The organism is Dictyoglomus thermophilum H-6-12, assembly GCF_000020965.1.
Classification (GTDB): Bacteria; Dictyoglomota; Dictyoglomia; order Dictyoglomales; family Dictyoglomaceae; genus Dictyoglomus; species Dictyoglomus thermophilum.
The window spans coordinates 692,059-922,744 of the sequence record NC_011297.1 but is presented as its reverse complement, the minus strand read 5'-3'; the positions used below and the strand labels follow the sequence as shown (position 1 = coordinate 922,744).

The following is a 230,686-nucleotide window of genomic DNA, read 5'->3' as shown; positions in this document are numbered from 1 at the left end:
CCAGGCACAGCATCTTTCAAAGTAGGAACCACCATGCCTTTTTGTAATCTATCCCAAGTAGATCTCCTTCCAGCTAAGAGATCTCCAAGTCTTTGAAGGATTACTCCGTTACTCAGAAGATTTGCAAGACTTCCTATAGCCCTACCATAGGCAATAGGATCTTTAAAGGGCTCAGTAAAATTCTTAGACACCAATATAGCAAAATTAGTATTTTCAGTTTTCTTTTCTGCAAAACTATGTCCATTTACAGAAATAATACCTTCATTTTGTTCCATTACTACCTCGCCATAAGGATTCATGCAAAAAGTCCTTACCTTATCATCAAAGGTTTTTGTATAGTAAATAAATTTCGCCTCATAAAGTTCATCAGTTAATTCCTTCATCACTGCAGCAGGAATCTCAACTCTTACTCCTATATCCACAGGATTTATTACCCACGAAAGCCCAATCCTTTGCCCCTCTTCGGTAAACCATTTGGCTCCTTCTCTTCCAGGTGCTACTATCACATAATCAGCATAATAAATTTTTCCATCCTCCAGTTCTACCCCTTTAGCTTTTCCATTTTCCACTAGTATTTTTGAAACCTGTTTGCCTAAAATAATATCTACCTTGTCTTTTAAGTATTCATACATGTTAAGAAGGATAGGCGCACACTTCTCTGTACCAAGATGTCTCACAGCAAAATAGACCAGCCTTAAATCAGCAGCAATAGCCTTCCTTTGGAAATAAGCAAATTTCTCTGGATCAGGCTTTATAACAGGCTGATCTGCCCCGAATTCGGTATAAATATTATTAACTTCTTCCATTAACCTCAAAAGTTTTTCTTCCCCAATATAATCTTTTAACCACCCCCCCACTTCTGTGGAAAAGGTAAGTTTTCCATCACTAAAAGCCCCAGCACCACCCCAACCAGAAACAATATTACAACGAGGACAGAGTACACATCCCTGTCTATTAACTATAGCAGGACACACTCTTTTGCTTGTAAGTTCTCCTTTTTCTACAAGCAAAACTTTGAGGGGCTTTTTACCCCTCACTAAAGATATAGCACTAAATATTCCTGCAGGACCGCCACCAACTATAATAACATCATATCTCATGACGGATATAAATTCTCCTGTGATAGTCTTGGTAAATATTCAACTCCTTCTTTCAATCTCACTCTTCCTGCCTTAACCAACTTGACCAACTCCGGTATAATTTTACCTCTTTCTTCTTCAATTTCCAAGAGGATTTTTTCCATGTTCATTTTTCCATCCATAACTTTTAACATTTTCTGAACAGCAGGATCATTAGAAGTTACATTTCCTATCTTCTCAGGAACTACATATTGTAAATTCACAAGATCCCTCAATGCTATTCTTCCTTCTTCTAAAGCATTTAATATAACATCAATAGCAAGTAATGTTCCAAGACCACTAATCCTAGCTATGGTTGCAAAATCTCTTCTACCATCAATATTCGATAAAATAAATTTTTCCTTCTCTTCCGAAGTCATACTCTCAGGATCTTTTCTTAATAATAAAACCTGCACTGATGATGGAATTGCTCGAGAAGGATCTGGAAAAAAAGGTACACAAGTTAAAGATCCTATCTTTTTTCTTTTCTCCTGCCACTCATCCATAATCCTAGCAGCCTCAAGTATTAATGCCTCAGAGGACATATTTATCAAAGTGGGAACATTAGAAACATTCTCCTCTAAGAATTCAAAAGTTCCATCTTCCCAAGTAAAAAGCTCTAAAAAACCAGGCATTCCTTTTAATTTACCAACTTCCGAATTAATGACCCTTCCCTCTTTTAAATAAAGAACACCCTTTTTAAAGGGTTTATTAATTAAAAGCCTTCCTGTGGCAAATTTCCCTGAAAGTATTTGGAGTAGAGATACAAGGTCAAACTCTCTTAAATTTCCTGTTAGCGGCATAACCCTCTCCCCTAAATTTTTGGTGCGCCCGAGAGGACTTGAACCTCTAACCTACGGATTCGTAGTCCGCCGCTCTATCCTGTTGAGCTACGGGCGCACTCTTTATGAGATTATAACCATTTTTCTAAACTCAAGTCAAATAGTGAAGAAAGTTCAAAAAAGAGACTGTAAATCTTTTAAGAGTTCACTTATTTCATTTTCTGCATCCTCACCACTGACAATACATTTCTTAGCATATTCTTCAACTATTAATATACCAACTCTCTTTAAAGCAGACCTTACTGCAGCAATTTGAGAGATTATCTCTTTACAATCCCTCTCTTCCTCTATCATCCTTTGAAGTCCTCTTACCTGTCCCTCAATTCTTCTTAGAGCCACTAAATATTCCTTTTTATCCAAAGAGCTTCACTCCTCCGTTAACAATTTAAATATACTTTTAGCAGCAATCTTCCCTGCTCCCATAGCATTGATTACCGTTGCAGAACCACTCGCCACATCCCCACCTGCCAAAACCCTATCTTTAGAAGTCTTTCCTGTCTCTTTATCTATCAATATAGTGCCGTTTTTATTAACTGAAAGACCTGGCGTAGTCATACTTATTAGAGGATTAGGTACAGTTCCAATAGCTACTATAGCCATATCAATAGGGAATACAAAATTAGATCCTTCTATAGGAATAGGTCTTCTCCTTCCACTACTATCAGGTTCTCCTAAGGTCATCCTCTGAAGCTCTATTCCTATAAGATGCCCTTTCTCATCACCTACAAATTTTACAGGAGAGACTAAAAAGTTAAATATTATACCCTCTTCCTTTGCGTGTACTATCTCCTCATATCTTGCTGGCATCTCCTCTTCTGTTCTTCGGTAAAGTATGTGTACCTCCTTTGCCCCAAGCCTTAAAGCAGTCCTTGCAGCATCCATAGCCACATTACCTCCCCCGATAACTCCAACTATCTTTCCTATCTTTATAGGAGTATCATATTCTGGAAATTTATAAGCCTTCATCAAATTTACCCTAGTCAGAAACTCATTTGCAGAGTATATACCAATCAAATTCTCTCCAGGAATATTCAGAAACTGAGGAGCTCCAGCTCCGGTCCCAATAAAAACCGCATCATATTCTTTTAAGAGTTCATCTATAGTAACGCTTCTGCCCACAACTACATTAGTAAAAATCTCAACACCGAGACTTTTTATATACTCCACCTCAGCTCTAACTATTCTCTTAGGAAGTCTAAATTCTGGAATTCCATAAATTAAGACACCACCTGGCTCATGAAAAGCTTCAAAAATTGAAACCTTAATCCCCATTCTTGCTAAATCACCAGCAACAGTAAGTCCTGCAGGTCCTGAACCTACAACTGCAACCTTTTTATCATATTTTTTTACTATTGGTGGTATTTCATAACCTTTGTTTAGCTCATAATCTGCTACGAATCTTTCAAGCCTACCAATAGCTACAGGTTCTCCTACTTTTTTAAGAGTACAAAGAGCTTCACACTGAGTTTCCTGTGGACAAACTCTTCCTGTAGTTGCAGGAAGATTATTACTTTCCTTTATCTTTTTTATCGCTTCATCATATTTCTTTTCTTTAATCAATCTTATAAAACCAGGAATATCAATGTTAACTGGACAACCTTTTACACAAGGGGCATCTTTACACTGCAAACACCTACTTGCTTCTATTAGAGCTTGTTCTTCCGTATAACCAAGAGCAACCTCATCAAAATTTTTAATCCTCTCCTCTACAGGTTGTTCTGGAATTGGAGTCTTAGTTTTTACTATGGCCAACCTTACCTACCTCACTTTCCTCAAATAATCTTAAAGCTAAGGCTTCTTCTTCCTTATATGTCTTTAACCTTGCCAATAATTCATCAAAATCAACCAGGTGACCATCAAATTCAGGACCATCTATACAAGTAAATTTAATTTTATCTCCTACTGTAACCCTACACCCACCACACATTCCTGTACCATCCACCATAATGGGATTTAAACTTACAATAGTGGGAACACCATAATTTTTAGTAAGATCAGAAACTACCTTCATCATTATAGTTGGGCCAACAGCCCATATTCTATCTATTTTCCTTTCTTCGAGGATCTCTTTTAGCACATCAGTAACTAATCCTTTTCTCCCTAAACTTCCATCATCGGTAGTTATATAAATTTCATCACTAATATTCTTAATCTCTTCTCTAAATATTACATAGTCAGAACTTCTTCCACCAATTATACTAATGACATAGTTTCCCTTCTCTTTTAAACCCTTTAAAATAGGATAAAGAGCAGCTATGCCTACTCCTCCACCAACTCCTATAACAACTCCAAACTTTTCTATCTCACTTGGATTTCCAAGAGGACCCACAATATCAGAAATCTTATCCCCTACTCCTAACCTTCCTAAGAGTTTCGTTGTCTTTCCGACCTCTTGAAAGACTATCGTTATGCTCTCTTTCTCTAAGTTTTTATCAGCAATAGTAAGGGGTATTCTTTCTCCTTTTTCATGCACTCTCAAAATCACAAACTGTCCAGGCAAAGCCTTTTTGGCTATAAGAGGAGTCTTCACCTCAATTAATTTTACATTAGGCGCTAACTGTTTTTTCAATATTATTTCAAACAACAAAAATCCCTCCTTTTTGGTTGAAAAATTATATCATCAACATGCAAGAATGTAAATCAAGCATCAAACCTTAGGGGAAGAAGACTCTATAAGAGGAATGTTTTCAAAAAATATTACATTTACCTCTATATCTTGATAGGTGAATCTAAGAAGCTTAGGAAAGTTGTTTTTTGTAAAAAGAAGAATAAAAGAGAAACTTTCTTTAGGTTTTAATAGCTTAACTATAGGATAATATACTAAATCATAACCGAGCACTTTTCTAAATGAGTCTTCATTATTAAGAATTTTTTCAAGATTATTTGAAACGTTCTCTAAACTGATAATTACTTTTGATAGGTCAATATCTTTCTCTCCATTATTATAAATAGTAATAAATAAAGGAAGAACTCTATTGAAGAGATAGTAATCAAATTTAGGATAATTAGTTAGGTCTAATACTGCAACTTTTAACGGATACTTTGGCGAGTATCCATAATGAAAATTAAAAAAATTAAGATTTTTACTATTTATTAATGCCCCATCAATATGCAATTTAATTAGTTTTTCTTTCAACTCAGTATAACCATAGACCTGATAAAGATTAGTATAACAATCTACAGCTATATTCCATGAAACATAACTTTTGTCGGGGTTTTTTAAATATTTTTCCTCATTTTCCTTTGCTAGTTTCAGCAATAAATCTTCGTCCTTACCTAATACAAAAGTAAGCATAAATAGAGTTATCAATAAAATAAAAAATAAGTATTTTAAAAACTTATTCATAATCCTCAAAAACTAACAAAAAATTTGGTGGAGCTGGGGGGACTTGAACCCCCGACCTCTTCCGTGCCATGGAAGCGCGCTCCCTCTGCGCCACAGCCCCACCATTTTAATCATTAATTTGGAGGCGGCACCCGGACTCGAACCGGGGAATGGGAGATTTGCAATCTCCTGCCTTAGCCGCTTGGCGATGCCGCCTCATTACTTAATTTTTACATGGAGCGGGCGACGGGATTTGAACCCGCGACCCTCGGCTTGGGAAGCCGATGCTCTACCTCTGAGCTACACCCGCCTTCCCAAGAACCACTGATTTTAGAATATGATTTTTTTTAAAGCTTGTCAAGATTCTAATAAGTAGCCTAACCACATAGGTATGGAGATAGGTACCAGTATGAGGAATATAGAAATAATAATGAAGCTAAGAAGATAAAAAGAATTGAGGCTGTATCTCTTCTCCTTGGTATAATTAAGAAATTAAATCTCACTTTCTTTAGATCTCTCAATCCTTTCCAAGGAGGAGGATACAGCCTATGATCTTAACTTTCTATGAAGCTCTTCTCCCTTTCCAAGAATTTCAACTGGATACTAAACATCTCCTTGATAAAAATTCTCTTACTAATGATGTGTATAATCATTTGGTTAAGTTTAATTTACCTCAGTATGAATGGAATATTATTGATGTTAAAACAAGAACAATATTCACTGCTTACTCTTTTATTATCTTTGTGGTTTTGTGGTGGAGAGCTCATAATGTGAGACATAAAATAAGTATAAGAGTAGATAATGGTGAGGAGTTTTGTTTAGGAAGTGAAAGATTGTAGAGCTAAAACCAATACCGAAGGGAGCTAAATATCTTATGGGTATAGTTGAAAATTCTCATAGGCAGGATGATGAGTATTTCCTTGGTATTCATGCAGAAAGATGTAAAAATGTAAAGGAGTTTCTTGTTAAAGCTCAAAGATGGCAGGATACATGGAACATAGCAAGACCAAGTTTTGGAATTGGTATGGATGGTAAAACTCCTTATGAGAAGTTAATCTCTTCTAATTTTCTTGTTCATCCTCATATATTTTCTTTCCCTGTTATTCTTATGGAAGATCTTCTCTCACAATATGGCCTATTTACAAAGAATTTATCTTTATTCCTTAAAAGTGGCACCTATGTCCTGACCAAGTGCCCTAATAAGTAGCCTAAAAATTATTTAAGTTGACAATAACAAAAATTATTTTTATCATTAATACTAAAATCTGATTTAGGTGGGAGGTGCATCATGCTGAAAAAGGGTATCCCAAGGATATTATTACTACTTTTATCCCTACTTTTATTCTCTCTCCTTTCTGCACCCGCACAAACATTAAATGTTAACCCCAATGGCTGGCTCGACCAAGTAGCATTTATTCCTGAAAAAGATATGGCAAAGGCTGTAGAAATGATGTCCAAAGGAGACATTGATATTTATTTCAATGAAATAAGTGACCCACAACTCTTCAGAAGAATAAAAGAAGATCCAAATCTAACTTACGGAACATCTTTTGGACTTTACTATGAACTAACCTTCAACCCAGTAGGACCTACTTACAAAGATGGTAGGCTAAATCCTTTCAGCAACAAAAAAATAAGAGAAGCAATGAATATTGTAATTGATAGACAATATATAGTAGACGAGATAATGGGAGGACTTGCAGAAGTAAAACTATTACCTCTTAACAAAGGATTCCCAGAATATGAAAGATACAAGGACACCATAGCAAATTTAGAGAAACTTTATAAATATGACTTTAACAAAGGAAAACAGATAATTACAACTGAAATGAAAAAAATGGGAGCAGAATTAAAAGGAAATAAATGGTATTACAAAGGAAATCCAGTAGTAGTTAAATTTATCATAAGAACTGAGGATAGAAGAAAGCAAATTGGAGATTACGTGGCTAATCAGCTTGAAAAATTAGGTTTCACCGTAGAAAGAATGTATAAGACCTCAAGAGAAGCCTCTCCTCTCTGGGTAAGAGGAAACCCAGAAGATGGACAGTGGGATATCTATACAGGCGGATGGATAACTACCGTCTTAGCAAGAGATATGGCTGATAACTTTAGATTCTTCTATACTCCAGATTCAGAAATGTCTTACTCACCTCTTTGGAGAGCATATAAACCAGATAAAGCATTCAGAGATATAGCCAACAAACTTGCTCAAAGAACATTCAAGTCCATGGCGGAGAGAAACTACTTGATGAGAAAAGCTTTAGAGCTCTGCTTAAAAGATTCTGTTAGAGTGTTCTTGATTGACCAGAAAGCCGCATGGGCAAGAAGAAAGAATATTGATATAGCGGTAGATTATGCTGGTGGAAATTCCTCAAGAGCCTGGCCATATACTTTAAGGATTGCTGGAAAAGAGGGTGGAAGTGTAAAGGCTGGAATGTCTGAAGTCATTATAGACCCATGGAACCCGATAGCAGGATCTAACTGGGTATATGACACTATATTCTGGGAAGCAACTTTTGGAAGAACTTGGATCTATCATCCTTACACAGGGCTTCCAATTCTTTTTGGAATAGAAAGTGCTGATCTAACTGTAACTGCTGATGTACCTACTTTCCCCAACAAAGGATCCGAAAGCTGGCTCAAGGTAAAAAGAGTAAAGAGTATAACTGTACCTGATGATGCATGGTACGGTTGGGATGCAAAGAAACAAACCATGATTACAGCAAAAGAGGCAGGAGTTAAAGAAGCAAAAGTAAAAGTAGTGATAAACTATGGGGATGTGCTTGGAAAGAAGAAGTATCACGATGGAACAGTTCAAAGTCTTGGAGACTATCTTGTAGACTTTATTGTAGGCTTTGAAAGAGCAAGTAAAGATAGTAAGCTCTATGATGAAAGCTATGTTGACTACTTCAACTCCTGGAGAGAGTCCTTTGTAGCATGGAAAATTGTAAAAGAGCACCCATTAGTAATAGAATACTATACTAATTATGCTGAGCTTGACGCAGAGCTTACTGCATTATGGCCTACCACATCGGTACTCTTCCCATGGCATGCGCTTGCTATAGGAATTAGAGCAGAGGAAGAAGGAAAGCTTGCTTTCTCTGCTGACAAAGCAGAAGCAACAAAGGTAGAGTGGATGAATTACATTGGTGGACCAAGCCTTGGAATATTGAAAGAAATGCTTGATAAATCCCAAAAAGATAACTACTTACCATTCAAGAATTTCTTAAGCAAGTATGTAAAAGAAGGAGAAATTAAAGAAAGATATAATGCACTCTCCAACTGGTACAATAGATTCAAACACTTCTGGGTAAGTAATGGTCCCTACTACTTAGAAAAGGCGGACACCGTAGCTCACACAGTTCTCTTAAAGAATGCTAAATTTTTGAAGTAAATTATTGTATAATATAAACCCAGGGGGAAATTTCCCCCTGGGTTTTTTTTTGAAATAACAATAAAGGAGGTTGATGAAAATAGAAGGGATTAAAAAAATTCTTATTTACTTTTTAAAAAGAGCTATTGCTATATTTATTACTGTTGCAATAGCAATTTATCTCACTATTGTTATAGCCAATGCCGGAGGATATGTAGATAAGATTATAGAAGATGAAATAAGAATGGATGTAGCAATGGCAATAAGAAATGACCCTTCTGTAAGAGGATTTACTGACGAACAAAAACAAAAAATAATAGAAAATAGAGTAAGGAATGAGATGAGGAGAAGAGGTTTAGACCAACCTTTCATAATAAGAAGTATTTATCACCTAAAAAGGGCATTGCTGCTTGACTTAGGTACTGCCTCTTCTATGACCAGTGATAGCGGTTCTATGCTTGTGAAAAACATTATCTTAGAAAGAATTCCTTTATCTATTCTTCTTTTTACAACTATAACCATAATTAACTTCTTTTCTGCTTTATATTTAGGCCTGAAACTTTCAAGAAGATATGGATCCTTCTTAGATAAGTTAATAGTTTATCTTTCCCCCCTTTCCACGATTCCTGGATGGTTTTATGGTATATTTCTTATAATGATATTTTATTCTTGGCTTCATATACTGCCCCCAGGAGGCTTTATTGATTTTCCTCCCCCACCAACCTTATTAGGTAAAATATTAAATGTGGCAAAGCATATGATATTACCAGTTCTCTCTTGGTTTATAAGCTCCATATTTTTAAGTGCCTATAGCGAGAGAAACTTCTTCTTGATTTATTCCACCGAAGATTATGTGGAAGTGGCAAAAGCAAAAGGTTTGCCAGATAAGGTGATAGAAAGAAGATATATTTTAAGGCCAGCCCTACCTCCTATTATTACTTCTTTTGCCCTTGCTCTCATCTCTTCTTGGATGGGCGCAATTGTAACAGAAGCAGTATTTAATTGGCCTGGACTTGGTATGGTTTTAAGTAGAGCAATAGGGACTTTTGATGCTCCTGTGATAGTTGGAGTCACAGTAATATACGCTTACCTCCTTGGAGCTACAGTACTTATTTTAGATTTTATATATGCTCTCATTGATCCTCGAGTGAGAATATGAGGTGATAAAAATGGACAACATGGAATTTACTTCATCTTATAGCATAAAAGGAATATTTAGAGAAATATTACGATACAAGACAGGAGTATTTTCTCTCCTAATATTTGCCATACTTATTCTAATGTCTATCTACGCATATCTCAGAATGCCCTATGAAAAAGCCAAAGAACTCTGGAACGACAGCCAAGCTTGGTTAAAATACCCAAGAAATGCCATACCCACATGGCTAGCATTCTTTTCGGGTAAAAACCTACCTAAGAATATATACCTGAAGGAACCAAAAGAAGAGATTATCTCAGACAACCCCAAAGTTATAAGATATACATATAACATAGACTATACCTATGACGATTTCCCTAGTGAGTTTAATATATTTCTAAACAGCAGTTTTAAGGAGAATCCACCTAATTTAAAAATCTACTGGATAAACCCCTATGGAGATAGAATCTTACTTGCTGAAAAAACTCAAAGAGCAGATAAAGATATATTTTACATTGGAAATGAATTCTCTATAGAACAAAAGTTTACTGATTACTACAAAGAGAAATTAGGATTTTATCCCACTTTTCCTATTACAATTATGAAAGGACTCTTTGGAGATATAGAAACTCAACAAGTTAAAAAAGGAACTTACAGACTTGAAATAGAAGTTCAATTTGGAGACAAAAGCGACACCATCCAAATAGAACCTATAATATACGGAAAAGTTTATGGGGTAGCAGGAACGGACCATCTGAGAAGGCCCTTAGAACTTGGTATTTTGTATGGAACACCCATTGATCTTGCCTTTGGACTTGGAGCATCTTTGAGTATAACCATAATACAATTGATATTAGCTACCATTAGTGGTTGGTATGGTGGATGGGTAGATAATATTATTCAAAGACTCACAGAAATATACATGTTACTGCCTTTTCTTCCCCTCATGATCATGATCTCCTTATTCTATAAATTGACCATTTGGCAACTTTTGATTGTATTGATAATCCTTAGTATTTTTGGCTCTGGAATAAAGACTCAAAGAGCCATGGTTTTACAAGTAAAAACATTACCCTATATAGAAGCTGCAAAAACTTATGGTGCAAGCAATATGAGAATAGTATTTCTTTACATTATTCCTAAGATTTTACCTCCTGTAATACCTGGATTAATCATCAGCATACCCGCTTATATATTTTTAGAAGCAATTCTCTCCCTTTTTGGAGTACTAGATCCCACGGAACCAACCCTTGGAAGAATAATCGAGGAAGCCTTCCAAAATGGAGCTTTATATAAAGGATTCTATTACTGGGTAATTGAGCCGTCTTTAATAATTGTACTCTTAGCTGTCTCCTTTGCACTCTTAGGTTTTGTTATAGATAGAATAGTTAATCCAAGACTTAAAGAAGTATAGGAGTGGTAACATGGCAAACACAGTTCTTAAACTAAATAATTTTACAGTGGTATATAAAACTCAAAAAGGTCCTTTAGAGGCAGTAAGAAATGTGAGCTTCGAATTAAAAGAAGGAGAAACTCTTGCTATAGTAGGTGAATCAGGCTGTGGCAAAAGCTCCCTCGCAAGAGGAATACTAAGATTATTTCCAAGGAATTTAGAAAAGGCAACTGGAGAGATATATATAAATGGCACAGAAGTTCTATCTCTAAAGGAAGAGGAATTTAGAAAAAACATAAGATGGAGTAAGATCTCTATGGTTTTCCAAGGAGCAATGAACTCCCTAAATCCCATCCTAAAAATAGTACATCAAGTAGCAGAGCCATTAATTGTTCACTTTGGAATGGAAAAATTTTCTGCTTATCAAAGAGCTAAAGAAATATTAAGCTTAGTAGGTATTCCTGAATCTTTTGCAGAAAGATATCCTTTTGAACTTTCAGGTGGAATGAAACAAAGAGTAGTTATAGCTATGGCTCTTGTGACTCATCCAAGCATCGTAATACTGGATGAACCCACATCAGCTCTTGATGTAATAACACAGGCAAATATAATGAATCTTTTAAAGGTTTTGAAGAAGGATTTAAACTTAAGTTATATCTTCATCACTCATGATATCGCCACTGCAAGTGAACTTGCAGATAGAGTTGCCGTTATGTACGCTGGAGAAATCGTAGAAATAAGTCCTGCAGAGAAGTTCTATAACTCGCCAGCTCATGGTTATACCATGATGCTTTTAAATAGCGTACCCACCTTAAAGACCACTAAAAAGTTGAAGGCAATTCCAGGATCACCACCAAGCTTAATTAATCCTCCATCAGGTTGTAGATTCCATCCCAGATGTCAGTATGTTATGGATATATGCAAAGAAAAAGAACCTCCCATGTTTAAAAAAGATGAAGACCATTATGCAAAATGTTATATAGGTGAGAGCCATGAATAACAATAATGTCTTACTAAAAGTAGAGAATCTAAAAGTTTGGTTTGAAATAAGAAAGAATATCTTAGCAAAACCACTCTATGTAAAAGCCGTAGACGGAGTAAGCTTCGAACTAAAGAAGGGAGAGTCTATCTCCTTAGTCGGTGAAAGTGGTTCTGGAAAAACAACTTTAGGAAGAACTATACTAAGATTATATGAACCTACAGACGGAAAGATCTTTTTTGAAGAAAAAGATATAACCAATATAGACTATAAAGAACTAAGTTGGTATAGAAAAGAAACAGGATTTGTTCAACAAGATCCCTTCGGAGCCTTAGCACCTCATTTCACAATATATAGAATTTTAGAAGAGCCACTCCTAATAAATAAAATTGGTACTCCTCAAGAAAGAAAAGACATGATTTTTAAAGCCTTAGAAGAAGTTAAACTCACACCAGTAACTGACTTTATTGGAAAATACCCCCACATGATATCGGGAGGACAAATGCAAAGAGTAGTAATAGCAAGAGCACTAATCATGAGACCAAAGTTGGTAATAGCGGATGAACCAGTATCTATGCTTGACGCCTCAGTAAGAATAGAGATTCTTGAACTACTAAGAGATCTTCAAGAAAAACATCACATGAGCATGATATACATAACCCATGATCTTGCTACAGTAAGGGCTTTTTCAAACTGGATTTTTATAATGTACGCAGGAAATCTTGTAGAAAGAGCTAAAACTGATGAATTATTGAACAATCCTCTACATCCATATACAAAGGCATTACTTTCTGCAATACCAGATCCAGATCCTCAAAATCGCTTTAAATTAAGAGAAGTACCCCCAGGAGAACCTCCAAACCTTATAAATCCACCAACAGGTTGTAGATTTCACCCCAGATGTCCACATGTTATGAATATATGCAAAGAGAAAGAACCAGAGGAGATTGAAGTATCAAAAGATCATTGGACCAAATGTTGGCTATATAACAAGGGGTAAGCAAAAGGCTTACCCCTTGTTCTTCATTAACCTGTCAAGAGCTATTTTATACCCCTCAGCACCATAGAGTAAAAATTTCTTAACCCTACTTATGGTAGCAGAACTTGCTCCTGTCTCCTTCTCAATCTCTTCGTAAGATTTTCCCTCATAAAGCATTTTAGCAACTTTTAACCTTTGTGCCAATTCCTTTATTTCTGTAATAGTACATATATCTTCAAGAAACCTTAAAACTTCCTCTTCATTCTCTAACGTAAGTACTGCTTTTACAAGGAAGTAAACATCCTCATCAGCCCATTTAGGATTGTAACTCAATAACATTCCCCCCTAAACTCTTAATAGTTTCGGTAAAAGTAGGAAAGGAGATATTTATACTGTCACTCTCCACAATAGTCTCATCATCAGCAATAAGCCCTGCAATAGCAAAAGCCATAGCAATTCTATGATCACCATAAGTCTCTATCTCCCCGCCCTTCAACTTTGTGGGACCATAAACTACAAATCCATTATCAATTACCTTTGCTTTCCCTCCCATTTTATTTATTCCATCTACCACAGCTTTAATTCTATCAGACTCTTTTACTTTTAACTCCTCCACATCTTTAAATATACTCTCGCCCTTTGCTTGAGTTGCTATAATAGCAAGTATAGGAACTTCATCGATAAGAGTTGGTACAATATCACCTTTTATCTCAAAGGCCTTCAAATCTGAATATTCTATCATCAAATTTCCGATAAGCTCTCCCCCATCTTCCCATGTATCGATGATATTAAACTTAGCTCCAGCCTCTTTAAGGATGTCTAACATACCTGTTCTCGTAGGATTAATTCCAACATTTTTAATAATGACTTTAGATCCCTCTACCAACAATCCCGCAGCAATAATGAAGGCTGCCGAAGAAAAATCACCAGGTATATTAAAATCTTTATTCTTATAACTTTCTATACCATGAGTTTTTAGAGTTAAACCCTCCCTTTTAAGAGGCAATCCAAGATATTGAAACATTCTTTCAGTATGATCTCTTGATAAAGAAGGTTCAGTAACACAGGTTTCTCCCTCAGCAAGAAGACCTGCAATTAATAATGCTGACTTTACTTGAGCACTTGCTACATTCAATATGTGACTCTCCCCAACCAATTTTTCTCCTTTTATGGCAAGAGGAGGATTATTATCGTTATTCCTTCCCCATATATTTGCACCCATTTTCCTAAGTGGATCTACAACTCTCTTCATTGGTCTTCTTCTCAAAGATGAATCACCTGTAATTACTGAAAAGACTCCAGGAAGTCCGCTTAGAAGTCCTGTAAGCAGCCTTATAGTGGTACCTGAATTTCCTGCATCAAGAACATTCTCAGGTTCCTTGAATCCTTTTATACCATTTCCTTTTACCCTTACTATACTATCGTACACTTCAATAGAGACTCCCAAAGATTTTAAACAATTCATAGTAGAGATACAATCCTGAGAGAAAAGAAAATTCCTTATTATACTCTCTCCCTCACCCATAGAAGAGAAAATTAAGGCTCTATGAGAGATAGATTTATCTCCAGGAACCTCTACTTCTCCTTTCAAGACTTTACTTTTTTTAACTAATAATTTTCCCATATCAATCCCTCAATCTTAATCTTTTTTCTCTTGAATCTTTAAATATATGTCTTATCTTTTCAAAATCCTTTCTTTCTAAATTCTCAATCAAATCTTTTAAAGTTTTCTCAAACTCCACCAAAGCCTCTTTTATTTTAATATCATTCTCTTTTAAGATATCTAACCACAAATTATAATCACTTTTTGATATTCTCGTAGTATCCTTAAAACCACTTCCAAAGAAGCTTAAATTATCTTCTTTTACAGAAACATAAGACAACAGATAGGCGATAATTTGAGGAAGATGACTAGTAAAAGCGAGAATTTCATCATGTTTTTCAGGATCAATTATAATAGGAGATGCATTTATTTTCTCTATTATTCTTCTCAAGCCTTCAACTTTTTCTTCAGAAACCTCAAAAGCAGGACACAAAAAATAAACCTTTCCAGTAAACAAATTATCTACAGCTCCTAAAGGCCCAGAAACTTCTCTTCCTGCAAGAGGATGTCCTCCTATAAACAATTTTCTTAAAAACTCGTCTCTATTCATATAATTCATAATCTTAAATTTGGTACTTGCTGTATCCGTAATAATAACTTTCTCACTTACATAATTTTTAAGATTTTCAACCACGTCCACTACTCCAGAGGGATATACAGAAATAAATATATAATCAGACTCTCCGATTAGATCTCTAAGCCGAGTTATATCTTTTCCTAAAACATCCAAAATCTTTCTTTCTGAAAGATAGTCTAAAACCTTATTATCTTTATCTACACCCCACAAATAAACATTTTTAAACTCCTTCTTAAAAGAAAGAGCTAAAGATGTTCCAATCAAACCAAGCCCAATAATACCTATTATCATAATCTTCTTCCCACAGCACTTGCTATAGCTTTTAGTTCACTCATTAATCTTCTGAAGTCTGAAAAGGTAAGCGATTGAGGACCATCAGAGAGGGCTTTCTCAGGATGAGGATGTACCTCTATAATTAATCCATCTGCTCCTGCAGCTATTGCTGCTTTAGCCATGCTAGGTACATACCTATAATTTCCAGTTCCATGACTTGGATCTACAAACACTGGAAGATGAGTTTTTTCCTTCAAGGCAGGAACAATAGAAAGGTCTAAAGTATTTCTAGAAAAATCAGAAAAAGTTCTTATTCCTCTTTCACAGAGAATAACTTCTGAGTTTCCTCCAAGCAATATATATTCTGCTGCAAATAAGAACTCCTCCAAAGTTGCCGATAGTCCTCTTTTTAAAAGTACGGGCTTTCTTAATTTCCCAACCTCTTTTAATAAAGTGAAGTTCTGCATATTTCTTGCTCCTATCTGAATAATATCTGCATACTCTGCTACAAGTTCTAAATCCCTCGGATCCATGACCTCTGTAATTACTGGTATATCAAACTCATTCTTTACCTCATAAAGAAGTTTTAACCCTTCAACTCCTAATCCCTGAAAGCTATAAGGAGATGTACGAGGTTTAAATACGCCTCCTCTCAAAATTTTTGCACCCACTTCTTTAACAAATTGAGCAATTTCACGAAGCTGTTCTCTACTTTCTACAGCACAGGGGCCAGCCATAACTACTATCTCGTCATTTCCAATTTCTACTTGATTTACTTTTATTTTTGTACCCTGTGGATTAAATTCCTTAGTAACTAATTTATAGGATGTTAATATAGGGATTACCTGTTCAACAAATGGAAAAGAACTTATCTGTTCCATTATAAGAACTTTCTCTTCCATTCTTTTATCCCCAATCGCACCTATAACAACCCTATGTTCCCCTCTTGATATATGAGCACCATAATTATATTCCTTTAATTTATCTACCACTTTTTGAATTTCCTCTTCCGTAGCACCCGATTTAAGTACAATAATCATAATATCTTTCCTCCCTAAAAAATGTTTTAAGTAATCTATTGTCAAATTACAATAATTAAATTCATAAAAATCACTTTCCATACCCATCACCTGCCTTCAACGCTTTTATTATGTCCTTTTCTTCCAAATTTTCTACAATCTCTACCTTACCTATTTCTTTTGGCAAAATAAGTCTAATCTTACCTCCATAAGCCTTTTTATCTCTCTTGATATAGCCTACTAAATCTTCTATTCTGTAAGGATTATTAAGATCGAATCCAAAACTTAGCAAGGTATCTTGTAACCTCTTCAAGACACTGTAATCACAAAATCCAATTTTATAAGCTAAGTAAGTAGCTAAAAACATGCCAATAGCCACGGCTTCTCCATGCAGAAATCTTTTATATCCTCCCTTAGCCTCTATAGCATGTCCAAAAGTATGTCCAAAATTTAAAATCATTCTCAAAGAAGATTCTTTTTCATCTTTTTCCACCACATACTTCTTACAAATAAGACTTTCTCTTATAATATGGGAAAGTATGTCTATATCCTTATTCAGTATAGAAGTCGTATTTTTCTCTAAAAAATTAAAAAGGCTTTGATTCATAATCATTCCATATTTTATTACCTCTGCAATACCACTTCTGTACTCTCTTTCTGGAAGGGTATTTAGAGTCTTTATATCTATTATTACTGCATCGGGATGGTAGAAAGTTCCTATTAAATTTTTTCCCTCTTTTATATTAATACCTGTCTTGCCTCCTATGGAACTATCAACCTGAGCAAGAAGAGTTGTAGGAATTTGAATATATCTTATGCCTCTCATATAAATGGAAGCTACAAAACCAGTAAGATCTCCTATGACTCCACCCCCAAAAGCAAAAATAGCGCTTTTTCTATCTGCACCCCTTTGGGCAAGCTCTCTTGAAATTCTAATTACCTCTTTAAAGCTCTTACTCTTCTCTCCAACAGGCACATATATTATTCCTTCCTGAGAAATTTCTAAATCCTCTTTGTAAAGGTCGTACAAGAAAGAATGGGTAATAATAAAAGAGAAAGAATAATTATCTCGATAATTTTTTAGAAATTTTTTTAAAATATCATAACCAATATATATAGGATATTTTTTATCTTTAAGTTCAACCCTTAGCTCTTCCATCCTAACCTCTCATAAACATAATTTTTATATTTTTCAAAATTTTCTCTTATCTCTTCCATATGATCTCCCGAAAACTTGTTTAAAAACTCTCTTGCTAAGATAAAAGCAAGCATTGCCTCCCCTACCACACCAGCTGCAGGCACCACACAAAAATCACTTCTTTCATAATAACCTTCTGTAATTTTCTTTTCTTTTATATCAAAGGTTTTAAGAGGTCTTCGTAGAGTAGGTACAGGTTTAACTATAGCTCTAACCATAATAATCTCCCCATTTGAAACTCCCCCCTCGATCCCTCCAGCATAATTAGTCTTTCTGAACCTATCCTTTTCTCCATAGAATTCATCATGTACCTTTGAACCAATATTCATGCTCGCATAAAGAGCCTCACCAATTTCCACACCCTTCACCGAAGGTATACTCATAATAGCATAAGAAATAAGAGCGTCCAGTCTCCTATCCCAATGAACGTAACTTCCAAGACCAATAGGTACTCCTTTTGCAAGAAGAATAAATCTTCCTCCAAGAGTATCTCCCTCTTCTTTTGCTTTATCTATCAATTCCTTTGCTTGCTTTTCTTTTTCCTCATCGATCATTCTTAAGTCCGAGGACTCTGCCTTTTTCTTTAAAATATCCCAGCTAAAATTGTTAATATCAAAACTATCTTCAATTCCATCTATAGCTTCTACAAAACTTATGATCTCAATTCCAAACTCAGAAAGAAAAGTTTTCGCAATAGCACCTACAGCAACCCTTGCAGCTGTCTCTCTGGCACTAGCTCTTTCAAGTACATTTCTTATATCCTCGAAATGATACTTTATTGCTCCTGCAAAATCAGCATGCCCAGATCTTGGTTTTGTAACAATTCTCTCCTCAAAAATTTTTTCAGGATCCATAACAGATTTCCAATTTTCCCAATCTCTATTTTTTATTAAGATTCCTATAGGAGTCCCAAGGGTATAACCTCCTCTTATTCCGGATATTATTTCAGCCTCATCTTTCTCTATCTCCATCCTTTTACCTCTTCCATATCCCACTTGCCTTCTTCTCAACTCTTGGTTTATGTATTCCAAATTTATACGAAGACCTGCAGGTACACCCTCTATAATTGTCATCAGAGCTTTTCCGTGGGACTCTCCAGAAGTTAGAAATCTCATAACAATTTTTCAGCCTCCCTTTTCATTATCTCAAAAGGCCCAATAAATCCAAACCATTTATTCCAAGAGAGACACGCTTGATAAATAAGCATATCAAGACCATTCTTAAAGGGCACATTGTTTTCTTTAGCAAGGCTCAATAGAGGAGTCTCCTTAGGGTTGTAAATAATATCATAAACAAAGGCTATGGATTTGAAATTCCCATTCCAGGGAGTACTTTTGCCATCAAGCCCTATTGATGTAGTATTTATTAGAATTAATTTTTCGTCAACTTTATGTCTTTCCTGCCAAGGAATAATTTTTATTTCAATATTTTTATTTTTCTTTACTTCCTCAGCAATTCTCTCTGCCCTTCCATAAGTTCTATTAGTTAAGTAAATTTCTTTAAATCCATATTCAATTACAGCATAAACTACGGCCCTTGCTGCACCACCTGCTCCTAAAATTAAACAAGGCAAATCTTTATCTAATTTCAACTCCTTAAGGGTTTCCAAAAATCCTCCAAAATCGGTATTTTCGCCCTTCCATTTATTTTCTTCTAAATAAACCGTATTTACAGCACCAATAAGCTTAGAAATTACAGAAATCTCGTCTAAAAAATCTATTATGCGTTCTTTATGAGGTATAGTTACGTTCAAACCATAAATAGGAAGATATTTTATTCCAAGAATCGCCTTTGAAAAAGACTCTGGTTCAATAGGAATATTTATATATAAAGCATCAATAGATAATGCCCTGAAAGCGGCATTATGAATGTAAAAGGATATAGAATGCCCCAATGGGTAACCTATAAGTCCATATAATTTCGTCGACGGAGAAATCAAAGAAATTAATCACCCCTCTTTCTTTAAACTCTCTCCCCATTGAGGTAAATTTAAAGGTTAATTTACCAAAAAAGATTTATCTTGTCAAATTGAAAGTATTTTACTCAAAAATTCGATGGTTCGTTCTTCTTTAGGATTTTCAAAAATCTGCTTTGGAGTACCCTCCTCCACAATTCTCCCTTGATCTAAGAAAATTACCCTATTTGCTACCTCCTTAGCAAATCCCATTTCATGAGTCGCAATAATCATAGTCATCCCTTCATGAGCAAGCTCTCTTATAACATCTAATACTTCCTTTGTCATCTCTGGATCTATGGAAGACGTAGGCTCATCAAATAACATTACCTCTGGCTCCATAGCAAGAGCTCTTGCTATAGCAATTCTCTGTTGTTGTCCTCCCGAAAGTTGAGAAGGATAGCTCTTAGCTTTATCTAAAAGTCCAACCCTTCTTAGCAACTCATAAGCTTTTTCTACAGCAATTTGGGGATCTACTTTCTTAACTTTAATGGGAGCAAGGGTTATATTTTCAAGCACAGTAAGGTGAGGAAAAAGATTAAAAAGCTGAAAGACCATTCCAACCTTTTGTCTGATCTTATTTATATCTACTGAAGGATCGGTTATCTTTATACCATCAATGTAAATTTCACCTTCGGTAGGTTCTTCTAATCTATTTATGCAACGCAAAAGGGTACTTTTTCCCCCTCCACTTGGTCCTATAATTACAAGTACCTCACCTTTCTTTACCTCTAAATTAATCCCCTTTAAAACGTGAAGGTGCTTAAATTTCTTATGCAAATTAACTACTTTAATCACCTGTTTTCAACCTCTTTTCCAACCATACTGAGAGTCTTGTTAAAGGCAATGTCATTAACAAATATATCAAAGTTACCCCTAAAAATGGACTAAATACATTTGCCTTCCAAGCTACGATCTCTCTACCTGCCCTAAGAAGTTCGGTAACAGCAAGAGTAGAAGCAAGAGAACTTTCCTTTAACATGGAAACAAATTCATTAGTCAAAGGGGGTAAAATTCTTCTGAAAGCCTGAGGAAGAATTACATATCTCATCGCTTGAAAATAAGTCATACCAAGAGACCTTGCAGCCTCCATCTGTCCTTTTTCTATGGACTGGATTCCACTTCTAAAGATCTCTCCGGTATACGCAGCACTATTTAAAGATAAACCTACAATGGCAGCAGTGATTGCACCTAAATTTATACCAAAAGAAGGTAGAGCATAATAGATTATTAAAAGCTGCATAAGTAGAGGAGTACCCCTTATTACCTCTACATATATGGTAGAAGGTATTCTCAAAAAATAGTTTTTAGATATGCGTGCAAGACCTAAGAACAAACCAAGTATTATTCCAAAAAACACAGAAACTACTGAAAGGCGCAATGTAACCACTGCGCCTTTCAGTAAATAAGGTATACTCTCAATAAATATACTTAGATTAAAATCCAAAATATCACCTCTTACTTAGGTGGCTCTACACCAAACCATTTTTTATATATTTGGTTATATTTACCAGTTTTTTTCAAGTTAGTCAATATTTCATTTATCTTCTTTAAGAGATCTTTATCTTCTTTTCTAACAGCTATTCCATATTGTTCTATAGTAAATGGTTTTCCAACGCACTTTAACTTTGGATTATTTTTAGAATAGTATAAAGAAACTGGCAAATCGTTAATAACAGCATCTAATCTCCCAAGCTCAAGATCCATAAAAGCTTCAGGAATAGTCTCGTAACTTCTAATCTCTTTTATACCCACTTGATCTTTTAGTTTTTTAGCAGTAAGCTCTCCCGTAGTACCAAGCTGTACTCCAACTATTTTTCCTTTTAAATCTTTCTCTGAGTTAATGTCTTTATTATCACTTCTTACCACAATAATCTGTCCAGAATCATAATAAGGAATAGAGAAATCAATCTCCTTTTTCCTTTCCTCGGTAATGGTCATAGCAGAGATTATAATGTCAAATTTTTTAGCCTTTAAAGCTGCAATTATACCATCAAAAGAAGTATTTATAATTTGCAATTTAACTCCAAGCGCTTTTGCGATTTCCTGAGCAATATCAATATCAAAACCTACTGGTTTATCCCCTTCCATAAACTCAAATGGGGCATAAGCCACATCACTTCCTACTTTTAGCACTCCTGCCTTCTTTATTCTTTCAACAGCACCAGCTCCTAAAACAGGATAAAGCATTAAGAGAGAAAACAATAAAAATATAATTAGGATTTTTCGCATATTCTTTCCTCCTAATTGCATAATTTTTAAAAGTATATGAGCAAAACTTTCTAAAAGTCAAGTATAATATCTAAAGTGGAGGTGAAAAAATGGATTACTTAATAAGAGGACTATCGAAAGACAAAAGAATAGTAGCATATGTAGCAAAAACCACTGATCTTGTAGAACAAGCAAGACAAATCCACAAGGCTTCTCCAACAGCCATTGCAGCTCTTGGTAGAACCTTAACTCTTGCTGCAATAATGGGTAAAATGCTTAAAAAAGATGAAGAAAGAATAAGCCTACAAATAACAGGAAATGGGCCTTTAGGTAATATATTTGCAGAAGCAGATTCAAAAGGAAATGTAAGAGGTTTTATTAAAAGAGCTTACATAGACCTACCACCCACTCCCGACGGAAAATTAGATGTGCCTTCTGCTATAGGAAAAGAAGGAACTCTAAGCGTAATAAGAGATTTAGGATTAAAAGAGCCCTATAGAGGAGTTGTACCCATTGTATCTGGAGGTATAGCTAAAGACTTAGCTTATTATTTTACATACTCTGAGCAATTACCATCTGCCGTTGCTGCAGGGGTTTATGTGAGTAAAGAAGGAAAAGTGATCTCTGCTGGTGGATACATTGTTCAAATAATGGAAAGTGCGGAAAAAGATATTATTGATATTTTGGAAACCAACATTAAAAATCTCGATCCTCCCAGCAAGATGATTCTTGATGGGCAAAGTCCCGAAGAAATAATGAGCAGAATATTTAAAAATATCGAATATGAACAATTCTCAAGAGAAGATCTTAAATATGCTTGTAGGTGTAGTAGAGAAAGAGCAGAAAATACTCTTATAGCCCTCGGAGTTAAAGAATTAGAAGAGCTTATTAAAAACGAAGAATTCATTGAAGTAAAATGCGAATTCTGTGGAAAAACCTATACTTTTGACAAAAGGGATATGGAAGAAATAATAAATCAATTAAAAAATAAAACATAAGAAGTCCCCTCTAATTAGAGGAGACTTCTTCCTTAAATAACCTCTTCCAATGGAACATATGGAAGGTTAAAAGCCTTCGCTACTTGTTCATGGGTTACTCTACCGTATGCTATATTAACTCCTCTTGCTAAACTCTTATTTTCCATTACAGCTCTCTTCCAGCCTTTATCTGCAATTTCAATTACATAAGGCAATGTGTTTAAAGTAAGAGCCCTTGTAGAAGTTCTTGGAACAGCCCCAGGCATATTTGCTACAGTATAATGTATTACTCCTTCCTCTTCATATATAGGATCCTTATGAGTGGTAGGACGAGAAGTCTCAGCACAACCTCCTTGATCTATAGCTACATCCACAAGCACTGAACCCTTTTTCATATTTTTAAGGAGCTCTCTCGTGATAATTTTTGGGGCCTTTGCTCCTGGAACTAAGACAGCTCCAATTATAAGATCAGCATATTCAACAGCCATTCTTATGTTATACTCATCTGCAAACATAGTTATGACTTTTCCTTGAAAGTAATCATCAATATACCTTAATTTTCTGGGATTTATGTCAAGTACGGTAACTGATGCACCCATACCATAGGCAATTCTTGCAGAATTAAAACCCACATTTCCAGCACCAATAATAACTACGTTTGCTGGAGGTACCCCAGGAACTCCTCCAAGCAAAATTCCTCTTCCTCCGAAAGTCTTCTCCAAATACTTAGCTCCCTCTTGAGGAGCCATTCTTCCAGCTATTTCACTCATAGGAGCTAAAAGAGGCAAAAAACCATCATCGGTTTGCACAGTTTCATAAGCTATACCAATAATTTTTCTTTTCAAAAGATTCAAAGTTAAATCTTGCGAAGCTGCAAGATGTAAATAAGTAAATAGAATTTTACCCTCAGAAAGAAGATCGTACTCCTCTGGCAAAGGTTCTTTAACCTTCAGGATAAGTTCTGCTTCATAAAAAACATCTTCGTGTCTTTCTAAAATTATAGCTCCAGCTTTAATAAACTCCTCATCTGAGAATCCACTCCCAAGCCCTGCTCCTTTTTCTATAAGTACTTTATGACCTCTTTTAACTAAAGTCTCTACTCCCCCAGGTACAATTGCCACCCTATTTTCCTCAGGTTTAATCTCCTTGGGAACACCGATTATCATAACTTAACTCCTCCTTGAGTATAAATAATAATATACGCCAATTAAAGTTTTAGAATCTTCAAATTTATTTTCAAAAAGATATCTCTTAACCTCATCTTTGCTCAGAATTACGAGCTCTAAAAACTCATCTTCATCTGGATTTTCTTTTGTCCTCTTCAGATCACTAGCCTCAAAGAGATATAAGACTTCATCACTTATACCTGGAGATGGATAAAAGGTATGGACAAGTTTCAATTTTCCAGGAACATAACCTATCTCTTCTTCAAGTTCACGATATGCACATTCCTCAGGCTTTTCGCCATAATCTAATTTTCCAGCAGGAATCTCAAGCAAAACTTTTTGAGCTGGTAGGCGATACTGCTTTACAAAAAACACGGATCCATCCTCAAGAACAGGTAAAATTGCTACAGCTCCAGGATGATGAACTACCTCCCTTTTAGCCTCCTTTCCATTTATAAGTACCACTCTATATTCTTTTACAGTAATGATTCTCCCCTTATATTTTTCAACTGTCTCTATGATTTTCTCATCCAATTTAACTTTCACCCCCCATATTTTCTAAGCTTTCCTTGCCTTTAAGTTGTGAGGCCTTAACTAATAACTCCTTTGCATGTTGCTGACTTACATCAGAAACTATACTACCCCCAAGCATTCTTGAAAGCTCAAGAATCCTAGACTTATCTTCAAGCATTGAGACCCTTATTCTGGTTTGATCATTAACGATCTTCTTCTCTACATGGAAGTGATAATCTGCCCAAGCTGCTATTTGAGGCAAATGAGTCACACAAAAAACTTGTCTTCTCTTTGAAATATTCCATAACTTTTGAGCAAGAAGATAAGCTGTTTCTCCACCTATTCCAGTATCAATTTCGTCAAAGATAAGCACAGGAGTATTATCTACTTCATTCAAAATAGTCTTTAAAGCTAACATAACCCTGGACAACTCACCACCAGAAGCTACGTGTCTTAATGGCTTAAACAGTTCACCAGGATTAGAAGATAACATAAATTCTATTACCTCTCTCCCTTTTTCACTTAACTTCACTCCGTTTATATTCAAACCTGAAGATGGCTCTATAAACTCGACGGAAAATTTTGCATGTTCCATTCCAAGTTCCGAAAGTTCTGACTCTACTCTCTTAACAAAATCTTGTACTATATTCTTTCTCATTTCTGATAATTTTTCACTCTCATAAAGAAGCTTCTCTTCAATGGAGTTTATCTCTGCCTCAATATTTTCTAATCTTGCTTCCATATTAGAAAGCATATCAAGTTCTTCTTTTGCCTTCTCTTTATACTCTAATATTTCCTCAATGGTCTTACCATATTTTCTCTTTAACTGAGAAATTCGGTACAATCTCTCTTCTATCTCCTCAATTGCAGATGGGTCTAAATTCATGCTATCTTTATACTTGATTAAATTATCCACAGCCTCACCAAGGTATATTTTTGCATTCTCAAGTAAATTTGCAATATTACTAATATTTTCATCTAATGAAGAAAGAGTTTTAATAATATCTAAGCCTTCTCCTAACTGTTCGAAGGCTGAGAAACCTTCTGGATTCTCATATAAAAATTTTATAGCCTCTTCTATACCCATTCTTATTTTCTCGTAATTTTGCAACCTCTGTCTTTCCTCTAATAATTCCTCTTCTTCTCCAATTTTTAAATTTGCTTTTTCGATTTCCTCTATTTGAAAGGACAATAGATCAATTCTTTGCTGTCTTTCCTTTTCTTTACCATATATTTCATCTCTCTCTGCATAAAGATTTTTAAGTCGAGAAAACAACTCTTTCACTTTATTTCTCTGATTTAACAATTCATCTCCACCAAGCCTATCAAAGACCTCAAGTTGAAAATCCCTATGAAGTATCTTTTGATGTTCGTGCTGTCCGTGAATTTCTACAACATTTGAAAGGAGTCTTTCCAACATACCTACAGTAACCAGTTCGCCATTAACTCTACACTTACTTCTTCCATTTTTATTTAACTCTCTCGAAACCAACAAAGTACCGTCCTTTTCTTTAGGAATATCCCATTCATCTAATAGTCTTTCTACTTCTTCATTCATAGTAAACATAGCTTCCACGAGAGTTCTATTACTTCCCGACCTTATAATATCTGTTGAAGCTCTTTCCCCTAAAAGAAAGGCTACAGCATCTACTAAAAGTGATTTACCGGCACCAGTTTCTCCAGTTATAACATTAAAACCATCATGAAAATCCAAGGTAATCTCATCTATAATTGCAAAATCTTTTACTCGCAGCGCTAATAACATTCCTCTCTACCTCCAATGTAGTTTCTTCTTAAGTCTATTTATGAAGTCCCATCCAGGTAAAAATATTAATTTTCCATAAAAATTAGCCTTACTAATGCTAATATGATTCTTATTACTAACAATACCAATTTCTTTACCATCAATCCACACTTCAACTTGAGTAGATTTTCTTTGAAAATTAACCTTTACTTCTAAGTTATTAAGATCTAAAATTAAAGGCCTTGAAGTTAAAGAATGAGCACATATGGGAATAATTTCTAAGACCTCCACTTCAGGGAAAATAATAGCGCCACCAGCAGAAAGAGCATAAGCAGTAGAACCTGCAGAGGTAGCTATAATTACCCCATCGGCCGGAGGAGTCAATATAGAACTATTGTCAAACACAAGATTTACAGAGATTAAAGGTGTATTTTCCGATTTTAAGAAGACCACTTCATTAAACGCATAAAAATTATTATGGTCAATTGAGATCTTTATTACCGGATGTTTTTCAATAAAAAAATTTCCACTTTCTATAGAGTTTAAAAGCACGGAGATATCTTTGAACTCTACGGTGGTTAAAAAACCAAGTCTTCCAGTGTTAATACCGACTACAGGTATATCATGGATAGATAGTTTTTGAAGAGTATAAAGAACAGTTCCATCACCTCCAATAGCTACTCCAAGATCCACATCAACTCCCTCGGGAATGACCTCAATACCCCTTTCCTTAGCCCAATCTTTCAGTATATCTATCCCCTTCTTTGCCTCCCTTTTTTTGGGATTATAAAAGACTCCTATCTTTCGGATCTTAATTTCCAATTTAAAAAGGCCTCCTGAACTACTCTTTCTATATCTCTACTTTCGATTAAAGTTCCTTGTTTAATAGTAAATAAAGATGGATATTCGATATTTCCTTTTCCTTCTTTACTCAAATAATATGTTACATTTTGCATGAAAAAGCCTTGTTCTTTTAATTTTTCTTTAATATTCTCTAATATTTTTATATGTACGTCAATATTTTTTACTATCCCACCTCTACTCACTTCTTTAGGCGATGCTTCGAACTGAGGCTTAATTAAAGATATAATTATACTATCATCATGTAAAAATTTTCTAATAGCCGGAAATATCTTTAAAAGAGAAATAAAAGAAACATCTATAGTAACAATATCTACCTTATCTGGGATATCCTCTTCCTTCAGATACCTAGCATTTATCCCTTCTTTTACTATAACCCTTGGATCTTTTCTCAATTTTTCATGAAGTTGACCCTTCCCTACATCAACCGCATATACTTTTGTTACCCCCTCCTGAAGAAGACAATCTGTAAATCCCCCTGTGCTTGCTCCTATATCCAATGCAATTTTCCCTCTAACATCAACTCCAAAAGTGTCAATTGCTTTCTTTAACTTGAATCCACCTTTACTAACGTACGGAATTGTCTCCTTTATTTCGATTAAAGAGTCAACAGGAATTTTTAAATCAGGTTTTGTCACAATATTACCGTTTACCTTTACTACGCCAGCTATAATGGCAGCTTTAGCCTTTTCTCTACTTTCAAAAAAGCCCCTTTTGACTAATAATACATCTAATCTTTCCTTTTCCTTCAATCCCTACACCTTAACATCTTCCAGTACACTTATTATTTTTTCAGCTATCTTATGTCCACTGAGGCCATAGATATCTCTTAAGAGCTGAGCATTACCTTGCTCGATAAACTTATCGGGAAGGCTAATTGGCAAAACTTTTTTATTTAGCTTTAAGATATTTACCAACTCAGATATAGCTCCAAAGAGTCCCCCTGTAATCACATTCTCTTCCACAGTTATTATGACATCATGAGAAGAAATCAATTCTTCCAAAGTTAGTACATCTAATGGCTTTAAGAATCTTACATTCACTATAGTAGGAGATATGCCTTCTGTTTTCAGAATACTTTCAGCCTCTAAAGCTGGGTAAACCATTGATCCAATAGCAAGAATCAGTACATTTTTTCCATATTTCAATATTTCGCTTTTACCTATTTCTATCCTTTCAAAATGATCTTTCAAACCTATGCCTACACCTTTACTCTTTGGATACCGTATAGCAAAGGGACCAGGATAATTAATCGCAGTGTATAATAGATCTCTAAGCTCAGACTCATCCTTTGGAGCAGAAATAACCATATTAGGTATTAGTCTAAGATAAGACAAATCAAAAATTCCTTGATGAGTAGGTCCATCATCACTCACTATTCCTGCCCTATCTAAAACAAAAACTATAGGAAGTTTTTGCAAGCATACATCATGAATTATCTGATCAAAAGCCCTTTGCAGAAAAGTGGAATATATGGCAACTACAGGCTTTAATCCGTTTTTTGCAAGTCCTGCCGCAAAAGTAACTGCATGTTCCTCAGCAATACCAACATCAAAAAATCTCTCGGGAAATCTTTGTGCAAAATATGATAACCCAGTTCCTTCAGGCATAGCAGCAGTTATTGCTACAATCTCAGGATACTTTTCTCCTAATTCCACAAGAGCCTTACCAAAAACTTCTGTATAAGTTGGTACTTTCTTTTCCCTTTCAATTTTAGCCCCTATACTATGGAATTTAGATGGGGTTGCTTCCGCATCTTTATGCCCAATACCTTTTTTAGTTGTAATATGAATCAATACAGGACAAGATAAATTATCTTTTATTCCTTTAAAAACTGATATAAGTACAGGAATGTCATGCCCATCAAAAGGACCAAAATACTTAAATCCCCAATATTCAAACATGGGATTTTCAAGCAAAAGACTTTTTAAACTTCTCTCTAACTTTAAATCAAAAGCTAATAAACCTTTTCCTATAGATGAATTTTTTAATAAATTTTGGGTTGTCTGTTTAAAAAATCTATATAAAGGATGTTTTCGAAGTTTTGCTAGGTATAAAGCTATTGCTCCTACATTGGGAGAAATTGAATGTTCGTTATCATTCAAAACCACAATAAGATCAGTATTTAAATAACCAATCTGATTTAACGCTTCCAAAGCCATACCCGAGGTTAAAGCTCCATCCCCTATTACCGCTATAACCTTATATTTTTCTCCCTTTAAGTCTCTTGCTTTTGCAAAACCTAAAGCAGCTGAAAGAGATGTTCCAGCATGTCCTACAGCAAAATGATCATATTCACTTTCCCAAGGAGCAATATAACCACTGATTCCACCAAACTGCCGTAAAGTATGAAAATCTTTTGCTCTTCCTGTTACTAACTTATGGGTATAGGCCTGATGACCCACATCCCATATAATCTTATCCTCAGGAGTATCAAAGACATAATGTAAGGCCAAAGTTAATTCTACGGTACCTAAATTTGAAGCCAAATGTCCCCCATTATTCTCAACAGTATTAATGATGATTTCCCTTATTTCGGCAGAAAGAGTCTTTAATTCGTCTATAGAAAGTCTTTTAAGATCTTTAGGAGAGTTAATTTTCTGGAGTAACATCCACAAAACCTTCTTTCAAACTTTTAACCTCTTCCCAATTTCTAACAATATTTCTTAAAATACCATTTACAAACCTACCAGCTTCCGGACTTACATATTTTTTAGCAAGCTCAACTGCCTCATTAACAGTAACTGCCTGAGGAATATCGGAAAAGGTAAACATCTCTGCAATTGCTAATCTCAAAATATTTCTCTCTAAAGCCCCCATTCTTTCAAGTTTCCAATTTTTACTAAACCTGCTTATTATAGAATCAGCTAAATCCTTATATTGAAGAGCACCATCATACAACCTGTAAGCAAAAGCTTGTCCCTGAGGGGAAAAATCACTAAAATCCACTTCAACTTCTTGGCCCAAGTCTTTTTGAAAAAGAAGCTGTAAAACCTTTTCACGACATCTTGTCCTCTCCTTACTCATTTTTTATTCCCTTCCTACAAAGAATATATCTTTTAACCTTTCAATGAAATCTATAAAAAGATTTTTGTCAATTATCAATCCTATTAGATATCCTATTAGAACGCATAGCAAAAGAAAAAGAGTTTTCCAAAAACCAATTAGAAGAATTAAAATTCCAATAGTTAAAAATATAAGAGAAAAAATAAACCTGTATTTGTATTCTTTAAAGTTGAGATTTTTAAAATCCATACTACTTACCCTTCTTAGCAGGAACTACATCTTCAATGATAATATTGATATTTTCTAAGTTTAGAGATAAAACATTTTCGAAATAAACCTTGACCCTATGCTGTAATTCATTCACCACTCTTGTGATATCAGTACCATAAGGAACCTTTATTCTGAGAGTCAACATAATTTTACCCCTTATATTTTCTATTTCTGGCCTAATCTCTTGAATCTCAGAGAAATATGTAGCTATATCTCTTATAGCATTTTTAATTCCATTAAGAGATATGCTTATCTCTCCAAGTCCTGAGGTATTTCCCAAACTAATAGTAGTTTTTTCTCTAAATAATAAATAAAAAAAGCTCATACTAAAAGATAATACAAATAAAACAATAAGAAGGATTATTGAGAAAAGAAAACCTTTACTAGATGCCCAATCCAAAATAGACAAAGCAGGAGGCCATTTTAATAAAGCTAAAATAAGAACAATATATATCAAACAGGAAATAAAAAGTAGCAAAAATGTAGTTACTCTTTCAGATTTATTTATTCTCATTTAACCTTGTCCTCCTCACCTTTTTTACCTAAAATAACCCCTTTAATTATAACGTTGACCTCACGAACATTTAAGCCCGTCATACTTTCTACAACTTCCTTGACATGATTTTGAATATCTCTTGCAATATCAGGGAAAAAGACATTTTGCTTAACATAAATAGGAATCCTTATAAAAACGTCCTTATCTAACAATTCCACTTTTAACCCTCTACCAATAGGTATCCCAGATACAAATTTTATAAACGATGATAAGCTCTCTCCTACCCTAGCTACTCCTTCGACTTCTTGAGCAGCTATTCCAGCAATAACTGCAATTACCTCTTTTGATATTTTAACAGATCCATAAGATAATTCTTCTTTCATAAAAACACCCTTCTATGATGATATTTTATCAGATTTACTCTTCAACTAAAATCCTTCTTGCTAAGAAATTAGTAGAATAATCACCTTTAACAAAAGAACTATTTTCCAAAATTTTAAGATGGAGTGGAATGGTAGTCTTTAATCCTCTTATGACAAACTCATTCAAAGCACGTTTCATTCTTGCTATAGCCTCATCTCTATCCTTGCCCCATGCAATGACCTTAGCAAGCAACGAATCATAATAAGGTACCATTTCATATCCTTCATAAATATGAGTATCTATCCTTACAAACGGCCCACCAGGAGGTATATATTTTTCAATTCTACCTATGGAAGGAGCAAAATTATTATCAGGATCCTCTGCATTAATCCTACATTCTATAGCATGCCCTCTTAAAGTTATGTCTTTTAAATCAAGTTTTTCTCCAGCAGCTATTAATATCTGCCATTTTACCAGATCAATACCTGTTACCATCTCAGTAACTGTGTGCTCTACTTGAATTCTAGTATTTACTTCCATGAAATAGAACTTTCCGTCTTTATCTAATAGAAATTCAAAGGTGCCAGGTCCTACATAACCAACTTTATAAGCCCCTTTTATAGCTGCTCTACTCATTGCCTCTCTTATTCTATTGTTAACCACAGGGGATGGTGACTCCTCAATCAATTTTTGATATCTTCTTTGGATGGTACAGTCCCTCTCCCCTAATGAGACAATATTACCATATTGATCCCCTAAAATCTGAATCTCTACATGTCTTGGTTCCTCTATAAATTTTTCTATATAAACACCAGGGTTTCCAAAATTCTTCTCCGCTTCCATTTTCGCAAGCCTAATATTTTTTACAAGCTCCTCAGGGCTATAAGATATCCTCATTCCTTTCCCTCCACCGCCTGCGGTGGCTTTAATGAGAACAGGAAAACCTATCTCTTTTGCAACCCTTAAAGCTTGTTTTTCATCTTCTATTAGTCCCTCAGAACCGGGAAGTAAAGGAACTCCAGCCTCTTTCATTAATTTTTTAGCTCTTGCTTTATCCCCTAAACTTTCTATTACTTCCTTTTTAGGCCCTATAAAAACTATACCATGATCCTGACATATCTCTGCGAATCTTGCAGACTCAGCTAAAAATCCATATCCTGGATGTATAGCTTCAGCATTAGTTATTAAAGCCGCACTTATTATGTTAGGTATATTTAAATAGCTTTGAGAAGCTGGTGGAGGTCCTATACATACTGCTTCATCGGCCATATATACATGAAGAGACTCTTTATCTGCTTCTGAATAGACTGCTACTGTTTTAATCCCTAATTCTCTACAAGCTCTTATAACCCTTACAGCAATTTCGCCACGATTAGCAATAAGTATTTTCTTAAACATTGCCATCGGTTTCTATAAGGAATAATTTTTGTCCAAATTCTACAGCTTGACCGTTGTCTACCAATATCTTTTTAACTCTTCCCCTGACATGACTTTTGATTTCATTCATTAGTTTCATTGCCTCTATTATACATACTGTTTGACCTGGCTCAACAAGGTCTCCCTCTTCCACAAAGGGAGGAGCACCAGGTGCTGGAGATCTGTAAAACACACCTACTAAAGGAGCTGTAATATATACTCCCTCTTCTTCTTTTACAAAAGATTCCTTCTCTCCTTGCTCTTTTTTAACCTCTTTTTCTGAAATTATATTTACTACATTATCCCCTCTTTTTAGTATTAGTTTATTTTCACCACTTTCTATTACCAGCTCTGAAAGATTACTTTTTGAAAATAAGCTTATTATCTCCTTTAAATCTTCCAAATTCCACTCTCTCATATTATCTAAGCCCTCTCTACATACTTAGCATATCTGGTATCCACAACAACTTTATCCCCTATCTGTATAAATAAAGGTACCTGGATAACAAGTCCTGTTTCAAGTTTTGCAGGTTTAGACCCACCAGAAACTGTATCTCCTCTCAAGCCTGGATCTGTTTCCACAACCTCTAATACCACAGTAGTTGGCAATTCTATTCCAATAGGATTACCCTCATAAAAAAGTACACTAACTGTATTTCCCTCTTTTAAATAATTTATTGCCTCGCCTAACTGCTCTTCAGTAAGTACATACTGTTCAAAACTTTCATTATCAATAAAATAATATTCATCCCCTTGTTTATACAAATATTCGGCTTCTCTTTTATTTATAAAGGCTTGCGGGACGTATTCATCGGATTTAAAAGTTTTCCTTATAACATTTCCTGTTTTTAGGTTTTTTAATTTAACTCTGACCGTTGCCTGTCCTTGAGCCATATGAACATGTTGATACTCTAATACTATGTAGATCTCTCCATCTAATTCAATAGTTAATCCTGGATAAAAATCGTTTACTGAGATCATTTATCTTTTTACCTCCTTTACCTTAAATAATTATCAAATCGTTAGTAAGTTTATTCAATATTTTTGAGCCACTTTTGTCTACCACTACCATATCTTCTATCCTTACCCCAAATTTCCCAGGAATATAAATACCTGGCTCAATAGTAACCACCATTCCCTTCTTAAGCACCATATCACTTTTAGGTGAAAGTCTTGGTAATTCGTGAATCTCAAGTCCAACTCCATGTCCTAATCCATGTCCAAAATAATTTCCAAAACCATTCTCTTGAATTATATCACGAGCAACTTTATCTACAAAATTACATTGAAGACCTTCTTCAATAATTTCCTCTGCTTTTTTTTGAGCTTCCAACACTATATTATAAACTAAAATTTCTTCTTCAGTAGGATTACCAAAATAAACAGTACGAGTAATATCTGAATGATATCCGTTATAAACTGCTCCAAAATCAAAAACTATAAACTCATTGCCCATAAGCTTTTTATTACTTGCTTTACCGTGAGGTAAAGCACCTCTTTCTCCTGAAGCTACTATGGTATCAAAGGCAGGCCTCTCACTACCTAATTTTGCCATTTGATACTCCAATTCAATGGCAATATCTTTTTCGCTTACTCCAACCTTTATTAAAGGTAGGACATTTTCAAAAGCCTGTTCAGCTATCATTAAAGCCTTTTTTATTTTTTCAATTTCATCTTCTGTCTTAACTATACGTAACTCTTCAACCCAATTGTTCAAGGGAACTAATTCAACATCTTGAAAAAGTTCTCTCAATTTAGCCCAAGTACTATAAACCACATTTGAGGCTTCAAAACCTAATCTTTTCAGACTATTTTTGCCCTCTAACTCCTTTAAAAAAGTAAACAGATTATTATTTCCATCTACTAGAACTGGCTTAATACCCTTAACCTCCTGATTTACTTGTTCCCAATATCTTGAATCTACTAATATATACCCCCCCTCCCTGAGAACAAGTAAATCTGCAGTAGAGCCAGTAAATCCAGTAAGATACCGAATGTTTACTATATTACTTATCCATACAGCATCTATATTTTCTTTTATTAATTTTTCCTGTATTTTTTCTATCATAAATCTCACTACTCAATTATCTTAGGCGTAATTAGTATAATAAGCTCTCTTTCAACCTTTTGAATTTTTCTTGCCTTAAATAGTTCACCTAAAATTGGAATATCTCCAAGAAGTGGTACCTTAGACATGCTTTCTATTTCTTCTTGCCTTAACAAACCTCCCAAAGCAAGAGTTTCACCATTCTTGAGATTTACAATTGTTTGAGCCTCACGAGTAGAAATTATAGGTACATCCTGAACATATCCCTGAATTGTACTTACTTGTGGATTTAAGTTAGCCGTTATAGTACCATCAGCATTCACCGTAGGAGTTACATTTAAAATTATACCTACATCTACAAAACTCACTTGTCTATTGCCCTGAGCATCATAGGATATTAGTGGTACTCTATCACCAATCATAATTCTTGTAGATTTACCACTTACAGTGGTCATACTAGGTTGAGCTAATATTTTAGCTTTGTTTTGAGACTCTAATGCTTTGATATTAGCACTAATCTGTCCTGGGTTTATAATACTTATCCTAAGATCTTGCCAACCCACATTTGCTGTAATTTGTAATCCTGTAGAAATACTACCAGTACCCCATTCAATTCCAATATCTTTAATATTTTCTCTTGATACCTCAATAACTTGCACATCTATTTTTACTTGAGGAGTAGGTTTATCAAGTTTTGCTATCATGCTCTCTACGGAGGAGACTTGATCTGCTGGTCCTTGCACTAATAGGAGACCTGAAGTCTGATCATAATAGAAATTAACATCTTTAGCTATTCCTGACACTACAGATTTCAATGTATCTAAGGATATATATTTTAACTTGTATTCTTTTGTGACAATTGGAGCACCTTCCTTTGTTGCTACTACAGCTGTGGTAAATGGCTTTACAAAGGTCACAGAACCTACTTTTTCAAAGGAGATACTTGCAATCTTACTGAGTATATCAAGAGTCTCAGGAAGCTCTACCTTGTTGAGATATAGGTCAATTTGCCCTGTAACCTTCTGATCTATCACAAAGTTTATATCTGCCTTCTTTCCAAGCTCCCTCAATACTTCCCTTATATCTGCACCCCTTAGATCACAACTTACATATATCTTGTCTCCTTCCCTCTCTACCGTAAGGAGCTCTCTACTAACTACTGCTTCCTTCTTCTCTACATCTATCCTGCTTATTAGTTCATCTAATACCTTCAAATCATCTTCCTTACCTTGTGCTATAAGCAGCCTCGTCTTATCATCATAACTCAAACTTAAGTTCTTTACTAAACTACCTCCTACCCTCTCTATGTCTGACAATGTAATGTATTTCAATGCATATATCTTTGTCTTTGCTACCTCAACTGGCACAGCTACCTTCTCTTCATAGGGCTTCACATATGTCACTTTATCCTCAGTAGTTATACTCAACTTACCTGCCCTCTGAATTATATTCAGCACCTCAGGAAGCTCTACCTTGTTGAGATATAGGTCAATTTGCCCTGTAACCTTCTGATCTATCACAAAGTTTATATCTGCCTTCTTTCCAAGCTCCCTCAATACTTCCCTTATATCTGCACCCCTTAGATCGCAACTTACATATATCTTGTCTCCTTCCCTCTCTACCGTAAGGAGCTCTCTACTAACTACTGCTTCCTTCTTCTCTACATCTATCCTGCTTATTAGTTCATCTAATACCTTCAAATCATCTTCCTTACCTTGTGCTATAAGCAGCCTCGTCTTATCATCATAACTCAAACTTAAGTTCTTTACTAAACTACCTCCTACCCTCAAAATATCTTGAAGGGTTATATACTTTAATACATAAAGCTTCGTACTTATAACCTGAGGTACAGTTGCAGTTTGAACTTCCTTAGGTCTTATGTAATAGGTCTTTCCAACTTTTTCCATATCAAAATTAGCAAGTCTTTGAATGATTGTTAAGACCTCATCAAGAGGCACCTTATTAACAAATAAATCTACAGTACCAGAAACCTTAGGATCTACAATGAAATTTAAATCAGTCTTGCTCGCAATTTCTTGTAAAACATCCCTGATATCTGACTTCTTGAGACTTGCAGTTACATAAAATACATCTCCAATTTTATCAATTTTTACAAGCTCCTTAATTTCAATTATAGGAGAGGGTGCACCTTCAATCTTAGGAGCACTTACTAATATCACTCCACCTTCTCTAACCTCATAAATATATCCAGAACTTCTTATTATCAAATCGATAGCTCTATCGAGAGGAACTCTATTAAGAGTTAAGTAAACACCCCCAGATACATCTTTAGAGAAGATAATATTTTTACCAGATTTTTGAATTATCTCCTGAAGAATATCCTTAATATCATCGCCTTTTGCAGTTAGAGTTACAAGATAAGTGTCTTCACTCTTTTCCAAAATAACCTTTCCTAAGGTCTTAGCTCCTGCTATACTTTCCGATGGGATATCCAAAGTTTTGATTGTGCTTTCTATCTTTGCAAACTCTGATGGAGGAGCAGAAACTATAAGCCAATTTCTCGAATCATCAGAATCAAAAACTGCAGTTTTAGAAGTTTTACTTAAAATATCCTTAGCCTTCTGACTTTCAAAATACTTCAATTGATAAACCTTTGTTACCAAATCCCTACTTTCTATCTTTTGTAACTTATCAAGATTAGCTACAATAATAATTTCGCCTTGTTGAATGTACCCTAAATCAGAAGAGGCTAGTAAAGCATAAAAAGCATCTTTAAAAGGAATATCTTTCAAGTATACACTTATTCTTCCCTGAACCCCTATATCAGTGATAATATTCAATCCCGCAAGCTGACCCATTGCCTTCAATACATCTCTTATCTCTGCTCTATCAAAAGAGACCGATATTCTTTGTTGAAACTTATCCTTTACTTCTACAGGCTTACTTACAATTTCTTCTTTAGGTTTTTCTTCTGGCTTTTCTTCTACAGTAGTAGTTTTAACTTCGGTTACTTTTGGTGCTTCCTCAACTTTAGGAACCTCCGTTACAACTTTTTGAGAAACGGGTACTACTTTTGCTAACACTTCCGAAGTTCCAATATATAACTTATTTTGATAATCCTTAACTACTAATTTAGGATATGAAGTTTTTAAGTCTACAACCACACGTGTAACATAAGGCTTTGTAGTAAACTGAGAAACTCTAACTCCAAGTATAGGGCTTGAATTTACAGAGATACTTTTTGTAGTCACTTTATTTATCGTATTGTTTATATCAATAACAAGCCTTAAGGGGTTTTGTAATAAAGAGACCTTATATTCAGGAACCTCAGCAGAGAAATTTAACACAATTAAATTCGGCTTATAGTTTTTGTCAACATTTATACTAATCAGATTTACTTCAGATTCTTTTGTCTTGGATAAGGTAGTAGACACACCAGACAACTGAGGATTCAAGACTAATTTTAAACTTCCTACCCCTGAATTATAGATATAGGTGGGCACTCCACCCACAAAATTTATGTAAACTATTGTATTTTTTTCGTTCTGGGTAAGTTCAATTTTTGTAAGAAAGGCCTTGTTTACGTCGATAGATTTGGAGGGCATCTTGACAGTTGTATTCAAGAAGGTAACAACCAATTTACCATCTTTCTGCTGGATATCAAATTTAGGCAAACCTGTTGTGGGAGAGAAATAAAATCCAATATTAAGACTTCCTCCTACCCCCTCTTCTACTTGCACTCCCACTAAGCTAAAATTTGCGACTTGGGCATATAATATAGAAAAAATAAAAATCAAAAAAATACAAAATATCAGACTTTTTCCCCTTTTAAACCTCAAATTATTCACCTCCCAATTTTAATGTGGCATAAGCATTACCTCTTTTTAAAACCACAGAACTATCACTAATCTTAGAAACATATATATCATTTTTCAAAAACTCACCCTCTCTCAAGACATAGCCCCTATCCCCCTCTTCAATGATAGCATAGCGTCTATCTTTACCCATCACAATCCCTGTTAACCTAAAGTTGCTATACCATGTCTTAGTAGATTCCAAAGGTGCTTTTGGAGTTACTGTAATATTAACATTACTAGGAGTACTTTGAGGCACTTGAGAAACTTGTTTCTTAGGAGTTAGGTCAATAACTGGAATAAATGGATTACTTCTACCGAGCTCAACCCTTGAATAAGTAAAAACCACTGACGTTTGTCGAGTTAGGGTCTCAAGCAATTGAGCTAAGGTATACGTCTCTATAGAAGTCACTCTTCTTGGTGTTGTTACAACTGTTTCTTCAGAAGGTACCAATATGTAATTTGTAACCACATAATAACCGCCTATCAGGCCAATCAATACCAAGAGTACTACTAAAAATATAATTCTCTGTTTTGGGTTACTCAATAAACTTTTTAAGTCCATCTTCTTTCCCCACCTATTTAGTTATGAAGGTTGAAAGGACAAAAGAAAATTTCAATTCTTTTGCAGTCACATCAACAGGATCTATTTTCAAATCTTTCATCAGTATTAACCTAGGCGCTGTTTTTAACTTAGATAAGAACAGTAAAAACCCACCATAACTTCCTTGAAGATCAAGACTGTACGATCTTTCTTCATAAGCTGGTTTTTGCTCCTGCTGAACTTGTTTTCCTTGTTGCTCTTGAGTTGTGGTCTGTTTTACTTCAGGAGGTAAAGGCTTAAAACTATTAATTGATAATTTTGAATTTTTAGCTATAGATTCAATAAAGGCTAATAAACTTGGAAGATCCTCTTTTGTAGGAAGTTTTTGCTGAATTTCTGAAAATCTTTGAAGAGAATCCTTAAATTTCTCCCATTCTTCTAAGCTCTTTTTATAGCTAAGTTGATACCTAAGTAACATCTGCCTATTGGTTTCGATACTTTCTGTAAGAGTTGTTTTTTCGTTTTCTAAAGCTTTATAAAAGACAAAGTAAAAACCAATTGAAATTACAAAAAGTAAGATTCCAATTATAACCCATTTGTTTATACTTATCTTCATTGTTCACCCCTCTTATACTGAGCCACAATCCTAAAATTTATAGAAACCAAAGGTGGTTCTCCCACTTTTTGAGCAAATCCCAAAGAAGCATTTTTTACAAGATTACTTTTGTCAAGTTGATCTAAAAATATGGCAATCTCTTTATAATTGAGAGCAAAGCCTTCAATGTTTATATTATCAGAAGAATCCAGATTAAAACTTTTAACCCACAAATTCTTAGGAGTTATACTATTTAACATCTCAAATAAGTCAAGCCATGCAATTTCCCTTTTTGATATTTCTTCTACCAGTTTTAATTTCTCTTCATATTGGGATTTTATACTCTGTAATTTCTGAAGTTCATTGATTTTGTTTTTTAAATCATTAATCTGAATCTCCAATGATGTATTTTCATTTCTTAAATTTGCAACCTCCGAAGAAAGATTAAAATAAAGTATGATCTCCCCAATTAGTAAAATCAAACCCACAAGCGTAATTAGTACACCAAGAAAAGGTAACCTTATGGGTTCTTTTTTCTTAGCCTCTTTTGGAAGCAAATTAATCCTAAACATCTCTCATAACCTCTCCCAGAAGAATAATCCAACAGGAACTACCCAAGAATATATATCACTTAAAAACTCCTTTTCCTGTTTTTTCAAATTTACTGTTAACAAGTTATCCGTACCAACAGAAGAACTTGGAGAGATTTCGGTGGTTACATTAAGAATTGCTTCTAAAAGATCTATGAAATCTTTATTCTTTACATTACTCCCTGTAATTATAGCCTGATCTATATGCTCTTCAGGAAATTGCATATAAAAGAAGTTAACAGCTTCCTGTATTTTTCTAACAAAATCCTCGAGCATGAAGGATTTTGTTAAATCATCGACTTCTTCTTGTGGATTCCACTCCTCCATTACAGTACTTCTAAAAAACATAGGCTGATTTTCCTTCGCTATCACAAACTCTGCCACATTATCATGGGTGTATAGATACATAGTATTACCCTTAGGAATATCTTTTCTACTCATAATCATCATTCTTACAGCTGAGAAGACACTAACATCTACTAATTCAGGTTCCAGGTTCAGTTTTTTTATAACATCAAGGTAAGGATTCAAAATCTCCTTAGACACAGCCACAAGCATTATTCTACTTTCTTTTGTATCTCCTTTATCTACTACGTCTACTACTTGAATATCATAATTTACATCTTCGGGAGATAGAGGTATATATCTTTCAAGCTCCCATTTTATTGATTCCCTAAGTTCATTCTCAGGCATATAAGGAAAATTAAAAAATCTTACAACCACATTTTGAGCAGGAATAGATATCAAAGTTTTTCCTGACTTTACCTTAAATCTTTTCAAAATCCCCTTAAGTACTTCTAAGAGATAATCTGGATTATTCAATTGACCCCCTTGAATAACCTCCGGAGGAAGAGTTTCTAATGCAAAATTCTTAATTACAACCTTTTTATCTTTCCTCTTCCCCCCAAAAACAACTCTTAATGGATTGCCAAACTCAATACTTAAAATTGGAACCTCAGAAGAAAATAAACCCATCCCCATTTTCCTTCCTTTCAACCTCTCCCTGATTGAGATTTATTTTAATACAAACATTAAAAAAATACAACACTTTATTTTTCCTGCCAAGCAAGAATTTTTAATTTTGTCTTTGTAGCCTTCACTACATTTGTTATACCATGAGTACTAAATATATTCTCAATGTACTGCTTATTATGCCTTACCGTACTATTTCCGCCAATACTTACATCTTCTCCAATACTTGTACCTTCAATTATAGGGTCACCATAAATAGATAAATCTTGTACAGTAGTATCTACAGAAGCAGCATATAATATACCCTTTACTTTGTTTCCTGTACCAGTAATTTTAACATCACCCTTTACTACTATCATCCCTTGAAACTCCACATTTCCAGCCATTTTTGCAGATCCCTCAATATATATAACTAAAGACCAAGTAAGCCAAGTATTTGTAGCAGAATTATACCAATTAGGATTAGATTTAGCATAAGCTACAATAGCTTTTAAATCAATATTACTACCAGATCTATAAAGTCCTTGAGATTGAGAAATACTTTTTAGGTAAGCATCATTCAAAACAGGCATTGTCAAAGTATTGTCATTTGCTATAACATCCTTTCCAAGGATTGGCGAGTAAGTACCATTAATCAAAGGAGGATTTCTCAAATCCACAGGACCATTAGAGTATATGGCCGTATCAAAAGAGCCATCAGGAAGTCTTTCACCCTCAATTACTGCCGACTTTCCAGCAAAGCTTACTGATTTTCCTGCATAAACTGCAAATTTAAAAGGATCCAATGAAATATCGGTGTTATTACCATAAACTTCTATAGTTCTTTTTATCCTTGAATTAGAAATAGAGGGAATATATCCGGTACTTACAATCTTATATACAGGAAAATTAATAATAATACCGCCAGAAGACATATTCAAAAGAGAGTAAGAAACATTAACGGTATATTCTCCTAAAGATACACTATTTAAATTTAGACTTTTCTTCTCGGTTGAGCCATAGGTATAAGTAAGAGTATACACTAAGATGTTTCCTTGGCCTGATTTTACCAAGGAAAGATTTAAAAATGCTAAATCAGGATTGTTATTAACAAAATATACTGCTTGTTGCAAACCTGACTGGGCAAGATAAAAAGCCTGATTACTCTCTGCTGTTCTCTTTGCAATAGTATATTCAGAAGGCATGAGCTGTATTATAACCATCCCTAATAGGAATACAAAAAGAACAATGACTACAGCAAAGATTAACTGCCCACTCTCTCTATTTAACATAATAGACACTCCTCACTGGTAAAAAAATATTAAAGGTCAAAGTATAATCTGGAATATTATTTCTATCTCCATCAAACTTTAAAACTACCTCAATTAATTCTGCATTCTGAGGAGAAACTAAGTTACGTGAAGAATTATAATAATAAAAAACTGGAGTTAAAACCCTAAAATCACTTTCTGTTAAGGGATTATTCCCAACCCATAGATTTCCCTGTTTAACTTGTCTCCTTAAAATCCCGTTTGAATCCACATAATATTTGACTGTGGATGAGGTTGAACTTATAGGATTAGTGGAAAAATCATAATAGGTATAACTAAAAATTAGATTACTTCCATCAGAAGCACTGTCAATAAGTGAAGCCTTTTTTACTTCTCTTATCATTCTTTCAGCTACAAGTCTTGCATTTCTTTGATATTGAACCTTTCTATTAATAAATTGATATCCCAACGAACCAGTAACAAGGAAATTAACTACTAGTGCTATTATGATTATCACTATGGAAATACTTATTAAAAGCTCTACTAATGTATAACCCTTTTTCATAATTTAGCCTTAAATAGCTCAATGCTTAAACTTTTATTTTCTTTCCCCTCATTCCAAAAAGTACTGAGTTTGATATATTTCCCCCAACTAAGCTCATCTAACAAAGTATATGTTATAGTATAACTTATATTTCCATAATTTACAATTTTAGGATAATTAGATAAAAGAAAATTATCTAAAGTTGTGTACGATTGAGATAATACTATCTCAGCTTCTTTAATTAAAAGATAATTTGCCCTCGTTAAATTATCTACTTTAGGAGCATTATAAAATATCACAGAGTACATTTGAAGTATACCCACAATACTTATTAAAAGAAGTACACCAACTACCAAAGCCTCTAATAGGCTAAATCCCCTCTCATTCCCAATTCCTTGGTGCCTCATTACTAATATATATCCTCCCTGTAGCAGGAGTTATCACAATATATTTTCTCACATTTTTATAACAAATAGCAATAGTCCCCCCTGAAGAAGGAACACTCAATCTGTTAAAGTAAACATAATTGTTATTACCAAAAACTGCGGATAGTAAATCTATACCTTCTATTGACAAATCAATTATTTTTATAGTTTTATATGTGTTTTTAGCTTTATCAAAACTCTTTATTAAAATCAAGTCGGAAAAAGGATAAAAATAAACCCAATCGGGATAGCCTTCATCTTTTGTAAAAGCATTATCTCTAATCTCGATAAGACACTGCATTATCTCATAAGCTTTTAGTGTTAGTTTTCTCTCATTAATTATTAAAAAGCCAAGATTTGAAATAATGCCTATCACAATTCCAGATATTAAGATAACTAAAATTAACTCTATAAGAGTAAAACCCTTATTATTTGTCATCTAAAAACTAAAGAAAGATATAATTTAATCAAAACTTCACCCCAAAATAAAGATATCAGTGCCCCCGTTATTAGAAAGGGACCAAAAGGTATAGCTGTCTTTAAATTTTTACTTCTCAAAACTATTACTAATATAGAAAATATTCCACCAATAAGATAACTTAAAAATATAGCAAAAAGCGATAATTTAAGCCCAAGGAAACCCCCAAGCATGAAGCCAAGCTTTATATCACCTTGCCCCATACCCTCCTCTTTTAATATTAACAAAGCCACAACATAAATTAATAAAAGAATTCCCCCAAAAATCAAACTCCCTAGAACACCCTGCACTAAATTACCTTCCCAAAAGGAGAAAAGAAGTCCTACAACTATGCCCGGAATAGAGATTACATCTGGTATTAACATATTTTCAAGATCAATGAAGAAGATAGGAATAAGCATAGAAATAAGTATAAGAGATTTAAAGGTAAAAAGAGAAAATCCGTAGATCCAAAATAAAATAGCATACGAAATTCCGGTAATAAACTCTACCACAGGATATCTCCAAGAGATTCTTGCCCCGCAGTATCTACATCTACCCTTAAGTAAAATATAACTCAATATGGGAATAAGGTCCTTAGCAGACAACTTATGGCCACAAGAAGGACAATGAGAAGGAGGGAAAATAATAGACTCCCTCCTAGGGAGTCTATATATCACCACATTAAGAAAGCTTCCCACAGCACTTCCTAAAAGGAAAAACCAGAAAGTCAATAATATTTTTAGCATTATTCAAATCCTCCGCTAAAAACTTTTTTGCTTTTAATCTCTTCTAACAGTTTTGCTATCACATAAGAGAGGTCAAAAACTCCTAAATCCTTATTATGTATCCTTACACTTACTTTACCTTCTTCTTTTTCCTTATCTCCGACAATGAAAATATACGGTACTTTTTCAGCTATAGCCTTTCTTAATTTATAATTTAACTTGGCCTGATCTTTGTCTATCTCTGCCCTTATCTCATTGTCTCTTAAGGTTCTTAGCACGTATTCAGCATACTCATTATGTTTCTCAGATATGGGTAATATTCTTACCTGTTCTGGAGCAAGCCACAAAGGGAATCTGCCACCATAGTGTTCAATAAGAATTCCTATGAATCTTTCATAAGATCCAAGAATGGCTCTATGAATCATGACAGGTCTTTTCTTCGTTCCATCAGGTGCATCATAAGTAAGATCAAACCTCTCAGGTAAGTTAAAATCTACTTGTATTGTGGGTCCCTGCCACATCTTTCCAAGAAGCCCCTTCAATCCCACATCAATTTTAGGACCATAAAAGGCTCCTTCTCCTTCGGCAATCCTATAATCTATACCTACACTTTCTAAAGCATTTTTAAGGGCTTGGGTAGCCTTTTCCCAAATCTCATCAGAACCTATATATTTTTCTGGTTTTGTAGAAAGAGTTACCACATAATCTTTTAGTCCAAAACTATCTAACATATAGAAGACAAAATCTAAAACTCCCTTTATCTCATCTTCTAACTGTTCTTGAGTACAGAATATGTGAGCATCATCTTGAGTAAAGCCTCTCGCTCTTTCAAGTCCATAAAGCACACCAGATCTTTCATATCTATAAACTGTTCCCATCTCAAAAAATCTTAAGGGTAGATCTCTGTAACTTCTTACTTTAGAATTATAGATTAAAATATGACCCGGACAATTCATTGGTTTCACTGCATAGTCTTTGTCTTCCACTTGAAGAAAGAACATATTTTCTCTATAGTTATCCCAATGCCCAGACCTTTTCCATAGTTCTGCTTGCATCAAATGAGGAGTAATTACTGGAAGATAACCCCTTTTCAAGTGTTCTTTTCTTTCAAATTCTTCAATTATAAGCCTGAGCATGGCACCTTTAGGGGGATAAAATATTAAACCTGGCCCTGCCTCCTCAAAAGTATCGAATATCTCCAACTCTCTTCCTAATTTTCTGTGATCTCTTCTTTGAGCTTCTTCTCGTTCTTCTAAATATTTTTTCAACTCCTCTTCTGAGGGAAAGGAAGTTCCATATATTCTCTGGAACATAGGATTCTTCTCATTTCCTCTCCAATAAGCCCCGGAGACGCTCAACAGTTTAAAAGACTTCACCCAACCTGTAGATGGCAAATGGGGTCCTCTACAAAGATCAATAAAATTTCCTTGCCTGTAAAAGGATATTCTTTCTCCCTCAGGTATTTCTTCAAGAAGTTCCAATTTAAAATCCTCTTTCATCTCTTTCAAAATTCTTTCTGCTTCTTCCCTTGTAACTTCAATTCTTTCAATAGGTAAATCCTGCTTTATTATCTCCCTCATTTTTGCTTCTATTTTTTCCAAGTCTTCCTGTGAAAAGGGTTCGCTTCTATAAAAGTCATAATAAAATCCATCCTCAATAGCAGGACCTATTCCAAGCTTTACTTCTGGAAATAATTCCTTTACTGCATGAGCAAGTATATGTGCAGAAGTATGCCTATAGATGCTTCTACCATCTTCACTCTCCCAATCAAGAAGCTCCACAAAACTTCCATCCTGAGGAAAGACATTTAAATCAGAAAGAACCCCATTAATCTTTGCCCCAAAAACTTTTTTCTCAAGACCTTCTTCCTTTACAACCTCTAAGAGATTTCCTTCTTTTTCCCATATTTTATCCTTATACTGCATTTTCCAACCCATCTCTATCTCCTCCCTTAATTTAAAACTAAAAAAAACTCTCGCCCTCATAAAGGACGAGAGTTTCCCGTGGTTCCACCTTAATAGGTCCCTAAAAAGACCTCCTCTTGATCTATAACGGGATCACCCGTCAATGCTTACTCTTCCAGTTATTAGGAATTTCAGCATGAGGCTCCAAGGTGGTGTTCACCTTTTCTCGACTTAGAAAGCCTCCCAGCCTAAGGCTTTCCTCTCTGGAAGTCGAAGAAAAGGCTACTCTCCTCTTCTTCGCCTTTAGTTTTATGGTGGGCGCGGGTGGGATTGAACCACCGACCCCTACCGCGTCAAGATAGTGCTCTCCCACTGAGCTACGCGCCCATACCTTAGAGAATTATAATCTTATTTATATTTATGTGTCAAGAGATGAAGAATCAAGGTATTTTTGCAAAATTATAACTGCAGCCTGTTTATTTTTTAGTAATTTTCTCTTTTTTCTCTTTATATCACCCTCTAAAAGAACCTTTTCTGCTTCCATTGTAGTAAGTCTTTCATCGACAAATTTTACAGGAATTCCTATTACAGACTCTATTAACTCTGCAATATGTCTTACCTTTTGGGTTCTTTCATTTTCATGTCCTCTTAAACTTATAGGATATCCTAAAACTATTTCTTTTACTTGATAATCTTCTACCAATCTTTTTAACCTACTTACAAAATCCTCTTCACCCTTAATCTCCCAAACATCCAATCCTTGTGCAATTATTCTCAAAGGATCTGATATAGCAAGACCTACATATTTTTCTCCCCAATCAATTGCAAGAACTCTCATTTCAAAAGATTTTCCTTTAAGAACCCCTTTATTTCTTCAATATTAGTCTTAGGCAGACTTATCTGGGCTAAGGTATCTTTTCCTCCACCCTTTCCATTAAACCTTTCCCCAATTAAATCTACAATCTTTTTGGCCGTTATACCTTTTGAAATTAACTTTTTACCTACCATAACCGTACCCACAAGTTTATTATCTAAGGGTCTAAAAAATAACATAATTAAATTATCATCTTTATTTTTTAGGTAATCCCCAAGTCTTTTAATAGCATCATTTTCCATATCTAAACTAGCACAGATAAGAGAAAAATTATCTATTTTATCGACATTATTTAACAAGACCTCTGCCTCTCTTTTAATCACTTTTTCTTCAAGATCTTTTATTTTTCTTTCTTTTTCCTTCAACTCATTAAGTAACTTCTCAACTTTTATGTGAACCTCATCAAGAGAAGAATTAAGAAGCAAAGAGACTTTATTAACAATTTCTTCTTTTCTCTTTTGATATTCCCAAGCCTTCAAACCACAAACAGCAAAAATTCTTCTTATCCCGCTCCCTATTCCCTCTTCTTTCACTATATAAAAACTGCCTATTTCTCCGGTATAGTCCACATGAGTCCCTCCACAGAGCTCCATACTTATATTGTCAATTTTAATAACTCTGACATTTTTTTGATACTTTTCTGTAAATAGAGCAATAGCTCCCATTCTTCTTGCTTCTTCCAGAGTAGTCCAGAATTTCTCTACTTTATGATTTGCCAAAATATTTTCATTAACTTTTTTCTCAATTATTTTTAAGTCTTCATAGCTTAATGGTGAATGGTGAGTAAAATCAAATCTTAAAAACTCAGGAGAAACTAAGGATCCTGACTGCATAACATGAGTACCTAAGTATTCCCTTAAAGCTGAATGTAAAAGGTGAGTAGCAGTATGATGTCTCATGGTATGATATCTTTTTTCTTTATCCACCTCTGCTTTAACAATTTGTCCCTCTTTAAACTCTCCCTTTAGAACTTTTCCCCTATGTATGATAAAGTCTTCACCAAGTTTCTTAACATCCAAAATCTCCACTTCTACTTCTGAATTATAAACTTTACCTTTATCAGAAACCTGCCCTCCGCCCTCAGCATAAAAAGGAGTCTTATCCATCAAGAAATATACTTCTTCTCCTTCCAAAATATTCTTCCCATGTTTTCCCCCGACAAAAAATAGAACATTACTCTCAGTTTCAAGAGTGTCATAACCTACAAATTCAGTCTTAGGAAGATTTCTCATATAATAAACTTCCTCGTCAGAAAGAGAAATAAAACTCTCCTCAAGCTTTTCTTCCATAGAGGCCCTTGCCTTTTCTCTCTGTTCTTCCATATATTTGTTAAATTCATCTATGTCTATCTTGAAACCTTCTTCTCCTGCTATCTCTTGTGTCAATTCAATAGGAAAACCATAAGTATCATAAAGTTTAAAAGCAAATTCTCCACTTACCACTTTATTTGAAACTTTCTTGAAATAGTCCTCGAGAAGAGCTAAGCCCTGCTCCAAAGTCCTTAAGAATTGCTCTTCTTCTCTGATAAGTACCTTTTGAATATAATCTTTTCTATCAATAAGTTCAGGATATGCCTCTTTCATTATTTCAACCACTACTGGGACCAACTTATATAAGAATGGCTCTTTTATACCATGTTTATATGCTCTTCTCAACGATCTCCTTATAAGCCTTCTCAAGACATAGCCCCTTCCCTCATTAGTTGGGACAACACCATCTCCCATCAAAAATGTAATCCCTCTTATATGATCGGAGATTAATCTTTCAGTAGTAGGGTCAGAATTTTCTATTATATTCTTAATTTCCTGAATAATAGGCAAAAATAAGTCAGTTTCAAAAACATTACTTACTCCTTCTACCACAGTAGTGATTCGTTCGAGTCCCATGCCTGTATCAATATTCTTTTGAGGAAGAGGAGAAAGTTTTCCATCTTCATCCATGTAATAAGCCATAAACACCAAATTCCATATCTCCATAAATCTATCACATGGATCTCCAGGCTTACAATTTTCTTCCTCCTTAGTCTTAGGACCAAAATCATAGTATATCTCAGAACAAGGGCCACAAGGCCCTGTAGGTCCTGGGGGTCCCCAGAAGTTATCTTCCTTCCCAAGTCTGACAATTCGCTCTTTAGGAATACCTATTTCTTTATTCCAAATGTCGTAAGCCTCATCATCCTCCTCATAAACAGAAATCCATAATTTAGAAACAGGAATGCCTAACTCCTTTGTTAAAAATTCATATGCAAAACCAATTGCCTCTCTTTTGAAATAGTCTCCAAAAGAAAAATTACCAAGCATCTCCAAAAAAGTAAGGTGTCTTGGAGTTATCCCAACTCTTTCTATATCAGTAGTTCGGAAGCACTTTTGAACTGTAGTAATTCTCCTCTTCGGAGGTACACCCTGTCCTAAAAAATAAGGTTTAAATGGTACCATTCCTGCAGTAGTGAAAAGAAGAGTTGGATCATCAGAAGGTACTAACGATGCACTTGGTAAGTGCAAATGATCATTTTTTACGAAATAGTCTATAAATTTTCTTCTAATATCGCTACTTTTCATCATAAATAAGCCCTCTCCTTAGTTTTTAATTGAGATATCAAAAAGCCCCGCCGTGCCGTGGTGTGTGAGTCCTTGTGCCCCATCCCAAAAGTTGAGGCCTACCCTGCTTGGTTATGTAGCTCCTCCGAGCCGCAATCCCAAGACAGGAGCTCAGCCTCCCGAAATGAGGTGTTGAGCCAGGACACAACAAACACCACGTACACAGCAGGGCGCTTTTGATTATGAATATAGCACAAAATAGAAGTTTTTTCAAATTTTTTATTTTTGATTGGTTGGCAGAGTTAAGTTTTGCAAAAGCGTAGCAAGCCTCATTTTGCTCATAACTAATATCTGAGGATCAGCTTTATCTCCTAATTCTTCTATTCTTCTATAAACCTTTATAGCATCTTCTATTTGCTTTTTTTCTTCAAATATGGTAGCTAGAATATATAAAGCTTGAGAGTTATCTTTATCAGTACTTAAGACTTTTTTCAAATCTTCTTCTGCCTTTTCATATAAACTTAACTTTTTGTATTGAAGAGCTCTATTTATCAAAAATTCCCTCTCGCTATTATAAAGGATCTTAGCCTTTTCATAAGCTTTTTTTGCCTTTTCTTTATCTTTATTCTCAAGAATAATACCAAGAGAAAGCCACAACTCAGGGCTATTTTTATAAATTCTTATTTTATCTTCAATTATCTTTTGAGCTGTGTCTATTTCTCCCTTATATAAATATTCATAACTTTTCTCGATAGTTTCTATAATATCCTGAGAGGGAGTTTTGAAGTAATTTAACAAAAGAACTATACCTACAAAGACTAAGATTATTATTAAAGAAGAAAGAACTATTCTCTGCAAACTTTTCTTTCTTCTCTCTTCCACTATATCCCATATATGCCACCACCAGTAGTCTTCTGGATATCTACTACCTTTTGTCCTGAGAAAAGATTTTCTTAGTAAAACATAAAGAGTATCAATATTTTTCTTTATTTCGCCATCAATCTCGCTAAGTTCAACGAGTTCAGCATCTATTGATACGCCTAAACTCTTAATTTTCTCTATTAACTCTTGTATTTCTTGCCTTTTTATAATATATTCTTCGGCATATTTTGAGGCCTCAGAATAGTCAGGAATTAAAATTTTTCCAACTAACTTTTTCAAATGTGATATCTTTTCTCTTAAAAGCTCAATAGGAGAATCTTTCATAAGGATCACCTTATAAGTATTACTATAGCTACAGCATATTTATGGGTATGTGACAAACTTAACTTAATCTCTCTCACACCTCTTTGAAGAACTACTTCTAATGCCTTGTTTTTGAGTCTAACTTCAGGTCTACCATTAATTCCATAGAGTATTTCTACATCCTTCCAACACCATCCTTCATATCTGCCCCCCAAAGCCTTTATAAAGGCTTCCTTAGCTGCAAAACGTGCAGCTAAGGAAGCATAAATATCTTTTCTATTCCCCAGTTGTCTTAATTCTTCATGAGAATATATCCTTTCTTTAAAGCTTTTATGCTTCTCACAAGCCTTTTTTATTCTCTCTATCTCTACAATATCAAGACCAACCTCAAGAGTAACGTTTTCCATCGTCTTCAACCACTACTCCACAGTTACGGATTTAGCCAAATTTCTTGGCTGATCTATTTCTCTTCCAAGGAGATTTGCTACATGATATGCAAAAAGCTGTAACACCATCGCTCCCATATAAGGATAATAAAAAGGATCAACATTAGGGACAGGAATCAAATCATCTACAAGACTTTCTAACTTTTCATCCCATTCATTGCCAATAGCAATAATAGGAGCCTTTCTTGCCTTTGCTTCCTCAAGATTATTTATCATCTTAGAATAGGTCTCATCTTTATACACTATACCAAAAACTGGTGTCTCGGGATCTAATAGTGCTATTGGACCATGTTTCATCTCTCCTGCAGGAATACCTTCCGCATGTATATAAGATATTTCCTTTAATTTTAATGCTCCCTCTAAAGCAAGAGGGAAATTTTTTCCCCTTGCAAGGTATAGAAAATTCCTTTTGTGGTAATACTTTTTTGCCACTTCAAATACTCGATCTTTTATTTGAGAGAGATAACTCTCCAAATATGTAGGAAGCATATTCCACTTATCTAAATCAATTTTTATGTTGTAAAGTCTACTTTTGATATACTCCTTAAGAAGTTCGAGATAAACAAGTTCAGCCATAAAAGTCTTTGTTGCTGCAACACCTATTTCAACACCAGCCCTCAAATTAATAAAGTAATCACTCTCCCTTGCTACTGTACTTTGAGGATTATTAACTAAGGACAGAACTTTAAATCCATTTTCTTTTACCTTCCTCAAAGTAGAAATTACGTCTGCAGTTTCACCTGACTGACTTATAGTTATAAATAAAGTCTCTTCAGGAATGTTTAAATTGCGATGATGCATTTGAGAGGCAAGCTCAACTTCTATAAAATAAGGTAACTCTTTTTCCCATAAAAATTTAGCATAATATCCTGCATGGTAAGAAGTACCACAACCCACAATAAATACTTTCCTAATTTTTTCCCAAGAAATATCCACATTTTTAATGTCTTCAAAAATAAACTTATCTTTATCTCTCTCTAAAGTAGAGAGTATTCTTCTTACTACTAAAGGTTGTTCAAAAATCTCTTTTAACATGAAATGCGGATATCCATTCTTTTCTGCTCTAATACCATCCTGAGGAACAATTATAGGCTCTACCTCTATGTAATTATTAGTTTTCAAATCATAGACTTTTATTTCTTTATCAGAAACTATCGCCATTTGATTATCCTTTAGATAATAGAATCTTTCTGTATAATCTCCTAAAGCAGGAATATCTGAGGCAACAAAGTTTTCACCTGTCCCAAACCCAACAATGAGTGGACTCTGTTTTCTTAGAGCATATAAAATGCTGGATCTTCTTTTATCTATTATTAATAATGCAAAAGCCCCTTCTAATTTCTTGAATAGTTCTTTTAAAGCCTCCTCTAAATTCATTCCCTCTTTATCGACCATTTCTTCTAAAAGATGAGGAACTATTTCTGTATCTGTTTGACTTCTAAATTTATGTCCTTTGCTCATTAAAAAGTTTTTTAGTTCTTTATAATTTTCTATGATCCCATTATGAACCACTGCAATGTTTCCCTCGCAATCAGTATGAGGATGAGCATTCTCAACAGATATTCCTCCATGGGTAGCCCACCTTGTATGCCCTATCCCCACATTTGAAAAATCATTAAAATCCAATATTTCTTTCAAGTTTTGTACCTTTCCAACGATCTTCTTTATTTCTAAGTTTTTATCTTTTAAATAAGCAATACCTGCTGAATCATATCCTCTATATTCTAATTTCTCCAAACCTGAGATAATATAGGGAATACAATTTTTGTTCCCAACGTAACCAAAAATACCGCACATTCTTCTCCTCCTCCTTTCGTTTTTTGGAGAAGGAGATAGCCCCTAATGCTACTGGAGACCTTTTGTCCTGGCAGTCACCCACCAGTTTTGTGAGTCTCCTTAAGGTAGGTAGCAACTACCTGGAGGCATCCGCCGAAAACCTCGATAAACCTCCACCTCGTCAACTTACCCCTTTTGAGGGTAAGTCCTGGCGCTTAGATCTTCTTAAAAAATCAATTATCCTGTTTTTAATCTCTAAAGCTATATTAGTTAAATCTTCCTTAGGGACATCTCCTTCCACCGTTATCCTTATTACTGGTTCAGTTCCAGATTTCCTCACTATATATCTTATATTTTTCCCATTTATCACCTCCTCTGCTATCCCTCTAAACTCTTTTTCATCTTCCTCTGTAATATAGATATCTTTTATGTGTATCTTCTCATGTACTTGAGGAAAGATTCTTATTTCTTTTGCCAAATCAGAAAGCTTTATCCCTCTTTCTTTTAGTATCTTAAGCAAAAAGAGAGAAGTTAATAAACCATCTCCCGTAGGCATATAATCAAAAAGGATTATATGTCCCGAAGTCTCTCCGCCAAGATTTAAATTATTTTTTAAAATTTCCTCCAGAACATATCTATCTCCAACCTTAGCCCTGATAAGCCCTATACCAAGTCTTTTTAAATATTCCTCAAGACCTAAATTTGTCATAACAGTACCAACAATTTTGTTACCTCTAAGTAATCCCCTTTCTTTAAGATACTTTGCAAAAATTCCGATCAACACATCTCCATCCACTATTTCTCCATCTTCTGAAAAAGCAATTACTCTATCCCCATCTCCGTCGTAGGTAAAACCTATATGAGCACCTGATTTTAAAAAAAGGTTCCTGCCTATCTCAGGATAAACAGCGCCACAATTATCATTGATATTTATACCGTTATAATTAGTATTATAAGCTATAACTTCTGCCCCTAATTCCTTAAAAACAGTAGGTGCTATCTCAGATAAAGATCCAAAAGCACAATCCAACATAATCTTATACCCTCTGAAATCTTCTCCAATTATCTCTTTTAAGTAATTTTTGTAATCTTCTAAGGCTTGAGTAAAATTGTAGATCACACCAATTTCTCTTGGGCTTGCTCTAAAATAATCATCTTCCCTTAGAATATATTCCTCAATCGTTGCTTCAACATTATCTTCAAGTTTAAATCCATCACTCTTGAATATTTTTATTCCATTATACTCTACAGGATTATGAGAAGCAGAAATCATAATCCCTAATAAAACATCATCATACTTTTTAACTAAATAAGATAAACTAGGAGTAGAAACAACTCCCACATCTAATATATCCATTCCCCCCGAAGTAAAACCAGCAATTAAAGCTGATTTCAACATATCTTTAGAATTCCTTGTATCACTTCCAATTATTACCTTCTTTTTCTTAACATCTTTAAAATAACCAATTATTGCCCTACTCAGCTTATAAGCAAGTTCAGGAGTAAGTATCTCATTCACAATTCCCCTTATACCATCCGTTCCAAAAAATTTTCTCATTTTATTTCTCTCCTCTCCTTCTCAATTACTACGATAGGATAAGTTTCTCTTACCTCCTTACCTTGCCAAAGACCTACCACCTCAAAATTCTTTCTCACTTCTCCTGTAACAATCAAATTTTCTCCTTCTGCCGGAATACCAGTAGTACTTAGTACTGTAATTTGAAAATTTTCAAAAGTCAAAGAATAGGCAGAATACACACTGCCCCAAATACCATAGGGATTTGTAGCCTCACCTTTTAAAGTTATTTCTTTCCCCACATACTTCTCTAAATTCTTCCATTTTTCTCTCCAGGGAGAATCTTTTAACCAATCATAATAACTGTAAGCCAAAAATGTTAACAATATTACAAAAAAAACAAAATATCCTCTCAATTTCTTATTCCTCAATATCTTCCCCATTTCTATCTTCCCCCTACGTGAATAGGGATAGAAGTATCACAGTAAGGACATATATTAGAGGTTTTTAAAAGATTTTTTCTTATAAAATACCCTTCTCTTACAATCAAATCCTTACCACATTTAGGACAAAAGGTTGTACTTCCTTCCACATCCCATATGTTTCCTAAATAGACAAAATTTAGCTTCTTTCTTGCTTCTTTATAGGCAAACCTTAATATCTCTATAGGAGTAGGAGGAACTGTAAATTTATATGCAGGAAAATATCTGGTAAAATGCAAAGGAATATCTGGACTTATACTTGCCACATAATCTATCAGAGCTATTATTTCCTCTTTGCTATCGTTATAACCAGGAATTATTAGATTGGTCAGCTCTATATGAATTCCTTTACTATATGCAATCTCTATTATTTTCTTTACATTTTTAAGAGATCCTTTACATAAATTCCTGTAAAATTCTTCATTTATTGACTTTATGTCAATATTCATAGCATCAATATATGGAGCCATCTCTAAAAAAGGCTCTACCTCTACAAAACCATTTGTAACCAATACATTTTTAAGGTTGTTTTCCTTAAAATACTTAGCAACATCTAAAACAAATTCATACCATATAAAGGGTTCATTATAAGTGTATGAGATCCCGATAGATCCATTCTTTAATGCCAACCCCAACAACAGATCTTTGTTTACCTCTTCCAAAAAAATATCCTCAGGAGTAACTTGAGATATACTCCAATTTTGACAAAAAGGACACTTAAAGTTACAACCTACAGTACCTATGGAGAGAATAGCTGAACCTGGATAAAAATGATAAAGAGGTTTCTTTTCGATAGGGTCTAAAGCAATAGAGCTAGCCTTTCCGTATACTAACGAATATAAAGTTCCCTCAATATTTTCTCTTACGCCACAAATTCCTCTTTTTCCTGGAGCTATAATACAATGATGAGGACACAATAAACACTGAACCTTCTGATTCTCTAATCTTTGGTAATATAAAGCCTCTTTCATCAATCATTCCTTAAATCTAGTTACTGAAAATCTGTAAACTTTAAAATTTTCGTAAGGAGAAATTCCAGCCTTTGCTAAAGCAATAGATAATTGATCCTCTATGGTATCTACTCCCTCAAGATCAGGAAGGAGTACCCCTCTCCTCCAACCCTTCTCTACTACAACCCCATACTTTTTAGGATCAAGTTCTCTAATATCTCTTACTTCCTCTAAGGGAGAAAGTACGTCAACAGATATCTCTATATCATCAAGTTCATCCAAAGTAACAGGAGGAAATCTTGGATCTTCAGTAGCTGCACTTATGGCATTTCTTATTATTTCTTCTGCAATATTAGAGGTGGTAGGTAGTATAGTACCTATACACCCTCTTAATTCACCAGTAGATCTCTTATGTAAAGAAACAAAAGTTCCTGCTCTTTTTTTTAAATAATCAGGTAAATCAGGAGGGGGAGTTATTATTTTCCCCTCCCTTAAATAAGTCTCTATAGCTTTACGAGCAAGCCCTACTATATACTCTCGTAGATCCATAAATACAAATTAACGCTTCGAGTATTGTGGTGCTCTTCTTGCTCTCTTCAAACCATACTTCTTTCTTTCTTTCTCTCTGGGATCTCTCTTAAGTAATCCCTCTTTTTTGAGTAGAGTTCTCCAATCCTCTTTTAATGCTACAAGAGCTTTTGCAATCCCATGAGCAAGAGCTTGTGCCTGAGCACTGACACCTCCACCAATTGCTTGAGCAACCACATCCACCTGATCTAACATTCCTGTTAATTCTAAAGGTTTTTTAGCTATTTTATGGAAAAATATTCTTCCCCCGAAGTATTCTTCTAAAGGTTTATCATTAACAATAATTTTACCTTCTCCAGGAAAACGCAACCATACTTTCACTCTTGAAGTCTTTCTTCCTCCAACCTCATGTATCACTTTAACATCTTGAGAAGTAAATTCCAACATCTATCCCTCCCACTATATATTCAATTCTTTTGGTTTTTGTGCTTGATGAGGATGTTCAGGCCCAGCATAAACCTTTAATTTTTTCAACATCTTTCTACCAAGAGGACCTTTAGGGAGCATACCTTTAACAGCAAGATAAATCATTTTCTCAGGACTTTTTGCTCTCATATCCTTTGCAGAAATAAGTCTATGACCTCCAGGATACCCTGAATGGAAGAAGTATATCTTTTGCTGTTCTTTCTTGCCAGTAAGAACTACATCTTTTGCATTCACAACAATCACAAAATCACCTGTGTCTACATGTGGAGTATAAATTGGCTTATGTTTTCCTCTCAATATTTTAGCTATTTCAGAAGCTAATCTACCAAGAACCTTTCCCTTCGCATCTACCACATACCATTCTCTCTTTATCTCTTCCTTTTTTGCCATAAAAGTTTTCATTCTTTTTTCCTCCTTTCCCGTAGCATTTTAATACAGATTTCTTTAATATGTCAATAATCTATCTTAAAAAGATAAAGTCCACTAGCAGGAGCTGGACTTGAAAATCTTTCTTCTTTTCTATCTTTTAAATATTTTTCTAAATCCTCTAATTCCTTTTTCTTCAATCCCACCTCTACCATACTACCTACTATAAATCTTACCATTTTTCTCAAAAAAAACGGTGCAGATACAAAATATATTAGCAAATCTTCTTTAAAATACCAAAAAGATTCATAAATTTCAACATTGGTATTATCATAATTCTCAATTACACAAAAATTTCTAAAATCATGTATCCCTTTAAATAGGTTTGCAGAAAGATTTAATAGATCTTTGTCAAGGGGTTTATTTATCCACCAACAATAATCCCTCAAAAACAGATTTTTCTCCTCATTATTATAAATAACATAAATATACCACCTTCTTTTTGCAGAATATCTAGCATGAAAATTGTCATCTACAATCTCTACTTTTTTTATCTTAATGTCTCCAGGAAGTAATTTATTCAAGACTTTATAAAGCTTATCACAGGAAAAATTTTTACTTTCCTTCGTCTTAAAATTTACTACTTGTCCCAAAGCATGAACCCCCGCATCAGTTCTTCCTGCACCTATTACTTTGATATCCTCATCAAACAAAAGTTTTAAAACCTTTTCTAACTCTCCTTGCACAGTTCGTTTTCCAGGCTGCTTCTGAAACCCCCAAAAATCCTTGCCAATATAAGAAAGTTCAACTTTCCAGTTGATCATTGTTTATAAGAACATAATTATAATTGCAGTGTAAATTCCTATAAAAGTTATGAACAAAGTTTCTTTACTTGTCCAATATGTTCTTCTATATCTAGTCCTACCTTCCGCCCCTCTATAGCATCTCGATTCCATAGCTTCAGCTAGCTCATTTGCACGTCTAAAAGCATTTATAAAGAGAGGAATTACTATGGGTAATAGGCTTTTTGCTTGATTTATTAAGTTACCCCTGCCAAATTCTGCTCCTCTGGCCTTTTGAGCCTTTATTATTTTATCAGTCTCATCCAAAAGTGTCGGAACAAATCTAATAGCTATAGTCATCATCATAGAGAACTCATGTACAGGAAATTTAAAATACTTTAAAGGATTTAAAAGATCCTCTAAGGCTTGAGCCAGTTCTAATACTGAGGTAGTTAAAGTAAGCAAAGAAGTTATCATAACTATAAAAACTAATCTTAAGGACATAAAAACGGCCATTTTAATACCCAATTCTGTTATATGAATAATTCCAAATCTCCAAAAAACTTTTCCGCCTTCCTCCCCAAAAAAGAAATGAATAATAAAGGTAAACAATACAAGAAAATAAACCGGTTTTAAAGACCTAACAAAATACTTAAAGGGCAAAGAAGAAAATAAAATTCCTAATAAAATAAGAAGAAATACAAATAAATAAGAGAGATTTAGCTTTATCAAAAATATAAAAACAATAAGCCAAAAAGATGCTAAAATCTTAGCCTTTGCATCTAATTTATGCAGTAGAGAATCTGCAGGTATATATTGTCCAAGGGGAAAAGTCTTTAACACTTCCATAAGCTCTTATAACCCTTGTAAGCAAGTATTCTTTCCACAATCTCTTGAACAGTAAATGCACCCTCTATAGGATATCCCTTTTCTTGTAATATTTTTACAATCTTAATTATTTCTGGCAAATCCAAATCTGCTTCTTCTAATTTTTTATAATTCATAAATAATTTCTCAGAGAGTCCCTCAAAAACTAAACTCCCTGCCTTTAGGACTATTACTCTTCTTACCAACCTTACAATTTCATCTAAATCATGAGAAACCACAATAAGAGTCTTATTATTCTTACTGATCCATTTATCGATATAATTCATTATCTGAAACTTACCTTTAGGATCAAGATTTGCCGTGGGCTCATCAAGGATAAGAACTTCTGGATCCATAGCCAATATACTTGCAATAGCTAATCTCCTTTTTTCTCCTCCAGAGAGATGAAAGGGAGATCTATCTTTAAGTTCATCATAAGATAAACCTACAGATTCAAGTGCACCCCTTACACAATCCTCAATTTTTTCCTCTGGAACTCCTACATTCCTTGGTCCAAAGGCAACTTCCTCAAAAACTGTCTCAGCAAAAAATTGATACTCTGGATATTGAAAAACTATTCCTACAACCTTACAAAGTTCTTTTGAGTTCCATTTTTTAATTTCTTTTCCTTTTATGTATATTTCACCCACTACTGGATAAATAAGACCTCCTATGAGTTGGATTAATGTGGACTTTCCAGATCCTGTCTTTCCAAGAATTCCTATTCTTTCCCCCTGCTCAATATCTAAAGATACATTGGTTAAGGCTTCCTTTTCTAAAGGTGTGTCTTTTAGATATGTATAATAAACACCCTTTAAACTAATTAAAGCCATAAAGCCAATTCCTCAGGAGTAAGTAGAGGATGAGGTATGTCAAAACCTCTCTCAGAAAGACACTTTGATATTTTAGTAGTTATAGGTAAATTCAGGCCCCATTCATCTAACCTTTCTTCTTTTAAAAATATTTCCTTAGGAGTACCCAGATCTACAATTTCTCCATTAAAAAAGACCACAACTTTTTCTGCCCAAACTACTTCTTCCATATGATGAGTTATTAGAATTATAGTCTTTTTTTCCTCTTCGTAAAGTTTTCTTATGATTTTTATTATATCTTTTCTACCTTTAGGATCAAGCATGGTTGTGGGTTCATCAAGCACAATGTATTTAGGCATCATAGCCAAAATTCCTGCTATAGCAACCCTTTGTTTTTGGCCTCCCGAAAGTAAATAAGGTGGGTATTTTCTATACTCTTCCATTCCAACAGCTCTCAAAGCAAATTCTATTCTTTCTTCAATCTCTTCTGGGGGAAGCCCCAAATTTTCACAACCAAAAGCCACATCCTCTTCTACAGTCATCCCTATTATTTGGTTATCAGGATTTTGAAAAACTAAACCTACGTTTTTCCTGATCTCCCATATCTTTTCTTCATCCTTAGTATTTATACCATCTACTATCACATCTCCAGAAGTCGGAGTATAAAGCCCATTAAGAAGCCTCGCAAAAGTAGACTTACCAGAACCATTTGCTCCCACAATGCAAAAAAAAGAAGGAGAAGGTATCTCTAAATTAACATTTCTAAGAGCTACCTTCTCCTGAGAGGTACCAGGTTGATAAACATAAGACACAGATTTAATTTCTATCATTACACAAGTTCGATAACTGCTTGCTCTGCTGCGTCTCCTCTTCTCATACCAAGTTTCAATATTCTAGTATATCCACCATTTCTATCCTTATATTTGGGAGCTATATCTACAAAAACTTTTCTAACCAACTCTCTATCTTGAAGCCATGCATACACTAACCTTCTATGATGGACCGAATCTTCTTTGGCAATAGTAAGAAGTTTTTCAGCAATTCTTGTAACTTCTTTTGCTCTTGGCAAAGTAGTAACTATCTTACCGTGCTTAAACAGAGATATCAAAAGAGCTTTTAATAAAGCCTTCCTCTGGGGAGTTGGTTTACTTAATTTTCTGTATGCTTTACGATGTCTCATCTAAGCTCTCTCCTTTCTCCAAATCAGGATTTCCGCCATCCTTTAAGCTTAATCCCTTCTCTCTCAATTTTTCCTCTAATTCTTGAAGAGATTTCTGACCAAAATTCTTAATCTTCATTAATTCCTCTCTAGTTTTTGACAAGAGATCCTCAATAGTATGTATGCCAGCATGTCTTAAAGAATTATAGGCTCTAGTAGAAAGTCCTAAGTCTTCCAGAGTCAATCCTTTCTTTTCTTCCTCTAAATAAGTATTCTCCGGTTTTACTTCTTCATAAGGTAATTGAAATTCTTTTTCATTTAAAAGTCTAAAGTATTCCATTAATATCCTTGAGGCTTCTCTGAATGCCTCTTCAGGAGATATAGACCCATTCGTCCATATCTCTAATATCAACCTATCTAAATCTGTTCTTCTTCCAACTCTTGTTTTTTCAACTGTATAACTTACTTTTTTAACAGGAGAAAATATAGAATCTAACACTAACACGCCAATAGGATAATTTTGATCTTTATTCTCCTCAGCACTGACATAGCCCTTTCCTTTTTTCACTTCTACTTCCATATGAAAAGGCATGTCTTCCACTAAGGTTGCAATTACAAGATCTGGATTAACTATTTTCACATTTGATGGAACTATAAAATCAGCTGCTGTTACTACTTTCGGTCCTCTTGTATCAATCTCTAAAATATGAGAGTTGTTATCTTCTATTTTAACTACAAGCTTCTTCAAATTCATCAGAACTTCTAAAATTTCTTCTTTTAGACCTGGAAGTACTTCCAATTCATGTCTTACACCATCTATTTTTACAGAAACTACGGCTGCTCCCTCTATAGAAGAAAGTAGTATTCTCCTTAGAGCGTTCCCTATGGTCCATCCATATCCTCTCTCTAAGGGCTCTATCACAAAACGCCCATAATCTTCAGATCTTTTCTCAACAATAACTCTTACATTCTCCTCTATCAAATTATCTACCTCCTTACCCTGCCCAAATAAAACAGAAATTACCTAGAATAGAACTCCACGATGAGCTGTTCCTGGACAGGAGTATCTATTTCTTCTCTCTTTGGCAATCTCAAAACTCTACCTCTAAAGTTCTCTCTATCTAGTTCTAACCAAGCAGGAACATTCTTATTTCCAAAAACAGAAATAGCTTCCTGAACAGGAATCAGGTCTTTATCAAGTAACTCTACCACATCTCCAGGCTTTAAATTATAAGAGGGTATATTAACTCTCTTACCATTCACAGCTATCTTACCGTGAGAGACAAGCTGCCTTGCTTGATCTCGAGATAAGGCCCAACCAAGTCTATATACTACATTATCAAGCCTCGTTTCTAAAAGTTGCAATAATCTTTCTCCTGTAACACCTCTACCTTTTGAGGCTATCTCAAAATATCTTCTAAATTGTCTCTCTAACACTCCATATATTCTTTTTGCCCTTTGTTTTTCTCTTAATCGCAATCCATACTCAGTCAATTTTCTCTGAGCTCTTCCATGCTGACCAGGAGCAAAAGGTCTCCTTTCAAAGGGACATTTTTCTGAAAAACACTTTGTCCCTTTTAAAAATAACTTCATACCCTCTCTTCTACATAAACGACAATCTGGTCCTGTATACCTTGCCATTGTCTCTCCTCCTTTTTAGACTACACTCTTCTTCTACGTGGTGGACGACACCCATTATGAGGAATAGGTGTAACATCCTTAATAAGGGATATCTCTAATCCAGCAGCTTGCAAAGCTCTAATAGCAGTTTCTCTTCCTGGGCCTGGTCCTTTTACTAAGACATCAACTTTTTTCATTCCATACTCTGAAATAGCTTTTTTAGCCGCCATCTCAGCTGCAAGTTGAGCTGCAAATGGAGTACCCTTTTTTGTACCTTTAAATCCTGCTGTTCCACCACTTCCCCAAGTTAATACATTTCCCTCTGGATCAGTTATAGTAACAATAGTATTATTAAAAGTAGAGTTAATATGAGCAACTCCAACAGGAACTATTCTTTTCTCTCTCTTAGGTCCTCTTGTTCTTTTCTTCTTAGCCATTTATCCAACTTCCCTCCTAAATTTTAATTTTTATTTTTCCTTCCTCTTAGCACCTACTGTCTTTCTTGGACCTTTTCTAGTACGTGCATTACAACGAGTTCTTTGACCTCTAACAGGAAGCCCTCTTTTATGTCTTATACCCCTATAACAACCTATTTCAATTAGTCTTCTAATATTTGCTGCAACCTCTTGTCTCAAATCTCCTTCCACTTTATAATTATTTTCAATCTCTTCCCTCAATTTACTTATTTCCTCTTCAGTAAGATCCTTAACCCTCTTATTAGGGTCTACGCCTGTAGCCTGAAGAATCTTCTTGCTTGTAGTACGCCCTATACCATATATATATGTTAAGGCAATTTCAATCTTTTTATTGCTTGGTAAGTCTACTCCTGCAATACGTGCCATTAAATAAACACCTCCTATCCTTGTTTCTGCTTGTGTCTTGGATTTTCACATATCACAAAAACACGACCGCCTCTTCTTACTATTTTACATTTCTCACATATTTTTTTCACAGAAGATCTAACCTTCATCCTTATTACCCTCCTTATTGGTATATCTATATATAATTCTTCCTTTAGTAAGATCATATATTGACAATTCTACCTTTACCCTATCTCCGGGCATTACTCTTATAAAGTTCATCCTCATCTTACCAGAGATATAAGCTAAGATTTCTAAACCATTATCTAATTGTACTTTAAAAGTTGCATTTGGCAAGGCCTCTTTTACAGTACCAGTTACCTCAATTACCTCTCTATCCTTTTTATCCATATGGCCCTCCAATTTCCTATTCCATTGTTAATACCAGAGGTCCATTCTGAGTTATTGCTACGGTATGTTCAAAATGAGCTGCCAATCCACCATCTAATGTAACTGCTGTCCATCCATTTTCAAGGATTCTAACCTCATAACTACCTGTAACAACCATAGGTTCGATAGCAATAACTAATCCCTCTTTTAATACAGGTCCCATACCTGGAGGACCATAGTTTAGAACATTGGGAGGCTCATGCAAATTTCTACCTATCCCATGCCCTACAAAATCTCTAATAACATTAAATCCATGTCTTTCTACATATTCCTGAATTGCCCAAGAAATGTCAGAAAGCCTATTACCAACTTTCGCTTTTTCGATTCCTCTCCATAAAGCCTCTTCGGTAACCTGAATCAACTTCAATCCTAAAGGAGATACTTCTCCTACAGGATAAGTTTTTGCCGCATCTAAGAAAAATCCATTATATTCTATCCCTATATCTATACTGACTATGTCTCCAGATCTTATGTATTTATTTTTACTTGGTATACCGTGCACAATCTCTTCATTAATAGAAACACAAATAACCTCGGGATATCCCCTGTATCCTTTGAAAGCAGGTTTAACATTATAATTCTCCATTAACTTTTCCGCAACTCTTGCCAAATCATATGTACTCATACCCTCTTTCAATTCCTTCTCTATATGGCTGAATATTTTTGCTAGTATTTTCCCTCCTTTTTCCATTATTTTAATGTCTTCATTATTTTTAAGCAGAACATTCATTCGCTAATCACCTTTAAAATTTCATTTAATACTTCTTCTCTTTCCTTTTCTGCACTAATAGTATACATGATGCCTTTATTTCTATAATAATCAATCAATGGTTGCGTTTCCTTATAATAAGTTTCTAATCTTTGTTTTATAACCTCAGGTTTATCATCGCTTCTTTGATACAACTCTCCTCCACATATATCACAGATGCCATCTTTCTTAGGAGGCATGGATATTAAATTATATATAGCTCCACAATTTTTACAAACTCTTCTTGCAGAAAGTCTCTTAATCACTAATTCATCAGAAGCATCAAGATAAATCACTTTTATCACCGCATTCTTCTCTTTTAAATATTTCTCTAACATCTCTGCTTGCGGTATTGTTCTGGGGAAACCATCCAAAATAAAACCATTTTTACAATCTTCTTTACTTATTCTATCTTTCACCACTTCCCACACTAACTCGTCTGGAACTAAGCTTCCAGAATCTAAGTAACTCTTTACCTTAATTCCTAACTCAGTTTGATTTTTGACATGTTCCCTAAAAATATCTCCTGTAGAGATATGAGGAATATTCAAAATCTGACTTACTTCTTTTGCATGAGTGCCTTTACCCGCACCCGGAGGTCCTAAAAATATTATTGCCTTCATCATCTTAAAAACCCCTCATAACTTTTCATTATCATTTGAGCTTCCAAGGCTTTTATAGTCTCAAGTATTACACCAACCATAATTAATATACTTGTTCCCCCAAGTTGAAATTCCGTTACACCAGTTATTCTTTCAATAAAGGTAGGAAGTAAAGCAATAATACCTAGAAATACTCCACCAAAAAAGTTTAAACGATTCAGAGTTCTTTGAAGATACTCTTCAGTTGGCTTTCCTGGTCTAACTCCAGGAATAAAACCGCCATACTTTTTAAAGTTCTCTGCAAGATCAGCAGGATCAAAAACTATAGATGAATAAAAATAAGTGAAACCCAAAACTAAAAGGAAATATATTATGGGATATAAGACAGAACTAGGAGAAAAAATACTAAGAAATGCTTTTAACCATCCAATTTTAACTACTGGAATAAAGGTCTGAGGAACCATTAATATAGTTATTGCAAAAATTATTGGAATAACGCCAGCTTGATTCAATTTTAAAGGAAGATAGGTACTCTGTCCTCCATAAACCCTTCTTCCCACTATTCTTCTTGAGTATTGTACCGGGATCCTTCTTTCTGCACTCTCTTCCCACACAACCCCGATTATTATAAGAATCAACAAAGCAAAAAATGCTATTACATTCAATACTCCAATTTCCCCTCTACTAAGTAATGCAAAAGTCCTTGCAAGATCAGTAGGGAAACGAGCAACTATCGAAGTTAGGATCAAAAGGGAAACTCCATTTCCTATACCATATTGAGATATCTGTTCTCCAAGCCACATAATAAAAGTACTTCCAGCGGTAAGAGTTATCACACTACTTACAACATACAATGGACTTAAGCTTGGGATTACTTTAAAGTTATGCATAAATATGGTCAAACCAAAGGCCTCTATTGCAGCAAGAAGTACTGATAAATTTCTTGCATATCTTGTTAATTTTTTTCTTCCATCTTCTTCTTTCTTCAACTCAGCCAAAGATGGAAATACAGCAGTCAAAAGCTCCATCATAATGGAGGCATTAATAAATGGAATAATTCCCATAGAAAAAATTGAAAAACGAGCAAGAGCTCCTCCTGTAAACAGATCTAAAAATCCTAATGCACCCTGGCTTCTAAAAAGATTAGCTAATGCTACTCTATCTACCCCAGGAACTGGAATATGAGCTCCCAATCTATATACGGCAAAAATAAAAAGAGTGAATAATATTTTCTTTCTTAAGTCAGGTATTCTGAAAGCCCTAAGCAAAGTATCAAACACTACTCAATCACCTCAACTTTTCCGCCCACACTTTCAATCTTCTCACGGGCTTTTTCCGAAAAAGCATGAGCTCTTACAATAAGAGGTTTTGTAAGCTCACCATCTCCGAGAATTTTAACCCCAAATTCAATATCCTTTATAATTTTTCTTTCCAGAAGTACATTAGGATCTACCACTTCGTTAGCCTCAAAATTTTTCTCCAATACAGATAAGTTAACTACTGTATACTTTCTTCTCGGAGCTCTTGGAATACCATCCATCTTTGGAAGACGTCTTGTAAGAGGAGTTTGACCACCCTCAAAGCCTGGTCTTACCCCATCTCCTGTTCTTGCGTTTTGTCCGCTCATACCTCTTCCAGCATACTTACCAGAAGCTGCATAGCCACAACCAACTCTTTTGGGTTTTTTTCTAGAACCTAATTTTGGTCTCAATTCAAATAGTTTCAATTTTCTCCCTCCTCATTCCCTTTACTATCCTCGGTTTTTAATCCAATTATTTCATTAATTTTCTTATCCCTCATCTCGGCCACTTCAGGAAGAGATCTTAACTTCTTAAGCGCTTCAAAAGTTGCTTGAGCAAGATTCACAGCAGTAGTTGAACCAAGAGCTTTAGCCAAAACATTTTTAATTCCAGCAAGCTCCAAAACAGCCCTTGCTGCTCCTCCTGCTATCACACCTGTACCTGGAGCTGCAGGTTTGAGTAATATCTTTGAAGCCCCTAATTTGCCTACAACCTCGTGAGGAATAGTACCCTTACTTATAGACACCTTAACAGCATTCTTTTTTGCTTTTCTTATAGCTTTTCTAATAGCATCAGGAACCTCAGCAGCCTTTGCTATGCCAACCCCCACGGTTCCTTGCTCATCTCCTACAACTACAAGGGCTCTAAATCTTAAATTTTTACCTCCAGCAACTACTTTGGCTACTCTTCTTATTTCAATAACTCTTTCCTTTAATACAGGTTCTAACTCTTTCAAGGTTTTCCCTCCTTTTTTAGAATTCGAGTCCTGCAGCCCTTGCGCTATCAGCAAGAGCTTTTACCTTTCCGTGATAAAGAAATCCGCCTCTATCAAAGACAACTTTCTTTATACCCTTTTCTAAAGCTCTTTTAGCTATAACTTCCCCTACTAATTTGGCTGCTTCTATATTCTTAGTAGATTTCAACTGACTTCTAATTTCTTTCTCTAAAGAGGAAGCTGATACTAATGTATGCCCCTTAGTGTCATCTATAATTTGAGCATATATATATCTTAAGCTCTTATAGACAGCTAATCTTGGTCTTTCTGAAGTACCTATTATTTTTTTTCTAATTCTCAAATGTCTTATCTTTCTAAGCTCTTTCCTCGACCTTTTTATAATCATACTCCATCAAACCTCCTATTTCTTACCTGCTTTACCAGCCTTTTGTCTTATCTTCTCACCTTCATACCTTATACCTTTACCTTTATAAGGTTCTGCAGGTCTTACACTCCTAACTATAGCAGCGAATTGTCCAACAAGCTCTTTGTCAATCCCTTTAACACTTATTTTTGTATTATCTTGAACTGTTACTGTTAGCCCCGTCGGTATCTCCAATTCTACAGGATGAGAAAAGCCTACTTCTAAAATGAGCTTGTTACCTTGAACTCTTGCTCTGTACCCTGTTCCTTGTAATTCTAATCTTTTTTCAAATCCTTGAGTTACTCCTAAAACCATATTGTTAATCAACGCTCTCGTTAAACCATGAAGAGCTTTTACAAATTTCTCATCATTAGGTCTTTCTACAACAATTTGATTATCTACCTTTTTAATTGTAAGCAAGGGACTAAAAGTTTTTTCAAGCTGTCCTAAAGGTCCTTTCACTAGAACGCAGTTTCCATCTTTTATTTCAACCTGTACATTTTGTGGTATTGGAACTGGCTTTTTCCCTATTCTAGACATAATTTACTCCTCCTTTTCTACCATACCATACAGATAAGTTCTCCACCCACACCTAAAAGTCTTGCCTCTTTATCGGTCATTATCCCTTTGGAAGTAGATAATATAGCAATTCCAAGGCCACCAAGTACTCTTGGAATTTCTTCTTTATTAACGTAATACCTTCTTCCTGGCTTACTAACTCTTTTAACATCTTGAATAACAGGAGTCTTTCCTTTATATTTTAAATAAACCCTTATATATTTCTGAGGTATCTCACCAATAACTTCATACCTAGCAATATAACCTTCCCTTAAGAGAATTTCCAAAATTTTCTCCTTCATTTTGGAATAAGGAACATCTACAGTAGGATGCCTTCTCATACTAGCATTCTTTATTCTAACTAACATATCAGCAATAGGATCTGTTACAGTCATAGCAACCCTCCTTACCAACTTGCTTTCCTTACGCCTGGCAATTCACCCTTCAATGCTAATTCCCTAAAGCATAAACGACATAATCCAAATTTTCTGATATATCCTCTTGGTCTTCCACAGATTCTACATCTGTTATATTCTCTTACTTTATACTTCTTAGGTTTGAGCCATTTTACTATTTGAGATTTCTTTGCCACAATAACCTCCCTCGCTTTTTATTTTATTTTTTGAAAGGCATTCCTAAAAGAGCTAAAAGCTCTTTAGCTTCCTCATCAGTTTTTGCCGTAGTAACTATTGTAATATCCATTCCCCTAATTCTATCAATTTTATCATACTCAATCTCTGGAAAAACCAATTGTTCCTTTAAACCTAAAGAATAATTTCCTCTACCATCAAAGGAATTGGGAGAAACTCCAGAAAAATCTCTCACTCTTGGAAGAGCAAGATTTATTAATTTATACAAAAAAGCATACATTCTTTCTCCTCTTAAAGTAACTTTTACCCCAATAGGCATTCCCTTTCTTAAATGGAAGTTAGCTATAGATTTACGTGCTTTTCTTACTATAGGTCTTTGCCCCGTAATTATTGCCAAATCTCTTGCAGCAGCCTCTATAGCTCCAGGATTCTGAACTGCTTCACTTACACCAATATTAACCACAATTTTCTCTATTTTAGGTACAGCCATCGGATTTTTGTAACCAAACTTTTTCATCATTGCAGGAACAACTTCTTGAATATATTTCTGTTTCAAAACCTCCATACTAATCTTTCCTCCTTTAATTAGACCCGATCAATGATTTCTTTGCATTTAGAGCAAACTCTTACTTTTCTTCCATCTTCAAGAAAAGTATGTTTAATCCTTGTAGGCTGGTTACAATGTGGGCATATTAACATAACCTTACACCTATATAAAGGTGCAGGTTTTTCTATAATTCCTCCCTGTCTCATTTTTGCATTAGGTCTTGTATGCTTCTTTACAATATTAACTCCCTCTACAATAACTTTCTCTTCAGAGGGAAGCACAGAAATAACTTTTCCTCTTTTTCCTTTATCTTTTCCAGATATAACCAACACAAGATCTCCTTTTTTGATGTCCATTTCACTTCACCTCTATATCACTTCTGTTGCTAAAGAGATAATTTTCATAAAGTTTTTATCCCTAAGCTCTCTTGCAACTGGGCCAAAAACTCTAGTACCCTTTGGATTTCCTTCTTTATCTATAATTACAGCCGCATTATCATCAAATCTTACACATGAACCATCTTTCCTCTTGATAGTCCTTTTAGTTCTTATAACAACAGCATAAACTACATCGCCTTTCTTTATGTTAGAACGTGGAACTGCCTCTTTTACACTAGCCACAATAATATCTCCTACTTGGGCAACTCTCTTTTTCCCAAGTATTCTAAAACACATTATTTCCTTTGCACCAGTATTATCTGCAACAACCAATCTAGTTTGAGGCATTATCATTTGTACCACCTACCTCGACTTTAGTTTCAGTATTTTCCAGATTTTCTTCATCAGAAATAGTTGGAACAATTTCTCCCCTCTTTATAATTCTAACCAATCTCCATCTCTTTTCTTTAGAAAGAGGTCTTGTCTCTCTAATAAGAACAATATCCCCTTCTTTTGCCTCTTGGTTTTCATCATGAGCCTTATACTTTTTTCTTCTTGTAACTGTTTTTTTGTATAAAGGATGAGTATAAGTCTGCTCTACTAAGACTACAATAGTCTTTTGCATTTTTGCACTTACTACTTTTCCTATTAGCTCTTTCCTATTACCCATGAACATCTCTCCTTAATTTAAGATTTTTTAAGTTCTCTCTCGCGTAGAATCGTAAGAATACGAGCAATATCTTTTCTAACTGCTTTTATTCTATGAGGATTAGTAAGTCCTCCTGTAGCCTGCTGAAGCCTTAAATTAAAAAGTTCAGCCCTTAAATTTTTAAGCTCTTCTTTAAGTTCTGAATCAGTTTTCTCCCTTAATTCAGATGCTTTCCTTGCCATACTACTCACCACCCAATTCTCTTGTCACAAATCTAGTTTTAATAGGAAGCTTACTACCAGCAATTCTAATAGCCTCCATTGCAACTTCTTTAGAAACCCCTCCAATCTCAAATAATACTGTTCCTGGTTTTACCACTGCTACCCATCCTTTTACGTCTCCTTTGCCTCCACCCATTCTGCTTTCAGCTGGTCTTGCAGTCACAGATTTATCCGGGAAAATCCTAATCCAGACTCTCCCGTTTTTTCCAGCATGTCTTGTTAGAGTCCTTCTAACAGCCTCTATTTGTTCACTGGTAATCCATGCGGGAGCCAAAGCTTGGATACCATAATCTCCAAAGACTACACGATTTCCTCGAGAAGCCTTACCCTTCATTCTTCCACGATGTTGTTTTCTATACTTAACCCTCTTAGGCATCAACATCGTAATTCACCTCGTCTTTCTCGTAAAGATCTTCATCTTCTATCTTCTTAGGTACAGCCTTTTCAGGAAGCTCTTGAATAGCTTCTTTATGCAGTTCTGGAACATCTCCTTTATATATCCATACCTTAACACCTATCACTCCAGATATGGTAAAAGCTTCTGCAAACCCATAATCGATATCTGCAGTCAAGGTTTGTAAAGGTATTCTTCCTTCTCTAAACCACTCAGAACGAGCAATCTCAGCCCCATTTAATCTGCCACTACACATAACTTTTATGCCTTTAGCTCCAGCTCTTAATGCCCTATTTATTGCTTGTTTCATGGCTCTCTTGTAATTAATTCTCTTCTCTATTTGCATAGCAATGTTTTCTGCTACAAGTTGTGCATCCAGTTCTGGATTTTTAACTTCTTGAACATTAACAAATACATTCTTGTTCGTTAGTTTAATCAAGTTTTTCCTAATGTTCTCTATTTCACTTCCTCCACGTCCAATTAACATTCCAGGTCTTGCAGTGTGAATAGTAATATCTACCCTATTAGCTGCCTTTCTTTCAATCTCTATTAACGAAATTCCTGCCTGATAATAATTTTTCTTTAAATAGTTTCTTATAGCCCAATCTTCATGTAATAAGGAGGAATAATCCGACCTTTCTGCATACCAATGACTTTTCCAATCTTTAGTTATGCCCAATCTAAACCCATAAGGATGTGTTTTCTGGCCCATTTTATTCTTCCTCCTTTTCCTTTACATAAATAACTATATGACTATTTCTTATCTGAATAATGTCAGCTCTCCCTCTTGCCCTAGGATTTAATCTCTTCCATCTAGGGCCTTCATTTACGAAAGCCTTAGATATGTATAATCTATCAGCCCTCAAACCATAATTATGTTCTGCATTTGCTTTGGCAGATCTTAAACATTTCAATATAAAATGGGCAGCCTTGTGAGGGAGATTTTCAAGTATTGCTTCTGCCTCTTCTACCATTTTACCTCTAACAAGATCAATTACCCTTCTTGCTTTGTAAGGGGAGATCCTTAAATATTTACTTTCTGCTTTTACTTCAATCATAAAAATCTAACCTCCCTACTTAATAGCCGTAATACGAGCTGTTGGTATTCTGTGTCCTGTAAATGTTCTTGTTGGAGCAAACTCACCGAGTCTATGCCCTATCATATTCTCTGTAATATAAACCGGTATATGTTTTCTACCATTATATACAGCAATAGTATGACCTACCATTTCTGGTACTATAACTGATCTTCTTGACCAAGTTTTGATTATCCTTTTCTCTCCTTTTTCATTTAGTTCTCTAATCTTTTTAAGTAATTTAGGATCTACATAAGGACCTTTTTTAAGTGAACGACCCATGTGCTCCTCCCCTTTTACTTCTCTTTTTTATCATTTGCTCTTTGAATTATAAATCTATCTGATGGCTTTCTCTTTTTCCTCGTCTTGTATCCAAGAGTAGGCTTGCCCCATGGAGTTAAGGGGCTTGGATGACCTATAGGAGCCTTACCCTCACCACCACCATGAGGGTGATCTACAGGATTCATAGCAGAGCCCCTAACATGGGGTCTCCTACCCAACCATCTACTCCTACCAGCTTTACCTAAAGAGACATTTTGATGATCAACATTACTTACTTGACCAATAGTAGCCCTACAATTCAAATCAAACAGTCTTATCTCACCAGAGGGCAGTCTAACATAAGCCCATTTTCCTTCTTTACCAAGAATCTGAGCAGCTGTTCCTGCAGCTCTAACCAGCTGTCCGCCTCTTCCTGGATATAATTCTAAATTATGAATTAATGTTCCATCAGGAATATTTTTCAACGGTAAGTTATTACCAATCTTTATATCAACATTCTCACCAGACATTATAATATCGCCAACTTTTAATCCCTCAGGAGCAATAATATACCTCTTTTCTCCATCGGCATAATGAAGAAGAGCAATTCTTGCAGTACGATTAGGATCATACTCTATACTTGCAACTTTAGCAGGTATATTATCTTTATCCCTTCTAAAATCTATGATTCTATAAAGTCTCTTATGTCCACCACCTCTAAACCTAGAGGTTACATGCCCAAAATTATTTCTTCCTCCACTTTTCTTAAGTGGTTTCAATAAAGATTTTTCTGGCTCCTCTTTTGTAATTTCAGAAAAATCAGGTAATATTAGATGTCTTAACCCAGGCGTAATTGGTTTAAATTTTTTAAGACCCATATCTTTCTACCTCCTATACTCCACTGATAAGCTCTATTTTATAGCCCGGTTCTAAAGTAACTATAGCCTTCTTCTTGGTAGAAGTAAAGCCTTGAGAAATTCCCAATCTTCTTCTTTTAGGTTTCTCATTAATTACGGCAACACTTTTTACTTTCACTTTAAATATCTCTTCTACAGCTTTTCCTATTTCAATTTTATTTGCATCTTTAGCAACTTCAAATACATATTTATTTTGTTTAGCAAGATTAAGACTCTTTTCCGTTAACACAGGTTTTAAGATTATTGTATAAGGATCTCTCATTTTAAAAATGCCTCCTCTAATACTGGAATCGCATCAACCGTAAGTATAAGATAATCATATTTCAAGAGATCATAAACATTCAAAACCGACGCTATCATTGTTTTAACTTTTTCAAGATTCATTGCAGCTCTTTTTAGATTCTCGTCTTTAGCTGGAACACCAATAAGAACCTTTGAATCAGCTAAACCAAAATTATTTAAAATATTTACCAACTCTTTCGTCTTAGGCTGAGATAATTCGATTTTGTCCAAAATAATCAAAGCATTCTCTTGAAGCTTTGTAGACAAAGCAGATCTTATAGCAAGCCTTCTCATCTTCTTAGGAATCTTATAAGAATAATCTCTTGGTTTTGGACCAAATGGTCTTCCACCACCAACCCAGTGAGGAGCTTTCCTGTCTCCTTGCCTTGCATGTCCTGTACCTTTTTGAGGCCAGACCTTTCTTCCGCTTCTATTTACTTCGCCTCTTCTCTTTGTAGAATGAGTCCCTTGTCTACCATTGGCAAGATGCATAACAACACATGTATAAAAAAGATCAGGCCTTTTCTCAACCCCAAAAAGTTCTTCCTTTAACTCTATCTCTCCAACCTTTTCTGCTTTTTGATTATATACAGGTACTTGTATCATATCCTCTTATCCCCTTCCTAGGTATTTATTTCCTTAACAGCTTTTCTAATAATCAGTAGATTTCCTGTAGGTCCAGGGACAGCACCTTTTACTAAAATAATATCCTTTTCTTTATCCACTTTAACAACCTTTAAATTCTGAACAGTTATAGTCTCATTACCCCATCTACCAGCCATCTTCTGTCCCTTCATTACATGCTGTACACCACCAGCACCAATGGAAGCCCTTCTCCTGTGAAACTTAGAACCATGAGACATTCTTCCTCTTCTAAAACCCCATCTTTTTATATGGCCGGTAAAACCATGACCTTTACTTTTACCTGTAATATCTACAAGTTCACCTTCTTGAAAAATATCTACCCTTATTTCTTGTCCTCTTGTATAGTCAAGAGGATTCTTAACTCTTACTTCCTTTATAATTCTAAAAGGCGGGAGTCCCAACTTTTTAAATATTCCAAGTTGTGGCTTATTAAGTTTTGACTCCTTGCAATTTTCGAATCCTAATTGAATAGCATCATACCCATCTTTTTCTTTGGTTTTTACATTAAGAACAAGACAAGGTCCTCCTTTAATAACAGTAACAGGAATCAATTCTCCACTATCAGTAAATATTTGTGTCATTCCAATTTTTCTTCCTAATATAGCTTTTGTAGTAGGAGCTGCCATAGCTTTTCCCCTCTCTATGTTTTAATTTCAACTTCAACACCAGCAGGAAGCTCCAAATTCATTAAAGCTTCCACCGTCTTTGAGGTAGGTTCTATTATGTCTATTAATCTCTTATGTATTCTTATTTCAAAGTGCTCTCCAGAATTCTTATTAACATGGGGAGAGCGAAGAACCCAATATCTTGTTACTTTAGTGGGGAGAGGAATAGGGCCAGAAATCTTGGCCCCAGTTCCTCTTACTGTATCAATAATCTTCTTGGTAGAAATATCAAGAACTCTATGATCAAAAGCCTTTAGTTTTATTCTTATCTTTTGTTTCTCCAGATAGCTACTCATATCCTTTAATCGCCCCCATTATTCAATAATTTTAGTTATGACGCCTGCACCAACTGTTCTTCCACCTTCTCTTATAGCAAACCTTAAACCTTCCTCTAACGCTACAGGCTTGATTAACTTTATCTCCATCTCTATGTTGTCACCTGGCATAACCATCTGTACTCCCTCTGGTAACTTTATCTCCCCTGTTACATCTGTCGTCCTAAAGTAAAATTGTGGCTTGTATCCACTGAAAAATGGCGTGTGCCTTCCACCTTCTTCCTTCTTCAATACATATACCTGCGCCTTGAAATGTGTGTGCGGCTTTATCGTACCTGGCGCAGCTACTACTTGACCCCTCTCTACTTCATCTTTGTCTATCCCTCTTAATAGTATCCCTATGTTGTCACCAGCTATCGCTTCATCTAATTGCTTCCTGAACATCTCTACTCCCGTCACCACACTCTTCTTTATCTCATCACTTAATCCTACTATCTCTACTTCGTCCCCTACCTTCACCCTTCCTCTCTCTACTCTACCCGTCACTACTGTACCTCTCCCTGTTATGCTAAATATGTCCTCTATCGGCATCAAAAATGGCTTGTCTACATCTCTCTCTGGTATCGGTATGTAATTGTCTACCGCATCCATTAACTCCCATATCGCATCTACCCACTTGTTCTCCCCTCTCTTTATCTGAGGGTTCTGGAATAACGCCTCTAATGCCTTTAATGCTGACCCCCTTACTACCGGTACCTCATCCCCTGGATATCCATACTTCGTTAATAAATCCCTTACCTCCATCTCTACTAAGTCCACTATCTCCGGATCATCTACCATGTCTATCTTGTTCAAAAATACTACTATGTATGGCACATTGACTTGCCTCGCAAGTAATATGTGCTCCCTCGTCTGGGGCATCGGACCATCCGCAGCTGATACTACTAGTATCGCTCCGTCCATCTGTGCAGCACCAGTAATCATGTTCTTTATGTAGTCAGCATGACCAGGCGCATCTATGTGCGCATAATGCCTGTTGTGCGTCTCATACTCTACATGCGCAAGGTTTATCGTCACTCCCCTTGCCCTCTCCTCTGGCGCTTTGTCTATGTCTTCATACTTCAAGGGCTTCGCTAATCCTTCAGCAGCTAGTGTCATCGTTATCGCTGATGTTAATGTCGTCTTTCCATGGTCTACGTGCCCTATCGTACCTATATTCACATGTGGCTTCGTCCTTACAAATTTCTCCTTCGCCATCCTTTATCTCCTCCTATTCCTTCATTTTTTAAGATTTGAAGATAGAATTTTTTCCTGAATATTGATAGGCATTTCTTCATAATGTGAAAATTCCATTGAGAATATTCCTCTACCTTGAGTTAATGACCTCAAGGTGGTAGCATATCCAAAAACCTCTGCGAGAGGAACTAATGCTTTTATTACTCTCGTATTATTTACAAAATCAATCTTCTCAACCCTACCTCTTCTACTATTAAGATCGCCTATTACATCTCCCATATATTCTTCAGGAACAATTATCTCAAGCTTCATTATAGGCTCTAAAAGAACTGGATCACCTTTTAAAACTCCATCTTTAAAAGCCTGAGAAGCTGCAATCTTGAAAGCCATATCTGAAGAATCAACTTCGTGATATGATCCGTCAAAAAGAGTAACCCTTAAGTCCGTAACAGGATACCCTGCAAGCACTCCTCGATCTGCAGCCTCCCTAATACCAGCCTCAACAGCTGGAATGAATTGTTGAGGAATTACTCCTCCCACAATCTTGTTTACAAATTCAAGACCACTACCTCTTGGAAGAGGTTCTAATTCTAACCAAACATGACCGTACTGACCTCTTCCACCTGTTTGTCTAATATATTTACCTTCAACTTTTACAGGCTTTCTAATGGTCTCTCTATAGGATACCTGTGGTTTACCAACATTAGCATTTACCTTAAATTCCCTCTTCAATCTATCAACAATAATCTCTAAATGCAGTTCTCCCATACCATGTATCAAAGTTTGGCCTGTTTCCTCATCATAAGTTACTTTAAACGTTGGATCTTCTTCAGCAAGTCTTTGAAGAGCAATACTCAATTTATCTTGTTCTTCCGTACTCTTTGGCTCGATAGCAACAGAAATTACAGGCTCAGGGAATGTCATTCCTTCGAGAACTATAGGTCTGTTTTCATCGCAAAGAGTATCACCTGTAGTAGTAAATTTTAAACCCACAGCAGCAGCAATATCTCCCACATATACTGCATCTATATCTTCTCTATGATTAGCATGCATTTGGAGAAGCCTACCAATTCTTTCTTTCTTACCTTTAGTTGAATTATAGACATAACTCCCTTTTTCAAGCTTTCCAGAATAAACTCTAAAATATGTAAGCTTACCTACATAGGGATCAGTCATTACCTTAAAAGCTAAAGCGGCAAATGATTCATCCTCACTAACTAGCCTTATTTCTTCTTCTCCAGTAATAGGATTTATGCCCTTCACAGGAGGTAAATCTAAAGGAGATGGAAGATAGTCTATAACGGCATCGAGCAATGGCTGAATACCCTTGTTCTTAAAGGCAGAACCACATAATGCTGGATATAACTTGCCCTCAATAGTAGCCCTTCTCAAAACCCTCTTCAAATCGGCTACGGGAATCTCTTCCCCTTCTAAGTACTTCATTAAAAGCTCATCATCAAGTTCCACAATAGCCTCTATCAGTTTACTTCTATACTCTTTAGCTTTATCTTTTAGCTCATCAGGAATTTCTGTAACTTCCCACTTAATCCCAAGATCATCATGATATACAATAGCCTTCATTTCGAAAAGATCTACTACACCCCTAAATTGATCCTCACTACCAATTGGTATTTGAACAGGTACTGCATTAACCCCTAGTCTATCCTTTATCATTTCCACCACTCTAAAGAAGTTTGCCCCAACCCTATCCATCTTATTAACAAAGATAATTCTTGGAACATTATATTTTGTGGCTTGTCTCCAAACTGTTTCAGATTGTGGCTGAACTCCAGCAACACCACAAAATACTGCTATCAAACCATCTAAAACTCTTAAGGATCTCTCTACTTCAACAGTAAAATCTACGTGTCCCGGAGTATCAATTATGTTTATTATATGATCTTTCCATTGACAGGTAGTTGTAGCAGCTGTTATAGTGATACCACGCTCCCTTTCTTGCTCCATCCAGTCCATGGTCGCTGTTCCCTCGTGAACCTCACCTAGTTTGTGAGTTTTACCAGTATAAAATAATATCCTTTCGGTAAGAGTAGTCTTACCTGCATCTATATGAGCAGCTATTCCTATATTTCTTAATTTGTCTAATGGACATCTAGGCACGTCTATCTTCCTCCTTTTTTAATTACCAACGATAATGAGCAAATGCCTTATTAGCCTCTGCCATTCTATGCATTTCATCTCTCTTTTTAATTGCTCCACCAGTATTGTTAAGAGCATCTAAAATTTCTAAAGCAAGCCTTTCTTTCATAGGCATACCTTTTCTTTCTCTTGCCGCCCTAACAATCCACCTCAAAGCGAGAGAAAGACCTCTTCTAGGAGGAACTTCTATTGGCACCTGATAGGTTGCACCACCAACTCTTCTTGGTCTTACCTCTAGAAGAGGTGTTACATTCTGTACCGCCTTTTCAAGAACAACTAAAGGATCCTGTTTTGTTTTTTCTCTTATTATTTCCATAGCACCATATACTATTTTTTCTGCAATACTCTTTTTACCATCAAGCATAACTTTATTTATAAGTTTCTGTACAAGAACACTATTATATACAGGATCAGGAGGTATTTCTCTTGGAGTAACTGGACCTCTACGTGGCATTATTTCTTACCTCCTTCCTTTGGACGTTTTGTTCCATATTTAGATCTTCCTTGTTTTCTACCTTCAACCCCTGCAGCATCTAAAGCACCACGAATAATATGGTACCTTACACCTGGTAAATCTTTAACACGACCACCTCTTACAAGAACTACTGAGTGTTCTTGTAAATTATGTCCTATTCCAGGTATGTACGCCCATACTTCAACCCCATTTGTCAACCTAACCCTAGCAACCTTTCTTAAAGCAGAGTTAGGCTTTTTAGGGGTCATCGTAGTTACACGAATACATACCCCTCTCTTCTGGGGGTTGCCCATAAGAGCGGGAGATTTACTTTTTCTTTCTTTTGGCTCTCTTCCTTTTCTTATTAATTGATTTATGGTAGGCAAAATTACACCTCCTACACTCAGTTATTGAAAATTAAATAAACTTATAATATAGCCCCTAAAGGCAAGCGAAAAAAAGTTTATCATTATACGATTAACTTTGTCAAGAGTTAATTTCAACTTCTCCTCCATCTTCTAAAACCTCAACCTTCTTTGCTGTTCTTTTTTGAGGCACAATTCTCTTAAAGAGCCCCGTACCTGCAGGGATTAATCTGCCTATTATTACGTTTTCCTTTAACCCTTCAAGATAATCTTCCTTTCCCTTAACTGCAGCCTCAGCTAAGACCCTTGTGGTTTCCTGGAAGGAAGCTGCAGAAATGACGCTCTCTGTAGTTAGGGCTGCTTTTGTAATACCAAGCACTACTTCTCTTGCTACAGGTGGTCTCTTACCCTCCTCCTCTAATTTCTGCTTCACTTTTTCAAAGGTAACTTTATTGACAAGTTGACCAAATAGGAAATTACTATCACCTGGATCTTCAATTCTTACTCTGTTAGTCATTTGTCTAACTATAACTTCTATGTGCTTGTCATTAATTTCTGCTCCTTGTTTTAGATAAACCTTTTGTACCTCATCAACGATATATCTCTGTACAGCAGCAAGCCCTTCATTAGCAAGAATTTCTGCAGGGTTTCTATATCCTTTAGTCAATTCCTGTCCAACTGTTACATAATCTCCTTCTTTCACTAAAAGTTGAGCATTAGGAGGTAAAATATGCTCATCTTTACTACCATCTTCACCTTCAATTATTATCTTTTCCCCTGATTTAGTTCTTGTTATCCTTACAATACCACTTACACCAGCTATTATGGATTTTCCTTTTGGCCTTCTTGCCTCAAACAGCTCTTCTACACGAGGAAGACCTTGGACAATATCTTCTGTTTTTGCAGTCCTTTGCTGGTAAGAAGGGAAGTAAGCAAGAATAGTACCAAATTCCACATGGTCACCAACATTCACGTGCAGTTTAAGTCCACGAGGAATTCTATACTCAATCTCCTTACCGTCATTGTTTCTTACTACAACAACTGCCTCTCCTGTAGCTACTATTTTGTCTATTATTTCGCCATTTCTTTCAAGAATATTAACCACCTTACCATCTTCGCAAGATTGAATCTTCATCGTTTCTCTACTGTACTCGGCAATTAAATCTCCTTCATCAATGAGATCTCCGATTCTAAATAAGAATGTTGCTCCTTCTGGTAGTTCTATCCTATGCTCATTCCCGGATTGATCTAATAGTACTACAGAACAAAAGACTGTGTGAGTTTCTTCATTAAAGCTTAATTCATATTTATTAATATCTCTGTTGTACCTTACATTAACAAGATTAAATCTCTTACTGCGATTTTCCAAAACCTTTTCAACCCTTACAACTTTCCCAGAATAAGGAGATGTTATATATCTTAAATTAGGATCAATATATCCCAAACTCATACCCTTAGTAACATCACTTCCAGGTTCAATAGAGATTATAGCGCCTGGTGGAATAATTATTTCCTCTTCTTGACCATCACCTTTAACCACAACTTTTCCATTACGTCCTACCACCATTTTTTCTCTTTTACCTAAAACCTCAAATCTATCTCTAAACTTCAAATCTACAAAATCAACCTTTCCAGTTACTCTAAATTGGATATTTTGATAGTTCAAAGATGTTAGAGCAACACCACCAGTATGGAAGGTCCTCATGGTAAGCTGAGTTCCAGGCTCCCCGATAGATTGAGCAGCTATTACTCCTACAGCCTCTCCTATGTTGACAAGTCTATGAGTTGCTAAATCTTCACCATAACATTTCTGACATATTCCCTTCTCACTCTTACAAGTCATCGGAGATCTAATTTTTACTCTCTTTATACCAAACTTCTCTACTAATTTTGCTTTTTCTACGTCTATATACTCATTCTTAGCTATTATCAATTCTCCCTTATCATTGTATACATCTTCAGCAGCAAACCTTCCTATAATTCTATCCTTAAGACTTAATACTATCTTGCCCTCATCCTCTAAGGCTTCTACGTATATACCATCGTCAGTTCCACAATCTTCTTCTCTAATAACAAGACTCTGAGCTACATCTACAAGCCTTCTAGTTAAGTATCCTGAATCGGAGGTTCTCAAAGCTGTATCTACTACACCTTTTCTTGCACCATAGGAAGAAATGAAGTGTTCTGATACAGTTAATCCCTCATAAAAACTTGACTTAATAGGAATGTCCATGATTTGTCCTGATGGATCAGCCATTAAACCTCTCATAGCTGCAAGCTGTCTTACCTGGTCTACATTACCTCTTGCACCGGAAAATGCCATCATATATACAGAGTTAAGAATATCAAAGTTAGCAAGCATTATATCTTTTACTTCTTCCGTTGCTTTTGTCCATATTTCAATAGCCCTGTGATATCTCTCTTCCTCAGAGTATAAGCCACTTTCTACGGCCTTCTGAAGAAGCGTAGACTCTTCTTCTGCTTTCTTTATAACTTTTTCTTTTGCCTCTTTAGGTATCTCAATATCTACAATAGAGAAACTTACTCCTGCCTTTGTGGCATACTCAAAACCAAGTCGTTTAAGTTCATCCAAAAATTCTGCAGTTTTACTCCAACCATAAACCTCAAAGCATTTTTCAACAATTTTTCTTACTTCTCTTCTATTTAAAGTGACATTATAATATCTCAACTTTTCAGGAACAATTTCGTTTAGAATTAATCTTCCTGGTGTTGTCTCTATAAATGCCGGCTGATCAGGCAAAGATATATTATAAGTTTCTTCCATACCTTTCTTGTGCACATATACTTTTGAATGCAGATCAACCTTTTTATTCTCTAAAGCTAACAAAACCTCTTCTGGTGTTGCAAATCTCTTGTCTTCTACCTCTCTTCCAGGAACCATAAGAGTAAGATAATAAAGTCCAAGAACCACATCTTGAGTTGGCAATGTAAGAGGCTTTCCATGAGCAGGAGAAATAAGGTTATTAGCTGATAACATCAAAATACGTGCCTCTGCTTGAGCCTCAATAGATAAGGGTACATGAACTGCCATCTGGTCTCCATCAAAATCTGCATTGTATGGAGGACACACTAAAGGATGCAGTTGAATTGCATTTCCATCGATTAATTTAGGTTCAAAAGCTTGTATACTAACTCTATGCAAAGTAGGAGCACGATTCAAAAGTACTAATTTTTCCTTAATAATCTCGTCAAGTACATCCCATACTTCAGAAGTTTCTCTTTCTATTTTCTTTCTAGCATTTTTCACATTAGTAGCATAGCCATGCTCTATTAATTTATTTATTACAAAAGGCTTAAACAACTCCAAAGCCATTTTCTTAGGAAGACCACATTGATGCAATTTTAGCTCAGGGCCAACCACAATCACAGCTCTTCCTGAAAAATCAACTCTCTTACCCAAAAGATTTTGTCTAAACCTTCCTTGCTTTCCTTCTAATATGTCTGACAAGGATCTTAATGCTCTTCCACTAGCATTAGTAACAGGTTTTCCTCTCCTGCCATTATCAATAAGTGCATCTACTGCCTCCTGTAACATCCTCTTTTCATTCCTAACGATAATCTCAGGAGCATTTATCTCTAAAAGTTTCGCAAGACGATTGTTTCTATTAATAACCCTTCTATAAAGATCATTAAGATCGGAAGTTGCAAACTTACCACCCTCAAGTTGTACCATTGGTCTTAAATCTGGGGGAATAACAGGTAATACCTCTAATACCATCCACTCAGGTTTATTTCCTGATAACCTAAAACTTTCTACTATTTCCAACCTCTTAATGAGTTTTGCTCTTTTTTGCCCCTGAATTTCCTCTATCTGCTTTTTCAAGTCAAAAGATAATTCTTCTAAATCCAATTCCTTTAAGAGTCTTTTTATAGCCTCCGCACCCATTCCAACCTTAAAACCGTCTCCAAAATCGCTATAGGCCTTTTCGTATTCCTCCTCTGTTAAGACTTGCATTTTTTGTAAAGGAGTGTCTCCTGGATCTAATACTATATAGGAGTGGTAATAAATTACCTCTTCAAGTTGCTTACTGCTTATGTTAAGAAGTAGACCTATATAGTTAGGAACATTCTTAAAGTACCAAATATGTACTACGGGCACAGCAAGTTTAATATGTCCCATTCTTTCTCTTCTAACAGAACTCTTCGTTACTGTAACTCCACATCTGTCACAAGTTATACCTTCATATCTTTGTCCCTTATACTTACCACAATGACATTCATAGTCCTTTACAGGTCCAAAAATTTTCTCACAAAACAACCCGTCTCTTTCAGGTTTAAAAGTTCTATAATTAATGGTCTCCGGTTTTTTAACCTCACCGTAAGACCAACTTAGAATATCTTCGGGCGATGCTAAACCAAAAACTAACTTATCAAAATCTTTTATCTTCAAGGTTTATTCCTCCCCTTCCTTAAGATTCATCTTCAATTTTATAAAGATTAACCAATCTATTTCCGATATAGGCAGATACCTTAATACCTAATCCTTGTAATTCTCTAACAAGAACTTTAAAGGATTCCGGAATACCTGGTTCTTTTATCAAGTTACCAGAAACAATAGCAGAATAAGCCTCGGTTCTTCCAGCCACATCGTCAGATTTATATGTTAACATCTCTTCCAGAGTATGAGCTGCGCCATAAGCCTCCAAGGCCCATACCTCCATTTCTCCAAATCTCTGACCACCAAATTGAGCTCTTCCACCAAGAGGCTGCTGAGTAACGAGAGAATAAGGTCCAACAGATCTTGCATGAATCTTATCATCCGCAAGATGAATTAATTTCAAAATGTACATATATCCTACAGTAACTTTTTGGTTGAAAGGCTCCCCAGTTCTCCCATCATATAGAACCACCCTACCATCCTCGGGAAGCCCTGCTTTTCTCAGCATCTCCTTCACTAAATTAGCAGATCTATTTTCTCCCAATACTTCATCAAAGGGAGGTACTATAGCATATAAACCTAATTCTTTAGCTGCCCATCCCAAATGGGTTTCTAAAATTTGTCCCACGTTCATACGAGACGGCACTCCTAATGGATTTAATATTATGTCTACTGGAGTACCATCTTCAAGGAAGGGCATATCTTCCTCTGGTAATATGGTTGCAATTACACCCTTATTACCATGCCTTCCTGCCAACTTATCTCCTACCGAAATTTTTCTTATTTGAGCAACTCTAACTTTTACAATCTTATTTACTCCTGGAGGAAGTTCATCGTCATTTTCTCTGCTCAAAACTTTTACATCTATGACCTTACCCCACTCACCATGAGGCATCCTCAAAGATGTATCCTTAGTTTCACGAGACTTTTCTCCAAAAATCGCTCTCAATAGCCTTTCCTCAGGAGTAAGTTCGGTTTCACCTTTTGGAGTGACCTTTCCTACCAAAATATCATTAGGACCAACCTCTGCACCTATCATTATTATCCCATCTTTATCCAAATACCTTATGGCATCTTCACTTATATTTGGTATATCCCTAGTTATTTCCTCAGGACCAAGTTTTGTATCTCTTGCTTTTATCTCATATTCTTCGATATGAATAGACGTAAATATATCCTCCTTAACTAATCTTTCACTTATTATTATTGCGTCCTCATAGTTATAGCCACCCCATGGCATAAATGCTACAAGCACATTTCTACCTAAAGCAAGTTTTCCATTAGAAGTTGCTGGACCATCAGCTAAAACATCTCCTTTTTTAACCCTTTGTCCTACTTCAACTATTGGCTTTTGATTCCAACAAGTCCCTTGATTTGTTCTTCTGTACTTTATAAGTTGATACCTCTTCTCTTCTTTATTATCTGTTTCGATCACAATCTCCGAGGACGATACTTTTTTAACTATACCATCTACGTCAGATATGACCATAACTCCCGTATTTCTTGCTACAGTTTCTTCAATTCCTGTCCCCACTAAGGGAGGCTCTGTATTTATCAATGGTACTGCTTGACGCTGCATATTTGCTCCCATAAGAGCTCTGTTTGCGTCATCATGTTCAAGGAAAGGAATTAAAGCAGTAGAAATACTTACTGTTTGATATGGTGATACTCCTACGAAATCTACTTCTTTAGGAGAACAAAGTACAAACTTTCCTTTTCTTCTTGCATGAATTAGCTCATCAACTATTTCTCTATTTTCATTAATATGAACATCAAAGGATGCTATGGTATATTTATCTTCTTCTGTGGCTGATAGATACACAATTTCATCTGTAATTTTTCCATCTTTTACTCTGTAATAAGGTGTTCTCAAGAATCCATATTCATCAACTATAGCTAAAGTGGATAAATAGTTTATTAAACCTGCATTAGGGCCCTCTGGAGTTTCTATTGGACAAACCCTTCCATAATGAGAAGGATGAATATCTCTTACTTCAAATGTTGCTCTTTCACGAGTTAAACCTCCAGGGCCCAGAGCACTTATTCTTCTCTTATGAGCGAGCTCTGAAAGAGGGTTAGTTTGATCCATAAATTGGGAGAGTGGGTTTCTATTAAAGAATTCTTTAACTGCTGCCATCAAAGGTCTAGTACTTACTAAAGCAATAGGACTTGCTTGTTCGGGATCTGTTAAAGCCATCTTCTCTCTTATCAACTTCTCTACCCTTGCAAGTCCAGCCCTAAATTGCATCTGCAAGAGTTCTCCTACAGATCTTATTCTTCTATTACCAAGGTGATCTATATCATCTGTCTCATCTTTGCCTGTTTTAACCATTGTCAGCCTTTTTATTATTTCGATTAAATCATCTTCTGTAAGAGCATAGTTATCAAGGGGAATGTTTAATCCCAATCTCTGATTTAATTTATATCTTCCAACTTTACCCAAGTTATATCTTCTAACATCAAAAAACATTTGTTTTATTACTCTTAATGCATCCTCTTCTCTACTTGGAACATCCCCAGGTCTTAACTTTGCACAAGCCTCAAAAATTGCTTGTGATCTATCATTTACATTGTCTTTTGCATAGGTCATTTCCAAGTAATTCAACTCTTCTGGTCCTAAAATTTCAGAGAAATAATCCAAATCGTAACCTAAAGCCCTAAGTAAAAGAGATACAGGAAATTTTTTCATTCCATTAGGATGAATATAGATAATACCATTACTATCCAATTCAAACTCTATCCAGCCACCCCTTGTAGGTATAAGAGTTGCAATAATACTATGTCCCTCTTCCTGGAAAAATACTCCAGGCGATCTTGTGATTTGGTTAACTATAACCTTTTCTGTACCATTTACAATAAAGGTGGCTCTATTAGTCATTTGAGGAATATTTCCAAGAAAAACCATCTGTTCTTTAATATCTTTGATATTCCTATTCTCATCCTTAAAATACAACCTTGTCTTTACATAAATTGAGGATTCATAAGTAAGACCTTTTTCTAAACATTCATCAGGGGTTTTTGTAGGCGGATCAATCTTTATACCGTCCTCAGTAGTAACAAATTCTAAAGATAGTCCTTGACGTACCGATTCTATAGGATTTATTTCATCAAGAACCTCTCTAAGACCCTGAGTTAAAAACCAGTTGAAGGAATCATATTGTATTTTTAATAAATCTGGGATATTTTGAAATACAGGCCTACTATCACTCCAAAAGATTTCTGTTTTGAAATTTTTACCCTTCATACCTCATCTCCTTTTCCCTAGAGATTAGACAAATTTATATTTTATATATAAAGAGGACAAAAATGAAATCCTAAAAAAAGAAGAAAAACATAGAAAACAAACAATAAAAAAAGATTAAGGTAGAATTATACCCAAAATTCTACCCTTTTCTTTTTTAATCTTTAAAAATTGTCCAAATTCCAACCAATATAAAAATTAAACCTACAACTTTTTCAAGTGTATCTCTTGGAATATATCTTGTCAATACTTCTCCTAAGTAAGCTCCTATAAAACTCAGAAGAGTTAATGCTAAGGAGGCTCCTAAAAAAACATAAAAGGGAGATTTTGTCTTTACAGACAAAGTTAATACTGCAAGCTGAGTCTTATCTCCAAGCTCTGCAAGAAAAATGACTCCAAAAACTGATAGTAACACTTTGATTTTTTCCATAATTTCACCTCACGAATATAAATTTTATAAACAAAAGAGTATAATATTAAGAAAAACCAAAAATCAACAAGGAGGAATAATAATGTGGAACGTAATAATTACTGGAATTACTAGCTTCCTCACAGATATTAGCTCAGAAATGTTTTATCCTCTAATCTCCTTCTATCTACTAGCTTTAGGAGCTGGCCCAGCTATCTTAGGCTTAGTTGAGGGACTAGCTGAAAGCATAGCCTCACTTTTAAAAGTATATTCAGGATATATTTCAGATAAAATTAGAAAAAGAAAACCAATTACGATCTTAGGATATAGTTTATCAGCCTTGGCAAAGCTTTTCTTATATCTCGCAAACAGTTGGATTGGGGTTTTCATAGGAAGAATCTCAGACAGATTTGGCAAAGGGATAAGAACAGCCCCAAGAGATGCTATAATCGCCGAGTCGGTATCTCAAAATCGCGGAAGAGCTTTTGGACTTCATAGAGCCATGGATACTTTGGGAGCTTTTATAGGTGTATTAATATCTATTTTTATAATAAAAAGTATAAACTTAACAGAAACAGGAAATAACCTTGCGGATTATATTCCAACTTTCAAGAATATACTTTTAATAAGCCTTATACCAGCTGTGCTTGGAGTTTTAGTATTATTTCTTGTCAAAGAACCCAGCCTTCATAAAAAATCAGAAGAAAAAGAGAGGATAAAATTTCAGTGGAGATCTTTGGATCGAAAATTAAAAAATTTCTTGATCTTTTCTTTTATATTTACTCTTGGGAACTCATCAAACCAATTTCTATTTTTGAGATCTAGAAATCTTGGGGCCTCACTGTTAGACGTTCTTCTTTTCTATCTTTTATATAACCTTGTTTATGCAATTTTCTCTTATCCTGCAGGCTTTCTCTCCGATAAAATAGGCAGAAAAAAAATTATAATCTTGGGGTATGCCTTCTATGGACTTGTATATTTAGGATTTGGAATAAATTCAAAACTAAGCTATCTATGGATATTATTTGGCCTCTACGGACTTTACAATGCTTTCACAGAAGGGATTGAAAAAGCCTTAATTTCCGATCTATCTCCAACGCATTTAAGAGCAACTACCATAGGCCTTCATGCAACTTTAGTAGGAATAGGATTATTTCCAGCATCCTTTATAGCAGGACTTTTATGGAGTACATTAGGTCCTCAAGCTCCTTTTATTTTTGGAGGAATAATGGGTATAAGTGCAGCTATAGGACTGATGTTTATTCTGTAAGATGTTGTTGTATAATTAATAAAATATCATGAAAACCGAGGATGCACTGTTACAAGAATTATTAGAAAAAGGAAAAGAAAAATATTCTTCCGAGAATCTGAAGAAGGCCTTTATTTTTGCTGAAAATGCCCACAAAGGGCAGATGAGAAAATCTGGCGAACCTTATATAACTCACCCTGTGGAAGTTGCAAAAATACTTATGGACCTGGGAATGGAAGAGACCGTTATAATTGCTGGACTCCTTCATGACGTACTTGAAGATACCAAAGTACCCAAAGAAGAAATTGAAAAAGAATTTGGAAAAGACGTACTCTCACTTGTGGAAGCAATAACCAAACTGGAAAAACTGAGCTTTTATCCCACCGAAGCCTATAGAGCACAAAACCTAAGAAAAATGTTCATAGCAATGGCAAAGGATATAAGAGTGATAATAATAAAACTTGCTGATAGACTTCACAATATGCAAACTCTTCAATATCATGACGAAGAAAAACAAAAAAGAATTGCCAAAGAAACTCTTGAGATATATGCTCCCCTTGCTCATAGACTTGGTGTATGGGATATTAAGTGGAGATTAGAAGATCTTGCCTTTAGATATTTAGAGCCTGAAAAATATCATTACGTTGCTAAAAAAGTAGCAGAGACAAGAAAAGAAAGAGAAAAATTTATTGAAAAAGCAATTGAAATAATAAAAGAAGAGCTAAAAAAGACAGGTATAAATGCAGAAGTAACAGGTAGAGCTAAACATTTATATAGTATTTATCAAAAGATGTTACGAAGAGGAATCGAAATAGAGGAAATGTATGATCTTTTAGGAGTAAGAGTAATAGTTAACTCTGAAAAAGAATGCTATGAGGTTTTAGGCATAATTCATAATCTTTGGAAACCCGTTCCCGGAAGATTCAAAGACTATATCGCCAATAAGAAATCAAATAACTACCAATCTTTACACACAACTGTAATTGCTATGGATGGAAAGCCCTTAGAGGTACAAATAAGAACATGGGAAATGCATCGAGTGGCAGAATATGGAATAGCAGCTCACTGGCTCTACAAAGAAGAAATTAAAAAACCTGATTACTTTGAAGAAAAATTATCATGGCTGAGACAACTTCTTGAATGGCAAAAAGAATTAGCCGATGACCAAGAGTTTCTTGAATCTATAAAGAGCGATCTTTTTGAAAGAGAAATTTATGTTTTTACTCCCAAAGGGGATATCATTGCTCTACCGCAAGGATCTACTCCTATTGACTTTGCATATGCTATACATACTGAAGTTGGTCATAGATGTCGAGGGGCAAAAGTAAATGGGAAGATAGTACCTTTAAATTATGTCCTTAAAAATGGAGATATTGTGGAAATAATAACAAGCAAAGAAGAAGGTAAACCAAGCAGAGATTGGCTTAATATAGTAAAAACAACTCAAGCCAAAAACAAAATCAAACAATACTTTAAGAAAATTGCAAGAGAAGAGACCATAGAGAAAGCTAAAGAACTTTTGGAAAATGAGATAAAAAGAAATGAAGATTGGTTAAGGGAATTTCTACAAAAAACAGAAATAAGCCTAAATGATTTAATCGAACATCCCTTAGGAAAATCTTTCTTAAGCGAAAGCGGTTTTAAAGAGGTTGAGTCATTCCTATTAAGTGTTGGGACAGGAGACATTACCCCACAACAGTTTATTGAAAAATTTAAAAGAGAATACAAAAAAGAATTAGTAGTTCCCATCTCTTTCGAGGAGAAGCGAGAACAATTAGTAGAAGGAGTCGAAATTTCAGGACTTGATAATATAATGATGAGAATAGCTGAATGCTGTCATCCAATTCCAGGCGATAAAGTAATAGGATACATCTCAAAAGGAAGAGGGATTGTAATTCACAGAATAGACTGCCCTAATTTAGTAAACTTAAAAAAGACCCATCCTGAAAAAATCGTACCTATAGAGTGGCAAAAAATTAAAGGAGGAAAGTATAAAACTGGAATAGAAATAGAAGCTATAGACAGAGTAGGACTACTTAAAGATATAATTGAGAGAGTTGCTCAAGCAAGAATTAATATATTAGACTTAGCCACAAAGGTTGGAAAAGATGGAATAGCAAGAATTAAACTTATTGTTGAGATTGACAATCCTCCTGCATTTTATTATCTTATGGAAGAGATTAAAAAATTATCTGACATTATCTCTGTAAGAAGACTACAAGAGTTTAGATGAAAGCCGTAATACAAAGAGTAAAAAGGGCCTCAGTAAAAGTAAATGGAGAACTTATAAGTCAGATTTCTAAGGGACTTCTTATTCTTCTTGGAATAGGTAAAAATGATGAAGAGGAAGATATAAAAATACTTGCAGATAAAATAGTTGACTTGAGAATTTTTTCCGATGAAAATGGAAAAATGAACTTAAACATTAACGATATAAACGGATCGGCCTTAGTAGTATCTCAATTTACTCTTTTTGCTGATTGCAGAAGAGGAAAAAGGCCGGACTTTACAAATGCTGCTGATAAAGAAAAGGCTTTAGATTACTACAAAAAATTCGTTGAGTATTTAAAAAGTAAAATTGGAGACGTAAAAGAAGGTGTATTTCAAGCATATATGGAAGTAGAACTGATAAATGATGGACCTGTAACTATTATTTTGGATACTGAAGAACTTAAAAAACCAAGGAGGAGAAAAGAATGAATTTAGGAATCCCAAGAGGAGTACAAGATATACTTCCTGATGAAACGCCTTTTTGGCATTTAATTGAGAATACAGCCAGAAATCTTTTTGAAAAATATAACTATGAGGAAATAAGAACTCCCATATTTGAATTTACAGAACTCTTTATCAAAGGCACTGGCGAAACTACTGACATAGTAATGAAAGAGATGTATACATTTCAGGATAAAAAAGGAAGATCTTTAACTTTAAGACCTGAGGGAACTCCTGGAGTTATTAGAGCCTATCTTATGAATAAAGTATACGCAACAACGCCAATATGGAAAGTTTATTACATAGGACCTATGTTCAGATATGAAAGACCTCAAGCAGGAAGATATAGGCAATTTCATCAATTAGGAGTTGAGGTATTAGGTAGAAAAGATCCCTACATCGATTTTGAGATTATAAACCTAGCCATAGAGTTTCTTAAAACTTTAGAACTTGAAAACCTAGAAGTTGAAATAAATTCATTAGGTTGTACTAAATGTAGACCAGCTTATAGAGAAGCACTTAAAAATTACTTTTCCCAATACAAAGATATTTTATCTCATATAGATCAAGAGAGACTCGAGAGAAATCCTCTTCGAATCTTAGATTCAAAGGACGAGAAAATTATACCCCTCAAAGAGAATGCTCCTCAGCCCTTGGATTTTTTATGTGATGATTGTAAAAACCACTTCGAGAAAGTACTCAATTATATGAAAGAGGCAGATTTAAGCTTCAAAATAAGCCCAAAACTCGTAAGAGGCCTTGACTATTATACTAGAACTGTCTTTGAAATAACCACAACCTCCCTTGGAGCACAAAATGCCGTTGTAGGTGGAGGAAGATATGACAACTTGGTAGAAACTTATGGTGGACCTTCAACACCAGGGCTTGGTTTTGCATTAGGCATAGAAAGATTAATACTTCTTTTAAAACAACAAAATAAAATTAAAATAGAAAGACCATCACTTATTTTTATTGCTATAGAAAAGGAAAAATATGTAAAAAAAGCTATGGAAATAGCAAAAACTTTACGTACAAATTACAGAGTAGAGATGGGCTCCCCTGAAGAGTCTTTGAGAACTCAGCTCAAATGGGCAGACAAGCTCAATTCTGACTACGTTATTTTTGTAAATCAAGGAATAGAAAATAATATTTTAAAAATTAAAAATTTTAAGACAGGAGAAGAAAAGGAAATCAAAATTAAGGATATTAAAGAATTACAACATATTGTGTTATAATTACAAAGAATTTTCAAAAAGAAAGGTGGGCTTGCATTGAGAAGGACTCATTACTGTGGGGAGATTAACATTAAAAACGTAGGAGAAAAAGTATCATTAAGTGGTTGGGTACATAGAATAAGACATCATGGTGGTTTGATATTTATAGATCTGAGAGACAGAAGTGGAATTGTTCAATTAGTCGTAGATCCAGCCATATCCCAAGAAAGCTACAACATTGCTGATACATTAGGCAACGAATGGGTTATATCTGTGGAAGGAAAGGTTAGAAAAAGACCTGAAGGCATGGAAAATCCTAAAATTCCTACAGGAGAGATAGAAATCGAGGTAGAAAAAATAAATATAGAAAACCCATCAAAGCCACTTCCCTTTAATCTATGGAGTAACAAAGAAATAGATGAAACAGTAAGACTTAAATATAGATATTTAGACCTAAGAAGAGATAAAATGCAATCTAATATAATATTTAGACACAATTTTATCTTAGCAATAAGAAATTTCTTGGCTCAAAATGGATTTATAGAAATTGAAACACCATATCTCATAGTAAGTACCCCTGAAGGCGCAAGAGATTTTATCATTCCAAGCAGACTTCAACCAGGAAAATTTTATGCTCTTCCTCAATCTCCCCAACTTTTTAAACAGATCCTTATGGTATCAGGTTTTGATAGATATTTCCAGATTGCTAGATGTTTTAGAGACGAAGATTTGAGAGCAGATAGGCAACCAGAATTTACACAACTTGACATGGAAATGTCCTTTGTAGAGATAGAAGATATATTTAACATAATAGAGAATCTCTTTAAAACCACACTAAAAAATTTAATGAATATAGATATAACGGTCCCTTTCCCAAGAATCACCTACGAAGAAGCAATGAATACATACGGAAGTGATAAACCCGATCTGAGATATGACCTAAAGATATCAGACGTTACTGAGATTTTTAAAAACCTTCCATTAGAATTTATTAGGTCTACTCTTGAGAAAAACGGAGTAATAAAGGGAATTATCTTAAAAAACATCGTACCATCAAGAAGAGAATGGTCTATTATTGAAAATAAAGTCAGGGAACTAAAAGGAAAAGGCATTATGTGGTTTACTTATACTGACGGAGAACTGAAATCTTCTATAAGTAAATACTTAGATGAAAACACTAAAAATAAGCTAATCGAAAATCTTAATCTTAGAGAAGGAGATTCTTTCTTCTGCATTGCAGGAGAATGGAAAGAGGTAGTTAAAATACTTGGTACTCTTAGACTTGAAATAGCAGAACTTTTCAATATAGAAAAGAAAGAAGGACTTTACTTTCTATGGGTTACCGATTTCCCTTTATTTGAATACGATGAAGAAGAAAGAAGAATTGTTGCAGAACATCATCCCTTCACTTCTCCAAAAGATGAAGATATACCACTATTAGATACTGATCCTTTAAAAGTGAAAGCAAAGTGCTATGACTTAGTTTTAAATGGAACAGAGCTTGGAAGTGGTAGTATAAGAATACATAAAAAGGAGATTCAAGAAAAAGTATTCAATATTCTGAATATAACTCCAGAAGATGCTAAGAAGAAATTTGGATTTTTACTTGAAGCCTTTGAATATGGGGCACCCCCTCACGGAGGAATAGCATTAGGTATAGATAGAATTATAGCAATCTTAACTAAGTCTAATTCCTTAAGAGATGTGATAGCATTCCCCAAAACCCAAAGTGGCACCTGCCTACTTACTGGTGCTCCTTCGGAGGTTGATTCTAAACAGTTAGAAGAAGTACATATACGTGTAGTCTATCCAGAGGAAAAGAGAAAAGAGGAGGAATAAATGGATATCTACCAGGAATCTATTAATCTCCACAGAAAGCATAAAGGAAAAATAAAAATAGAATCAAAGATTCCTTTAAGAGATAGACATGATCTATCCTTAGCTTATACCCCTGGAGTTGCGGGGGTTTCAGAAGAGATACACAAAAATAACGAAGAAGTTTATGATCTAACTATTAAAGCAAATACTGTTGCAGTAGTAAGTGACGGATCTGCAGTTCTAGGCTTAGGAAATATAGGTCCTTTAGGGGCTATACCAGTTATGGAAGGAAAGGCCCTACTTTTTAAAAAATTCGCAAATATAGACGCTTTCCCTATCTGTTTGAATACCCAAGATCCAGAGAAAATTATTGAAGTGACTTCTACAATAGCCCCAGTATTTGGAGGAATAAATTTAGAAGACATAGCTGCTCCTAAATGTTTTTTAATCGAGAAGAGACTAAAAGAAATCTTAGATATTCCTGTATTCCATGATGATCAGCACGGTACAGCAATAGTCGTATATGCTGCCCTAATAAATGCACTAAAGCTTGTAAATAAAAAGATTAACGAAATAAAAATAGTAATACTTGGGGCAGGAGCTGCTGGAATCGCCATTACTAAGCTTCTTTTAAGAGAAGGAGCAAAAAACATAAAACTCCTTGATCGAAATGGAATTATTTATCCTGGAAGAAAGGAAAACATGAATGAAATAAAAGAAGAAATAGCAAGCATAATTAATCCCGAAGGAGAAAAGGGCGACCTAAAGGATGCCCTTAAAGAAGCCGATGTATTTATAGGTGTTTCGCAAGCTAAACTTTTTCCTCCTGAATACATAAAATTAATGAATAAAAATCCTATAATATTTGCAATGGCCAACCCTATTCCTGAAATTATGCCTGAGGACGCAAAAAGAGAAGGAGTAAAAATAATAGGTACTGGTAGATCGGACTATCCAAATCAAATAAATAATCTTCTGGCTTTCCCAGGAGTATTTAGGGGAGCTTTTACAGTAAGAGCAAGAGAAATAAATGATGAAATGAAAGTAGCAGCCGCAAAAGCCATTGCATCCTTAATAGAAGAACCCCAAGAAGATTATCTTATACCTTCTCCTCTTGATGAAAGGGTAGTACCAGCTGTATCTTTTTCTGTGGCTAAAGCAGCTATAGAAACAAAAGTAGCCCAAATTATAAAAGATGATACTAAAATAATGGAAGACATAATGAAAGCTTTAGGAGGCGAAGAGAAATGAACAAAGAAAAAACTCTTGTGGTTATAGGCGCTCAATGGGGAGATGAGGGAAAAGGAAAAATCATAGACCTTATATCTCAAAATGCAGACGTAGTAGTAAGATTCAATGGAGGAAACAACGCAGGTCATACTGTTATAGTAGATGGAAAAACCTATAGATTTAGACTTCTACCTTCTGGAGTAATATCTCCAAAAACTCTAAACATAATAGCTACAGGAGTAATAGTAAATCTTAATGGACTTTTGGAAGAAATAGAGGAAGCTGAAAAGAATGGTTTATCCATAAGAAATCTGTATATAAGCGATAGGTCTCCTTTAGTTTTACCTTACCACATATTGCTAGATAAGTTTTATGAGGAAAAAAGAGGGAACAAAAAAATAGGAACAACTGCAAGAGGAATTGGCCCTGCATATACTGATCATTTTTCAAGAGACACTATCCACGTAGGAGATCTCTTAGATAAAGAAGTCTTTAGAGAGAAGCTAGAATATATTTATTCTCTAAAAAGAGCCATTCTCTCTTCAGATTTTATGTTACCTTCTTTCGAGGAGATTTACAACTCTCAAATAGAAGCCTTTGAAAAACTCATGGAAAAAAGAGTTGTTGTTACCGACACCTCAAAGTTAATATATGATAATATCAAAGCAGAAAAAAGAATCCTATTTGAAGGAGCCCAAGGAACTTTGTTAGATATAAATTTTGGTACTTATCCCTTTGTAACTTCCTCTTTCACCATCTCTGGCGGGGTTTGCGTTGGAGCTGGACTACCTCCTCAATGTATAAACAAAATTGTGGGAGTTATAAAAGCGTACACTTCAAGAGTTGGTGAAGGGCCTTTTCCAAGCGAAATAACCGATGAACTAGCGGAAATTATAAGAGAAAAAGGACAAGAATATGGCACAGTTACAAGAAGACCACGAAGAGTAGGATGGCTTGACTTTGTAGCTTTAAGATATGCCAAAAGGATTAATGGTTTTACAGACCTCGCCATAACTAAGCTTGATGTTTTAAGTGGATTAGATAGAATAAAGTTCGTCATAGCCTATAAATATAATGGAAAAATTATTGAGGAATTTCCATCTTCTCTCAATATCCTTGAAAAATGTGAACCTATAATTGAGGAAATTTCAGGATGGAAACAACCCTTGAAAGGTATAAAAAAATATGAAGAACTTCCAGAAAATGTTATTAGGTACATAGAAAGAATTGAAAAAGAACTCGAAACAAAAGTTACAATAATAGGTACAGGTCCCGCAAGGGATGAAGTCATACTCTTAAAAGATCTCTGGGAATAATCATGGAATTCTTGAGTAAAAGTCCTTCAGAAACTAAAAAACTAGGTATGACTCTAGGAGGTATTTTAATTCCAGGGGATGTACTAGCATTGATAGGAGATTTAGGAAGTGGGAAAACCACTTTTGTACAAGGAATTGCCCAAGCACTAAGCATAAATATACCTGTAAATAGCCCTTCTTTCTTGATAATGAAGGAATATAAAGGAAAATATAATATGCTTCATGTAGATGTATATAGATTGAAAGTTCCAGAATTAGAGCTAGAAAGTATAGGTTTTGAAGAGTATTTAAATAGCGATTTTATTATAGTTATCGAATGGGCAGATAAAATTGAGAAAATACTGCCGAAAGAGTATATGGAAATTAATTTTGAGCACATAGATTTAAACGAAAGAAAGATAAAATTTAAACCTTACGGAGACAGATATAACACTTTATTACAGGAGTTAAAAAAATGTTTATTCTTGGAATAAACACTGCCTTTGAAAAAAGCAGTATAATACTATGGAAAGATAACAAACTATATGAGTTATTTTATTCTACTGATTCAAAAACTTATGGTGAAACTCTATTAACAAACCTTAAAACTTTACTAGATATATCAGGTTGGAAATTAGAAAATATTGAGCTCTACTCTATAATAAGAGGTCCTGGATCCTTTACAGGCCTTAGAATAGGAATAGTCGCGATAAAAACTCTCGCCCAGATCTATAAAAAACCTATAGTAGGAATTTCTTATTTAGAATGCCTGGCATATCAGACTCCATTTTTAGGAATTAAAGTACCTATAATGCCTGCAAGGAAGGGAGAACTCCATGCAGGTTTCTATGATACCCAAAATGAAAAAATATACGAAGAAGGAATCTATACCTATGAAAATTTTATAAGCTTAATAAATACTTTGAAGAACAAACCTATAATGATAATAGGAAAGATAAATGAAGATATCAAAGCTTTAATACCTAAAGATGTTATAATCTCTTCCGAATATCAAAATTCCCCCAGAGGTGAGACCATTATTCATCTCTCTCTCGAGAAATATAAAAAAGGAGAAGTGTGGAATTACATAAATCTCCTTCCCGATTATAGACAGAAATCCAGTGCTGAGATTAATTGGGAGAGAAAAAATGCAAACCCAGAGAAAAAATAGTGAGCTTTCTATAGAAATAAGACCCATGAAATTCGAAGATATCGATCAAGTAGACGAGATAAATAAACTTTCTTTCTCAAACCCATGGAGCCGAGAAAGTTTTGAAAGAGAACTTTCCTCAAATAGAATTGCTCACTACTTTGTAGCAACATATGAAAATAAAGTGGTGGGTTTTGTGGGGCTTTGGATAATCTTTCAAGAAGCCCAAATAACTACAATAGCTGTACACCCTGATTATAGAGGAAGAAAAATCGGTGAAAAACTTCTTGATTTTGTGATAGACTATTGTGAAAGGCAGTCAGTTAAAAACATAATTTTGGAAGTGAGAGTCTCTAATACGATTGCCCAAAATTTATATTACAAAAAGGGCTTTAAAAAAATTGGAGTAAGAAAATGGTATTACAAAGATGGAGAAGATGCCCTCGTCATGGTAAAAAAATTAATACCTTAAGGTGAAAAAATGATTACTCTTGGCATTGAGACTTCTTGCGATGAAACTAGCGTAAGTATATTAGAAGACAGTAACAAAATATTAAGTAATATTGTGTCTTCTCAAGTGGAGATACACAAGACTTTTGGTGGAGTAGTACCTGAGGTAGCCTCAAGAATTCATGTAGAAGTGTTAAATAGACTTATGGATCTCGCTTTAAAAGAAGCTGATAAAGACTTTAAAGATATAGATCTAATATCGGTAACTTATGGACCTGGTCTTATTGGTGCGTTATGGGTAGGAATAACAGCAGCAAAAGCTCTCTCTCTTGCTCTAAAAAAGCCCCTAGTAGGAGTAAATCATCTTGAAGGACATATTTTTGCAAACTTCCTAAGAGATGATCCTCCCTCTTTTCCTTTTATTGCATTAATAGTATCAGGAGGACATACCGAATATATTCTCGTAGAGGATGTTGGAAAATATAGAATTCTTGGTCAAACTCTTGATGATGCAGCAGGTGAAGCTTTTGATAAAGTAGCAAGGATACTAGGTCTAAATTATCCAGGAGGACCAGAAATCGATAGAATATCAAAAACAGGAAAATCTATATTTAGTTTTCCTAAAATAAGATGCGACAGAGAACTAGACATAAGTTTTAGTGGTATTAAGACTGCAGTTTTATATCTTGTAAGAGACCTCAAAAAGGAAAATAAAGAAATACCTGTCGCAGATATTGCAGCCTCTTTTCAAGAAAGAGTTGTTGAAGAGTTATTAGAAAGAGCTATGATAGCATTAGAAAAATTCAATATAAAAACTTTAGTGGTATCAGGAGGCGTTGCCTCTAATAGTTATCTCCAAAAAAGATTTAAAGAAGAAAGTCAAAAAAAAGGTATAAAGTTATACATTCCACCCCCCTATTTATGTACCGATAATGGGGCTATGATTGCTTGTGCAGGTTATCATCTTTACCAAAAAGGATACAAAAGTGATCTATCTCTTGAAGCAAAACCAGACCTTTTATTAGGTGAAAGATGAGGGAGTTAAATAACACTATAAAATCAGGATTGAAAATATCATTGATCATAACTATAATCGTCTTCCTTATAATTCTCTTTTTAACCACAGATTCGAGGACATGGCATGCCCTTAAATCTATAAACGGAAAATATCTAGTATATGTTATCTTATTAAACATATTAAGCTGGATATGGTCTGGAATTAGATATAGTATCTTAATCCAGGGCATAGAGGGAGCTAAACTGAATCTTTTAGAAGCATTACAGATTCATTTGTCGTATTACTTCGCAGCGAGTATTACCCCTACCTCTGCAGGTGGAGAACCCTTGGAAATCTATCTTCTGTCCAAAAAGAATATTAAAGTCGGACAAGCTACGGCTTTAAGTCTTTTTAGATATGTGATAAACACACTTACTTTTGCTCTTGCTTCCCCTTTAATAATATATTTCTATTCTTATCTCTTCCCTCAAAATATAATTAGAAAATTGGTGCAATATAGTGCCATACTCTTTCTAATGGTAGTAGGGCTTTTTCTCTTTGCTTTATTTAAACCAAGACCAATAATCCGATTACTATCTTATGTATTAATAAAACTAAGAAAAATCCCTTTCTTAAGAAAAATCCATCCATTCAAAATACTAAGAGTAGTAAACAAAACTGTAAGAGATTTTCACAACACTTTGTGGTCTTTCTTAAAAGAAAAAAAACTTACAATTTTAGGATTTTTCCTCTTTAACCTTCTTTCCTGGATCACTTATTTTCTTATTGCTCCTGTACTTATGAGTGCATTTAATTTACAAGTTAACTATATATCTGTAGTTTTGGTACAAGTACCAATCTTTTTCATGATGTTTTATGTGCCCTCCCCTGGAGGCAGTGGAGCCATAGAAATTCTCCTTTCTCTTGCTTTTGCCCCATTTGTACCTAAATATATTTTAGGAATATTTATAATCCTCTGGAGAACTCTTACTCACTATTTAACATTGCTTGTTGGAGCAATTGTGTTAGTATATATATTGGGTATTAAAAATTGGTAAAGAGACTCGAGGTGAATTATGAATAAGAAAATAAAAGTTAACCTGCTCTTTAAACCAGGTATACCATCGGCAAGAAAAAAAGGTGGTGGGGACCAAACAGCTTGTAAGATGTTATATGAAGCACTAAAAAAGAGAAATGATGTGGAAGTTTATTATAACGGAACATTAAAAGAAGGACCATATGATATACTTCATTTCCATTCCTTAGGAGATGTCTTTTTTAAGTATGCAAAACAAAGCTCTGATAGTAAGATAGTCTTTACAGCTCACGTAATAGCCGACACAATGCTTGGTAGCGCAATTCTTGCTGAGAGATGGAAGTCACTCTTCGCCCAATATCTTTTATTATTTTACAACCAAGCAGATGCTGTCATTGCAGTTTCCCCCTTAGAAGTTGAGAAACTAAAAGAGATGGGAGTTAAAAGCGAAATTATATTTATTCCAAATGGTATAGATCTAAGTTTATTCAAAAAAGACGAAAAACTTAGAAAAGAAATGAGAAAAGCCTTTAGCATATCTGATAATGAAATCGTGTTATTAAGTGTAGGACATATAATAAAAAGAAAAGGGTTTGATACCTTTGCTAAAGTGGCAGAAGCCCTTCCTCAATATAAATTCGTATGGGTTGGAGGTATACCATTCTCCTTCTTCAGTGGAGGATATGGAGAAATTAAAAAGATTCTAAAAGATCCACCACCTAATTTAATATTACCTGGACCTATTCCCCATGAAGAACTCAATAAATTTTATAACATGGCAGATATATTCTTTTTCCCCTCAAGGCAAGAAAACTTTAGCATAGCTGTATTAGAAGCTTCTGCAGTTGGACTTCCTCTACTTTTAAGAGATATTGAAGAGTACAAAGCTCCTCTATCCCCCCATTATATACCATGGAATGAGAATGATGTGATTCAAAAAATAATTCAACTTGCAGAAGATAAAAGTTTGAGAGAAGAATACTCAAAAAGAGCTACGGAAATAGCTAAAACCTATAATATAGAAAAAACTACCGAAGCTACAGTAAATTTATATAAAAAACTACTAGGAATACTATGAAAATAGCCTTTTTTACAAATAATTACCTCCCTAATACTGGAGGAGCAGCTATAGCAGTTGAGAGCTATAGAGAAGCTTTAGAAAAGCTAGGACATGAGGTTTTTGTCTTTGCTCCCAAATATCCACCCTGGTTTCCCAGATATAAAGATGATTCTAACAAAAAGGTTTGGAGATTCCCATCCTTTGCTCTAAAATTTATTACCCCTCAGCCCATACCTTTATACTTTTCTTTTTTCGTAGAGGATTTTTTTAAAAAACAAAACTTCGACATTGTGCATTCTCATCATCCTTTTGTGATAGGAAAAACAGCTCTAAAACTTGCAAAGAAGTATCGCATACCTATTGTTTTTACCCATCATACCCAATACCACAAATATGTACACTATATACCTCTAATTCCAGAAAAAATTTCTGCAAAGTTTGCTATTCAGGAAAGCGTTAAGTATGCTAATCAAGTAGATTTAGTTATAGCCCCTACTAAGGAAATAAAAGAAATGATAATAAATTTTGGCGTAAAAACCCGAATCGAAATATTACCTACAGGAATAGATTTTTCTCTATGGGAAAAGGATATTTCAGAAGAATTTCTTAAAAATTTTCCATGGAAAGATAAGAGAATATTACTTTATGCAGGAAGACTTGCAAAAGAAAAGAATATCCCATTTCTATTCTACTCTTTAGAAAAACTACTTAAAAACAGGGATGACACCATTTTTCTTGTAGTTGGAGATGGTGAAGAAAAAAAGAACCTAGAAAACCTAATAAAAAAACTAAATTTAGAAGATAAAATTATACTAATGGGCTGGTACCCAAGAGAAGAACTAGTAAATTTCTACAAAATAGCTGAAATTTTTGTGTTTGCCTCCACTACTGAAACCCAGGGGCTAGTAACCCTAGAAGCCATGGCTGGTGAATGTGCAGTAGTAGCAATAAGAGCTCCAGGCTCTATGAGCCTAATAGAAGATGGAAAAGAAGGCTTTCTTGTAGAAGAGGATCTGGAAGAATTTTCCAATAAGGTAGAACTTTTACTGAATAATCCTGAACTTTTAAAGATGATGCAAAAGAACGCAAAAATCAAAGCACAAGAGTTTTCCATAGATAGGAGCGCTATAAAATTAGAAGAATTATACAGAGAATTGATAAAAAACAAAGAAAAATAGCAATATTTTCTGATAAATTTGATTTTTTAGGATTTTTTTACTATTTTTTGTTGATTTTATTTATTGAACCACAGTTAAGAATTAATATATATTATTTTTTGGTTTTAGCACTCACCAAATGAGATTGCTAACAAAAATTTTAAGAAAGGAGGCTGGGAAAAGTGAAATTACGTCCTATTGGTGATCGTGTAGTAGTGAAGGTTATTGAGCAAGAGGAGAAAACAAAAAGTGGTATTGTTTTACCCGATACTGCAAAAGAAAAGCCCCAACAAGGAAAAGTCATCGCAGTAGGAACTGGTAGAATTCTTGATAATGGTCAAAAAGTGCCATTAGAAATCAAAGAGGGAGACAGAGTAATATTTGCTAAGTACGCAGGGACTGAAGTCAAAATTGAAGGTGAAGAATATCTTATTCTCAGCGAAAGAGATATTTTAGCTGTTATTGAGGAGTAAAAAACTTTTAGGAAAAAGGAGGGATGGAATATGGCAGCCAAATTAGTGAGCCTTGATATGCAAGCAAGAACAGCACTAATCAGAGGTCTCGATATTGTTGCTGATACTGTAAAGATCACTTTAGGACCAAAGGGAAGAAATGTAGTTCTTGAGAAAAAATTTGGGGCTCCAGTTATAACAAATGATGGTGTAACTATTGCTAAAGAAATTGATCTTGAAGATCCTTTTGAGAATATGGGAGCTCAACTTGTAAAAGAGGTTGCTTCCAAAACTAACGATGTTGCAGGCGATGGTACAACTACCGCAACAGTTCTTGCACAGGCATTAGTACATGAGGGAATGAAACATGTTGTCGCTGGCGCAAATCCTATGTATGTAAGAAGAGGAATAGAAAAAGCTGTTGAGAAAGTAGTAGAAGAATTAAAGAAGATTGCAAAACCTGTAGAAACAAAACAAGACATTGCCCATGTAGCAGCTATATCTGCAAATAACGATACAGAGATTGGAAATCTTATTGCTGAAGCAATGGACAAAGTTGGAAAAGATGGTGTTATAACCGTAGAAGAATCTCAGGGAATAACCACTACCTTAGAATTAGTTGAAGGAATGCAATTTGATAGAGGATACCTTTCTGCATATATGATCACAGACCCAGAAAGAATGGAGGCAGTATTAGAAGAACCATATATCTTGATAACTGATAGAAAAATTAGTGCAGTAAGCGAGATCCTACCAATACTTGAGAGAGTTGTCCAAACAGGTAAACCACTAGTAATAATAGCAGAAGATGTTGAGGGTGAGGCTCTTGCGACCTTAGTAGTCAACAAATTACGTGGAGTATTACAATCTCTTGCAGTAAAAGCACCTGGATTTGGTGATCGTAGAAAAGCTATGCTTCAAGATATAGCTATACTAACAGGAGGTCAGTTCATCTCCGAGGAGACTGGAATCAAACTTGAAAATGTAACTTTAGACATGCTCGGAAGAGCTGAAAAAGTAAGAGCTAACAAAGATAAGACTACCATTATCGGTGGAAAAGGAAATAAGAAGGATATTGAGGCTAGAATTGCTCAAATCAAAAAGCAATTAGAAGAAACTGATTCTGAATTTGATAGAGAGAAATTACAAGAGAGACTTGCAAAACTTGCTGGTGGTGTAGCTGTAATAAAGGTTGGAGCAGCCACTGAGGTAGAACTCAAAGAGAAGAAACATAGAATAGAAGATGCATTATCCGCAACTAAAGCTGCCGTAGAGGAAGGTATTGTTCCTGGCGGTGGTGTAGCCTTACTAAGAACAATAAAAGCCCTCGATGATGTAAAAGTTGATAACGAAGATGAAAGAATAGGAGTAGAAATTGTAAGAAGATCCTTAGATGTACCATTAAAGTTAATAGCTAACAATGCTGGTAAAGAAGGATCAATTATTGCAGAAAAAGTTAAAGAAATGGATGGACCAATGGGATACGATGCAGCAAACGATAGGTTTGTAAATATGTTTGAAGCTGGAATTGTAGATCCTGCAAAGGTAACTAGATCTGCATTACAAAATGCTGCAAGTATAGCAGCCTTAGTATTAACTACTGAGGGTCTCGTAGCTGAAAAGCCAGAAAAAGAGAAACAAACCCCTCCTCCACCACCTGAGTACTAATAAGAATTAAACCCCCAGGAAAAACTCCTGGGGGTTTTTATTTTTTATGTGGTAAATACTTAGATTTAGATCATTTATTTTTTGCAAGTCTTAAATAAAGAAAAAAACCAAAACTACTATTTATGTAATTCAAAAGTAGACAATTTTAAAAAGAAAGGAGGGAAAAAGGACTCACTAAAGAACTACTGATTTTAGGAGAAAGCTCGATTATATTGACAAAATCGGCGTTATATATTAACATAATCTTGTAAAAAACTGGGGAGTCGTCTAGCTGGTAGGACGCCTGACTCTGGATCAGGTAGGGATGGTTCGAATCCATCCTCCCCAGCCAGAAAAAAAGTGGCCCTATCGTCTAGTGGACTAGGACGTTGGGTTCTCAACCCAAAAACCGGGGTTCGAATCCCCGTAGGGCCACCAAATATAAATTTTTGTAACATTATGCTTTTAGAAAGTATTAGGGTTGTCACGAAAATTTAAACACACTTTGAGAATTCTTTTTAGAAAAATATACTTGACTTAATAAAAATATTTTTATCCAACTTGTTTACTCATTTTTAATTAGACGAAATAACTTGGGATACAAAAATTTTTTTATAGGACGCAAAAGTTCGCTTATGGTTGCTCCCGCAATATTTAAAATCTCCACAACGTCATTCTTAATCTAAAATACTCATTTCATCACAGTTTTTTGATATAGAGTTTAAAGCTTCCTCATTTAAACAATTTCTTATTTTTGATTCTTTAGGAATATCAAATAAGCCAAATCCCCAAATTTTTCCATCTTTACTTTTATTAATTTTTCTTAGAATAACTGAATACAACATACATGTTATAGGATGAATTTTCCCTTTAGAATCTCCATATAAATTCCGTAAAACATAACTAAATGCCCCAAAAAATATATCATTTATATCAAAAAAAAGGTGGTATTATTCTATCAAATCTGTGGTAAAAAATATCTCCACTAATTATCAATTCTCTTACTTTTTAAAATATAGCTCATCAATTCTATTATTAGTTCGATCTATTAATATAAGTCCTAGCCCGTCTTTTTCCTCTAACCATTTGAAATACCGTTGAACAATATCTTGAATTGATTTTTCTCTAACCCATATCTCACATCTTTTCCTATCCTCTTTGTTTTTGTGATCTTTCCATTCTCTCCAGAGAGTAACTAGAGGAAGTTCTACAACAGAACAAAAGAATGAAAAAATTTCTTTTTCGCCTAAATAAACAATTTTTTCTAAATATTCTTTATATTTTTTTTAATTCAGACTCCAATGTAGGAGAGTTTGATTTTTTTATTTTCTTAATTTTACAAGTAAAATTACTCCATTTAAATTCTTTGTCTGTATCTTCAAATTTCAATATATCCCTCTTAATTTCTCTTAAATATAAAATAATTTTCCATAAACAAGATAAATCAAAAACACAACCACCCATCATAAAGAGATTTTTGTGCCAATCTCCAACCTCATCCAAAACTAGAAGATATGTTTGAGGATATCTCTCAATCTTCTCCTCCATAGCCTCAGTTCTTTGCTTCGCCACAATATTACAAAATTCATTTAACTCAGTCTTTACATCTCTTTAAGTACCTTAAAACAACTTTAAATGTCTAATAAAATTATTATCTTTAGAAGCTCTCTTTCAAAATCTTTTCTATCCTTTTAGGTGACCATATTATATCGGCAAGTTGACAATAAAGTTCTTGTCTCTCTTCAAGTTCTTTTTTCCCAAATTTAGAATAGGGCTTAAAAGGAAGACCTGTCTTTTCAATGAAATTAAGGAATCCAGGATTGTGATTATAGCAATCTTCGTGCAAAGATTTTGCAAGTAAATTTTGACCAAAATAATGTTTTAGCTTTTCCGTATAAAGAAGATCACCATAGGATGCATTGAAACTCTTAGGCAATATCAAAAGTCCTCCAATTTTATTTCTATGTTCTTCAAAATCTGATAAGCTTGAAAATTCACCCTTTAACTCATTAAAGGCATTTTTTGACCATATATGCTCAATTTCATATCTATTTGGACCCTTAGCTATATACTCCTCAAATCGGCTTTTCAGGCCTGATTCTACCTCAACAAAATCAGTCATCCTTGCTAGAATATAATGCACATAAAACCTTCTAAAAGATATTAATTTAAAGTTTTTGTTCTTAGCAAAGTTAAATTTATCTTCTGCTAACTTTCTTAATAATATCTCACCTAAGTCGTATAAGGATTTATCTCTAATCTCCTTTATTATATTGAAGCATATGTATTGCATGTTCTTATAATCTATACCTTTATAATTCCAAAGTCTACGCACAAAAACAATATCAAGGAAATCCCCCACAATTTGATATTTCTTCTTAATGTTTTTGTCATCATCTTCGATATTAATCGAAGCGAGAAGTACTGGATACTGGAGAGTAAATCCTAAATAACTTAGATAATAGATAGACTCTAACCCCCTTGTTAGTTTCTGAGAATATTCCTTTAATTCTTTATACCTTTCTGAATAAAATTTCACATCCTTAGTTATAAATTTATAAAAGTCATCAGAATCTTTTAAACCAATAATTATTTCATTCTCCTTAACCCATCGATGCATTTCTGTTCCTATTCTATCAAAATCAAGAGGTTTAGAATCCTTTTTCTTCTCACGAATACTATTTGCAAATTTTCCTCTCATCCACGCTTTAAAAGCTTCGCTATCTTCATTTTTTCCTAAACGCCTCAAAGCCTCTACTTTCTCTCTCCAAACCTTTGCAGCCTCATTTCTTTTATTAGTATCGCTAATTCTTGATAAAAGATAGCTTTTCAACATTTCAATGGGAGTCAATGAAAGACCTCGATCATTCATCGTTTCAAATATCTTATAAGCATCCTCCTCTACGTGAGTTGTTATCTCTACAAGATAGACATTTTCTATCAACCAATCGCTAAAGTAAAGAAATGCTTTATCATCAAAATCATCAGGAAAGAATGTAGGTATTTCTTTATAGCTTTCAATAAGATTCTCGATAGACTCGGAAACACCGTTTATATCAGGAACATTTCCTTTAACAAGCTCATCAAGGTAAGGTTTTCTTTCCTCCACATCAATATTGTAAGTCTTTTTGCCAAAAACATCTGAGAATACAAGACTATACAACTTAGCTTTCTGGTCTTCATCCTTTAATATATTTCTCAGATAAATAAGTAGCAGTGTTAAAGTTGTAAGACGTTGCTGTCCATCAATAATATATTTCTGAGCATCCTTCTCACAAATAATAATAGCTCCAAGATAATATTTACTATAATTTGCTATCTTCTCTCTAGAATCTTCGGGATCGTAATCTTCTAGAAAACACTCAACTAAATCCTCAATTAACTCCTTGACCTGCTTAGTCTGCCATTTATATTCCCTCTGATAGTAATCAATAAGATATCTTTTATCCTTAAGAAGTTCTCTTATACTCTTTTCTTTTGCGCTTATTTTTTCCATTTATTTGTCCCCCTAAAAGATTTTTTAAAATTGCTTTTGTTCTATTATACCCAAAGAAACATTTATCTCATAACTTAAATCCTATACTAACACCTTAAGCAGAATTTCTAAAGTATTCATTTTTAGAAAATATATTGCAAATCATCAGGTTTAATTTCTCACTTTTTTCATATTCAGCCAAATTAAAATCAGGCTCTCCACAAACATCAACTCCAATCACATTAAATTGGGAGAGAAAATTAAGTAAGTTAAAAAATTCTTTAATATCCATATTACCTTGCTCCCAATTAGTATTTAGGTACTTTTTATCAAGAATGTCCTTATCTATACTCACATAAATAGGCAAATCTCCTATCATGGTTTTTAAAGGTTTAAAATTCTTGCTTATTACAACTAACTTGTTATTATTTTCTCCAGTATTATTATCGGAAGTAAATAAAAAAATTTTATTTAAAGATGAAATTTTCATAACATCTCTCAACCATGATCCACAGCTAATGTACCCCTCAAAAGTGCTTTTTAGATCCACATGATGATCTATAACCACAAGATTAAATTTAATATTAATGCTTTTTACAAACAGATAAGTAAAGTAATGAAAATCACTTTTACCTAAGAACTTAATTCCACTTATTGAATTAACAAATTTCTCAAGCTCCTTCAATCTGTCATAAGAACAGAGATACCTTACCTGTTTAAATCCTCTTAAATCTATTACTTTTCCAAATCTCACAAGATTTCTTTGATTAAAATATGTATCGTCAAAACAAAATAGGTATATATGAGATTTTTCTTTTTTATACATAATCCATCCCATCCTTTATCCAAAGACACCCTTTTCACTACACAAAGAAAACCAAGAACAATCCTTACACAAATCCTCAAAATCCTTCCTATTAAAATTTTTAAAAATTAGTGATTTGACATAAGCAAAATCATATAGTTCTCCCTCTAAACTTAATCCAAGCCTTGAAACAATCTCACTGTCTTTATACATTAGCTTATTATCAACATCTTTTCTACATTCGTTATTCTCCATATAAGGACACTTTTTGCATATATCATCACAATACAAAACTAAAGAGAATTTTCCCCTATTCTCAAGAGCTTCTTTAACCTTATACATGTTCTCTACAAAATCTTGAGAATATCCTTTACCCTCAAAATGTAAAAGACAAAACAAATGATGCCCTCTAATCTTCATTTTTACCTACCACAGTAAACCAACCTTCTTTCTCCCTTATCTCCAAGATTTTTATGTTATTTTCCTCAAAAGATTTCAAAACCATATCTAATTTCTCTCCTATGATGCCAGAAGTAATGTATACTCCACTTTCTTTCAAAACTCTTTTAACTTCAGAATTTAGTTTTAAAATAATCTCTGCAATTAAATTTGCCACAACTATATCATACTTGTCCTCTATGCCAATAGTAAGATTAGCCTGTTGAAACTCTAACTCTACATTGTTTCTCTTTGCATTTTCTTTTGCAACCTCTACAGCTTTTTTGTCAATATCAATGCCTTTAACCTTACCTGCACCAAGTTTTTTAGCCACAATAGAAAGAATTCCAGAACCAGTTCCTACATCTAAAACATCCATTCCTTCTTTCAAATATTTCTGAAGCATTTCAATACACATAATAGTAGTAGGATGACTACCTGATCCAAAAGCCATTCCCGGATCCATTATAACTAAAATCTTATCTTCGGTAGTATCTACTTTTTCCCAGGAAGGCAAAATTAAAATTCTTCCAACATATATTGGTTTTGCATACTTTTTCCATTCATTAGCCCAATCTTCTTCTTTAACAACTCTATACTCTACATCTTCTACATCCCCTAACCCTTCAAAATTTTCTTTAATTCTTGCCTTCAATCTATTTATTATCTCTTCCATGTCTGTATCTTTGTCAAAATAGGATCTTATAAGCACATAGTCTCTCTCTGCAAACTCCTCATCTACATAATCCCAGAGAACAGAGTTATCAAAGAAATTATCTTCTATAGCTGTACCCTTTGAACCCAAAATCTCTAATATGGCAATTATAGGTTCTTCTAAGTCTTTCTTAGTTTTTAATATTAATTCAAAATACTCCATGCTATCTCCTTAGACTTCTTTCAATTTCCATGTAAAATTTACCCTTTTGAGTAACATTAATTTTATTGATTTTAAAATTTCCAAGCCCCTGAACTATTACTATGTCTCCCTCTTCCAATTCATAATGAGCATCGTATACTTTTTTCCCGTTAACTGTTACCACCCCAGCTTTTATATAGCTTTGCATCTTACTTCTTGAGATCCCTAATGCAGCACTACCAACAGAGTCTAATCTCTTAGAACTCTCTGTAGTACGTATAACTCTTGTAATTTTAGAATAAGCTTTAAGTTGTTCAAGGGTTAAAAGTTCAAAATCAATTTGATATTCATTAAATAGTTTCTCAACATCAGATAAAATTTCGCTTGCCAAAACTAATTTTATCCCATCTGAATACCAAATATCCCCTAATTTATTTATTAAGTTATTTTTTTCAAAAATCTCCTTTAAAAATGAAATAGAAATTTTATCCTTAGATCTTATGCTTAATCCCACTAAATATTTACTGTAGTCTATATACTCAATCAACTCTATCTTATCTGATATAAATCCCATCTTTCTTTCCGCTCCATCTACGCCGCCATAAAGCGATGTATATAATTCATTAACAAAATAGCTACTTATTTTCTGAAAATAATACTGTTCTGTCAAATCTAAGAAATCAGTAATATAGAGTCCACCCCTTTGGGCTACCCTCTGAAATATTTCATATAAGTCTTTAATTTTTCCCTTCAATTTTTCATCTTTTATCTCCAAAAAAATATCCTCAATTTTTTGGGTCATTAAACTTCCTCCTTTTTTGATTTCTATTATAACAAGATTCATCTTTATAAAAACAAAAATTAAGTGTAAAATTTTTCTAATAGACCTTAGGAAAAGAAAGGAGAATCTTTACTTTATGAAAATTGGTGTTCTTATCGGTGTAAAATCAAGTGAAAAAGAGATTGCTTTTAAAACAGCTCGAAACATTGTAAATGCTTTAAAGTTAAAAGGTTACGATTACATTGAGATTCCCATTGATGAAAATGTAGTAGAGAACATTAAAAAAGCAAATATAAATGTAGCCATTATATCTGCCCATGGAAAATATGGAGAAGATGGAACCATTCAAGGATTACTCGAGCTTCTTGGTATTCCATATGTAGGATCTGGAGTCCTTGCAAGTGCCCTTGCCCTTGACAAAACAATGGCAAAAAAAATATTTACCTTTCACAATATTCCAACTCCTAAATGGATAGAATTATCTAAAAAGGAGCTTGAAACAAAAGATTTAAATAATATTGTAAAAAATGTATCAAAATTAAAAAAACCTTGGATCATAAAGCCTGCAACTCAAGGATCTACTATTGGGCTTTCATTAGCAAGCACAGAAGAAGAACTATTAAAAGGTATAGAATTGGCTTTTAAATATGATGAAAATATAATCATCGAGGAATATATAAAGGGAAAAGAGATTACAGCAGGAATCTACGATATTAATAATCCTGTATGTTTACCCCTTATAGAGATTATACCTAAAACAGGCTTTTATGATTATGAAACTAAATATACTCCAGGACTCTCAGATCATATTATTCCTGCGAGACTTCCCAAAGAAGTATACGAAAAAGCCCAAGGGCTTGGTATTTTAGCTCACCAAGCCCTTGGGTGCAGACATCTATCAAGAGTTGATATGATCGTAGAGGAAAATACAAACCATATCTATGTATTAGAAGTTAACACTATTCCTGGAATGACCGAGACAAGTCTATATCCAGAAGCCGCAAAAGCCTTTGGTATAGACTTTCCTGAACTTATAGATAGTTTTATAAAAGCAACCCTTAAAAACATATAACTTATCTCTTTTTGCTAACTTTAGGTTTTGTGGTCATAACTTTCCAAAAGAGACACTGCTCGGGAATTATAGGACGACCAGCCTTTCTTCTTCTATAAGCATAGATGCCAAAAGCAATTAGGAGTAAAGAAACTGTTTGAGATCCTGTTAAATATAGGAAATTACGTGGATTGTCTCTAAAGATTTCTACTATAAAAAAGGCAAAGGAATAGTAAATGAAGAAATTAGTTGCTACTTCTCCATCAAAAGTCTTCCTACTTTTAACCCTCAAAAGATATATAAATACGATAAGGAAAGCAACTGTATAATAAAGCTCCGTAGCATGCCTATAACCATAGACATTTGGAAACTTCACTCCCCAAAGAAGTGGAGTTTCATATCCATAACAACACCCATTAAGAAAACAACCAATTCTGCCAATAGCACTTCCTATGGTAACGGCAGGAGCTAATATATCTAAGAACTTCCAATAATCAATCTTGTATTTTCTAATATAAAGCAAAACTACTATTAGTGCTACGAAAAAGCCACCAAAAAATATTAATCCGCCGTCCCATAAATGAAGAATTGTGATTGGGTTAGTTTTATAAGCATTCCAATATTTAATAACATAAACTGCCCTTGCACCTATTATAGAAGAGATTATGCTCCATACTGCTACATTAAGAACGTGATCTGGATCAATATTTTCTTTCTTAGCCCATCTCATAGCAAGAAGAATACCAATAAGAAAACCAAGAGCCACAAAAGTTCCCCATGAATAGATAACAATTGGTCCTATTTTATACTTCAAAAACTGGAATTGTGGAATCGTAAGTAATTTTGGATACATCCTTCCTCTCGACCTCCTTCTTTATTTTATTAGTTTAAAAAACACCAAAACCCCTCCTAAAGTAATAAACAGATCTGCCAAATTAAAAACGAAAAAGTTCTTCAGATGAATAAAGTCTATCACATATCCATAAAAAACTCTATCATATAAATTGCCAAGAAGCCCACCCAAAATGAAAGCTAAACCTAAAAATTCATACCTCTTATATAAGATAATAAGGACAATTAAAGCTATTAAATTAAAAAATAGGATGATCTTTCTTGTAAACTCAATTCCAAAAGCAATTCCATAATTGTGAGTAAGAAAAAAACTTAGAAAAAAATCCACATTAATCTTACTGAAGTAGCCCCTTTCAGCAAGTTCTTTGGTAATCCTATCTAAGATAAAAATTATAAGAACTACTAAATACTTCATAAGTAATATAGAAGAGCTATTTCTCCACAATCTGGAAATTTTGGACACTTAACACAATCGCTCCAAACCTTAAAAGGTAATGTCCTTTTGTCTATCTCTACAAAGCCAAGCTTCTTGAAATACTCTGGTATATATGTCAGTGCAAGTACTCGTTTTAATCCTAAGAATTTGGCCTCTCTCAAACATGTATCTACAAGCTTCTTACCATATCCCTTACCCCTATACTCATCCCTAACAATCACTGACCTAACCTCGCCTAAATCTTCCCATATTATATGCAAAGCTGATGTTCCTACTACCTTTCCATCAATAACAAGGATGTAAAAATCTCTAATATTTTCATAAAGATCACTTAAAGATCTGGGAAGAAGCAAACCTTTTTCTGCAAACTCATTAATCAATTTATGAATCTCAGGAATATCTTCTACCTTAGCCTTCCTTATCATACCTTAACCTCCGGTATAAATGACTCAATGAACTCGTTAGGGTCAAAAACCTTCAAATCCTCTACCCCTTCTCCTATAGTCACAAGTTTTACTGGTATATTGAATCTTCTCACCACATTAAATATTACTCCTCCCTTTGCAGTTCCATCCAGCTTTGTTAAAACAGCTCCGGTTAAATTCACTGCATTATGAAAAGTTTCTACCTGCCTTATTACATTCTGGCCTAAGGTAGCATCTATAACTATAAGATTTTCTGAAGGTCCATATCCTAAAGTTCTTTCTACTACTCTATTTATTTTTTTGAGCTCCTCAATTAAATTACTTTTAGTATGCATTCTACCAGCAGTATCTACAAGAAGAACATTCTTATTTCTCGCTCTTGCAGCCTCAATAGCGTTGAACACAACTGCACCCGGGTCTGCTCCTTCTTTTTGAGCTATCACCTCAACTCCTACTCTCTCTCCCCATATCTTGACCTGATCAATAGCTGCAGCTCTAAAAGTATCTGCAGCAGCTATAATAGGAGAATATCCTAAACCTTTAAGGTAATATGCAAATTTACCCACAGTACTTGTTTTTCCTGTACCATTTACGCCTATAAAAACAACCACATTTAATCTATCCTCAAGAAGATCAAGTCTGTAATCTAAGTTCTCCAAAATAGCTTTTAGATAATTAAATAAAAAGTCTCTTAATTCCGGGGTATTTGTTATTTTTCTTTTTCTTATTTCACTTATGATCTCGTTAGTAAGCTCAAGCCCTAAATCGCTTTGTATAAATTCCATCTCAAGTTCATCTAAAAGATTATCGTCAACTCTTGAGAACTTAAGAATATTTTGTAATCTCTCAGCAAATCCTTTTATTTTAGGCAATCTGTCCCAAAAACTCAATTCTATACCTCCTCTTTTACTTTCCAAGATAAAACTTGAGAAGATCCCTTTTCATTCAAAGTTACTCCATATATTACATCTGCATATTGCATTAATACTGGATTATGACTAATTAGAATAAATTGATTTCTCTCACTTAATTCCTTTATCTTCTTACCTAAAATTTGAGCATTCTGATTATCTAAAGCTGCATCTATCTCATCCCAAAAACAGAAATTTACAGAAGCAAGTTCCACTGCTGACAAAAGAAGCACAATTCCTACTATACTTTTTTCTCCCCCAGAAAGCATTAATAAATTTCTCCAATTCTTCTTCTGAGAGTAAATCCTCAAACTTATATCTGAATCAAGAATATCTTCTTCGCTTTCAACTAACAAATCAAGTTCTGCATTAGGGAAGAATAATTTCCAATTATTTTTAGCCTTAATTTTAAACTCTTCAAAAGCCTTTAAAAATCTTCTTTCTGCCTCTTCCCTTGTATCTTTTATAATCTTTTTTAAGGAATTAATAGACCCTTCAATATCTTCTATCTGGAAAACAAGAGAATTATATTTGGCTTCCTCCTCTTCCAACTTAGCTTTAGCAAGAAAATTAATTGGACCTAATGATTCCATCTCCTGTAATATCTCAATTTCTAATCTCTTTAAATCCTCTTCTGGAAGATCCATTTTAATCTCTAAACCTTCCCGATAATTTCTCTGATATTCAAATTCTAGATCTTTTATTCTTTCTTTAATATCTTTTTTTCTTTCTTCCAGTACTACAAATTCCTCTCTCAATTTTTGCCATTCTCTCTCAAGCTTTTTTATCTCATTTTTAATTCTTTCTCCTTCTTCAAGAACCTTTTTATTTTCATCCATAAAAATTTCTTTTTCCCTTCTTATATTCTCATATTCAACTTTAAAATCTTCTAAAGCCTTTTCCAAAAGCTTCAACTCTTCCTTAAATCTTTTTTCCTCTTCCTCTAAATTAAATAGGCGCCCATTTAGTTCTTTTAAATCTTTTTTAACTACAACTAAATCCTTCTCTGTCTCAATCTTCTTAAATCTTTTATCATCATAACTCTTTCTAAGATTCTCAAATTCTAACTTTGTTCTTTCAACTTCATTTGACAATCTTTCAAATTCTTCTAAAATGTTCTTTCCCTCTTTCAAGTAATCTTCATACAATCTAAGCTTACTTTCAATCTCTCTTATCTCTTTTTCCTTTTCATTTATTTTAGACTCTATTTTTGTAATCAAATTCTCTAATTTTTGTCTCAACTTTCTATTTTTATTAATACTATTCTCTAAATCTTCTATATCTCTTTTTAGAAACACATTTGCCTCACTATAATCCTTTATTTTTTCCTCAGTTTCAAATATTGCTCTCTCGGTGTTAAGCGTTGCCTCAACACCAAACCTTACACCCCCACTTATAGTACCCGAGGGATGAAAAACCTCTCCTTGAAGGGTCACAATCCTCCAGCCGTCCCATAGCAAATTTTTGTGCATTGAGGCTGTTTGGAAATCTGTGAAAATTAGAACATTACCTAGTACGTTTTTGACTAACTTATCATATTTCAGATCATAACTTACCACATCTATTGCTCTTACAGCATTCTCCAAAATATCTTTAGGTATTTCCTTTATTCTTTCATCTCTACATAATGTAAGAGGTCTAAAAGTAGCCCACCCAAGTTTTTTATCTTTTAAATAACCTATAAGTTCCTTTGCAACATCCTCATTATCCACAACAATGTCATATATGGTATTACCTAAAAGATTATATATAGCAACAAGATATTCCTTTGGCACATTGATAATATTTTTAACAATATCATGAACTCTATCTTTTTTATGTAATAATAATTCTCTAACCCCACGAGGAAGATTTTCAAAAGTAGCCTCCTTTAATTCTGCAAGAATATTGTTAAGTTTCAGTATTTCCAATTTGTTATTCTCATAAACATCTTTTTTTCTTCTTAAAATTCTGTTTTCTTCTGTAAGTTTAACTTCGATTTCTTCTTTTACTTTCTGTAAGATTTCAATTTTCCTTCTATATTTTGTAATAAAACCTTCCAAACTTTCTCTTTTAATTTTTATGTCTTCAATACTTGTCTGTTCTTTTAAAATAGGTTCAAAAGCTCTTATTTTATCCTCTAGTTTTCCCTTATTTAAGATAAGTTCTTGGAGTCTGTTTTCTTTCTCTTTAAGCTCTGCCTCAATTTTTGAAAAATCATCATAATCAAAATTTTTAAGAAGTTCGACAATTTCCTTTTCTTTTGTTTCTAGATCAAGAATTTTTTCCTTTAAAAGAATCTTTTCCTTCTCAATCTTTCTTAAACTATCTCCAATAAGCCTTTCCTTCTCTCGGTAAACATTTTCTTTTAGAGTTACCTCATAAACCTTTTTATCTATATTCTCTAGAATCTCTCTTAGTTTCAATAAATCCTTCTCGATTTTTCTGTATTCATCACTGAGTTCTTCACGCTTTACCGAGTTTACATTAATCAACTCATTTAATTCTAAGATTCTCTTTTCGATCTTTTCTTCTTCCTCTAAATATCTATCAATGTTTTCTCTTAATTTTTTAAGACTGATAAAAGCCAATGTAGTTCTAACATCTTCCAACTTACTTTTCAATACATCATATCTTTCAGCAATCCTTACTTCCTTTCTTAATCCTTCAACAACTGTGAAAAGATCCCTCCTTTTCTCCTCAAGCTCATTCCACTTACTCTCAATTACCTCTAATTTTAACATCAATTCCTTTACTTTCTCATGATATCCTGAGATGCCAGCAATATTCTCTATCAACTCCCTTATTCTTCCATTTTCTTTCAAAATCAGATCTTCAATCTCTCCTTGTCCTAAAAAAGCAAAGCCATACCTACCTAATCCAAAATTATTAAGAAATAGCTGAATATCTTTCAGTCTAACCATTTTGCCATTTATATAATATTCGCTATCTTCATCCCTATATATTTTGCGAGTAATGAAATAATCTTCGCCAAAAATATTCAAACAAAGTTCTACTTTCGCATAATTAGCTTGGGAATAAAATTTGTTTCCACCAAATATAACTTCATCAGTTTTTTCAGCCCTCAAAGTTTTTACTCTTTGCTCACCAAGCACCCAACGAATAGCATCCAATATATTACTTTTACCACTTCCATTAGGGCCTGTGATGACAGTAAAATTTTGAGAAAAAGGAATTTTATTATTCCCAATAAATGACTTAAAATTGGTAAGCTCTAAACTCTTTAGATAAATCATCTTCTCATCTTCTCCAAAGCTATCTTAGCTGCTTTGATTTCAGCCTCCCTTTTAGTTTTACCTTCGCCTTCTGCTATTTTATTATTATCGATCCATAACTCCACATAAAAAATCTTGTTATGTTCCGGACCTTCTTCACGGGTAACAATATATGAGGGTTTCTTTCCCTCTTTCATAAGTTGGGATTGTAAAAGATTCTTCCAGTCAATTTCCATTTCTACACTTTCTATTTCTTCTCTAAAGATTCTTTCCACAAAATTCTTTGTAAATTCGTATCCTTTATCCAAATAAAGAGCACCAATAAAAGCCTCAAAAAGATCACTTAGAATGGAGATCTTCTCCCTACCACCCTGTTTTTCCTCTCCTTTTCCTAATAAAATCAAATCACCTAAATTGAGACTTTTGGCTTTTTTATACAAAGTTTCTTCCTTTACCATATAGATCCTTTTTTGGGTTAAAATACCTTCTGAAGCCTCTTTATATCTTTGAAATAGTATTTCAGTGATTATCATATTCAATACTGCATCACCAAGAAACTCTAATCTTTGATTATCATACTCAAAATGAGGATTTTCATGCTTAAAAGAAGGATGAGTTAAAGCCTCTATTATTAGATTCTTGTTATCAAAAGAAATTCCCGTTTTTTCTTTTACCTTAGATAATATCTCATCCAGATCTATATTTCTTAGTTTGTTACTCTTTTTTTCCATCCTCGTATTTTTTGAATATCAAAGTAGCGTTTTGCCCTCCAAACCCAAAGGAATTCTTTAAAGCATATTTTACATCCCACTTGCGTGCCACATTAGGTACGTAGTCCAGATCACATTCTGGATCTTTTTCCTCATAATTTATAGTAGGATGAAGTATTCCTTCATATATAGAAAGAACTGTAGCTATAGATTCTACAGATGCTGCTGCACCAAGAAGATGCCCAATCATCGACTTAGTAGAACTAACAGGAATTTTGTATGCATATTCTCCAAAAACCTTCTTAATAGCAAGAGTTTCAATTTTATCATTCAGCTTAGTGGAAGTTCCATGAGCATTGATATAATTAATTTCCTCTGGCCTTATATTTGCATCTTTAATTGCCCTTTTCATAGATAAAACTGCACCATTTCCTTCAGGATCTGGAGCAGTAATATGATATGCATCATCAGATGCGCCAAACCCTACAATTTCAGCGTATATTCTTGCTCCTCTATCCAATGCATGATTAAGTTCCTCAAGAATAAGAATTCCTGCTCCTTCTCCCATCACAAAACCGTCTCTTTTTGCATCAAAAGGCCTACTTGCCTTTTCCGGCTCATCATTTCTCGTAGACAAGGCTTGTAAAGCACAAAATCCAGCAATCCCCATAGGGGTTATAGAAGCCTCGCTACCTCCAACTATAGCAAAATCTGCTTCACCCGAGGAAACCAATCTATAACCGATTCCAATAGCATGAGCAGAAGAAGCACAAGCAGAAACAGGAGAATAATTTGGTCCTTTAAATCCAAAGAATATTGAGATATTCCCAGAAGCTATATTTATAATAACCATAGGAATCAAAAAGGGACTAATCCTATTTGGTCCCTTTTCAAACAAAGTCCTAAATTGGTTTTCTAAGGTTTCAAAACCTCCTATGCCAGAGGTAACAATGACAGCTGTATTCTCTTTTTCCTCCTCAGTAGGATTCCAACCTGAGTCTTCGAGGGCAAGTTTTGTAGCTGCAATAGCAAACTGTGAAAATCTATCAAGCCTTCTTGCCTCTCTTTTATCTATAAAATCCTCAGGATTAAAGTCCTTTACTTCGCCCGCAATCTTTGTTGGAAAATCGTCAACCGAAAACTTTGAAATACGAGAAATTCCTGATTTACCTTTTTTAATATTTTCCCAGAAAATGTCTTTTCCAATCCCTACTGGAGAAATAACCCCAAGACCCGTGATTACAACCCTTCTCCTCATTAAATCAAATACCCCCTTTAAAAATAAGGGTACTGGACTCTCCTACCAGTACCCTTTGCTAAAAATTAAAGTTTCTTTTCTATATACCTTACTACGTCTCCGACAGTTTTGAAGTTCTCTGCCTCTTCATCTTGAACATCAATACCAAATTCTTCTTCTAGTGCCATAATTAACTCTACTGCATCCAAGGAATCAGCCCCTAAATCCTCTTGAATGTTTGAGTCCATGGTAACAAGACTCTCATCTACCCTGAGCTGATCTACAATTATTTTTTTGACTTTTTCAAAAATGGTGCTCTCATCCATTTACACATTCACCTCCTTCTTAATGTTGACTTTATAAAAAATACTAAATAGAAAGTCCTCCGTCAATACTTAAAACCACCCCAGTAATATAGCTAGCCTCATCAGAGGCAAGGAATTTTACTACATTTGCTACATCCTCAGGGTTTCCAAATCTACCCATAGGTATTTCCTCAAGTACTTTTTTCTTCATTTCTTCTGACAAAACCTCTGTCATATCGGTCAAGATAAATCCTGGAGCAACAGCATTTACAGTAATTCCTCTTGAAGCCACCTCTCTTGCTACTGCCTTTGTAAAACCTATTATCCCTGCCTTTGCTGCTGCATAATTAGCTTGCCCTATATTTCCCCTTAAACCTATTACTGATGAGACATTTATTATTCTCCCATATCTTTGTTTAAGCATAATTTTTACAGCTGCTCTTGTACAGTAAAAAACACCTTTTAAATTCGTATTAATAACTTGTTCCCATTCTTCGTTTTTCATTCTTATTAGCAAGTTATCTTTAGTTATACCTGCATTGTTCACTAATATATCCAATCTTCCCCATTTTTCAAGTATAAAATTAAACATCTTTTCAACCCCTTCTTCCACACTTACATCCGCCCTAAAAATTTCTCCTTCCGCCCCTATCTTTTTTACTTCTTCTAAAGTCTCCATAGCTGCTTTTTCGTTTCCTTTATAATTTATCAGGACCTTTGCTCCCTCCTTTGCGAGAGAAAGCACTATAGCTCTACCTATACCTCTACTACCCCCTGTAACTAAGGCTACCTTATCTCTAAACATACTATAATTCCCCCCTTATGTTTTCAAAATCTGTCACCTTCTCTATACCAAAAACTTTCACATTAGGATCTATCTTTTTTATAAGTCCTTGAAGAACTTTTCCAGGACCAATTTCTATAAAAACCTTCTCTCCCAAACTAATTAGTTTATTTATAGTATCCACCCATTTTACTGAGGAAGTAAACTGCTTTACAAGTATAGCTTTTACTTCCTCTTTATCTTTGACTATATCTCCTGAAGTACTACTTACTATGAGCACTTTAGGATCGTTAAAATCTATCTTTTGCAGATAACTACTAAAGATTTCCTCTGCCTCTTTCATTAACGGAGAATGAAAAGGCCCACTTACGGAAAGGGGAACTACCCTTTTTATTCTATCTTTCATCTTCGAATACCATTCTTCAAAAGCCTCTTTTTCCCCTGAGAGAACAATCTGGGAGGGAGCATTGTAATTTGCAGCCCATAAAGATTTTCCATCTTTCTGCAGTTCTTTAAGACTCTCTTCTATTTCGGCCAACTCTCCTCCTATTACTGCCCACATACCACCTGCTATCTTCTCGGCCACATCACTCATAACTTCAGCTCTTCTTTTTATAAGATTTAATCCAGTCCCAAAATCAAAAACTTTTCCAGCATAAAATGCTGAATACTCTCCCAAACTATGACCAGCAAGATAATTAGGTATAATACCATTTCCCATGACATAATCCGATAAAATAGCACTAACAATAAAAATTGCTGGCTGAGATATCTTTGTATCTTTAAGTACATCCTCAGGACCATCCTGTACTTTCCTAATAAATTCATCACCTAATAACTCTCTTACTATATCAAAATACACAGCAAACTCTTTCCTATTTAAAAAATCAGAAAACATACCTACATATTGAGAACCCTGCCCTGGAAAAACAAACACACTCATAAATCTAACCCCCAATAAATTATTAGATTTCTTTCCATCTCATTATAGCCGAGCCCCAAGACAAACCAGCGCCAAAACCAACCAGAGCAACTATATCTCCATCTTTTAGTTTCTTATCTCTTATCAATTCCTCTAAAGCAAGAGGAATCGAAGCTGTAGAGGTATTACCATACTTTTGTAAGTTGATAGCAACTTTATCAAGAGGTATACCTAATCTTTCTGCTCCTGCCTCAATTATTCTTACATTTGCCTGGTGAGGCACAAGCCAATCTAAATCTTTTGAAGTCAAACTTGCCTTTGAAAGCGCCTCTTCCGTAACTTCTCCTATTACTTTTACAGAAAACTTGAATACTTCTCTACCATTCATCTTTATATAATGAAGCTTATTTTTTAAAACCTCCTCAGAACAAGGGTTCCTAGCACAACCTCCAGGAATAGCTAAAAGATCAGCACCAGAACCATCCAAATGTAGACTCCAAGAAAGTAATCCATAATTATCTCCAACCTCTCTCAAGACTACAGCTCCCGCACCATCTCCAAAAAGGACACAAGTATTCCTATCCTCCCAATCAATAAATCGCGAAAGAACTTCGGTTCCTATTACTAATACAGTCTTAACATCTCCCGTTCTTATAAACTGAGCTCCAGTTATCAGGGAAGAAACAAATCCTGTACATGCACTTAATAAGTCAAATCCACCAGCATTCTTCGCCCCTATTTTATTTTGAATTATTGCAGCCATAGATGGAAAGACCATCTCAAGAGAGGCGGAAGTAACAATGATTAAATCTATATCTTCTGGAGATATTTTTGCCATTTCTATCGCTTTTAAAGCAGCCTCTGCTCCCAAGTCTGACGGATTTGTATCTTTATCTGCTATACGTCTTTCTTTAATTCCAGTTCTTGTGGTAATCCATTCGTCAGATGTGTCAACCATTTTCTCAAGGTCAAAATTAGTTAAAATTCGAGGGGGGACTGCCGTCCCAATTCCAACTATTCCTACACCCATTTTAGAACTCCTTAAACTTCTTTTATTATTCTTTTTCCTCAGTCTTTACAGCTATAACTTCTCTACCCTCATAGTACCCACAGAAGGGACACACTCTATGAGGTCTTATTTTTTTATGACAATGAGGACACTCAACAAGAGCTATTCCTTCAAGTTTATACCTTACCCATCTTCTATCTCTTCTTGTAGTCGAGAGTTTTTTCTTCGGAAGTCCCATTACTTATTTCCCTCCTTTTTGTCTATAAACTTCATTAATGGTTCCCATCTGGGATCATATTGTCTTTTCTTTGAGCACTCACACTCCCCCATATTTAAATCTTGACCACAAACAGGACATAATCCTTTGCAATCGGGACGGCAGAGAGGTTTTACAGGAAGATTTAACCTTATAACGTCCTCCACTAAAGGATCCAAAAATAAACTTTCTTTCTCAAGAACAAACTTAAAATCTTCGTCTTTAAGTTCAATAATCTCTCCAGGACTTATATTTTTTTGAATAGGAACATCCCATAAGTATATTTCTTGAATTTTTGCCTCAAGATCATAAGGAAATTCTTTCAAACATCTACTACACACTAACTTAATCTTTGTCTTTAAAGATCCCTTTACTAAAACTTCTCTTCCTAAATTTACTAATTTTAGCTTAATGTGGACAGGTTCTATAAAAGAAATATCCCTATAGTTAGGAATAAACTCCTCTTCAAAACTAAAAACCTTTCCTACTTCTGAATGCAAATCTGCAAGATAGATCTCCAATATATCACCTTCTTATTATTTTTTGCCCACAACTCTTACTGTTTCTCTTGCAATCATTAACTCCTCATTTGTAGGTATAACCCATACTTCTACTTTAGAGTCAGGAGTACTAATTTTTAATTCTTCACCTTTAACCTTATTTTTCTCAGGATCAAGCTTAATACCAAGATGCTCCAACCCGCTACATATAAGGCTTCTTTCTAATGGACCCCTCTCTCCAACTCCAGCAGTAAATACGAGAACATCAAGGCCTCCAAGGATTGCATGGTAAGCTCCAATGTATTTTTTAACTCTATAAGCAAAAACTTTTAAGGCTAGCTCTGCCCTTTTATTCCCTTTCTCTGCAGCCTCCCCCACATCTCTAAAATCACTACTTACTCCAGATATTCCAAGAATACCACTTTTTTTATTAAGGATTTCATCTATCTGCTTTGGACTTAAATTCTCTTTCTCCATTAATAAAATTGGTATGGCAGGATCAATATCTCCACATCTTGTTCCCATTACAAGTCCCTCTAAAGGGGTATATCCCATACTAGTATCAATGGATTTTCCATTCTTAATTGCAGTTATACTTGCACCATTTCCTAAGTGGCAAGAAATGATTTTTAATTCTTCTACAGGTCTTCCTATTAATTCTGCCACCCTTCTTGAAACATAATAATGAGAGGTGCCGTGGAAACCATACCTTCTTATCTTATACTTCTCATACCATTCATAAGGAAGAGCATAAATATAGGCTTCTTCAGGCATAGTTTGATGAAAAGACGTATCAAATACTAAAACCTGTGGGACTCCTGGCATTAACTCCAAGCAAGCATCAACTCCTTGAAGATTATAGGGATTATGTAATGGTGCAAGATCAAGTATTCCTTTAAAAGTATTATATACTTCATCATTCACAAGAACCGACTCTATGAATTTATCCCCACCATGTACTACCCTATGTCCTACTGCATCAATTTCATTCAAAGAACTTAAGATTCCATCATTCTTATCCACTAATAATCTAAAAATCTCTTCTATCGCCTTTTTGTGAGTAGGTAAAGGAATTTCAAAAACTTTTTTAGATTCTACCCCCCTTTGATAAACTATCCTTGATCCATCAAGCCCTATTCTTTCTGCAAGCCCCTTTGCTAACACTTTTTCATCTTTCATATCAAAAACTTGATATTTAACCGATGAACTTCCACAGTTCAAAACAAGTACCTTCATAGCTACCTCCTTTTCTACCTTAGAAAATTCTCCACGTAATTATACTATAGTGAGTTTTTTTCCACAATATTTACAGATAAGGTTTAAAAATTTATTAAATTTTGCGTATATGTACTACTGTTATATTATTTTTTCTGAATATCTCATTTACAAAGGTAAGATTCTCTGTTTCTAAACGAAGCACCAAATAGCCATACTCTTCCGTATCTTCTGCAGGAAAAGTTGCCATACTCATTATATTTATGTTTTCCTTTGCTATAAGATCCACAATATGGGCAATCTCTCCAGGAGTATTTTTTATTCTTAAAGTGTATCTTAATCCCTTCTTCCCATCACCTAACATTTCAATAAAAGCCCTGAAAATATCGCTTTCAGTTATTATTCCAACCACTTCCCCATTTTCAATAACAGGTAAAGCACTTATCTTGTTATCTCTCATTATTAAAGCTGCCTCTTCAATAGGAGCATCAGCATCTACAGTGATGGGATTGGGAGTCATGGCATCTTTTACTTTCAATTTTTCTAAAAGGTAATTTATCTCAAAAATACTTAAAGACGTAGCTTGAGATGGAGAAACCGACCTTAAATCTCTTTCTGTCACAATGCCTACAAGCTTTCCTTTATCCCTAACAAGTAATCTTCTTATCTGAGAATTTTGCATAATTTTCCAAGCTTCTAATATAGAGGTATCTGGAGAAACACTTATAGGATTCCTCGTCATTCTCATTCTAACAAGCATTTTAAATCAACCTCCTAAATAAGCCTTCTTAATAGCATCATTACTAGCAACTTCTTGCGTAGTACCAGAAAGCACTATTCTACCAGTTTCCATAACATAAACCCTATGAGCTATTGAAAAAGCCATATTAGCATTTTGCTCAACTAAAAGTAAAGTTCTTTTTTCCTCATTTATTTTCCTTAAAACCGAAAAGATTTCTTGAACAAGAAGAGGAGCAAGTCCCATCGAAGGCTCATCTAAAAGTAAAAGCCTTGCGTTAGACATCAATGCCCTTCCTATAGCAAGCATCTGTTGCTCGCCACCACTCAATGTCCCAGCAAGTTGCTTTTCTCTTTCTTTAAGCCTTGGAAATAAGGAATATACAAAGTCAAAATTATTTTTTATCGTAGTTTTATCCTTTACCAAAAAAGCACCCATTTCCAAATTTTCCTTAACGGTCATATCAGGAAAAACTCTTCTTCCTTCAGGTACATGAGCTATTCCAAGAGATGCTATCCTATGAGTTGGAATTTTAGTTAAATTTATCTCATAAAAGAAAATATCTCCCTTTACAATGGGGGTAAGGCGAAATATAGATCTCAAGGTTGTAGTTTTTCCTGCACCATTTGCTCCTATAAGAGCTACAACCTCTCCCTCTTTTACATCGATATCTATTCCCTGAAGAGCTTTTATCCCACCATAATAAACATGAAGATCTCTAATGGATAACACCTTTTACCTCCTTACCTAAATAAGCCTCAATTACACGAGGATCATTTCTTACTTTTTCAGGATCTCCCTCTGCTATCTTCATACCAAAGTCTAAAACAATAATCCTTTTACATATATTCATAACCACTTCCATATGATGCTCTATCAACAAAATAGTCACTCCAAATTTATCTCTAATAGTTGCTATCAAATCTACCAACTCTAAAGACTCATTTAAATTCATCCCTGCAGCAGGCTCATCGAGAAGGAGAAGGGAAGGATTTGTCGCTAATGCCCTTGCAATTTCCAGTTTTCTCTGCTCGCCATAGGGCAGATTTTCTGCAAAGTCATCCTTTCTTCTATATAGTCCAAAAAAGTCAAGAATTTCCTCTGCTTTCTCTCTCTGAAGACTTTCTTCCTTATAATACCTTTTATTTAGAAAGAGAGCATCGGAAAGATGAGCATTATACACTTTATGCATAGCTATCATTACATTCTCTATCACAGAGAGTTTCTTAAACAATCTAGGATTTTGGAAAGTTCTTGCAATACCTAACCTAGTAATCTGATAAGGTTTCAAACCAACTATATTTTTGCCGTTAAATATTATCTCTCCTTTTAGAGGAAGATAAAAACCAGTTATCAAGTTAAAAACTGTGGTCTTTCCCGCACCATTTGGGCCTATGATTCCTAATATCTCATTCTTATAAAGATCAAAAGATAAATCTGATACTGCCATTAATCCACCAAAGGCACAAGAAAGATTTTTTACCTCAAGAACCTTCATTTTATATTCCCTGTCCTTCTATTCAGTTTTTTTACAATACTCATAATATTTCCAAAAGATATTTCTCTATTTCCCATAAGACCCGTTGGTCTAATAAGCATCAAGATGATCAAAGTCAAAGAATAGATAACCAGTCTTAGTCCAGAAAAACCTCTTAGAGCTTCGGGAAGAACGGTCAAAACAAAGGCTCCTATAATAGAGCCTGTTAAACTTCCAAGGCCTCCAAGAACTATCATGAGTAAAACCTCTACTGACCTCATAAAGGTAAAACTCGCAGGATGAAGAAGCATTAAATAATGTCCAAAAAGTCCTCCTGCTATGCCAGCAAAAAATGCACCTATAGAAAAGGCAAGAACCTTATAATATGTTGTATTTACTCCCATTGCTTCAGATGCAGTTTCATCCTCTCTAATAGAGATTATGGCACGACCATGAGAGGAATTTATAATCCTATATAGAGTAATAAAGCAAATAAAAGCCCAAAACATCACCCAAACACTATTAGTAAGCTGAGGAATACCTGGAAATCCTCTTGCTCCTCCCACCACATCCATATTATAGATTATTACCCTTATTATCTCTCCAAATCCTAAAGTCGCAATAGCAAGATAATCTCCTTTTAATCTTAAAGTAGGAATTCCAATTATTACTCCTAATAATGCCGAAAAAAGCCCCCCGATAATAAGAAAAATAAAGAAAACTATATTTTTACTAATACTTTCTGGCATAAAACTCAGAAGTTTTATAATCTTATCCCCATGATAAACCGTTAAGGCAGCCGATAAATATCCACCTGCTGCCATAAAACCTGCATGTCCTATGGAGAACTGTCCCGTAAAACCATTAATAAGGTTCAAGCTCATAGCGAGTATAGAATTAATTCCCCAAAAAATGAGTACTTGATAAAAATAAGGGTTAAGTCCTTGACTAAACTTAGCAAGGATAAGCAATAATATAAGTACAATTATGATAAAAACATTCTTTCTCATTATACTTTTTCCCTCATATACTTTCCTAATATTCCTGTAGGCTTAACTAAAAGTATAACAATCAATATTATAAAAGCAATTGCATCTCTTATGGTAGAAGATATAAAAGCTGACACCAAAACCTCAGCAATTCCCATTATAAATCCTCCAAGCATAGCCCCTGGAATAATTCCAATACCACCTAAAACCGCAGCCACAAAAGCCTTTAATCCTGGCATAATCCCCATATAAGGTTCAATCTTATTAAAATACATTCCTACCAAAACCCCACCTGCAGCAGCAAGAGCAGACCCTAAAGCAAAGGTAAAACTTATCACATTATCTATGTTTACACCAAGCATTTGCGCCATTTCCTTATCTTGAGAAACAGCCCTCATAGCTCTACCAATTTTAGTCTTGTTAACAACAAACTGTAAAAATAGCATAAGAAAAATAGAGACAGAAAGAATAATGATCTGCTTATTTGTAACGATAATATTGCCTATAAGATAAACTTCTGTGGGAATTTTCTGAGGAAAAGCCCTTGGTGTTGCTCCTACTAAAAGAACCATAATGTTTTCGAGCAGAAAAGATACTCCTATTGCAGTTATCAAAAGAGAAATTCTTGGTGCATTTCTTAAAGGTTTATAAGCTAATTTTTCTACTAAAATACCAATGATCGCAGTTAACAACATAGCAACAATCAAACCAATAGCAAAAGGCATATCCCAGCTTCCAAGGGCAAAGAACCCAATAAAAGCCCCAAGCATATAGATATCTCCATGAGCAAAATTTATCAGCCTTAGTATTCCATATACCATAGTGTAACCTAAGGCTATTAGAGCATATATACTACCCAAAGATATACCATTTATAATTTGTTGTAATATGTTCTCAAGCATAATATATTCAGCCCTTCTTATATCCAAAAATTATACAAAAAGAGGGGGGATATTTCCATCCCCCCTAGAGAAAATATATACTAAGGTTTCACAGTAGTGTAGTAGACTACCTTCCCATCCTTAATCTGGAGTATAAATGCACTCTTAATAGGATTCCTATTAGCATCAAAGGTCATACTTCCAGTTACGCCTCTGAAAGTCTTCATAGAGGCTAAAGCTTCTTTAATCTTTACAGGATCAGCACTTCCTGCCTTCTTGATACCTTCCAATAAGAACTTCATAGCATCATACTTCAGTGCTGCAAGAGCATCTGGAGCCATTCCGTACTTTTTGGTGTAATTCTTCACAAAAGTTTGAACCAAAAGATCTTTTGCATCAGGAGTGAAATGGTTAGAATAGAAACATCCTTCAGCTGCTTTTGCTGCTTGTTTTAAAAGCTCTGGAGAATCCCAACCATCACCACCACCAAAGGGTACTGTAATACCGAGCTCTCTTGCCTGGTTCAAAATAGGAGCCACATCAGAATAATATCCCGGCACAAAAACAAAATCAGGTTTCAAAGCTTTAATCTTGGTAAGCTGAGCCCTAAAATCAGTATCTCCTTCAGAATAAGATTCATCTGCTACAATCTTTCCACCAATAGCAGTAAATTTTTTCTTAAAAGCATCAGCAAGTCCTTTACTATAGTCACTAGTTACAGCAGTAAGTACTGCTGCTGTTTTTGCCTTTAAGTTTTTATAAGCAAAATTAGCCATTACTTCACCTTGGAAATCATCTAAGAAGCAGACTCTGAAAATAAAATCTCCTACCTGAGTAACCTTAGGGTTTGTAGCAGTACCTGTTACAAGCACAACCTTAGAACTTTGAGCTATTGGACCAATAGTGAGAGCCTCAGAACTTGTGACACCACCAACGATAGCCACAACTTTATCTCTCTCTATTAACTTCCTTGCTGCGTTTGCTGCTTCTTCAAGCTTATACTGATCGTCTTCAATAATAAGTTCTATCTTGCTTCCTAATACTCCTCCTTTAGCGTTTGCCTCCTCTACAGCCATTTTAGCTCCATTAGCACAGGAAATGCCAAAAGTTGCAACTGGTCCTGTAATTGGGAATATTCCTCCGATCTTAATTGTACCTGCAGCTTGTAGTGGAAGAACAAAAAGAGAAAAGATTACCAGAGCTATGATCAAAATTTTAACAAAACGCTTCATCCCTTCACCTCCCTAAAGTATGTATTTAATAAAAAACAGGGATGCTCTCCTTGAGAACATCCCTGTTCTTAGTAATTCAAGTATAACTATAATGTTTAATAATGTCAACTTAAATAAACTCTCTTAAACCTTTAAGGATAGATTCTGTATATCATTCGTGGGAAAGGAATTGCTTCTCTTACATGTTTTAACCCACATATCCAAGCTACAGTTCTCTCAATTCCAAGACCAAATCCTGAATGAGGAACACTACCGTATCTCCTTAAATCTAAATACCATTCAAAAGCTTCTTTGGGCAAGTTATATTCTTCCAATTTTTTCTCCAAAAGTTTTAAGTCATGAATTCTCTGACTACCTCCAATTATTTCTCCATAACCCTCAGGAGCTAATAAGTCGTTATTCAAAACTTCCTCAGGATTCTCTGGATCTGGTTGCATATAAAAGGGCTTTATCTTAGCAGGATAATGATGAATAAATACAGGCCTATCAAATTGGCTTGATATTATGGTTTCTTCATCACCTCCAAAATCATCCCCATACTCTACATTTTGTCCATTCCGCTTAAGAATTTCTATAGCTTCTCTATAGGTTATTCTTGGGAAAGGAGGGACAACTTTTTCAAGAGGTTTCGTATCCCTCTCTAAAATCTCTAGTTCTCTTTTTCTTTTTTCTAAAACTCTTTGCACTATATAACTTACCAATTCTTCTTGAAGTCTCATATTATCTTGCCAATCCCAAAAAGCCATTTCAGGTTCTACCATCCAAAACTCAGTCAAATGTCTTCTTGTCTTTGATTTCTCAGCCCTGAAAGCAGGCCCAAAGCAGTATACTTTTCCAAAGGCCATACAAGCTGCTTCCATATATAACTGCCCACTTTGAGAAAGATATGCCTTACCAAGATCAAAATAGTCAAGTTCAAACAAAGTAGTAGTACCCTCACAAGCAGAGGGAGTAAGTATGGGAGCATCTATTAAAACAAATCCTTTTTCATCTAAAAAATCTCTAATAGCCTTAACTACTTCGCTCCTTATTCTTAAAATAGCATTCTGCTTACGAGACCTAATCCAAAGATGTCTTCTTTCAAGAAGAAAATCTATAGAATGATCCTTTTTTTGAATAGGATACTCCTCGGAATAAGAAACCACATTAACACTCTTAAGCAATAATTCATATCCACCAGGAGCTCTAGGCTCTTTCTTCAAATCTCCAACCACAATCAAGGAAGATTCAATAGGTATTTTTTCTAAACTCTCTAACTGGTCCTGAGTAAAATTGTCTAAAGTAGCCACACCTTGAATATAACCTGTACCATCTCTTATTATAAGAAAAACAATTTTGCCACTAGATCTTTTGTTGAAAAGCCAACCTCTTACCTCAATTTCTCCCTCTTGAATCTTTGGTATATCCTCAATATAAACCCAAGGAGCTGACATAGCTCTATCCTCCTAACTTTTTTTTATTAATTCAAAAGCTCTCTTTTCTGCCTCATACATAATCTTCTCTTCATCGAGAGTTTTTAATTCTCTTTTCTCCATCAAAATTCTACCATCTACTATTACAGTATCCACATCCGAAGAAGAAGCAGAATAAACTAAATGAGAAACAAGATTATGCCTGGGATAAAAATGGGGTTTATTAACATCTACAAGGATTAAATCCGCCTTATATCCTTCCTTAATAATCCCAGAATTCTCAAACCCCAAAATCTCCATACCATTTTTGGTGGCCATAATTAAAGCATCCCTTGCAGGAACACAAATAGGATCTCTCTCTACTCCTTTATGCAACGTAGCAACTAATCTGATTTCTTCCCACATATCTAAATTATTATTACTAGCAGGCCCATCAGTTCCAAGACCTACTTTTACTCCTTTTTCCAACATTTTTTTTACAGGAGCAACCCCTGATGCAAGCTTCAGATTACTTTGAGGATTATGAGCCACCCCTACTCCTTTCTCAGAAAGTATTTCTATTTCCTCATCATCCACAAAGACACAATGAGCTGCAAGGACAGGAACATTAAAAAGTCCAACCCTATCCATAAGTCTTATAGGAGTTAATCCATACATGTTTTTTATATTTTCTACCTCAAGATAAGTCTCCGAAAGATGAGTATGAATACCTAAACTCATCTCAATAGCTTTATCTATAACTTTTTCCAAGAAAGAAGGAGGACAAGTATAAGGAGCGTGCGGTCCAAGCATTACTCTAATCCTACCATCTTCAGCATTATGCCAATTTTTAGCAAAACTTACCCCTCTATTCAATGTTTCATTTTCATCACCTGCTATACCTATCATACCAACAGACAAAGAGGCCTTTATTCCACTTTCAGCTACAGCTTTTGCCATCTCATCCATAAAGAAATACATATCTGAAAAAGCAATAGTCCCTCCCCTAATCATTTCACATATACCTAAAAGGCTACCCCAGTATACATCATCGGCAGTGAGCTTTGCCTCTTGAGGCCAAATTTTCTCCTCAAGCCATTCTTCAAGGGGAAGATCATCTGCAAATCCTCTAAAAAGGGTCATAGCAAGATGAGTATGAGTATTAACAAGTCCAGGTAAAGCTATTTTATTCTTTCCATCAATAATGTAATCTATTCTTTCAAAACTTTTGCTATCTGAAATCTGTTTTATAATGTCATTTTCAATGAGAATATTTTTATTTTCAACAATTTTATCATCTATCAGGATATTAACATCCTCAATCAAAATTCTCATAATCTAAGTTCCTCCTTCAATTTTTTAATATTCTCTTTTAGTGGAGGATAAATTATACCTTTATCAGTAATAATACCTGAAATTAATTCGGCTGGTGTAACATCAAAGGCAGGATTTAAGGCTAAAATGCCTTCAGCAGTTATTTTCTTATTTGCAAAAGACAAAACTTCTTCTGAATCTCTTTCTTCAATGGGGATTTCCATCCCTTCTTCAAGATTGAAATCAAAACTAGAAACCGGTGCAGCAACGTAGAAGGGAATATTATGATAGTGAGCAAGAATAGCAATAGAGTAGGTCCCTATTTTATTCGCCACATCTCCCCTTAAGGTAATTCTATCAGCTCCTACAATTACCAAATCCACAAGCTTTTTAGATAAAACATAACCTACCATATTATCAGTTATCATTGTCGCAGGAATATTTTCTTTAGCAAGCTCCCAACCTGTAAGTCTTGCACCTTGAAGAAGAGGTCTTGTCTCAGTGAAATATACATGAGATATCTTACCCTTTCTCCACCCTTCTTTAATAACTCCAAGAGCTGTACCAGGTCCAATTGTTGCAAGACTTCCCGTATTACAATGAGTAAGAACTTTTGCATTGTCTGGTAATATCTCAATCCCAAAATTTGAGATTGCTATGGATTTTTCTCTTTCTTCTTCCTCTATCTTTTTAGCCTCTTCTAAAAGTAAGATTTTCAACTCAGAGGGAGACAAATTTCTATTAGTATTAACCACATTTGCCATTCTCTCAATAGCAAAGAAAAGATTTACTGCTGTAGGTCTTGATACTGCAAATTCTCCCATTACTTCATGAACATAATCTACTAAATTCGAACCAGTGTATTTTATAGCAGCCAATGCAATACCATAAGCTGCCACAACTCCAATTATTGGAGCACCCCTAACCTTCATCTTTTTAATTGCATCTATAACTTGTTGATACTTAAAACAGAGAACATAGTCTTCCTTCCAAGGAAGTTTTGTTTGATCTAAGATATATAAAATATTATTTTTCCACTCAATTGGTCTCATAATACTCCCTTATCTCTATATTCTTTTAGTGCATCTTTACATGTACATCTTCGCTCTTTAGGAATCCGAGGAATAACCATGGCAAATAGTTTTCTTACCTTTTCAATATTTTGTGCCATAACTTCTAGTACTTCACTATAAGTCAAAGGTGCCTGCGATATACCAGCAGCATAATTAGTCACAATAGAAACAGAAGCATAACACATCTCAAGCTCTCTTGCAAGAACTACCTCGGGCACTTTAGTCATACCCACTACGTCACCAAAAAAAGAATACATTTTGATCTCTGCAGGTGTTTCAAAACGAGGACCTTCGGTACATATATAAGTACCAAAAGGATGAACCTTAATACCAAGCTCTTTTGAGGTTTCATATAAAATGCTTCTCAATTCAGGACAATAAGGAGTTGTGAAATCTATATGTACCACCTTATCATCGTCACCATCATAAAATGTGTGAATTCTACCCTTTGTAAAGTCAATAAACTGATCAAGAATTACCAAATCACCAGGAGCCAAATTAAGTTTTAGACTTCCCACTGCAGTAGTTGATAATATCCTTTCTACCCCAAGACTTTTCAGAGCCCACATATTCGCCTTATAGTTTATTCTATGAGGTGGCACCGTATGACCTGATCCATGTCTCGCCAAGAAGCCAACTTCTTCTCCTTGATATATTCCTTTCAAAAGCTTTACTTCTCCGTAAGGAGTTGAAACTTTTATTTCTTCAGGATTTTCTAAAAATTTAGGATCATAAACTCCTGTCCCACCAATTATGGCAATTCTCATAGAGATCTCCTCCTAATCTTAAATTTTAAGACTAACCTTTATAATATAGAGAAAGTAGTCAATTAAATCATAAATCAAATCTATCAAACTTGTACCCCTACTACCTCTTGTGAGGGCACTATAAAAATATGAAGCAGTATCTAAAGCTGCCTTGTCTATCTGTTCTTGAGTTATTTTTGATACGTCTCTAAATTTATCTCCACTTAAATAAGCCTTCTCTATATCCTTATAAAAGCGATTTGCACTAAATATAGAGTCTAGAATATAACTTGCAGGATATTTAATGTAAATCAATTCTGATTTAATCTTAGGATTTATAACGTCAGCATCTTTTTCATACTTACTATGAAACTCGTCCTCTCTCTTACTGGAATCAGTGTGGAGTGGATTATTCAAATCAGCAATATAATGAGAAAGAACTCCCAATTGAAAAGCAACGAGCCTCCAAGATTTTCCTTCCTGAATCAAACTAATTATCTCTAAATATTTCTCCCTCACTTCTTCTGGGCCCTTACCCTTATCCCCATGCACATGAAATACGTGATTATTGAAATCTTTATATATCCTATCTGGAGCAACACTGCCCTCTAGAAGTTCATCTAAGTAAGGAGAAAGCTTTCTTTGATATTCCTTTGGTAAAGAATATAGGGCTTCTTTGGCAATTTTTTGATGAGTTTTAGCGGACCATCCCAATATAGGATTAAAAAACAGTACTAAAACAAGAAAGAATATTATAAAATTTCTTTTTTGAATTGTTAATTTCCCTCTCATAGCATTAGTTATTTTATCATAAATTTTCTCACTTTATTATCCCTTCTATATAGGATTTAAACTCGATCTTAAAACGTTCCTTAGAGAATCTTTTAGCATTCTCAATAAGTTTCTCTTTTTTGAAACTATCTTTCTCTCTTAAAAATCTCAAAACAGCCTCTTTCAAACTTTCCCCATTCTGTTCTTCAAAAAATATGCCAGTCTCTCCTTCAATTACTGTTTCCTTGGCACCACCCCTTTTATAAGCTATAACAGGAGTACCACAAGCCTGCGCCTCTACAGGTACAATACCAAAATCCTCCTCAGAAGCAAAAATTAAAGCCTGAGCCTTAGACAGATATTCTCTTACTACACTATCCTCCTGCCATCCCAAAATCTTTATATTTTCTCTTGCCATCTTCTTAATCTTTTGCATATCTTCTCCATCTCCAATCACCAAAAGAGGAAGCTTTAAATCATTAAAAACCTCTACTACTAAATCCACCTTCTTGTAAGGAACAAGACGTGAAAGCACAATAAAATAATCTTCCTTCTTATCCGAAGGACTAAAAAGCTCAACATCTACTGGAGGATATATGACTACAGGGTCTCTCCGGTATATCTTTTTAATTCTATCTGCCACATTTTGAGAATTTGCGATAAAATAGTCTACCCTATTAGCGCTTAAAACATCCCACATTCTTAAATAATGGAATACTAATCGAACAAAAATATTTTTAATACCTTTTTCTAATTTCTGATCCTTTAAATATGAAAAATAAAGATCCCAAATATATCTCATAGGTGTATGGCAATAACACACATGAATCTGGTAAGATTTAGTCAATATTCCCTTTGCTACACAATGACTGCTAGATATAACAAGATCATATTGGGATAAATCAAATTGTTCTACAGCAAGAGGCATCAAAGGTAAATAATATGAGTATTTTTCTTTTGCAAAAGGAAGTCCATTAATGAATGAGGGATAAATTTTGCTTTCTATTCCTAACTTTTTAACTGTATTCTTCAGGTATACAAGAGTATAAACATCGGCATCAGGAAAAATCTCTAAAATTGCCTTTAGAACTTTTTCTGCCCCACCAATATTAACAATCCAGTCATGAACAACCGCCACTTTCATAAGTATCAACCTATCCTTCTATAGGAAATAGAATCGCCCTTACAGGAGAACCTTCTCCCCCTTTCACTTTTAAAGGAAGCGCTATCATAAAATATTTTCCCTCTTCTACTTCTAAAAGATCTAAACCCTCAATAATACCTATTTCTTCCCTTAAGAGCGTTCTATGTACCTCTCTTCCTTCATCTCCTCTTGGACCTATGGAGAGATAATCTATTCCAACAGTTTTGACCCTTTTACCTACCAAATATTTTGCAGCCTCTAAGGATAAACCTACGTAATCCTCATGGAAGACATTTTCTCTTAAGAGCGAAGAATTTTTAGTTTTAAAAAGAACAATATCCCCCTCTTCGATAGGCAGAGACTCTATATCTTGTAAAAGAATCTTAACGGAATTTTTGATCTCAAAAACCTTAGCAAAACCATAGAATCTAAATATATCAATTTTTTCAAGAGTTTTCCCATTATCGAGAAAATGATAGGGTGCATCTATATGAGTACCTGTATGAGATCCTAAAATTAATTTGGAAAGATTCGCATTCTTACCTTCAGATATCCTTGCCACCCATTCTCTTTGAAACTTTGGATCGTTAGGCCAAAAGAGCATATCTTCACGAATTAAAAGACTTACATCTATAGGTTTATCCCAAAGAATTTTCATCTTATGAAGTCCCTCCTATTTTTATTGAGGATCATATTATATAATCATAACAAAAATTATGTTATTATTAAACTATGCTTATTCCTATCGACTCTTTAGGGATCATACTTACATATAAGTGTTCATCAAGATGCAGGCACTGCTTATATGCATCAGGGCCTGAATGGAATGATTTTATGAACCAAGAATACTTAGACTCATTACTAAAGGAAATTAAAAAAGTCTGGAAAAACTATCATCCTCCTCGTAATAAAAATATCTTATTTCACGGAATTCATTTTGCTGGAGGAGAACCATTCTTAAACTTTCCACTTCTTCTCCATGCAGTAAAGAGAGCAAAAGAACTTGACCTATACATTGGCTATGTGGAAACTAACGCTAGCTGGTGTATAAATAGAGAAGATGTACATGAAAAGTTCTATCTTTTAAAATCAGCAGGCCTTTCTAAAATATTTATTAGTTGTTCCCCCTTTCATACAGAAAGAATTCCTTTAAAAAGAACTCTTCTTGCCATTGAAGTTGCATTAGAAGTATTTGGGAAAGAAAACGTTATTGTTTATATGGAGCATTTTTTACCCAAAATTGCAAAAATAGATATAGAAAATCCTATACCCTTAGAAAAATGGATAGAGATTTATGGTGAAAAAGCGGCTGGCTATATCTTCTGGGAAGGCTATGCACTAATCCCTGGAGGAAGATCAGGCTTTCATTTAGGACATCTATTTCCTAGATACCCTGCAGAGGTTTTTAGGGAAGAAAATTGTAAGTTCGAGATTTTAGAGTCCCAACATGCCCATTTTGATTTATATGGAAATTATATTCCCTATTTTTGCGGAGGAGTTTCTTTGGGAAAAATTGAAGATTTAGAGGAATTTTATAAAAATTTTGATCTAGAAAAACTTCCCTTTATAAAGATTCTCGTAGAGGAAGGCCCTTATGGATTGTCAAAGTATGCTCAAAAATTAGGATTTAAGGAATCTAAAGATGGGTATGTAGGTAAATGTCATCTATGTGTAGATGTAAGAAAATTCTTGAATGATGTTTTTCCTTACTCTCAAGAATTAAATCCTAAAGACTTCTATCGTTTTTTGTTTTAAAATCAAACATATTAAAAGTTTTCTTGACCCATTAAAAGATATTGTGATATTTTAAAGACAAAAAAGGAGTTGTTATTTATGAACTGGCTTGAAGTATTTAAAGAAAAAGGAGCTTTTTTAGAGGGACACTTCCTGCTTTCCTCTGGTCTTCATAGTCCTAACTATCTTCAATGTGCCCTTATTCTTCAATATCCTGATCTTTCTGAAGAAATAGCAAAAGAAATAGCAAATAAAATCCCTAAAGATCTAAAAATAGATCTAGTGGTAGGTCCTGCTTTAGGAGGGATAATTATCGCTTATGAGCTTGCAAGAGCTCTAAAAGTAAGAGGGATTTTTGCAGAAAGAGAAGAAGGAAAAATGAAGTTAAGAAGAGGATTTACAGTAAAACCTGGAGAAAAGGTTATGGTATGTGAAGATGTAGTAACCACAGGTGGATCTGCTTTAGAAGTGGCTAGTTTAATAAAAGAGTATGGGGGTGACGTGGTAGCCTTTTCTTGTATTGTAGATAGAAGTGGTGGTAAACCTATCTTTGATAAACCTTTATACTCTCTAATTCAATTAAACTTAGAAACTTACCAGCCTGAAGAATGTCCTCTATGTAAGGAGGGTATACCCTTAGTGAAACCAGGAAGCAGGAACCTTAAATAACGCTTATAAGGTTCCTGCTTCTTCTAACCTTTTTACTACAAAATCCTTGGGCAAGGAAACTAAGAAATAACCTGCCCTTGGTCCTGATGTTTGATTTAAGAAGGCCAAATATATTAACTGAAAAGCTCTCTTTCCTTCTATTTCATATTCTTGAGCTAAAGTATAAATAAAATTTTGAAGTTCGTCTCCTTGCCAATCTCTTTCTTTTATTTTTTCCGACAATTTTTTCAAAAACTCCTTTTCTTTAGGAGAAAAACTTTTTACAATCTCCGGAACTTCTTCTTGAAGCTTAAATTTTACTTGAGACGGTGCGAATTTTTGGAGCCAGTTATTAACATATTCTACCCTCTTCAATATTTCATCAAATTTACTGAGTTCCTTCTCATAACCACTCCTCACAAGCATTTCTTTTAGAAGTTCGCTGTTTCCTAGCGAAATTTGAGCCAATGTGATTAGATGTCTTAAGGGTACCTGAGGACCAGGTTCCTTAGGTACTTCCTTAACCTGTGATAACTCATAGACTCTTGCAAGCTCAGCCCATTCTTCTTCCGTACCCTCTAAACGATAGTAAATTCTTTCTAATCTTTCATAATCTTCTGCTAATAAAATATAGCCATTTACTGGATCAAAATCTATGTGTTTGTCTGGTTTGTATCTTAATATCAAATACCTAACCCAAGAGGGAGGAAGAATTTCTAATATCTCATTTATAGAAATCGCAATACCCTTTGAACTTGACATTGCTCCCTTTCCTTTTAGATATATCCATTCATATACAAATGGATAAGGAGGCTCATAGCCAAATATCTCCTTAGTAATTACTTTACCTGTATCATAAGACCCACCAGTAGTAGCATGATCCTTTCCAAAAGGCTCTACTGTAACCCCAAAAATCTTCCATCTTCCAGGCCAATCAAGTCTCCAGGGAAGCTTTGCTTCTCCCTTGCTGTAATCGGCAATCCCAGTATGGCCACACTTACACTGATACTCTACCTGATGTTTACTGGTATCAAAAGAAATTATGCTTGTAGTATTCAACCTACCACATTTTTCACATTTGGGAAGAAGAGGAACAAAATTCTTTTCAAGATTTCTCCCTGCGATTTCATTAAGAATCTCCGTTATTTTTTCATTATTTTCCAAAGTCAAGTCAATTATCTCTGTGTACAGTCCATTCTTATAGCTTTCGTGAGCTTTTATTACCTTTGGTTCTATTCCCAGTACTTTAATAGCATCCAAGAAAGGCTCTAAAAAATGTTCAGCATAGTTTTCATGACAACCTTCAGGATCAGGTATTTCGCATATAGGCTTTCCTACATGTTCTGCATAAGATTCAGGAAGAAATGGATATACCTTTCTTAATGGATCAAAAGTATCGGCTATATAAATAAATTCTACCTCTGAACCCTTTTCTTTAAGAGCTCTATAAAGAGCATCACCAGTAAGGATCTCCCTCAGGTTCCCAAGATGTATGGGACCTGAGGGAGTAATTCCTGTTGCTACTACATTTTTATTACCTTTAAGACGTAGTATCTCCTCAGCAGCTAAATCAGCCCAATGAGGCACCTTCTCTACCATACGGAATACTTCCCCTCAGCAAGCTCGTTACAGAACTTCTCAATGTTAGCCAATTCCTGATCAATTATATCTTCTACTGGCTTTGCTACATCATAGATAGAAACTCCATTTTCTAAAATAAGCTGAGCTGTAGCGATCTTAGGCTGATCAATAGGTTTTCCAATTTGGCTACAAAGCCATACATAAACCTCTTTAATACCTGGTACATTTTGATAAATTTCATTGGCAATCTTATGAGTAAGAATATTGTAAATTTTTCCTACATGGCTTACAGGATTTTTCCCAGCAGCAGCCTCTGTTCCCATAGGTCTATTTAAAGCAATAACCCCATTTACTCTATTACCTCTTCCTACCTGCCCTGAATCTGCATCCTCTGCTGAAGTCCCAAGCACGCTTACATAAATACCATCCATACCTCTCTCTGGATCATCTAAAGTATTTATATCAATAGTAATGCTCTCAAAATTCTGAGCCCTTTCTCTTACAAAATCTTCAACAATACCTTTTACAACTTCTTTTTTCTCAAAATAATCCTTCACACTGGTTACATACCTATCAATTAGAGGCATTGCTATAGTTAGCTGCAAATTTTTCTTCTGTCTAAATGCCATTATTTTTATGTCTTCTCCTACCTCTGGATGAATAGCTTTAAATTCTTTAGAATTTAAATATCTCTCAAGTTCTAATACTATTTTTTCAGTAGATGTCAAAGGAGCATATCCAACTGCAGCCGAGGTATCATTAGCAGGAAGCAAGCCCTTTCTTCTTCTAAAAATATCTGTAAGTTCTGGAGAGCCAGGATAGAGCTCAACTTGGAATTTTACATGTTTTTCAGGATCAACAAACCTTAAATTCTTTCTAAACCATTCCTTAGCTGTCTCAATAGCTATTTCTTCGACAGGAATTCTTATACCGTCTACTTCAAAAGTTGCTCTGTCCCCTATAACAAGAAGCATAGGTTTTTTAACTTCGCCACCTACACCAAGCTTTCTCTCAACCTCTCCTGCTACAAGTAAACTTTTATCAATGTTATGGTGTAGAATATTTCCTACACGCCTTATATATTCTTGCGATAAATTTACAGAAATTTGATCCATAATAGCATCGCAGATAGAATCAGGATGTCCTATACCCTTTCTTTCCACAAGCTCCACACCATGTTCTTCTACTGGCAAAGAATTTAGTTTTTCTACTACAATGTTTCTCATCTCTCCTATCCTCCTTCTTTTTTTAATAAAACAAGCAAAAAAATAATACCACAAGCTAATAAAGATTACAATAAAATTAATAAATTTTTCAACAAAAAAGGGAGAAGATTTTTCATCTTCTCCCCTTTAGAATAAATTATATCAAAAATTTTTAACTATTTTTTATTGTTCGAATAATACTTTTCAACAAAATTAGAGAGCTTCCTATAATAATCCTTCAAAAGAGGATAAAGCTCTCTATATAATCCATACATCTCCTCATACATTTTTGCTCTTTCTGGATTAGGCTCCTCTAAACTCATAACTTTAACAACTCTATCACAAGCCTCTTCTACATTCTTGTAAATTCCCACACCCACTCCTGCAAGAAGGGCAGCACCATATGCAGCACCCTCAGTTACATTTATAGTAGTTATAGGAGTATTAAATACATCTGCCAGAATTTGCCTCCACAACTTACTTCTTGCTCCACCAGCAATTGCTCTTATCTCTTTCATCTCTATTCCAAGATTTTTCATAAGCTCTAAAGAGTCCCTCAGTCCAAAAGCAACTCCTTCAAGGACTGCTCTTACAAAATATGGCTTCTTATGTCTTAAACTAATACCAGCAAATACTCCTTTTGCAAGAGGATCCGCATGAGGAGTTCTCTCACCCGTAAGATATGGAAGGAAAATTAAACCTTCAGAACCAGGAGGCACATTTTCAGCTTCCATAGTCAAAAACTCATAAGGATCTCTCCCAGTCCACTTTGAAAGTTCTATTTCTACATCTCCAAAGGAATCTCTGAACCACCTAAAGGATCCACCTGCAGAAAGCATCACTCCCATAGTATGCCACTTACCAGGTACAGCGTGACAAAAAGTATGAAGCCTTCCCTCAGGATCTCCTTCAGGGGTATCAAGATGAGCAAATATGACCCCAGAGGTTCCTAAACTTACAAAGAGAATACCACTCTTAACAATACCACTACCTACAGCCTGAGAAGCATTGTCACCTCCACCACCAACCACAGGAATCCCAGAAGGAAGCCCTAATTCCTCAGCAACATTAGGTAATAAAGTACCAGTAATTTCCGGAGACTCATAAACCTTAGGCATCCATTCCTCTGGAATCTCCAATAAATTCAACATCTCTTTAGACCATCTTCTATTCTTTACATCAAAAAGCAAAGTTCCAGAAGAGTCAGAAACATCCGAAGCATATTCTCCCGTTAATCTGAATCTCACATAGTCCTTTGGAAGTAATACTTTATGGACCTTGGAGTAATTTTCTGGCTCATTCTCTCTAAGCCATAATATCTTCGGAGCTGTAAATCCAGTAAGAGCAAGATTTAATGTTAGTTCTAAAAGTCTCTTTACTCCTCCAACTCTCTCCACAATCTCATCGCATTGTTTAGCTGTTCTTTGATCATTCCATAATATTGCTCTTCTTATCACGTTTCCTTTTGCATCTAAAAACACCGAACCATGCATCTGTCCAGACAGTCCTATACCCTTAATCAATTTAGGAGAAACACCTGTTTTGCTTATTACATTAAGTATTGCTTCTTTTGTTGCCCTCCACCAATCCTCTGGCTCTTGTTCTGACCAGGAAGGAAAAGGAGTATAAAGAGGATACTCCACTGTGGAACTTCCAATTACCTTTCCATCATCATCAATAAGTAAAGCTTTAGTGCCAGATGTACCAATATCAACTCCTAAAAGCAAATTATTCACCCCACTTTTCAATATGATTTTTTATTTAGTTTATAAAAACGTTTTTCTATTTGTCAATATTTTATTATCTTTTAGAAAACTAAAATTTAATAGAGGGCAAATTTTAAGAGTTTTAAATCCTACCTTGTATATTTATCTTCTGGAATGTAAGGGACCTTGATAAAGACCGCTAAAAAATCCTCGGAAGAGTTTATAATATTATGCTCTTCTCCTGGTTCTATTCTTACCGCATCTCCTACATTTAATTCCAATATTTTATCGTCAACTACCATCTCTGCTTTTCCTGAAAGGACATAAAAAATTTCCTCTACCTCTTTATGATAATGAGCTCCCAATTCCTTACCAGGGATAATCTTTACAATTCCCCATTCAAGCTTAGGACCTCTCATCAAATACTTAGGTCCCCAATCTCCAAACCTAAATTCTTTTTCCTTCTCATTAACTTTTTCCATAAGATGTCCCCCCTTAGCAGAAAATTTCTAAAGCTAATCTTTTTCCTTATGTAAGAAAATCTTTAACCCCCTTTTAAAAGATCATATCCCTAAAAAATTTAGAAATTTAAAGAAGTAAAAATTTGAATAAAAAGTAGGGGGGGGGAATGCCATCCCCCTATTTATTCTTTCTTAATAACTTTGAAAGGACATACCTGGAAACAGATTCCACACTTTGTACATTTAGATTGATCTATTACGTAAGTCCCATCTTCATCTTTATAGATTGCTCCAACAGGACAATTTCTAAAACAAATAGAACACTTTCTACACTCTTCTCTTATTACTTCGTAATGTATTAACGCAGTGCATACTTTAGCAGGACATTTTTTATCCCTAATATGAGCTAAATATTCATCTCTGAAGTATTTGAGAGTAGTAAGCACAGGATTTGGTGCTCCTTTACCAAGACCACACAAAGATGTATTTCTAACAGTATATGCAAGCTGTTCTAATTCTACAAGATCCTCTTCTGTCCCTTCACCTTTAGTAATCTTGTCAAGAATCTCCAACATCCTTTTTGTACCTACCCTACAAGGTACACACTTTCCACAAGACTCATCCTGGGTGAAGGACAAGAAGAACTTAGCCACATCTACCATACAATTGTCCTCGTCCATTACAATAAGACCACCCGAACCCATTATAGCCCCAAGAGCAGTAATAGATTCATAGTCAATGGGAGTATCAAGATATTCCGCTGGAATACAGCCTCCTGCTGGACCTCCTATTTGTACTGCTTTAAATTTCTTGCCCCCAGGAATTCCTCCTCCAATATCATATACAACCTCTCTTAAAGTGATACCCATAGGAACTTCGATAAGACCAGTCATGTTGATTTTCCCAGCAAGGGCAAAGACTTTTGTACCCTTACTCTTTTCGGTTCCAAATTTACTAAACCACTCTGAGCCATTCAAAATTATTGGAGGGATATTTGCCCAAGTCTCCACATTGTTTATCACTGTAGGCTTACCCCAAAGCCCTGAGTTAACGGGAAAAGGAGGTCTTGGCCTTGGCATTCCTCTTTTACCTTCAATAGAGGCAATTAGTGCGGTCTCTTCACCACATACAAATGCTCCTGCTCCTATTCTTATCTCAATATCAAAAGAAAAATTAGTTCCAAGAATATTTTCACCTAAAAGTCCATATTCTCTTGCTTGTTCCAATGCTGCTGTAAGTCTTTTAATGGCAAGAGGATACTCTGCTCTTATATAAACAAAACCCTTTTTAGCTCCAATAGCATATCCTCCAATTAGCATTCCCTCAATTACCGAATGAGGATCCCCCTCCATAATACTTCTGTCCATGAAGGCTCCAGGATCTCCTTCATCTGCATTACAAACAATATACTTTTCTTCCCCTTTTGCTTTTTTTCCAAGCTCCCACTTTAAACCTGTTGGAAAACCTGCTCCACCTCTACCTCTAAGACCAGATTTTTTTACCTCTTCTATTACTTCCTCAGGTGTCATCTCCGTAAGAACTTTTGCAAGCGCGGAGTAACCATCTCTTGCAATGTACTCTTCAATATTTAACGGATCGATAAAACCCACATTCCTTAGTGCTATTCTTACCTGATTCTTAAAGAATGGTAATTCATCAATAGTAGGAATTGATTTCTTTAGTTCTGGTTCCTTAACAAGAAGTCTTTCTACTACTCTACCTTTAAGGAGATGTTCGTGCACAATGTCTTTAGCATCCTGTGGTTTCAAGCGAATATAAAAAGTACCTTCAGGATAAATAGCCATAACAGGGCCTAAGTCACAGGTTCCAAAACAACCTGTCTCAATTACCTTTACCTCGTCATAAATTCCTGCCTCTTTAAGCTCTCTCTCAAGGGCGGATTTGAAACTTTCTTCTCCTGCTGAAATACATGCTGCTCCTGCGCATATTAAGATGTGTGCTCTTTCTGGCATTTCTAAACCTCCTTATCCTATAATGTTTCTATATTTATTCTGTAGAAAGAACATCTTCAGCAACAACTTGTCCATTAACAATATGTTGAGCAATAATTTTTCTTGCTTTCTCTGGAGTAACATGCTTATACAAAACCTTAGGACCTCCTACTTTTTCCACAGATATTAAAGGTTCATACTCACAAAGCCCAATACATCCTGCTTGAGTTACTATAACATTTTTCAAATTTCTTTTTTCTATCTCATCAAGAATTGCAAGTAATGTCTCTCTTGCTCCAGCCGCAATTCCACATGTACCCATGTGTACTACTATTTTGTCCTTCCCCTCAGCACTCCTTGTCTCAAGCTCAGCCTGAGCTTTTTCTTTAATTTTCTTGAGATCCTCAATGGTAAGCTTCTTAGTCATATTTACCAACCTCCTAAATGCTCATAAAGATATTTTTTTAGAAAAGAGATAACCTCTAAACTATTTATAGGAACTTCACCTAACTCCTTCTTCAACTCTATAGTTGAGAAATCAAAAACATCTCCATTTTTTTCAAACCTAAAACTAAAATTCAAATCAGGATTTGTAGCTATTATGGATAAGATAGTACCCGGAAGATCACCTAATGGTGGAAGATCAATACAATGGTAAGGAACTTCAGCAATAATCTCAGTTCCTTTCCCTACTTCTGATTTAATTTCAAGACTACCGTCACAATTTCTTATTAATTCCCAGAACAGGGGAATTCCCAAACCTACTTTTCTAGTTTTTCTAGTAGTAAAAAATGGATTTTTTAATTCCTCCAACATTTCAGGAGGAATTCCTTTCCCATTATCTTTTATCCTTAACATCAACTTCTTATTTATTAGATCCTTTTTCATCTCAATATATATATCCTTTGCTCCAGCCTCTACAGAGTTTTGCACTAAATCAAGCAAATGAAGGGATAATTCTTTCATTGATGCTCTTTCCTAAAATTTTCTATCAATTTCTTCAGCTTATCAGGAGTTAATTTTCCATATACTTCCTCATCAATCATAAGAGCAGGAGCCATACTACAAGCACCAATACATCTCACAAGATCCAAAGAGAAATAACCATCCTCAGTTACTTTTCCTTCCTTCAAACCCATTTGCTCTAAAGCCGTCAACAAATCTGCTGCCCCCTTAACATAACAGGCAGTACCCATACAAAGTCTGATTACATGCTTTCCTTGAGGCTCCAATCGGAAGAAAGAATAAAAAGTAACTACTCCATAAATTTCACTTAATGGTATCTTTAACTTTTCAGATACCATTTCTAAAGCCTCTTTAGGAAGATAACCAAATTTCTCCTGAATAGCATGTAAAATCATAATTAGAGATCCTTTGGTAGAAGAAAATCTGTCTAAGATTCTCTCTACTTCTTTCTGGGCATACTCTGAGAACTTTAATTCTACAGCCATAGCTATACCTCCACTTTTTCTATTTTTATAATTTTGTTTTTAAGACTCGTAAAAACACTTTCAACTGTAAGTTTATCTAAGCCTATAAAGGTTCTCGGCTTTTCAATATCTCCTATATAATGCGCGTCAGAGGAAATTATGAAACTATCCTTCTTTGCCACTAAGTAAGGATTACTCTCAAGAAACTTATCAACCCTCGCATTCTTTGATAGCTCAAGTAAATCATAATCTAATCCCTCAGGTATAAAACCAAGATTAGAAAGTACACTAAAACTATTTTTATCAATATGAGCTAAGATCACAATTCCCCCAAATTTTTTAATCAAATTTACAACCTCTTCTAAAGAGAGTTGTATAGAGGTTAGTAATAATCTATTCTCAATTCTTTCTACTTCATCTTTTTCATTAACTACTACCTGTACTCCAAAAAGATCTTCATTATTAGTTTCTTCAGGCAGATAATTCCAAATTTTTTTTTGAAAATTGTAAGCAAGTTCATAATCTTTGAATAATGCTAATACATGAACCTCTTCTTTAGTCTGAATTTCCATTCCAGGAATAACCAAAATTCCCAACCTCTTTCCCCAGTAAGAAACTGCAGGAAAATTTTCTACCATATGGTGGTCTGTAATTCCCATAACACTTAGTCCCACTTCTTTAGCTCTCTCAACTATCTTCTTAGGACTCATATCCCAATCTCCACAAGGAGAAAGTATAGTATGAATATGAAGATCTACTCCAACCCATTTCAACTATCCTTACTCTCCTCTCTCGCTTTTCCCTTCATAACTGCAGCTTTAATACCATGAGAGTACAGAATTCCACTTACCTCAAAAACTATCTTTTCGGTACTTACCAAAATTATTCCTTTCTCCTCAGCAAGTTCTATAACTTCCTTAGGTACAACTTTTCCCCTACATATTATTATCATAGGAATATCTAATATCTCTGCAGTCCTTATAATTTGTGGATTTGTAATTCCAGTAATAAGCACCACATCTCTCTTATCCGATGTGACCATTGCAAGAACATCACTCATAAGATCTGCAGCAAAAGCTTTTTCGATTTCGATCTCATCAAGTTTTTCTTTACCTGTTAAAACTTTTCCATCAATTAATTTTACCAGTTCTATGCCTTTCATTATATCCTCTTTACCCCTTTTATTCCTAATTCATATAACTTACCCACAATATTGAATGCTGTATCCTCAGTACATGTAATAATAATCTTTTCTTCTCTTGCCTTTTTAATAGTTTCCTCATCAGGCTTTTGACCAGCAACAAATATTATCATCTTTATACCCGCAAGAGTCGCAACAGCTATAGTATTTACATGGGTCTGTATAGTCACCCATACAGAATTCTCTGGAGCATTAGCCATTACAAAAGAAAGCAAATCACATACTATACCACTCTCTATCTCACAATCTTCATCATAAGGAACAATCAATTTAAGCTCTAACTTATTTATCAACTCACTGACCCTCATTATCTTCTGACCTCCGCTTTAAAATAACCGAAGAGGATCTTCTAGATAGCTCCTCCATTTCTTTAGCCATTTCCCATAATTTTTCTTTTAAAAGGAAGATACAATCGTATATTTGAGCATTACCTCTTACAATATCCTCAGCTAAAGAGGCACATGTCGGCGATCCACAAGATCCACAATCAAGACCAGGAAGAATTTCAAGAATTCTTTTCATTTCATCCATCTTTTTAAGAGCCTTACTTATATCTTCGTCTAATTTCCAAACAGGTCTCGGCGAGATAGGAGATGTTCTAACTATTCTGGAGATATGCATTTCGGAAAGATCTTTTAATAAATCACTATTCTCAATTTTTCCTTTATTTAAAGCCTTGTAAATAGAATATATCCTTTTCTTTGCCAAATAATAACTTTCAGGATTTAAAACACCTCCTACACATCCCTCTTCACAAGCCCTAAGCTCTAAAAATTTTACATCCTGAATTTTGTTTCTCTCTAAGTCTTCAAGTACTCTTAATATTTTGTCTATACCTCCAACACTTATTGCTTCTTCTTCATTAAATATTTGAGCTTCACCACCTAATGTTCCTGTAAGAATGCCTTTAGGATAAAACAATTTTTGTACACCTAAATTTGCTTCTTGAAGTTCTTTTTTGACTTTTAAGTAGATATTATCTATACCTATTATAAATTCAACTGTATCTTCTTTTATCTCCTTTAAATAACTTGCAAGAGCAGGACAAGGAGTAATATATACTAAGTTCAGGCCTTCACCAGGATGATCTTTCTGCCAGTGCTCTCTTATAATCTGGCTCATAATCTCCACTGGAGATTTAAAAGGAGCTAAGTTAGGAATAAGCGTAGGAAATCTCACTTGAATTAGCTCAATTATTGCAGGACAATAAGTAGAAATCAAGGGTAAGTTAGGAGAAGAATTTACATAATCTAAAAGAGCACTCTCAAGTAAATAGATAGCATAAGTAGTATCCCATACCTCTTTTGCAGAAGTAGCTTTTCTAACCGCCTCTTGGATATCCCCAATAGAATACTTAGTAGGAAATTGAGAATAAAACTCAGGAGAAATAATAACTACTACATTTTCGAGATAAGCAATACTATCCAATGTATGCGTAAAACCAAAGGGAGCATGATAGGGGCAGACCCTAATACATTCTCCACAATCAATACAACGATAGGGAATTATTAAAGATTTACCATTTCTTACTCTCATCGCCTCGGTAGGACAATGTCTTATGCAGTGAATACAGCCTCTACATCTTTGAAGATTTATAGCAACAGAATGAATATATCTTTCAGACATTCTTTTCCCTCTTCAAATAAATTCTTGAGTGGACTGTCGTACCTCTACCTACTATGGAATCGATCTTAAGTTCATCGGAAGAATTTTTTATATTGGGAAGCCCCATTCCTGCTCCAAATCCCATTTCTCTTATGTTATCAGGAGCAGTAGAATAACCTGGCTGCATTGCAAGTTCTATATCGGGTATTCCTGGTCCTTCGTCTTCTGCTACAATATCAATATATTCTGGAGTTACCTTTACTCTCAAAACTCCTCTATAAGCATGAATTACAATATTCATTTCAGCCTCATAAGTCACTACTGCAACTCTCCTTATAATATCAGGGCTTATACCCAATTGCTGCAAGGTCTTTTTCACATTACTTGATGCCATCCCTGCTAAGGCAAAATCTCCTCCCATTACTGGATACTCCAGAACAAGCACTGCCTCTTCTTTTTTTTCCTCTTTTATTCCCTCTATATCTTCAATATCTACAAGATTCAGAACTATATCTTTAGTGCTTAATATTCCAAGAACTTTACCTTCTTCATCAACTACTGGAAATCTACCAAATCTAAACTGTCTAAATTTTAGCAATGCCTCATAAAGATTGTCATCAGGTTTCAAGCATTTAGGCTCTCTCACCATATATCTCTCACAAGGAACATTCAGATCACCTTTTACTAAAGCTTGGATAACATTTTCCACAGTTACGAGACCAATAAGTCTTTCTAAATCATCCACAATGGGTATAGCATCAATTCTTTTAATTCGCATTATCTCTTGAAGAGAACGCATATCCTGGTAAGGTCTTAACCTTACAATATCAGTATTCATAATATCCTTAACTTTTATATTTTCAAGATATTCTTTTGGGATCTTCAAGAATCAACATCTACCTTCTTTCCTCTAAAACCAGCTATGTATAACAATCCACAAGCTTCATACATAGGGTACTTAGTCGAAAGCAAAGGTAAGTTAGAATTGCGAGCAAGTTCAATCACATCCTTAGGAGGAATTTTTCCTCTTACAAAAACCACTCCTACAAGATCAAGCATTTCCGCCGTCCTTATAACTTGTACCGTTACAAGACCTGTTAGAAGTAAAGCTCCTTCCTCTAATAGACATAGAGCATCACTCATAAGATCAGTAGCTCCAACAAGAGATATCTCTTTGTTTAAATGTTCCTCCCCGCATAGTACTTGAGCTTTTAAGACTTCTTTAACCCTCTCTAAGGTCATACCTTCTCTCCTAATTATTATTTTCTCTACTTTTTCTCATTTAATTTAAACACAATTATAATTGTATTGTCAATAAAACTTAAATATGATATAATTTTAAATTTTTATTAAGTATACCTATATGGGGTAATAACTAATTGATAACTTTTTCTCAATTTACTACCTAATTGTTCAATTATTTCACAATAATATACTCCTGATGGGTATTAAATAAGAAAAATAAATGCTATAATTAAAAATATGGGAAGGTTAAGAATTGGAGTAGCATTAGGAAGTGGTGGAGCAAAAGGTCTATCTCATATAGGAGTTCTTAAGGTATTAGAAGAGAACAATGTAGAAATATCCTTTGTAACAGGAAGTAGTATCGGAGCAATAATAGGTGCATTGTATGCTAAGGGTTATTCTCCTAAGGACATTGAAAAATTAGCCAATAACATTGCAGAGAATAAACAACAATTTTATAACTTATTTGATTTTTCAAAATCTCTCCAAGGAATAATTAAAGGAGATAAGATCTTAGAGTATTTAGACACCATATTAGAGGGAGTCACCTTTGACAAATTGAAAAAACCCTTTACCCCTATCGCAGTAGATTTGATCACAGGAGAAAAAGTTTATATCCAAGAAGGGAAAGTAGCTGAGGGTATAAGAGCCAGTATGTCTATCCCCGTAATTTTTCAACCTTTTTCGTGGAAAAATAGACTCTTAATAGATGGAGGAGTTCTTTCTCCTCTTCCTGTAAAGGATTTAAAAATGTTATATAAACCTGATATTATAATTGCAGTAAGTCTTCACAAAAAAACTAAATGGACCCCAAAAGAAAACATAAATATTGATATACCTTTTCAACCCAGTACTATCACTGAAAAAATTACTTATTCTTTATCTCAAACCAAAATTTTCAAAGAGTTTCAAAAAAGATTAAATCCCTTATTAAACCCATCTCTATTTGATGTATTAATGCAAACCATAGACATAATGAACTATGAACTTGAAGAAAGTAATAAAAAAGAAGCAGATATTGTAATAAATCCAGATGTTCAAAATTATGGAACTTTTGATTTTGACAAAGCAAAAGAATTAATAGAAAAAGGCGAAATTGCTGCAAGAGAAAAAATCCCTGAAATTTTGAAGCTTATTAAAAAGAAAAGAAAAAGATTTATATTCCTTTAAACAAACTTTACAATTTCTTCCAAAGATAATCTAGGTCTTGGAGAAGGATCTTCTGCAGGATAACCTAAAGTCATTAACTGAATTACCTCCGCTTCTTCTGGTAGATTTAGAACCTTTTTAACTTTATCTTGATAAAAGGAACCAATCCAACAAGTTCCAAGTCCCTCTTCTACTGCCTGAAGATGAATATGAGTAAGAGCTATAGCCACATCAATATAATGAGCTGGAACACCACATCTCATAATATAATCCTTCTCTAAAACATAGGCTACAATTATGATAGGAGCCTGAAGCATAAAAGGTTGATGCGGAGATGCTTCTCTAACCAATTCTTCTTTTACCTTTTTATCTTTAACAACAATAAATCTCCATTCTTGGCGATTTCTTGCAGATGGAGCAAGCCTAGCAGCTTCAAGTATTCTCAAAAGCTTATCTTCCTCCACATCTCTATCTTGATATTTTCTTATACTTCTTCTTTTGCTTATAGCCTCAAACACATTCATATTTTTTTACCCCTCCTTATCCAAAAGTTTCCACCTTTCTCCCATCATTCTAAGTCTTCTAATCCTATCCTCAATAGGTGGATGAGTACTAAACAGGTTAGACATCCCACCCTTTAAAGGATTGACTATGTAAAGAGGTGCAGTCATTGTATTTGCTCTTTTCACTGGTTGAAAATTTTTAGATATTTTCTCCAATGCAGAAGCAAGCCCCTCCGGATATCTTGTTAGCATAGCAGCATTAGCATCTGCCATATATTCTCTTTGTCTCGAAAGGGCAAATTTTAATAGTGTGGCAAGAAAGGGTGCTAAAATTGCAATCACTAAAGAAACTATTCCTAAGATATTTTCATCTTTATCTCTTCTTCTCCGCGAATAATAAAAAGATCTCTTTAAACTATCTCCTAATATCACAATCAACCCTACCATAACTGCTGCTACAGTTTGTAATCTAACGTCATAATTTTTAATATGTGAGATTTCATGAGCTATTACTCCTTCAAGTTCTAATCTATCAAGAAGATCCAAAAGTCCTTTAGTTACAACAACTACCCCACTTTTGGGATCCTTGCCAGTAGCAAAGGCATTTGGAGAAGGATCGTCCATAACATAAATTTTAGGAGTAGGTATTCCTGCAGCAATACTTAACCCTTCTACCACATTCAAAAGATACGGAAATTCCTCTTTAGTAGGTTCTCTTACACCGCTATATTTCAAAATTATCTCATCACTATTTTTATAGGCATAGTAGTTGACAAAAAATACCATTAAAAAAGCCACTAATATTCCAAATTCTCCCAATTCAAAGTAAGATACAATGGCATAACAAACTAAAAAAAGCAGAATAGAGATAACAAAGATAATAATCCAGGTCTTCCTCTTATTAGCTTCTATAGCCTCATAAAAGGTAAAGGGCTTCATATTAATTTAGAAGCTCACTTTTACAGCTCTTCTCTCTTCAGGGTTCTCTACCTCAAAGTATTCCTTAGGTTTAAAACCAAAAATATTAGCAATAATAGAATTAGGAAAAACTTGCAAAGATTGATTATAAATCATCACTGTATCGTTATAAAATTGTCTAGCATAAGCAATTTTTGACTCTATTCCTGAGAGTTCCTCTTGCAGCATCATAAAGTTTTGATTTGCCTTAAGCTCAGGATAATTTTCTGCAATTGCAAAAAGAGTCTTCAAAACAGAACTTAATCCTTCGTTAGCCTGAGCAGCTTCTCCTGGAGTCTTTGCCCCCGCCATCTGAGCTCTATACATAGCTATCTTATCAAAAACTTCTTTTTCGTGAGAAGCATAAGCCTTAACTGTCTCTACAAGATTTGGAATTAAATCAAACCTTCTTTTCAATTGAACATCTATCTGCGCCCATGCATTTTCTACTCTATTTCTTAATACCACCAAGCGATTGTAGATAATTATGACAAAAGCCACAAGGAAAATAATTACACCTAAAACAATTAAACCAATCATTGATTCTTTTACCCCCTTTTCAAAATTTTTATTCTCTGAATAACTACTCCCAGCTCTTGAGATATTTTAACTGTTCTTCAGTTAGAGAATCAATGTTAATATTTAGGCTATTCAATTTTATCATTGCTAATTCCTTTTCCATATCTTCAGGAACAGAGAGTACACTTTTAGGAAGTTCTTTTCCTTTTTCCAAAAGCCATTTCATAACAAGAAACTGAAGACCAAAAGAAAGATCCATTATCTCTACGGGATGTCCATCTCCGCTAGCAAGATTTAAAAGCCTCCCATCAGCAATTACAAAGATCCTCCTACCATTTGGGAGTTTATACTCTTGTATGTTATCTCTAATCTCTCTCTTCTCAACAGCAATTTTTTCAAGAGCTTCCATATCTATTTCCACGTTAAAATGCCCAGCATTAGCAAGAATAGCACCATCCTTTAAGTTATAAAAATGTTGCTCATTTATAACTTTAAAGTTACCAGTAGCGGTAATAAATACATCCCCAATCTTTGCAGCTTCGTTCATAGGCATTACATCAAAACCATCCATATGAGCCTCCAAAGCCTTGATAGGATCTACTTCTGTTATTATGACCTTTGCTTTTAAACCTTGAAGTTTATGAGCAATACCTCTTCCTACCCATCCGTATCCTGCCACAACAAAATTCTTACCAGAAACAAGCAGATTAGTATTCCGCATAAAAGATGCTATGGAGGACTCTCCTGTACCATATCGATTGTCAAAAAGAAACTTCAATCTCGAATCATTAACAGCGACAACAGGAAAATCTAGACCTCTATCCTTTAGCAAGGCCTTTGCTCTATTAACTCCAGTAGTGGTCTCTTCTCCAACTCCAATAAGCTTATTTTTTAAATGAGGAAACTTCTTATAAAGCATTACCGTTAAATCAAAGCCATCATCTATTATCAAATCTGGTTCTCTTTTCAAAACTTCCTCTAAGTTTTCTTCGTATTCTTTTAAAGTTTCTCCCCTCCAGGCAAAAACCTCAACACCTTCTCTAACAAGATAAGCAGCCACATCATCTTGGGTAGATAACGGATTACTTCCTGTACATACCACTTTTGCCCCACAATTCTTAAAAGCAAGAGCAAGCCTCGCTGTTTTTGCCTCTAAATGGATACACATACCAATAGTTTTACCTTTAAAGATTTGAGAGGAAGAATATTTATTTTCAAGAGTGTTAACTACAGGCATGAAGTTTTTTACCCATTCAACTTTCCTTTCACCAGATTTCCACAAATTGATATCTTTAATTCTACTCATGTACCCTCTCTCTTCTCTTCTGATTTATAAAGACTTCTACTTCACCTTTTAAAACCTGTAAAAACAGATTGCCTCCCACATTTCTATTCTCTTTCATGTAGTTTTCTATTCTGTCTTTCTCAAAAGATAATACTTTAATAAAATCATCAAGAGTAAACACAGGCAAACCAAAATCATTTATTTGTTTCTCAAGCTTAGAAAATTCTTCCTCTAAGATAGATTTTAGTTTAATCGCTCGAGTTGATTTGGGATGAAGAGAGGGCAAATAAAGATTCTTTTTCCTAGTTTGATATTCCTTCTCCATTAGAGATATCACATCCAGAAGCTCCTCATCAGTAAAAGTAGTAAATTCTAAAAGGAATTTGTATATTAAACTCTCAAAATACCAAAATAAATCCCATTGTTTAGGCTGAAAATCAGCAGGTTTTTCTTCAACTCTTAGAATAGAGTACAATTGAGCTTCTTTAAGATAAACACAGTCTAAAGGACAATTTATTTCTTTCATTCTCTTTGTCCCACAACATTCAGCGCATATAAGTCCCGAAAGAGCAGGACACTTTCTCTTCCCTTTTCTCTTATTGCATACCACACACTTACTCATAACAGTTAGATTATACCATATAAGCTTTAAAAAAAAATTAATTGAATAGGAATCCATGTAGTTATATAATACTTACACTAAGAAACAAAATCCTACAAAAATATTAGAGAGGTTTAATTTGGAAAGGGCAATAATTATCAAGGAAATTGAATCCCTTAAAGAAAAACTTCTTAGAATGGGAAGCATCGTGGAAAAGATGCTTCACAAAACTCTCGACTCTATAAAAACCAGAGACTTAGATTTAGCTCAAGAAGTTATAGAGACGGACAAATTAGTAGATGAGTATAACTGGGATATAGAAAACCAATGTCTTAAAATATTATCTCTTCATCAACCCGTAGCAAAAGAACTAAGAATAGTAGCCTCTACCATGAAAATAATCAAAGATTTAGAAAGAATAGGAGATTACTCTGTAGATATAGCTAAATTTGCATCGAGTCTTTTGAAATACTCTTTTGATATCCCCCTTTCAGACATAATTTCCTTAGCTACCTTAGTAGAAAGAATGGTAAAAGATGTAATAAGGGCCTACTCAGAACCTAATTTAGAACAACTAGAAAATATCTCCTCATATTACAATTTTGTCTTTCTCAAGTATCAAGAGATATCCAACGAACTGCTTGAAGAAATTTATAAAAACCCCATACTAACCCAACAAATAATTCAACTTATCATGATCTCAAGATATTTAGAAAGAATCGCTGATCACACAACTAATATAATAGAACTTATCTACTACATAGAGACAGGTGAAAGAAAAGAACTCCACAAGTAAATCATGTATATATTAAATGAGAACTCCCTATCAGTAGAAGATTTTATCCTAATTTTAAACTCTGAACAAGAAATCGAAATATCTGAAAATCTAAAAAATAAAGTCTTTTTATCATCGAATCTACTGAAAGATTATTATGAGTTTCTGGATAAAAAAATAAACCTTGAAGACTATGAAGAAATTGATAGTACTGCTTTTTTAAGCGATAAAGAAGTAAAAGGAATTTTGCTTGCTACCATTTACACATCAGCAAATAGTAGTTGTGGGATAAGTTATAAAGTTTTAGAACAATTAATAAATTTACTTAGAGAGAATATAAAAATACCAGAAATCTCCCTATCTACGAATCTAAAAGTAGCCACTCCCAATTATCATTTTCTAAAGTATTTAGAAAATATAACTCTCCTTGAGAGAAAAATCCTACTTAAAACCTCTGCATATATTCCTGGTTTTATCTGCTCTTATTTTGAAGAACTTCAATTAATAAAAAAACTGTTAACAATCTCTGCGATACTATACTTTAATTATCCATATATTGACCCCTATAATCTAGCTTTAACTCCATATTTACCCTTCATAAAACTTGCTGAAAATATAAATTCATTCTCTAATCCTAAAAAGGAAGACCAAACCATAGATCCCCTCTTATATTCAGCGCTCTCTCTCCTTTATAAAACCTTAGATGATCTATATGAAATCTTAAACATACAGCTAAATTCTTCCCATTATCCATATATCTTTATACCTGAAAAAAACAATTTTATTGAGAATTCCTTAGTACTAACTCAAAAAAAATACTTACTCGAAAGTCTCAAAACTTTACTCCTAATAATAGATAAAATATTTAAAGACTTGTTTATAAGAATTAAATTCTCCGAGGAAAACAAAAGCAAAATTTATGAAATCTACAACGCATTAAGAGAGAGTGATGAACCTCTTCTAAGTTTTAGAAAAAAAATTAAAGATTACAAAAAGGCTTTAGCTCTTATTCTAACTAACTATACTCTCACCTGCTCTACAGAAAAACCATTAGATAAAATACTTAGATCTTTTATGTTAGAAAAAAACATAAAAAGCTATATAGAGCTAACACCTTTCCTAAATGATCTCTTGAAAACTATCGAAGAAAACATCAACGAATTATATTAAGCTCACAAGATCCTTCACAATTTTAACTGCCTGATCCATCTTCAACATACCCATATTCAAGACCATATGATATAACTCAGGATCATTCCAATCCACGTTATAGAATCTGTATAGGTATTCTTGAGCTGCTTTGTCTTTCTCAGAAATATATTTTAAAGCATCCTCTCTAGTCAAACCTTTTTGTTTCATGATATTTTCAATTCTAAATTCAAGAGGAGCAATCACTCTTATATGTAAAACATGAGGAAATCCTCTCAAAAGGACCTGTCCTCCCCTTCCTAAAATTACCACATTATCCCAATCGACAAGTTTTTTAATCACTGCCTGGACAAAAGTAAGAGAACTCTCCTCATCAAAAACCTTAGTTGTTAAAAATACCTTACCCTTTTCATCTCTATCCCTTACAGTAATGGTACCAACAGGACTTTTTCTACCAAATAATTGTTCAAAGAAACTCCTCACTTTGTAATTATCTTCATTAAAATCTATAACTTCTGCTTCTGTAAGTCCCGAAGAAACCGCAATCTCTGTCATAAGAAACTTATCAAAATATCTATAACCAAGCTCCTTAGCAATCTTCTCTGCCAACTCATCTCCTAAACTTCCTACTTGGCGAGAAATTGTGATAACAGCCACAAAAAACCCCTCCCCCCATACAGTTAGAACTTATAACCTATCCTTCTCAAAAATTCCTTTCTATGCTTTATATCTTCTTCTCCTTCTACACCTTTAGGTTTTATACCATCTATAACTCCAATAATTCCACGTCCAACTCCATCATCTACTATAACAACCTTTAGAGGATTAGCTGTAGCAGCAAAAATATTGACCACCTCAGGTACATGCTTAATAGCGTTTAAAACATTAATAGGATAAAAGTTCTTTATAAAAATAATAAAACTATGCCCTGCTGCAATCTTTTGAAGATTTTTAACTGCAAGATTTTCCATCTCTTCATCAGTTCCCACATGTCTTATAAGAGCAGGACCTGAAGCCTCACAAAAAGCAATACCAAATTTAGCTCCTGGAACAGTGTTCACAATGGCCTCATATAAATCTTCAACAGATTTAATAAAGTGAGTCTGCCCAATAATAACATTTACCTCAGCAGGCTTCTCAATTTCTACAATTTGAATTTCCATCCTTTTCACCCCCAAAAATTATTATTAAAAAGATAGGCAGGGAAAACCCTACCTATCTTTTTATCCTTAGTTTATCTTCGCTTCTTCAGTTATCTTCTCAAACTCTATTGTATTTTTCTCTTTATTATAAACTACCCTAATCTTATCTCCTTCTTGAATTGCTCCTTCAAGCATAGCCTTAGCAAGCTTTGTCTCAAGTTCATTTCTAATCTTTCTCTTGAGCTCTCTTGCCCCAAATTCAGGGCTATATCCTATCTCAGCAAAGAAATCTACCACTGACTCATCAAACACGAGCTCTATATTTTGAGCCCTAGCCGTTCTCCTTACTCTCTCAAGTTGTAACTTGACAATATCTCTGACCTGCTCCTTAGTTAACGCATGGAATACTATTATTTCATCAATTCTATTAAGAAATTCTGGTCTAAAGTATCTCTTAAGTATATCCATAAGCTTTTCTTTAAGCTGCTCATAGCTTAACTTATCTCTTCCTGTAGCAGTTAAATTGGCCTGAATAATGTCAGATCCTATATTACTTGTCATTATAATTATGGTATTTGTAAAGTCCACAACCCTTCCTTTTCCATCAGTAAGTCTTCCTGCGTCAAATACCTGTAACAATATATTATGTACATCGGGATGCGCTTTCTCTATTTCATCTAAGAGAATGACACTATATGGTCTTCTACGTACCTTCTCAGTAAGTTGTCCTCCCTCTTCATATCCTACATATCCTGGTGGTGCACCAATCAACCTTGAAACAGTATGTCTCTCCATATATTCACTCATGTCAATACGAATAATAGCATCTTCATCCCCAAACACTGCCCATGCAAGCGCCCTTGCAAGCTCTGTCTTACCTACTCCAGTAGGACCAAGGAACAGAAAAGTAGCAATAGGTCTATTCTTTTCCCTAAGACCTGCTCTTGCCAACCTTATAGCATCACTTACTGCCTTTATAGCTTCATCCTGTCCTACCACCCTTTCATGAAGTTTTTCCTCTAACTTTAATAATCTCTCTTTTTCATCGGTAGTAAGCTCTGTTACAGGAATACCAGTAAGTGAAGAAACTATTTCAGCTATATGTTTAGCTCTTACCTCTGGAACATCAGATGCTATTTCTTTTTTCCAAGCCTCAGTTTTTTCTTGTAATTCCTTCTCTAATTTCTGGATCTGTTCTTCAAGCTCCTTTGCTCTATCATACTGTTTTCTCGAAGATGCATATTCTTGCTCCCTCTTCAAAGACTGAATCTTAGCTTCAAGTTCCTGTATTTCGGCAGGTCTTGAAGTCATCATAATTCTTACCCTAGCAGCCGCCTGATCTATGAGATCTATAGCCTTATCAGGCAAGTATCTGTTAGTGATATACTTATCTGAAAGCTCAGCAGCAGCAATTATCGCCTCATCAGTAATTTTTACCTTGTGATGAGCCTCAAACCTATCTCTCAAACCTCTCAATATCATTATTGTTTGCTCTACTGTAGGCTCAGAAACAAATATAGGTTGAAATCTTCTCTCAAGGGCAGGATCCTTTTCAATATATTTTTGATATTCATTTAATGTTGTAGCACCAATCAAGTGTAGTTCTCCCCTTGCTAATGCAGGTTTAAAGGCATTAGCAATATCTAAACTTCCTTCTCCAGCGGCACCTGCTCCCACAATAGTATGAATTTCATCGATAAATATTATAAGGCTATCTTGGTTGGCTATTATCTCATCCAAGATCTGCTTAACTCTCTCTTCCAACTCTCCTCTATACTTTGTTCCTGCAACTAAAGTATTTATGTTTAATTCGACTAATCTTTTATCTCTCAAAACTTCTGGAACTTCTCCTTTAACAATTCTTTGAGCAAGCCCCTCTACAATTGCTGTCTTACCTACACCTGGCTCTCCTATAAGCACAGGGTTGTTCTTCTTTCTTCTTGCAAGAACTTCAATTACAGTCTCAATTTCCTTTGCTCTTCCTATCACAGGATCTAACTTACCTTGTCTTGCCAATTCGGTTAAATCACGAGAGAACTTATCAAGAGTTGGAGTATTAGACCTTCTAACTCCTTTACCAGCCTCTTTACCTCTACCTACAACCCTTATAGTTGCTTGTCTTAAAGCTTGTGGAGTCAAACCATATTTTCTTAGAACATTAGCAGCAAATCCTTCTTCTTCCTCAGCGAGCCCTATTAAAAGATGCTCTGGTCCTATATAATTATGCTCCAGATCCCTTGCAGCCATAAAAGCTCTCTCTAAAGCGCTTTTCAGTCTTGGAGATATATCTACTTCTACCTCCTCTCCCTCAGGCTTAAATCCACCCTTAGGAGCATTATTGTCTATATAAGCCTTAATCTCTTGTGGAGAAATCTTAAACTGCTTTAAAATCTCATTCACTACGTCATTATCCAAGAGAACATAGAGTAAATGTTCAGTACCTACCTGCTTCTTACCAAAATCAATTGCTTTTTTGGCAGCTTGCTGTAAAAGATCCTTTGATACATTACTCAAATAATCATTCAAATCTATAGATTCTCTCTCTCTTCCTAAGGATCCTTCAAAGGGAAGACCAAAATCTTCTCCAAAAAAGTCTCTAAAAAGATCCCCAAAGAAGAGAGATTCTAAAGGAGAATAAGATCTTTCTTGTCTCCTTTGTTTTGCATAACATTCTTCGCATATATCAAGAATCCGTCTTTGGCCATTTTTTATGGTATAAACCCTAATGGTTGCAGGGTTTACTCCACATATATCGCATAATTTTCTACTCATGATATTCTCACCTCCTCAATTCTATTATAATTAATCTTTTATTTGTTTGGTATATAAAAACTTTTATGCTATATATTAAAACTGTATATATATTATTCTATTATTTTCCCTTTGTCAACAGTTTTAAAAAAGAAAAAATAAGTATATAATTAAAATTATGAGGGAAATTCTTGATATAGCTACAAAAACAATTAAAAAATCTGGTCATATACTTTTAGAGTATATAAATAAAGAGAAAGAAATAAAACTTAAAGGAATATCAAACTTAGTAACCCAAGTAGATAAACTCTCTGAAGAGAACATCTTAAAATCTATAGAAGATAATTTTCCTGATCACTCAATACTAACTGAAGAATTGGGCCTAATAAACAAGAACTCAGAATATATATGGATAGTAGATCCATTAGATGGAACTACGAATTATGCTCACAACTTTCCCTTTTTCGGGATAAGTGTTGCTCTTATTAGGAATGAAGAAATATTATTAGGCTTAATCTATGATCCAATAAGAGATGAGCTGTTCTATGCCATGAAAGATGAGGGTGCATATTTAAATGAAAGAAGGATAAAAGTCTCTGAAACTGAAAAAATAAATGATTCTCTCATTAGCTTTGCATTCCCATATGAGCTAAGCCTTGATGAAAAAAATTTTCTTCCATTCATAAACTTTTCCTCAAGAACTCACGGTATAAGAAGAACAGGATCCGCAGCATTAGAAATAGCCTATGTTGGTTGTGGAAGACTCGATGGATTTTGGGCTAAAAAACTAAAACCCTGGGATATTGCTGCGGGTATTATTATAGTAGAAGAAGCAAAGGGAAAAGTAACTGATTTTTCTGGAAATAAGATTAATATTTATACTGATAATATCTTGTTTTCAAACGGTAAAATACATGAAGAAATGATAAAAATTTTAAATTTGGGTAAAATTCTAATTAGAGATGAGGAATTTTGATCTATTATATTTTGTTAATATAATTTTACATTTTGTCTCCATATGCTATATCTTAGGAGGCTCTGGATTCTTTACTCTTTTGTTATTAAAAATTAAGGATAAAGAATCCTCTCTAAAAACTTTAAAAAGCTTTACAGATTACCTTCCTTTTTTCATGCTTCTATATACTGTAACTACTTTAGTTTATGTTTTTGTAGATAAGAATATAATCCTAAATTTTGAATACGACTTCAATGTAAGATTATTAGTTAAATTCTACATTCCATTTTTCCTTGCCTCAATATTACTATCAATTCATCTTCGTAATAAAGTTATTAAACTTTTAAATCTTCAAATTCCATTAATCCCAAATCGTGAATGGTGGAAAATAAAGATTGATATATCTGTCCTAATGGAATTTTATTTCGTAATTTTAATAATAGAAAGTTTATTAATATATCTAACCTATTTTGATTAATAACTAATAGGTGCGCCCGTAGCTCAAAGGGATAGAGCATCGGCCTCCGAAGCCGAAGGTTGGAGGTTCAATTCCTCTCGGGCGCACCAAAAATTACTTAACCCAAAATCTTATGGTAGTTCTCCAAGTTGAACCAACTGGTAAATCTACTTTGTAGAAGTGAATAAGAGCACTTCCCTGATAAACTCTCTCAAATCCCTCCTCAGATAAAGATACAGTCTCTATTGGATACCTATATAAACTAGCCTCTACATCTAATACACACTCTAATTCTATTCCTATACCAGAGAATATTTTCCAATTATTAACTTTCTCTATACCAAAAGAAGAGAGAGGATATTTTTGATCACCTATCAAAAAATAATAATCAGGATGATTAGGAGCTAAAAAGTTCAAATTTATTTCCCATCCGAAATTTAGACTTATAGGTGTTTCTGAAACATTCTTAATCTCATACACCACATCAACAAAACTTTTATCTTTGTAAAGAATATAACTCTTACAAAGCTCAAATCCTCTAAAAACTCCACTGAATAAAACTCTAATTTTATTCTCATCTTTGTTTATTTCATAATCATAATTTTCATAAAAACTATCAACTTCAAGTCTTGAACTATCTTTCCATAGATCTTCAAGGACAGGCTCACTCTCAAAAATCTTTTCGGTAAAAGAAACTCTCCTATGATTATCGTAAAATAGAATATTCTCTAATCCTTCTTCTTTAGCAGTCCATCTCTCATGTATACTTTTCCCCTGAGCCTCAGATGTCACATAAGATAACTTAGAATGATAGGCTTCTTTTCTTCTAGTTAAGACATTAGTGAGATTGAAAGCCTTAGTCTTAAAATCCCATTCAAGTACAGATCCCCCATGATTTGGCGAAAGATACAAATTAAAAAATGGAGATTCAACAATTATCTCGTCATTTCCATCACAATCAAAATCAAAGATATTAAAGCGTATCTCACTATTTTCCAGATAATTTTCCGCTTTAATCAAGTGTTCATATATAGCCGTCCTCAGATGTGGAAGATAAAGCCCCCCAAAGATACCATGCCAATATGCATCGTTTGCTTGTCCTTGAAAGACCTCCTCCATCGCCTTTTCCTTAACTTCTTCATTAGGGGAATCTTGAACTTTTTTCCAAACATAAAGCATTTTCTTTTGCATATGATTAGATTCGTCATATTTAGCAAGAAAATTCCTCCAAAAACCACCTTTTACATAAGGAGAAAACTTATCCCATAAATTCTCTGTTTTAAGTTTTTCTACTAATTCTTCGAGTTCTTTCTGAGCTTCAGGAAACAAAACCCATTCCATCATCTCTCTATAAGAAGCTGTGGGAAGATATATTCTTCCCTTTGGCTTTACCCTTTGCATATAGGTATATAAATTAACAGGTGTTACTAACAAAAAATTTTCTTTTATCTTACTTACAAATGTTTCCAACCAGCCTTCTTCATACACAGTCCTGTAAGTATCAGGCCAAAGTCCAAATTTCTCTCCATCATCAAACAAAAGAGCAATTTTACTTTTATCTTCTGAAGCAAATTTATCGAGATATGTAATAGTTTCCTCTGGATCAGCAAAGGGAATCAGGTATCGTAATTTCATACTTATGGGAAACACCGCAAGCTTATATCCTTGCTCCTCCATAAGATAATAGCCAAAAAGATCCTCTTCCTTTAATCCTACAGAAAAGAAATGAGCATCATCTACTACCACATATTCAATACCTGCTTCTGCAATATATTTCACAAGATGAGGTTCCCAAACCCTCTCAGCAAGCCACATTCCCTTAGGAGTTTGACCAAACTTATCGTAAATATATTTGTTTAACTTCTTTATTTGCTGGACTTTATCTTTATCAGGTATTATGGGTAAGATCGGCTCATAGAAACCTCCACTTACAAACTCAATTTGTCCCCTTTCTGCCATAATCTTTAATTTTTCAAAATACTCAGGATGATTTTTTTCAAGCCAAAGAAGTAAAAAACCTGAAAAGTGAACATTTATAGGAAAATCAGGATGTTTAAAGAAAAAATTAATAAGAGGTTTGTAACTCATCTCATAAGCTCTTTCAATTACAAAATCAAAATTACCTACAGGTTGATGGTTGTGTATTCCTAATGAAAAATATATACTTTTAGTCATCTTTTACCTCCTTTCAAATATTTTATAATCTATGAAATTAAAGAGAGAGTCTTTATCTTCAAGTTTTTTCAAAAACTCAAATTCTTTCACAGAGACTTCAAAAAGCTCAAAGTAAGTCAATAAAGTTTTGTAATTTAAATAATGTTCTTCGAACCTTTGATATCCATATTCCTTGGCCTGACCAGTAGTAATTAAGAAAGGCCAATCACTACTTTCTAATAATAATTTTTCTCTACAAATTTGTTTCACAACCTTTTCCTTCCATAAATTTAACTGAGCATTTTTAACTTTATCGATAAAATTCTCATTTTCTTCCTCAATTTCATAAATCTTTTTCCATAACCCTACTGTTTCATCGTTTAACCAAACCTCGTGTTTTCCTCCCCTACCCCAAGAAGACTCAGGAAGCTCGATTCTTTCAAGAGGAGGATATTTTTCAAGAGCCAAAGAAGAATTTATACTTTTGACTTTTTTACTTTCATGTAATAATTCAAAAACTCGCTCTAAAAACCATACCCCTTCGAACCACCAATGTCCAAAAAGTTCAGTATCATACATCGCTGTTATTATTCCATCGGTATTAATTTCCTCTTCTAAAATACTAACAAAATGTTCCGCATGCTCATATACTCTCCCTCTTGCTACCTTAGGATCATAGACATCCTTTTCTCCAAGATCTTTTCTCTTATCAGTTATCCTCCAATATTGAAGACCTGATCTTTCTGACTTTTTATGAAACTCTCTATAGACTCCATCTCCTGGATATCCCCACTCTGCAGACCAAACTTGCATACCTGTTCTACTATCTCTTCCAAAAACAGCCACATTACTATTTGAAACCCAATAAGGTCTATAAATATTCTTATCTATCTTTTCTCTTTTCGAATTTAAATCAGGATAATTTAAAGCCTCTCCTCCAAGAATAGTATGTGTATCTACAAAGAAATAATGTATGCCAAGATCTTCAAGAAAGTTTTCAATTCCAGGTTTATAAGCACATTCAGGGAGCCATATCCCTCTTGGAGATCTTCCCATATTTCTTACATAAGTTTCCTTTCCCACGTAAAGCTGAGCATATATAGAAGAGCTCTTCTTTAGCAAGGGTAAATATGCATGAGTTGCAGAAGAGGTAATTATATCTAAATATCCTTCATCTTGTAATTTTCTCCAAAAGCCTAATACATCCATAGAGATTTTATGTTTAAAAAAGTCCAAAATTTCACTGAAATAATTAATATAGAACTTAACAACTTCGACTTCTTTCTTATTTTCCTTACTATATATTTCTAACTCCTTTTGAGCAGATTCTATTTTTGTTTCTATATATTTTTCTGTTTCGTATATCATATAAGAATCCAGCATTTGTTCCATAAGAACTGGCGTAACTCCTAGAGTTAATCTAAAATCTATGCCTTTATCAATTAATCTATAAAAAGCCATAGAAAGGGGTATATAGGTCTCCAACATAGCTTCAAAAAACCATTCCTCTCCAAAAGGCCATCTTCCAGCTTTCTTAACATAAGGAAGATGGGAATGGAGAACTAAATTAAAATACTTTTTTATCATGACAACCTCCCCACTAACACATGTTAATTATTAATTATTAAAGAAGGGGGAATTTTGATCCCCCTTCTTAATCATAAACCCTAATACCCATTTCCCTTTACTTCTTCTAAATTATCGCAACCTGAGTTACAGGATCAAAAAGATGCATTTTTCTTAAATCAAACATTACCTTCACATTTTCACCCATTCTTGCTTTAGTCTCAGATCCTACTCTTGCTACTACACTTACTGGACCATTTATAAGATACAAATATACTTCAGTTCCCATAGGTTCAAGTACCTCTACTCTCATATCCGCTACAGCTTCAGGAATAAGATCTTCAGTCTTTATAAGACTTACTTCATATATATGCTCAGGTCTTACCCCAAGTATCACTTTTTTACCAAGATAATCTTTGGCTTGTTCCGCAACAAAACTCTGCATATCAGCAGGAATACCAAGCTTGAAACTACCCAAATCAAGAACTCTAGCATCAGAGGACAATGTAGCATCAATGAAGTTCATTGGAGGACTTCCTATAAAACCTGCCACAAATACGTTGTTAGGCTTTTCATAAACCGTTAAAGGATCGTCTACTTGTTGTACCACTCCATCTTTCATTACTACAATCCTATCTCCCATTGTCATTGCTTCCGTCTGATCATGAGTAACATAAATCGTTGTAACCCCAAGAGTTCTTTGAAGTTTCTTAAGCTCAGCTCTCATCTGTACCCTTAATTTCGCATCTAAGTTTGAAAGAGGCTCATCCATTAAGAAGACCTTTGGCTCACGAACAATAGCACGACCTAAAGCAACACGCTGTCTCTGACCACCTGAAAGTTCTTTCGGTTTTCTCTTTAATAGATTTTCAATTCCAAGCATTTCCGCTGCTGCTTTTACTCTTCGGTCAATCTCACTCTTAGGATACTTTCTTAATTTAAGACCAAAAGCCATGTTGTCATAAACTGTCATATGAGGATAAAGAGCATAGTTCTGGAACACCATTGCTATATCACGATCTTTAGGTGGAACATCATTAACAACTTTTCCATCAATATAAATATTACCAGAAGTAACTTCCTCTAATCCTGCGATCATTCTTAATGTAGTTGTCTTACCACACCCTGATGGGCCAACCAATACAATAAATTCTTTGTCTTTAATATCAAGATTTACATTATTTACCGCTATAACATCCCCAAATTTTTTAGTCACATTTTCAAGCTTTACCTCTGCCATTTCTCCTACCTCCCTAAAACTTTTCTATTAAAAAATCTAATAAATGAAGCATGCTTTAACAGAGAGCTACAAATTCTTCTTATAAAATACCACCTCCACTATTTGAATATTGAAGCGTAGGGTAGGAGTTAAGGCGGGTATTCAAAATTGGTGCGCCCGAAGGGATTCGAACCCCCGACACGCGGTTTAGGAAACCGCTGCTCTGTCCTACTGAGCTACGGGCGCTTCGGGAGTTTTTAAGAAACCATAAAGGGAAATTTAAATTTATATCAAATTCAAACTCTCTCAATCTTAAGTTTATTCTCCTTTATGTTATGGTGCGGACGGAGGGAATCGAACCCCCGACGCAGGGATTTTCAGTCCCTCGCTCTACCGACTGAGCTACGTCCGCACTCTTGAGTAAATTATACCAGATAAATACCTTACAGACAAGTACCTATTGGCCTTTAGACCTCAAAGGTATGATTAATTTTTGCCCTACAACTAAATAATTTGGATCCTTTAATTTATTTACCTTAGCTATTTCTCTCCAATCAACACCATATTTTTGCGCTATTCCTATCATGGTATCGCCAACTCTTACTTCATAAATTATCTCATCCGGTTGCCTTATTTCTTGTTGCTTCACTTCTTGAGGATTTGACAAGCTAGTTGAATTTGTAGCACCTTTATAAGTCTCTGTACTTGCAAAAGTTTGAGTCAAGGTATAACCTTCTACGTTAGATTTAAACTCTTTATTGTTATTATCCACAATCTTATCCGGAGTCTCAAAATATGGTCTTTTTTCAAGAGAAAATAATTGGCTCGTCAAAAAGGCTATAAGCAGAAAACTTATACTATAAATTAATATTTCTCTTAAAAATCTTTTCATAAATTTTCTCTCCCGTTAATAGATAGATAGGAAACAGAGCCAAGACTAAAGTCAATAAAAATTCTCTTACACTTAACCTTTCCAAATTAAAAAATCTTATCCCTATAGGAGTAAACACTACAAGAACTTGCAAAAACAGAGAAAACAATACCGCAAGAGTTAAATACTTATTAGAAAATCTCTCTCTAAAAAGACTTTTTCTCTTTCTTAAAGACAGTCTTAATGCTTGAAATATTTGAGAAAAAACAATACCTGTAAAAGCCATAGTCCTTCCAGTATTAATGTTCTCCTTACTTCCTATCACAAAAAGCACAAAAGCCGCTATACCTATAAGAATACCATCGATAATAATATTTTTCCACATACTCTTATTAATAATCCCTTCATTCAATTTGCGAGGCTTTCGACTCATGATATCTTTCTCAGGGGGCTCGACTCCAAGAGCAAGAGCAGGAAAGCCATCAGTCACCAAATTTATCCATAGAAGCTCTATAGGAGTCAAAGGTAAAGGATAGCCTAAAAATACACTTAAACTAACCACTAAAATTTCGCTAAAATTGCAAGTTAACAGATAATAAGTAACCTTTCTAATATTATCAAAAATCCTCCTACCTTCTTCTACTGCTCTGACTATAGTTGCAAAACTATCATCTAAAAGCACCAAATCAGAGGCTTCTCTTGCTACATCGGTTCCCCTCAATCCCATTCCTACCCCTATATCTGCCATTTTCAAAGCAGGAGCATCATTTACTCCATCTCCAGTCATAGCCACTATTTCTCCTCTTTCTTTTAACTCTTTTACTATGTTCATCTTTTGCTCTGGAAGAACTCTAGAGAAAAGTACCACGCTATCCCAATCAAGAGAATCTAGATCTTGCCTCTGTAAATCTAATCCAGTATAGGTAGATCCACTATCGACATCTATACCTAAATCTTCAGCAATCTTTTTAGCAGTAAGTAAATAGTCTCCTGTAACAATAATGGGTCTTATGCCTGCCTCTTTACATTTCTCAATAGCCTCTTTTACACCTTCTCTCAAAGGATCCATAAAAGCTATAAAACCTAAAAAGATTAAATCCTTTTCCCATTCATCTCTTTCATCAATCTCATCAAACTCTCTTTTAGCAACCGCAAGAACCCTTAATCCATCTTTAGAAAGAAGATCCTGAATCTCCATAAATCTTTTTCTATCTTCAACACTCATAGGTTTTATCACATTCTCTTCTTGGTAAGTATTACTTCTTTGTAATATCTCTTCTCCCGCACCTTTTACACACAATAAATACTTGTCTTCAGATAAGACCTTGTATAAAATACTCACTCTTTTTCGAGAAGAATCAAAAGGAAGCTCATCTACTTTTGTTAAATTCTCAGGTTTATTACCATAAGTCTCTTCAAAATTCTTATAAATTGCTACATCTAAAGCATCTCCTATATAACTACCATCACTAGTTACTCTTACACTACTAGCAAGAAGCGCTGTCTCAAGTATATCTCTTATCTTTTCCTTTTGTTTCTTATAGTCTTTTTTTTCTACCATCTCCCCGTTAGGCAATACTATTTTTACCAAATCCATTTTATTTTCCGTCAAAGTTCCTGTCTTATCAGTACAGATTACAGAGGTTGCTCCTAAAGCCTCTACCGCTGAAAGTTTTCTCACTATTGCTTTCCTCTTAGCCATCTCTTGGACTCCAATGGCAAGAAGAATGGTTATTACTGTAGGTAAACCCTCAGGTATTGCTGCAACAGCAAGACTTACTGCAGTAAGAAACATATCAAAAAATTCTCTTTCTTGTATAATTCCAATAAAAAGAAGAAGAGCCACCAGGGATAATATTACATAAGTGAGCTGTTTTCCTAATTTTTCAAGTTCTTTTTGCAGAGGAGTAGGTTCTTCCTCCATCTCTGAAAGCATTTTAGCAATATCTCCAAGAGCTGTGTTTAAACCAGTCCCCACAACAACACCTTTGCCTCTACCACTTACGACTGTGGTTCCTTTAAATGCCATATTAATTTGATCTCCTAAAGTTATATCTTCTTGAGCAACAAAATCTGCATCCTTTCTTACAGGAACCGATTCTCCTATCAATATAGATTCATCTACCTGTAGATTGTTAGTTTCAATCAACCTTAAATCAGCTGGCATTTTTTCTCCTTCCTCAATCAAAACTATATCTCCAGGAACCAATTCTTCAATATCTACTTTTATAATTTTTCCATCTCTCAATACATTCGCTTTTGGAGAAACATAAGATTTAAGAGATTCAAGGGTTTTTTCAGCTTTATATTCTTGAACACTCCCAAGAATAGCATTGATTATAACAATAATTAAGATCGCAACAGCATCTTTTATCTCTCCAAGAAGAAAAGATATTAGAGTTGCAATTATAAGAACAATAGTAAGAAATTCTTTAAATTGACTAAAAAATATATTTATGAAACTTTTTGATTTTTTCTCGGGGATTTTGTTTTCTCCATATTTTTTCCTTCTTTCTTCGACTTCTTGCTCTGCCAAACCCTTTTCAGGATCTACCCTTAGTTCTTTCAGCACTTCTTCTTTTGTAAGTTTATACCACAAATAAACTCCCTCCTTTTTCAAAATCAATTCTTACTCATCCACGAAGAAATACTTTTTCCACCCCTCATTCTTATCACAATCAAGATATCTCGTCAATCTAAAATAATAAACATTTTTAGGAGGTTTTGGTTCTCTAAGTAACTTCATATTAGCTTCTTCCAAAGTTTTATCGCCCTTCTTATGGTTACATTCTTTACAAGCAGTAACCAGATTTTCCCAAACAGATTTTCCGCCAAGCCTTTTAGGTATCACATGATCAATAGTCAACTCACCACCCTTTTTGCCACAATATTGACAAGTATAATTGTCCCTTAGAAATATTCCTTTTCTTGATAATTTCAGCTCTAATCTTGGCCTTTTCACATAATAAAGAAGTCTGATAACCGAAGGAACCTCTATTTCCATGGAAGCTGATTTTACAAAACCACTGTTGGTTTCTATAGTCTCAGCTTTTTTTTGCATAATAAGACTTATTGCCCTTTTTACTTTACATACATCCAAGGGTTCGTAATTACTATTGAGTACTAACACCATTTCGTTAAGAATATCATCCATAACTATAAAAAATTATAACATAATTTAATAAGCACCTTTACCGAAGAGGACTGAGGGAATAGTTTTCAAAATAATTTTTATATCCAATAAGATGCTCCAATTCTGGATATAGTAAAGATCAAACTTAATTCTTTGAGAATAATCTACATCACTTCTTCCACTTACCTGCCAAAGGCCTGTTAAACCTGGTTTTACCCTTAATATTTCCTCAGCATATTCTCCATATTTTTCCAGCTCTTTATAAGTAACTGGTCTTGGTCCTACTACACTCATCTCTCCTTTTAAAATGTTGAATATTTGAGGAATCTCATCCAAACTAAACTTTCTTAAAAACTTCCCTACTTTTGTTACCCTTGGATCATTCTTCAACTTAAACTCTTTTTCAAATTCTTTTTTTAATTCAGGATATTTATCAAGGATCTTATCTGCATCCTTATACATGGTCCTAAATTTCCAAAGATAAAAGGGTTTACCATATCTCCCAACCCTCAAATGTTTATAAAACACAGGTCCAGGAGAATCTAATTTTATAAGAATTGCTATTATTAAAAAAAGAGGCGAAAAAACTATTAAGCCTAAAGTTCCAAGAACAAAATCCAGAGCTTCTTTTATATATCCCTGGAATCCCTCAAGGGCAGATAATTCTATCTCCAATAAAGGTATACCACTAATCTCGTCAAAAGAAATTCTTTTAGCAAAAATTAAATATCCTTCTGGAACCACCTTTATAGATATACTTCTTTTCCTCTTCAAGGAAACTAATTTCAACAATTCATCATCAGAGATTTTTCCTGCCACAATAATCTCTTGTATGTCTTTTTCAGAGACAATTTTCTCAAGATCACTAAAATCTAAATTTTCTCTATCTATTGTCTCGTATTCTGTATAGTTCCTATTCCTCTGAGATGAAATTATAGATCTTGCAAATTCGTTGTTGCCAATAATCAGAATCCTCAACGGTTTTTTACCCAAAATTGTCAACCTTAATATATAAAGAACTAATCTAGAAAGAAAAGTTAGCAAAAGAGCAACTCCCCAAGTTAATATAAAGACCAATCTTGAATAGGAAAACCCCCTATAAAAGAAGGATAAAGAAGATACTATAAATACTCCCAAAGTGATAGCATTAACTACTGGATAATAAGAGAAAAGATTTTTAAAATTGTAGGCTTTACTAAAAACGAGCAAAATAATCCATAATATTGTAAGTACAATGCTTACAGTAAGATAATAAGGAAAAAATTGCGGTGCTTCATTTGGCTCTACATAGAAGTAACTAACTCTACTTAAGAGATTAAAACGAAGATTATAAGCAATAGGAAGAGCAAGACTTAACAAAGTCAAATCTAAAACAAACAATATTAAAACAAAGAGAGCATTTAATCTTTGTTTTTCCATCTCACTTGCTAAATATTCTTTTTTGGATTATAAAAAGAATTATAGAAATTGTCAAAAGGGAGGGAAATATGAGAAAAACGATTCTGATTTTTACCGTCCTTATTTTTATAGTTTCACCAGCTTTCTCCCAAGAATGGGGAAATCTTGAAATTAGTACTGAGGTTAATTCCGTTTACGGCCAAGACTATATCTTTTCCGTTGAAAAATGGTGGAGCGAGAATTTAGGTGCAGGACTTTCTTTATTTTATAATCCCAATTCAGTTTTTTCCTATAAGATCTTCCTTCAAACCTTATATATAAAGTTTATCTACGGAAAATTCTATCCTTATCTTAATCTCATGACAGAGAATCTAGAATTAAAGGGACATCAAATTAGCTTTTATCTTTACAACAATGAGATATTTTACCTTTCAGGATACGGAGCAAGAAAATTCTTTGATCTTCCTTATTATTACCACTTACCCAACGAAATCCCGTTAAAGATTTTAGGTTGGAACTCTAAAATCACAGACAACAAATATATTAACCTATCATTAACATCCATTAATGATGGACAAGAAAATTATTTAATTGATATCTCTTTATTAAATAAAGCTAACCTTCCCCTTGGAAATATAAACATAATTCAAAATGCCAGCCTATATCTCAAAGATTCCGTCATTTATGGAAGTATATTAAATAGCGCTAGTCTATCTTTAGGAAGTTTATCTATAAAAGGACTTTTGGGATACTTAAACCCTAATACTCCTTCTTTCTGTATATTTGATCCTGGTGACATAGGAGGAATTATCAGCCTAAGTCTACCTTTGTCCTCAACAATATTTCCAGAATATATACTCGGATATTTTTACAACTTTAAAGATTCAGAGCACAAATTTAATTTGGGAATAAATCTGACCTGGAATCTATCTAATTATCTTAGCTTGTCAAGCTCTATTAGATATGTATTATCTTCAAAAAATAATAACTGGAGCTATATGCAATTAGCGTTAAACTTTCCAACTTTACAGGGTACGATGTGGAACAGTATATATTTAAAATATGAAAAGAATACAACTCAAGAGAATACAAGTCTTGGCCTTAAAATAACCTATCAATTTTAAAGGAGGCTAAAAAATGAAAAAAATTCTTAGTTTTCTTGTAATTCTTCTTCTAATACCCTCTATAATTTATGCAAAAACAGGAGAGGACATTTTAAAGAATCTTGAGCAAAAATGGAGCTCTGCAAAGGATATAAGTATGAAAATGACTATAACAGTATATTCTTATTCAAGTAAAGGGGAAAGCTTACCTACAAAAATGTCTATGGAGTTAAAAGCAATAAAAAATCCTGAAATATTGAGAATAGACTTTACAGAGCCAGCCCTTCTTGCGGGACAAATAATTTTAATTGACGGGGAGAAAAAAATTACAAGAATGTATTCACCATCAACAAAACAAATAATTGAAGCACCTTATACTACTACCCAGACCTACACTATGTCTTTCTCCACATTGCCTATGGTTGGAAGTAAAGATGACTTCTCCTTAAAAGTGGAAGAGATAACAGATAAAAATCAAAAGCTCTATAAAATCACAGGAGTTCCTTTAAAACCAGAGTTAAAAACTAATTACTCTTACTTTGAGTTCTATATTACCAAAGATTACTACCCTACAAAGATAATAATATATGACGTTCAAAATAGACCTTATATTGAGATCTTATGGCAAGATATAAAGATTAATTCTAACCTATCTCCAAATGCCTTAAGAACTCTTCCACAAGGAAAAATAATAAGACAAAAAGAGCCATTAAATCTCAACGCAACTATGCCTTTTATGACTCCATCAAAATAGAGGAGGGGGTTCTATTAATCCCCTCCTCTATTTCTCATTTCTACTAAAGCTACCGCAAAAGCACCATATATACCTACATCTTCGCCTAATTCTGCTTGAACTATATCTACCATATCTACAGGCACAAGAAAAACCCTCCGCTTAACCACTTCTCTTATTTTTTCAATTACATCTTTACCTGAAAGCCCAATACTTCCACCTATAACCACTCTTTCAGGCGAAACAATGGTAATAATATTTCCTATGCCTATACCCAAATATTCCATAGCGTTATTCCAAATCTCTCTCGCAACTTCGTCCCCCATAAGCATAGCTTCCCTAACATGCTTCGCAGTTATTTTTTCATTTTTCGCCCATTGCTTTAATATAGTATCCTTTCCACTATTAATTTCTTCCATTGCTCTTTTAGCTATAGCAGTGCCCGAAGAGAGAGCTTCTAAACATCCTTTATTTCCACAATTACATAAAGGACCATCAGGAACTATGGTTTGATGCCCCACTTCTCCAGCACTATCCCTTACTCCATGTACTAAACTACCATTTATAATAATTCCTCCACCTATACCAGTGCTTACTGTAACATAAACCATATTTTTTACTCCTTTTCCAGCACCAAAAATATATTCTCCTAAACAAGCAGCATTAGCATCATTGTCAATGAAAATAGGAATTTTCAAATTTTCATAAAGATCTTTCTTTAGAGGAACACCATCCCAACCTGGGAGATTAGGCGGAGAATATATCTCTCCTTTAATTCTATCAAGGGGACCTGCAGTACCAACTCCAAGAGCTATAGTATCCTCAGTCTTCAACCTTAAAAGTACAGAAACTATATCTTTTAAAATCTCTTTATAACCTCTTTCTGCTCTTGTGGGGAATAAAATCTTTTCTTCTAAAAGACCGTCTTCAGTAAACCTTCCGCAGGCAATCTTAGTACCACCAATATCTAAAGCAAGATACCTTTTCATTCTCCAACCTTACCCCCTCTAAGGTCAATAAGTATTTTTTAAATTCGACTCCAAGAGAAAAATTTCCTAAACTTCCATCACTTTTTACAACTCGATGACATGGGACTATAATCAAGAAAGGATTGTTTTTCATAGCATTTCCTACAACCCTCTGAAGCTTACTATTTCCAATAAGTTCTGCAATACTCTTATAACTTGTAACCTTTCCATAGGGTATTCTTCTTGCAACCTCATAAATTCTCTTAAAAAAAGAAGGAAACTCAGTCAAATCAATATTTAACTCACCAAAATCAACTTTTTTACCTGAAAAGTAATCAATAAAAAGTTCTCTTCCTGGAAAATTCTTCTCTTCTTCAGATTCATTTGTCCAATATACTCTCTTAATCAGACTACTTTCATATTCCACTACTATAAACCCTTTATCTAACTTAAGAGCACCTTTCACTTTTTGCCTCTTCCTTAAAAAGTATTTTTCTTAAAAACTTCCCTGTATAAGATCTCCCATTCATAGCAACTTCTTCGGGAGTTCCTTCGGCTATAATCTCTCCCCCTCTATCTCCACCCTCTGGTCCTAAATCAATGATATAATCAGCAGTTTTTATCACATCTAAGTTATGTTCTATAACAAGAACCGTATTTCCTTGATCTACCAGTCTATGAAGAAGATTTAGTAACTTTTCTACATCAGCAAAATGGAGTCCTGTGGTAGGTTCATCAAGGATATAAAAAGTCTTTCCTGTACTTCTTCTAGAAAGCTCAGCTGCAAGCTTAATTCTTTGTGCTTCTCCCCCAGAAAGGGTAGTGGCAGGCTGTCCTAATTTTATGTAACCAAGACCTACATCGTACAAAGTTTCTAACTTTCTCCTTATGGATGGGAAATTTTCAAAAAATTCCAGTGCTTCTTCCACACTCATGTCAAGAACATCTGCTATATTTTTTCCTTTATAAGTTATCTCTAAAGTCTCACTATTATATCTTTTTCCTTTACATACTTCACAAGGGATATAAATATCAGGTAAAAAATGCATTTCAACTTTTACCATTCCCTCGCCTTTACAAGCTTCGCACCTTCCCCCCTTAACATTAAAACTAAATCTGCCTGGCTTGTATCCTCTCATCTTTGCCTCAGGAAGTTGGGCAAAAAGTTCTCGGATTTCGGTAAAAAGATTAGTATAAGTAGCTGGGTTAGAACGAGGAGTTCTTCCTATAGGAGATTGATCTATCACTATAACTTTATCAATATACTCTGTACCTTTTATTTCATCGTAATATTCGCTTTTTATCTTCTTACCATGAATTGCCTTTTGTAAAGCAGGATATATTATCTCCTCCACAAGGGTACTCTTTCCAGAGCCTGAGACTCCAGTAAGACAAACAAAAGTTCCAAGAGGAATTCTAACATCTATATTCTTTAAATTTCTTGCCCTAGCTCCTTTAATCTCTAACCATCTTCTTCCTATACTTCTTCGCTTTTTAGGTATAGGTATTTGTCTTTCACCTCTTAAATATTGAGCAGTAATAGAAGTAGGATGTTTCAGAACTTCTGAGAGAGGACCTGCTACTACAATTTCTCCTCCTTTTTCACCTGCACCTGGCCCTATATCTACAATAAAATCTGCCGATCTCATTATCTCTTCATCATGTTCCACAACTATGACTGTATTGCCAAGATCTCTTAAACTCTTTAGGTTCTTAATCAACTTCTCATTATCTCTTGGATGTAAACCTATGCTTGGCTCATCCAACACATATATAACCCCTACAAGTCCTGACCCAATTTGAGTAGCGAGACGAACCCTTTGAGACTCTCCTCCCGACAAAGTATCTGCAGATCTATCAAGGGTAAGATAGTCAACCCCTACCTCAATAAGAAAATTTACCCTCTGAAGAATCTCCTTTAGTATTGGAGAGGCAATTATCTTTTCTCTTTCAGATAGGTTAAGGTTCTCAAAAAATTCCCTTAATTCCAGCATATTCATGGAGGAAACATCTGCTATATTTTTTCCATTAATATAAACCGACAAGGCTTCCTTTTTAAGCCTCTTTCCATTACAAACACTACATGGAGAAAATACCATAAATCTTTCATAAAAAGTCCTCACATCTTCAGACTCTGTCTCTTGATACCTCTTGTTAAAGATATTTATCAAACCCTCAAAATGCCTATATCCATCTATATCCCAATCGGGTAAATATACCTCAACAGCAAAGGGAACTCCATAAAGAAGAGCCTTTAATTGGTTTTCAGTAAAAAACTTCAAAGGAGTATCAAGAGTAAAACCCAACCTTTTCCCAACGTTGGTAAGTAAAATCCTATAATATGGTGAGATTTCTTTTCCCCATGGAATTATAGCCCCTTCAGAGATTGATTTCTCATAGTCCAAAAGAAGGTCAGGATCAAACTCCTTTTTCCCACCAAGTCCAGAACAAGCAGGACAAGCTCCATAAGGACTATTAAAGGAAAATAGCCTTGGAGTTATCTCTCCAAAGCTGAAACCACATATGGGACAAGAAAAATTCTCACTAAATATATGTTCTTCAAATTTTCCATCCTCCAAATACTTTTCAACTAATACAAGCCCCTCACTAAGTTTTAAAGCAAGCTCTACTGAGTCTGCCAGTCTTGTCCTTACATCGGGTTTTATTACCAATCTATCTATAACTACATATATATCGTGCTTTTTATTTTTATCCAATTCTATCTCATCTTCAAGAGAATACATTTCTCCATCAATCTTTACTCTTAAAAACCCCTCTTTTCTTAAATTATCCAAGAGTTTTTTATACTCACCCTTTCTTCCCCTAACCACAGGCGATAATATCTGAATCCTTGTACCTTCATCCCAAGACAATATCTTTTCCACAATTTCCTGAGAGGTTTGAGCAGAAATCTCTATACCACAGAAAGGACAATGAGGCTTTCCTATATTTGCAAAAAGAAGTCTAAGATAGTCATAAATCTCTGTAACAGTACCTACCGTAGATCTAGGATTCTTTATGACGGTCTTCTGATCTATAGAAATAGCAGGTGAAAGTCCTTCGATGACATCCACGTCAGGCTTATTTAGCTGTCCTAAAAACTGTCTTGCATAAGTAGACAGAGATTCCACATATCTTCGCTGACCCTCAGCATAAATAGTATCAAAGGCAAGGGATGATTTGCCTGAGCCACTAATACCAGTAAATACTATCAATTTATTCCTTGGAAGATCTAAGTTAATATTCTTTAGGTTGTGCTCTCTAGCCCCTCGTATCCTAATATACTCGCTCATAATCTTGTCTTCTTTTTCAATTCATTTTTTAATTCTTTAATCTGATCCCTCAAATAGGCAGCCTTTTCAAAATCAAGCTCTGCAGCTGCTTCATACATTTCCTTTTCAAGTTGTTTTATTACCTCTTCAATCTCATCTATAGATAACTTTTTAGAGACTGCTTTATAATCAACTTTTTTCTCTGATACTGCTTCAACAAAATCAAATACCTCTTTTACTGGTTTTTTGATACTCTTTGGAGTTATACCATGAGCCTGGTTATATTCCATTTGAATTCTTCTTCTTCTTTGTGTCTCTTCAATAGCTCTCCTCATAGAGTCCGTTATCACATCCGCATACATTATTACTTTACCATTTACGTTTCTTGCAGCCCTTCCCATTACCTGAATAAGAGATCTTTCTGATCTCAAAAATCCTTCCCTATCTGCATCAAGGATTGCCACCAAAGATACTTCAGGAAGATCAAGCCCTTCTCTAAGCAAGTTTATTCCTACAAGGACATCAAACTTTCCAAGTCTTAAACTCTGCAAAATCCCTGTTCTTTCCAAAGTTTCTATCTCGGAATGGAGATAAGTAACATTGATACCAAGATTTGAAAGATACTCAACAAGATCTTCTGCTGTTCTTTTGGTAAGTGTAGTAACAAGTACTCGTTCTCCACGAGCTACTACCTTTTTTATCTCAGATATTAAATGGTCTATCTGTCCTTCTGTAGGATGCACTTCTATTTCAGGATCAAGAAGTCCTGTAGGTCTTATAAGCTGTTCTACAACCTGTTCTGACACTGACAACTCAAACTCTGCGGGAGTAGCAGAAACAAAAATTACTTGAGGAACTCTTTCCCAAAATTCCTCAAAGGTTAAGGGTCTATTATCATAGGCAGAGGGTAATCTAAAACCATACTCTACCAAATTGTCCTTTCTCGACTTATCACCATGATACATGGCTCTAAGTTGAGGAATGGTTAAATGGGACTCATCGATAAATACAAGAAAATCATCAGGAAAATAATCAAGAAGGGTATAAGGAGGCTCTCCTGGTTTTCTTCCATCAAAATGTCTTGAATAGTTTTCAATTCCTTTACAATATCCTACTTCTCTCAAAAGTTCTATATCATAAAGAGTTCTTGCTTCAAGTCTTTTTGCTTCAAGAAATTTACCTTGAGATCTCAACTCTTCAAGCCTTTCCTCAAGCTCTCTTTTTATAGACTCAATAGCTCTTTCCATCTTTTCTGTAGGAGCTATATAGTGAGTCGCAGGATATATAAAAACCTCATTAAAATCAACAACTCTTTTTCCATTCAGAGGATCAATCTCTGAAATCCTCTCAATGGTATCTCCCCAATACTCAATCCTTATAGCGGTCTCTCCGCCTATGGGAAAAACTTCTACTACGTCTCCTCTTACCCTAAACTTTCCTCTAGTAAATTCATAATCGTTCCTTTCATACTGAAGTTTAATAAGTTTTCTAAGTAAAGTATCTCTTGGAAGATCTTCTCCTCTCTTTACCATAAGGATCATTTCTGCATAATCGGTAGGAGAACCTAAGCCATATATACATGAAACGCTTGCCACTACTATTACATCTCTCCGAGACAAGAGAGAACTTGTAGTACTATGTCTCAACCTATCTATTCTGTCATTAATATCTGCATCCTTTTCTATATAAGTATCCGTTTGGGGAATGTAAGCTTCGGGTTGGTAATAATCGTAATAGCTTACAAAATATTCCACAGCATTGTAGGGAAAAAACTCTTTAAACTCACTATAAAGCTGGGCTGCTAAAGTTTTATTAGGAGCAATAACCAGGGTAGGCTTCTGTACATTTGCTATAATATTTGCCATGGTAAAAGTTTTTCCAGAACCAGTAACCCCTATAAGGGTCTGATATCTAAGACCCCTCTTAACTCCTTCGGTAAGTTTCTCTATAGCCTGAGGCTGATCACCACAGGGTTTGAATTCAGAAACTAATATAAATCCACTCATATTTACTCCAAATTTTTATTATATATCATTCTGTATATGGTTGAAACTCTTTCTTTAATTTGATTTTTAGTACTCTCTATATCTTTATCATTGTAGATTACAAAATCAGCTTTTTTAAGCTTTTCTTCTATAGGGATTTGAGCTCTTATTCTTGCAACAGCATCTTCTTTTGATATATTATCTCTATTAACAATTCTTTCAAGTTGAAGCTCAAATGGAGCGTAAACAACCCAGATTTCATCAAACCAATCTTCAATCCCCACTTCAAACAAAAGAGGAACCTCCACAGCAATTATATCTCTTTCCTTAAGCTCTTCTAATTTCTTTTTAATTTCTTCTAGGACAGGCGGGTGAAGAAGATTCTCTAATTTTCTTCTTGCATCAGAATCTGAAAAAATTATCTTTGCAAGTTTCTTCCTATCGAGGTTACCTTTATCAAAAACATTATCCCCAAAAATTTCTCTAATTTTCTGCAGATAATAAGGATCTTTCTGAAGCTCTCTTACAATCTCATCAGCACTTATGACAATTATTCCAAGTTCCTTCAGAATATTACTTACAAGAGACTTTCCTGTGCCAATACCACCTGTTATACCAATCTTATAGCTCATTTTAATTCAGCAAGATTTTTACCTACCGAGATTTCAACTACAAGAGGAACCGAAAGTTCTACCACCTTTTCCATTTTTTCCTTTGCCATTAAAGGAGTAAATTCCATCTCCTCCTCTGGCACTTCAAGAATAAGCTCATCATGAATTTGAAGGAGTATTCTTGACTTGAGATTTTTATTTTCAATCTCCTTGTAAATTTCTATCATGGCAAGTTTTATAATATCAGCAGCTGTTCCCTGAATTGGCGCATTTATTGCTATCCTTTCATAGGCATTCCTTACCTGTTTATTTATGCTCTTAATCTCAGGAATATATCTTTTTCTGCCAAATAAGGTTTTAACGTACAGTTTTTCTCTTGCCTCATGAATAGTCTTATCTATAAAAAGCTTCACTCTTGGATAGTGCTTAAAATACGAGTCTATAAATTTCTCTGCCTCTTCTGGTGTAATACTTACAGTCTCAGAAAGTCCAAAAGAAGAGATACCATAAATAATTCCAAAATTAACGGCCTTTGCCCTTGACCTTAAAAGATCATCAACTTCTTCCTCTGGCACTCCAAAAATCTCCGATGCTGTTCTTCTATGAATATCCTCTCCTTTTTGGAAGGCAGATATTAATTTAGGCTCCTGAGAAAGATGAGCCATAATCCTTAGCTCTATCTGAGAATAATCAAGAGATACAAGAAAATATCCATCTTCTGACACGAAGGCTCTTCTTATCTTTCTACCTTCTTCACTTTTTATAGGAATATTCTGAAGATTAGGTTCACTACTACTTATTCTTCCTGTAGCTGTACCTGTAGGATTAAATTTTGTATGAACTCTACCTGTTTGTGGATTAACCAGATTAGGAATAGCATCCACATAAGTACTCTTCAATTTATAGAGTTCTCTATATTGGAGGATTTTTCTCACTATAGGATGAGCATTTATTAAGTTTTGAAGCACAGAAGACGACGTAGAATATCCTGTTTTTCCTTTCTTACCAGAAGGAAGTTTTAACCTCTCAAATAAAACTTCAGAAAGTTGTTTTGGAGAATTGAGATTAAATCTGGTTCCTGCAAGTTCATATATCTCTTCTTCCAATTTTTTAATTCTCTCGCAGAATTCATCAGAAAGCTGTTTTAAATATTCCTTATCTACCTTTATCCCCCACTTCTCCATGGAGTAAAGTACAGGGATTAATGGAATCTCTATGTTATAAAGTACAAATTCTAACCCTTCATTCTTTATCCTCTCCTCAAGAATAGACTTTAACGGAAAAAGATAACCAGCGTATTTTTGAGGAATAAAAGAGGTTTTATTTAGATACTCTCCTATCAAAATATCAAGAGAGTGATTTTGTCTTTCAGGGTTCAAAAGATAAGATGCGAGACTAACATCAAATACATCGCCCTTTATTTTACAGTTTAAAAAATGTAAATCTCTTTGAATATAAGAGCCAATTTTTTTAACATTCTCTGAAGAAATTATATTTTCAATCTTCTTTCTTATCTCATTATTGAAATCAAAAGGAGATATAAAATATCCTTCCCCCTCCTTGAAGGAAAGAGAAATACCCTCAAAAGCCCTATCTCCAAGACATTTAAAGGCAAAGTAGCCTTCTTTTTCTACCTCATTAAAATTGATCTCTTCGACATCTTTAATCTCTATATTTTCTTCCTCTTGAAGATCAGGAAATAACTTTTGAAGAATACTCTTAAGTTCATATCTCTTCAAAAAATCTATTACTTTTTCATCTCTTTTAATCTCGAAGGGTTTAAGAATAAGATCCTTATCTATATTTTTTAAAGTAACAAGTTCTAAATTTCTTTCAATAATATTCCAATTTTTCTCAATAAGCTCCCTTAAATCACTATCCAAAACTTTTATTTTACTTTTAAATTCATCTACACTTGAAATTTTCTCAAGAATCTTTGAGGCCTTTTTAGGACCTATTCCATTTACTCCTGGAATATTATCAGATTCGTCCCCTACTAATACTTTGTATAAGGGAATCTTATAGGGCTCTACTCCAAACCTATCCTTTACAGCTTTTGGATCATAAATAGTAAACTCAGTAATTCCCTTTTGAGGATGTATTAGAAAGGTTTTGTCCGAGACTAATTGCAAAAGATCTAAATCTCCAGAGAGAATATATTTTAAATCATCCTTATATTTATTCACTATAGTAGCTATTATATCATCCGCTTCATAGCCAGGCTCTTCCAATAGAGGTATATCATTTAACCTTAGAAATTCTCTTATCCATGGTATCTGCGCTTTCAAATCATCCTTCATAGGTGGTCTCTTAGCCTTATACTCTTTATAAATCACATGCCTAAAAGTAGGTTCAGGTCTATCAAAGGCAACGCCTACAAGATCAGGATTAAAATCTTCTACGGCCTTTAAAAGTATTCTTATGAAGCCATAAAGAGCATTAGTTAATTCACCATTTTTTGTCTTTAAAGGGGGAAGGGCGTAATAAACCCTGTATATGAGGCTTGAGCCATCAATAATCAGAATCTTCCTTTTGGACTCTTTCTCGGTATTTTCTTGAAAAAGATCCCACAGAGATTTCTGCTCCATAATAAGATTATATAAAATTTTTTTCCTTCAAACTCAAATAATCTTCATTGTGGATAATGAGATGATCAAGAACCTCAATCCCTAAAATTTTTCCAGCCTCAATTAATCTCTTTGTAAAGATTACATCATCTTCACTGGGAGTAAGATCTCCCGATGGATGATTATGAGCAAGAATTATTTTAGCAGAATTCTCCTGAAGAGCATATTTAAAAATATCCCTTGGAGAAGCATACACAATATTCAAATCGCCTTTTGCAATAAGCCTTTTACTCAAACACTTATTCTTTATATCCATATAAATACAAAAAAGATGCTCTTCTTTTAGATCAAACATATCTTCCTTAAAGATTAAAAAAGCGTCATAAGGATTTGAGATGCTTTCCCCAAAGTAGCTCTTTTTCTCAGAAAATATCCTTCTTCCAAGTTCAATACTTGCTTTTATTTGAATAGCCTTGGTAACACCAATTCCAGGATATTTAATAAGCTCTCCTATTCCAACTTCTGCAATTCTCCTTAAACTTCCAAAATCAATTATCAAATTTTGAGCAAGCTCATAAACAGAATATTTTTTATCTCCTGTCCTCAAAATAATAGCAAGAAGTTCAACATCCGAAAGAGCTTTTTCTCCATAATTTAATAATCTTTCCCTTGGTCTTTCAGAAGTAGGAAAATCTTTAATCTTTCTTTTCTTCATCTTCAACAGCAGGAATTTTTTCGATATCTTCTGGATTCAAATTCTCCTCTTTTGCTATGCTTTCTATCTCTTTCTGTTTCTCTAAAATCTTCTTATCTAATTCCTCGATTTCTTTCACAAGCTCAGAAAATACTTCTTTCTTAATCTCTTCCTCATTCTTATATAATTGGTATAACTTTTCTCCAAGCTTTCTTAAAAGGTTATCTTTATTTCCTTCAAGAATAAGAATATCTGCCTTTAATTTTCCAATTTTAGCGAGTTTAGCAGACTCTTTACCAAGAGTCTTTGCCATCTCTGAAATTACTTCACCAGCTTTTTGAGCAGTCTCTCCCGCCTTTTGAATTGCCGAAGCTATCTGAGGCTTTAGAGTATCCCATAGTTTCTTCCATCTGTCCTCTGCCATATTAATCACTCCTTTTTCTCCTAATGTAAGAAGGAAATACTGTTAGACAAAAAATATAATCTCTTTATATTATACCTATCCATAACTGTCAATGTATAACGGTTCTCTAAAGGATCATAAGTATAGGAAATCTTGTAGTGATCATTATTTTCATCAGAGTATGGCATGTTGTTGGAAGGATTATCTGGATATTCTCTACCTGGCAAATAATTTAATATCTGAAATTTTAGCTCACTTAAATTGTTTGCAATAGGATATTTCCCTTTGTTATCTGTAGAATACATCTCTAAAGCAACTTGTATAGCCTTAAGAGCACTCCTGGCAGAACTTTCCCTTGCCCTCTCTACATATATAGAGTAGCCTGCTATTCCAACAAGAGCAAGAATTGATATAATTACAATCACTACAAGAAGCTCAACTAATGTAAACCCCATCTTATTCATAAGTATTTCCCTACCTTATAAAAAGATAAAATAAAGGACAAGCCCCTGATAGGCTTGTCCTTTAGCCTAACCATATAAGATTATTGATCAACTACTTGTTTGAAAGAGTCAAAACTTCTTTAGTGTTAGTCCTATTATACCCCTTTAAAGTATAGGAATTCTCTACAGGATTATATAAGTAAACTATAGCATATTGCTCATTAGTGTTAGGGTTAGTATTCAAGACTGGTGTAGATGGAGGATTACCGCTAGCTTGCATAAGGTTTTGACCAATAACATAAGGAGAATTCGTTGCAGGACTATTAGGGAATTTATTGCCGGGTAAATGAGGCAATATACCATTTAAATCATTCGTATATGTTCCACTATGTTCTGTTGCATACATCTCTAATGCTGTTTGGATAGTCTTCATAGCACTTCTTACTGCAGACTCTCTTGCTCTCTCAGTTGCTCCCATAAAGTTTGGAAGTGCTACTGCTGCTAAAATTGCAATGATCACAATAACTACCATCAACTCAATTAGTGTAAAACCTCTCTCTCTTCTCATTTTTCGGGTCCTCCTTCCCTCAAAAATTTTTCTTTTGATTAATATTATACCATTTTTAAACATCTTCTATTCATACCAAGGCAAAGAGAATAATTAAAGCATTTCTTTCAACTTCTCCAAAGCACTCCTTAATATTCTCGAAACCTGTGACTGGGATATCTTTAATATTTTTGCTACCTCTGTTTGAGTTAAGTCCTGATAAAAAATATACTCAATTACCTTTCTTTGTATATCAGGAAGTTTAGCTAATGCTTGTTCTAAGGCAATCTTATCTTCTATTGGAAGTTTAAAAGATTCTAATTTCTCAGCTCTTATTCTATCCATCTCAATCTCTAAATCTTCCAGAGATACAGTCATCATAGCCTCTTTAATTTTAAAAAGCTCTTCTACCGATTCTACAGTAATATTTAGATGCTTCGCAATTTCCTCACAAGAAGGAGATCTATTTTCCTTTTCCCACACCTCTTTTATAAAATTATCCATCTTATTTATCAAACCCTTAACACTTCTTGGAATTTTTATTTTATCTATTTTATCCCTTAAATGATGCCTTATTTCACCTAATACGTAATGAGAAATGTATGTGGAAAGATCACCCTTTTCAGGATCATAGTTTTCAACAGCCTTTAAAAAGCCAAGATAACCTATTTGTACTAAGTCTTCTAAAGGCTCTCCATAAGAAGTAAACTTTGAAGCCCAGTAGTATATCAGATCATCAAAAACTTCAAGGAGTTCCTCAAGAACTTTTTTATCCCCTGTTTCTCTATACTTTAGCCAAAGCTCTAAAGCGGGTTTTATCATTTTATGTACTGGAACATGGTGAATATAGGTAGGTATAATGCAATTAGCATTCCACCAACTATACCACCCACAAATACCATCATTAAAGGCTCAATAAGAGAAGTCAAACTCTCAACCGCTGCTGCTACTTCACCTTCATAAAATTCTGCGATCTTATTTAACATTTGTTCCAAAGAACCAGATTCTTCTCCAATAGATATCATATGTACCACCATTGGTGGGAATACCTTTGTTTCCCTTAAAACAGGCGCAATTCTTTCTCCCTCTCTAACCCTTTGCCTTGTTAAATCAATTGCTTTTCTAAACACACTATTTCCTGCTGTTTGTCCGGCGAGCTGTAATGCTTGAAGGATAGGAACTCCAGTTCTTACCTGAGCTGCAAGAGTGGTCGCAAAATTTACCACTGAGGTCTTTTGAATTAAGCCTCCAAAAACTGGAATCTTCAAAATTATTTCGTCTATTTTATCCTTTATCTTAGGATTCTTCCAAGCTCTTATGGCTCCCAGCACTAAAATTATTGCCCCAAGCAAAATCAAAAGAATATTGCTAGTTATAAATTTACTCATCTTTAAGAGTATGGCAGTAGGTAAAGGAAGTTGAGCTCCCATACTTTCAAACATACCTGCAAATATAGGAACAAGAAAGGTCAACATGCCAAAACCAGCTCCAATAGCAATGATCAACACTATAACTGGGTAAGTCATGGCAGATTTTATTTTTCTTCTTAATTCCTGTTGCTTTTCAAGAGTCACTGCAAGTCTTTCCAAAGTTTCATCGAGGGTTCCAGCAGATTCTGCTGCTTTCACCATATTTATATATAAAGGAGAAAAAACATCAGGAAATTTTGCAAAAGCCTCAGAAAGAGAACTTCCTTCATCTACCATTCTCTGAACTTCCTTTAGTATCTGCTTTAATGCTTTACTTTCACTCTGTTCAGAGAGAATATTTAGACAAGTAGAAAGAGAAAGGCCTGCATTAATCATTGTAGCAAACTGTCTTGTAAACACTGTAAGATCCGTTAACTTTACCTTTCCAACTCTTTCCTTTTTAGGCGCTAATGTTAAACTGAAAAATGAGGAGGGCGTTCTTTTCTCCTCTATTCTTATAGGGTACAAATTCATTCCTCTTAACCTTATGGCTACCTCTCTCATGTTTTCTGCTTCATATTCTCCAGTGACTAACTCACCTTTCATATTTCGTGCTTGATAAACATATACTTTAGCCATCTATCCCCTCACCTCCTTACTTCTCCCCCCAAAAGACGGATTAATTCCTCTCTATTCACTGCCCTTTCAAAGGCTACTTCTTGAGAAATAAGTCCTTTTTTCACAAGATCTGCAAGACTTTGATCCATTGTTTGCATTCCATATCTTCCCCCCGTTTGAATTACACTATATATTTGTGGGGTTTTTCCTTCTCTTATCAAACTTCTTACAGCTGGAATTCCAATTAAAATCTCTGTTGCAACAATTCTTCCTGTGCCATCCTTTCTTGGTAAAAGTTGTTGAGATATGATACCTTGTATAACTCCAGAAAGTTGCAATCTTATCTGTTGCTGCTGATGGGCAGGGAATTGGTCTACAATTCTTTCTATACTTTGTACAGCATCTACAGTATGCAGAGTAGCCATTACTAAGTGTCCTGTCTCTGCTGCCGTTATGGCTATAGCTGTGGTTTCTAAGTCTCGCATCTCACCCACGAGGATTACATCAGGATCCTCTCTTAAAGCTGACCTTAAAGCATTTGCAAAAGAATAGGTATCGCTTCCTACTTCTCTTTGGTTAACAATAGACTTTTTGTGAGTATGTAAATACTCAATAGGATCCTCAATAGTAATAATATGCCTACTAAAATTTGAGTTTATATAGTCAATCATAGAAGCAAGAGTAGTAGACTTACCACTTCCTGTAGGTCCAGTTACTAGTATTAGTCCTCTTGGAAGAGCAGCCAAATCTTTCAAAACTAATGGTAACCTTAACTCCTCTATTGTTGGAATTTTCCAAGGTATTAATCTAAATACTGCTGCAAGGCTTCCTCTTTGCCAAAAAGCATTTACTCTAAACCTACCCTCTCCGCTGATTCCTACTGAGAAATCCAACTCTTTATTTTCCTGTAATTTTTGCTTTTGCTCTTCAGTCAAAAGGCTAAATATAAGTCTATAAGTTAATTGAGGCGTAAGTGTAGGATATTGGGTTTGAGGTATTAAATGTCCCTTTATACGAAAAACTGGGGGAATTCCTGATGTAATATGCACATCTGAGGCTTCCTTTTGAAGAGCACTTTGGAGAATCTCAATAATCGAAAGTTCTTCTTTCATATATCTCTATACCTCCCATTAATCTGCAGCAGTTACTCTCATTACCTCTTCAACTGTAGTCATACCTTTTAAAACTTTTTGCATTCCATCTTCTCTTAAGGTTACCATACCGTGTTTTCTTGCAACTTCTTTTATGGTCTCTCTCGATGCCTTCTTTAATACCAAGTCCCTTATCTCATCATTCATGAGCATAATCTCATGAATAGCAGTTCTTCCCTTATATCCTTTTCCGTTACACTTAGGACAACCTTTGCCTTTGTAAAAAGTTACATTTGACAAATCTATATCTCCCAAAGTAGCCTTTATAGCCTCTATTTCCTCCTTAGTAGGTTCGTAAGGAGCCTTACAATTAGGACATATAGTCCTTACAAGTCTTTGGGCCACAGCCCCTAATAAAGAAGAACTAATAAGGAAAGGCTCAATTCCCATATCTATCAATCTCGTAACAGCAGACGGAGCATCATTAGTATGTAAAGTTGAAAGCACTAAGTGACCTGTCAATGCAGCTTGAATAGCAATTCTTGCAGTCTCCTCATCACGAATCTCTCCCACAAGTACCACATCAGGGTCTTGTCTTAATATGGATCTTAACGCTGAAGCAAAGGTAAGACCTGCCTTTGGATTAACCTGTACTTGGTGAATTCCCGGAAGCTGATACTCTACAGGATCTTCCACAGTAATAATGTTTATATCAGGAGAATTTATCATGTTCAAAGAAGCATAAAGAGTGGTAGACTTACCACTTCCTGTAGGTCCGGTCACTAATATTATTCCGTAAGGAGTTTTCAACATCTTTAAATATCTCTCGTAGTTGTGCTCAGAAAAACCTAAACTCTCAAGGCTTAAAGATATGGAGCCTCTACCGAGAATTCTTAAAACCACCTTTTCTCCAAAAACTCCAGGAAGAGTAGACACACGAAAATCATAAACCTCTCCTTTAATATTTGCTTTTATTCTTCCATCTTGAGGAATCCTTCTTTCTGATATATCCATATCACTCATAATTTTGATTCTCGAAACTATTGCCGCCTGAAATCTCTTTTGAATAAACATTATCTCGTGAAGAACACCATCAATTCTGAATCTTACCCTTACATTCTTTTCTGTAGGTTCGATGTGAATATCGCTAGCCCCTCTTTTCACAGCATCTACCAAAATACTATTAACTAATTTTGCTATAGGACCTTCCTGAGACGAAATTTCCTCAAGAGAGACCTCCTGATATTGGGTCTCCTCCTCTTCCTTTTGCACAATAATTTCCTCTAAAACCTTCTCCACCTCTTCACTACCCCATATCTGGTTTATAGCATCTATAAGCTCATTTCTCGGAACTATAACAGGAAAAACTTCGCTTCTTGTAACCATACGTAGATCATCTAAGGCTAAAATATTACTTGGATCTACTATTCCTACAACAATTCTTCCATTATCCCTATATAAAGGAAGAATCAGGTTCTCTCTTGCTTTCTGAGGTGAAATTAGCTTAGCAAGATCATGGTCAATTTTTACCTCTTTTAAAGACTTAAAGGGAATATCAAATTGCTCGCTTAAAAGCTTAGCTAATGCTACATCATCTAATAACTTTAATTCCAACAAGGCTTCTCCAAGTCTTATACCTTTCTTAGAAGAAAGAGCCAATGCTTCATCAAGCTGTTCTTTAGTAATCAGATTTTTTTCAAGTAAAACCTCACCTAATAATTTTCTCCTCCCTGTTCTTCTTGTTGAAGGTTTTGCAACCTTCTTTTCATCCAATCCTTTTTTATCTGCAGATGATAAACTACTCCTGATACTTTCAATAATCTTATCAGCCAAATCTTTTTCAGTTTTTTTAAAACCTTCCTTTTGCTTTTCTTCTACCTTTTCAGCCTCTTGAACCTCTTCTATTCTCTCAACCTTTTCCTCCTCTACAACCTCAACACCCTCTATTTGAGATAATACTTCTGAAATTGATTCCTCTTTTACTTCAATAGTTGGCATATTCTCCTCTTGTTTAGCTTCTGACGTTTCACCAGGAGATATAGTCTGAGATTCTTGATTATCGATTAGTAAAGAAGCACTTGAACTTTCCTCCAAAATTCCTCCTTCAGGAGTCAATTCCTCGATAATTTTATTTAACTCCGATTCATCCCATGTACCGATTTCGATTCCCTTTAAAGGTTCTTCAACTTTCTCAGGTTCCAAATCAATATCTACATTAGTAGTTTTAGGAGCAGCAATTAAAGAAGACAAATCCTCTTCCCCTGAGCTGATTTTTAAAAGGTAAGGTTCCACATCATAACCAGTTAATAGTCTTATATCCTCGATAGCTGTTGGTTTTACAGGAGGAAAGAATCCCACTTTAATGGTTTTTTCCTCAATTCCAAGAGGAATAAAATTATGAAACTTAGTTAAAAACGGCGGAATACTTTTTGCTGCTTCTTCATTAGGCTTAAACTCTTTACCTACAAGTACCTTCCACCCTAAAATCTCACTAAGTAAATCTACTAACTTTTCCTTAGAAATCAACCCTTCTTCCAACAAAATTTCTTGTATATCCTTCCCTCTTAAGTTAGAGAGGATATTATCTAAAATTGCAGCAGGAACAATGTTTCTACTCTTTAAAATTCCTATTAATCTCTCATTAATATTAATCGAATCCATTTTATTCCCCCTTAGTAATTTCTCCCCTTTTAATCCAGAGATCTAAAAGCCAATTTTCTAATTTTCTTACCGTCCATTTTTTTATCCATATCTCATTTTTATCAATAGGTGCTACTAATATAGTATACATTCCAATTTTATTTCCTCCAAATATATCTGTTAATATTCTATCACCAACAACCAAAGTATTTGTAGGTTCTGTATCCATCAATTCCATAGCTTTTTTGAAAGATCTAACCCTAGGTTTAAAAGCAGATCCTAATGCAGGAAGTTTCATAATTTTTGAAAAATATTTTACTCTTTTCTGAGACCAATTATTTGATAAAATAACCACCTTAAAACCTATTTTCTTAATGTTTTCAATCAGATCTCTTGTCTTAGGATCGAGCTCATTTCCATTCCAAGGAACTATGGTATTATCAAGATCAAAGATTATACCCCTATAACCTCTCTTATATAAATCTTCAAAATCAATATCAAATATTGATTCTACAAACTTCTTAGGCTTTAATATATCTAACATAGAACACCTCATTTTTTCATTCCTTGGACCTTTAGGTGTTCTTCGTAAGTTTTAGTAAAGAAATGAGTACCATCTCCTTTCGCCACAAAAAACAAATAATCTCCTTGAGGATAAAGTACCGCTTTCAAAGATTCCAAGCTTGGAGAACAAATTGGAGAAGGAGGAAGTCCATAATATATATAGGTATTATATGGAGAATCAACCTCCAGATCTTTATACAAAAGCACAGGCTTTTTGAATCCATAAATGTATTCTACTGTTGCACAAGATTGTAATTTATAGCCTTTTCTTAAACGATTTATAAATACACCTGCAATAAGAGGTTTCTCTTCATTAACCTTAGCTTCTTTCTCTACAATGGATGCTAAAATAATCCAATCCTTAAAAGATAAATTCAAAGCTTTAAGTCTATCTTTATACTCAGGTATGTTATTTCTCACTTGATAGAAAAAACTCTTTACAAGAAATCTTATAACATCCTCCTCTTTTACTCCTTTATTAAAATAATAAGTTGAAGAAAATAAATAACCTTCAAGAGTTTTAATATCCTCATGGCTTCCCAAAAAATCTTTATAATCCCGTATCACACTATTGATAAAATCTTTGTCATTACAAAGTTTTATAAACCTCTCAACAGAGAGATTCAATTTCTCAGAGAGTATATTAGCTATATCTTTTAAACTACTTCCCTCAGGAATCGTAACTTTTACTCTTACACCTTTCCCCTGGGTTATAGCATCCAATATATCAAAAATGGAGTAGGAAGGAGACAATAAATAATATCCACTCTTAAGCTCTTTTTCTTTGCCTAATAATTTCGTAGTCACAATAAAGATTTTTTTAGACTTTATTAATCCATTATCAAAAAGAATATCCGCAATCTTATAAGCAGAGGAACCTTCAGGTATATATACCTCTATGTCTCTCCTTATCTTACTCTTAGGAGCGGTTAAGTCTAAGTAAAAAAGGAATCCTATAAAAAATATAAGAGAAACAATTAATAAGAAATAGAGAGAATAATTATTGATCTTCTTCTTCCCAATCCTCTTCCTCCCACTCTTCTTCTTCCTCGAGTGCCTCAACAACTCTCTCATACTCATCGTCGTCTTCTATTTCTTCAAGAGCTTCTATATATAGTTCACCATCCTTTTCTGCAAGCCTGCAACGAAATATATACACTTCCTCCATATCCTCAGAATCCTTAGGGGTGAGAAGAACATAAGTCTTATCATCTACCTCGACAAAATCTCTTACAATATACTCATAAGTAGTTCCGTCTTCACCCTCCAAAACAATTATATCTTCTTCATAATCTCTGTCTGGCATTATCTCACACCTCTTTTAATTAATATTTAAAGAGGGGTTGGAATGGTGCCGGAGGCCGGACTCGAACCGGCACGGGGATTGCTCCCCACTGGATTTTAAGTCCAGTGCGTCTGCCATTCCGCCACTCCGGCGGTAATCCCTAAACCTCTCTTTGGTTTAAAAGTTTATCATAAGTTTTATTCTTCGTAAAGTATTGTCTAAAACAAAAATTTTTATTATAATTCATTTGAAAAGAAAAAATTGGCGGTGTAGCTCAGCGGTTAGAGCACACGGTTCATAACCGTGGTGTCCAGGGTTCGAATCCCTGCACCGCCACCAAGGAAAGTGACTAAGGATATAAGTAATTTAGATTATATAGAAAAAAAAGTCTTAGATTTTATAAAAAGCGAGTCCCTCATATCTCAGGGGGACTCTATTATTTTAAGTGTTTCTGGTGGGAGTGATTCTATAGCCTTATCCGAAATTTTATATAATTTATCTTCTATTCTTAACTTGAATTTATATATTGTATACATAGACCACCATGTCCGCTCAAATACTTACATAGAAAAAGAAATAATTAAAGACTATGCCACATCTAGAAGCATTCCTTATTCCTTTCTTGACATTTATACTACAGATTTTACGGAAAAGACCCTCAGAGAAGAAAGATACAAAGCCCTTATAAAATTTTCAGAAAAGATCAAATTTAATAAAATTGCTTTAGGACACACCTTAGATGACCAAATAGAAACTATAATTATGAGTTTCTTTAAAGGATATGGAATAGAGGGTTTGTGTGGCATACCCACCAAAAGAGATAATTTCATAAGACCTATTATTATACTCTCAAAGGAAGAAATTCTTGAGTATTGTAAAAGAAAAAATTTAAAATATGTCGATGATTTTACAAATCTTTTACCAATTACTTTAAGAAACAGAATTAGATATCAACTAATTCCTTTCCTTAAAGAAAATATACCACAGTTTCCTCAAAGTATTATTTCTCAAAGCGTCATACTATCTATTGAGAATGATCTCTTAGAAAAACTTTCCAAGAAATATTTTGATGGTCTAAAAAGATCTAATAATGTAATAGAAATAGAAAATGAAGGTTGGAAACTTTTACATGATGCTATAAAAATCAGAGTTTTGAAGGAGATCTTCAAAAATTTTAATGAAGAGTTATCAAACGAAGCAATATTTTATATTCTCAGAGAGATGAGTATTATGGAAGGTAGCAAAACTTTAGAAATAGGAAATACAGAAATCTATCTTTACAACCAGAAAATATATATCTATAAAAAAGAAAAACATGAATTTATAATTATACTTCCTATACCTGGAGAGGTTAAGCTTCCTACAGGAGAAATCCTAAAAGCAGAATTGATAAGAAACGAAGGAGAGCCTTTCAATTTTAAAGATTTGTGGCATGCATATTTTGACTATGATAAAATAAAAGCTAAGGAGTTAATAGTTAGAAACTGGAAAGAGGGAGATAGAATAGAGCCTTTTGGACTTGAAGGAAAAAGTAAAAAGGTACAAGATGTTTTTGTGGATAAAAAGATCCCAAAATGGAAAAGAAAGATTATTCCCTTGGTGACTTATAAAGATAAGATATTATGGATTCCAGGGGTAATAAGGTCGGATATTGCTAAAGTCACCAACGATACCCAAACAATACTACATCTTAGCCTAAAGAAGGAGGTTTAAATAATTGAACTGGAGGGGCTTAATTCAGAGACTTATAATAATCTTTTTGATTGGTTTTTTAGTATACACTTTTATTAATCCTAACTCTCTTAATTTAAATAATAGAGAAAGACAAATCTCTTATACAGAGTTTTTAAAATATGTTGAAAATAAAGAAGTATATAAAGTAGAAATAGGAGAGAATGACGCCACAGGTCTCTTTAGAGATGGAACAAAATTCAAAGTATATATTCCTTCTCAGGATCCAAATCTTATACCCACTCTTGTAAGAAATGATGTAGAAGTTGAGGTTAGACCTCCAGAAACTACATCTATATGGATAAGTTTTCTTTTAGGCTTCGCTCCCTATCTAATTCTTATTTTCTTCTTCTGGATGATGTTTAGACAAATTCAAGGTAGCAATAATCAGGCATTTTCCTTTGGAAGAAGTAGAGCAAGACTATTTCTTGACAACAGACCAAAAGTAACCTTTGCTGACGTAGCTGGAGCCGATGAGGCAAAACAAGAGCTCAAAGAAGTTGTAGACTTTCTTAAATATCCACAGAAATATAGACAATTAGGAGCAAGAATTCCTAGAGGAATACTTCTTGTAGGCCCACCAGGAACTGGTAAAACATTACTTGCAAGAGCTGTAGCAGGAGAAGCCAATGTACCCTTCTTTTCTATAAGCGGCTCAGAATTTGTAGAAATGTTTGTCGGAGTAGGAGCTGCAAGAGTAAGAGATCTATTTACCCAGGCTAAAAAATTGAGCCCTTCAATTATCTTTATTGATGAGCTTGATGCTGTAGGAAGACATAGAGGAGCAGGGCTTGGTGGAGGCCACGACGAAAGAGAACAAACATTGAACCAACTTTTAGTAGAAATGGATGGTTTTGATGAAAATACTAATGTTATAGTACTTGCAGCTACAAACAGACCTGATATCTTAGATCCTGCCCTACTAAGGCCAGGGCGTTTTGATAGAAGAGTAATTGTAGATAGACCAGACTTTGAAGGCAGGAAAAAAATATTAGAAGTTCATCTAAGAGGAAAACCAATAGGAAAAGATGTTAATATTGATATAATTGCTAAAAGTACTCCCGGGTTTGTAGGCGCTGATATTGCAAATCTAGTAAATGAGGCAGCTATTCTAGCAGCAAGAAAAAACAAGAGAGAAATTAACATGGAGGAATTTGAAGAAGCCATTGAAAAGGTCATAGCAGGTCCGGAAAAGAAGAATCGAATTTTAAGACCGCAAGAAAAAGAAATCGTTGCTTTTCATGAGTTAGGGCATGCCTTAGTTGCCAAACTAATTCCCGAAGCAACTCCTGTCCATAAAGTTACCATTATTCCAAGAGGACTTGCCTTAGGATATACCCTTCAATTGCCAGAAGAAGACAGGTACTTACTCACTAAAAGAGAATTAGAAGCTGAAATTACGGTACTTTTAGGAGGAAGGGCTGCCGAAGAATTAATCTTTGGACAACCAACCTCTGGCGCTGCTGACGATTTAAGGAGAGCTACAGAACTTGCTCGAAAAATGGTGTGTGAATATGGAATGAGTGAGAAATTAAGAAATCTCTCTCTTGGAGAAAATCATTCAGAAATATTCTTGGGTAAAGATTTAATGCAAATTAAAAATTATTCTGAAGAAACTGCAAGAGTTATAGATGAAGAAATAAAAAGTATAATAGATAAAATGTATAATAAAGCCCTCGATTTACTAAAAAATCATGAAGATGTACTAAGAGAACTTTCAAAAATACTCATGGAAAAGGAAACTCTTGAAGGAACTGAAATTGATAAATATCTTTCAAAAGATACATCAAAAGTGGAGGAAGCTCTATAAGCTTCCTCCCTCTTTTATCTCTTTTTTTCTATTCCTAAGTTCCTGAACTCTATAAAGAATTTGCCAATCCTTTGGATCTTTTTTCCTAAATTCAAATATTTCCTCCTCTGCCTCTTCTATCTTTCCAACTTTTATCAATAATTCAATTAGATTATCTCTTGCAGCACTGTTATCAGGATCTATCCTTAGAACTTCTCTTAAGATCCTTTCTGAAATCTCATAATTGCCCAATAAAAATTCAACTAACCCTAATCCTCTCAGATACTCTGCATTCTCAGGTTCTATATCACAGGCTAACTTAAAATACTCCTTTGCAGTATGTAAATCTCCTTCTCCGACTAAAACAAATCCCATAAAATAGTAATTAAAAGCTTCTTTAGGATTATGATCAATATTATCAGTTATTAATCTTTTAGCCTTATCAAATTCTTTTACCCAAAAATAGAGATCAGCAAGAGTTATCCTAAGCCAGCTTAAAAGTTCGTCATCATTGATCTCTGATAAAATCTTTTCATAAAGAGTTATGGCTTTATATAACTTACCTTTCTGCTTAAAATCATCTGCTTTTTTTAATAAATCAGTAATATCCATTTTCATATTTAAAAGTATAATATATTTAAAACTAAAATCAACTAATAAGGAGCTTAAAGATGATCTTAGTGGTGAATATAAATCCAAGTCTAGATATAGTTTTTTATACTCAAAAATTTCAAAAAAACAAAGTGAATAGATCTTATAAGGAAGAAATGATACCTGGTGGAAAGGGAATAAATGTGGCAAAAACCTTGAAAGCTTTTGGAGAAAAGGTTAAAATTATTGGATTTTGTGGAGGATCTACAGGTATAATTTTAAAAGAAGAATTAAATATAAGAGACATTGATTATGAATTTGTAGAAACTAAAGGTAAAACAAGGTTTGCTATAGGAATAAAAGAGGATAAAAAAAATACCTTTACTGTATTAAACGGAGCTGGAAATAGAATAAGAAATGAAGAATGGGAAAAGTTCTTTAAGATCTTTAGAGAAAATGTTAAAAATTCTGAGATAGTAATAATATCAGGAAGTGTTCCTCCAGAGACCCCTGCAGAGATCTACGCTTTAATGTTGAAAGAAATAAAAAATCCTAAAATAATTAAAGTAGTAGATGCAAGAGATAATGTGTTAAAAGAAGCCTTAAAGGAATCCCCAGATATTGTTAAACCAAACAAAGAAGAAATTGAAACTTTATTAAAATTCAAACTCAAAAACAGAAATAACTATATTCAGGCCATTAGCTTCCTAAAAAACTATAATATAAAGTACCCCATTATATCCCTTGGAAAAAAAGGAGCTCTAATTGGAATAGAAAACCATATCTATAAATCCGCTTTACCTCCTAATAATGGTATTCAATGGGGAACAGGAGATTCATTCTTAGCAGGATTTATCTATGGTCTTAAAAATTATAAAGATCCTATTAAGGCTATAAAATTGGCCTGTGCTACTGGATATGTCAAAACAAAATATGTAGAAATCACCCAAGAGGAACAAATTAAGGAAATATTCAACTTAGAGAATAAAGTAAGAGTTACAAAAATATACTAAAAATTTCTAAAATTATATCTTGACTTAATTGAATAATTATGCTAATTTTTGTGAAAAAGTTAAGGAGAGTGGGAAGATGGGGTGCAAAAAATTTTCAAAAAGAATAGCCCAAAGAACCTCTGATGCTATGTCAAAATTTGTTTTAGCTCAAGATCCAGAAACTATTTCTTTTGCAGGAGGTCTACCAGACAATAACCTCTTCCCAGTGGAAGAACTAAGATACGCCTATGAAGAAGTACTTAGGACAGAAGGAAATCGTGCCTTTCAATATTCGTCAACTATTGGAGATATAAAACTAAGACAGCTAATTGGGGAACAATTTTTCAATAAATGGTCTTTAACAATAAATCCAGAAAACATAATACTAACAGAAGGATCTCAACAAGCCTTAGATTTGCTTGGGAAATTATTTCTTGATGAGAATGACATTGCCTTAATAGAGGAACCAGGCTATCTTGGGACTATACAAGCATGGAGTATGTTTACCGATAGACTTATTGGAATTCCACAAGACGAATATGGTATCAATACAGATTATTTAGAAGAGGTACTATCAAATCTAAATGAGAAAGTAAAATTGCTTTATATAGTTCCTGACTTTTCTAACCCAGCAGGCACATGTCTTGCCATAGAGAGAAGAAGAAAAATCTTAGAACTCTCTGAAAAATATGATTTCTTCGTAGTAGAGGATTTAGCATATAGTTTGCTCTCCTATGATACTGACACTCTACCTCCTCTTCTAACCATCTCCGGTAGTGAAAAAATTATAACCATAGGAAGCTTCTCGAAAATTTTATCTCCAGGCCTAAGAACAGGTTTTGTAATCGGCCATAAAGAAGTAATAAATGCCCTTGTAAGATTAAAAGAAGCCTCTGACCTCTGTTCAGGAACTCTGAATCAAAAAATGATATACCAATATTGGAGATTAGGTTTCCTTGAAAAGCATGTTAAAAAATTGAGAAAAGCATACAAAGAAAAGAGAGACGCTTTAAAAATAGCCTTAGAAAATACCTTCAAAAATATCGCTAACTGGAATTATCCTCAAGGTGGATTTTTCTTTTTCTTAACCTTTCCAGAATGGGTAGATACCTATAAACTCGCAGAGTGTGCATTAAATAACAAAACAAGTTTTGTCCCTGGAGAAGAGTTCTTTGTATCCCAAGAAGGAAAAAACACTGCTCGAATCTCTTTCTCTCAAGTACCAGTGGATAAAGTAGAAGAAGGTGTAAGAAGACTCATAAAAGCGTGGGAAGAATATAAAGAAAGAGAGAAAGAAAGAATAACTATATGATTTGGGACCTAGTAATAGTTGGTGGTGGACCCGTAGGAAGTTTTGCAGGTTACTTAGCAGGGAAAAATAATATAAAAACTCTCATAATAGAAGAGCACAGCAAAATAGGAGAACCCCTACACTGTTTGGGTAAACTAAGCATTCATGCCTTTGAAGAATTCCCTCTTCCTAAGGAATCCATTAGGAATAGCTTAAAAGGGGGATATTTTTTCTTTCCCAATGGGAATTTTATAAAATTAAAAAAAAGTAAGCCTGACTCCTACATTCTTGATCGTTCTCTCTTTGACAAAAACATGGCAGAATTAGCTGGAAAAAATGGCTGTACTTTACTGTTATCAGCAAAGGCTATTGGAATTGAAATTGAAAACGAAGCAACAAGACTAATCATAGAAGAAAAAAATCGAAGAAGAAAGATTGAAGCAAAAGTAATAATAAACGCTGAAGGTGCAAAACGGCAATTTGCCAAAAGATTAGGTCTCAAGCCTAATCCTTATCTCGTATCCCTTCAATATGAAGTAATAGGATTAGAACTTCTAGATAAAGAATGCGTAGAGGTTTATCTTGGTTCTACTTATTCAAAAGGCTTTTTCCTTTGGGTTTCTCCTTATGGAAACCTTACGAAAATCGGTGTAGCAGTCCAACCTAATGAGAATCCTAAAATATTTCTTGATAAATTTTTAAACAATCTAAAAAAAACCCGAAATTCGGGTATAGAAATAATAAAGTCCTATGGTGGAATTATACCTATTTTAGGACCTTATGAAGAATATTATTATCCCAATATCCTCATTGTTGGAGATGCTGCAGGATACAACAAATCTACCACAGGTGGAGGTATATACTTTGGATTACAAGGAGCCCAAATAGCTATAGAACAAGTTAAAAAATATCTTGAGGATAACAATATTAATCATTTAAAAACATTTCCCAAGTTAACTTATAAAAAATTTGGTAAAGAGTTAAAATTCACAAAAATAGTAAGAAAGTTTTTAAACCAATTAAGTGATAGTGATTTGAATGAGATATATAAAATAATTAATTCTGAAGAAATTATAAGAAACATTGAAAACTTTGGAGATACTGCTTATCAGACATCAGTACTTAAAACAATTCCTAATTTATTAAAAAATAAAGAATTTTATAAGTTATCAAAATTCACCCCTAAAATTCTAAAATCAATTTTTTAAATACTCCTGTAGGAAATAAAAAAGGGGAGGGATTTTCTTCCCTCCCCTTGATTTTCCAATCAGCAGATATTAGAAGGAAGCTCCTGCAGAGAATACTACGGATTTTTGGACAGCGTCAAAATTACCTCCAAGTAGATTTCCTAGACCGTACAAGTACAATCCTAAAGATAGATCAGCCTTAGGATCTACAGCATACACTACTGCAAAATTAGCTGCTGCTGCACCACCTTCAAGATTTGTTGCATATCCTGTTAAGCTAACTTTATCAGTTAATTTATAAGATCCACCAATCTTCAAAGATACTGTATCTTTTAGTTCTCCACTGCCAAGAGCCATAACATCTGGAACTCCTACTATAACATCAATTACAGCATTCTTTAACATCGCAAGCTTCACACCACCATAAACTGAGAACTTACCATTATCATATGAAGCTCCTGCAACACCTGTTATATCTTTGCTAATTGGCATGCTTGCATCTACACCACCAGACATATCAATTCCACTAGCACTACTCACAGATTGTAAGAAGAGTTTTACACTAGGCATCAAATTAAATGTTAACTTTGTTGTAAGAGTATTCACTGGGGTTCTTGTGGCCAAACCAACTTTTACTGTAAATCTTAAATCCAATGCAAAATTCTTCTCTACAGTAGCTTTATTCTCAAGAGTAGCCACCCTCTCTTCTAAAGTAACTAATCTATTTACTGTTTCATCTAATCTTGTAGATACTCCATCATTAAGCACAAATAGATCGTCCACACTGGTAGATAGAGCTTCTATAGAAGAGTTGATATTATCAATATTTGTATTAACTTGATCAAATTTCGAATTAATATCATCAATCTGAGATTGTAAATCAGCTACTACTGTACTTAGATCATCTACACTGGTAGAAAGCTCTGTTAACCTTGAGTCTAAATCCATTATGAATGATTTAATCTCATCAAGTTCTACAGGAATCTCTATACCCTGTATAGATTCTATCCTTGCTATTAACTCATCAAGTTGATCTTTTAATGCAAGTACCTCATCGACCTTTCCAGAAAGATCTACAAGATTTGCATTTAGATCATCTACTGAACTCATAATATCAGAAATTGCACTGTCTACATCATCAAGTCTTGTTTCAACTGCCGAAACCCTATCCTCAAGATCAGTAACTCTGCCAGTTAACTCCTCCACATCTGGAACCTCAATTGAACCTAATTTCTCCTCAATCATTGCCTCTACTTCATCTAAAGATGGCTTATCTACTAATGCTGCCTCAACATCTGCAAGTCTTGAATCTAAGTCAGTAACAAATCCCTCAAGATCAGTAACTCTGCTAGTTAACTCCTCCATTTTTGATTCTACAAGTTGCTCTAACTTATCTCCAACTACTGCCTCAATTTGTTCAGGAGTAATTTCCACTTTTTCTATAGCTTCTATCTTTGCCTCTAAATCATCAAGCCTTGCATTTACATCCGCAAGTGCCTCATTGACTATATTCTCTACATCTTCTACTCCCACTTTCTCAGTAATCGCTGTTTCTAAGTCAGAAACTCTTGAATCAAGATCTTGTAACGCATTCATTAAATCTTCTACGTTTGCTCCAATAAGCTGCAATTCATCCTGGAGTTGAGAAACAAGGTCTTTAAGTTCACTAACATCGGTTGCAGGCAAGGCTATTTTACCAGTTTGTAGAGCTTGTATTAACTTATAGAGTAAGACAGCAACTTGATATCTTGTTACATATAGATCTCCAGCAAAAGTATCAGGTTTGATTCCAGAAATTATCCCTAAATCTGTTAAGTACTTAACTGCTTCTGCTGCCCAATGATTAGATGGAACATCCTTAAATTTACCTACCTGTGCATAAGAAACACTTAAGACTAAGAATACCATTAATACTAAACTTAAAATCCTCCTACTCATACGACCCTCCCACAATAAATATTTTTTTAGAGAGAGCTACCTTTATCCTTTAAAGGATAAAGAGCTTCCTCTCTAAATCTCTCATTAAGACCGTACTTAAAACGAGTAACATTAAGGATTTCTCTCACCACCTCCCTTCACAACAACTCAATTAAATTATACTTTTAAAATAATTAGATGTCAACATAATAAAATCAATATATTTTGTGATAAAATTTTACAAATTCAATTTTCTGTGAACATAAGCCTCATAGTCAGGAACAAGCCTTACATACTCCATATTCATTAGTGGAGAGGAGATTATAAAATCAGCTGTAGCTCTATTCGAAGCTATAGGAATATTCCATACCACAGCAATTCTAAGAAGTGCCTTTACATCAGGATCATGAGGGAGTGGTTCTAATGGATCCCAGAAAAATATGAGAAAATCTATCTCCCCTTCTGCAATTTTTGCTCCAATCTGTTGGTCTCCTCCAAGTGGACCACTATAAAATTTTATTATTTTTAAACCAAGTTCTTTTTCTAAAATATCACCAGTAGTTCCAGTAGCATACAGAATATGGTTAGACAATGTTCCTCTGTTAAACCTTGCCCATTCTAATAATTCCTGTTTTTTGTTATCATGAGCCACTAAGGCAATTCTCTTTTGTTTCCCCATAACAATCTCTTTATAACCCATTTTAGCTACACCTCACTTATAGGACTTTGGATCAAATACATCTCTCAACGCATCCCCAAAAAGATTGAATGCAAGGACTAACATCATTATAGCAAGTCCTGGAAAAACAACAGTCCAAGGAGCAGTTCTCAAATATTGTCGAGATTCAGAAAGCATAGCACCCCATTCGGGAGTTGGAGGTTTTGCCCCAAGCCCTAAAAAAGAAAGACCAGCAGCCTCAAGTATTGCAGAACCTATGCCCAAAGTAGCTTGTACAATTATAGGAGCAACAATATTAGGCAAGATATGCTTTAACAAGATTTTTCCCGTACTTACGCCTACAGCTTTTGCAGCAACAATAAAATCTTTTTCTTTTACTGAAAGGACTGAAGCTCTAACTATCCTTGCAAAGGTTGGAATAGAGACAATACCAACAGCAATCATAGTGTTTTCCAATTTTGGTCCTAAAACAGCCACAATACCAATAGCAAGAAGTATTGTTGGAAAAGCAAGCATTATATCAATTAATCTCATTATTAAAACATCCCACAAACCCCCAAAATATCCTGAAATTAGTCCTAAAAAGACTCCAAAAGATAAAGCAAAAAAAACAGATATAAATCCTACGGTAAGCGAGATCCTTGCTCCATAAATAATCCTTGTAAAAATATCCCTTCCTGCATAGTCAGTACCGAAAAAATGCTTAGGAGATGGTGGAAGTAATCTTTCAACTAAATTTTGGGTATAAGGATCATATGGTGTTATTAAGTCAGCAAATACAGCTAAGAGAATGAAAGAAAAAAGCAAAAAAGCCCCTAAAATCCCTGTCTTATGCCTTAAAAATTTTTTCAAAATTCTTCTTGAGGACTTTTGACCTAAATTTACCTTTTTCATTATCATCTTCCCCTAACCTAATAGCGTATTCTTGGATCGATAAAAACATATATTATATCCACTATAAGATTAATTATTACAAATAATAAGGCTGATAGCAATATGGCTCCTTGTATTAACGGATAATCTCGAGACATTATAGCATCATATACTAGTCTTCCCATTCCAGGCCATGAGAATATAGTCTCCGTCATAATAGCCCCTCCCAACAAAAACCCAAATTCTAGCCCAATCACAGTAATAATGGGGATTAATGCATTTCTTAGAGCAGATCGTAAAATGATTCTTCTTTTTGGTAAACCCTTAGCATATTCTACTAAAATGTACTCTTGATTTAGCACCTCTAACATACTTGACCTTGTCATTCTTGCAATTGTTGCCATAGGTACCGAGGATAAGGCAATACTCGGTAAGATAAGATGATACAAAGAGTTGAAGAAGGCTTTAAAATTACCTGTTAAAACGCTGTCAATCAAGTAAAAGTTTGTTATAACATTCAAGTTTATATCTACATCTAATCTTCCTGAAGGAGGGAACCACCCTAAATAGAGAGCCCCAAACCATATTAACATAAGACCTAACCAAAAAATAGGCATAGACACTCCTACAAGAGCAAGAAACATAACAAAAGTGTCAACAATAGATCCAGGCTTTAGAGATGCTAAAATTCCGAAAAATATCCCCAAAAAGCTTGCTATAAACATAGAAAACAAGGTCAACTCAATAGTAGCTGGAAATCTAATCATAATTTCATTGATAACTTTTTCTCTAGTCACAATAGATCTTCCAAGGTCTCCTTTTATAAGCTGTTTCAAAAAAATCAAGTATTGTATTAAAATTGGCTTATTCAAACCAAGCTCTTCTCTAATACGTGCTAGCTCGCCAGGAGTTGCTCTTTCTCCTAAGATCACCCTAGCAGGATCTCCAGGTATCAATCTTATTAATATAAAAGAAATAAAGGAAACTCCAATTAAAATAGGGATTAAAAGCAATAGTCTTTTTATTATATATTCCTTCATTAGTTTATATCACCCCAATTGTAAAAAAGAGGGGGGAAGATAAACTTCCCCCTTTTCCTTATTCTTTCCAAACTTTGTTAAGCGGCTCACTTCCTGTTGCATGAGGAATATAATTATGAACTGTCTTTTTTCCAGCAAGAGGTGGCATTGTATGAGCCAATATTACCCATGGAACATCACGATGGACTATCTCACAAGCCTTTTCGTATAATTTAGCTCTTTCTTTTTGGTTAGATATAGTTTGAGCTTTAATAAGTATTTCATGTAATTCGTCAGATCTATAAAAAGCAATATTACCCGCACTTCCTTTTACCGCATTGTCTTTATCTAAAAGGACATAGAAGAAATTATCAGGATCACCATTATCTCCTGTCCAACCTAAGAAAGCCATATCGTGTTCACCATTCTCGGTCTTTTGAAGATATGTTCCCCAATCATAAGTAACGATTTCAGCATCAATACCTACGGCTTTTAAATAACTCTGTACTGCTTCTGCTACCTTCATTGGTTGAGGGATGTATGGCCTATTAACAGGCATTGCCCATAAGGTAGTCTTGAAACCATTAGGATATCCTGCCTCTGCTAACAACTTCTTAGCCTTCTCAGGATCATATGAGTAATCTTGGATCTTATCATTATATCCCCATAAGCTAGGAGGAATAGGGTTCTTTGCTACCATGGCAAATCCTTTAGGATAATAAGCATCTACAATTGCTTTTTTATCTATAGCATAATTTATAGCTAACCTAACCCTTATATCATCAAAGGGCTTCTTATCCATGTTCATTGCAATATAGCATACATTTAAACTTGGCCTTATAAAGAGTTGTAAGTTTTTATTTTGTTTTACCCTCTCCACGTCCTCTGGATTAATACCATCAATAATATCTACAGTCCCTGCCTCAAGTTCCATAAATCTTGCTGAATTATCTGGAATAGATCTAAATATTATCTTATCTAAGTAAGGAGCACCATCCCAATAGTTTTTATTCGCCTCGAGGACAATTTTATCTCCTTTAATCCAGGAAACAAACTTAAAAGGTCCTGTTCCTACGGGATTTTTAAAGAAATCTTCCTTATATTTCTTAATAGCTGTAGGACTCGCTATGGCAAAGCATGGCATTGCAAGGTTAGAAAGAAACGGTGCTAAAGGTTTTGTTAAAGTAATTTTTACCGTATAATCATCTATTACATCTACAGATTTAACAATCCCTGGAAATCCACCAAACATATATCCCCAGTATTCAAATTCTCCCCCAAAATGATAAGGATTCTTAGGATCTCTCCATCTATCAAAATTAAATTTTACTGCCTGAGCATTAAAGGGAGTACCATCATGAAATTTTACTCCCTTTCTAAGATAAAAGGTCCAAACCTTTTGATCTTTTGATACTGTCCATTTTACAGCTAAAGAGGGTACTACTTCGGTATTATTAGGCTTATACTTCACTAAAGTATCAAAAATTTGATGAGTAACTCTTAAAGATTCACCATCAGTAACATTTATTGGATCCAACTTAACCGAATCTCCCCCTCTTCCAAAAACTAGTGTACCACCTCTTTTGGGGGTTTGAGAGTTAGCAAAACTTACGAAAAGCAATAAAACCAATAAAAAAACTATATACTTCTTCATCTTAACCTCTCCATAAAGTAATAAATTATTTTATTTATAAAGGCCCCCTTGCCTTTCCTACTCTTGTTCTTTCAACTCAAAATCATCTATCCATGCCCAGTTTCCAGTATTTCCATCCACTATTATACTTATTTTAATCTCTCCCGTAGTAACTTCAATATTGCTTATAGTAGGATTTTTCCACTCTAACCAACCAGTATTAGTTATGTCAATATATCTATCTTCACCCCCGTATCCACTAACTTTAAACCTTACTAAATTTTCTCCTCCGCCACCTTGAATCCAAAAACTAACCTTATATTTACCAGGTTTAAGATCCTTAACAACCTGGTATAACTCAAACTTAAAAGGCTTATCAAGCCAATAGTTAAGAGCGTAATCCCCTGACTTTGCATTCTGAGGAGGAGTTGCCTTTACAACCTTTACAGCAGAGATATCTCCTTCAACCTTCCAAGGGAAAAGAGTTCCAGATTCAAAGCTTGGATTCTGTATATAATTTTTCTGACCACTCACCTGAATATTTGCATATATTTCTTTTTGTACTTCATCAATAATTCCTTTTAACTTAAACTCTCCAGGAGTTGCAATAAGTTTTGGATCAATAACATCCCATTTAACTTTCATACTTCTAATTGAGTCATCATCAAATAGCACTTTAACCTTTTCAGGCAAATTAGGTATCTCTCCTGTAGAAATTTTTATATTTATCTCGGACAAAACTTCTATTGGTTTTGAATAAACCTTCTCTTTTCTATAAACAAGATTAAACACATCTAAAGATGGAAGAGCATTCCCTTTAAAATCAAATAGAGCTTGATTTTCCCATGGATTGCCTTCTCCTTGCTTCCATCCTGCTCCCTTTACAGGTATCCAACAACCCTCCCAATAGAATATTCCTAAACCTTTATTATTTGGTATATTAGCTATTACATCCATTATGTCCCTTATAGCTGTAGCTTGTCCTTGAATTGTAGGCTTATATCCTCCTATCTTCCACAGGTCTCCACCAAAAATGTTTGGATGTCCATCAGCATCATCTAAAGTCCATGCATAAGCAGTCTCAAAAATTGCTATCTCCTTATTCAACCAGAGAGCAATACTGTTTAAATTTTCCCTCAATTCATCCAAGGTGCCATGCCAGTAGGGATAATAAGATACTCCGATAACATCAAAGTCCATTTTTAAACTTAAAACATTTCCAAAAAACCATCTAAATAATGCACTATTTCCACCTTCAGCAAGATGCACAGCTATCTTAATATTCTTATCCACTTTTCTTACAGCACTTGCTCCAGCATTGAACAACCTAACAAAATTCTCAAAACCTCCTGCATCATCTCCAATAAGCTTACCATCAGGCCACAAAAAACCATTATTAACTTCGTTACCAATCTGCACCATATCAGGTAAAGCTCTATTATCTCTCATGTACTTAATCACCTGATATGTAAAATCAGAAACTGCTTTTTCAAGGGCTTTACCTTTTAAATTTTTCCACGCCTTTGGCTTTTCCTGTTTACCAGGATCAGCCCAAAAATCGCTGTAATGAAAATCCACAAGTACTTTTAATCCCAGAGCTTTTGCTCTCTTAGCAAGTTCGGTCATACTTTTATATTCGCAATTTCCTCCACCATAAGGATTGCCTTTCTCATCGTAAGGATCATTCCATATCCTTACTCTCACCCAATTAACTCCGTGATCCTTTAGTATTTGAAGCGGATCTTTTTGAACCCCATTATCAAAAAACTTTCCTCCATTTTTCTCAATCTCATACAACATTGATATATCAATGCCCTTAATGAAATCTTTGGATATATTTTCTATAGGATTTACAACTACCTTAGTTTCGGCATATCCCAAAGTTAGCATAAAAACCCCCATCAAAATTAATATAGTTAGTTTTCTCATATTTCATATCCTCCTAAAATTTAAAGACTATCCTTTAACTGCTCCTTTAGTCAAACCACTTACAATATACCTTTGCAAAGATAGGAATAATATAGTCATAGGTAACATACCAAGAAGAGCAGCAGCAGTAAATAACCCCCACTCTGTTTGATAGGGCCCTGAAGAGAAAGTCCATAGACCAATAGCATAAGTATATTTCTGAGCATCTTGAAGGATTATTCGTGCAAAGATAAACTCATTAAAGATATTCATAAATGTAAGAATCACCACAACAGTTAGGATAGGTCTTGCTAAAGGTAATACAATCTTGTAAAAAGTTTGAAACCTGGTGGCTCCATCAATCATAGCGGATTCTTCAAGAGAATCAGGTATAGTATCATAATATCCTTTTATAAGATACATGTTATAGGCAATATTTCCCAAATAAACAAAGGTAAGACCTGAAAGAGTATCGAGCCCAAGAAATGGAATAAATCTACCCAGGATATTAAGTAGAGTATATATAGCAATCATATAAACTGCACTAGGAAACATCTGAATAAGAAGAAGAGTCAAAATACCATATCTCCTGCCCCAAAATCTCATCCTACTAAATGGATAGGCTGCAAGAGAACATATTAAAGTAGTTATAATAGCTGCTATTCCTGATACCAAGATAGAATTTCTAACCCATTTTAAAAAGTAATGTTTTGTCTTTTGTTTCCAAATTTGATCTATTCTAAATACTCCGTTATCTATTCTATCAAGCCATTTCTTTGCTTCTTTAAAAGGAATTATATCCATTAGATCTCCAGCCTTTTTAGATACAATATTCATGTTAGCACTTACAAAATTTACAAAATCAGTCTTTATTAAATTGTATAAATCATCAAGCTCAGAAAGATATAATCTATTCCCTTGAAGATTCTTCTCAAAAACTTCTCTCCATTTATTTTCTATTCTAGATGTTAAATCGCTAGCCTTTTCTAAATTTTTACTTAAGTAAGAAGAAAAGCTTACAAATCTTTCCTTCAAAGTTTTGTAATCATTAAACCACTTTAATCCTTCCGCAGTACTTTCAATCTTTGAGCTTAAACTATCTCTTCCGTAATCAATAATATATGAGGTAACAAATTCTCTAAATTCACTCTCCCAATTAGAGACTTCATTAACCAAATCGTCTAAGTTACCAAACATCTGAATTTTATTTAACTTACTATCAAGAGAAGATATAAACTCCTTTAACTTATCAATCTTCGTTAATGGCTTTACCTCTTCCTCTATGTTCTCTTCTTGACCTTGAAGAAGCTCCTTCTGCATCTCAAGAAATTCGTTCTCTTGATTTAAAAGTGCAATTTTTTTATCATATGCGCTTAACTCTACAACTTTCTTATCAAATTGATCAATCAAATTATTAAGCTCTTTAGAAATTTTAAAAAGAGACGTTTGAAGATAAGTGTATTCAATATCCTTTGGTGAAAGATATTTCAATTTTTGATAAAGATTTTTAATATTCTGGGTCACTAAACTAAAATCTGAGTATCGGGATAGTTTACTAATTAGAGCAGATTGTGCTTCTTCAATATAAGAATTTTCTTTATAACTTACCAGCGAGAAATCACTAAACTTACTATTTAGACTTACAACTTCATTATTCAGGGCATTAATTTTTTTATCTATCTCTAAGATCTCTCTCTGAATTAAACTAAGTTTTTCCAAAAACCTATTATATTTAACCCTATTCTGATATATTTTACTGTTTAATTCTTCAATCTTTTCCCTTAGCTTTTTTAACTTGGATAATTTTAAAGATAGATCACCTTCTTTTCCTTCCTTAGGAAGATTTTTTTCTAAATATTCCTTTAAGCTTTCTATTAACTCGTATAGGCTTGTCTTAATGTTATCGGTTTTTAAAGACAAATAATCGTTTAGGGCTTTATAGTTCTTCTCTACCTCGTTATACCTGGTATTAGTCTCTTCTATATATGACTTCAAAGCAGAAATATCCCTTTCTATCTCTCTTTCAATCCTCTTTCTGTCCCAATTATCATAAGGTGGTGTTAACATTATAAGATTTTGAATTTCCTGAACAAGAGCAGGCATATTCTTCTCGGGAGCAATGAGATCTTTATAATTTTGTAAGGATACCCTTGAAGAGAAGATCTTAGTAGAAAAAGCAGCCTCATCTCTCCTTATAGAAGTACTAACCACCCAGACCACTGGAAACAATATAATAGGAATTAAGATCCATAAAACAATATGAGTTAACCAATAAGTCTTTTTCTCAACCATATCTATTCACCTCTTACCTCTTCAAAAGAACCCGATATTTTGAAATTGATCAAACTTATACCAGCAACTAAGAAAAATATCAAAATAGAAATAGCACTTGCAAAACCAAACTCTTGACCTCTTCCCTCAAAAGCAAGCTTATAAACATAGGATATCAAAATATCAGTATGTCCAGCTGGCGTGGTTGCAGAAACCATTGGAGGACCACCTGCTGTTAAGAGATAAATTAGAGTAAAATTATTGAAAGTATAGGCAAAACTACTTATTAAAAGAGGAGCTACAATAGTTAAAAGCATAGGAAGGGTTATGTATCTAAATCTTGCAAATCTTCCAGCACCATCAATCGCAGCCACCTCATAAAGTTCATCAGGAATTGACTGGAGAGCTCCTAAAGATATGGTCATCATATAGGGAAATGTAAGCCAAGTATTAACAATTATGCATATTACCTTTGCCCAGAAGGGATCATTAAACCATTTTATTGGATTCAATCCTATCATAGGAAGTATTATCTTATTTAGAATTCCATAAGTCTCATTGAATATACCATTTTTCCATGTCAAAACCGATATAAAATAGGGGATTGCCCAAGGAATTATCAAAAGTGTTCTATAAACATTTCTACCCTTTAATCTTCTGTTGTTTAAAGCAAGAGCAAAAATAAGGCCTATAGAGAAGGATAATAGTACGGTAAATAAAGACCATTCCACAGTCCATATAAAAATATTTAAAAAGGGTTTAGATATTCTCTCATCTTTAAAGATTCTCTCAAAGTTCTCCAACCCTACAAAGGCAGTATAACCTATCAAGAAAACCCTATTGCCATTTTCGTCAAGATCATAAAAAGATCCTTTCTCCTCTATCAAGGGTTTTTGAGTCTTTGTGTTTATTATTACACTCTTTTTATAAGTCTTATCACCTGCTTTTACTTCTTCAAAAGAAAGGCGATATAGCCTATTGATAAAAAAGAATTTCCACCTACCATCAGTATCTACCTTAACTCCCACTATTCTTCCTGTTTCTTGATCTATATACTCCGCATTAGAAAGATATTTTTGTATTAACAAGATGAAATAATAAGTATTTCTCTCTAAACTGAGATCCTCAGAAGAATATAGCAATTTGTAAACTTTATCCTTAGAAATTATTTGATTCACATCTTTTAGAGTAGGCTGAAACTCGTAAGATACTCCATCTATTGTTACCTTAGAAGAAGTTATTTTATAAAGTTTACCTTCCCTAAGCAAAACTTCAGTGCCTTTCCTTACAGTAGGAATAGGCATTTTCCCCAAATATGTCTCTCCACCTATTTTAAATAACACAAGAAAGGATTCTGTAGGCTTTTCATCCTTGTAAACAGCAAAAATTTTAAAGTCTATAGGATTTTTCTCAACCACATAAGTATAATTAGGATCGTATAATAATCTCTCAACAGCTTCTTGACGAGTAAATATGTGTCCAGTTCCGTAGTTAGTAAAAGCAGTTTTTATGGTAAAGTATATGGGATAAATGACAAGTAAAAATAAAAAAATAAGAGCAGGAATTGTATACCTATAAGGATAAGCTTTAGGATTAAATATAAAAAAATCTATAAGGATTAAAGCAATTATTATAATTGCGCCAAGTTCATAATAATAGTTTTGAATCAGGTATACTCCTGCCCAAAAAAGAAGAGCATTAACTAACGCTAATAAAAACCATAAGACAAATTTTGTTAATTTTAACATCAAATTATCCACCCTCCTCAGGTGGCCCAGAGTTATCTCTGGACCACCACTATTTATCTTTATCTTTTACTTCTTAATTTGAGCTTTTATTGCTTTCACTGCATTTTCTAAAGCTTCCTCAGGAGTTGCCTTCCCATTTGCAATTAAGTTAAGAGCATCATTCATAGCACTCCAAACAAAAGCCATTTCAGGAACGTTAGGCATAGGTATACCATTTGCTGCACTCTTTGTGAAACCAACTATATCAGGATTATCTTTAATCATAGAAAGGACATCTTTTCTTGCAGGAATTCTTGGATCTGCCAGATAAATCTTGTACATTGTATCTTTTGTAGCTATATAGTTGAGTACGAAATCTCTTGCAAGAATCTTATTAGGAGATTTTGCATTTATCATAAATCCCTGAACCCCTACAAAAGGCTTTGCCACTACACCTTTCTCTAAGCTTGGTATTACAGTTACCCCATAATTTATACCTGCATCTTTATAAGCCTTGACAGCCCATGGTCCATTAATAATCATTGCTGCCTTTCCTTCTTTAAACATGGAATCCATTATCTGATAATTATCTCCAGGTGTTAAAATCTTTTCATCAAAAAGCCTCTTCCAAAGTTTTGCGCCTTTTATAGCTCCAGGATTCGCAAGACCAATATCAGAAACATCAAGACCTTTTGGTGTCTCTTTAAATACATAACCACCATAACCAAAAAGAACAGGTGCTACATAGTAGAATTCTGTTCCACTAGTTATGAAGCCTCTAACCCTTCCTTTATAAGCAGTATCTATTCTTTTTGCAGTTGAGATTAAGGAATCAAAAGTAGAAGGTGGAAGCTTTACATAATCTTTGTTATAGATTAGTGCAATAGCCTCCATAGCATAGGGCAAACCATAGAGTTTACCACCATAAGAGAAGGCATTCAAAGCTGTAGCATAAAATTGATTTTGATCTTTGAACTGACTAATAGGTTCCAATAAGCCATTTACTACCAGTTCACCTACCCAATCATGAGCACCCACAATTATATCTGCCCCTTTACCCTGAGGAGCAGCCGTTAAAAAATTAGGCTTAATAGAGCCAAATTCTACATATTGAACGTCAACACTGACTCCATATTTAGCCTTAAATTCCTCTCCTAATCTTTGGAGAATATCTACCTGCTTTTCAGAGCACCAAACAGTAATCTTATTAGTTTGTGCTCCCGTCAAACTAAGGAAAAGAATCATTAAAGAGATTAAAATTAATACATAACCTAATTTTTTCATAATGAACCCCCTTTTTGAGATTATTTTAGGAGAGAGCTTATAATTTTAATTTCTTTGCCTTTTTCTTTCACCTCCCCCATACCATTTTAGAACCAATTAAACACCACTTAATTATATTATATTTAGTCATATAAGATCTTGTCAATCCATTAGAGTCTGTCTTATTACAAATTCAGCAGGCACAAGAACTCTTTTATCAAAAACAGACTTTCTTTTGTTTATTATATCACTCAAAACCCCCAAAATTTCTTCCACAATTTTCTCAATATCCCATTTAAAAGTAGTCAAATTAGGAACAACCTCCGTCGATAAAGGAACATCATCACATCCAATAACGCTTAAGTCCCTACCTGCTATAACACCAGCCTCTTTCAACCTCTGCATCAAGCCTATAGCCATCCAGTCATTTGCAGCAAAAATTCCAATTTTACTTCTTTTCTCTTTATTAAAAATCTCTAAGACCTTTTCACCTAATTCATAACCCGATTTATAATTCATCTTTCCCTCAATTATTTCATATTTTACCTTAGGCTCAATTTTAACTCTATCCCAAAAGCCCAACTTTCTTAAACGAGGTGCCGTATATCTCTCTGGTCCACAAAGATGAATAATATAATCGTGATTTCTCTTAATGAGGGCCTCTGCCGCAGACCAACCTATTCTATAATCATCTACAGAAATCTGAATGATTTCATCATGATTAAAATACTGCTCAATAGAAATTAAATATCTGAAATTATTTTTAAGTTTTTCAATAGTTCCGTCATTAATTACCCCTATAATGAGTACTGGCACTTCCTTGTCTTTTTTTCGAGCAATTCTATCCATGGATATAAAATTCAAATTAAAACCTTTTTTTGTAAGTTTATTCGTTAATTCCACAAAAAATTTAGAGTAAAAAGGATCATCGCTTTTTAAATCTGGAGAATTCAAAACATAAACAAATTTTTCTGTTTTAGGGGTTATATAAGTTCCTTTCCCTTGAATTTGTACTAACATTCCTTCTTCTATTAGTTCCTTTATCACACTTCTTATAGTGGTCCTACTCACAGCAAAGATTTGAGCCAGTTCTCTCTCAGAAGAGATTTTTACATAGTCATCTTTTCTACTACTTTCAATTATTTTCAGCAACTCCTCTTTAATTTTCTCTTTAACTAAAGGCGATATACCCATATATTTTTATTCCCAACCAATATAATACCATTTTTATTTAAAAGGTATCATATTTATAGAAGATAGTCAATCCAGGAAATTTTTGGTTTAAAATATATTAAAATCTCATAAGGAGGTTATAAGATGAAAGCCTTTCATTTGTCCTCATCCTCTTCACAAGACGTTTTAATACTCAACTTTTATCCTGGAGAGTTATTATTAGAAACAATCATAAGTTACTTAAAAGAAAATAAAATAAAAAATAGCTGTGTTATAAGTGGAATAGGAACTTTAAAGAGACTCTCTTTTCATCGGGTTTTAACCACTGAGGAGAAGCCTAAGAATGAATATATAACTCTTGAAGGTCCTTTTGAGCTATCATCAACTCAAGGTTTAATAATAAACTATGAGCCTCACCTACATTTTGTTGCTTCAGACCTTAGAAACACATATTCGGGACATCTTGAATATAATTCTCAGGTTTTATATCTAGCAGAGTTTACCTTACTAATCTTAGACAGCAAAAATCATAACTTGGTCAGAAAACTGAAAGAGAATAATATATCTTTTATAGAGGAGGTTTAACCATGAATTTTAGTGAGAAAGAAAATCTCGAACTAATCGAATTATTTAAAGGATTACGAGTAGCGGATGTAAGAGATGGACTAGATTATCTTCTCTTACACAATAATTTTAGCATCCCTTACACCATAAAACCTTTATTTAGAATCAGAGTAGTTGGCATAGCAAAAACAGTAAGATATATACCCTATAGAGGAGAAATACCTAAATTAACTCCAGAAGAATATTCTGAATGGATGGGCTATTATTATACCCATATCTGTCCCTATCCTTGGCTTGAAGAGGTAAAAAAAGGAGATTTTATTGTGATAGATCAAAGCAGTGTAGACGCAGGTCTCATGGGATCAAATAACTCTTTATATGGATTTTCAAAAGGAGTAGTTGGATACCTTACAAATGGAGGACCAAGAGATACCGATGAGCTTATTCTACAAAAGATTCCCTTTTGGAGCAAATTTGTCTCTCAAAAAACTGTTATTGGAAGATTACAATATGATGCCATGGACATTCCTATAAATATAGAGGGAGTAACAGTCAACCCTGGGGATGTAATTATCGCAGATGGCGATGGAGTTTTAGTAGTTCCTAGGGATAAAGCCCCTGTAGTAGCAGAACTTGCAAGAAAGGAACTTAATTTAGATAAAGATTCAAGAAGGAAGTTATACGATAAAATGGGATGGAATTACGACAATACCGTTTTATAATGCTTAAGGGGGGAGTCTTGCTCCCCCTTTTATTACTCTACCTTAACATCACTTGCAAATTTTCTTTTTTCTGTAATTACTTTTGTCTCCAGTACCTCAAAGGTTCCCATAAGTCTTATATCTTCAGAAGAACTACCAATCATTACTTCAAAGACACCCTTTTCAACAATGAATCTCATAAACTCATCATAGAAGGCAAGCTGCTCAGGATAAAGAGTAAAAGTTACTCTCTTTGATTCTCCAGGTTTAAGATATATCTTCTTAAAGCCCTTTAATTCCTTAACAGGTCTTTCTAAGCTTGCCACTTGATCATGGATATATAATTGAACTACTTCTTCACCATCTCTATTACCCGTATTCTTAATAGTAAAGCTAATTTCGACCTTTTCTAACGAATTAACCTTCTCTGGAGAGATTTTTAGGTCAGAATATTCAAAAGTTGTATAAGAGAGTCCATGACCAAAAGGATATAAAGGTTTAGCTGACTCATCTATATAGTCACTAAAGGCAGATGGTTTTCTATTATAATAGACAGGTATTTGTCCTGTCACAGCTGGGAAAGAAATAGGAAGCTTTCCAGAAGGATTATAATCTCCAAAAATTACATCAGCAACTGCATTTCCACCTTCCTCTCCTGGATACCATGCTTCCAAAATTGCATTGAGATTCTCATGCTCCCATTTTAAGGCCTGTGGTCTTCCATTAATAAGTACAAGAACGATTGGCTTACCAAGTTTGTGAAGTTCCTTTAATAGATCTCTTTGAACACCAAAAAGCTCTAATGTTGTCCTATCATTTCCTTCACCAGAAATTCCTCTGTGGAATAGTCCACTTTCTTCACCCATTACAGCTATAATTACATCAGCCTCTTTAGCCATCTCTATAGCTTCAGCAAACCCATCCTTAGAGTCGCTAATAATGTCACAGCCCTTAGCATATAATACTTCAGTTTCAGGAGACACTTTATTCCTTATCCCTTCCAAAATACTTACAGTTCTCACTACACATTTTTCCTCTACTTTTACTCCCTCAAGACCTTCTGCTATTGATGGAATATGAGCTGTGTAACTATAGTCTCCATGTAGATTACGAGGATTATCTGCATTAGGGCCGATCACTGCAACCTTCTTAAGATTTTTGGAAAGTGGTAATGTCCCATCATTCTTAAGAAGTACTATTGATCTCCTTGCAACTTCTCTTGACAAATCTCTAAATTCCGGTTTATCAAAAACCTCATATACTTTCTTAGGATCCTTTTCTAAATTATCATCAAACAAGCCAAGCATAAATTTTGCTCTTAAAACTCTCTCAACAGAAGCATTTATAACTTCTTCAGATATCAAACCTTCTTTTACTGCTTGAATCAACGGCTCGCCATAGCAATCTACACTTGGAAGTTCAATATCAATTCCAGCTTCCAAAGCAAGTACTGCTGCCTCCTTTGCATCTCTTGCTACTTTATGGAAGTTTTCAAGCATTCTTACAGCTATATAGTCAGATACTACATAACCCTTAAAACCCCATTCCCATCTTAAAATCTTTGTTAACAAAAACTTTGAAGAAGCGCAGGGCACTCCATCTATCTCATGATATGCGTTCATTAAGGATCCTGCTTGTCCTTCTTTTATTGCTACCTCAAAAGGAAATAGGAAAACTTCTCTAAGTTCTCTCTCTCCAACTTTTGCAGGTCCTAAATTTCTCGCTCCCTCAGAAATACCATAAGCTGTAAAATGTTTAACTGTAGCTACAATTCCCTCTCTCCAATCCTCTCCCTGAAGTCCTTTTACATATTCCGTAGCCATTCTTGATACAAGATAAGGATCTTCCCCAAAAGTTTCCTCTGTCCTACCCCATCTTGGATCTCTTGGGATATCAAGAACAGGAGAGAGACCCTGATGAACATTAGCTGCCTTCATATGTTGTCTTATAACATCGCTTACCCTTCTTATAAGTTCAGGTTCAAAAGTACTTGCCATACCAATAGCCTGAGGAAATACTGTTGCTCCTTGAGCCATAAATCCACTTAAACATTCTTCGTGAATTATTGCTGGAATTCCAAGTCTTGTTTTTTCTTTCAAAAATTTTTGAATTTTGTTGGCAAGCTCGACTGCCTTCTCAGGACTTACTCCTCTTTCTCCAGCCACCCTTGAAATCTGCCCAATACCATTCTTCAAAAGCTTTTCAGCCTTTTCCTCTGAAAAATTACCATTCTCATCTACTAAATCCTTACCATAAACAGCTTGTAATTGAGCAATCTTCTCTTCAAGGGTCATCTTAGCAATCAAATCCTTAACTTTTTTTGATAATTCTTTCTCTTCCATTCCTTTACCTCCTTTAGAAAAACGTTTTTATTTCTAGCTTTAATTATATCTAAACTCGCACAAAAATAAAAGTGAAACTTTCATACTTTCAAAATATACTTTATTCTCTTAAGAACATGTTTTATAATAAATTGTTTTTTAAAATGCTATTTTCTTAGGAGGATCTAAAAATGGAAAAGGACTTAAAATTTAAAGTAGTAACCGACAGTACTGCCGATATACCAGAAGAAATCAGCAAGGCTTTAGGTATAGAAGTTATTCCCTACTATATACACTTAGAGGGAAGATCCTTTAAAGAAAGTATAGAAATAACTCCAGAGGAAGTTTGGAGCTATCTAGAAAAGACAGAAGATTTAAGCAAATTACCTAAAACAGCCTGTCCTGGAGTTGGAGAATACTATGAAACTTTCAAAAAAATATTAGAGGAAGGGAAAAGAGTTTTAAGCATCCATATGACCTCATGGGGAAGTGGAGCTTTCCAATCTGCAAATACAGCAAAACAAATCATTAAGGAGGAAGAGCCCGAGGCTGAAATAGAAGTTTTAGATTCCAAGAGTGTATCCTTAGGGACTGGTTTTATGGTGATAGAAGCTGCAAAAGCTTCTCTTAAAGGATGGGATCTAAAAAAAACAATAGAACATATCAATGAGGTAAGGAGTAATTTATTCCATGCCTTTACAAATGATACTCTAAAATTTCTTGCAGCAGGAGGAAGAATAGGAAAGGCTAAATATCTACTCGCAGAGATGCTAAAAATAAATCCTATAATATCTGTAGATCATGATGGGGTTTTAGTTGCTCTTGACAAAGCTATAGGAAGAGTAAAAGCCTACCAGAAGATAGTCTCCCATATGAATAACTTTTTTAAAGATAAGAAATTTCTAAATATCGGATTCTTACACGCAAGTGCTGAAGAAGAAGTGAAAAAGCTTAAAGAAGAGATCTCAAAAGTATTTGAAATAAAAAACATAATAGTAAATAAACTAAGTGCAGCCCTAAGCGTACATGCAGGACCAGGAACTGTAGGAGTAATAGCTTATCCTTCAAATTTGTCTATCGATATTGAAACAAAATAGAATTTTAGATATAATTTCATAAAATTACCTTCGGGGCAGGGTGAGAGAGGAACAATAAAAGTTCCTCTCAATTCCCGACCGGCAGTGATGGTAGCTCTAAATAGATAGAGCTACCTAAGCCTGCGAGCAAGCCAAAAGGCTTGCAGATCTGGTGAGAATCCAGAGCCGACGGTATAGTCCGGATGGGAGAAGGTAATTTAATTTTTTGGAAAAAAGCCCTGAAGGTATATGCCTTCAGGGCTTTTTTTGTATATAAATAAATATTTCAAAGGGAGGTAAAATTATGGCCACCAAAAAACTTGTATTAGTATCAATTCTTACAGCATTATCAATCATTCTTTCTATCACTATCTATTTTCCTATTCTTCCTCAAGCACCATATCTACTTTATGACCCAGGCGATATTTCTTTAATCTTAATATCAACCCAAATAGGAGTACCTTATGGACTACTTTCAACTCTTATAGTAGCAATATTAATGGCAGTTTTCACAGGACAAGGAGGACCAATTGGAGCTCTAATGCACTTTTTGGCTTCTGGTACTCTAGTTAGCGTTGCCGGATATGTTTATAAGAAAACTAAAAATTTAATATTAGGCCTTGTTCTTGGAACCATAAGCATGGCTATAGTTATGGCTATAGCAAATATTATTTTTACTCCCATATATTTGGGAGTACCAAGAAGTACTATTTATCCACTGATTTTACCAGTTATAATTCCTTTTAACCTGATAAAGGCAGGAATAAACTCCATAATATCCTATTTGTTGATATCAATATCTTCTATTAGGACTTATTTTGAAAGGATGAGGGAATAGAGATAAATAAAGATATCAATATTAAGGATGCTCCTATGATTTGCTGAAAATTTAATTTTTCGGAGAGAAGTAAAAAGGCAAATAAAGTAGCAAACACTGGTTCCAAATTATAGATTAAGGCAGATTTAGTAGGAGAAACATATTTTTGTCCAACAAGTTGTAAGGTCAGAGTAAAAGCTGTAGCACCAATTCCTAAATAAATAACAGACAAAGAATTTTTGAGAATAAAATTTAAGGGGAGATTTCTTGGTTCAAAAATTAAAAAAAACAAAAAAGAAAAGATAGCAGTAAATAAAATTTCAGAAAAAGCAAGATCAAATATCTCTCTGCGCTCCACTACATAAGAGATATATACAATCTGAATAGCATATAGAACGGCACAAACTAAAACCAGGAAATCTCCCCAATTAATTGTAGAGATCGATGAAAAATCTGTGGTTAAAAAGATAAGTCCTATAAATCCTGTAAATACAGCTAACCAAAGATTCCAATAAATTTTGTTTTTAAAAACTAATTTTTCAAAAAAAGGCACTAAAAGGACCGAAAGCCCAGTAATAAAAGCTGTTTTAGTAGCAGTGGTATATCTAAGACCAAAGGTTTGAAAAGCGATAGCACTAAAGTTTATAATTCCTAAGATAACACCCGAGAAATTTATAGAAATCCTTTGCCTTTTTAATATCAGAAACAGAAATAATGCAAAAGCTCCAAGTAGAAACCTTAAAAAAAGCAAGAAAAATGGAGTAAATACTTCAAGAGCAATCTTTGTAAAAGAAAAAGTACTACCCCAAACAAAAGTTATTAATGTAAGAATAAGCAATCCCTTTAACTCATCATACCTCATACAAAACTGAATTATACCATAACAATTTACAAAGTAGGATATTTAAGCTAATATAAAAGAAACATCTACCAAAAAGAGGTGAACTTTATGATGGTAGAGGTTTATATAGCAGGACTAAGTTTAGACCCACAGACAAACCAGTTTGTAGTAATACTCCGCGAAAAAAACGAAGGAAAAAGGTTCCTTCCTATATGGATAGGTCCTTTTGAAGCTAATGCTATTGCGATTGCTCTTGAAAAAATAGACATAGGAAGACCTCTTACTCATGACCTAATGAAAAATATAATCGAGGCTTTAGATGCAAAAGTAGAAAAAGTATTTATCCATTCTTTAAAAGAGAATACTTTTTACGCTACTATATACCTAAATGTGGAAGATAAGACATTAGAAATAGACTCAAGGCCTTCTGATGCAATGGCTCTTGCTCTAAGAACTAACTCTCCAATCTATGTAGATTCAAAACTTATAGAAGAAGCAGGATTCATAGAGGAATACAGTGCAGAAGAGGAGCTTACTAAATTACTTCAAAATTTAAATCCTGATGAATTCAAAAAACAATAATATTAAGGAGGGTATATTGAAATATGAAATATGCTCTCATCAGTGTCTGGGACAAGACAGATCTTGAGAAACTCTGTAATAAAATAATAAATAAAGGATATACTCTTCTTGCCACTTCTTCCACAGCAAAATATCTTAAGGAAAAAGGGTTTGAAGTGAAAGAAACATCAGAATTGACGGGTTTTTCAGAACTTATTGGTGGAAGAGTAAAAACCTTACATCCTAAGATATTTGCAGGAATTCTAGCAAGAAGAGATAACCCTAAAGATATGGAAGACCTAAAAAAAGAAAATATACCATTAATTGACATCGTAGTTTGCAATCTGTATCCGTTCCAACAAGTAATAAAGAACAAAAATACAACTTTGGAGGAAGCTCTTGAAAATATAGATATAGGAGGTGTTTCTCTCTTAAGAGCTGCAGCTAAAAACTTTCCCTTTGTCCTTGTAGTCCCCTCTCCTAAATATTATGACGAAGTTATAAATTATCTAGAAAAAGAAGATAATGGTTTAGAATTTAGGAGAAGAATGGCCATAAAAGCCTTTTCTATAACAAGTACTTATGACAACGCCATTATGAATTATCTTGCTCAAACCTTCGAAGATGTCATCTCCCTTAACCTTACCAAAAAACTAGACCTAAGATACGGCGAAAATCCACAACAGAAAGCAGGTTTCTATACATTAAACGATGAAGATTTACCTTTTATCCAATATCAGGGAAAAGAACTCTCATATAACAATCTATTAGATACCGATTCTGCTTGGAACTTGATAAAAGAATTTGATGAACCAACTGTAGCTATAATAAAACATAACAATCCCTGTGGTGTTGCATCGGATAATGATAGTTTAAAGGCTTTTATTAAAGCCTTTGAAAGCGATCCTGTGTCTGCCTATGGTGGTATTGTAGCATGTAACTTTGAGATAGATGAAAATGTGGCCAAAGAGATCACAAAACACTTTTTCGAAGTAATAGTAGCTCCATCATATAAAGAAGAAGCATTAAAAGTCTTTTCTCAGAAAAAGAATCTCAGAGTTTTAAAATATAGAGAAGACATACCAGAAAATCCCTTTGAAATAAGATCTCTAAGAAGAGGAGTCTTGGTACAAAGTTTTAACGATATCCTTTTTGATAATTATGAAGTCAAAACCTCAGCAAAACCTACACAAAAGGATATGGAAGAATTGATTTTTGCCCTAAAAGTTGTAAAACATGTTAAATCCAATGCTATAGTGGTAAGCAAAGATAAGCAGACTTTAGGGATAGGAGCAGGACAAATGAATAGAGTAAATGCAGTAAAAATTGCTCTAGAGCAAGCAGGTGAAAAGGCTAAAGAAGCATATCTTGCATCAGATGCTTTCTTTCCTTTCCCAGACTCCATAGAATTAGCAGCAAAATACGGAATAAAAGCAATCATACAACCAGGAGGATCTATAAGAGATAATGAAGTAATAGAAGCAGCAGAAAAGAATAACCTAATATTAGTAATGATATCCTCCAGGCATTTCAGACATTGAACCCTATTGAGGATATCTTCAAATTACTTTTTGACAGATATGGCCCACAGTATTGGTGGCCTGCAGATACACCTTTTGAGGTTATTGTCGGTGCAATTTTAACCCAGGCTACAAACTGGAGAAATGTGGAAAAAGCTATAAAAAACCTAAAGGAGGAGCATCTTCTTGATCCATTTAAACTTTATTCCTTAGACGAAGAGAAACTATCAATATTAATAAGGCCTGTGGGTTTCTACAAAATAAAAGCAAAAAGACTAAAAAATTTCCTCAAGTACTTTGTGGAAAAATATAAGGGAGATCTTATCTCTATGAATAAAAAATCAACAAAAGAGTTAAGAGAAGAACTACTTAAAATAAACGGTTTAGGTAAAGAAACTGTAGACTCAATACTCCTTTACGTCTTTAACAGACCTCTTTTTGTGATAGATAACTATACAAAAAAAATTTTTACTTGTTTAGAGATAGGTAAACTTAACTTATCCTATAATGAATGGCAAGAAATATTTCACAAGTCTCTTTTCCCTATCTATCAACTCTTTCAGGAGTATCACGCCCTAATCGTAGAACACGGAAAAAGAGAATGTAAAAGTTGCTCAAACAACTGCTTTCTTAAGAACTTTTTACTTAATAACAGAAGGTTTTACAAAAGCACTAATTATTTTATTTAAATAATCTTTTGGAAAATCACCTATTAACAAGAAAAATCTATCTCCATCTAACCAAGAAATGGATTTCCATAGGATGTTAGAATCATAAAAAACATGAAAATCATCTATATTTACAGGCTTACCAGGAAGATTAAAAGGCATCAAACCTTTAAATAAAGAGGCATCATTCAACCCATCGGTGTATTTAAAATAGTGAGTAAATCTGTCTTCTTTCTCCCATAGGGTGTAATGTTTAATGAGAGAATATCCTAAAGGAAAATTCAATGGTACATCTATATTCTCTAATTTTTCTTCTTTCAACCTCGTTTCTTCTATTTTTACATCTTTATCCTTGAGAATATTTAAATCAAATAGCTCATCAGATATCTTAGGATTAAAGTTAATTTCAACAAACATTACCCTTCCCACCAAAATACCATCTCCATTATATTTATCTATTCTCAAAGGAACGTATTTATCTTTGTCAATCCAAAGTTTTAAAACCAACTTCTTTGTATACACAGAAGTGACTGATAACACATATACTTTTCTTCCAAGATATACCTCTTCTCCCTCTAATTTTGCATAAAAATTCCTTCTAATAAGGTTTATTCGCTGATTTATCTCATCCCTGTTTAAAAAAGCATTACTCGAAGGAGAGATTCTTACCAAATTTTTCTTGGGATCAAAGTCATATTGAAATTTCCCGTTATCTATGTTGATCTTTCCCAACATAAAAGGGGGAGAAAGATAATCTCTTCTGACAACATATTTTCCATTAGCAATAACCCTAACCGTACTTGTTCTTGGAAAATCAGGTTTAGCAAATAAAATAGAAACTTCTATTCCTTCATAGGGAATCCTACCACTGTTTAATGCATAGTTTTTAATAATCTCCATAGGTTCAACAGCAAAGGTTAAGACGACAAAGAGTATAATTAAAAGAAAGAAAAGTGACTTATACATTGTTATTCTCTAAATAATACTAAATCAACTAGATTGTTCTCACGGGTAAAAGTAGAATTTGTCATTTTTCCATGCAACTCATAATATATATAAATATTATTGTTTTGCTTATTCAAAAACTGATTAATGTAATTTTGAATAATAAAGATTAGCCCTAAAAATACCACGGCAGTACCTAAAACAATAAAAATTCTCTTCCAAATACTAAAAGATCCATCTTTCTCTCCTTCAAGAGTCATTTTTATCCATAATTTCTCACTAAAATCCTCCGAAGGCACCATTTCGGGAATATTATGAATTTCTTTTATTAATCTCTCCAGAAGTATGAGCTCCTTCTTACAATCAATACAATAAGAAAGATGCTCCTCAATTTCTCCTTTTTTCTCAGGAGAAATTTCTCCATCTATATATGCAGAGAGAAGTCTTTTAACTTCTTTACAATGCATAATTCCCTACTTCCTTCAACAATTTCTCTTTCAGCTCCTTTCTTGCTCTATAAAGGCGAGACTCTACAGTACCGATAGGACACCTAAGAATTTCGGATATTTCTTCATAAGACAGACCCTCATATTCTCTCAAAATTAAAACTTCCTGATATTCTTTAGGAAGCTCTTTTATTAGTTTATGTAATTTTTTCTTTATATCTTCTTTCTCCACAATAGAGAGTGGATCTTCTTCATCACTCGATATAACCTTTTCAAAAGTGTCTTCTTCGTCTTCTCCTATGGGTTCATCTAAGGAATAACTTTCTTTAAATTTTCTTTTGTAATCGTGAGCAACATTTATAGTAATCCTATAGATCCATGTGGAAAATTTTGCCTCACCTCTAAATCTATTTAAGTTCTTGAAAACTTTAATAAAAACTTCTTGAGCAAGATCTTCAAGATCAGGAATATTACCAAGTTGGAGATAAAGAATATTTAAAACCTTTTTTTCATATCGCTTTACCAATATATTAAAAGCCTCTTTATCACCATTTTTTATTAGAGAGATTAAAGATTGATCAGAAAATTTATTCTTTTCCTCCCAGCCAAGGGGAGACGGCTGGGAGGTATGACTTGAAAGGGGGTATTTTCCTTTAATTATATTGATTATACTCTTCTCCATAATATTCTCCTTTGCTTTCCTAATAATTTAAAACACCTTAATTCTTATCCTTATATTATATCTCTGCATTAATCTTACAAGAATTCTAAATTGTTCCTGATCAAGTACCTGCTTTAATTCTTTGAACATTGTCTTCTGCTTATCCCTTATTTCATTTTTTATCTTATATATTTCCTCCCTAAGCTCTTTCTGCCTATCCTGCTGATTTTCTTCCAAAGTTCTCATCTCTAAGTTTTTATCTCGCAATTGTATTCTCAAATTTCTAATCTCATCTAAGTATTTATTTAGTAAATCTTCTACTTTCTGTATTTGTTCTTCTTTTAGTTTTAAAACCTTAGAAAGATCATCTATAAGATCTTTTTTAAATTTTGTATAGATTTTGTCATCCAAATCCTTTAACTTTCCCAAATATTTTTGAAGCTCTTCAGAATCTACTTTTCCACTTCTCAAAAGAAGTTGAATCTGAGCCTCAATTCGATCTCTTTCTCTAATCAGATTTCTATATTCTTGAGAAAATTGCAATCTTGTTCTCTCCTTTAATATCAGAGGATTACCTCTAAAAGGAGAAGCGTATGAAAAACTTAAAAACATCACTAATATAACTAAGATTACTGCAAATATCTTTATAATCTTTCTCATTTTTTCTATACCTCCCCTTCAGCCTTAATTACCACTTCCCATCTACATCTAAATTAGACATATCTTCCTTATCTTTTATTTCCAAAATTTTTATTCTTTCTCCCAACCTCTTGCTTTTGTTACGGCTTCTTTCCACTTTGCTAAATAATATCTTCTTTTCTCTTCAGGCATACCAGGAGTAAATATCTTTTCTTCTCTCCAAATTCTCTTAATCTCATTGAGATCTTTCCATATGCCTACTTTAAGACCCGCCAGAAAAGCTGCACCAAGAGAGGTAGTCTCGGTAATATAAGGTCTCACAACTTTTAAATTAGATATATCTGACTGGAATTGCATAAGAAAATTGTTTGCCGAAGCCCCTCCATCTACTCTTAGCTCCTTTATTTTTATACCTGTTTCACTTTCCATAAGCTCTATCACATCATTAGTCTGGTAAGCTATAGATTCTAAAGCTGCTCTTACAATATGTTCTCTCTTTACACCTCTTGTGATACCAATAATCAAACCTCTCGCAAACATATCCCAATAAGGTGCACCAAGACCTACAAATGCGGGAACAAAATATACTCCACCATTGTCTTCTACCATTTTTGCCAAAATTTCACTTTCGGAAGAGTTCTTAATAATTCCAAGATTATCTCGAAGCCACTGAATTACAGCTCCTGCTATGAACACACTACCTTCAAGAGCATAATGCACATCATCACCAATTCCATAAGCTACAGTAGTAATTAAACCTTTTGAGGAATATTTGATATCTTTTCCAGTATTAAGAAGTATAAAACATCCTGTACCATAAGTATTCTTCAAAATGCCTTCTTCGAAGCCACACTGTCCAAATAATGCAGCCTGTTGATCACCTGCTATACCTGTTATAGGAATTTCTGCATCCTCAAATATATTGCAAACACCATAAAAATAACTAGAAGGAAGAGGTTTAGGTAACATATTACGAGGAATGTTCATTATTTCAAGAAGTTCATCATCCCAATCTAAATTTTTTATGTTAAACAGCATAGTCCTTGAGGCATTAGTGTAATCTGTAGCATGAACTTTTCTCCCCGTTAAATTCCATATAAGC

234 protein-coding genes, 12 tRNA genes, 1 pseudogene, 1 riboswitch and 1 other annotated feature (2 of these 249 running past the window's edge) are annotated in these 230,686 nt (G+C 34.4%); of the genes and pseudogenes, 49 read left to right on the top strand and 198 right to left on the bottom strand.

The window, feature by feature from the left end; translation table 11 throughout:
• The 10 genes from DICTH_RS04505 to DICTH_RS04460 form a co-directional block, all read right to left on the bottom strand.
• Positions 1-1,100: the 5' portion of an NAD(P)/FAD-dependent oxidoreductase gene (locus DICTH_RS04505; RefSeq protein ID WP_012546983.1), read on the bottom strand. It extends 310 nt beyond the left edge of the window; 1,100 of the gene's 1,410 nt are visible here — the first part of the coding sequence; its start codon is at positions 1,098-1,100; its stop codon lies beyond the left edge, outside the window.
• Complete coding sequence (locus DICTH_RS04500; protein ID WP_012547231.1) at positions 1,097-1,921, bottom strand: DUF4388 domain-containing protein; 825 nt, start codon at positions 1,919-1,921, stop codon at positions 1,097-1,099. Before DICTH_RS04500 ends, DICTH_RS04505 begins: the two co-directional genes overlap by 4 nt.
• Positions 1,922-1,941: 20 nt before the next feature.
• Positions 1,942-2,018: transfer RNA gene (locus tag DICTH_RS04495), tRNA-Arg, on the bottom strand.
• 56 nt (positions 2,019-2,074) lie between these two features.
• Positions 2,075-2,320 carry a metal-sensitive transcriptional regulator gene (locus DICTH_RS04490; protein ID WP_012548252.1) on the bottom strand — a complete coding sequence of 82 codons (246 nt, stop codon included), beginning with the start codon at positions 2,318-2,320 and terminating at the stop codon, positions 2,075-2,077.
• A 6-nt stretch (positions 2,321-2,326) separates the two neighbouring features.
• Positions 2,327-3,712 carry an NADPH-dependent glutamate synthase gene (gene gltA / locus DICTH_RS04485; RefSeq protein ID WP_012547638.1) on the bottom strand — a complete coding sequence of 462 codons (1,386 nt, stop codon included), beginning with the start codon at positions 3,710-3,712 and terminating at the stop codon, positions 2,327-2,329.
• A complete protein-coding gene (locus tag DICTH_RS04480) occupies positions 3,693-4,544 on the bottom strand; it encodes a sulfide/dihydroorotate dehydrogenase-like FAD/NAD-binding protein (protein ID WP_012548721.1) in 852 nt (283 codons plus the stop codon). The genes gltA and DICTH_RS04480 overlap by 20 nt, the downstream gene beginning before the upstream one ends.
• 63 nt (positions 4,545-4,607) lie before the next feature.
• Positions 4,608-5,306: a hypothetical protein gene (locus DICTH_RS04475; protein ID WP_012547771.1), complete on the bottom strand. Its 699-nt coding sequence runs from the start codon at positions 5,304-5,306 to the stop codon at positions 4,608-4,610.
• Positions 5,307-5,331: 25 nt separating this feature from the next.
• Positions 5,332-5,406 (bottom strand) — tRNA-Ala (locus DICTH_RS04470).
• A gap of 19 nt (positions 5,407-5,425) precedes the next feature.
• Positions 5,426-5,501, bottom strand: a tRNA-Cys gene (locus DICTH_RS04465).
• Between the two features lie 19 nt (positions 5,502-5,520).
• Positions 5,521-5,595, bottom strand: a tRNA-Gly gene (locus DICTH_RS04460).
• 253 nt (positions 5,596-5,848) lie between these two features.
• Here DICTH_RS04460 and DICTH_RS10280 point away from each other — a divergent pair.
• From DICTH_RS10280 to DICTH_RS04425, 6 genes and pseudogenes are all read left to right on the top strand, one after another.
• Positions 5,849-6,492, top strand: a pseudogene (locus tag DICTH_RS10280) (IS481 family transposase); the annotation flags it as partial.
• An 81-nt stretch (positions 6,493-6,573) separates the two neighbouring features.
• Entirely contained in the window at positions 6,574-8,679 is a 2,106-nt protein-coding gene (locus tag DICTH_RS04445; protein WP_012547144.1) for an ABC transporter substrate-binding protein, read from the top strand.
• A 73-nt stretch (positions 8,680-8,752) separates the two neighbouring features.
• Positions 8,753-9,817, top strand: coding sequence for an ABC transporter permease (locus DICTH_RS04440; protein WP_012548664.1), 1,065 nt, complete (start codon positions 8,753-8,755; stop codon positions 9,815-9,817).
• A 10-nt stretch (positions 9,818-9,827) separates the two neighbouring features.
• A complete protein-coding gene (locus DICTH_RS04435; RefSeq protein WP_012547531.1) occupies positions 9,828-11,210 on the top strand; it encodes an ABC transporter permease in 1,383 nt (460 codons plus the stop codon).
• A 10-nt stretch (positions 11,211-11,220) separates the two neighbouring features.
• Entirely contained in the window at positions 11,221-12,189 is a 969-nt protein-coding gene (locus tag DICTH_RS04430; protein WP_012547827.1) for an ABC transporter ATP-binding protein, read from the top strand.
• Entirely contained in the window at positions 12,182-13,168 is a 987-nt protein-coding gene (locus tag DICTH_RS04425) for an ABC transporter ATP-binding protein (protein ID WP_012548682.1), read from the top strand. The genes DICTH_RS04430 and DICTH_RS04425 overlap by 8 nt, the downstream gene beginning before the upstream one ends.
• A gap of 9 nt (positions 13,169-13,177) precedes the next feature.
• Here DICTH_RS04425 and DICTH_RS04420 read toward each other — a convergent pair whose 3' ends face one another.
• The 10 genes from DICTH_RS04420 to DICTH_RS04375 all read right to left on the bottom strand — a co-directional run bounded on the left by DICTH_RS04420 (position 13,178) and on the right by DICTH_RS04375 (position 22,003).
• Positions 13,178-13,480 carry a YerC/YecD family TrpR-related protein gene (locus DICTH_RS04420; RefSeq protein ID WP_012548126.1) on the bottom strand — a complete coding sequence of 101 codons (303 nt, stop codon included), beginning with the start codon at positions 13,478-13,480 and terminating at the stop codon, positions 13,178-13,180.
• On the bottom strand, positions 13,464-14,771 hold the full coding sequence (gene aroA, locus DICTH_RS04415) for a 3-phosphoshikimate 1-carboxyvinyltransferase (RefSeq protein ID WP_012546953.1): 1,308 nt from the start codon (positions 14,769-14,771) through the stop codon (positions 13,464-13,466). The genes DICTH_RS04420 and aroA overlap by 17 nt, the downstream gene beginning before the upstream one ends.
• 1 nt (position 14,772) lies before the next feature.
• Entirely contained in the window at positions 14,773-15,618 is an 846-nt protein-coding gene (locus DICTH_RS04410) for a prephenate dehydrogenase (protein WP_012547426.1), read from the bottom strand.
• The gene (gene aroF, locus DICTH_RS04405) at positions 15,615-16,640 is read right to left on the bottom strand and encodes a 3-deoxy-7-phosphoheptulonate synthase (RefSeq protein ID WP_012548365.1); all 1,026 of its coding nucleotides are present in this window, start codon (positions 16,638-16,640) and stop codon (positions 15,615-15,617) included. The genes DICTH_RS04410 and aroF overlap by 4 nt, the downstream gene beginning before the upstream one ends.
• Positions 16,641-16,710: 70 nt before the next feature.
• Positions 16,711-17,778, bottom strand: a complete 1,068-nt coding sequence (aroB, locus tag DICTH_RS04400) for a 3-dehydroquinate synthase (RefSeq protein ID WP_012547735.1) — start codon at positions 17,776-17,778, stop codon at positions 16,711-16,713.
• On the bottom strand, positions 17,766-18,932 hold the full coding sequence (gene aroC / locus DICTH_RS04395; protein WP_012548508.1) for a chorismate synthase: 1,167 nt from the start codon (positions 18,930-18,932) through the stop codon (positions 17,766-17,768). Before aroC ends, aroB begins: the two co-directional genes overlap by 13 nt.
• Positions 18,929-19,756: a shikimate dehydrogenase gene (gene aroE, locus DICTH_RS04390; RefSeq protein ID WP_012547690.1), complete on the bottom strand. Its 828-nt coding sequence runs from the start codon at positions 19,754-19,756 to the stop codon at positions 18,929-18,931. The genes aroC and aroE overlap by 4 nt, the downstream gene beginning before the upstream one ends.
• 84 nt (positions 19,757-19,840) lie before the next feature.
• Positions 19,841-20,569: an amino acid ABC transporter ATP-binding protein gene (locus DICTH_RS04385; RefSeq protein WP_012547857.1), complete on the bottom strand. Its 729-nt coding sequence runs from the start codon at positions 20,567-20,569 to the stop codon at positions 19,841-19,843.
• The gene (locus DICTH_RS04380; RefSeq protein ID WP_012547464.1) at positions 20,562-21,218 is read right to left on the bottom strand and encodes an amino acid ABC transporter permease; all 657 of its coding nucleotides are present in this window, start codon (positions 21,216-21,218) and stop codon (positions 20,562-20,564) included. Before DICTH_RS04380 ends, DICTH_RS04385 begins: the two co-directional genes overlap by 8 nt.
• An 11-nt stretch (positions 21,219-21,229) precedes the next feature.
• Positions 21,230-22,003 carry a basic amino acid ABC transporter substrate-binding protein gene (locus DICTH_RS04375; protein WP_012548546.1) on the bottom strand — a complete coding sequence of 258 codons (774 nt, stop codon included), beginning with the start codon at positions 22,001-22,003 and terminating at the stop codon, positions 21,230-21,232.
• A gap of 89 nt (positions 22,004-22,092) precedes the next feature.
• On the opposite strand from DICTH_RS04375, the gene hslO reads away from it, so the two are divergent.
• A complete protein-coding gene (gene hslO / locus DICTH_RS04370) occupies positions 22,093-22,980 on the top strand; it encodes an Hsp33 family molecular chaperone HslO (protein ID WP_012547407.1) in 888 nt (295 codons plus the stop codon).
• A 32-nt stretch (positions 22,981-23,012) separates the two neighbouring features.
• On the opposite strand, the gene ald is transcribed toward hslO, so the two are convergent.
• From ald to DICTH_RS03980, 78 genes are all read right to left on the bottom strand, one after another.
• Positions 23,013-24,125, bottom strand: a complete 1,113-nt coding sequence (ald, locus tag DICTH_RS04365; protein ID WP_012548493.1) for an alanine dehydrogenase — start codon at positions 24,123-24,125, stop codon at positions 23,013-23,015.
• A 3-nt stretch (positions 24,126-24,128) separates the two neighbouring features.
• On the bottom strand, positions 24,129-24,659 hold the full coding sequence (locus tag DICTH_RS04360) for an NUDIX hydrolase (protein WP_012548115.1): 531 nt from the start codon (positions 24,657-24,659) through the stop codon (positions 24,129-24,131).
• Position 24,660: 1 nt separating this feature from the next.
• On the bottom strand, positions 24,661-26,403 hold the full coding sequence (gene recN / locus DICTH_RS04355) for a DNA repair protein RecN (RefSeq protein ID WP_012547281.1): 1,743 nt from the start codon (positions 26,401-26,403) through the stop codon (positions 24,661-24,663).
• Positions 26,404-26,409: 6 nt separating this feature from the next.
• Positions 26,410-27,204 carry an NAD(+)/NADH kinase gene (locus DICTH_RS04350; protein ID WP_012548692.1) on the bottom strand — a complete coding sequence of 265 codons (795 nt, stop codon included), beginning with the start codon at positions 27,202-27,204 and terminating at the stop codon, positions 26,410-26,412.
• Positions 27,180-27,995, bottom strand: a complete 816-nt coding sequence (locus DICTH_RS04345) for a TlyA family RNA methyltransferase (RefSeq protein WP_012546994.1) — start codon at positions 27,993-27,995, stop codon at positions 27,180-27,182. Before DICTH_RS04345 ends, DICTH_RS04350 begins: the two co-directional genes overlap by 25 nt.
• A gap of 3 nt (positions 27,996-27,998) precedes the next feature.
• Positions 27,999-29,855, bottom strand: coding sequence for a 1-deoxy-D-xylulose-5-phosphate synthase (gene dxs / locus DICTH_RS04340; RefSeq protein WP_012547691.1), 1,857 nt, complete (start codon positions 29,853-29,855; stop codon positions 27,999-28,001).
• Positions 29,836-30,270, bottom strand: a complete 435-nt coding sequence (gene nusB / locus DICTH_RS04335) for a transcription antitermination factor NusB (protein WP_012547845.1) — start codon at positions 30,268-30,270, stop codon at positions 29,836-29,838. Before nusB ends, dxs begins: the two co-directional genes overlap by 20 nt.
• Before the next feature lie 3 nt (positions 30,271-30,273).
• Positions 30,274-30,498 (bottom strand): DUF2273 domain-containing protein, encoded by a 225-nt coding sequence (locus DICTH_RS04330; RefSeq protein ID WP_012547009.1) that lies wholly within the window; start codon positions 30,496-30,498, stop codon positions 30,274-30,276.
• 1 nt (position 30,499) lies between these two features.
• Positions 30,500-31,033, bottom strand: coding sequence for an Asp23/Gls24 family envelope stress response protein (locus tag DICTH_RS04325; protein ID WP_012548509.1), 534 nt, complete (start codon positions 31,031-31,033; stop codon positions 30,500-30,502).
• Complete coding sequence (locus DICTH_RS04320) at positions 31,030-31,398, bottom strand: Asp23/Gls24 family envelope stress response protein (RefSeq protein WP_012547400.1); 369 nt, start codon at positions 31,396-31,398, stop codon at positions 31,030-31,032. The genes DICTH_RS04325 and DICTH_RS04320 overlap by 4 nt, the downstream gene beginning before the upstream one ends.
• A 34-nt stretch (positions 31,399-31,432) precedes the next feature.
• A complete protein-coding gene (accC, locus tag DICTH_RS04315) occupies positions 31,433-32,776 on the bottom strand; it encodes an acetyl-CoA carboxylase biotin carboxylase subunit (protein ID WP_041723214.1) in 1,344 nt (447 codons plus the stop codon).
• Entirely contained in the window at positions 32,769-33,212 is a 444-nt protein-coding gene (accB, locus tag DICTH_RS04310) for an acetyl-CoA carboxylase biotin carboxyl carrier protein (protein WP_012548561.1), read from the bottom strand. The genes accC and accB overlap by 8 nt, the downstream gene beginning before the upstream one ends.
• A 5-nt stretch (positions 33,213-33,217) precedes the next feature.
• Entirely contained in the window at positions 33,218-33,775 is a 558-nt protein-coding gene (efp, locus tag DICTH_RS04305) for an elongation factor P (protein WP_012547926.1), read from the bottom strand.
• 22 nt (positions 33,776-33,797) lie between these two features.
• Positions 33,798-34,862: a M24 family metallopeptidase gene (locus DICTH_RS04300; RefSeq protein WP_012547795.1), complete on the bottom strand. Its 1,065-nt coding sequence runs from the start codon at positions 34,860-34,862 to the stop codon at positions 33,798-33,800.
• Between the two features lie 8 nt (positions 34,863-34,870).
• Complete coding sequence (locus DICTH_RS04295; protein ID WP_407919137.1) at positions 34,871-38,650, bottom strand: secretin N-terminal domain-containing protein; 3,780 nt, start codon at positions 38,648-38,650, stop codon at positions 34,871-34,873.
• Positions 38,643-39,221, bottom strand: coding sequence for a hypothetical protein (locus DICTH_RS04290; RefSeq protein WP_012547606.1), 579 nt, complete (start codon positions 39,219-39,221; stop codon positions 38,643-38,645). The genes DICTH_RS04295 and DICTH_RS04290 overlap by 8 nt, the downstream gene beginning before the upstream one ends.
• A 13-nt stretch (positions 39,222-39,234) precedes the next feature.
• Complete coding sequence (locus DICTH_RS04285) at positions 39,235-39,816, bottom strand: type IV pilus inner membrane component PilO (RefSeq protein WP_012547973.1); 582 nt, start codon at positions 39,814-39,816, stop codon at positions 39,235-39,237.
• A complete protein-coding gene (locus DICTH_RS04280; RefSeq protein ID WP_012547383.1) occupies positions 39,813-40,367 on the bottom strand; it encodes a PilN domain-containing protein in 555 nt (184 codons plus the stop codon). The genes DICTH_RS04285 and DICTH_RS04280 overlap by 4 nt, the downstream gene beginning before the upstream one ends.
• 3 nt (positions 40,368-40,370) lie before the next feature.
• On the bottom strand, positions 40,371-41,360 hold the full coding sequence (gene pilM / locus DICTH_RS04275; RefSeq protein ID WP_012548702.1) for a type IV pilus biogenesis protein PilM: 990 nt from the start codon (positions 41,358-41,360) through the stop codon (positions 40,371-40,373).
• Between the two features lie 74 nt (positions 41,361-41,434).
• Positions 41,435-42,628 carry a hypothetical protein gene (locus DICTH_RS04270; protein ID WP_012548203.1) on the bottom strand — a complete coding sequence of 398 codons (1,194 nt, stop codon included), beginning with the start codon at positions 42,626-42,628 and terminating at the stop codon, positions 41,435-41,437.
• Positions 42,618-43,172, bottom strand: coding sequence for a prepilin-type N-terminal cleavage/methylation domain-containing protein (locus tag DICTH_RS04265; RefSeq protein WP_012547145.1), 555 nt, complete (start codon positions 43,170-43,172; stop codon positions 42,618-42,620). Before DICTH_RS04265 ends, DICTH_RS04270 begins: the two co-directional genes overlap by 11 nt.
• Positions 43,169-43,558 carry a type IV pilus modification PilV family protein gene (locus DICTH_RS04260; RefSeq protein ID WP_012548183.1) on the bottom strand — a complete coding sequence of 130 codons (390 nt, stop codon included), beginning with the start codon at positions 43,556-43,558 and terminating at the stop codon, positions 43,169-43,171. The genes DICTH_RS04265 and DICTH_RS04260 overlap by 4 nt, the downstream gene beginning before the upstream one ends.
• The gene (locus tag DICTH_RS04255; protein WP_012547313.1) at positions 43,533-44,015 is read right to left on the bottom strand and encodes a prepilin-type N-terminal cleavage/methylation domain-containing protein; all 483 of its coding nucleotides are present in this window, start codon (positions 44,013-44,015) and stop codon (positions 43,533-43,535) included. Before DICTH_RS04255 ends, DICTH_RS04260 begins: the two co-directional genes overlap by 26 nt.
• Entirely contained in the window at positions 44,012-44,782 is a 771-nt protein-coding gene (locus DICTH_RS04250; RefSeq protein WP_012548716.1) for a prepilin peptidase, read from the bottom strand. Before DICTH_RS04250 ends, DICTH_RS04255 begins: the two co-directional genes overlap by 4 nt.
• Positions 44,782-46,698 (bottom strand): threonine--tRNA ligase, encoded by a 1,917-nt coding sequence (gene thrS / locus DICTH_RS04245; protein ID WP_012546919.1) that lies wholly within the window; start codon positions 46,696-46,698, stop codon positions 44,782-44,784. The genes DICTH_RS04250 and thrS overlap by 1 nt, the downstream gene beginning before the upstream one ends.
• A gap of 46 nt (positions 46,699-46,744) precedes the next feature.
• Positions 46,745-46,972 (bottom strand) — a binding site (T-box leader).
• Positions 46,973-46,977: 5 nt separating this feature from the next.
• Positions 46,978-47,052, bottom strand: a tRNA-Val gene (locus DICTH_RS04240).
• A 31-nt stretch (positions 47,053-47,083) separates the two neighbouring features.
• Positions 47,084-47,503, bottom strand: a complete 420-nt coding sequence (gene ruvX / locus DICTH_RS04235) for a Holliday junction resolvase RuvX (RefSeq protein ID WP_012547300.1) — start codon at positions 47,501-47,503, stop codon at positions 47,084-47,086.
• Positions 47,500-50,100 (bottom strand): alanine--tRNA ligase, encoded by a 2,601-nt coding sequence (gene alaS, locus DICTH_RS04230; protein ID WP_012547837.1) that lies wholly within the window; start codon positions 50,098-50,100, stop codon positions 47,500-47,502. Before alaS ends, ruvX begins: the two co-directional genes overlap by 4 nt.
• A gap of 255 nt (positions 50,101-50,355) precedes the next feature.
• The gene (locus DICTH_RS04225) at positions 50,356-51,282 is read right to left on the bottom strand and encodes a tetratricopeptide repeat protein (RefSeq protein WP_012548656.1); all 927 of its coding nucleotides are present in this window, start codon (positions 51,280-51,282) and stop codon (positions 50,356-50,358) included.
• 5 nt (positions 51,283-51,287) lie between these two features.
• Positions 51,288-51,668, bottom strand: a complete 381-nt coding sequence (gene acpS / locus DICTH_RS04220; protein WP_012547632.1) for a holo-ACP synthase — start codon at positions 51,666-51,668, stop codon at positions 51,288-51,290.
• Positions 51,669-51,680: 12 nt separating this feature from the next.
• Positions 51,681-53,504 (bottom strand): glutamine--fructose-6-phosphate transaminase (isomerizing), encoded by a 1,824-nt coding sequence (glmS, locus tag DICTH_RS04215; RefSeq protein ID WP_012548390.1) that lies wholly within the window; start codon positions 53,502-53,504, stop codon positions 51,681-51,683.
• A gap of 160 nt (positions 53,505-53,664) precedes the next feature.
• Positions 53,665-55,041: a phosphoglucosamine mutase gene (gene glmM / locus DICTH_RS04210; protein WP_012547490.1), complete on the bottom strand. Its 1,377-nt coding sequence runs from the start codon at positions 55,039-55,041 to the stop codon at positions 53,665-53,667.
• Complete coding sequence (locus DICTH_RS04205; RefSeq protein WP_012548557.1) at positions 55,038-55,442, bottom strand: hypothetical protein; 405 nt, start codon at positions 55,440-55,442, stop codon at positions 55,038-55,040. The genes glmM and DICTH_RS04205 overlap by 4 nt, the downstream gene beginning before the upstream one ends.
• Positions 55,443-55,444: 2 nt before the next feature.
• Positions 55,445-56,452, bottom strand: coding sequence for an AmmeMemoRadiSam system radical SAM enzyme (gene amrS, locus DICTH_RS04200; protein WP_012547462.1), 1,008 nt, complete (start codon positions 56,450-56,452; stop codon positions 55,445-55,447).
• Positions 56,453-56,455: 3 nt separating this feature from the next.
• Positions 56,456-56,980 (bottom strand): AmmeMemoRadiSam system protein A, encoded by a 525-nt coding sequence (gene amrA, locus DICTH_RS04195; protein ID WP_012548298.1) that lies wholly within the window; start codon positions 56,978-56,980, stop codon positions 56,456-56,458.
• Between the two features lie 9 nt (positions 56,981-56,989).
• A complete protein-coding gene (rpsI, locus tag DICTH_RS04190) occupies positions 56,990-57,406 on the bottom strand; it encodes a 30S ribosomal protein S9 (protein WP_012547052.1) in 417 nt (138 codons plus the stop codon).
• Between the two features lie 12 nt (positions 57,407-57,418).
• Positions 57,419-57,847 (bottom strand): 50S ribosomal protein L13, encoded by a 429-nt coding sequence (gene rplM / locus DICTH_RS04185; protein WP_012547559.1) that lies wholly within the window; start codon positions 57,845-57,847, stop codon positions 57,419-57,421.
• A 50-nt stretch (positions 57,848-57,897) separates the two neighbouring features.
• Complete coding sequence (gene truA / locus DICTH_RS04180; RefSeq protein WP_012548743.1) at positions 57,898-58,635, bottom strand: tRNA pseudouridine(38-40) synthase TruA; 738 nt, start codon at positions 58,633-58,635, stop codon at positions 57,898-57,900.
• A 3-nt stretch (positions 58,636-58,638) separates the two neighbouring features.
• Positions 58,639-59,442, bottom strand: a complete 804-nt coding sequence (locus tag DICTH_RS04175; protein WP_012547706.1) for an energy-coupling factor transporter transmembrane component T family protein — start codon at positions 59,440-59,442, stop codon at positions 58,639-58,641.
• Complete coding sequence (locus DICTH_RS04170; RefSeq protein WP_012547110.1) at positions 59,430-60,293, bottom strand: energy-coupling factor transporter ATPase; 864 nt, start codon at positions 60,291-60,293, stop codon at positions 59,430-59,432. Before DICTH_RS04170 ends, DICTH_RS04175 begins: the two co-directional genes overlap by 13 nt.
• The gene (locus DICTH_RS04165) at positions 60,284-61,102 is read right to left on the bottom strand and encodes an energy-coupling factor transporter ATPase (RefSeq protein ID WP_012547960.1); all 819 of its coding nucleotides are present in this window, start codon (positions 61,100-61,102) and stop codon (positions 60,284-60,286) included. The genes DICTH_RS04170 and DICTH_RS04165 overlap by 10 nt, the downstream gene beginning before the upstream one ends.
• Entirely contained in the window at positions 61,102-61,452 is a 351-nt protein-coding gene (gene rplQ, locus DICTH_RS04160) for a 50S ribosomal protein L17 (RefSeq protein ID WP_012547309.1), read from the bottom strand. The genes DICTH_RS04165 and rplQ overlap by 1 nt, the downstream gene beginning before the upstream one ends.
• Positions 61,439-62,413 (bottom strand): DNA-directed RNA polymerase subunit alpha, encoded by a 975-nt coding sequence (locus DICTH_RS04155; RefSeq protein ID WP_012548679.1) that lies wholly within the window; start codon positions 62,411-62,413, stop codon positions 61,439-61,441. The genes rplQ and DICTH_RS04155 overlap by 14 nt, the downstream gene beginning before the upstream one ends.
• 38 nt (positions 62,414-62,451) lie before the next feature.
• Complete coding sequence (rpsD, locus tag DICTH_RS04150; protein ID WP_012546911.1) at positions 62,452-63,072, bottom strand: 30S ribosomal protein S4; 621 nt, start codon at positions 63,070-63,072, stop codon at positions 62,452-62,454.
• Positions 63,073-63,092: 20 nt separating this feature from the next.
• A complete protein-coding gene (gene rpsK / locus DICTH_RS04145; protein ID WP_012548187.1) occupies positions 63,093-63,488 on the bottom strand; it encodes a 30S ribosomal protein S11 in 396 nt (131 codons plus the stop codon).
• Positions 63,489-63,518: 30 nt separating this feature from the next.
• Positions 63,519-63,893, bottom strand: coding sequence for a 30S ribosomal protein S13 (gene rpsM, locus DICTH_RS04140; protein ID WP_012547185.1), 375 nt, complete (start codon positions 63,891-63,893; stop codon positions 63,519-63,521).
• Positions 63,894-63,907: 14 nt separating this feature from the next.
• Complete coding sequence (gene rpmJ, locus DICTH_RS04135) at positions 63,908-64,021, bottom strand: 50S ribosomal protein L36 (RefSeq protein WP_012548601.1); 114 nt, start codon at positions 64,019-64,021, stop codon at positions 63,908-63,910.
• The gene (gene infA / locus DICTH_RS04130) at positions 64,011-64,262 is read right to left on the bottom strand and encodes a translation initiation factor IF-1 (RefSeq protein ID WP_012547969.1); all 252 of its coding nucleotides are present in this window, start codon (positions 64,260-64,262) and stop codon (positions 64,011-64,013) included. Before infA ends, rpmJ begins: the two co-directional genes overlap by 11 nt.
• Before the next feature lie 16 nt (positions 64,263-64,278).
• Entirely contained in the window at positions 64,279-65,031 is a 753-nt protein-coding gene (map, locus tag DICTH_RS04125; protein WP_012546917.1) for a type I methionyl aminopeptidase, read from the bottom strand.
• A complete protein-coding gene (locus DICTH_RS04120) occupies positions 65,028-65,675 on the bottom strand; it encodes an adenylate kinase (RefSeq protein WP_012548242.1) in 648 nt (215 codons plus the stop codon). The genes map and DICTH_RS04120 overlap by 4 nt, the downstream gene beginning before the upstream one ends.
• A complete protein-coding gene (gene secY, locus DICTH_RS04115) occupies positions 65,672-66,931 on the bottom strand; it encodes a preprotein translocase subunit SecY (RefSeq protein ID WP_012547188.1) in 1,260 nt (419 codons plus the stop codon). The genes DICTH_RS04120 and secY overlap by 4 nt, the downstream gene beginning before the upstream one ends.
• Positions 66,931-67,377, bottom strand: coding sequence for a 50S ribosomal protein L15 (rplO, locus tag DICTH_RS04110; protein WP_012548408.1), 447 nt, complete (start codon positions 67,375-67,377; stop codon positions 66,931-66,933). The genes secY and rplO overlap by 1 nt, the downstream gene beginning before the upstream one ends.
• A complete protein-coding gene (gene rpsE, locus DICTH_RS04105) occupies positions 67,374-67,907 on the bottom strand; it encodes a 30S ribosomal protein S5 (protein ID WP_012547273.1) in 534 nt (177 codons plus the stop codon). The genes rplO and rpsE overlap by 4 nt, the downstream gene beginning before the upstream one ends.
• A 16-nt stretch (positions 67,908-67,923) precedes the next feature.
• On the bottom strand, positions 67,924-68,292 hold the full coding sequence (gene rplR, locus DICTH_RS04100; RefSeq protein ID WP_012548289.1) for a 50S ribosomal protein L18: 369 nt from the start codon (positions 68,290-68,292) through the stop codon (positions 67,924-67,926).
• A 15-nt stretch (positions 68,293-68,307) separates the two neighbouring features.
• Positions 68,308-68,850 (bottom strand): 50S ribosomal protein L6, encoded by a 543-nt coding sequence (gene rplF / locus DICTH_RS04095; RefSeq protein ID WP_012547685.1) that lies wholly within the window; start codon positions 68,848-68,850, stop codon positions 68,308-68,310.
• A gap of 17 nt (positions 68,851-68,867) precedes the next feature.
• Positions 68,868-69,263: a 30S ribosomal protein S8 gene (gene rpsH, locus DICTH_RS04090; RefSeq protein WP_012548543.1), complete on the bottom strand. Its 396-nt coding sequence runs from the start codon at positions 69,261-69,263 to the stop codon at positions 68,868-68,870.
• Positions 69,264-69,274: 11 nt separating this feature from the next.
• On the bottom strand, positions 69,275-69,460 hold the full coding sequence (locus tag DICTH_RS04085) for a type Z 30S ribosomal protein S14 (RefSeq protein WP_012548533.1): 186 nt from the start codon (positions 69,458-69,460) through the stop codon (positions 69,275-69,277).
• Between the two features lie 23 nt (positions 69,461-69,483).
• Positions 69,484-70,023, bottom strand: coding sequence for a 50S ribosomal protein L5 (gene rplE / locus DICTH_RS04080; RefSeq protein ID WP_012547653.1), 540 nt, complete (start codon positions 70,021-70,023; stop codon positions 69,484-69,486).
• 20 nt (positions 70,024-70,043) lie between these two features.
• Positions 70,044-70,361 carry a 50S ribosomal protein L24 gene (gene rplX / locus DICTH_RS04075; protein WP_012547347.1) on the bottom strand — a complete coding sequence of 106 codons (318 nt, stop codon included), beginning with the start codon at positions 70,359-70,361 and terminating at the stop codon, positions 70,044-70,046.
• Positions 70,362-70,373: 12 nt separating this feature from the next.
• Entirely contained in the window at positions 70,374-70,736 is a 363-nt protein-coding gene (gene rplN, locus DICTH_RS04070; protein WP_012547467.1) for a 50S ribosomal protein L14, read from the bottom strand.
• A complete protein-coding gene (gene rpsQ, locus DICTH_RS04065) occupies positions 70,717-71,052 on the bottom strand; it encodes a 30S ribosomal protein S17 (RefSeq protein WP_012546894.1) in 336 nt (111 codons plus the stop codon). The genes rplN and rpsQ overlap by 20 nt, the downstream gene beginning before the upstream one ends.
• A 17-nt stretch (positions 71,053-71,069) precedes the next feature.
• Complete coding sequence (rpmC, locus tag DICTH_RS04060; protein ID WP_012548206.1) at positions 71,070-71,273, bottom strand: 50S ribosomal protein L29; 204 nt, start codon at positions 71,271-71,273, stop codon at positions 71,070-71,072.
• A 1-nt stretch (position 71,274) separates the two neighbouring features.
• A complete protein-coding gene (gene rplP, locus DICTH_RS04055) occupies positions 71,275-71,694 on the bottom strand; it encodes a 50S ribosomal protein L16 (protein ID WP_012547142.1) in 420 nt (139 codons plus the stop codon).
• Positions 71,681-72,418 (bottom strand): 30S ribosomal protein S3, encoded by a 738-nt coding sequence (gene rpsC, locus DICTH_RS04050; protein ID WP_012548234.1) that lies wholly within the window; start codon positions 72,416-72,418, stop codon positions 71,681-71,683. The genes rplP and rpsC overlap by 14 nt, the downstream gene beginning before the upstream one ends.
• 1 nt (position 72,419) lies before the next feature.
• Positions 72,420-72,764, bottom strand: coding sequence for a 50S ribosomal protein L22 (gene rplV / locus DICTH_RS04045; protein ID WP_012547306.1), 345 nt, complete (start codon positions 72,762-72,764; stop codon positions 72,420-72,422).
• A 15-nt stretch (positions 72,765-72,779) separates the two neighbouring features.
• The gene (rpsS, locus tag DICTH_RS04040) at positions 72,780-73,064 is read right to left on the bottom strand and encodes a 30S ribosomal protein S19 (protein WP_012547998.1); all 285 of its coding nucleotides are present in this window, start codon (positions 73,062-73,064) and stop codon (positions 72,780-72,782) included.
• A gap of 14 nt (positions 73,065-73,078) precedes the next feature.
• The gene (gene rplB / locus DICTH_RS04035; RefSeq protein ID WP_012547693.1) at positions 73,079-73,921 is read right to left on the bottom strand and encodes a 50S ribosomal protein L2; all 843 of its coding nucleotides are present in this window, start codon (positions 73,919-73,921) and stop codon (positions 73,079-73,081) included.
• Positions 73,922-73,934: 13 nt separating this feature from the next.
• Positions 73,935-74,222, bottom strand: a complete 288-nt coding sequence (gene rplW, locus DICTH_RS04030) for a 50S ribosomal protein L23 (protein ID WP_012548507.1) — start codon at positions 74,220-74,222, stop codon at positions 73,935-73,937.
• Positions 74,219-74,848: a 50S ribosomal protein L4 gene (gene rplD / locus DICTH_RS04025; protein ID WP_012548675.1), complete on the bottom strand. Its 630-nt coding sequence runs from the start codon at positions 74,846-74,848 to the stop codon at positions 74,219-74,221. Before rplD ends, rplW begins: the two co-directional genes overlap by 4 nt.
• A 17-nt stretch (positions 74,849-74,865) precedes the next feature.
• Positions 74,866-75,513 carry a 50S ribosomal protein L3 gene (gene rplC / locus DICTH_RS04020; protein ID WP_012547635.1) on the bottom strand — a complete coding sequence of 216 codons (648 nt, stop codon included), beginning with the start codon at positions 75,511-75,513 and terminating at the stop codon, positions 74,866-74,868.
• A 14-nt stretch (positions 75,514-75,527) separates the two neighbouring features.
• On the bottom strand, positions 75,528-75,848 hold the full coding sequence (gene rpsJ, locus DICTH_RS04015) for a 30S ribosomal protein S10 (RefSeq protein ID WP_012547250.1): 321 nt from the start codon (positions 75,846-75,848) through the stop codon (positions 75,528-75,530).
• Between the two features lie 18 nt (positions 75,849-75,866).
• Positions 75,867-77,084: an elongation factor Tu gene (tuf, locus tag DICTH_RS04010; protein WP_012547866.1), complete on the bottom strand. Its 1,218-nt coding sequence runs from the start codon at positions 77,082-77,084 to the stop codon at positions 75,867-75,869.
• 21 nt (positions 77,085-77,105) lie between these two features.
• Complete coding sequence (gene fusA / locus DICTH_RS04005) at positions 77,106-79,181, bottom strand: elongation factor G (protein WP_012546971.1); 2,076 nt, start codon at positions 79,179-79,181, stop codon at positions 77,106-77,108.
• 22 nt (positions 79,182-79,203) lie between these two features.
• Positions 79,204-79,674: a 30S ribosomal protein S7 gene (rpsG, locus tag DICTH_RS04000; protein WP_012547965.1), complete on the bottom strand. Its 471-nt coding sequence runs from the start codon at positions 79,672-79,674 to the stop codon at positions 79,204-79,206.
• A complete protein-coding gene (rpsL, locus tag DICTH_RS03995; protein ID WP_012548653.1) occupies positions 79,674-80,060 on the bottom strand; it encodes a 30S ribosomal protein S12 in 387 nt (128 codons plus the stop codon). Before rpsL ends, rpsG begins: the two co-directional genes overlap by 1 nt.
• Positions 80,061-80,160: 100 nt before the next feature.
• Complete coding sequence (gene rpoC / locus DICTH_RS03990) at positions 80,161-84,450, bottom strand: DNA-directed RNA polymerase subunit beta' (protein WP_012547665.1); 4,290 nt, start codon at positions 84,448-84,450, stop codon at positions 80,161-80,163.
• 19 nt (positions 84,451-84,469) lie between these two features.
• On the bottom strand, positions 84,470-87,682 hold the full coding sequence (gene rpoB / locus DICTH_RS03985) for a DNA-directed RNA polymerase subunit beta (RefSeq protein WP_012546981.1): 3,213 nt from the start codon (positions 87,680-87,682) through the stop codon (positions 84,470-84,472).
• A 154-nt stretch (positions 87,683-87,836) separates the two neighbouring features.
• Positions 87,837-88,109 carry a TMEM165/GDT1 family protein gene (locus tag DICTH_RS03980; protein WP_012548045.1) on the bottom strand — a complete coding sequence of 91 codons (273 nt, stop codon included), beginning with the start codon at positions 88,107-88,109 and terminating at the stop codon, positions 87,837-87,839.
• An 82-nt stretch (positions 88,110-88,191) separates the two neighbouring features.
• Between DICTH_RS03980 and DICTH_RS03975 the strand changes: the two genes are divergently transcribed.
• From DICTH_RS03975 to DICTH_RS03890, 18 genes are all read left to right on the top strand, one after another.
• A complete protein-coding gene (locus DICTH_RS03975; RefSeq protein ID WP_012547043.1) occupies positions 88,192-89,358 on the top strand; it encodes an MFS transporter in 1,167 nt (388 codons plus the stop codon).
• 28 nt (positions 89,359-89,386) lie between these two features.
• Positions 89,387-91,570 carry a RelA/SpoT family protein gene (locus tag DICTH_RS03970; RefSeq protein ID WP_012547884.1) on the top strand — a complete coding sequence of 728 codons (2,184 nt, stop codon included), beginning with the start codon at positions 89,387-89,389 and terminating at the stop codon, positions 91,568-91,570.
• Positions 91,567-92,037, top strand: a complete 471-nt coding sequence (dtd, locus tag DICTH_RS03965; RefSeq protein WP_012547149.1) for a D-aminoacyl-tRNA deacylase — start codon at positions 91,567-91,569, stop codon at positions 92,035-92,037. Before DICTH_RS03970 ends, dtd begins: the two co-directional genes overlap by 4 nt.
• A complete protein-coding gene (gene hisS, locus DICTH_RS03960) occupies positions 92,034-93,284 on the top strand; it encodes a histidine--tRNA ligase (RefSeq protein WP_012547501.1) in 1,251 nt (416 codons plus the stop codon). Before dtd ends, hisS begins: the two co-directional genes overlap by 4 nt.
• Positions 93,285-93,320: 36 nt before the next feature.
• Positions 93,321-95,102: an aspartate--tRNA ligase gene (gene aspS / locus DICTH_RS03955; protein WP_012547814.1), complete on the top strand. Its 1,782-nt coding sequence runs from the start codon at positions 93,321-93,323 to the stop codon at positions 95,100-95,102.
• Entirely contained in the window at positions 95,103-96,332 is a 1,230-nt protein-coding gene (locus tag DICTH_RS03950; protein WP_012548661.1) for an NAD(P)-dependent malic enzyme, read from the top strand.
• Positions 96,329-97,627, top strand: coding sequence for an adenylosuccinate synthase (locus tag DICTH_RS03945; RefSeq protein WP_012547048.1), 1,299 nt, complete (start codon positions 96,329-96,331; stop codon positions 97,625-97,627). Before DICTH_RS03950 ends, DICTH_RS03945 begins: the two co-directional genes overlap by 4 nt.
• Before the next feature lie 2 nt (positions 97,628-97,629).
• Positions 97,630-98,100: a tRNA (adenosine(37)-N6)-threonylcarbamoyltransferase complex ATPase subunit type 1 TsaE gene (tsaE, locus tag DICTH_RS03940; protein ID WP_012547879.1), complete on the top strand. Its 471-nt coding sequence runs from the start codon at positions 97,630-97,632 to the stop codon at positions 98,098-98,100.
• Entirely contained in the window at positions 98,082-98,777 is a 696-nt protein-coding gene (gene tsaB, locus DICTH_RS03935) for a tRNA (adenosine(37)-N6)-threonylcarbamoyltransferase complex dimerization subunit type 1 TsaB (RefSeq protein ID WP_012548349.1), read from the top strand. The genes tsaE and tsaB overlap by 19 nt, the downstream gene beginning before the upstream one ends.
• Positions 98,755-99,228, top strand: coding sequence for a ribosomal protein S18-alanine N-acetyltransferase (gene rimI, locus DICTH_RS03930; RefSeq protein WP_012547504.1), 474 nt, complete (start codon positions 98,755-98,757; stop codon positions 99,226-99,228). The genes tsaB and rimI overlap by 23 nt, the downstream gene beginning before the upstream one ends.
• 9 nt (positions 99,229-99,237) lie before the next feature.
• Entirely contained in the window at positions 99,238-100,242 is a 1,005-nt protein-coding gene (tsaD, locus tag DICTH_RS03925) for a tRNA (adenosine(37)-N6)-threonylcarbamoyltransferase complex transferase subunit TsaD (RefSeq protein ID WP_012547201.1), read from the top strand.
• A complete protein-coding gene (locus tag DICTH_RS03920; RefSeq protein ID WP_012548094.1) occupies positions 100,239-101,261 on the top strand; it encodes a lysylphosphatidylglycerol synthase transmembrane domain-containing protein in 1,023 nt (340 codons plus the stop codon). Before tsaD ends, DICTH_RS03920 begins: the two co-directional genes overlap by 4 nt.
• 18 nt (positions 101,262-101,279) lie before the next feature.
• The gene (locus tag DICTH_RS03915) at positions 101,280-102,317 is read left to right on the top strand and encodes a glycosyltransferase family 4 protein (protein ID WP_012547713.1); all 1,038 of its coding nucleotides are present in this window, start codon (positions 101,280-101,282) and stop codon (positions 102,315-102,317) included.
• Positions 102,314-103,477, top strand: a complete 1,164-nt coding sequence (locus DICTH_RS03910) for a glycosyltransferase family 4 protein (protein WP_012547833.1) — start codon at positions 102,314-102,316, stop codon at positions 103,475-103,477. Before DICTH_RS03915 ends, DICTH_RS03910 begins: the two co-directional genes overlap by 4 nt.
• Before the next feature lie 161 nt (positions 103,478-103,638).
• Positions 103,639-103,929, top strand: a complete 291-nt coding sequence (gene groES, locus DICTH_RS03905; RefSeq protein ID WP_012548136.1) for a co-chaperone GroES — start codon at positions 103,639-103,641, stop codon at positions 103,927-103,929.
• 30 nt (positions 103,930-103,959) lie between these two features.
• The gene (groL, locus tag DICTH_RS03900) at positions 103,960-105,576 is read left to right on the top strand and encodes a chaperonin GroEL (RefSeq protein WP_012547084.1); all 1,617 of its coding nucleotides are present in this window, start codon (positions 103,960-103,962) and stop codon (positions 105,574-105,576) included.
• A gap of 256 nt (positions 105,577-105,832) precedes the next feature.
• Positions 105,833-105,907 (top strand) — tRNA-Gln (locus DICTH_RS03895).
• Positions 105,908-105,917: 10 nt separating this feature from the next.
• A tRNA-Glu gene (locus tag DICTH_RS03890) sits at positions 105,918-105,993 on the top strand.
• An 837-nt stretch (positions 105,994-106,830) separates the two neighbouring features.
• On the opposite strand, the gene DICTH_RS03885 is transcribed toward DICTH_RS03890, so the two are convergent.
• The 6 genes from DICTH_RS03885 to DICTH_RS03860 all read right to left on the bottom strand — a co-directional run bounded on the left by DICTH_RS03885 (position 106,831) and on the right by DICTH_RS03860 (position 111,931).
• Positions 106,831-107,127, bottom strand: coding sequence for a hypothetical protein (locus tag DICTH_RS03885; protein ID WP_041723209.1), 297 nt, complete (start codon positions 107,125-107,127; stop codon positions 106,831-106,833).
• A gap of 85 nt (positions 107,128-107,212) precedes the next feature.
• Positions 107,213-109,051: a DUF262 domain-containing protein gene (locus DICTH_RS03880; RefSeq protein ID WP_012547567.1), complete on the bottom strand. Its 1,839-nt coding sequence runs from the start codon at positions 109,049-109,051 to the stop codon at positions 107,213-107,215.
• Positions 109,052-109,145: 94 nt separating this feature from the next.
• Positions 109,146-109,856 carry a hypothetical protein gene (locus DICTH_RS03875; protein WP_012548419.1) on the bottom strand — a complete coding sequence of 237 codons (711 nt, stop codon included), beginning with the start codon at positions 109,854-109,856 and terminating at the stop codon, positions 109,146-109,148.
• A gap of 15 nt (positions 109,857-109,871) precedes the next feature.
• A complete protein-coding gene (locus DICTH_RS03870) occupies positions 109,872-110,255 on the bottom strand; it encodes a DUF1284 domain-containing protein (protein WP_012548166.1) in 384 nt (127 codons plus the stop codon).
• Positions 110,245-111,150 carry a 50S ribosomal protein L11 methyltransferase gene (prmA, locus tag DICTH_RS03865; protein WP_012547599.1) on the bottom strand — a complete coding sequence of 302 codons (906 nt, stop codon included), beginning with the start codon at positions 111,148-111,150 and terminating at the stop codon, positions 110,245-110,247. The genes DICTH_RS03870 and prmA overlap by 11 nt, the downstream gene beginning before the upstream one ends.
• A gap of 1 nt (position 111,151) precedes the next feature.
• Positions 111,152-111,931, bottom strand: a complete 780-nt coding sequence (locus DICTH_RS03860) for a S4 domain-containing protein (RefSeq protein WP_012548449.1) — start codon at positions 111,929-111,931, stop codon at positions 111,152-111,154.
• A gap of 115 nt (positions 111,932-112,046) precedes the next feature.
• Here DICTH_RS03860 and DICTH_RS03855 point away from each other — a divergent pair, with 115 nt between their 5' ends.
• Positions 112,047-112,982, top strand: a complete 936-nt coding sequence (locus DICTH_RS03855; protein ID WP_012547129.1) for a D-alanine--D-alanine ligase family protein — start codon at positions 112,047-112,049, stop codon at positions 112,980-112,982.
• Between the two features lies 1 nt (position 112,983).
• Here DICTH_RS03855 and lgt read toward each other — a convergent pair whose 3' ends face one another.
• From lgt to DICTH_RS03720, 27 genes are all read right to left on the bottom strand, one after another.
• Positions 112,984-113,814 carry a prolipoprotein diacylglyceryl transferase gene (lgt, locus tag DICTH_RS03850; RefSeq protein WP_012548602.1) on the bottom strand — a complete coding sequence of 277 codons (831 nt, stop codon included), beginning with the start codon at positions 113,812-113,814 and terminating at the stop codon, positions 112,984-112,986.
• A gap of 21 nt (positions 113,815-113,835) precedes the next feature.
• Entirely contained in the window at positions 113,836-114,276 is a 441-nt protein-coding gene (locus tag DICTH_RS03845) for a signal peptidase II (protein ID WP_236608283.1), read from the bottom strand.
• The gene (locus DICTH_RS03840) at positions 114,225-114,674 is read right to left on the bottom strand and encodes an N-acetyltransferase (protein ID WP_012546965.1); all 450 of its coding nucleotides are present in this window, start codon (positions 114,672-114,674) and stop codon (positions 114,225-114,227) included. The genes DICTH_RS03845 and DICTH_RS03840 overlap by 52 nt, the downstream gene beginning before the upstream one ends.
• The gene (gene ftsY / locus DICTH_RS03835) at positions 114,671-115,564 is read right to left on the bottom strand and encodes a signal recognition particle-docking protein FtsY (RefSeq protein ID WP_012547783.1); all 894 of its coding nucleotides are present in this window, start codon (positions 115,562-115,564) and stop codon (positions 114,671-114,673) included. The genes DICTH_RS03840 and ftsY overlap by 4 nt, the downstream gene beginning before the upstream one ends.
• Before the next feature lie 2 nt (positions 115,565-115,566).
• Positions 115,567-118,821 carry an ATP-binding protein gene (locus tag DICTH_RS03830; protein ID WP_012547121.1) on the bottom strand — a complete coding sequence of 1,085 codons (3,255 nt, stop codon included), beginning with the start codon at positions 118,819-118,821 and terminating at the stop codon, positions 115,567-115,569.
• Complete coding sequence (gene rnc, locus DICTH_RS03825) at positions 118,818-119,531, bottom strand: ribonuclease III (protein ID WP_012548268.1); 714 nt, start codon at positions 119,529-119,531, stop codon at positions 118,818-118,820. Before rnc ends, DICTH_RS03830 begins: the two co-directional genes overlap by 4 nt.
• Complete coding sequence (gene fabF, locus DICTH_RS03820) at positions 119,515-120,768, bottom strand: beta-ketoacyl-ACP synthase II (protein WP_012548777.1); 1,254 nt, start codon at positions 120,766-120,768, stop codon at positions 119,515-119,517. Before fabF ends, rnc begins: the two co-directional genes overlap by 17 nt.
• A gap of 65 nt (positions 120,769-120,833) precedes the next feature.
• On the bottom strand, positions 120,834-121,073 hold the full coding sequence (gene acpP, locus DICTH_RS03815) for an acyl carrier protein (protein WP_012547933.1): 240 nt from the start codon (positions 121,071-121,073) through the stop codon (positions 120,834-120,836).
• Positions 121,074-121,116: 43 nt separating this feature from the next.
• A complete protein-coding gene (gene fabG, locus DICTH_RS03810; RefSeq protein ID WP_012548461.1) occupies positions 121,117-121,857 on the bottom strand; it encodes a 3-oxoacyl-[acyl-carrier-protein] reductase in 741 nt (246 codons plus the stop codon).
• A 1-nt stretch (position 121,858) separates the two neighbouring features.
• Positions 121,859-122,779, bottom strand: a complete 921-nt coding sequence (gene fabD, locus DICTH_RS03805) for an ACP S-malonyltransferase (RefSeq protein WP_012547560.1) — start codon at positions 122,777-122,779, stop codon at positions 121,859-121,861.
• A 22-nt stretch (positions 122,780-122,801) separates the two neighbouring features.
• Positions 122,802-123,788 (bottom strand): beta-ketoacyl-ACP synthase III, encoded by a 987-nt coding sequence (locus tag DICTH_RS03800; protein ID WP_012548355.1) that lies wholly within the window; start codon positions 123,786-123,788, stop codon positions 122,802-122,804.
• Between the two features lie 25 nt (positions 123,789-123,813).
• Positions 123,814-124,005, bottom strand: coding sequence for a 50S ribosomal protein L32 (gene rpmF, locus DICTH_RS03795; RefSeq protein WP_012547328.1), 192 nt, complete (start codon positions 124,003-124,005; stop codon positions 123,814-123,816).
• Positions 124,005-124,544, bottom strand: coding sequence for a YceD family protein (locus DICTH_RS03790; protein WP_012548178.1), 540 nt, complete (start codon positions 124,542-124,544; stop codon positions 124,005-124,007). Before DICTH_RS03790 ends, rpmF begins: the two co-directional genes overlap by 1 nt.
• Positions 124,545-124,559: 15 nt before the next feature.
• Positions 124,560-125,759: an acetate/propionate family kinase gene (locus DICTH_RS03785; protein WP_012547032.1), complete on the bottom strand. Its 1,200-nt coding sequence runs from the start codon at positions 125,757-125,759 to the stop codon at positions 124,560-124,562.
• Between the two features lie 94 nt (positions 125,760-125,853).
• On the bottom strand, positions 125,854-126,498 hold the full coding sequence (locus tag DICTH_RS03780; protein WP_012548223.1) for a CBS and ACT domain-containing protein: 645 nt from the start codon (positions 126,496-126,498) through the stop codon (positions 125,854-125,856).
• A gap of 6 nt (positions 126,499-126,504) precedes the next feature.
• A complete protein-coding gene (locus tag DICTH_RS03775; RefSeq protein WP_012547107.1) occupies positions 126,505-127,209 on the bottom strand; it encodes an ABC transporter ATP-binding protein in 705 nt (234 codons plus the stop codon).
• A complete protein-coding gene (locus DICTH_RS03770) occupies positions 127,196-127,975 on the bottom strand; it encodes an ABC transporter ATP-binding protein (RefSeq protein ID WP_012547712.1) in 780 nt (259 codons plus the stop codon). Before DICTH_RS03770 ends, DICTH_RS03775 begins: the two co-directional genes overlap by 14 nt.
• Complete coding sequence (locus tag DICTH_RS03765; RefSeq protein ID WP_012547828.1) at positions 127,972-128,964, bottom strand: branched-chain amino acid ABC transporter permease; 993 nt, start codon at positions 128,962-128,964, stop codon at positions 127,972-127,974. The genes DICTH_RS03770 and DICTH_RS03765 overlap by 4 nt, the downstream gene beginning before the upstream one ends.
• Entirely contained in the window at positions 128,964-129,845 is an 882-nt protein-coding gene (locus DICTH_RS03760; RefSeq protein ID WP_012548462.1) for a branched-chain amino acid ABC transporter permease, read from the bottom strand. The genes DICTH_RS03765 and DICTH_RS03760 overlap by 1 nt, the downstream gene beginning before the upstream one ends.
• An 80-nt stretch (positions 129,846-129,925) precedes the next feature.
• Positions 129,926-131,056: an ABC transporter substrate-binding protein gene (locus tag DICTH_RS03755; RefSeq protein ID WP_012547564.1), complete on the bottom strand. Its 1,131-nt coding sequence runs from the start codon at positions 131,054-131,056 to the stop codon at positions 129,926-129,928.
• A gap of 131 nt (positions 131,057-131,187) precedes the next feature.
• Positions 131,188-132,489, bottom strand: coding sequence for an asparagine--tRNA ligase (gene asnS / locus DICTH_RS03750; protein WP_012548243.1), 1,302 nt, complete (start codon positions 132,487-132,489; stop codon positions 131,188-131,190).
• A gap of 12 nt (positions 132,490-132,501) precedes the next feature.
• The gene (locus DICTH_RS03745; protein ID WP_012547897.1) at positions 132,502-133,782 is read right to left on the bottom strand and encodes an amidohydrolase; all 1,281 of its coding nucleotides are present in this window, start codon (positions 133,780-133,782) and stop codon (positions 132,502-132,504) included.
• Positions 133,779-134,813 carry an S-methyl-5-thioribose-1-phosphate isomerase gene (mtnA, locus tag DICTH_RS03740; protein WP_012547114.1) on the bottom strand — a complete coding sequence of 345 codons (1,035 nt, stop codon included), beginning with the start codon at positions 134,811-134,813 and terminating at the stop codon, positions 133,779-133,781. Before mtnA ends, DICTH_RS03745 begins: the two co-directional genes overlap by 4 nt.
• Entirely contained in the window at positions 134,810-135,601 is a 792-nt protein-coding gene (gene mtnP / locus DICTH_RS03735; protein WP_012547609.1) for an S-methyl-5'-thioadenosine phosphorylase, read from the bottom strand. The genes mtnA and mtnP overlap by 4 nt, the downstream gene beginning before the upstream one ends.
• Before the next feature lie 18 nt (positions 135,602-135,619).
• Positions 135,620-136,372, bottom strand: a complete 753-nt coding sequence (locus tag DICTH_RS03730) for a zinc dependent phospholipase C family protein (RefSeq protein ID WP_012547736.1) — start codon at positions 136,370-136,372, stop codon at positions 135,620-135,622.
• Between the two features lie 28 nt (positions 136,373-136,400).
• Positions 136,401-137,495 (bottom strand): glycosyltransferase family 4 protein, encoded by a 1,095-nt coding sequence (locus tag DICTH_RS03725; RefSeq protein ID WP_041723533.1) that lies wholly within the window; start codon positions 137,493-137,495, stop codon positions 136,401-136,403.
• A gap of 10 nt (positions 137,496-137,505) precedes the next feature.
• Positions 137,506-138,153: a cyclase family protein gene (locus DICTH_RS03720; protein WP_012547669.1), complete on the bottom strand. Its 648-nt coding sequence runs from the start codon at positions 138,151-138,153 to the stop codon at positions 137,506-137,508.
• A gap of 74 nt (positions 138,154-138,227) precedes the next feature.
• On the opposite strand from DICTH_RS03720, the gene DICTH_RS03715 reads away from it, so the two are divergent.
• Positions 138,228-139,250 carry a radical SAM protein gene (locus DICTH_RS03715; protein ID WP_041723205.1) on the top strand — a complete coding sequence of 341 codons (1,023 nt, stop codon included), beginning with the start codon at positions 138,228-138,230 and terminating at the stop codon, positions 139,248-139,250.
• 78 nt (positions 139,251-139,328) lie between these two features.
• On the top strand, positions 139,329-139,898 hold the full coding sequence (pyrE, locus tag DICTH_RS03710; RefSeq protein WP_012548416.1) for an orotate phosphoribosyltransferase: 570 nt from the start codon (positions 139,329-139,331) through the stop codon (positions 139,896-139,898).
• A gap of 3 nt (positions 139,899-139,901) precedes the next feature.
• Here the strand turns inward: pyrE and lysS are convergent, their stop codons facing one another.
• From lysS to DICTH_RS03640, 14 genes are all read right to left on the bottom strand, one after another.
• Entirely contained in the window at positions 139,902-141,476 is a 1,575-nt protein-coding gene (lysS, locus tag DICTH_RS03705) for a lysine--tRNA ligase (protein ID WP_012547805.1), read from the bottom strand.
• Positions 141,470-142,684 carry a methionine adenosyltransferase gene (locus DICTH_RS03700; protein WP_012548637.1) on the bottom strand — a complete coding sequence of 405 codons (1,215 nt, stop codon included), beginning with the start codon at positions 142,682-142,684 and terminating at the stop codon, positions 141,470-141,472. The genes lysS and DICTH_RS03700 overlap by 7 nt, the downstream gene beginning before the upstream one ends.
• Before the next feature lie 155 nt (positions 142,685-142,839).
• Positions 142,840-144,399, bottom strand: coding sequence for a xylulokinase (xylB, locus tag DICTH_RS03695; RefSeq protein WP_049751869.1), 1,560 nt, complete (start codon positions 144,397-144,399; stop codon positions 142,840-142,842).
• A gap of 119 nt (positions 144,400-144,518) precedes the next feature.
• Positions 144,519-144,851 (bottom strand): cupin domain-containing protein, encoded by a 333-nt coding sequence (locus tag DICTH_RS03690; protein WP_012547962.1) that lies wholly within the window; start codon positions 144,849-144,851, stop codon positions 144,519-144,521.
• 161 nt (positions 144,852-145,012) lie between these two features.
• Positions 145,013-146,803, bottom strand: a complete 1,791-nt coding sequence (nuoF, locus tag DICTH_RS03685) for an NADH-quinone oxidoreductase subunit NuoF (protein WP_012547555.1) — start codon at positions 146,801-146,803, stop codon at positions 145,013-145,015.
• Between the two features lie 34 nt (positions 146,804-146,837).
• Positions 146,838-147,209, bottom strand: a complete 372-nt coding sequence (locus tag DICTH_RS03680; RefSeq protein WP_012547605.1) for a (2Fe-2S) ferredoxin domain-containing protein — start codon at positions 147,207-147,209, stop codon at positions 146,838-146,840.
• A gap of 2 nt (positions 147,210-147,211) precedes the next feature.
• Positions 147,212-147,748 carry an ATP-binding protein gene (locus DICTH_RS03675; RefSeq protein WP_012547345.1) on the bottom strand — a complete coding sequence of 179 codons (537 nt, stop codon included), beginning with the start codon at positions 147,746-147,748 and terminating at the stop codon, positions 147,212-147,214.
• Positions 147,745-148,233, bottom strand: coding sequence for an NADH-quinone oxidoreductase subunit NuoE (gene nuoE, locus DICTH_RS03670; protein ID WP_012547924.1), 489 nt, complete (start codon positions 148,231-148,233; stop codon positions 147,745-147,747). Before nuoE ends, DICTH_RS03675 begins: the two co-directional genes overlap by 4 nt.
• Before the next feature lie 2 nt (positions 148,234-148,235).
• On the bottom strand, positions 148,236-148,985 hold the full coding sequence (locus DICTH_RS03665; protein WP_012548487.1) for a PHP domain-containing protein: 750 nt from the start codon (positions 148,983-148,985) through the stop codon (positions 148,236-148,238).
• Entirely contained in the window at positions 148,982-149,374 is a 393-nt protein-coding gene (locus DICTH_RS03660) for a DRTGG domain-containing protein (protein ID WP_012547316.1), read from the bottom strand. The genes DICTH_RS03665 and DICTH_RS03660 overlap by 4 nt, the downstream gene beginning before the upstream one ends.
• Complete coding sequence (locus tag DICTH_RS03655; protein ID WP_012548350.1) at positions 149,374-149,721, bottom strand: hypothetical protein; 348 nt, start codon at positions 149,719-149,721, stop codon at positions 149,374-149,376. Before DICTH_RS03655 ends, DICTH_RS03660 begins: the two co-directional genes overlap by 1 nt.
• A complete protein-coding gene (locus tag DICTH_RS03650) occupies positions 149,708-151,039 on the bottom strand; it encodes a [Fe-Fe] hydrogenase large subunit C-terminal domain-containing protein (RefSeq protein WP_012547481.1) in 1,332 nt (443 codons plus the stop codon). Before DICTH_RS03650 ends, DICTH_RS03655 begins: the two co-directional genes overlap by 14 nt.
• Entirely contained in the window at positions 151,032-151,904 is an 873-nt protein-coding gene (locus DICTH_RS03645) for a CBS domain-containing protein (protein WP_012547995.1), read from the bottom strand. The genes DICTH_RS03650 and DICTH_RS03645 overlap by 8 nt, the downstream gene beginning before the upstream one ends.
• Complete coding sequence (locus DICTH_RS03640) at positions 151,901-152,260, bottom strand: PucR family transcriptional regulator ligand-binding domain-containing protein (RefSeq protein ID WP_012548669.1); 360 nt, start codon at positions 152,258-152,260, stop codon at positions 151,901-151,903. The genes DICTH_RS03645 and DICTH_RS03640 overlap by 4 nt, the downstream gene beginning before the upstream one ends.
• A gap of 240 nt (positions 152,261-152,500) precedes the next feature.
• Here DICTH_RS03640 and DICTH_RS03635 point away from each other — a divergent pair, with 240 nt between their 5' ends.
• Positions 152,501-153,433, top strand: a complete 933-nt coding sequence (locus DICTH_RS03635) for a patatin family protein (RefSeq protein ID WP_012546902.1) — start codon at positions 152,501-152,503, stop codon at positions 153,431-153,433.
• On the opposite strand, the gene DICTH_RS03630 is transcribed toward DICTH_RS03635, so the two are convergent.
• Genes DICTH_RS03630 through DICTH_RS03610 form a run of 5 tightly spaced genes read right to left on the bottom strand, consistent with a single transcriptional unit; the run spans position 153,430 to position 157,298 of the window.
• A complete protein-coding gene (locus DICTH_RS03630; protein ID WP_012548120.1) occupies positions 153,430-153,936 on the bottom strand; it encodes a nitroreductase family protein in 507 nt (168 codons plus the stop codon). The two genes, DICTH_RS03635 and DICTH_RS03630, sit on opposite strands and share 4 nt — an antisense overlap.
• Before the next feature lie 6 nt (positions 153,937-153,942).
• Positions 153,943-154,854 (bottom strand): zinc metalloprotease HtpX, encoded by a 912-nt coding sequence (htpX, locus tag DICTH_RS03625; protein WP_012547985.1) that lies wholly within the window; start codon positions 154,852-154,854, stop codon positions 153,943-153,945.
• A gap of 6 nt (positions 154,855-154,860) precedes the next feature.
• The gene (locus DICTH_RS03620) at positions 154,861-155,412 is read right to left on the bottom strand and encodes a LemA family protein (protein ID WP_012547622.1); all 552 of its coding nucleotides are present in this window, start codon (positions 155,410-155,412) and stop codon (positions 154,861-154,863) included.
• Between the two features lie 43 nt (positions 155,413-155,455).
• Entirely contained in the window at positions 155,456-156,697 is a 1,242-nt protein-coding gene (locus tag DICTH_RS03615; protein WP_012548736.1) for an adenosylhomocysteinase, read from the bottom strand.
• The gene (locus tag DICTH_RS03610) at positions 156,690-157,298 is read right to left on the bottom strand and encodes a hypothetical protein (protein ID WP_012547408.1); all 609 of its coding nucleotides are present in this window, start codon (positions 157,296-157,298) and stop codon (positions 156,690-156,692) included. Before DICTH_RS03610 ends, DICTH_RS03615 begins: the two co-directional genes overlap by 8 nt.
• 118 nt (positions 157,299-157,416) lie before the next feature.
• Here DICTH_RS03610 and phoU point away from each other — a divergent pair, with 118 nt between their 5' ends.
• A complete protein-coding gene (gene phoU / locus DICTH_RS03605) occupies positions 157,417-158,073 on the top strand; it encodes a phosphate signaling complex protein PhoU (RefSeq protein ID WP_012548495.1) in 657 nt (218 codons plus the stop codon).
• 3 nt (positions 158,074-158,076) lie between these two features.
• Complete coding sequence (locus DICTH_RS03600; RefSeq protein WP_012547143.1) at positions 158,077-159,222, top strand: hypothetical protein; 1,146 nt, start codon at positions 158,077-158,079, stop codon at positions 159,220-159,222.
• On the opposite strand, the gene DICTH_RS03595 is transcribed toward DICTH_RS03600, so the two are convergent.
• The 3 genes from DICTH_RS03595 to DICTH_RS03585 form a co-directional block, all read right to left on the bottom strand.
• Positions 159,214-159,858, bottom strand: coding sequence for a cytidylate kinase-like family protein (locus DICTH_RS03595; RefSeq protein WP_012548231.1), 645 nt, complete (start codon positions 159,856-159,858; stop codon positions 159,214-159,216). The two genes, DICTH_RS03600 and DICTH_RS03595, sit on opposite strands and share 9 nt — an antisense overlap.
• Before the next feature lie 23 nt (positions 159,859-159,881).
• Complete coding sequence (locus DICTH_RS03590; protein WP_012548004.1) at positions 159,882-160,364, bottom strand: adenosine-specific kinase; 483 nt, start codon at positions 160,362-160,364, stop codon at positions 159,882-159,884.
• Positions 160,365-160,430: 66 nt separating this feature from the next.
• Complete coding sequence (locus tag DICTH_RS03585; RefSeq protein ID WP_012546899.1) at positions 160,431-163,115, bottom strand: ATP-dependent Clp protease ATP-binding subunit; 2,685 nt, start codon at positions 163,113-163,115, stop codon at positions 160,431-160,433.
• A gap of 157 nt (positions 163,116-163,272) precedes the next feature.
• Here DICTH_RS03585 and DICTH_RS03580 point away from each other — a divergent pair, with 157 nt between their 5' ends.
• The 3 genes from DICTH_RS03580 (at position 163,273) to DICTH_RS03570 (ending at position 164,616) form a co-directional block, all read left to right on the top strand.
• Positions 163,273-164,070, top strand: coding sequence for an inositol monophosphatase family protein (locus DICTH_RS03580; protein ID WP_012547484.1), 798 nt, complete (start codon positions 163,273-163,275; stop codon positions 164,068-164,070).
• On the top strand, positions 164,057-164,527 hold the full coding sequence (locus DICTH_RS03575) for a hypothetical protein (RefSeq protein ID WP_012547859.1): 471 nt from the start codon (positions 164,057-164,059) through the stop codon (positions 164,525-164,527). Before DICTH_RS03580 ends, DICTH_RS03575 begins: the two co-directional genes overlap by 14 nt.
• A gap of 12 nt (positions 164,528-164,539) precedes the next feature.
• Positions 164,540-164,616, top strand: a tRNA-Arg gene (locus tag DICTH_RS03570).
• A gap of 4 nt (positions 164,617-164,620) precedes the next feature.
• Here the strand turns inward: DICTH_RS03570 and amyA are convergent.
• From amyA to DICTH_RS03525, 9 genes are all read right to left on the bottom strand, one after another.
• A complete protein-coding gene (gene amyA, locus DICTH_RS03565) occupies positions 164,621-166,681 on the bottom strand; it encodes an alpha-amylase AmyA (RefSeq protein WP_012547269.1) in 2,061 nt (686 codons plus the stop codon).
• A 3-nt stretch (positions 166,682-166,684) separates the two neighbouring features.
• Entirely contained in the window at positions 166,685-168,247 is a 1,563-nt protein-coding gene (locus tag DICTH_RS03560) for a 1,4-alpha-glucan branching protein domain-containing protein (protein WP_012547623.1), read from the bottom strand.
• Positions 168,248-168,353: 106 nt separating this feature from the next.
• Positions 168,354-169,466 (bottom strand): ABC transporter ATP-binding protein, encoded by a 1,113-nt coding sequence (locus tag DICTH_RS03555; protein WP_012547050.1) that lies wholly within the window; start codon positions 169,464-169,466, stop codon positions 168,354-168,356.
• A 148-nt stretch (positions 169,467-169,614) separates the two neighbouring features.
• Positions 169,615-169,691 (bottom strand) — tRNA-Arg (locus DICTH_RS03550).
• A gap of 90 nt (positions 169,692-169,781) precedes the next feature.
• Positions 169,782-169,857: transfer RNA gene (locus DICTH_RS03545), tRNA-Phe, on the bottom strand.
• Positions 169,858-169,902: 45 nt separating this feature from the next.
• Positions 169,903-170,337, bottom strand: a complete 435-nt coding sequence (locus DICTH_RS03540) for a LysM peptidoglycan-binding domain-containing protein (protein ID WP_012547435.1) — start codon at positions 170,335-170,337, stop codon at positions 169,903-169,905.
• Complete coding sequence (locus DICTH_RS03535) at positions 170,303-172,915, bottom strand: calcium-translocating P-type ATPase, PMCA-type (protein ID WP_012548724.1); 2,613 nt, start codon at positions 172,913-172,915, stop codon at positions 170,303-170,305. The genes DICTH_RS03540 and DICTH_RS03535 overlap by 35 nt, the downstream gene beginning before the upstream one ends.
• 30 nt (positions 172,916-172,945) lie before the next feature.
• Positions 172,946-173,449 (bottom strand): HNH endonuclease, encoded by a 504-nt coding sequence (locus tag DICTH_RS03530; protein WP_236608282.1) that lies wholly within the window; start codon positions 173,447-173,449, stop codon positions 172,946-172,948.
• A gap of 45 nt (positions 173,450-173,494) precedes the next feature.
• The gene (locus DICTH_RS03525) at positions 173,495-174,868 is read right to left on the bottom strand and encodes a sugar transferase (RefSeq protein WP_012548354.1); all 1,374 of its coding nucleotides are present in this window, start codon (positions 174,866-174,868) and stop codon (positions 173,495-173,497) included.
• Between the two features lie 68 nt (positions 174,869-174,936).
• Between DICTH_RS03525 and DICTH_RS03520 the strand changes: the two genes are divergently transcribed.
• Complete coding sequence (locus tag DICTH_RS03520; RefSeq protein WP_012547541.1) at positions 174,937-175,971, top strand: hypothetical protein; 1,035 nt, start codon at positions 174,937-174,939, stop codon at positions 175,969-175,971.
• 13 nt (positions 175,972-175,984) lie between these two features.
• Positions 175,985-176,704, top strand: a complete 720-nt coding sequence (locus DICTH_RS03515) for a LolA family protein (protein ID WP_012548188.1) — start codon at positions 175,985-175,987, stop codon at positions 176,702-176,704.
• A 14-nt stretch (positions 176,705-176,718) separates the two neighbouring features.
• On the opposite strand, the gene DICTH_RS03510 is transcribed toward DICTH_RS03515, so the two are convergent.
• The 18 genes from DICTH_RS03510 to DICTH_RS03425 all read right to left on the bottom strand — a co-directional run bounded on the left by DICTH_RS03510 (position 176,719) and on the right by DICTH_RS03425 (position 195,932).
• Positions 176,719-177,672: an ROK family protein gene (locus DICTH_RS03510; RefSeq protein WP_012547561.1), complete on the bottom strand. Its 954-nt coding sequence runs from the start codon at positions 177,670-177,672 to the stop codon at positions 176,719-176,721.
• Complete coding sequence (locus DICTH_RS03505; protein ID WP_012548150.1) at positions 177,635-178,117, bottom strand: methylated-DNA--[protein]-cysteine S-methyltransferase; 483 nt, start codon at positions 178,115-178,117, stop codon at positions 177,635-177,637. Before DICTH_RS03505 ends, DICTH_RS03510 begins: the two co-directional genes overlap by 38 nt.
• Positions 178,101-180,944 carry an excinuclease ABC subunit UvrA gene (gene uvrA / locus DICTH_RS03500; RefSeq protein WP_012547441.1) on the bottom strand — a complete coding sequence of 948 codons (2,844 nt, stop codon included), beginning with the start codon at positions 180,942-180,944 and terminating at the stop codon, positions 178,101-178,103. Before uvrA ends, DICTH_RS03505 begins: the two co-directional genes overlap by 17 nt.
• Positions 180,941-182,929, bottom strand: coding sequence for an excinuclease ABC subunit UvrB (gene uvrB / locus DICTH_RS03495; RefSeq protein ID WP_012548787.1), 1,989 nt, complete (start codon positions 182,927-182,929; stop codon positions 180,941-180,943). Before uvrB ends, uvrA begins: the two co-directional genes overlap by 4 nt.
• Positions 182,930-182,931: 2 nt before the next feature.
• On the bottom strand, positions 182,932-183,540 hold the full coding sequence (gene coaE / locus DICTH_RS03490; RefSeq protein WP_012548215.1) for a dephospho-CoA kinase: 609 nt from the start codon (positions 183,538-183,540) through the stop codon (positions 182,932-182,934).
• Positions 183,537-186,107: a DNA polymerase I gene (gene polA / locus DICTH_RS03485; RefSeq protein WP_012547156.1), complete on the bottom strand. Its 2,571-nt coding sequence runs from the start codon at positions 186,105-186,107 to the stop codon at positions 183,537-183,539. Before polA ends, coaE begins: the two co-directional genes overlap by 4 nt.
• A gap of 7 nt (positions 186,108-186,114) precedes the next feature.
• Positions 186,115-186,801 carry a RadC family protein gene (radC, locus tag DICTH_RS03480; RefSeq protein WP_012548066.1) on the bottom strand — a complete coding sequence of 229 codons (687 nt, stop codon included), beginning with the start codon at positions 186,799-186,801 and terminating at the stop codon, positions 186,115-186,117.
• Entirely contained in the window at positions 186,782-187,204 is a 423-nt protein-coding gene (locus DICTH_RS03475; protein WP_012547792.1) for a DUF47 family protein, read from the bottom strand. The genes radC and DICTH_RS03475 overlap by 20 nt, the downstream gene beginning before the upstream one ends.
• A 20-nt stretch (positions 187,205-187,224) precedes the next feature.
• Positions 187,225-187,647, bottom strand: coding sequence for a type IV pilin protein (locus tag DICTH_RS03470; protein ID WP_012547898.1), 423 nt, complete (start codon positions 187,645-187,647; stop codon positions 187,225-187,227).
• Between the two features lie 91 nt (positions 187,648-187,738).
• Positions 187,739-188,194 carry a type IV pilin protein gene (locus DICTH_RS10345; protein WP_012548544.1) on the bottom strand — a complete coding sequence of 152 codons (456 nt, stop codon included), beginning with the start codon at positions 188,192-188,194 and terminating at the stop codon, positions 187,739-187,741.
• A 93-nt stretch (positions 188,195-188,287) separates the two neighbouring features.
• Entirely contained in the window at positions 188,288-188,995 is a 708-nt protein-coding gene (locus tag DICTH_RS03460; protein ID WP_012547556.1) for a sigma-70 family RNA polymerase sigma factor, read from the bottom strand.
• A complete protein-coding gene (locus tag DICTH_RS03455; protein WP_012548647.1) occupies positions 188,992-190,221 on the bottom strand; it encodes a type II secretion system F family protein in 1,230 nt (409 codons plus the stop codon). The genes DICTH_RS03460 and DICTH_RS03455 overlap by 4 nt, the downstream gene beginning before the upstream one ends.
• Before the next feature lie 8 nt (positions 190,222-190,229).
• Entirely contained in the window at positions 190,230-191,312 is a 1,083-nt protein-coding gene (locus DICTH_RS03450) for a type IV pilus twitching motility protein PilT (protein ID WP_012547666.1), read from the bottom strand.
• Between the two features lie 18 nt (positions 191,313-191,330).
• The gene (gene gspE / locus DICTH_RS03445; protein ID WP_012548064.1) at positions 191,331-193,952 is read right to left on the bottom strand and encodes a type II secretion system ATPase GspE; all 2,622 of its coding nucleotides are present in this window, start codon (positions 193,950-193,952) and stop codon (positions 191,331-191,333) included.
• Position 193,953: 1 nt separating this feature from the next.
• The gene (locus DICTH_RS03440) at positions 193,954-194,475 is read right to left on the bottom strand and encodes a YqeG family HAD IIIA-type phosphatase (RefSeq protein WP_012547241.1); all 522 of its coding nucleotides are present in this window, start codon (positions 194,473-194,475) and stop codon (positions 193,954-193,956) included.
• An 8-nt stretch (positions 194,476-194,483) separates the two neighbouring features.
• On the bottom strand, positions 194,484-195,569 hold the full coding sequence (mltG, locus tag DICTH_RS03435) for an endolytic transglycosylase MltG (RefSeq protein ID WP_236608281.1): 1,086 nt from the start codon (positions 195,567-195,569) through the stop codon (positions 194,484-194,486).
• A complete protein-coding gene (locus DICTH_RS03430; protein WP_012547627.1) occupies positions 195,496-195,801 on the bottom strand; it encodes a DUF1292 domain-containing protein in 306 nt (101 codons plus the stop codon). Before DICTH_RS03430 ends, mltG begins: the two co-directional genes overlap by 74 nt.
• A 43-nt stretch (positions 195,802-195,844) precedes the next feature.
• Positions 195,845-195,932: transfer RNA gene (locus DICTH_RS03425), tRNA-Leu, on the bottom strand.
• A gap of 111 nt (positions 195,933-196,043) precedes the next feature.
• Here DICTH_RS03425 and DICTH_RS03420 point away from each other — a divergent pair.
• The 3 genes from DICTH_RS03420 to ftsH all read left to right on the top strand — a co-directional run bounded on the left by DICTH_RS03420 (position 196,044) and on the right by ftsH (position 199,321).
• Positions 196,044-196,119, top strand: a tRNA-Met gene (locus DICTH_RS03420).
• Between the two features lie 6 nt (positions 196,120-196,125).
• Positions 196,126-197,493 (top strand): tRNA lysidine(34) synthetase TilS, encoded by a 1,368-nt coding sequence (gene tilS, locus DICTH_RS03415; RefSeq protein WP_012548781.1) that lies wholly within the window; start codon positions 196,126-196,128, stop codon positions 197,491-197,493.
• A 4-nt stretch (positions 197,494-197,497) separates the two neighbouring features.
• A complete protein-coding gene (ftsH, locus tag DICTH_RS03410; RefSeq protein WP_012548341.1) occupies positions 197,498-199,321 on the top strand; it encodes an ATP-dependent zinc metalloprotease FtsH in 1,824 nt (607 codons plus the stop codon).
• On the opposite strand, the gene DICTH_RS03405 is transcribed toward ftsH, so the two are convergent.
• Positions 199,316-199,912: a tetratricopeptide repeat protein gene (locus DICTH_RS03405; RefSeq protein ID WP_236608280.1), complete on the bottom strand. Its 597-nt coding sequence runs from the start codon at positions 199,910-199,912 to the stop codon at positions 199,316-199,318. The two genes, ftsH and DICTH_RS03405, sit on opposite strands and share 6 nt — an antisense overlap.
• Positions 199,913-199,971: 59 nt before the next feature.
• On the opposite strand from DICTH_RS03405, the gene DICTH_RS03400 reads away from it, so the two are divergent.
• From DICTH_RS03400 to DICTH_RS03390, 3 genes are all read left to right on the top strand, one after another.
• Positions 199,972-200,904 carry a 1-phosphofructokinase family hexose kinase gene (locus DICTH_RS03400; RefSeq protein ID WP_012548305.1) on the top strand — a complete coding sequence of 311 codons (933 nt, stop codon included), beginning with the start codon at positions 199,972-199,974 and terminating at the stop codon, positions 200,902-200,904.
• Positions 200,905-200,980: 76 nt separating this feature from the next.
• Positions 200,981-202,195, top strand: a complete 1,215-nt coding sequence (locus DICTH_RS03395) for an aminotransferase-like domain-containing protein (RefSeq protein ID WP_012548182.1) — start codon at positions 200,981-200,983, stop codon at positions 202,193-202,195.
• Complete coding sequence (locus DICTH_RS03390) at positions 202,192-203,382, top strand: geranylgeranyl reductase family protein (RefSeq protein WP_012548100.1); 1,191 nt, start codon at positions 202,192-202,194, stop codon at positions 203,380-203,382. The genes DICTH_RS03395 and DICTH_RS03390 overlap by 4 nt, the downstream gene beginning before the upstream one ends.
• A gap of 69 nt (positions 203,383-203,451) precedes the next feature.
• On the opposite strand, the gene DICTH_RS03385 is transcribed toward DICTH_RS03390, so the two are convergent.
• From DICTH_RS03385 to DICTH_RS03340, 10 genes are all read right to left on the bottom strand, one after another.
• Positions 203,452-205,299 carry an S-layer homology domain-containing protein gene (locus DICTH_RS03385; RefSeq protein ID WP_012547278.1) on the bottom strand — a complete coding sequence of 616 codons (1,848 nt, stop codon included), beginning with the start codon at positions 205,297-205,299 and terminating at the stop codon, positions 203,452-203,454.
• 217 nt (positions 205,300-205,516) lie between these two features.
• A complete protein-coding gene (locus DICTH_RS03380; protein WP_012547392.1) occupies positions 205,517-205,978 on the bottom strand; it encodes a methylglyoxal synthase in 462 nt (153 codons plus the stop codon).
• Between the two features lie 12 nt (positions 205,979-205,990).
• A complete protein-coding gene (nikC, locus tag DICTH_RS03375; RefSeq protein WP_012548665.1) occupies positions 205,991-206,851 on the bottom strand; it encodes a nickel transporter permease in 861 nt (286 codons plus the stop codon).
• Between the two features lie 17 nt (positions 206,852-206,868).
• Positions 206,869-207,870 (bottom strand): ABC transporter permease, encoded by a 1,002-nt coding sequence (locus DICTH_RS03370; protein ID WP_041723201.1) that lies wholly within the window; start codon positions 207,868-207,870, stop codon positions 206,869-206,871.
• A gap of 58 nt (positions 207,871-207,928) precedes the next feature.
• Positions 207,929-209,503, bottom strand: a complete 1,575-nt coding sequence (locus tag DICTH_RS03365; protein WP_012548137.1) for an ABC transporter substrate-binding protein — start codon at positions 209,501-209,503, stop codon at positions 207,929-207,931.
• Positions 209,504-209,560: 57 nt separating this feature from the next.
• Positions 209,561-211,411: a glycosyl hydrolase 53 family protein gene (locus DICTH_RS03360; protein ID WP_012547741.1), complete on the bottom strand. Its 1,851-nt coding sequence runs from the start codon at positions 211,409-211,411 to the stop codon at positions 209,561-209,563.
• A 27-nt stretch (positions 211,412-211,438) separates the two neighbouring features.
• Positions 211,439-213,682 (bottom strand): sugar ABC transporter permease, encoded by a 2,244-nt coding sequence (locus tag DICTH_RS03355; RefSeq protein WP_012548325.1) that lies wholly within the window; start codon positions 213,680-213,682, stop codon positions 211,439-211,441.
• Between the two features lie 2 nt (positions 213,683-213,684).
• Positions 213,685-215,409: an ABC transporter permease subunit gene (locus DICTH_RS03350; RefSeq protein ID WP_041723199.1), complete on the bottom strand. Its 1,725-nt coding sequence runs from the start codon at positions 215,407-215,409 to the stop codon at positions 213,685-213,687.
• A 66-nt stretch (positions 215,410-215,475) separates the two neighbouring features.
• Positions 215,476-216,672, bottom strand: coding sequence for a sugar ABC transporter substrate-binding protein (locus DICTH_RS03345; protein WP_012547440.1), 1,197 nt, complete (start codon positions 216,670-216,672; stop codon positions 215,476-215,478).
• Between the two features lie 141 nt (positions 216,673-216,813).
• Positions 216,814-217,845 (bottom strand): GntR family transcriptional regulator, encoded by a 1,032-nt coding sequence (locus DICTH_RS03340; protein ID WP_012548290.1) that lies wholly within the window; start codon positions 217,843-217,845, stop codon positions 216,814-216,816.
• A gap of 123 nt (positions 217,846-217,968) precedes the next feature.
• Between DICTH_RS03340 and DICTH_RS03335 the strand changes: the two genes are divergently transcribed.
• The gene (locus DICTH_RS03335) at positions 217,969-218,409 is read left to right on the top strand and encodes a PPC domain-containing DNA-binding protein (protein WP_012547239.1); all 441 of its coding nucleotides are present in this window, start codon (positions 217,969-217,971) and stop codon (positions 218,407-218,409) included.
• Positions 218,410-218,411: 2 nt separating this feature from the next.
• Positions 218,412-219,110, top strand: a complete 699-nt coding sequence (locus tag DICTH_RS03330) for an RraA family protein (RefSeq protein WP_012548069.1) — start codon at positions 218,412-218,414, stop codon at positions 219,108-219,110.
• 32 nt (positions 219,111-219,142) lie between these two features.
• On the opposite strand, the gene DICTH_RS03325 is transcribed toward DICTH_RS03330, so the two are convergent.
• A complete protein-coding gene (locus DICTH_RS03325; RefSeq protein ID WP_012548073.1) occupies positions 219,143-221,431 on the bottom strand; it encodes a glycoside hydrolase family 3 N-terminal domain-containing protein in 2,289 nt (762 codons plus the stop codon).
• Between the two features lie 170 nt (positions 221,432-221,601).
• Here DICTH_RS03325 and DICTH_RS03320 point away from each other — a divergent pair, with 170 nt between their 5' ends.
• Both DICTH_RS03320 and DICTH_RS03315 read left to right on the top strand, forming a co-directional pair.
• Positions 221,602-222,507: a DegV family protein gene (locus DICTH_RS03320; protein ID WP_012546996.1), complete on the top strand. Its 906-nt coding sequence runs from the start codon at positions 221,602-221,604 to the stop codon at positions 222,505-222,507.
• Between the two features lie 22 nt (positions 222,508-222,529).
• Positions 222,530-222,705, top strand: a riboswitch (FMN riboswitch).
• A gap of 85 nt (positions 222,706-222,790) precedes the next feature.
• Entirely contained in the window at positions 222,791-223,324 is a 534-nt protein-coding gene (locus tag DICTH_RS03315; protein ID WP_012547825.1) for an ECF transporter S component, read from the top strand.
• Here the strand turns inward: DICTH_RS03315 and DICTH_RS03310 are convergent.
• Positions 223,293-224,165, bottom strand: a complete 873-nt coding sequence (locus DICTH_RS03310) for a DMT family transporter (RefSeq protein ID WP_012547811.1) — start codon at positions 224,163-224,165, stop codon at positions 223,293-223,295. The genes DICTH_RS03315 and DICTH_RS03310 overlap by 32 nt on opposite strands.
• A gap of 87 nt (positions 224,166-224,252) precedes the next feature.
• Here DICTH_RS03310 and DICTH_RS03305 point away from each other — a divergent pair, with 87 nt between their 5' ends.
• Genes DICTH_RS03305 through DICTH_RS03295 form a run of 3 tightly spaced genes read left to right on the top strand, consistent with a single transcriptional unit; the run spans position 224,253 to position 226,914 of the window.
• On the top strand, positions 224,253-224,726 hold the full coding sequence (locus DICTH_RS03305; RefSeq protein WP_012547860.1) for a bifunctional nuclease family protein: 474 nt from the start codon (positions 224,253-224,255) through the stop codon (positions 224,724-224,726).
• Between the two features lie 23 nt (positions 224,727-224,749).
• Positions 224,750-226,246 (top strand): bifunctional phosphoribosylaminoimidazolecarboxamide formyltransferase/IMP cyclohydrolase, encoded by a 1,497-nt coding sequence (gene purH, locus DICTH_RS03300; protein WP_012547078.1) that lies wholly within the window; start codon positions 224,750-224,752, stop codon positions 226,244-226,246.
• Complete coding sequence (locus DICTH_RS03295; protein WP_012547480.1) at positions 226,243-226,914, top strand: endonuclease III domain-containing protein; 672 nt, start codon at positions 226,243-226,245, stop codon at positions 226,912-226,914. The genes purH and DICTH_RS03295 overlap by 4 nt, the downstream gene beginning before the upstream one ends.
• Here the strand turns inward: DICTH_RS03295 and DICTH_RS03290 are convergent.
• The 5 genes from DICTH_RS03290 to glpK form a co-directional block, all read right to left on the bottom strand.
• Complete coding sequence (locus DICTH_RS03290; RefSeq protein WP_012547283.1) at positions 226,867-227,859, bottom strand: LolA family protein; 993 nt, start codon at positions 227,857-227,859, stop codon at positions 226,867-226,869. The genes DICTH_RS03295 and DICTH_RS03290 overlap by 48 nt on opposite strands.
• A gap of 2 nt (positions 227,860-227,861) precedes the next feature.
• Entirely contained in the window at positions 227,862-228,305 is a 444-nt protein-coding gene (locus DICTH_RS03285; protein WP_012546954.1) for an anti-sigma factor family protein, read from the bottom strand.
• Entirely contained in the window at positions 228,295-228,966 is a 672-nt protein-coding gene (locus DICTH_RS03280; protein WP_012548263.1) for an RNA polymerase sigma factor, read from the bottom strand. The genes DICTH_RS03285 and DICTH_RS03280 overlap by 11 nt, the downstream gene beginning before the upstream one ends.
• Before the next feature lie 27 nt (positions 228,967-228,993).
• Positions 228,994-229,605 carry a Spy/CpxP family protein refolding chaperone gene (locus tag DICTH_RS03275; protein WP_012547488.1) on the bottom strand — a complete coding sequence of 204 codons (612 nt, stop codon included), beginning with the start codon at positions 229,603-229,605 and terminating at the stop codon, positions 228,994-228,996.
• A gap of 90 nt (positions 229,606-229,695) precedes the next feature.
• A protein-coding gene (gene glpK / locus DICTH_RS03270) for a glycerol kinase GlpK (protein WP_012548076.1) crosses the window boundary here: on the bottom strand, positions 229,696-230,686 show its 3' portion. The gene runs 494 nt beyond the window's last position; the window shows 991 of its 1,485 coding nt (coding positions 495-1,485); its start codon lies off the right edge, out of view; its stop codon occupies positions 229,696-229,698.

What these genes read in the sequence shown, in the direction of transcription:
- DICTH_RS04500 (WP_012547231.1), bottom strand. Translation starts at nt 1,921, where the DNA reads ATGCCGCTAACAGGAAATTTAAGAGAGTTTGACCTTGTATCTCTACTC.
- DICTH_RS04475 (WP_012547771.1), bottom strand. Translation starts at nt 5,306, where the DNA reads ATGAATAAGTTTTTAAAATACTTATTTTTTATTTTATTGATAACTCTA.
- DICTH_RS04445 (WP_012547144.1), top strand. Translation starts at nt 6,574, where the DNA reads ATGCTGAAAAAGGGTATCCCAAGGATATTATTACTACTTTTATCCCTA.
- DICTH_RS04440 (WP_012548664.1), top strand. Translation starts at nt 8,753, where the DNA reads ATGAAAATAGAAGGGATTAAAAAAATTCTTATTTACTTTTTAAAAAGA.
- DICTH_RS04435 (WP_012547531.1), top strand. Translation starts at nt 9,828, where the DNA reads ATGGACAACATGGAATTTACTTCATCTTATAGCATAAAAGGAATATTT.
- DICTH_RS04430 (WP_012547827.1), top strand. Translation starts at nt 11,221, where the DNA reads ATGGCAAACACAGTTCTTAAACTAAATAATTTTACAGTGGTATATAAA.
- DICTH_RS04425 (WP_012548682.1), top strand. Translation starts at nt 12,182, where the DNA reads ATGAATAACAATAATGTCTTACTAAAAGTAGAGAATCTAAAAGTTTGG.
- aroA (WP_012546953.1), bottom strand. Translation starts at nt 14,771, where the DNA reads ATGGGAAAATTATTAGTTAAAAAAAGTAAAGTCTTGAAAGGAGAAGTA.
- DICTH_RS04410 (WP_012547426.1), bottom strand. Translation starts at nt 15,618, where the DNA reads ATGATAATAGGTATTATTGGGCTTGGTTTGATTGGAACATCTTTAGCT.
- aroF (WP_012548365.1), bottom strand. Translation starts at nt 16,640, where the DNA reads ATGATTATTGTACTTAAATCGGGTGCTACGGAAGAGGAAATTCAAAAA.
- aroB (WP_012547735.1), bottom strand. Translation starts at nt 17,778, where the DNA reads ATGGAAGAGCTAAGGGTTGAACTTAAAGATAAAAAATATCCTATATAT.
- aroC (WP_012548508.1), bottom strand. Translation starts at nt 18,932, where the DNA reads ATGAGATTTCTAACTTCTGGAGAGTCCCACGGAAAAGCTCTGATGACA.
- DICTH_RS04375 (WP_012548546.1), bottom strand. Translation starts at nt 22,003, where the DNA reads ATGCGAAAAATCCTAATTATATTTTTATTGTTTTCTCTCTTAATGCTT.
- hslO (WP_012547407.1), top strand. Translation starts at nt 22,093, where the DNA reads ATGGATTACTTAATAAGAGGACTATCGAAAGACAAAAGAATAGTAGCA.
- ald (WP_012548493.1), bottom strand. Translation starts at nt 24,125, where the DNA reads ATGATAATCGGTGTTCCCAAGGAGATTAAACCTGAGGAAAATAGGGTG.
- recN (WP_012547281.1), bottom strand. Translation starts at nt 26,403, where the DNA reads ATGTTATTAGCGCTGCGAGTAAAAGATTTTGCAATTATAGATGAGATT.
- dxs (WP_012547691.1), bottom strand. Translation starts at nt 29,855, where the DNA reads ATGTTACTCCAGAAAATTAACTCTCCTAAAGATCTTAAAAGACTTTCT.
- nusB (WP_012547845.1), bottom strand. Translation starts at nt 30,270, where the DNA reads ATGAGTAAGGAGAGGACAAGATGTCGTGAAAAGGTTTTACAGCTTCTT.
- DICTH_RS04330 (WP_012547009.1), bottom strand. Translation starts at nt 30,498, where the DNA reads ATGGATTTTAAAAATCTCAACTTTAAAGAATACAAATACAGGTTTATT.
- DICTH_RS04325 (WP_012548509.1), bottom strand. Translation starts at nt 31,033, where the DNA reads ATGAGAATAAATAAATCTGAAAGAGTAACTACATTTTTGCTACTTTTT.
- DICTH_RS04320 (WP_012547400.1), bottom strand. Translation starts at nt 31,398, where the DNA reads ATGAAAGAAGAATTATCTTATGGATCTGTTAAAATATCAAAAGAGGTA.
- accC (WP_041723214.1), bottom strand. Translation starts at nt 32,776, where the DNA reads ATGTTTAAGAAAATACTTATTGCTAATCGTGGCGAAATTGCTGTAAGG.
- accB (WP_012548561.1), bottom strand. Translation starts at nt 33,212, where the DNA reads ATGAGAGAGTGGAATTTGGAAGATTTAAAGGAGATAATAAGCTTATTT.
- efp (WP_012547926.1), bottom strand. Translation starts at nt 33,775, where the DNA reads ATGATCTCAGTAAACGATTTTTATCCAGGATTAACTATTGAATTAGAT.
- DICTH_RS04300 (WP_012547795.1), bottom strand. Translation starts at nt 34,862, where the DNA reads ATGATAGAAAAAATACAGGAAAAATTAATAAAAGAAAATATAGATGCT.
- DICTH_RS04290 (WP_012547606.1), bottom strand. Translation starts at nt 39,221, where the DNA reads ATGGACTTAAAAAGTTTATTGAGTAACCCAAAACAGAGAATTATATTT.
- DICTH_RS04285 (WP_012547973.1), bottom strand. Translation starts at nt 39,816, where the DNA reads ATGAAGATAAGTATAAACAAATGGGTTATAATTGGAATCTTACTTTTT.
- DICTH_RS04280 (WP_012547383.1), bottom strand. Translation starts at nt 40,367, where the DNA reads ATGTTTAGGATTAATTTGCTTCCAAAAGAGGCTAAGAAAAAAGAACCC.
- pilM (WP_012548702.1), bottom strand. Translation starts at nt 41,360, where the DNA reads ATGGGTTTATTTTCTTCTGAGGTTCCAATTTTAAGTATTGAGTTTGGC.
- DICTH_RS04270 (WP_012548203.1), bottom strand. Translation starts at nt 42,628, where the DNA reads ATGTTAAATAGAGAGAGTGGGCAGTTAATCTTTGCTGTAGTCATTGTT.
- DICTH_RS04265 (WP_012547145.1), bottom strand. Translation starts at nt 43,172, where the DNA reads ATGAAAAAGGGTTATACATTAGTAGAGCTTTTAATAAGTATTTCCATA.
- DICTH_RS04260 (WP_012548183.1), bottom strand. Translation starts at nt 43,558, where the DNA reads ATGAGGCACCAAGGAATTGGGAATGAGAGGGGATTTAGCCTATTAGAG.
- DICTH_RS04255 (WP_012547313.1), bottom strand. Translation starts at nt 44,015, where the DNA reads ATGACAAATAATAAGGGTTTTACTCTTATAGAGTTAATTTTAGTTATC.
- DICTH_RS04250 (WP_012548716.1), bottom strand. Translation starts at nt 44,782, where the DNA reads ATGCTAAAAATATTATTGACTTTCTGGTTTTTCCTTTTAGGAAGTGCT.
- thrS (WP_012546919.1), bottom strand. Translation starts at nt 46,698, where the DNA reads ATGGGTTGGAAAATGCAGTATAAGGATAAAATATGGGAAAAAGAAGGA.
- ruvX (WP_012547300.1), bottom strand. Translation starts at nt 47,503, where the DNA reads ATGAGAGTTCTTGCAATTGATTGGGGAGAAAAATATGTAGGTCTTGCT.
- alaS (WP_012547837.1), bottom strand. Translation starts at nt 50,100, where the DNA reads ATGATGAAAAGTAGCGATATTAGAAGAAAATTTATAGACTATTTCGTA.
- DICTH_RS04225 (WP_012548656.1), bottom strand. Translation starts at nt 51,282, where the DNA reads ATGAAAGATTCTCCTATTGAGCTTTTAAGAGAAAAGATATCACATTTG.
- acpS (WP_012547632.1), bottom strand. Translation starts at nt 51,668, where the DNA reads ATGGAAAACGTTACTCTTGAGGTTGGTCTTGATATTGTAGAGATAGAG.
- glmS (WP_012548390.1), bottom strand. Translation starts at nt 53,504, where the DNA reads ATGTGCGGTATTTTTGGTTACGTTGGGAACAAAAATTGTATTCCCTAT.
- glmM (WP_012547490.1), bottom strand. Translation starts at nt 55,041, where the DNA reads ATGAGAAAATTTTTTGGAACGGATGGTATAAGGGGAATTGTGAATGAG.
- DICTH_RS04205 (WP_012548557.1), bottom strand. Translation starts at nt 55,442, where the DNA reads ATGGGGAAGATATTGAGGAATAAGAAATTGAGAGGATATTTTGTTTTT.
- amrS (WP_012547462.1), bottom strand. Translation starts at nt 56,452, where the DNA reads ATGAAAGAGGCTTTATATTACCAAAGATTAGAGAATCAGAAGGTTCAG.
- amrA (WP_012548298.1), bottom strand. Translation starts at nt 56,980, where the DNA reads ATGGATCTACGAGAGTATATAGTAGGGCTTGCTCGTAAAGCTATAGAG.
- rpsI (WP_012547052.1), bottom strand. Translation starts at nt 57,406, where the DNA reads ATGTTGGAATTTACTTCTCAAGATGTTAAAGTGATACATGAGGTTGGA.
- rplM (WP_012547559.1), bottom strand. Translation starts at nt 57,847, where the DNA reads ATGAAAACTTTTATGGCAAAAAAGGAAGAGATAAAGAGAGAATGGTAT.
- truA (WP_012548743.1), bottom strand. Translation starts at nt 58,635, where the DNA reads ATGATCAACTGGAAAGTTGAACTTTCTTATATTGGCAAGGATTTTTGG.
- DICTH_RS04175 (WP_012547706.1), bottom strand. Translation starts at nt 59,442, where the DNA reads ATGGAAGTGTTAAAGACTTTTCCCCTTGGACAATATATACCTGCAGAT.
- DICTH_RS04170 (WP_012547110.1), bottom strand. Translation starts at nt 60,293, where the DNA reads ATGGCTTTAATTAGTTTAAAGGGTGTTTATTATACATATCTAAAAGAC.
- DICTH_RS04165 (WP_012547960.1), bottom strand. Translation starts at nt 61,102, where the DNA reads ATGATAGAAATTAAATCTGTGTCTTATGTTTATCAACCTGGTACCTCT.
- rplQ (WP_012547309.1), bottom strand. Translation starts at nt 61,452, where the DNA reads ATGAGACATCGTAAAGCATACAGAAAATTAAGTAAACCAACTCCCCAG.
- rpsD (WP_012546911.1), bottom strand. Translation starts at nt 63,072, where the DNA reads ATGGCAAGGTATACAGGACCAGATTGTCGTTTATGTAGAAGAGAGGGT.
- rpsK (WP_012548187.1), bottom strand. Translation starts at nt 63,488, where the DNA reads ATGGCTAAGAAGAAAAGAACAAGAGGACCTAAGAGAGAGAAAAGAATA.
- rpsM (WP_012547185.1), bottom strand. Translation starts at nt 63,893, where the DNA reads ATGGCACGTATTGCAGGAGTAGACTTACCAAGCAATAAAAAGATTGAA.
- rpmJ (WP_012548601.1), bottom strand. Translation starts at nt 64,021, where the DNA reads ATGAAGGTTAGATCTTCTGTGAAAAAAATATGTGAGAAATGTAAAATA.
- infA (WP_012547969.1), bottom strand. Translation starts at nt 64,262, where the DNA reads ATGGATAAAAAGGATAGAGAGGTAATTGAGGTAACTGGTACTGTAAAA.
- map (WP_012546917.1), bottom strand. Translation starts at nt 65,031, where the DNA reads ATGAATGTTCTGCTTAAAAATAATGAAGACATTAAAATAATGGAAAAA.
- DICTH_RS04120 (WP_012548242.1), bottom strand. Translation starts at nt 65,675, where the DNA reads ATGATGAAGGCAATAATATTTTTAGGACCTCCGGGTGCGGGTAAAGGC.
- rplR (WP_012548289.1), bottom strand. Translation starts at nt 68,292, where the DNA reads ATGATTATAAAAAGGTCGAGGAAAGAGCTTAGAAAGATAAGACATTTG.
- rplF (WP_012547685.1), bottom strand. Translation starts at nt 68,850, where the DNA reads ATGTCTAGAATAGGGAAAAAGCCAGTTCCAATACCACAAAATGTACAG.
- rpsH (WP_012548543.1), bottom strand. Translation starts at nt 69,263, where the DNA reads ATGACTGTAACAGATCCTATTGCTGATATGTTAGTTAGAATAAAGAAT.
- rplE (WP_012547653.1), bottom strand. Translation starts at nt 70,023, where the DNA reads ATGGAGGTTTTGAAACAGAAATATATTCAAGAAGTTGTTCCTGCAATG.
- rplX (WP_012547347.1), bottom strand. Translation starts at nt 70,361, where the DNA reads ATGGACATCAAAAAAGGAGATCTTGTGTTGGTTATATCTGGAAAAGAT.
- rplN (WP_012547467.1), bottom strand. Translation starts at nt 70,736, where the DNA reads ATGATAATGCCTCAAACTAGATTGGTTGTTGCAGATAATACTGGTGCA.
- rpsQ (WP_012546894.1), bottom strand. Translation starts at nt 71,052, where the DNA reads ATGGGTAATAGGAAAGAGCTAATAGGAAAAGTAGTAAGTGCAAAAATG.
- rpmC (WP_012548206.1), bottom strand. Translation starts at nt 71,273, where the DNA reads ATGGCAAGGAAAGCATCTGAATTAAGGGAGAAAACTGATTCAGAACTT.
- rplP (WP_012547142.1), bottom strand. Translation starts at nt 71,694, where the DNA reads ATGTTGATGCCTAAGAGGGTTAAGTATAGAAAACAACATCGTGGAAGA.
- rpsC (WP_012548234.1), bottom strand. Translation starts at nt 72,418, where the DNA reads ATGGGCCAGAAAACACATCCTTATGGGTTTAGATTGGGCATAACTAAA.
- rplV (WP_012547306.1), bottom strand. Translation starts at nt 72,764, where the DNA reads ATGATTGAAGTAAAAGCAGAAAGTAAATATTTAAGGATCTCCCCTTAC.
- rpsS (WP_012547998.1), bottom strand. Translation starts at nt 73,064, where the DNA reads ATGGGTCGTTCACTTAAAAAAGGTCCTTATGTAGATCCTAAATTACTT.
- rplB (WP_012547693.1), bottom strand. Translation starts at nt 73,921, where the DNA reads ATGGGTCTTAAAAAATTTAAACCAATTACGCCTGGGTTAAGACATCTA.
- rplW (WP_012548507.1), bottom strand. Translation starts at nt 74,222, where the DNA reads ATGAGAGATCCTTATACAATAATCTTAAAACCTGTGTTAACGGAAAAG.
- rplD (WP_012548675.1), bottom strand. Translation starts at nt 74,848, where the DNA reads ATGATACAAGTACCTGTATATAATCAAAAAGCAGAAAAGGTTGGAGAG.
- rplC (WP_012547635.1), bottom strand. Translation starts at nt 75,513, where the DNA reads ATGGCAGCTCCTACTACAAAAGCTATATTAGGAAGAAAAATTGGAATG.
- rpsJ (WP_012547250.1), bottom strand. Translation starts at nt 75,848, where the DNA reads ATGAGTAGCTATCTGGAGAAACAAAAGATAAGAATAAAACTAAAGGCT.
- tuf (WP_012547866.1), bottom strand. Translation starts at nt 77,084, where the DNA reads ATGGCGAAGGAGAAATTTGTAAGGACGAAGCCACATGTGAATATAGGT.
- rpsG (WP_012547965.1), bottom strand. Translation starts at nt 79,674, where the DNA reads ATGCCACGTAGAGGTCCAGTTACTCCAAGAGAAATACCTCCTGATCCT.
- rpoB (WP_012546981.1), bottom strand. Translation starts at nt 87,682, where the DNA reads ATGAAGGGTAAAAATTTCAAAACAGAAATCTTTTGGAGTGATAGTAGG.
- DICTH_RS03980 (WP_012548045.1), bottom strand. Translation starts at nt 88,109, where the DNA reads ATGGAAAAAATCAAAGTGTTACTATCAGTTTTTGGAGTCATTTTTCTT.
- DICTH_RS03975 (WP_012547043.1), top strand. Translation starts at nt 88,192, where the DNA reads ATGTGGAACGTAATAATTACTGGAATTACTAGCTTCCTCACAGATATT.
- DICTH_RS03970 (WP_012547884.1), top strand. Translation starts at nt 89,387, where the DNA reads ATGAAAACCGAGGATGCACTGTTACAAGAATTATTAGAAAAAGGAAAA.
- dtd (WP_012547149.1), top strand. Translation starts at nt 91,567, where the DNA reads ATGAAAGCCGTAATACAAAGAGTAAAAAGGGCCTCAGTAAAAGTAAAT.
- hisS (WP_012547501.1), top strand. Translation starts at nt 92,034, where the DNA reads ATGAATTTAGGAATCCCAAGAGGAGTACAAGATATACTTCCTGATGAA.
- DICTH_RS03950 (WP_012548661.1), top strand. Translation starts at nt 95,103, where the DNA reads ATGGATATCTACCAGGAATCTATTAATCTCCACAGAAAGCATAAAGGA.
- DICTH_RS03945 (WP_012547048.1), top strand. Translation starts at nt 96,329, where the DNA reads ATGAACAAAGAAAAAACTCTTGTGGTTATAGGCGCTCAATGGGGAGAT.
- tsaE (WP_012547879.1), top strand. Translation starts at nt 97,630, where the DNA reads ATGGAATTCTTGAGTAAAAGTCCTTCAGAAACTAAAAAACTAGGTATG.
- tsaB (WP_012548349.1), top strand. Translation starts at nt 98,082, where the DNA reads ATGTTTATTCTTGGAATAAACACTGCCTTTGAAAAAAGCAGTATAATA.
- rimI (WP_012547504.1), top strand. Translation starts at nt 98,755, where the DNA reads ATGCAAACCCAGAGAAAAAATAGTGAGCTTTCTATAGAAATAAGACCC.
- tsaD (WP_012547201.1), top strand. Translation starts at nt 99,238, where the DNA reads ATGATTACTCTTGGCATTGAGACTTCTTGCGATGAAACTAGCGTAAGT.
- DICTH_RS03920 (WP_012548094.1), top strand. Translation starts at nt 100,239, where the DNA reads ATGAGGGAGTTAAATAACACTATAAAATCAGGATTGAAAATATCATTG.
- DICTH_RS03915 (WP_012547713.1), top strand. Translation starts at nt 101,280, where the DNA reads ATGAATAAGAAAATAAAAGTTAACCTGCTCTTTAAACCAGGTATACCA.
- DICTH_RS03910 (WP_012547833.1), top strand. Translation starts at nt 102,314, where the DNA reads ATGAAAATAGCCTTTTTTACAAATAATTACCTCCCTAATACTGGAGGA.
- groL (WP_012547084.1), top strand. Translation starts at nt 103,960, where the DNA reads ATGGCAGCCAAATTAGTGAGCCTTGATATGCAAGCAAGAACAGCACTA.
- DICTH_RS03880 (WP_012547567.1), bottom strand. Translation starts at nt 109,051, where the DNA reads ATGGAAAAAATAAGCGCAAAAGAAAAGAGTATAAGAGAACTTCTTAAG.
- DICTH_RS03875 (WP_012548419.1), bottom strand. Translation starts at nt 109,856, where the DNA reads ATGTATAAAAAAGAAAAATCTCATATATACCTATTTTGTTTTGACGAT.
- DICTH_RS03870 (WP_012548166.1), bottom strand. Translation starts at nt 110,255, where the DNA reads ATGAAGATTAGAGGGCATCATTTGTTTTGTCTTTTACATTTTGAGGGT.
- prmA (WP_012547599.1), bottom strand. Translation starts at nt 111,150, where the DNA reads ATGGAGTATTTTGAATTAATATTAAAAACTAAGAAAGACTTAGAAGAA.
- DICTH_RS03860 (WP_012548449.1), bottom strand. Translation starts at nt 111,931, where the DNA reads ATGACCCAAAAAATTGAGGATATTTTTTTGGAGATAAAAGATGAAAAA.
- DICTH_RS03855 (WP_012547129.1), top strand. Translation starts at nt 112,047, where the DNA reads ATGAAAATTGGTGTTCTTATCGGTGTAAAATCAAGTGAAAAAGAGATT.
- lgt (WP_012548602.1), bottom strand. Translation starts at nt 113,814, where the DNA reads ATGTATCCAAAATTACTTACGATTCCACAATTCCAGTTTTTGAAGTAT.
- DICTH_RS03840 (WP_012546965.1), bottom strand. Translation starts at nt 114,674, where the DNA reads ATGATAAGGAAGGCTAAGGTAGAAGATATTCCTGAGATTCATAAATTG.
- DICTH_RS03830 (WP_012547121.1), bottom strand. Translation starts at nt 118,821, where the DNA reads ATGATTTATCTAAAGAGTTTAGAGCTTACCAATTTTAAGTCATTTATT.
- rnc (WP_012548268.1), bottom strand. Translation starts at nt 119,531, where the DNA reads ATGGAAAAAAAGAGTAACAAACTAAGAAATATAGATCTGGATGAGATA.
- fabF (WP_012548777.1), bottom strand. Translation starts at nt 120,768, where the DNA reads ATGAGGAGAAGGGTTGTAATCACGGGTCTTGGGGTTATTTCTCCAGTA.
- acpP (WP_012547933.1), bottom strand. Translation starts at nt 121,073, where the DNA reads ATGGATGAGAGCACCATTTTTGAAAAAGTCAAAAAAATAATTGTAGAT.
- fabG (WP_012548461.1), bottom strand. Translation starts at nt 121,857, where the DNA reads ATGTTTAGAGATAAGGTAGCCTTAGTTACAGGGGGTAGTAGAGGTATA.
- fabD (WP_012547560.1), bottom strand. Translation starts at nt 122,779, where the DNA reads ATGAGTGTGTTTGTTTTTCCAGGGCAGGGTTCTCAATATGTAGGTATG.
- DICTH_RS03800 (WP_012548355.1), bottom strand. Translation starts at nt 123,788, where the DNA reads ATGGGTGTAGGAATAGTTGGAATTGGGACGGCAGTCCCCCCTCGAATT.
- rpmF (WP_012547328.1), bottom strand. Translation starts at nt 124,005, where the DNA reads ATGGGACTTCCGAAGAAAAAACTCTCGACTACAAGAAGAGATAGAAGA.
- DICTH_RS03785 (WP_012547032.1), bottom strand. Translation starts at nt 125,759, where the DNA reads ATGAAGGTACTTGTTTTGAACTGTGGAAGTTCATCGGTTAAATATCAA.
- DICTH_RS03780 (WP_012548223.1), bottom strand. Translation starts at nt 126,498, where the DNA reads ATGCTTGTTAGAATGAGAATGACGAGGAATCCTATAAGTGTTTCTCCA.
- DICTH_RS03770 (WP_012547712.1), bottom strand. Translation starts at nt 127,975, where the DNA reads ATGAAGGTTCTTGAGGTAAAAAATCTTTCTTGTGCCTTTGGTGGATTA.
- DICTH_RS03765 (WP_012547828.1), bottom strand. Translation starts at nt 128,964, where the DNA reads ATGAGAAAGAATGTTTTTATCATAATTGTACTTATATTATTGCTTATC.
- DICTH_RS03760 (WP_012548462.1), bottom strand. Translation starts at nt 129,845, where the DNA reads ATGCTTGAGAACATATTACAACAAATTATAAATGGTATATCTTTGGGT.
- DICTH_RS03755 (WP_012547564.1), bottom strand. Translation starts at nt 131,056, where the DNA reads ATGAAGCGTTTTGTTAAAATTTTGATCATAGCTCTGGTAATCTTTTCT.
- asnS (WP_012548243.1), bottom strand. Translation starts at nt 132,489, where the DNA reads ATGTCAGCTCCTTGGGTTTATATTGAGGATATACCAAAGATTCAAGAG.
- DICTH_RS03745 (WP_012547897.1), bottom strand. Translation starts at nt 133,782, where the DNA reads ATGAGAATTTTGATTGAGGATGTTAATATCCTGATAGATGATAAAATT.
- mtnA (WP_012547114.1), bottom strand. Translation starts at nt 134,813, where the DNA reads ATGAGACCAATTGAGTGGAAAAATAATATTTTATATATCTTAGATCAA.
- mtnP (WP_012547609.1), bottom strand. Translation starts at nt 135,601, where the DNA reads ATGAGAATTGCCATAATTGGTGGGACAGGAGTTTATGATCCTAAATTT.
- DICTH_RS03730 (WP_012547736.1), bottom strand. Translation starts at nt 136,372, where the DNA reads ATGAGAGGGAAATTAACAATTCAAAAAAGAAATTTTATAATATTCTTT.
- DICTH_RS03725 (WP_041723533.1), bottom strand. Translation starts at nt 137,495, where the DNA reads ATGAAAGTGGCGGTTGTTCATGACTGGATTGTTAATATTGGTGGGGCA.
- DICTH_RS03720 (WP_012547669.1), bottom strand. Translation starts at nt 138,153, where the DNA reads ATGAAAATTCTTTGGGATAAACCTATAGATGTAAGTCTTTTAATTCGT.
- DICTH_RS03715 (WP_041723205.1), top strand. Translation starts at nt 138,228, where the DNA reads ATGCTTATTCCTATCGACTCTTTAGGGATCATACTTACATATAAGTGT.
- pyrE (WP_012548416.1), top strand. Translation starts at nt 139,329, where the DNA reads ATGAACTGGCTTGAAGTATTTAAAGAAAAAGGAGCTTTTTTAGAGGGA.
- lysS (WP_012547805.1), bottom strand. Translation starts at nt 141,476, where the DNA reads ATGGTAGAGAAGGTGCCTCATTGGGCTGATTTAGCTGCTGAGGAGATA.
- DICTH_RS03700 (WP_012548637.1), bottom strand. Translation starts at nt 142,684, where the DNA reads ATGAGAAACATTGTAGTAGAAAAACTAAATTCTTTGCCAGTAGAAGAA.
- DICTH_RS03690 (WP_012547962.1), bottom strand. Translation starts at nt 144,851, where the DNA reads ATGGAAAAAGTTAATGAGAAGGAAAAAGAATTTAGGTTTGGAGATTGG.
- nuoF (WP_012547555.1), bottom strand. Translation starts at nt 146,803, where the DNA reads ATGCCAGAAAGAGCACACATCTTAATATGCGCAGGAGCAGCATGTATT.
- DICTH_RS03680 (WP_012547605.1), bottom strand. Translation starts at nt 147,209, where the DNA reads ATGACTAAGAAGCTTACCATTGAGGATCTCAAGAAAATTAAAGAAAAA.
- DICTH_RS03675 (WP_012547345.1), bottom strand. Translation starts at nt 147,748, where the DNA reads ATGAAAGAATTATCCCTTCATTTGCTTGATTTAGTGCAAAACTCTGTA.
- nuoE (WP_012547924.1), bottom strand. Translation starts at nt 148,233, where the DNA reads ATGGCTGTAGAATTAAAGTTCTCAGAGTATGCCCAGAAAGAAGTAGAG.
- DICTH_RS03660 (WP_012547316.1), bottom strand. Translation starts at nt 149,374, where the DNA reads ATGAAAGGCATAGAACTGGTAAAATTAATTGATGGAAAAGTTTTAACA.
- DICTH_RS03655 (WP_012548350.1), bottom strand. Translation starts at nt 149,721, where the DNA reads ATGAGGGTCAGTGAGTTGATAAATAAGTTAGAGCTTAAATTGATTGTT.
- DICTH_RS03650 (WP_012547481.1), bottom strand. Translation starts at nt 151,039, where the DNA reads ATGTCTGAAAGATATATTCATTCTGTTGCTATAAATCTTCAAAGATGT.
- DICTH_RS03640 (WP_012548669.1), bottom strand. Translation starts at nt 152,260, where the DNA reads ATGACCTTAGAGAGGGTTAAAGAAGTCTTAAAAGCTCAAGTACTATGC.
- DICTH_RS03635 (WP_012546902.1), top strand. Translation starts at nt 152,501, where the DNA reads ATGGGAAGGTTAAGAATTGGAGTAGCATTAGGAAGTGGTGGAGCAAAA.
- DICTH_RS03630 (WP_012548120.1), bottom strand. Translation starts at nt 153,936, where the DNA reads ATGAATGTGTTTGAGGCTATAAGCAAAAGAAGAAGTATAAGAAAATAT.
- htpX (WP_012547985.1), bottom strand. Translation starts at nt 154,854, where the DNA reads ATGAAGCCCTTTACCTTTTATGAGGCTATAGAAGCTAATAAGAGGAAG.
- DICTH_RS03620 (WP_012547622.1), bottom strand. Translation starts at nt 155,412, where the DNA reads ATGATTGGTTTAATTGTTTTAGGTGTAATTATTTTCCTTGTGGCTTTT.
- DICTH_RS03615 (WP_012548736.1), bottom strand. Translation starts at nt 156,697, where the DNA reads ATGAGTAGAATTAAAGATATCAATTTGTGGAAATCTGGTGAAAGGAAA.
- DICTH_RS03610 (WP_012547408.1), bottom strand. Translation starts at nt 157,298, where the DNA reads ATGAGTAAGTGTGTGGTATGCAATAAGAGAAAAGGGAAGAGAAAGTGT.
- DICTH_RS03600 (WP_012547143.1), top strand. Translation starts at nt 158,077, where the DNA reads ATGTATATATTAAATGAGAACTCCCTATCAGTAGAAGATTTTATCCTA.
- DICTH_RS03590 (WP_012548004.1), bottom strand. Translation starts at nt 160,364, where the DNA reads ATGGAAATTCAAATTGTAGAAATTGAGAAGCCTGCTGAGGTAAATGTT.
- DICTH_RS03585 (WP_012546899.1), bottom strand. Translation starts at nt 163,115, where the DNA reads ATGAGTAGAAAATTATGCGATATATGTGGAGTAAACCCTGCAACCATT.
- DICTH_RS03580 (WP_012547484.1), top strand. Translation starts at nt 163,273, where the DNA reads ATGAGGGAAATTCTTGATATAGCTACAAAAACAATTAAAAAATCTGGT.
- DICTH_RS03575 (WP_012547859.1), top strand. Translation starts at nt 164,057, where the DNA reads ATGAGGAATTTTGATCTATTATATTTTGTTAATATAATTTTACATTTT.
- amyA (WP_012547269.1), bottom strand. Translation starts at nt 166,681, where the DNA reads ATGACTAAAAGTATATATTTTTCATTAGGAATACACAACCATCAACCT.
- DICTH_RS03560 (WP_012547623.1), bottom strand. Translation starts at nt 168,247, where the DNA reads ATGATAAAAAAGTATTTTAATTTAGTTCTCCATTCCCATCTTCCTTAT.
- DICTH_RS03555 (WP_012547050.1), bottom strand. Translation starts at nt 169,466, where the DNA reads ATGGCAGAGGTAAAGCTTGAAAATGTGACTAAAAAATTTGGGGATGTT.
- DICTH_RS03540 (WP_012547435.1), bottom strand. Translation starts at nt 170,337, where the DNA reads ATGAAAAGATTTTTAAGAGAAATATTAATTTATAGTATAAGTTTTCTG.
- DICTH_RS03530 (WP_236608282.1), bottom strand. Translation starts at nt 173,449, where the DNA reads ATGGTGTTAGTACTCAATAGTAATTACGAACCCTTGGATGTATGTAAA.
- DICTH_RS03525 (WP_012548354.1), bottom strand. Translation starts at nt 174,868, where the DNA reads ATGGAAAAACAAAGATTAAATGCTCTCTTTGTTTTAATATTGTTTGTT.
- DICTH_RS03520 (WP_012547541.1), top strand. Translation starts at nt 174,937, where the DNA reads ATGAGAAAAACGATTCTGATTTTTACCGTCCTTATTTTTATAGTTTCA.
- DICTH_RS03515 (WP_012548188.1), top strand. Translation starts at nt 175,985, where the DNA reads ATGAAAAAAATTCTTAGTTTTCTTGTAATTCTTCTTCTAATACCCTCT.
- DICTH_RS03510 (WP_012547561.1), bottom strand. Translation starts at nt 177,672, where the DNA reads ATGAAAAGGTATCTTGCTTTAGATATTGGTGGTACTAAGATTGCCTGC.
- uvrA (WP_012547441.1), bottom strand. Translation starts at nt 180,944, where the DNA reads ATGAGCGAGTATATTAGGATACGAGGGGCTAGAGAGCACAACCTAAAG.
- uvrB (WP_012548787.1), bottom strand. Translation starts at nt 182,929, where the DNA reads ATGAGTGGATTTATATTAGTTTCTGAATTCAAACCCTGTGGTGATCAG.
- coaE (WP_012548215.1), bottom strand. Translation starts at nt 183,540, where the DNA reads ATGAGCTATAAGATTGGTATAACAGGTGGTATTGGCACAGGAAAGTCT.
- polA (WP_012547156.1), bottom strand. Translation starts at nt 186,107, where the DNA reads ATGGAGCAGAAATCTCTGTGGGATCTTTTTCAAGAAAATACCGAGAAA.
- radC (WP_012548066.1), bottom strand. Translation starts at nt 186,801, where the DNA reads ATGAAGAAAAGAAAGATTAAAGATTTTCCTACTTCTGAAAGACCAAGG.
- DICTH_RS03475 (WP_012547792.1), bottom strand. Translation starts at nt 187,204, where the DNA reads ATGGCAGAGGACAGATGGAAGAAACTATGGGATACTCTAAAGCCTCAG.
- DICTH_RS03470 (WP_012547898.1), bottom strand. Translation starts at nt 187,647, where the DNA reads ATGAATAAGATGGGGTTTACATTAGTTGAGCTTCTTGTAGTGATTGTA.
- DICTH_RS10345 (WP_012548544.1), bottom strand. Translation starts at nt 188,194, where the DNA reads ATGAGAAGAGAGAGAGGTTTTACACTAATTGAGTTGATGGTAGTTATT.
- DICTH_RS03460 (WP_012547556.1), bottom strand. Translation starts at nt 188,995, where the DNA reads ATGATAAAACCCGCTTTAGAGCTTTGGCTAAAGTATAGAGAAACAGGG.
- DICTH_RS03455 (WP_012548647.1), bottom strand. Translation starts at nt 190,221, where the DNA reads ATGGCTAAAGTATATGTTTATCAAGCACGAAATATGAAAGGTGAGTTA.
- DICTH_RS03450 (WP_012547666.1), bottom strand. Translation starts at nt 191,312, where the DNA reads ATGAAAGAAGAACTTTCGATTATTGAGATTCTCCAAAGTGCTCTTCAA.
- gspE (WP_012548064.1), bottom strand. Translation starts at nt 193,952, where the DNA reads ATGGATTCGATTAATATTAATGAGAGATTAATAGGAATTTTAAAGAGT.
- DICTH_RS03440 (WP_012547241.1), bottom strand. Translation starts at nt 194,475, where the DNA reads ATGTTAGATATATTAAAGCCTAAGAAGTTTGTAGAATCAATATTTGAT.
- mltG (WP_236608281.1), bottom strand. Translation starts at nt 195,569, where the DNA reads ATGAGAGAGTTGTTGAGGCACTCGAGGAAGAAGAAGAGTGGGAGGAAG.
- DICTH_RS03430 (WP_012547627.1), bottom strand. Translation starts at nt 195,801, where the DNA reads ATGCCAGACAGAGATTATGAAGAAGATATAATTGTTTTGGAGGGTGAA.
- DICTH_RS03405 (WP_236608280.1), bottom strand. Translation starts at nt 199,912, where the DNA reads ATGGATATTACTGATTTATTAAAAAAAGCAGATGATTTTAAGCAGAAA.
- DICTH_RS03400 (WP_012548305.1), top strand. Translation starts at nt 199,972, where the DNA reads ATGATCTTAGTGGTGAATATAAATCCAAGTCTAGATATAGTTTTTTAT.
- DICTH_RS03395 (WP_012548182.1), top strand. Translation starts at nt 200,981, where the DNA reads ATGGGGTGCAAAAAATTTTCAAAAAGAATAGCCCAAAGAACCTCTGAT.
- DICTH_RS03390 (WP_012548100.1), top strand. Translation starts at nt 202,192, where the DNA reads ATGATTTGGGACCTAGTAATAGTTGGTGGTGGACCCGTAGGAAGTTTT.
- DICTH_RS03385 (WP_012547278.1), bottom strand. Translation starts at nt 205,299, where the DNA reads ATGAGTAGGAGGATTTTAAGTTTAGTATTAATGGTATTCTTAGTCTTA.
- DICTH_RS03380 (WP_012547392.1), bottom strand. Translation starts at nt 205,978, where the DNA reads ATGGGTTATAAAGAGATTGTTATGGGGAAACAAAAGAGAATTGCCTTA.
- nikC (WP_012548665.1), bottom strand. Translation starts at nt 206,851, where the DNA reads ATGAAAAAGGTAAATTTAGGTCAAAAGTCCTCAAGAAGAATTTTGAAA.
- DICTH_RS03370 (WP_041723201.1), bottom strand. Translation starts at nt 207,870, where the DNA reads ATGAAGGAATATATAATAAAAAGACTATTGCTTTTAATCCCTATTTTA.
- DICTH_RS03365 (WP_012548137.1), bottom strand. Translation starts at nt 209,503, where the DNA reads ATGAAGAAGTATATAGTTTTTTTATTGGTTTTATTGCTTTTCGTAAGT.
- DICTH_RS03360 (WP_012547741.1), bottom strand. Translation starts at nt 211,411, where the DNA reads ATGAGAAAACTAACTATATTAATTTTGATGGGGGTTTTTATGCTAACT.
- DICTH_RS03355 (WP_012548325.1), bottom strand. Translation starts at nt 213,682, where the DNA reads ATGGTTGAGAAAAAGACTTATTGGTTAACTCATATTGTTTTATGGATC.
- DICTH_RS03350 (WP_041723199.1), bottom strand. Translation starts at nt 215,409, where the DNA reads ATGTTAAAATTAACAAAATTTGTCTTATGGTTTTTATTAGCGTTAGTT.
- DICTH_RS03345 (WP_012547440.1), bottom strand. Translation starts at nt 216,672, where the DNA reads ATGAAAAAATTAGGTTATGTATTAATTTTAATCTCTTTAATGATTCTT.
- DICTH_RS03340 (WP_012548290.1), bottom strand. Translation starts at nt 217,845, where the DNA reads ATGGGTATATCGCCTTTAGTTAAAGAGAAAATTAAAGAGGAGTTGCTG.
- DICTH_RS03335 (WP_012547239.1), top strand. Translation starts at nt 217,969, where the DNA reads ATGAAAGCCTTTCATTTGTCCTCATCCTCTTCACAAGACGTTTTAATA.
- DICTH_RS03330 (WP_012548069.1), top strand. Translation starts at nt 218,412, where the DNA reads ATGAATTTTAGTGAGAAAGAAAATCTCGAACTAATCGAATTATTTAAA.
- DICTH_RS03325 (WP_012548073.1), bottom strand. Translation starts at nt 221,431, where the DNA reads ATGGAAGAGAAAGAATTATCAAAAAAAGTTAAGGATTTGATTGCTAAG.
- DICTH_RS03320 (WP_012546996.1), top strand. Translation starts at nt 221,602, where the DNA reads ATGGAAAAGGACTTAAAATTTAAAGTAGTAACCGACAGTACTGCCGAT.
- DICTH_RS03315 (WP_012547825.1), top strand. Translation starts at nt 222,791, where the DNA reads ATGGCCACCAAAAAACTTGTATTAGTATCAATTCTTACAGCATTATCA.
- DICTH_RS03310 (WP_012547811.1), bottom strand. Translation starts at nt 224,165, where the DNA reads ATGAGGTATGATGAGTTAAAGGGATTGCTTATTCTTACATTAATAACT.
- DICTH_RS03305 (WP_012547860.1), top strand. Translation starts at nt 224,253, where the DNA reads ATGATGGTAGAGGTTTATATAGCAGGACTAAGTTTAGACCCACAGACA.
- purH (WP_012547078.1), top strand. Translation starts at nt 224,750, where the DNA reads ATGAAATATGCTCTCATCAGTGTCTGGGACAAGACAGATCTTGAGAAA.
- DICTH_RS03290 (WP_012547283.1), bottom strand. Translation starts at nt 227,859, where the DNA reads ATGTATAAGTCACTTTTCTTTCTTTTAATTATACTCTTTGTCGTCTTA.
- DICTH_RS03285 (WP_012546954.1), bottom strand. Translation starts at nt 228,305, where the DNA reads ATGCATTGTAAAGAAGTTAAAAGACTTCTCTCTGCATATATAGATGGA.
- DICTH_RS03280 (WP_012548263.1), bottom strand. Translation starts at nt 228,966, where the DNA reads ATGGAGAAGAGTATAATCAATATAATTAAAGGAAAATACCCCCTTTCA.
- DICTH_RS03275 (WP_012547488.1), bottom strand. Translation starts at nt 229,605, where the DNA reads ATGAGAAAGATTATAAAGATATTTGCAGTAATCTTAGTTATATTAGTG.